218 protein-coding genes, 4 tRNA genes, 2 pseudogenes and 1 riboswitch (1 of these 225 cut by a window edge) are annotated in these 226,814 nt (G+C 69.5%); of the genes and pseudogenes, 163 read left to right on the top strand and 61 right to left on the bottom strand.

The features are described from left to right. The first annotated feature begins 458 nt into the window (after positions 1-458). On the top strand, positions 459-755 hold the full coding sequence (locus OHS59_RS25915) for a hypothetical protein (RefSeq protein WP_328495790.1): 297 nt from the start codon (positions 459-461) through the stop codon (positions 753-755). Between the two features lie 37 nt (positions 756-792). Here OHS59_RS25915 and OHS59_RS25920 read toward each other — a convergent pair whose 3' ends face one another. Next, entirely contained in the window at positions 793-1,767 is a 975-nt protein-coding gene (locus OHS59_RS25920; protein WP_328495791.1) for a hypothetical protein, read from the bottom strand. 475 nt (positions 1,768-2,242) lie between these two features. Here OHS59_RS25920 and OHS59_RS25925 point away from each other — a divergent pair, with 475 nt between their 5' ends. The 9 genes from OHS59_RS25925 (at position 2,243) to OHS59_RS25965 (ending at position 8,930) form a co-directional block, all read left to right on the top strand. After that, the gene (locus OHS59_RS25925; RefSeq protein ID WP_328495792.1) at positions 2,243-2,983 is read left to right on the top strand and encodes a hypothetical protein; all 741 of its coding nucleotides are present in this window, start codon (positions 2,243-2,245) and stop codon (positions 2,981-2,983) included. Between the two features lie 21 nt (positions 2,984-3,004). Continuing rightward, complete coding sequence (locus OHS59_RS25930) at positions 3,005-3,856, top strand: hypothetical protein (RefSeq protein ID WP_328495793.1); 852 nt, start codon at positions 3,005-3,007, stop codon at positions 3,854-3,856. Beyond that, positions 3,853-5,163, top strand: coding sequence for a CpaF family protein (locus OHS59_RS25935; protein ID WP_328495794.1), 1,311 nt, complete (start codon positions 3,853-3,855; stop codon positions 5,161-5,163). Before OHS59_RS25930 ends, OHS59_RS25935 begins: the two co-directional genes overlap by 4 nt. Before the next feature lie 76 nt (positions 5,164-5,239). Beyond that, the gene (locus OHS59_RS25940; protein ID WP_328499357.1) at positions 5,240-6,214 is read left to right on the top strand and encodes a type II secretion system F family protein; all 975 of its coding nucleotides are present in this window, start codon (positions 5,240-5,242) and stop codon (positions 6,212-6,214) included. After that, positions 6,211-7,137: a type II secretion system F family protein gene (locus OHS59_RS25945; protein WP_328495795.1), complete on the top strand. Its 927-nt coding sequence runs from the start codon at positions 6,211-6,213 to the stop codon at positions 7,135-7,137. Before OHS59_RS25940 ends, OHS59_RS25945 begins: the two co-directional genes overlap by 4 nt. Positions 7,138-7,217: 80 nt before the next feature. Further along, on the top strand, positions 7,218-7,469 hold the full coding sequence (locus tag OHS59_RS25950) for a hypothetical protein (protein ID WP_055509289.1): 252 nt from the start codon (positions 7,218-7,220) through the stop codon (positions 7,467-7,469). A gap of 175 nt (positions 7,470-7,644) precedes the next feature. Then, the gene (locus tag OHS59_RS25955; protein ID WP_267031536.1) at positions 7,645-8,025 is read left to right on the top strand and encodes a TadE family protein; all 381 of its coding nucleotides are present in this window, start codon (positions 7,645-7,647) and stop codon (positions 8,023-8,025) included. Continuing rightward, on the top strand, positions 8,026-8,460 hold the full coding sequence (locus OHS59_RS25960; protein WP_328495796.1) for a TadE/TadG family type IV pilus assembly protein: 435 nt from the start codon (positions 8,026-8,028) through the stop codon (positions 8,458-8,460). 8 nt (positions 8,461-8,468) lie between these two features. Further along, positions 8,469-8,930, top strand: coding sequence for a pilus assembly protein TadG-related protein (locus tag OHS59_RS25965; RefSeq protein ID WP_328495797.1), 462 nt, complete (start codon positions 8,469-8,471; stop codon positions 8,928-8,930). A gap of 76 nt (positions 8,931-9,006) precedes the next feature. Here OHS59_RS25965 and OHS59_RS25970 read toward each other — a convergent pair whose 3' ends face one another. The 3 genes from OHS59_RS25970 to OHS59_RS25980 form a co-directional block, all read right to left on the bottom strand. After that, positions 9,007-9,342, bottom strand: a complete 336-nt coding sequence (locus tag OHS59_RS25970; protein WP_328495798.1) for a hypothetical protein — start codon at positions 9,340-9,342, stop codon at positions 9,007-9,009. 119 nt (positions 9,343-9,461) lie between these two features. Beyond that, the gene (locus OHS59_RS25975) at positions 9,462-10,532 is read right to left on the bottom strand and encodes a hypothetical protein (protein ID WP_328495799.1); all 1,071 of its coding nucleotides are present in this window, start codon (positions 10,530-10,532) and stop codon (positions 9,462-9,464) included. Next, complete coding sequence (locus OHS59_RS25980) at positions 10,529-11,182, bottom strand: hypothetical protein (RefSeq protein ID WP_328495800.1); 654 nt, start codon at positions 11,180-11,182, stop codon at positions 10,529-10,531. The genes OHS59_RS25975 and OHS59_RS25980 overlap by 4 nt, the downstream gene beginning before the upstream one ends. A 339-nt stretch (positions 11,183-11,521) precedes the next feature. Here OHS59_RS25980 and OHS59_RS25985 point away from each other — a divergent pair, with 339 nt between their 5' ends. From OHS59_RS25985 to OHS59_RS26000, 4 genes are all read left to right on the top strand, one after another. After that, positions 11,522-14,533: a BTAD domain-containing putative transcriptional regulator gene (locus OHS59_RS25985; RefSeq protein WP_328495801.1), complete on the top strand. Its 3,012-nt coding sequence runs from the start codon at positions 11,522-11,524 to the stop codon at positions 14,531-14,533. Beyond that, entirely contained in the window at positions 14,530-15,306 is a 777-nt protein-coding gene (locus OHS59_RS25990; RefSeq protein WP_328495802.1) for a prepilin peptidase, read from the top strand. Before OHS59_RS25985 ends, OHS59_RS25990 begins: the two co-directional genes overlap by 4 nt. A 188-nt stretch (positions 15,307-15,494) precedes the next feature. Beyond that, positions 15,495-16,694, top strand: a complete 1,200-nt coding sequence (mqnC, locus tag OHS59_RS25995) for a cyclic dehypoxanthinyl futalosine synthase (RefSeq protein ID WP_328499358.1) — start codon at positions 15,495-15,497, stop codon at positions 16,692-16,694. A gap of 10 nt (positions 16,695-16,704) precedes the next feature. Then, complete coding sequence (locus tag OHS59_RS26000; protein WP_328495803.1) at positions 16,705-17,187, top strand: imidazolonepropionase-like domain-containing protein; 483 nt, start codon at positions 16,705-16,707, stop codon at positions 17,185-17,187. A gap of 107 nt (positions 17,188-17,294) precedes the next feature. On the opposite strand, the gene OHS59_RS26005 is transcribed toward OHS59_RS26000, so the two are convergent. Further along, positions 17,295-17,699: a VOC family protein gene (locus OHS59_RS26005; RefSeq protein ID WP_328495804.1), complete on the bottom strand. Its 405-nt coding sequence runs from the start codon at positions 17,697-17,699 to the stop codon at positions 17,295-17,297. Positions 17,700-17,804: 105 nt separating this feature from the next. On the opposite strand from OHS59_RS26005, the gene OHS59_RS26010 reads away from it, so the two are divergent. Continuing rightward, positions 17,805-18,779, top strand: coding sequence for a helix-turn-helix transcriptional regulator (locus OHS59_RS26010; protein WP_328495805.1), 975 nt, complete (start codon positions 17,805-17,807; stop codon positions 18,777-18,779). Between the two features lie 66 nt (positions 18,780-18,845). On the opposite strand, the gene OHS59_RS26015 is transcribed toward OHS59_RS26010, so the two are convergent. After that, positions 18,846-19,895, bottom strand: coding sequence for a chitinase (locus OHS59_RS26015; RefSeq protein WP_328495806.1), 1,050 nt, complete (start codon positions 19,893-19,895; stop codon positions 18,846-18,848). Between the two features lie 318 nt (positions 19,896-20,213). On the opposite strand from OHS59_RS26015, the gene OHS59_RS26020 reads away from it, so the two are divergent. From OHS59_RS26020 to OHS59_RS26035, 4 genes are all read left to right on the top strand, one after another. Beyond that, positions 20,214-20,642 carry a hypothetical protein gene (locus OHS59_RS26020; protein ID WP_328495807.1) on the top strand — a complete coding sequence of 143 codons (429 nt, stop codon included), beginning with the start codon at positions 20,214-20,216 and terminating at the stop codon, positions 20,640-20,642. A 19-nt stretch (positions 20,643-20,661) separates the two neighbouring features. Then, positions 20,662-22,968, top strand: a complete 2,307-nt coding sequence (locus tag OHS59_RS26025; RefSeq protein WP_328495808.1) for a bifunctional polysaccharide deacetylase/glycosyltransferase family 2 protein — start codon at positions 20,662-20,664, stop codon at positions 22,966-22,968. Then, a complete protein-coding gene (locus tag OHS59_RS26030; RefSeq protein ID WP_328495809.1) occupies positions 22,968-24,182 on the top strand; it encodes an acyltransferase family protein in 1,215 nt (404 codons plus the stop codon). Before OHS59_RS26025 ends, OHS59_RS26030 begins: the two co-directional genes overlap by 1 nt. 82 nt (positions 24,183-24,264) lie before the next feature. Continuing rightward, a complete protein-coding gene (locus OHS59_RS26035) occupies positions 24,265-24,960 on the top strand; it encodes a demethylmenaquinone methyltransferase (protein ID WP_328495810.1) in 696 nt (231 codons plus the stop codon). A 35-nt stretch (positions 24,961-24,995) separates the two neighbouring features. Here the strand turns inward: OHS59_RS26035 and OHS59_RS26040 are convergent, their stop codons facing one another. Continuing rightward, positions 24,996-25,334: a PASTA domain-containing protein gene (locus tag OHS59_RS26040; RefSeq protein ID WP_328495811.1), complete on the bottom strand. Its 339-nt coding sequence runs from the start codon at positions 25,332-25,334 to the stop codon at positions 24,996-24,998. Between the two features lie 158 nt (positions 25,335-25,492). Continuing rightward, positions 25,493-25,999 carry a GNAT family N-acetyltransferase gene (locus tag OHS59_RS26045; protein WP_328495812.1) on the bottom strand — a complete coding sequence of 169 codons (507 nt, stop codon included), beginning with the start codon at positions 25,997-25,999 and terminating at the stop codon, positions 25,493-25,495. A 130-nt stretch (positions 26,000-26,129) separates the two neighbouring features. On the opposite strand from OHS59_RS26045, the gene OHS59_RS26050 reads away from it, so the two are divergent. Continuing rightward, positions 26,130-27,461 carry a geranylgeranyl reductase family protein gene (locus OHS59_RS26050; protein WP_328495813.1) on the top strand — a complete coding sequence of 444 codons (1,332 nt, stop codon included), beginning with the start codon at positions 26,130-26,132 and terminating at the stop codon, positions 27,459-27,461. A 156-nt stretch (positions 27,462-27,617) separates the two neighbouring features. On the opposite strand, the gene OHS59_RS26055 is transcribed toward OHS59_RS26050, so the two are convergent. Then, entirely contained in the window at positions 27,618-28,454 is an 837-nt protein-coding gene (locus tag OHS59_RS26055; protein ID WP_328495814.1) for a C40 family peptidase, read from the bottom strand. Positions 28,455-29,243: 789 nt separating this feature from the next. Between OHS59_RS26055 and OHS59_RS26060 the strand changes: the two genes are divergently transcribed. From OHS59_RS26060 to recQ, 15 genes are all read left to right on the top strand, one after another. Then, positions 29,244-29,603 (top strand): NADH-quinone oxidoreductase subunit A, encoded by a 360-nt coding sequence (locus OHS59_RS26060; RefSeq protein ID WP_033319564.1) that lies wholly within the window; start codon positions 29,244-29,246, stop codon positions 29,601-29,603. A 93-nt stretch (positions 29,604-29,696) separates the two neighbouring features. Then, the gene (locus tag OHS59_RS26065) at positions 29,697-30,251 is read left to right on the top strand and encodes a NuoB/complex I 20 kDa subunit family protein (RefSeq protein ID WP_328495815.1); all 555 of its coding nucleotides are present in this window, start codon (positions 29,697-29,699) and stop codon (positions 30,249-30,251) included. Next, positions 30,248-30,997 (top strand): NADH-quinone oxidoreductase subunit C, encoded by a 750-nt coding sequence (locus tag OHS59_RS26070; RefSeq protein ID WP_328495816.1) that lies wholly within the window; start codon positions 30,248-30,250, stop codon positions 30,995-30,997. Before OHS59_RS26065 ends, OHS59_RS26070 begins: the two co-directional genes overlap by 4 nt. After that, positions 30,994-32,316, top strand: coding sequence for an NADH-quinone oxidoreductase subunit D (locus tag OHS59_RS26075; RefSeq protein WP_328495817.1), 1,323 nt, complete (start codon positions 30,994-30,996; stop codon positions 32,314-32,316). The genes OHS59_RS26070 and OHS59_RS26075 overlap by 4 nt, the downstream gene beginning before the upstream one ends. Further along, positions 32,313-33,194: an NADH-quinone oxidoreductase subunit NuoE gene (gene nuoE, locus OHS59_RS26080; RefSeq protein ID WP_328495818.1), complete on the top strand. Its 882-nt coding sequence runs from the start codon at positions 32,313-32,315 to the stop codon at positions 33,192-33,194. Before OHS59_RS26075 ends, nuoE begins: the two co-directional genes overlap by 4 nt. Further along, a complete protein-coding gene (nuoF, locus tag OHS59_RS26085; RefSeq protein WP_328495819.1) occupies positions 33,194-34,576 on the top strand; it encodes an NADH-quinone oxidoreductase subunit NuoF in 1,383 nt (460 codons plus the stop codon). The genes nuoE and nuoF overlap by 1 nt, the downstream gene beginning before the upstream one ends. Next, positions 34,573-37,077 (top strand): NADH-quinone oxidoreductase subunit G, encoded by a 2,505-nt coding sequence (locus tag OHS59_RS26090; RefSeq protein WP_328495820.1) that lies wholly within the window; start codon positions 34,573-34,575, stop codon positions 37,075-37,077. Before nuoF ends, OHS59_RS26090 begins: the two co-directional genes overlap by 4 nt. Further along, entirely contained in the window at positions 37,074-38,471 is a 1,398-nt protein-coding gene (gene nuoH, locus OHS59_RS26095; protein ID WP_328495821.1) for an NADH-quinone oxidoreductase subunit NuoH, read from the top strand. The genes OHS59_RS26090 and nuoH overlap by 4 nt, the downstream gene beginning before the upstream one ends. Further along, the gene (gene nuoI, locus OHS59_RS26100) at positions 38,464-39,105 is read left to right on the top strand and encodes an NADH-quinone oxidoreductase subunit NuoI (RefSeq protein WP_328495822.1); all 642 of its coding nucleotides are present in this window, start codon (positions 38,464-38,466) and stop codon (positions 39,103-39,105) included. The genes nuoH and nuoI overlap by 8 nt, the downstream gene beginning before the upstream one ends. Then, a complete protein-coding gene (locus OHS59_RS26105; protein WP_328495823.1) occupies positions 39,102-39,968 on the top strand; it encodes an NADH-quinone oxidoreductase subunit J in 867 nt (288 codons plus the stop codon). The genes nuoI and OHS59_RS26105 overlap by 4 nt, the downstream gene beginning before the upstream one ends. After that, positions 39,965-40,264, top strand: coding sequence for an NADH-quinone oxidoreductase subunit NuoK (nuoK, locus tag OHS59_RS26110; RefSeq protein WP_328495824.1), 300 nt, complete (start codon positions 39,965-39,967; stop codon positions 40,262-40,264). Before OHS59_RS26105 ends, nuoK (OHS59_RS26110) begins: the two co-directional genes overlap by 4 nt. 14 nt (positions 40,265-40,278) lie before the next feature. After that, entirely contained in the window at positions 40,279-42,174 is a 1,896-nt protein-coding gene (nuoL, locus tag OHS59_RS26115; protein ID WP_328495825.1) for an NADH-quinone oxidoreductase subunit L, read from the top strand. A 5-nt stretch (positions 42,175-42,179) separates the two neighbouring features. Further along, complete coding sequence (locus OHS59_RS26120) at positions 42,180-43,751, top strand: NADH-quinone oxidoreductase subunit M (protein ID WP_328495826.1); 1,572 nt, start codon at positions 42,180-42,182, stop codon at positions 43,749-43,751. Next, positions 43,748-45,397, top strand: coding sequence for an NADH-quinone oxidoreductase subunit NuoN (gene nuoN, locus OHS59_RS26125; RefSeq protein ID WP_328495827.1), 1,650 nt, complete (start codon positions 43,748-43,750; stop codon positions 45,395-45,397). Before OHS59_RS26120 ends, nuoN begins: the two co-directional genes overlap by 4 nt. Positions 45,398-45,579: 182 nt before the next feature. Continuing rightward, a complete protein-coding gene (recQ, locus tag OHS59_RS26130; RefSeq protein WP_328499359.1) occupies positions 45,580-47,592 on the top strand; it encodes a DNA helicase RecQ in 2,013 nt (670 codons plus the stop codon). A gap of 135 nt (positions 47,593-47,727) precedes the next feature. On the opposite strand, the gene OHS59_RS26135 is transcribed toward recQ, so the two are convergent. From OHS59_RS26135 to fahA, 7 genes are all read right to left on the bottom strand, one after another. Continuing rightward, complete coding sequence (locus tag OHS59_RS26135; RefSeq protein WP_443061500.1) at positions 47,728-50,607, bottom strand: fumarate reductase/succinate dehydrogenase flavoprotein subunit; 2,880 nt, start codon at positions 50,605-50,607, stop codon at positions 47,728-47,730. Further along, on the bottom strand, positions 50,604-51,401 hold the full coding sequence (locus OHS59_RS26140) for an ABC transporter ATP-binding protein (protein ID WP_328495828.1): 798 nt from the start codon (positions 51,399-51,401) through the stop codon (positions 50,604-50,606). The genes OHS59_RS26135 and OHS59_RS26140 overlap by 4 nt, the downstream gene beginning before the upstream one ends. After that, complete coding sequence (locus OHS59_RS26145) at positions 51,385-52,305, bottom strand: ABC transporter permease (RefSeq protein ID WP_328495829.1); 921 nt, start codon at positions 52,303-52,305, stop codon at positions 51,385-51,387. The genes OHS59_RS26140 and OHS59_RS26145 overlap by 17 nt, the downstream gene beginning before the upstream one ends. After that, the gene (locus OHS59_RS26150; RefSeq protein ID WP_443061501.1) at positions 52,302-53,705 is read right to left on the bottom strand and encodes an ABC transporter substrate-binding protein; all 1,404 of its coding nucleotides are present in this window, start codon (positions 53,703-53,705) and stop codon (positions 52,302-52,304) included. Before OHS59_RS26150 ends, OHS59_RS26145 begins: the two co-directional genes overlap by 4 nt. Positions 53,706-53,720: 15 nt before the next feature. Next, a complete protein-coding gene (locus tag OHS59_RS26155; protein ID WP_010986276.1) occupies positions 53,721-53,948 on the bottom strand; it encodes a 4Fe-4S dicluster domain-containing protein in 228 nt (75 codons plus the stop codon). Positions 53,949-53,996: 48 nt separating this feature from the next. Beyond that, complete coding sequence (locus OHS59_RS26160; RefSeq protein WP_328495830.1) at positions 53,997-54,776, bottom strand: GntR family transcriptional regulator; 780 nt, start codon at positions 54,774-54,776, stop codon at positions 53,997-53,999. 420 nt (positions 54,777-55,196) lie between these two features. Continuing rightward, positions 55,197-56,435: a fumarylacetoacetase gene (gene fahA, locus OHS59_RS26165; RefSeq protein ID WP_328495831.1), complete on the bottom strand. Its 1,239-nt coding sequence runs from the start codon at positions 56,433-56,435 to the stop codon at positions 55,197-55,199. 194 nt (positions 56,436-56,629) lie between these two features. Between fahA and OHS59_RS26170 the strand changes: the two genes are divergently transcribed. The 3 genes from OHS59_RS26170 (at position 56,630) to OHS59_RS26180 (ending at position 60,395) form a co-directional block, all read left to right on the top strand. Next, positions 56,630-57,901, top strand: a complete 1,272-nt coding sequence (locus OHS59_RS26170) for a carboxylate--amine ligase (RefSeq protein ID WP_328495832.1) — start codon at positions 56,630-56,632, stop codon at positions 57,899-57,901. Positions 57,902-58,039: 138 nt separating this feature from the next. Then, positions 58,040-59,293 (top strand): FAD-dependent oxidoreductase, encoded by a 1,254-nt coding sequence (locus tag OHS59_RS26175; protein WP_328495833.1) that lies wholly within the window; start codon positions 58,040-58,042, stop codon positions 59,291-59,293. Positions 59,294-59,513: 220 nt separating this feature from the next. Further along, positions 59,514-60,395 (top strand): HAD family hydrolase, encoded by an 882-nt coding sequence (locus tag OHS59_RS26180; RefSeq protein WP_328495834.1) that lies wholly within the window; start codon positions 59,514-59,516, stop codon positions 60,393-60,395. On the opposite strand, the gene OHS59_RS26185 is transcribed toward OHS59_RS26180, so the two are convergent. The 3 genes from OHS59_RS26185 to OHS59_RS26195 form a co-directional block, all read right to left on the bottom strand. Beyond that, complete coding sequence (locus OHS59_RS26185; RefSeq protein WP_328495835.1) at positions 60,389-61,120, bottom strand: LysM peptidoglycan-binding domain-containing protein; 732 nt, start codon at positions 61,118-61,120, stop codon at positions 60,389-60,391. The two genes, OHS59_RS26180 and OHS59_RS26185, sit on opposite strands and share 7 nt — an antisense overlap. A 3-nt stretch (positions 61,121-61,123) precedes the next feature. Continuing rightward, positions 61,124-61,288, bottom strand: a riboswitch (cyclic di-AMP (ydaO/yuaA leader). A gap of 483 nt (positions 61,289-61,771) precedes the next feature. Continuing rightward, the gene (locus OHS59_RS26190; protein WP_328495836.1) at positions 61,772-63,766 is read right to left on the bottom strand and encodes a CocE/NonD family hydrolase; all 1,995 of its coding nucleotides are present in this window, start codon (positions 63,764-63,766) and stop codon (positions 61,772-61,774) included. A 10-nt stretch (positions 63,767-63,776) separates the two neighbouring features. Beyond that, a complete protein-coding gene (locus tag OHS59_RS26195) occupies positions 63,777-65,300 on the bottom strand; it encodes a peptide MFS transporter (RefSeq protein ID WP_443061502.1) in 1,524 nt (507 codons plus the stop codon). Between the two features lie 300 nt (positions 65,301-65,600). Here OHS59_RS26195 and OHS59_RS26200 point away from each other — a divergent pair, with 300 nt between their 5' ends. From OHS59_RS26200 to OHS59_RS26220, 5 genes are all read left to right on the top strand, one after another. Further along, on the top strand, positions 65,601-66,611 hold the full coding sequence (locus tag OHS59_RS26200; RefSeq protein WP_328495837.1) for a polyprenyl synthetase family protein: 1,011 nt from the start codon (positions 65,601-65,603) through the stop codon (positions 66,609-66,611). Between the two features lie 149 nt (positions 66,612-66,760). Then, complete coding sequence (locus OHS59_RS26205) at positions 66,761-67,786, top strand: CHRD domain-containing protein (protein ID WP_328495838.1); 1,026 nt, start codon at positions 66,761-66,763, stop codon at positions 67,784-67,786. Between the two features lie 340 nt (positions 67,787-68,126). Next, entirely contained in the window at positions 68,127-69,392 is a 1,266-nt protein-coding gene (locus OHS59_RS26210) for a LolA family protein (protein WP_328495839.1), read from the top strand. A gap of 61 nt (positions 69,393-69,453) precedes the next feature. After that, positions 69,454-70,557, top strand: a complete 1,104-nt coding sequence (locus OHS59_RS26215) for an ABC transporter ATP-binding protein (protein WP_328495840.1) — start codon at positions 69,454-69,456, stop codon at positions 70,555-70,557. Then, positions 70,544-71,482: an ABC transporter permease gene (locus OHS59_RS26220; RefSeq protein ID WP_328495841.1), complete on the top strand. Its 939-nt coding sequence runs from the start codon at positions 70,544-70,546 to the stop codon at positions 71,480-71,482. The genes OHS59_RS26215 and OHS59_RS26220 overlap by 14 nt, the downstream gene beginning before the upstream one ends. A 27-nt stretch (positions 71,483-71,509) precedes the next feature. Here the strand turns inward: OHS59_RS26220 and OHS59_RS26225 are convergent, their stop codons facing one another. The 3 genes from OHS59_RS26225 to OHS59_RS26235 all read right to left on the bottom strand — a co-directional run bounded on the left by OHS59_RS26225 (position 71,510) and on the right by OHS59_RS26235 (position 73,837). Next, the gene (locus OHS59_RS26225; protein ID WP_328495842.1) at positions 71,510-72,091 is read right to left on the bottom strand and encodes a flavodoxin family protein; all 582 of its coding nucleotides are present in this window, start codon (positions 72,089-72,091) and stop codon (positions 71,510-71,512) included. A 122-nt stretch (positions 72,092-72,213) separates the two neighbouring features. After that, positions 72,214-73,155: a M28 family metallopeptidase gene (locus tag OHS59_RS26230; RefSeq protein ID WP_328495843.1), complete on the bottom strand. Its 942-nt coding sequence runs from the start codon at positions 73,153-73,155 to the stop codon at positions 72,214-72,216. A 187-nt stretch (positions 73,156-73,342) separates the two neighbouring features. Next, positions 73,343-73,837 (bottom strand): VOC family protein, encoded by a 495-nt coding sequence (locus OHS59_RS26235; RefSeq protein ID WP_328495844.1) that lies wholly within the window; start codon positions 73,835-73,837, stop codon positions 73,343-73,345. Between the two features lie 37 nt (positions 73,838-73,874). Between OHS59_RS26235 and OHS59_RS26240 the strand changes: the two genes are divergently transcribed. Both OHS59_RS26240 and OHS59_RS26245 read left to right on the top strand, forming a co-directional pair. Next, positions 73,875-74,483 carry a CGNR zinc finger domain-containing protein gene (locus tag OHS59_RS26240; RefSeq protein ID WP_328499363.1) on the top strand — a complete coding sequence of 203 codons (609 nt, stop codon included), beginning with the start codon at positions 73,875-73,877 and terminating at the stop codon, positions 74,481-74,483. Between the two features lie 222 nt (positions 74,484-74,705). Beyond that, entirely contained in the window at positions 74,706-75,932 is a 1,227-nt protein-coding gene (locus OHS59_RS26245; RefSeq protein WP_328495845.1) for a 4-hydroxybenzoate 3-monooxygenase, read from the top strand. A 71-nt stretch (positions 75,933-76,003) separates the two neighbouring features. On the opposite strand, the gene rarD is transcribed toward OHS59_RS26245, so the two are convergent. Both rarD and OHS59_RS26255 read right to left on the bottom strand, forming a co-directional pair. Further along, the gene (rarD, locus tag OHS59_RS26250; RefSeq protein WP_328499364.1) at positions 76,004-76,993 is read right to left on the bottom strand and encodes an EamA family transporter RarD; all 990 of its coding nucleotides are present in this window, start codon (positions 76,991-76,993) and stop codon (positions 76,004-76,006) included. 249 nt (positions 76,994-77,242) lie between these two features. Further along, positions 77,243-78,097 carry an SDR family oxidoreductase gene (locus OHS59_RS26255; protein ID WP_328495846.1) on the bottom strand — a complete coding sequence of 285 codons (855 nt, stop codon included), beginning with the start codon at positions 78,095-78,097 and terminating at the stop codon, positions 77,243-77,245. A 93-nt stretch (positions 78,098-78,190) separates the two neighbouring features. Between OHS59_RS26255 and OHS59_RS26260 the strand changes: the two genes are divergently transcribed. Next, positions 78,191-78,583, top strand: coding sequence for a winged helix-turn-helix transcriptional regulator (locus tag OHS59_RS26260; protein ID WP_328495847.1), 393 nt, complete (start codon positions 78,191-78,193; stop codon positions 78,581-78,583). 158 nt (positions 78,584-78,741) lie between these two features. On the opposite strand, the gene OHS59_RS26265 is transcribed toward OHS59_RS26260, so the two are convergent. From OHS59_RS26265 to OHS59_RS26285, 5 genes are all read right to left on the bottom strand, one after another. Next, positions 78,742-79,836, bottom strand: a complete 1,095-nt coding sequence (locus OHS59_RS26265) for a 2-oxoacid:ferredoxin oxidoreductase subunit beta (RefSeq protein ID WP_328495848.1) — start codon at positions 79,834-79,836, stop codon at positions 78,742-78,744. Further along, the gene (locus OHS59_RS26270) at positions 79,829-81,760 is read right to left on the bottom strand and encodes a 2-oxoacid:acceptor oxidoreductase subunit alpha (RefSeq protein ID WP_328495849.1); all 1,932 of its coding nucleotides are present in this window, start codon (positions 81,758-81,760) and stop codon (positions 79,829-79,831) included. The genes OHS59_RS26265 and OHS59_RS26270 overlap by 8 nt, the downstream gene beginning before the upstream one ends. A gap of 376 nt (positions 81,761-82,136) precedes the next feature. Next, on the bottom strand, positions 82,137-82,808 hold the full coding sequence (locus OHS59_RS26275; RefSeq protein WP_328495850.1) for a response regulator transcription factor: 672 nt from the start codon (positions 82,806-82,808) through the stop codon (positions 82,137-82,139). Positions 82,809-83,153: 345 nt separating this feature from the next. Beyond that, positions 83,154-84,512, bottom strand: coding sequence for a sensor histidine kinase (locus OHS59_RS26280; protein ID WP_328495851.1), 1,359 nt, complete (start codon positions 84,510-84,512; stop codon positions 83,154-83,156). A gap of 471 nt (positions 84,513-84,983) precedes the next feature. Further along, positions 84,984-86,192: a sensor histidine kinase gene (locus tag OHS59_RS26285; RefSeq protein ID WP_328495852.1), complete on the bottom strand. Its 1,209-nt coding sequence runs from the start codon at positions 86,190-86,192 to the stop codon at positions 84,984-84,986. Between the two features lie 370 nt (positions 86,193-86,562). On the opposite strand from OHS59_RS26285, the gene OHS59_RS26290 reads away from it, so the two are divergent. From OHS59_RS26290 to OHS59_RS26355, 14 genes are all read left to right on the top strand, one after another. Continuing rightward, entirely contained in the window at positions 86,563-87,012 is a 450-nt protein-coding gene (locus OHS59_RS26290) for an NADH-quinone oxidoreductase subunit A (RefSeq protein WP_443061503.1), read from the top strand. Further along, positions 87,003-87,686 carry an NADH-quinone oxidoreductase subunit B gene (locus OHS59_RS26295; RefSeq protein WP_328495853.1) on the top strand — a complete coding sequence of 228 codons (684 nt, stop codon included), beginning with the start codon at positions 87,003-87,005 and terminating at the stop codon, positions 87,684-87,686. The genes OHS59_RS26290 and OHS59_RS26295 overlap by 10 nt, the downstream gene beginning before the upstream one ends. Next, entirely contained in the window at positions 87,683-88,930 is a 1,248-nt protein-coding gene (locus OHS59_RS26300) for an NADH-quinone oxidoreductase subunit C (protein ID WP_328495854.1), read from the top strand. Before OHS59_RS26295 ends, OHS59_RS26300 begins: the two co-directional genes overlap by 4 nt. Beyond that, entirely contained in the window at positions 88,927-89,895 is a 969-nt protein-coding gene (locus tag OHS59_RS26305) for a complex I subunit 1/NuoH family protein (protein WP_328495855.1), read from the top strand. Before OHS59_RS26300 ends, OHS59_RS26305 begins: the two co-directional genes overlap by 4 nt. 2 nt (positions 89,896-89,897) lie before the next feature. After that, a complete protein-coding gene (locus tag OHS59_RS26310; protein WP_328495856.1) occupies positions 89,898-90,491 on the top strand; it encodes a NuoI/complex I 23 kDa subunit family protein in 594 nt (197 codons plus the stop codon). Continuing rightward, on the top strand, positions 90,488-91,177 hold the full coding sequence (locus OHS59_RS26315) for an NADH-quinone oxidoreductase subunit J family protein (protein WP_328495857.1): 690 nt from the start codon (positions 90,488-90,490) through the stop codon (positions 91,175-91,177). Before OHS59_RS26310 ends, OHS59_RS26315 begins: the two co-directional genes overlap by 4 nt. Beyond that, entirely contained in the window at positions 91,177-91,584 is a 408-nt protein-coding gene (gene nuoK / locus OHS59_RS26320) for an NADH-quinone oxidoreductase subunit NuoK (RefSeq protein ID WP_328495858.1), read from the top strand. The genes OHS59_RS26315 and nuoK (OHS59_RS26320) overlap by 1 nt, the downstream gene beginning before the upstream one ends. After that, a complete protein-coding gene (locus tag OHS59_RS26325; protein ID WP_328495859.1) occupies positions 91,581-93,575 on the top strand; it encodes an NADH-quinone oxidoreductase subunit 5 family protein in 1,995 nt (664 codons plus the stop codon). Before nuoK (OHS59_RS26320) ends, OHS59_RS26325 begins: the two co-directional genes overlap by 4 nt. A 6-nt stretch (positions 93,576-93,581) precedes the next feature. Further along, positions 93,582-95,177 carry an NADH-quinone oxidoreductase subunit M gene (locus OHS59_RS26330; RefSeq protein WP_328495860.1) on the top strand — a complete coding sequence of 532 codons (1,596 nt, stop codon included), beginning with the start codon at positions 93,582-93,584 and terminating at the stop codon, positions 95,175-95,177. Next, positions 95,174-96,709: an NADH-quinone oxidoreductase subunit N gene (locus OHS59_RS26335; protein ID WP_328495861.1), complete on the top strand. Its 1,536-nt coding sequence runs from the start codon at positions 95,174-95,176 to the stop codon at positions 96,707-96,709. The genes OHS59_RS26330 and OHS59_RS26335 overlap by 4 nt, the downstream gene beginning before the upstream one ends. 250 nt (positions 96,710-96,959) lie before the next feature. Continuing rightward, positions 96,960-97,823, top strand: a complete 864-nt coding sequence (htpX, locus tag OHS59_RS26340; RefSeq protein ID WP_328495862.1) for a zinc metalloprotease HtpX — start codon at positions 96,960-96,962, stop codon at positions 97,821-97,823. Continuing rightward, positions 97,820-98,218 (top strand): YccF domain-containing protein, encoded by a 399-nt coding sequence (locus OHS59_RS26345; protein ID WP_328495863.1) that lies wholly within the window; start codon positions 97,820-97,822, stop codon positions 98,216-98,218. The genes htpX and OHS59_RS26345 overlap by 4 nt, the downstream gene beginning before the upstream one ends. Positions 98,219-98,231: 13 nt before the next feature. After that, entirely contained in the window at positions 98,232-99,371 is a 1,140-nt protein-coding gene (locus OHS59_RS26350; protein WP_328495864.1) for a barstar family protein, read from the top strand. 67 nt (positions 99,372-99,438) lie between these two features. After that, positions 99,439-100,005 (top strand): SMI1/KNR4 family protein, encoded by a 567-nt coding sequence (locus tag OHS59_RS26355; protein ID WP_328495865.1) that lies wholly within the window; start codon positions 99,439-99,441, stop codon positions 100,003-100,005. A gap of 301 nt (positions 100,006-100,306) precedes the next feature. Here OHS59_RS26355 and OHS59_RS26360 read toward each other — a convergent pair whose 3' ends face one another. After that, positions 100,307-101,596, bottom strand: coding sequence for an APC family permease (locus OHS59_RS26360; RefSeq protein ID WP_328495866.1), 1,290 nt, complete (start codon positions 101,594-101,596; stop codon positions 100,307-100,309). A 180-nt stretch (positions 101,597-101,776) separates the two neighbouring features. Here OHS59_RS26360 and OHS59_RS26365 point away from each other — a divergent pair, with 180 nt between their 5' ends. Then, positions 101,777-102,043: a GlsB/YeaQ/YmgE family stress response membrane protein gene (locus OHS59_RS26365; RefSeq protein ID WP_328495867.1), complete on the top strand. Its 267-nt coding sequence runs from the start codon at positions 101,777-101,779 to the stop codon at positions 102,041-102,043. Between the two features lie 103 nt (positions 102,044-102,146). On the opposite strand, the gene OHS59_RS26370 is transcribed toward OHS59_RS26365, so the two are convergent. Further along, the gene (locus OHS59_RS26370; RefSeq protein ID WP_328495868.1) at positions 102,147-102,635 is read right to left on the bottom strand and encodes a YajQ family cyclic di-GMP-binding protein; all 489 of its coding nucleotides are present in this window, start codon (positions 102,633-102,635) and stop codon (positions 102,147-102,149) included. A gap of 201 nt (positions 102,636-102,836) precedes the next feature. On the opposite strand from OHS59_RS26370, the gene OHS59_RS26375 reads away from it, so the two are divergent. Together OHS59_RS26375 and OHS59_RS26380 are read left to right on the top strand one after the other, a co-directional pair. Then, positions 102,837-102,918, top strand: a tRNA-Tyr gene (locus OHS59_RS26375). 121 nt (positions 102,919-103,039) lie between these two features. Beyond that, positions 103,040-103,252, top strand: coding sequence for a hypothetical protein (locus tag OHS59_RS26380; RefSeq protein WP_328495869.1), 213 nt, complete (start codon positions 103,040-103,042; stop codon positions 103,250-103,252). A 33-nt stretch (positions 103,253-103,285) separates the two neighbouring features. Here the strand turns inward: OHS59_RS26380 and OHS59_RS26385 are convergent, their stop codons facing one another. Further along, positions 103,286-103,942, bottom strand: a complete 657-nt coding sequence (locus OHS59_RS26385) for an NAD(P)H-binding protein (RefSeq protein WP_328495870.1) — start codon at positions 103,940-103,942, stop codon at positions 103,286-103,288. Positions 103,943-104,077: 135 nt separating this feature from the next. Between OHS59_RS26385 and OHS59_RS26390 the strand changes: the two genes are divergently transcribed. Then, complete coding sequence (locus OHS59_RS26390) at positions 104,078-105,133, top strand: hypothetical protein (RefSeq protein ID WP_328495871.1); 1,056 nt, start codon at positions 104,078-104,080, stop codon at positions 105,131-105,133. A 150-nt stretch (positions 105,134-105,283) separates the two neighbouring features. Here the strand turns inward: OHS59_RS26390 and OHS59_RS26395 are convergent, their stop codons facing one another. Then, entirely contained in the window at positions 105,284-106,546 is a 1,263-nt protein-coding gene (locus tag OHS59_RS26395; protein WP_328495872.1) for an amidohydrolase family protein, read from the bottom strand. Positions 106,547-106,781: 235 nt separating this feature from the next. Here OHS59_RS26395 and OHS59_RS26400 point away from each other — a divergent pair. From OHS59_RS26400 to OHS59_RS26440, 9 genes are all read left to right on the top strand, one after another. Further along, positions 106,782-106,854, top strand: a tRNA-Thr gene (locus OHS59_RS26400). A gap of 46 nt (positions 106,855-106,900) precedes the next feature. Further along, positions 106,901-106,973, top strand: a tRNA-Met gene (locus OHS59_RS26405). Between the two features lie 92 nt (positions 106,974-107,065). After that, positions 107,066-107,230 (top strand): 50S ribosomal protein L33, encoded by a 165-nt coding sequence (gene rpmG, locus OHS59_RS26410; RefSeq protein ID WP_007265873.1) that lies wholly within the window; start codon positions 107,066-107,068, stop codon positions 107,228-107,230. Positions 107,231-107,338: 108 nt separating this feature from the next. Next, positions 107,339-107,791, top strand: a complete 453-nt coding sequence (locus OHS59_RS26415) for a MaoC family dehydratase N-terminal domain-containing protein (RefSeq protein WP_328495873.1) — start codon at positions 107,339-107,341, stop codon at positions 107,789-107,791. Positions 107,792-107,795: 4 nt separating this feature from the next. Continuing rightward, positions 107,796-108,224: a MaoC family dehydratase gene (locus tag OHS59_RS26420; protein ID WP_328495874.1), complete on the top strand. Its 429-nt coding sequence runs from the start codon at positions 107,796-107,798 to the stop codon at positions 108,222-108,224. 161 nt (positions 108,225-108,385) lie between these two features. Then, positions 108,386-108,955: a TetR/AcrR family transcriptional regulator gene (locus OHS59_RS26425; protein WP_328495875.1), complete on the top strand. Its 570-nt coding sequence runs from the start codon at positions 108,386-108,388 to the stop codon at positions 108,953-108,955. A 124-nt stretch (positions 108,956-109,079) separates the two neighbouring features. After that, positions 109,080-110,519: a DHA2 family efflux MFS transporter permease subunit gene (locus tag OHS59_RS26430; protein WP_328499366.1), complete on the top strand. Its 1,440-nt coding sequence runs from the start codon at positions 109,080-109,082 to the stop codon at positions 110,517-110,519. Positions 110,520-110,715: 196 nt separating this feature from the next. Further along, positions 110,716-111,771: a UDP-N-acetylmuramate dehydrogenase gene (locus OHS59_RS26435; protein ID WP_328495876.1), complete on the top strand. Its 1,056-nt coding sequence runs from the start codon at positions 110,716-110,718 to the stop codon at positions 111,769-111,771. A 63-nt stretch (positions 111,772-111,834) separates the two neighbouring features. Beyond that, complete coding sequence (locus tag OHS59_RS26440) at positions 111,835-112,554, top strand: hypothetical protein (protein WP_328495877.1); 720 nt, start codon at positions 111,835-111,837, stop codon at positions 112,552-112,554. Here the strand turns inward: OHS59_RS26440 and OHS59_RS26445 are convergent. Both OHS59_RS26445 and OHS59_RS26450 read right to left on the bottom strand, forming a co-directional pair. Then, positions 112,499-113,527 carry an adenosine deaminase gene (locus OHS59_RS26445; RefSeq protein WP_328495878.1) on the bottom strand — a complete coding sequence of 343 codons (1,029 nt, stop codon included), beginning with the start codon at positions 113,525-113,527 and terminating at the stop codon, positions 112,499-112,501. The two genes, OHS59_RS26440 and OHS59_RS26445, sit on opposite strands and share 56 nt — an antisense overlap. Positions 113,528-113,712: 185 nt before the next feature. After that, a complete protein-coding gene (locus OHS59_RS26450) occupies positions 113,713-114,939 on the bottom strand; it encodes a pyridoxal phosphate-dependent aminotransferase (protein WP_328495879.1) in 1,227 nt (408 codons plus the stop codon). 225 nt (positions 114,940-115,164) lie between these two features. Here OHS59_RS26450 and OHS59_RS26455 point away from each other — a divergent pair. The 17 genes from OHS59_RS26455 (at position 115,165) to OHS59_RS26535 (ending at position 138,487) form a co-directional block, all read left to right on the top strand. Then, a tRNA-Trp gene (locus tag OHS59_RS26455) sits at positions 115,165-115,237 on the top strand. Between the two features lie 109 nt (positions 115,238-115,346). Beyond that, on the top strand, positions 115,347-115,634 hold the full coding sequence (secE, locus tag OHS59_RS26460; protein WP_055610500.1) for a preprotein translocase subunit SecE: 288 nt from the start codon (positions 115,347-115,349) through the stop codon (positions 115,632-115,634). A 77-nt stretch (positions 115,635-115,711) separates the two neighbouring features. Continuing rightward, positions 115,712-116,632, top strand: a complete 921-nt coding sequence (nusG, locus tag OHS59_RS26465; protein ID WP_328495880.1) for a transcription termination/antitermination protein NusG — start codon at positions 115,712-115,714, stop codon at positions 116,630-116,632. A 170-nt stretch (positions 116,633-116,802) separates the two neighbouring features. After that, complete coding sequence (gene rplK / locus OHS59_RS26470; RefSeq protein ID WP_328495881.1) at positions 116,803-117,240, top strand: 50S ribosomal protein L11; 438 nt, start codon at positions 116,803-116,805, stop codon at positions 117,238-117,240. 76 nt (positions 117,241-117,316) lie between these two features. After that, positions 117,317-118,042, top strand: coding sequence for a 50S ribosomal protein L1 (rplA, locus tag OHS59_RS26475; RefSeq protein WP_328495882.1), 726 nt, complete (start codon positions 117,317-117,319; stop codon positions 118,040-118,042). 216 nt (positions 118,043-118,258) lie between these two features. Beyond that, a complete protein-coding gene (locus tag OHS59_RS26480; protein WP_328495883.1) occupies positions 118,259-119,179 on the top strand; it encodes a hypothetical protein in 921 nt (306 codons plus the stop codon). Positions 119,180-119,350: 171 nt separating this feature from the next. Then, complete coding sequence (locus tag OHS59_RS26485) at positions 119,351-120,205, top strand: DUF1396 domain-containing protein (protein WP_328495884.1); 855 nt, start codon at positions 119,351-119,353, stop codon at positions 120,203-120,205. Positions 120,206-120,529: 324 nt separating this feature from the next. Next, on the top strand, positions 120,530-121,060 hold the full coding sequence (rplJ, locus tag OHS59_RS26490; protein ID WP_328495885.1) for a 50S ribosomal protein L10: 531 nt from the start codon (positions 120,530-120,532) through the stop codon (positions 121,058-121,060). A gap of 110 nt (positions 121,061-121,170) precedes the next feature. Beyond that, positions 121,171-121,551, top strand: a complete 381-nt coding sequence (gene rplL, locus OHS59_RS26495) for a 50S ribosomal protein L7/L12 (RefSeq protein WP_328495886.1) — start codon at positions 121,171-121,173, stop codon at positions 121,549-121,551. Between the two features lie 624 nt (positions 121,552-122,175). Next, positions 122,176-125,661 (top strand): DNA-directed RNA polymerase subunit beta, encoded by a 3,486-nt coding sequence (rpoB, locus tag OHS59_RS26500; protein WP_328495887.1) that lies wholly within the window; start codon positions 122,176-122,178, stop codon positions 125,659-125,661. A 101-nt stretch (positions 125,662-125,762) separates the two neighbouring features. Then, positions 125,763-129,662 (top strand): DNA-directed RNA polymerase subunit beta', encoded by a 3,900-nt coding sequence (locus OHS59_RS26505; protein ID WP_328495888.1) that lies wholly within the window; start codon positions 125,763-125,765, stop codon positions 129,660-129,662. A gap of 200 nt (positions 129,663-129,862) precedes the next feature. Beyond that, a complete protein-coding gene (locus OHS59_RS26510) occupies positions 129,863-130,405 on the top strand; it encodes a DUF1707 and DUF4190 domain-containing protein (protein WP_328495889.1) in 543 nt (180 codons plus the stop codon). Between the two features lie 291 nt (positions 130,406-130,696). Continuing rightward, positions 130,697-131,068 (top strand): 30S ribosomal protein S12, encoded by a 372-nt coding sequence (gene rpsL, locus OHS59_RS26515; protein WP_003948652.1) that lies wholly within the window; start codon positions 130,697-130,699, stop codon positions 131,066-131,068. A gap of 2 nt (positions 131,069-131,070) precedes the next feature. After that, positions 131,071-131,541: a 30S ribosomal protein S7 gene (rpsG, locus tag OHS59_RS26520; protein ID WP_081218873.1), complete on the top strand. Its 471-nt coding sequence runs from the start codon at positions 131,071-131,073 to the stop codon at positions 131,539-131,541. 39 nt (positions 131,542-131,580) lie between these two features. Continuing rightward, positions 131,581-133,710 (top strand): elongation factor G, encoded by a 2,130-nt coding sequence (fusA, locus tag OHS59_RS26525; RefSeq protein WP_328495890.1) that lies wholly within the window; start codon positions 131,581-131,583, stop codon positions 133,708-133,710. Positions 133,711-133,877: 167 nt separating this feature from the next. Further along, positions 133,878-135,071, top strand: a complete 1,194-nt coding sequence (gene tuf, locus OHS59_RS26530) for an elongation factor Tu (RefSeq protein WP_107020991.1) — start codon at positions 133,878-133,880, stop codon at positions 135,069-135,071. Positions 135,072-135,313: 242 nt separating this feature from the next. Next, positions 135,314-138,487, top strand: a complete 3,174-nt coding sequence (locus OHS59_RS26535) for a glycosyl hydrolase 115 family protein (protein ID WP_328495891.1) — start codon at positions 135,314-135,316, stop codon at positions 138,485-138,487. A gap of 21 nt (positions 138,488-138,508) precedes the next feature. On the opposite strand, the pseudogene OHS59_RS26540 reads toward OHS59_RS26535, so the two are convergent. The 3 genes and pseudogenes from OHS59_RS26540 to OHS59_RS26550 all read right to left on the bottom strand — a co-directional run. After that, a pseudogene (locus OHS59_RS26540) lies at positions 138,509-138,741 on the bottom strand (hypothetical protein); the annotation flags it as partial. A 9-nt stretch (positions 138,742-138,750) separates the two neighbouring features. Further along, a complete protein-coding gene (locus OHS59_RS26545; RefSeq protein WP_328495892.1) occupies positions 138,751-139,521 on the bottom strand; it encodes a helix-turn-helix domain-containing protein in 771 nt (256 codons plus the stop codon). Between the two features lie 413 nt (positions 139,522-139,934). After that, entirely contained in the window at positions 139,935-140,414 is a 480-nt protein-coding gene (locus OHS59_RS26550) for an ATP-binding protein (RefSeq protein ID WP_328495893.1), read from the bottom strand. Between the two features lie 147 nt (positions 140,415-140,561). Between OHS59_RS26550 and OHS59_RS26555 the strand changes: the two genes are divergently transcribed. Together OHS59_RS26555 and OHS59_RS26560 are read left to right on the top strand one after the other, a co-directional pair. Next, on the top strand, positions 140,562-141,413 hold the full coding sequence (locus OHS59_RS26555; protein WP_328495894.1) for a helix-turn-helix domain-containing protein: 852 nt from the start codon (positions 140,562-140,564) through the stop codon (positions 141,411-141,413). Then, a complete protein-coding gene (locus tag OHS59_RS26560) occupies positions 141,410-141,601 on the top strand; it encodes a DUF397 domain-containing protein (RefSeq protein WP_328495895.1) in 192 nt (63 codons plus the stop codon). The genes OHS59_RS26555 and OHS59_RS26560 overlap by 4 nt, the downstream gene beginning before the upstream one ends. Before the next feature lie 11 nt (positions 141,602-141,612). Here the strand turns inward: OHS59_RS26560 and OHS59_RS26565 are convergent, their stop codons facing one another. Then, entirely contained in the window at positions 141,613-142,665 is a 1,053-nt protein-coding gene (locus tag OHS59_RS26565; protein WP_328495896.1) for a hypothetical protein, read from the bottom strand. A gap of 123 nt (positions 142,666-142,788) precedes the next feature. Here OHS59_RS26565 and OHS59_RS26570 point away from each other — a divergent pair, with 123 nt between their 5' ends. From OHS59_RS26570 to OHS59_RS26780, 43 genes and pseudogenes are all read left to right on the top strand, one after another. After that, positions 142,789-143,109 carry a hypothetical protein gene (locus tag OHS59_RS26570; protein ID WP_328495897.1) on the top strand — a complete coding sequence of 107 codons (321 nt, stop codon included), beginning with the start codon at positions 142,789-142,791 and terminating at the stop codon, positions 143,107-143,109. Then, complete coding sequence (locus OHS59_RS26575) at positions 143,106-143,540, top strand: hypothetical protein (protein WP_328495898.1); 435 nt, start codon at positions 143,106-143,108, stop codon at positions 143,538-143,540. Before OHS59_RS26570 ends, OHS59_RS26575 begins: the two co-directional genes overlap by 4 nt. 31 nt (positions 143,541-143,571) lie before the next feature. Then, the gene (locus OHS59_RS26580; protein ID WP_328495899.1) at positions 143,572-144,123 is read left to right on the top strand and encodes a hypothetical protein; all 552 of its coding nucleotides are present in this window, start codon (positions 143,572-143,574) and stop codon (positions 144,121-144,123) included. A gap of 74 nt (positions 144,124-144,197) precedes the next feature. Continuing rightward, a complete protein-coding gene (locus tag OHS59_RS26585; RefSeq protein WP_328495900.1) occupies positions 144,198-144,671 on the top strand; it encodes a hypothetical protein in 474 nt (157 codons plus the stop codon). 173 nt (positions 144,672-144,844) lie between these two features. After that, positions 144,845-145,891, top strand: a pseudogene (locus OHS59_RS26590) (putative T7SS-secreted protein); the annotation flags it as partial. 556 nt (positions 145,892-146,447) lie between these two features. Then, positions 146,448-147,167, top strand: a complete 720-nt coding sequence (locus OHS59_RS26595) for a hypothetical protein (RefSeq protein WP_328495901.1) — start codon at positions 146,448-146,450, stop codon at positions 147,165-147,167. A 490-nt stretch (positions 147,168-147,657) separates the two neighbouring features. Further along, positions 147,658-148,029 (top strand): hypothetical protein, encoded by a 372-nt coding sequence (locus OHS59_RS26600; protein ID WP_443061504.1) that lies wholly within the window; start codon positions 147,658-147,660, stop codon positions 148,027-148,029. A 568-nt stretch (positions 148,030-148,597) separates the two neighbouring features. Further along, the gene (gene rpsJ / locus OHS59_RS26605; protein ID WP_003948644.1) at positions 148,598-148,906 is read left to right on the top strand and encodes a 30S ribosomal protein S10; all 309 of its coding nucleotides are present in this window, start codon (positions 148,598-148,600) and stop codon (positions 148,904-148,906) included. Between the two features lie 16 nt (positions 148,907-148,922). Then, positions 148,923-149,567: a 50S ribosomal protein L3 gene (rplC, locus tag OHS59_RS26610; protein ID WP_328495902.1), complete on the top strand. Its 645-nt coding sequence runs from the start codon at positions 148,923-148,925 to the stop codon at positions 149,565-149,567. A gap of 7 nt (positions 149,568-149,574) precedes the next feature. After that, on the top strand, positions 149,575-150,231 hold the full coding sequence (gene rplD / locus OHS59_RS26615) for a 50S ribosomal protein L4 (RefSeq protein WP_328495903.1): 657 nt from the start codon (positions 149,575-149,577) through the stop codon (positions 150,229-150,231). After that, complete coding sequence (gene rplW, locus OHS59_RS26620; protein ID WP_328495904.1) at positions 150,231-150,647, top strand: 50S ribosomal protein L23; 417 nt, start codon at positions 150,231-150,233, stop codon at positions 150,645-150,647. The genes rplD and rplW overlap by 1 nt, the downstream gene beginning before the upstream one ends. A 39-nt stretch (positions 150,648-150,686) precedes the next feature. Beyond that, on the top strand, positions 150,687-151,523 hold the full coding sequence (rplB, locus tag OHS59_RS26625; protein WP_328495905.1) for a 50S ribosomal protein L2: 837 nt from the start codon (positions 150,687-150,689) through the stop codon (positions 151,521-151,523). Between the two features lie 12 nt (positions 151,524-151,535). After that, complete coding sequence (rpsS, locus tag OHS59_RS26630; protein ID WP_006376029.1) at positions 151,536-151,817, top strand: 30S ribosomal protein S19; 282 nt, start codon at positions 151,536-151,538, stop codon at positions 151,815-151,817. Between the two features lie 41 nt (positions 151,818-151,858). Beyond that, entirely contained in the window at positions 151,859-152,206 is a 348-nt protein-coding gene (gene rplV, locus OHS59_RS26635; protein WP_030619142.1) for a 50S ribosomal protein L22, read from the top strand. Beyond that, positions 152,206-153,057 (top strand): 30S ribosomal protein S3, encoded by an 852-nt coding sequence (gene rpsC, locus OHS59_RS26640; RefSeq protein ID WP_107022196.1) that lies wholly within the window; start codon positions 152,206-152,208, stop codon positions 153,055-153,057. The genes rplV and rpsC overlap by 1 nt, the downstream gene beginning before the upstream one ends. Positions 153,058-153,062: 5 nt before the next feature. Further along, entirely contained in the window at positions 153,063-153,482 is a 420-nt protein-coding gene (gene rplP / locus OHS59_RS26645; protein WP_328495906.1) for a 50S ribosomal protein L16, read from the top strand. Then, the gene (gene rpmC, locus OHS59_RS26650; protein ID WP_003998824.1) at positions 153,482-153,706 is read left to right on the top strand and encodes a 50S ribosomal protein L29; all 225 of its coding nucleotides are present in this window, start codon (positions 153,482-153,484) and stop codon (positions 153,704-153,706) included. Before rplP ends, rpmC begins: the two co-directional genes overlap by 1 nt. Next, entirely contained in the window at positions 153,703-153,990 is a 288-nt protein-coding gene (gene rpsQ / locus OHS59_RS26655; protein WP_107022197.1) for a 30S ribosomal protein S17, read from the top strand. The genes rpmC and rpsQ overlap by 4 nt, the downstream gene beginning before the upstream one ends. A gap of 99 nt (positions 153,991-154,089) precedes the next feature. Beyond that, positions 154,090-154,458 (top strand): 50S ribosomal protein L14, encoded by a 369-nt coding sequence (gene rplN, locus OHS59_RS26660; protein ID WP_003992364.1) that lies wholly within the window; start codon positions 154,090-154,092, stop codon positions 154,456-154,458. Between the two features lie 2 nt (positions 154,459-154,460). Continuing rightward, positions 154,461-154,784, top strand: coding sequence for a 50S ribosomal protein L24 (gene rplX, locus OHS59_RS26665; protein ID WP_055513601.1), 324 nt, complete (start codon positions 154,461-154,463; stop codon positions 154,782-154,784). Next, positions 154,784-155,341, top strand: a complete 558-nt coding sequence (gene rplE / locus OHS59_RS26670) for a 50S ribosomal protein L5 (protein WP_107022199.1) — start codon at positions 154,784-154,786, stop codon at positions 155,339-155,341. The genes rplX and rplE overlap by 1 nt, the downstream gene beginning before the upstream one ends. Before the next feature lie 5 nt (positions 155,342-155,346). After that, positions 155,347-155,532, top strand: coding sequence for a type Z 30S ribosomal protein S14 (locus tag OHS59_RS26675; RefSeq protein WP_003948630.1), 186 nt, complete (start codon positions 155,347-155,349; stop codon positions 155,530-155,532). A 235-nt stretch (positions 155,533-155,767) separates the two neighbouring features. Next, positions 155,768-156,166: a 30S ribosomal protein S8 gene (gene rpsH / locus OHS59_RS26680; RefSeq protein ID WP_081218894.1), complete on the top strand. Its 399-nt coding sequence runs from the start codon at positions 155,768-155,770 to the stop codon at positions 156,164-156,166. Positions 156,167-156,190: 24 nt separating this feature from the next. Then, entirely contained in the window at positions 156,191-156,730 is a 540-nt protein-coding gene (gene rplF / locus OHS59_RS26685) for a 50S ribosomal protein L6 (protein ID WP_269247080.1), read from the top strand. 3 nt (positions 156,731-156,733) lie between these two features. Then, positions 156,734-157,117 (top strand): 50S ribosomal protein L18, encoded by a 384-nt coding sequence (gene rplR, locus OHS59_RS26690; protein ID WP_328495907.1) that lies wholly within the window; start codon positions 156,734-156,736, stop codon positions 157,115-157,117. Positions 157,118-157,185: 68 nt separating this feature from the next. Then, the gene (gene rpsE, locus OHS59_RS26695) at positions 157,186-157,788 is read left to right on the top strand and encodes a 30S ribosomal protein S5 (RefSeq protein ID WP_055513610.1); all 603 of its coding nucleotides are present in this window, start codon (positions 157,186-157,188) and stop codon (positions 157,786-157,788) included. A 2-nt stretch (positions 157,789-157,790) separates the two neighbouring features. Beyond that, positions 157,791-157,973 carry a 50S ribosomal protein L30 gene (gene rpmD / locus OHS59_RS26700; protein ID WP_107022202.1) on the top strand — a complete coding sequence of 61 codons (183 nt, stop codon included), beginning with the start codon at positions 157,791-157,793 and terminating at the stop codon, positions 157,971-157,973. A 2-nt stretch (positions 157,974-157,975) separates the two neighbouring features. Beyond that, the gene (gene rplO / locus OHS59_RS26705) at positions 157,976-158,431 is read left to right on the top strand and encodes a 50S ribosomal protein L15 (protein ID WP_328495908.1); all 456 of its coding nucleotides are present in this window, start codon (positions 157,976-157,978) and stop codon (positions 158,429-158,431) included. A 249-nt stretch (positions 158,432-158,680) separates the two neighbouring features. Next, a complete protein-coding gene (secY, locus tag OHS59_RS26710) occupies positions 158,681-159,994 on the top strand; it encodes a preprotein translocase subunit SecY (RefSeq protein WP_328495909.1) in 1,314 nt (437 codons plus the stop codon). Next, positions 159,994-160,704 carry an adenylate kinase gene (locus OHS59_RS26715; protein WP_328495910.1) on the top strand — a complete coding sequence of 237 codons (711 nt, stop codon included), beginning with the start codon at positions 159,994-159,996 and terminating at the stop codon, positions 160,702-160,704. The genes secY and OHS59_RS26715 overlap by 1 nt, the downstream gene beginning before the upstream one ends. Positions 160,705-160,805: 101 nt before the next feature. Continuing rightward, positions 160,806-161,642, top strand: coding sequence for a type I methionyl aminopeptidase (gene map / locus OHS59_RS26720; RefSeq protein ID WP_328495911.1), 837 nt, complete (start codon positions 160,806-160,808; stop codon positions 161,640-161,642). 456 nt (positions 161,643-162,098) lie between these two features. Then, positions 162,099-162,320, top strand: a complete 222-nt coding sequence (infA, locus tag OHS59_RS26725) for a translation initiation factor IF-1 (RefSeq protein WP_003948620.1) — start codon at positions 162,099-162,101, stop codon at positions 162,318-162,320. Between the two features lie 57 nt (positions 162,321-162,377). Next, entirely contained in the window at positions 162,378-162,491 is a 114-nt protein-coding gene (rpmJ, locus tag OHS59_RS26730; protein ID WP_003998809.1) for a 50S ribosomal protein L36, read from the top strand. Between the two features lie 206 nt (positions 162,492-162,697). Next, a complete protein-coding gene (gene rpsM / locus OHS59_RS26735) occupies positions 162,698-163,078 on the top strand; it encodes a 30S ribosomal protein S13 (protein WP_328495912.1) in 381 nt (126 codons plus the stop codon). Between the two features lie 70 nt (positions 163,079-163,148). Next, positions 163,149-163,553, top strand: coding sequence for a 30S ribosomal protein S11 (gene rpsK, locus OHS59_RS26740; RefSeq protein ID WP_003956432.1), 405 nt, complete (start codon positions 163,149-163,151; stop codon positions 163,551-163,553). Positions 163,554-163,700: 147 nt separating this feature from the next. Then, positions 163,701-164,723: a DNA-directed RNA polymerase subunit alpha gene (locus tag OHS59_RS26745; RefSeq protein WP_003966937.1), complete on the top strand. Its 1,023-nt coding sequence runs from the start codon at positions 163,701-163,703 to the stop codon at positions 164,721-164,723. A gap of 191 nt (positions 164,724-164,914) precedes the next feature. Next, positions 164,915-165,451, top strand: coding sequence for a 50S ribosomal protein L17 (gene rplQ, locus OHS59_RS26750; RefSeq protein ID WP_328495913.1), 537 nt, complete (start codon positions 164,915-164,917; stop codon positions 165,449-165,451). 140 nt (positions 165,452-165,591) lie between these two features. Beyond that, complete coding sequence (gene truA / locus OHS59_RS26755) at positions 165,592-166,449, top strand: tRNA pseudouridine(38-40) synthase TruA (RefSeq protein WP_328495914.1); 858 nt, start codon at positions 165,592-165,594, stop codon at positions 166,447-166,449. A gap of 470 nt (positions 166,450-166,919) precedes the next feature. Beyond that, a complete protein-coding gene (locus tag OHS59_RS26760; RefSeq protein ID WP_328499368.1) occupies positions 166,920-168,335 on the top strand; it encodes a glycosyltransferase family 2 protein in 1,416 nt (471 codons plus the stop codon). After that, positions 168,335-169,360, top strand: coding sequence for a glycoside hydrolase family 26 protein (locus OHS59_RS26765; RefSeq protein WP_328495915.1), 1,026 nt, complete (start codon positions 168,335-168,337; stop codon positions 169,358-169,360). Before OHS59_RS26760 ends, OHS59_RS26765 begins: the two co-directional genes overlap by 1 nt. Then, positions 169,360-171,279 (top strand): glycosyltransferase family 39 protein, encoded by a 1,920-nt coding sequence (locus OHS59_RS26770; RefSeq protein WP_328495916.1) that lies wholly within the window; start codon positions 169,360-169,362, stop codon positions 171,277-171,279. Before OHS59_RS26765 ends, OHS59_RS26770 begins: the two co-directional genes overlap by 1 nt. A gap of 90 nt (positions 171,280-171,369) precedes the next feature. After that, complete coding sequence (locus OHS59_RS26775) at positions 171,370-172,674, top strand: UDP-glucose dehydrogenase family protein (protein ID WP_328495917.1); 1,305 nt, start codon at positions 171,370-171,372, stop codon at positions 172,672-172,674. Between the two features lie 4 nt (positions 172,675-172,678). Then, complete coding sequence (locus OHS59_RS26780; protein WP_328495918.1) at positions 172,679-173,431, top strand: polyprenol monophosphomannose synthase; 753 nt, start codon at positions 172,679-172,681, stop codon at positions 173,429-173,431. 212 nt (positions 173,432-173,643) lie between these two features. Here the strand turns inward: OHS59_RS26780 and OHS59_RS26785 are convergent, their stop codons facing one another. Then, complete coding sequence (locus OHS59_RS26785) at positions 173,644-174,513, bottom strand: hypothetical protein (RefSeq protein ID WP_328495919.1); 870 nt, start codon at positions 174,511-174,513, stop codon at positions 173,644-173,646. Positions 174,514-174,949: 436 nt separating this feature from the next. Between OHS59_RS26785 and rplM the strand changes: the two genes are divergently transcribed. The 4 genes from rplM to OHS59_RS26805 all read left to right on the top strand — a co-directional run bounded on the left by rplM (position 174,950) and on the right by OHS59_RS26805 (position 178,668). Next, a complete protein-coding gene (gene rplM, locus OHS59_RS26790) occupies positions 174,950-175,393 on the top strand; it encodes a 50S ribosomal protein L13 (RefSeq protein WP_055523593.1) in 444 nt (147 codons plus the stop codon). 46 nt (positions 175,394-175,439) lie between these two features. Next, positions 175,440-175,964 carry a 30S ribosomal protein S9 gene (rpsI, locus tag OHS59_RS26795; protein ID WP_189776136.1) on the top strand — a complete coding sequence of 175 codons (525 nt, stop codon included), beginning with the start codon at positions 175,440-175,442 and terminating at the stop codon, positions 175,962-175,964. A 379-nt stretch (positions 175,965-176,343) separates the two neighbouring features. Beyond that, positions 176,344-177,702, top strand: a complete 1,359-nt coding sequence (glmM, locus tag OHS59_RS26800) for a phosphoglucosamine mutase (RefSeq protein WP_328495920.1) — start codon at positions 176,344-176,346, stop codon at positions 177,700-177,702. Positions 177,703-178,029: 327 nt separating this feature from the next. Then, positions 178,030-178,668, top strand: a complete 639-nt coding sequence (locus tag OHS59_RS26805; protein ID WP_328495921.1) for a dihydrofolate reductase family protein — start codon at positions 178,030-178,032, stop codon at positions 178,666-178,668. Positions 178,669-178,675: 7 nt separating this feature from the next. Here OHS59_RS26805 and OHS59_RS26810 read toward each other — a convergent pair whose 3' ends face one another. Both OHS59_RS26810 and coaA read right to left on the bottom strand, forming a co-directional pair. Continuing rightward, entirely contained in the window at positions 178,676-179,593 is a 918-nt protein-coding gene (locus OHS59_RS26810; protein ID WP_328495922.1) for a DUF389 domain-containing protein, read from the bottom strand. Positions 179,594-179,655: 62 nt separating this feature from the next. Next, positions 179,656-180,645, bottom strand: a complete 990-nt coding sequence (gene coaA, locus OHS59_RS26815) for a type I pantothenate kinase (RefSeq protein ID WP_328495923.1) — start codon at positions 180,643-180,645, stop codon at positions 179,656-179,658. A gap of 285 nt (positions 180,646-180,930) precedes the next feature. Here coaA and OHS59_RS26820 point away from each other — a divergent pair, with 285 nt between their 5' ends. Both OHS59_RS26820 and glmS read left to right on the top strand, forming a co-directional pair. Continuing rightward, positions 180,931-181,104, top strand: a complete 174-nt coding sequence (locus OHS59_RS26820; protein ID WP_328495924.1) for a hypothetical protein — start codon at positions 180,931-180,933, stop codon at positions 181,102-181,104. A 94-nt stretch (positions 181,105-181,198) separates the two neighbouring features. Further along, positions 181,199-183,046: a glutamine--fructose-6-phosphate transaminase (isomerizing) gene (gene glmS, locus OHS59_RS26825; protein WP_328495925.1), complete on the top strand. Its 1,848-nt coding sequence runs from the start codon at positions 181,199-181,201 to the stop codon at positions 183,044-183,046. On the opposite strand, the gene OHS59_RS26830 is transcribed toward glmS, so the two are convergent. Both OHS59_RS26830 and OHS59_RS26835 read right to left on the bottom strand, forming a co-directional pair. Next, a complete protein-coding gene (locus tag OHS59_RS26830) occupies positions 183,007-183,225 on the bottom strand; it encodes a DUF397 domain-containing protein (RefSeq protein WP_328495926.1) in 219 nt (72 codons plus the stop codon). The two genes, glmS and OHS59_RS26830, sit on opposite strands and share 40 nt — an antisense overlap. A 7-nt stretch (positions 183,226-183,232) precedes the next feature. Further along, positions 183,233-184,069, bottom strand: a complete 837-nt coding sequence (locus OHS59_RS26835; RefSeq protein WP_328495927.1) for a helix-turn-helix domain-containing protein — start codon at positions 184,067-184,069, stop codon at positions 183,233-183,235. A 223-nt stretch (positions 184,070-184,292) separates the two neighbouring features. Between OHS59_RS26835 and OHS59_RS26840 the strand changes: the two genes are divergently transcribed. Genes OHS59_RS26840 through OHS59_RS26850 form a run of 3 tightly spaced genes read left to right on the top strand, consistent with a single transcriptional unit; the run spans position 184,293 to position 185,378 of the window. Further along, positions 184,293-184,706, top strand: coding sequence for an ATP-binding protein (locus OHS59_RS26840; RefSeq protein ID WP_328495928.1), 414 nt, complete (start codon positions 184,293-184,295; stop codon positions 184,704-184,706). An 18-nt stretch (positions 184,707-184,724) separates the two neighbouring features. Next, positions 184,725-184,979 carry a hypothetical protein gene (locus tag OHS59_RS26845; RefSeq protein ID WP_328495929.1) on the top strand — a complete coding sequence of 85 codons (255 nt, stop codon included), beginning with the start codon at positions 184,725-184,727 and terminating at the stop codon, positions 184,977-184,979. A 27-nt stretch (positions 184,980-185,006) separates the two neighbouring features. Beyond that, on the top strand, positions 185,007-185,378 hold the full coding sequence (locus OHS59_RS26850; protein ID WP_328495930.1) for a holo-ACP synthase: 372 nt from the start codon (positions 185,007-185,009) through the stop codon (positions 185,376-185,378). 205 nt (positions 185,379-185,583) lie between these two features. Here the strand turns inward: OHS59_RS26850 and OHS59_RS26855 are convergent, their stop codons facing one another. Next, positions 185,584-185,904 carry a hypothetical protein gene (locus OHS59_RS26855; protein ID WP_328495931.1) on the bottom strand — a complete coding sequence of 107 codons (321 nt, stop codon included), beginning with the start codon at positions 185,902-185,904 and terminating at the stop codon, positions 185,584-185,586. 117 nt (positions 185,905-186,021) lie between these two features. Between OHS59_RS26855 and OHS59_RS26860 the strand changes: the two genes are divergently transcribed. From OHS59_RS26860 to tsaE, 5 genes are all read left to right on the top strand, one after another. Further along, entirely contained in the window at positions 186,022-187,455 is a 1,434-nt protein-coding gene (locus tag OHS59_RS26860; protein ID WP_328495932.1) for an NAD(P)H-hydrate dehydratase, read from the top strand. 85 nt (positions 187,456-187,540) lie between these two features. Beyond that, positions 187,541-188,467, top strand: coding sequence for a L,D-transpeptidase family protein (locus OHS59_RS26865; RefSeq protein WP_328495933.1), 927 nt, complete (start codon positions 187,541-187,543; stop codon positions 188,465-188,467). Positions 188,468-188,530: 63 nt separating this feature from the next. Further along, complete coding sequence (alr, locus tag OHS59_RS26870; RefSeq protein ID WP_328495934.1) at positions 188,531-189,670, top strand: alanine racemase; 1,140 nt, start codon at positions 188,531-188,533, stop codon at positions 189,668-189,670. A 77-nt stretch (positions 189,671-189,747) separates the two neighbouring features. After that, positions 189,748-191,001: an alpha/beta fold hydrolase gene (locus OHS59_RS26875; protein WP_328495935.1), complete on the top strand. Its 1,254-nt coding sequence runs from the start codon at positions 189,748-189,750 to the stop codon at positions 190,999-191,001. Next, complete coding sequence (gene tsaE / locus OHS59_RS26880) at positions 190,967-191,518, top strand: tRNA (adenosine(37)-N6)-threonylcarbamoyltransferase complex ATPase subunit type 1 TsaE (RefSeq protein WP_328495936.1); 552 nt, start codon at positions 190,967-190,969, stop codon at positions 191,516-191,518. The genes OHS59_RS26875 and tsaE overlap by 35 nt, the downstream gene beginning before the upstream one ends. Before the next feature lie 504 nt (positions 191,519-192,022). Here the strand turns inward: tsaE and OHS59_RS26885 are convergent. Next, entirely contained in the window at positions 192,023-192,574 is a 552-nt protein-coding gene (locus OHS59_RS26885) for a hypothetical protein (RefSeq protein WP_328495937.1), read from the bottom strand. 127 nt (positions 192,575-192,701) lie between these two features. Here OHS59_RS26885 and tsaB point away from each other — a divergent pair, with 127 nt between their 5' ends. The 4 genes from tsaB to OHS59_RS26905 are packed head-to-tail and all read left to right on the top strand — an operon-like array spanning position 192,702 to position 195,244. Further along, positions 192,702-193,361, top strand: a complete 660-nt coding sequence (gene tsaB, locus OHS59_RS26890) for a tRNA (adenosine(37)-N6)-threonylcarbamoyltransferase complex dimerization subunit type 1 TsaB (protein WP_328495938.1) — start codon at positions 192,702-192,704, stop codon at positions 193,359-193,361. 20 nt (positions 193,362-193,381) lie between these two features. Beyond that, on the top strand, positions 193,382-193,867 hold the full coding sequence (gene rimI, locus OHS59_RS26895) for a ribosomal protein S18-alanine N-acetyltransferase (protein ID WP_328499369.1): 486 nt from the start codon (positions 193,382-193,384) through the stop codon (positions 193,865-193,867). Beyond that, positions 193,860-194,993 carry a tRNA (adenosine(37)-N6)-threonylcarbamoyltransferase complex transferase subunit TsaD gene (gene tsaD / locus OHS59_RS26900; protein WP_328495939.1) on the top strand — a complete coding sequence of 378 codons (1,134 nt, stop codon included), beginning with the start codon at positions 193,860-193,862 and terminating at the stop codon, positions 194,991-194,993. Before rimI ends, tsaD begins: the two co-directional genes overlap by 8 nt. Continuing rightward, positions 194,990-195,244 (top strand): hypothetical protein, encoded by a 255-nt coding sequence (locus OHS59_RS26905; protein WP_328495940.1) that lies wholly within the window; start codon positions 194,990-194,992, stop codon positions 195,242-195,244. Before tsaD ends, OHS59_RS26905 begins: the two co-directional genes overlap by 4 nt. Positions 195,245-195,382: 138 nt before the next feature. Here the strand turns inward: OHS59_RS26905 and OHS59_RS26910 are convergent, their stop codons facing one another. From OHS59_RS26910 to OHS59_RS26925, 4 genes are all read right to left on the bottom strand, one after another. Next, complete coding sequence (locus tag OHS59_RS26910; RefSeq protein WP_328495941.1) at positions 195,383-197,680, bottom strand: glycoside hydrolase family 3 N-terminal domain-containing protein; 2,298 nt, start codon at positions 197,678-197,680, stop codon at positions 195,383-195,385. 32 nt (positions 197,681-197,712) lie between these two features. Continuing rightward, a complete protein-coding gene (locus OHS59_RS26915) occupies positions 197,713-198,630 on the bottom strand; it encodes a carbohydrate ABC transporter permease (protein ID WP_443061505.1) in 918 nt (305 codons plus the stop codon). A 4-nt stretch (positions 198,631-198,634) separates the two neighbouring features. Next, the gene (locus OHS59_RS26920; protein ID WP_443061648.1) at positions 198,635-199,450 is read right to left on the bottom strand and encodes a carbohydrate ABC transporter permease; all 816 of its coding nucleotides are present in this window, start codon (positions 199,448-199,450) and stop codon (positions 198,635-198,637) included. Between the two features lie 122 nt (positions 199,451-199,572). Continuing rightward, complete coding sequence (locus OHS59_RS26925; protein ID WP_328495942.1) at positions 199,573-200,937, bottom strand: ABC transporter substrate-binding protein; 1,365 nt, start codon at positions 200,935-200,937, stop codon at positions 199,573-199,575. A 142-nt stretch (positions 200,938-201,079) separates the two neighbouring features. On the opposite strand from OHS59_RS26925, the gene OHS59_RS26930 reads away from it, so the two are divergent. The 5 genes from OHS59_RS26930 to OHS59_RS26950 all read left to right on the top strand — a co-directional run bounded on the left by OHS59_RS26930 (position 201,080) and on the right by OHS59_RS26950 (position 206,655). After that, positions 201,080-202,111 (top strand): LacI family DNA-binding transcriptional regulator, encoded by a 1,032-nt coding sequence (locus tag OHS59_RS26930; RefSeq protein WP_328495943.1) that lies wholly within the window; start codon positions 201,080-201,082, stop codon positions 202,109-202,111. Positions 202,112-202,357: 246 nt separating this feature from the next. After that, complete coding sequence (locus OHS59_RS26935) at positions 202,358-203,389, top strand: LCP family protein (protein WP_328499372.1); 1,032 nt, start codon at positions 202,358-202,360, stop codon at positions 203,387-203,389. 167 nt (positions 203,390-203,556) lie between these two features. Beyond that, positions 203,557-203,913, top strand: a complete 357-nt coding sequence (locus OHS59_RS26940) for a YciI family protein (RefSeq protein WP_107022241.1) — start codon at positions 203,557-203,559, stop codon at positions 203,911-203,913. A 151-nt stretch (positions 203,914-204,064) separates the two neighbouring features. After that, positions 204,065-205,297, top strand: a complete 1,233-nt coding sequence (locus OHS59_RS26945) for an RNA polymerase sigma factor (protein WP_328499373.1) — start codon at positions 204,065-204,067, stop codon at positions 205,295-205,297. A gap of 218 nt (positions 205,298-205,515) precedes the next feature. Beyond that, complete coding sequence (locus tag OHS59_RS26950) at positions 205,516-206,655, top strand: dipeptidase (RefSeq protein ID WP_328495944.1); 1,140 nt, start codon at positions 205,516-205,518, stop codon at positions 206,653-206,655. Positions 206,656-206,679: 24 nt separating this feature from the next. On the opposite strand, the gene OHS59_RS26955 is transcribed toward OHS59_RS26950, so the two are convergent. Further along, complete coding sequence (locus OHS59_RS26955; RefSeq protein WP_328495945.1) at positions 206,680-207,042, bottom strand: VOC family protein; 363 nt, start codon at positions 207,040-207,042, stop codon at positions 206,680-206,682. Positions 207,043-207,078: 36 nt separating this feature from the next. Then, entirely contained in the window at positions 207,079-208,422 is a 1,344-nt protein-coding gene (locus OHS59_RS26960; protein ID WP_328495946.1) for a UDP-glucose dehydrogenase family protein, read from the bottom strand. A gap of 236 nt (positions 208,423-208,658) precedes the next feature. Between OHS59_RS26960 and OHS59_RS26965 the strand changes: the two genes are divergently transcribed. Next, entirely contained in the window at positions 208,659-209,816 is a 1,158-nt protein-coding gene (locus tag OHS59_RS26965; protein WP_328495947.1) for an acyl-CoA dehydrogenase, read from the top strand. An 85-nt stretch (positions 209,817-209,901) separates the two neighbouring features. Here the strand turns inward: OHS59_RS26965 and OHS59_RS26970 are convergent, their stop codons facing one another. Further along, positions 209,902-211,173: an LCP family protein gene (locus OHS59_RS26970; protein WP_328495948.1), complete on the bottom strand. Its 1,272-nt coding sequence runs from the start codon at positions 211,171-211,173 to the stop codon at positions 209,902-209,904. 119 nt (positions 211,174-211,292) lie between these two features. Here OHS59_RS26970 and OHS59_RS26975 point away from each other — a divergent pair, with 119 nt between their 5' ends. Beyond that, entirely contained in the window at positions 211,293-211,838 is a 546-nt protein-coding gene (locus tag OHS59_RS26975; protein ID WP_328495949.1) for an acyl-CoA thioesterase, read from the top strand. Positions 211,839-211,969: 131 nt separating this feature from the next. Here OHS59_RS26975 and OHS59_RS26980 read toward each other — a convergent pair whose 3' ends face one another. Next, the gene (locus OHS59_RS26980) at positions 211,970-213,418 is read right to left on the bottom strand and encodes an LCP family protein (RefSeq protein WP_443061506.1); all 1,449 of its coding nucleotides are present in this window, start codon (positions 213,416-213,418) and stop codon (positions 211,970-211,972) included. Between the two features lie 127 nt (positions 213,419-213,545). Here OHS59_RS26980 and OHS59_RS26985 point away from each other — a divergent pair, with 127 nt between their 5' ends. Next, positions 213,546-214,574 carry a glycosyltransferase family 2 protein gene (locus OHS59_RS26985; protein ID WP_328495951.1) on the top strand — a complete coding sequence of 343 codons (1,029 nt, stop codon included), beginning with the start codon at positions 213,546-213,548 and terminating at the stop codon, positions 214,572-214,574. A gap of 87 nt (positions 214,575-214,661) precedes the next feature. On the opposite strand, the gene OHS59_RS26990 is transcribed toward OHS59_RS26985, so the two are convergent. The 4 genes from OHS59_RS26990 to OHS59_RS27005 form a co-directional block, all read right to left on the bottom strand. Continuing rightward, entirely contained in the window at positions 214,662-216,380 is a 1,719-nt protein-coding gene (locus tag OHS59_RS26990; RefSeq protein WP_328495952.1) for an LCP family protein, read from the bottom strand. A 75-nt stretch (positions 216,381-216,455) separates the two neighbouring features. Continuing rightward, a complete protein-coding gene (locus OHS59_RS26995; protein WP_328495953.1) occupies positions 216,456-218,198 on the bottom strand; it encodes an LCP family protein in 1,743 nt (580 codons plus the stop codon). Positions 218,199-218,458: 260 nt separating this feature from the next. After that, positions 218,459-219,805, bottom strand: a complete 1,347-nt coding sequence (locus OHS59_RS27000) for an LCP family protein (RefSeq protein ID WP_328495955.1) — start codon at positions 219,803-219,805, stop codon at positions 218,459-218,461. Positions 219,806-220,054: 249 nt separating this feature from the next. Continuing rightward, the gene (locus tag OHS59_RS27005; protein ID WP_328495956.1) at positions 220,055-220,810 is read right to left on the bottom strand and encodes a TIGR03089 family protein; all 756 of its coding nucleotides are present in this window, start codon (positions 220,808-220,810) and stop codon (positions 220,055-220,057) included. A 110-nt stretch (positions 220,811-220,920) separates the two neighbouring features. Here OHS59_RS27005 and OHS59_RS27010 point away from each other — a divergent pair, with 110 nt between their 5' ends. Both OHS59_RS27010 and OHS59_RS27015 read left to right on the top strand, forming a co-directional pair. Beyond that, on the top strand, positions 220,921-222,408 hold the full coding sequence (locus OHS59_RS27010) for a peptidoglycan recognition protein family protein (protein ID WP_328495957.1): 1,488 nt from the start codon (positions 220,921-220,923) through the stop codon (positions 222,406-222,408). 165 nt (positions 222,409-222,573) lie between these two features. Next, on the top strand, positions 222,574-223,656 hold the full coding sequence (locus tag OHS59_RS27015) for an NDP-sugar synthase (protein ID WP_328495958.1): 1,083 nt from the start codon (positions 222,574-222,576) through the stop codon (positions 223,654-223,656). A gap of 121 nt (positions 223,657-223,777) precedes the next feature. On the opposite strand, the gene OHS59_RS27020 is transcribed toward OHS59_RS27015, so the two are convergent. The 3 genes from OHS59_RS27020 to cofD form a co-directional block, all read right to left on the bottom strand. Beyond that, positions 223,778-224,797 (bottom strand): DNA-3-methyladenine glycosylase family protein, encoded by a 1,020-nt coding sequence (locus OHS59_RS27020; protein WP_328495959.1) that lies wholly within the window; start codon positions 224,795-224,797, stop codon positions 223,778-223,780. Positions 224,798-224,867: 70 nt separating this feature from the next. Then, entirely contained in the window at positions 224,868-226,244 is a 1,377-nt protein-coding gene (locus OHS59_RS27025) for a coenzyme F420-0:L-glutamate ligase (protein ID WP_328499374.1), read from the bottom strand. A 14-nt stretch (positions 226,245-226,258) separates the two neighbouring features. Further along, positions 226,259-226,814, bottom strand: the 3' portion of a protein-coding gene (gene cofD / locus OHS59_RS27030) for a 2-phospho-L-lactate transferase (protein WP_328495960.1). 404 nt of this gene lie beyond the right edge of the window; the window shows 556 of its 960 coding nt (coding positions 405-960); its start codon lies beyond the right edge, outside the window; it ends in the stop codon at positions 226,259-226,261.

Below are 226,814 nucleotides of genomic sequence, written 5' to 3' on the forward strand. Positions count from 1 at the left end.
CATGGAGCGGTTCGCGTCCGAGTTCGGCTACTCGCCGGACGAGAACCGCGTCACGCGCGCCGCGAGTTCAGCCACCGTGGAAGGCCTACCCGATGGGCTGACCGCCTTCTACCGCTGCGTGGAGCAGGTCAGCCTCCCGGACGTCGGCTCGGGCTTCTTCGTGCACTCGGAAAGCCGGACCGTGGCCGGGCTGCGTGGCGACCTTCCGACGCGGATCGTCGGCCCGCGGGAAGATTCCGTCGTCGTCTTCGGATCCGACGGCGGAGGTGCGCTGTTCGCGCTGAGTGTCACCGACGGGTCGACCGTGTACCGCCTGCCCCCTTCGAGGGTCGAAGGAGGCGTCTACACGGCAGGGGCTGTTCCGCCCGAGGTCGTCGCCCCGGATCTGGCGGGTTTCCTGTCGCTTCTCGAACGGGAACTGGCAGCCATGATCCAGGTCCGGCCGACGGAGGGGGCAAATGATCGACCTGAGCGCGGAGATGAGTCGTCTGTCCGACCTCGGACAGCTCACGGGGCAGGCCGTGGAGTCGGTTCTCGTCGGCTGTGGCTGGGTGGGGGAGCGCAGGAATCCGGTCAAGGGCTGGGCGACCACCTGGAGCCGTGATGACGCCGCCGCGTGGATTCAGGGTGACGGGCCGTCCGTGGAAGTGGAGTTCACGCTCTGGTACCGCGAGGTCGAGCAGGAGCGGGCGGACCTCGACACGGATACCCCGGTGCAACTGGTCGTCGTGCTGCGCGCATACGGCACGGACTAGGTCCACCGCTCGCGTGGCGGTATCCGCGCCGCTTCGGTCAGCCCCGGTCCTTCGCCGCTTCCTCCTCCAGCAACCCGCGCAGCACCGGCGAGAGTTCGGGCACGGTCGCGCCCGCCGACTGGGCGGCGGCGAGGGCTTGTACGTACTCCACCGCCGACTCCCGCAGGCGTTGCCGCTCGCTGCCCCTGCGCGCGCCCGCCACCCACGTCGCGATCGCCAGGGGGACGGCGAGGGCGGTGGCGACGTAGCCGAGGGGGTCCGTCTCGGAGAACGCCCAGATCACACCGCCGAGGCCCACGAACAGCAGGAGGCAGCCCGCCTCACCGTGCCGGCCTCCCTCGTCCGCGGTCGCCTCGTACGACGCGACCGCCGCGGGTTTCACGGGCGCGACGGCCGGCGCGGGAGTGGTCGCTGGTACGGCCTCGGGGGCGGGCGGGGGAGTCGGTGCCGTTGACGGCGGCTTCACCTCTTCGGGGGATTCGGCGGCAGACGTCGGCTCCGCCGGCAGCGCCCCCACTTCCCCGTACACAGGAATCGGCACCGTCTCCCGGTCCCCGCTCATCGGCCGGCCCACCAGCCAGCGCGGTACGTGGGTCACCGGCACCCCGTGCGCGCGTGCCAGGCCCAGTACGTGCCGGTAGCCCGTCAGCCTCGGGTGCAGCAACTGCCGCTTCCAGCGGCGCCGTACGAACGTGAGGCATGCCACGGCCGCGAGGAACAGCGGGATCGCCGGCCCGTACGCCGGCTCCGGGCGGCCGTCGAAGGCGGGCACCGCCGAGCCCGCGAACGGCCACACGACACCCGCGACCAAAACCAGCGTGCCCAGCCACATCAGGGGGCCGTGTTCGGCGGCGCCCACCGCGCGCCGGTGCCGCTCCAGCATCTCCGCCGTCGCCGCGTCGTCCGTGTAGTCGAAGTCGATGCCCGGGCGGGTACCGATGTCGCGTACGCAGGAGAGGAGCCGGGTGTCCCTGGACAGCGCCGCACCACTCACGGGGAGAAGTCCCGTCACCGCAACCAACTCCGCCCCGTCACCGACGGCCACCCGTCGTCCCCGCCTCGTCCACCCTCGGCTGAAGATCGTCCCACGCCCTCGACGAGCCCCCGTGAGCGTGTCGTGCAGGGATGATGGACGGAGCGTGACCGGCGCCCGGCCGGGCGGGCGCGGATGATTCGCTGGTGCACAGTGGCGGGCCCGTGAGGGAGGCCGTGTGCGGCACCTCTCCCGGGTGGGAACCGGACGCCCCGCGTTGCGCGTGGATAACGTCGTGGTGGGTGAGGTTCGCGGTCGTGGTCGCGCCTTGAGGGGCTTATGTGCTGCTGATACGGTGCGACGGCTTGACACTCGTTCCGGCCACGACTGTTCGACAGCTTTTCGACGGCTATTCGACCGGGTCGGACGGTACGCCCCGTGAGGGCCGAGTGCGTCAAGTGTGCCAAGTGTCCTGAATGACGAAAACCTTCTTGGGTGTACGGGGAGCGGTTGCGTGAAGATCCAAGAGCGTACGGGGGCGGGCAACAACCGTTCCTCCGCGCCGGTTCAGCCGACGATGGGGGAGCGCCTTCCCTCGCCGCCTCGCGAGCGCAAACCGGCGCTGGCCGCGCTCGCGGTGCTGCTGATCCTCGTGGGTGCGCTCGGCGCGACCATGCTCGTACTGCGCGCGGGTGACCGTATCGAGGTCATCAAGGTGACCGGTGACATCCAGGCCGGCGAGTCCGTCGGCAGCAAGGTGGAGTCGGTGCTGGTGGCCGACGACGCCGGGGTCAACTACATCAAGTGGAACCAGCTCGAAACCCTCAGGGGACTCAAGGCCAAGTCCACGATCTACGCGGGCACCCTCGTCATCGGCCAGATGTTCGGCCCCAAGAGCAGCCTCGCGGACGGCAAGGCCATCGTCGGCCTCTCCCTCAAGGAGGGCCAGTACCCGGAGGGCATCCAGTCGGGCGACCTCGTGGCCGCCTACCAGGTCGGCAACACCGGCTCCTCGAACTCGAACTCCGACTCGGACGACGAGACGGGTTCCGGCTCGACCGGTTCCGCGGGCAGCTCCGACACTCCGATCGTCGACGACGCCCGTGTCACCTACGTGCCGGACGGCAAGGGCGACAGCACCATCAGCAGCACCAACCAGCGCATCACCGTGACCGTCGACGAGAGCGACGCCGCCGCGCTGGCCCGCGCCGCCGCGGCGAACCAGGTCGCACTCGTCAAGGTTCCCGGCAACTAGCGGCGGAGAGTCACACACACCATGGCCCTCATCGCCCTCGCCGCGGACAAAGGCTCCCCCGGCGTCACCACGACGGCCGTCGCTCTCGCGGCGGTCTGGCCGCGCCGCACGCTGCTCGCCGAGACCGACCCGGCCGGCGGCGACCTCGTGTACCGCAGTGCCGCGGCGCACGGCGGACCGCTGAACCCCAACACCGGCATGCTGTCCATCGCGGCCACCGCCCGCCGCGGCCTCGTACCCGATCAACTCTGGGACCACGTACAGCCGTTGAGCGGTGGTCTCGAAGTGCTCGTCGGGCTCGGGCACGCCGAGCAGGCGGCCGGGCTCGCGGGTCTGTGGCCCACCCTCGGCCGCGCCTTCGCGCAGCTCGCCGACTCCGAGCACGCGCCCGCCGACGTCATAGCGGACTGCGGACGGATCAGCGGGGACTCCCCGGCCGTCGAGATGTTCTCGCAGGCCGCGCTCGTCCTGCTCGTGTCGCGCACCGAGCCGGAGGCCATCGCGCGGGTCCGCGACCGGGCCGCCGCGCTCACCACCAGGCTGCACGGCGGACCGCGCGGTGCGGCGCCGCTCGGCACGCCCCTCATCGGCGTCGTGCTCATAACCGACCCGGGTGACTCCGCCAAGATCGTCCACCAGGTCAACGACATGCTGACAGCCGGGCAGACCGGCGCCCGTGTCGTCGGCACGATCGCCGAAGACCCCACGGGCGCCGACCAGTTGGCCGGCCGCAAGCGCGGACGGCTCGACAAGTCGCTGCTCATCCGCTCGGCCCGCAAGGTGACCTCGGACCTCTACCAGCAGTTCGGCGCGGCCTGGTCCGTACCGGCCGGCGGTCCCCACGGACAGCCCACCGCCGGAGCCGGCCGATGACCGCTGTCGACCACCAGCTGGTCAAGCGGTTCCGGCAGGACGCCGGTGACCGGATCGCCGAGCAGCGCCGCCTCGACCAGGTCTCCGGCGTCACGCCGATGTCCAACGAGGACGAGCGCCAGTACGCCCGCGCGGTCATAGCCCAGATCCTGGAGGACTACGCCCGCACGGAGATCAACTCCGGCCGGACGCCCCTGGACGCCGAGACCGAGGAGCAGTACGCGGCAGCCGTGCACGCCGCCCTCTTCGGTGTCGGCCGCCTCCAGCCGCTGCTCGACAACCCCGAGGTCGAGAACATCGACATCAACGGGTACGACCAGGTCTTCGTCGGCTACGCCAACGGCGAGGAGGTCAGAGGAGATCCCGTCGCCGAGACCGACGAGGAGCTCATCGAGCTGATCCAGATCCTCGGCGCCTACTCGGGTCTGTCCTCCCGGCCCTTCGACTCCGCGAACCCGCAACTCGACCTGCGGCTGCCGGACGGTTCGCGACTGTCCGCCGTCATGGACGTGACCCGCAGGCCCGCGCTGTCCATCCGTCGCGCCCGCATGGGCAAGGTCTTCATGTCGGACCTCGTCGGCAACGGCACGCTCACCCCCGAGGTCGGGCACTTCCTCGCCTGCGCGGTCCGGGCCCGCAAGAACATCATGATCGCGGGCGCGACCAACGCCGGCAAGACGACGCTCCTGCGCGCGCTCGCCAACGAGATCCCGCCGCAGGAACGCCTCATCACCGTCGAACGCGCCCTGGAACTGGGCCTCGACACCTTCGCCGACCTGCACCCGAACGTCGTGGCGTTCGAGGAACGGCTGCCCAACTCCGAGGGCCAGGGCATGATCTCCATGGCCGAGCTGGTCCGGCGGTCGCTGCGTATGAACCCCTCGCGCGTCATCGTCGGTGAGGTCCTCGGCGACGAGATCGTCACCATGCTGAACGCGATGTCGCAGGGCAACGACGGCTCGCTGTCCACGATCCACGCCAACAGCTCCCACGAGGTGTTCAACCGCATCTCCACGTATGCGCTCCAGGCCACCGAACGCCTGCCCATCGAGGCCAGCCAGATGCTCGTCGCGGGCGCGGTGAACTTCGTCGTCTTCGTCCAGCGGCGCAACAACTTCGAGTCGGGCGGCCGGCTCCAGCGCGTGGTCACCTCGATCCGTGAGGTCAACGGCGTCGACGGACGCGTCCTGTCCAGCGAGGTGTTCGCCGAGACACCGGACGGCCGGGTCCTGCCGCACGCGCCCCTGTCCTGCCTCGAAGACCTGATCCAGTACGGCTATCGCCTGCCCGGCGGGAACTGGGGGTGAACTGATCATGCATGAACCGACCATGACCATGGACGAACCGAGCATGACTCTGGCCGCTCTCGACTCGCTCGGCTCCATGGGCGGGCTGTTCTCCACGACGGTCCTGTACGCGCTGGCGTGCGGTATCGCGGTGGGCGGCGGCCTCGCCCTGCTCGCCGTCGCGGTCCGCGGCCTGCCCGCCAAGCCCGAGCACGAGAAGCAGAAGGCGAGCGAACGGGCCTCCGAACTCGTACGGTTCGCCGGTCGCCGCGGGTCCGTCGCGGCCCTCGCCGGCATCGTCGTCCTGCTGCTCACCCGGTGGGCCGTCGCCGGTATCGCCACGGCCGTCCTCGTCTTCTTCTGGGACAAGCTCTTCGGCGGCGCCTCCGAGGAGAAGGCCGCCATGAAACGCGTGGAGGCCCTCGCCTCCTGGACCGAGTCGCTGCGCGACACCATCGCGGGCGCGGTCGGCCTCGAACAGGCCATCCCCGCCTCCGCACGCGCCTCCGCGCCGGTCCTGCGCCCGCACCTCGACGCCCTCGTCGACCGCCTGCGCTCCCGTACGCCGCTGCCCGAGGCCCTGCAGCAGCTCGCCGACGAGATCAACGACGCGTCCGCCGACATCATCGTGGCCGCGCTGATCCTCAACGCGCGCCTGCGCGGCCCGGGTCTGCGCCAGGTGCTCGGCGCGCTCGCCAAGTCGGCGCGCGAAGAGGTCGACATGCGCCAGCGCGTCATGGCCCAGCGCGCCTCGACCCGCCGCTCGGTGCAGATCGTGGTCGCGGTGTCGATCGCCTTCGTGCTCGGCCTGTCCATCTTCAACCGCGAGTTCGTCGAGCCGTACGGAACGGCCGTCGGCCAGCTCGTACTCGCGTGTGTCTGCGGTCTGTTCGCGCTCGGCTTCTGGTGGCTGCGCAAGCTGTCGACCATCGAGACTCCGGAGCGGTTCCTGGTGCGGGACGAGTCGGCGGTCCAGTTCGTCCGCCCCCGGACGCCGGGGGCGCAGCCGGGGTCCCCGACGCCGTCCCAGTCGCTGCCGCATTCGTCACCGGAGGAGGGGGTACGCCGATGAACTCGACCCTGACCCTGCCCGTCCTGGTCGGTGCCGTCCTGGGCCTGGGCATCTACGTCCTGGTCCGCGCCCTGATGCCGGCCAAGCGCAGCGCGGTCGCCCAGGTCGCGCGCATCGACGCGATGAGGGCGCGGGGAGCGGCGTACGAGTCCGCGCACCGCACCTCCGACGCCGGACGGCTCGACAGCGTACGGGCCCGGGTGGGCCGGCGCGTCGCCGAGCTGTACATGCAGCAGGGCTGGGAACAGCGCTCGCTGCGGGCCGACCTGGCGGTGCTCGACCGGAGCTGGGAGAACTTCCTCGCGACGAAGGTGCTGCTGGGAGCCGCGGGACTGTTCTTCGGGCCGTTCATGTTCGCGGTGGTCTGGACGCTCGGCTTCGGCAGCAGTCCCGCCATCCCGGTCTGGCTGGCGCTGGTCTTCGCGCTCGTCTTCTTCTTCCTGCCGGACCTCGAAGTGCGGCGGGACGCGGCCGAGAAGCGGCGCGACCTGCGGCGCGTGATCGGCGCGTACCTCGACCTGGTGTCCATGAGCCTGGCGGGCGGCCGAGGCCTCCCCGAGGCTCTGATGGCCGCTGCCGAGGTCTCCGACGGCTGGGCCACGCAGCGCATCCGCAACGCGCTCGCGGACGCCCGGATCACCGGCATCAGCCAGTGGCAGGCCCTCGGTTCGCTGGGGGAGGAGATCGGGGTCGAGGAGCTGAAGGACCTGTCGGCCTCACTGGCGCTCGTCGCGGACGACGGCGCGAAGGTGCGTGAGTCGCTCGCCTCGCGCGCCGAGACGATGCGGCACCGCGAACTCGCCGAGATCGAGGGCAGCGCGGGGGAGAAGTCGCAGTCGATGCTCGTGGCGCAGCTGCTGCTCTGCGCCGGTTTCCTGGTCTTCCTGATCTTCCCGGCGGCGATGCGCGTGTTCCAGGTCTGAGCCCGACAACCGACAACTGCATGTGAAATGCCTTGAACTGCACCGAACTGTCTTGAACCGCCTTGAGAGGACAACTCACCATGAACGGACGGAACTACAGCACCGGGATCCCGGGGGTGGACTTCCTGATCACCTTCCTCCAGGGCCGGGTGCAGCGCGCCCGCTCCGGCGAACTCGACCGCGGTGCGTCCGCGGTGGAGTGGGTCATCATCTCGGCGGTCGTCGTGGCGATCGTCGGCGTGGTCGCCGCGATCATCAACGCCGCGCTCAGCGACGGTGCCAACAAGGTCGGCGACTGCATCAAGGGCGCGGACGCGGGCAGCACCTGCTGATCCCGCCGGTTCCGCTGGTCCCGCCGGTTCCGCGGAATCGGCCGGCTCCGCGGATCTCGCAGATTTCGCAGCCGATCTTTCTCTCTCGTACACGGGGTTACTGGTGAGCGCACGACGCCTGGTCCGCTGGGTACGCCGCCGGGTGGAGGCCGCCTCCGCCCGCGGCGACTCCGGCATGACCGCGATCGAGTTCGTGCTGCTCACGCCGGTTCTCTTCTTCATGATCTTCGCGACGGTGCAGTTCGCGCTGTACTTCTTCGCCGACCATGTCGCCCAGGCGGCGGCCCAGGCCGGTGCCCGCAAGGCCCGTGCCACGGCCGACGAGTCCCCGGGCGCGTGGCGTGGCGAGGCGCGGGACGTCGTGGACAGCTACATCGCGCAGCTGGGACCGCAGTTGGTGCTCGGGCCGGACGTGAAGCTGCTCCAGCCGGACCAGAACACGGTCGGGGTGGAGATCACGGCGAAGGTGCCGTCGGTGTTCCCCGGCCTGGATCTGACCGTGCACGCGCAGTCGGTGGGGCCGGTGGAGCGGTTCGTCGAGGATGACGGGAACTAGATGCGCCCAGTTGTGAGGCGACTGCTTTCGCGCGGCGCCGACCTCGGTGACCGGGGGCTGTCCACCGTCGAGGTGGTGATCCTCGCCCCGGTGATGATCCTCTTCATCCTGGTGCTGGTGGCCTTCGGGCAACTGGTGGACGGGCGTGGGGCGCTGGACGGGGCGGCCAGGGACGCGGCCCGCTCCGGTTCGCTCCAGCGCGACCAGGGTTCCGCGATGGCGGAGGCGCAGAAGGCCGCGGACGCCGACCTTGCGGACGTCTGCTCCGGCCCGGTGTCGGTGAACAAGACCAGCGCCGGCTTCGAGGACGCCGACCTCTTCACCGTGGAGGTCAGCTGCGAGGTGCGGGGCCTGGCGATGCTCGGTCTGGACGTACCGACCCGGCTGACGGCGTCGTTCACCTCGCCGCTGGATCCCTTCAAGAGGAAGGCGTGACAGGGCGCATGAGGAACATCCCGCGGGGTTGGGTGGCCGCGCGCCGCGTGCGCCTCGACGACCGGGGGTCGGGCGCCGGCGCGGTGATCATCTTCGCGCTCGTGTTCCTGTCCCTGTCGGCCTTCGTCATCGACGGCGGCCTGTCCATCTCCAAGCGCGAACGGGCCGCCGACATCGCGGAACAGGCCGCTCGTTACGCCGCCCAGGACGTCGACCTCGACGCGCTGTACGAGAACCAGGGCGGCGGTGCGCCGATCCTCTTCGAGAACTGCGGCGCCCGCGTGAAGGCATTCGCCCAGGAGATGGGGATGACCGGCCCGGACATAGCCGCCACGAACTGCGTCGCCGCGAACGCCGACCAGGTCGAGGTGGAGGTCCAGCTGACCTACTCGCCGGTCTTCACGGGCATGTTCTACGGCGGCGACGTGACGGTCCGGGGACGGGCTGTGGCGGAGAACGAGGTGGGCTGAGCCGGGGGGACGCGCCCTACCGCGAGGTGCCTGCTCGCCGCTGTCCCGCTTTCCTGCGGTCCCATTTCCCGGGGGCCTACGTCCCGCCGTCCTTCTTGCCGCCCTTGTCGTCGGACTTCACGCCCTCGGAGACCTGCTTCGCCAGATCGTCGTCGAGCTTCTTGAACTCGCGGACGATCGCCTCGGACATCTGGGCCAGGGCGTCGAGCTGCTGGTTGATGTCCTCGCGGCCGTCCTCCCAGTTGGACTCGAAGTCCTCCAGCTTGTCGTAGACGCCGCCGTCACCTATGTCGTCCTTGTAGGACTCGAAGAGCTTCTTGGTGCGGTTCATCCGCGACTTGATGTCACGCAGCCGGGTGCCGTAGTCCTCAAGCTCGCTCAATGGGAGCGCGAGGTCGGGTTTGCCGCCCATGTCTGATCCCCCTGTGCCGTGCGTGCCGCGTGCTGGCTTCTGTTCATCATACGGAGGGGTACGGACGTCGCCCCGGCGTCAGGTGACGCGACAGGAGTCAGGGACGGCGGTACCCGGAATCAGCGGTTGACCGACTGGATCTCCTGGACGCTCATGGGCCGGGTGGTCTCGAAGGTGCCGTTCGGGAGGGTGCCGCCCGCGCCGCCGGTGCCTTCCCAGGTGATCTGCCAGGTGACGGAGGCATTGAGTTCGTACGGGTCGCCGGCTGTGGCGCGGACGTAGGAGATGCCGCACGGCGGTGTCCCGCCCGCGTCGCCCGTCCGGTACGGGGTGCCGATCGAGCCGTCGTCGTCGATCTCGCAGTCGCCGGAGGCGGGGAAGGTCTCCGCGTCCCCGGTGCCCGGCTCCAGGTGCAGCGCGACCGGCTTCGCCGTGGTCTGCGCCCACAGGTTCGTGTTCGGCAGCTCGGCGCGGACCGTGACCTCCTGGAACGTGCCCTTGTCCAGCCACACCCAGGTCGGCGCGTTCACCGTCGACCTGCCTTCCGGCTTCAGCTCGATCTCGGTGCCGGGGACCTCGACCTTGTCGTACGCGTACTCGGCGAGGGTCTTGGCGGTGGGGGCGTTCGGGACGGCGGGGACGGCGCCGGCGTTCTGCCAGAACATGACGCGTTCGCAGTCCCAGGAGGCCGGGTCCGCGGTGTCGGGGGCGACACCGCGCCAGAAGTAGCCGTTCTTGCCGGTGTTGTAGTCCTCGTAACCCTTGGCGGTGTCGAGGGAGCCGTCCTTGAAGTTGTAGGCGTCCTTGCCGTCCCGGTAGTGGTCCGTCCACAGCTTCTCGCCGCCCCAGGACGTGTGCGGGCTGACGTATCCCAGGCCGTTCGTCTCCGCGAGGGCCTTGAGCTGATCCGGCGTGAGGACGGGCTCGTACCAGCAGGGCGGTGGTGTCCAGTTGACGTCCGTCGACGAGAGACTGCCGCGGTTGCCGCCGGTGGGGCCGCTGACCTGGGTCACCCTGATGCGGGAGACGGCGGCGGACAGGCCTTTGCCCTTCGCGCCGCCGGAAGCGTCGGGCGACGGGCTGGAAGCCCTGTTCCCGTCCAGGTCGGCGTAGGCCGTGCCGCCGCTCCACAGCACGGCGACGGCGGTCGCGCCCGCGATCAGCAGCCGCGAGGAGGCCGGAATCCTCATACTCGGCATTCCTTCGCCTTGCTGATGACCTCGGAGACCTGCGCTTTCCAGACCTGGGAGGAGCCTGACGGGGGAAGCATGAGCAGGCGGAATTTCAGATAGCTGCTCAGGCTCTCCTCGGTGCGGTTGACCTTCCCGGACTTGATGTCCTTGCTGAAGATCTTGGACTGATTGCTGCAGAAAGTGACGAGGGTGCGCTTGCCGTCGCTCAGCGTGGTGACGTCCTCGTCGTAGTACTTCTCGGTCCCGGAGGGAGTCCAGCCTCCCTTCACGGAGGCCTGGATCTGCGACTTGACGTACTGCGCGGCCTGGCCGCCCGAGTAGTAGCCGTAGGCAGGGTCGTCCGGGTCCTGCGCGACGATGCCGTGGTACATCGCCCGGAGGTAGTTCTGTGCGTCCGCGAGTGCCGCCGCGTGCTTCGCGTCGGACGGCTTGCCGAAGTCGAAGACCAGGTCGACGTCCTTAGGCAGGCTGAGCTCGGGACCCTCACTGCGCGCTGACGCCGACGCGGCAGCCGACGGGCTGTCGTTCGGCCCGCTGTCCGCGCCCTTGATGTCGTCCGGTGACCTGTCGTCACCCCCGCCGCACGCGGTGAGCAGGAGTGCCGCGGTGGCGGCGAGGGCGGCGGTGGTCACGGTGTGGCGGGCCACGGTTGAACTCCCCCTGTTAAGGCATGTGCGCAGGTGTGTGCTTGTGTGCAGCAGAGAACGAAGCTACCAGGGGGCCGTAAAGGGCCTCAGGTCAGCGCTGGGGGATTGTGTGGGGATCGTGACGGCCACACCCGTGGCAGTTGCGAAGCAGTACCGATTCGGGTGGCGCCGGCCAGGCAGTTGACCGGGCAAATCGGGCTTAGGTCGCGGATGTGAAGGAACCCGCCGCGGGGAAGCGGGCCCGTGCCTCCTTACCCTTCGACATGCTCAATACGATCTAAGTAGGCTCAGCACATCCCTGCTCTCCCTCCCTCCCCACACGACTTCAGGACACCCGCCATGGCGCGACGTACCACTTCCAACTCGTCGGGAAGCTCGCCGGGCTCGGCGGGCTCGCCGGGTCCGAGGAATCGGACGCCGCAGCCCCTGCCCCGGCGCCGCCGCTCGGTGGGGGACTTCGTCAAGGCGTTCCTCGCCCTCGTCGCCCTGCTCGTACTGCTCATCGGTGTGCCCGGGGCGCTGGCCCTGCAGATCGGCTGGCCGCTGCCCTCCGGGGCCCCGACGCTGGACTGGCTGCAGCAGGAGATCACCGTCGGCACGTTCATCAACGTGCTGACCGTGGTCGTCTGGCTCGCCTGGGCCCAGTTCACCGCCTGCGTGCTCGTCGAGATGAAGGCCGCGCTGTCCGGTGTCGGACTGCCGAACCGGGTCCCCGGGGCCGGACCGAGCCAGTTGCTCGCACGGCAGCTCGTCGCCGCACTGCTGCTGGTCGGCGCCGCGGCGGCGAGCTTCACGCCGGGTCTCTCGCAGCTGGGCCAGCAGTTGGAGGGGAACCAGCGGCCGGCCGTCGCCGCGGCGGCCCAGCAGGCACCGGGCGGGCTGCTGGCGCAGCAGCAGGAGCAGACCGCCGCGAGCGCCGCCGCACTGGCCGAGCAGGCCGCCGGCGCCGCCGCGCACGCGGAGGCCGAGGGCGACACGAAGTTCTACCGGATCCAGCCGCCCGAGGGCCGCCATCACGACTCCCTCTGGGAGGTCGCCGAGCGCCACCTCGGGGACGGGCGCCGGTACAAGGAGATCTACCAGCTCAACAAGGACCATACGCAGCCCGACGGTTCGAAGCTTTCCGAGGCCAGCCTCATCCGGCCCGGCTGGATCATGGAGATGCCCGGCGACGCCCGCGGCGGCGAACTGGTCGAGATGCCCGACGAGGCACCGAAGGTCTCGCAGGAGGTCCAGCAGCAGATCTCCGACTACGCCAGGACCGGCGGCGCGCACCAGCAGGGCGGCGGACAGCAGGGCGGCGGCAGCGGGCAGCGGGGCGGCGGGTCCGGGTCCCTCGACCGCGACACCGCCCACATCAGCCTTCCCGAGCAGCGGCCCGGCGCCGATCGCGGACACGAGCAGGGGCAGGGTCAGCAGGGCGGGCAGGAGCACGCCGCGCCCGCCGCCGGTGAGGGCAGTGGCTTCGGGTTGCCGCAGGCTCTCCTCGGCGCACCCCTCCTCGCCGCCGGCCTCCTCGGCGCCCTCGGCCGGCGCCGCCGCCAGGCGCTGTGGCAGTCCGCGCTCGGTGCCGTCGGCGGGCGCCGCGGCATGGAGCCGCCCACGCCCACCGGCGCCGCCGCCGACGCGCAGGACGCGCTGCTGGTGGGGGCCGACCCGGAGGGCGTACGGCTGCTCGACCGGTCGCTGCGCGGGCTCGCCGCGTCGCTCGCCGGGGAGTCGCGCCCGCTGCCGACCGTGTACGCGGCCTGGATGAGCGGCAACGGCGATCTGCACCTCCAGCTCGCCCAGCCGGCGGGCAAGCCGCCCACGCCGTGGCAGCTCGGGCAGGACCAGACGTTCTGGACGCTGGCCCGCGCCGACGCCGAGCGGTACGAGGACGTGGACACCGCCGCCCCGTACCCCGGGCTCGTCAGCCTCGGCACGATGGACGACTCGCGGCTGCTGCTCAACCTGGAGTCGGTGCCCGGCATCGTCTCGCTGAGCGGGCGTGAGCAGGACCGGGCGGGCGTCTTCGCCTCCGTCGCCGCCGAGCTGGCCACCAACGGCTGGTCCGACCGCATGACCATCACCCTCGTCGGGTTCGGCGAGGACCTGACGCCGCTCGCGCCCAACCGGCTCCGCCACCTCGACGACGTCGAGGCGCTCGTGGAGACCATGGAGGCGGAGACGCGGCAGCGCCGCGGAGCGCTCGGCGCGGCGGGCCAGGACTCGGTCCTCACCGGGCGTACGGGCCCCGCCCAGCACACCCGCTGGGCCCCGCACCTCGTGCTGCTCGCCGCCGAGCCGTCCGCCGAGGACGCCGTCAAGCTCGCCGAACTGGCCTCCGACGCAAGCCGGCTGGGCATCGGATACCTCGTCGGCACCCAGTCGGGCGACCTGCCCGGCGCCGCCTGGGAGATGGAGATCACCAGCGAGGGCAAGCTCCTCGCGCCGCTCCTCGGACTCGAACTCGACGCGCAGCTCCTGCCGGTGTCCCAGCAGCGGGCCGTCGTCGAGCTGTTCACCGACGCCGACCCCGAGCGCGACGACGACCGCCCGGCCACCACACCGCCCTTCCTCGTCGACATCAGCGAGCAGGGGCGTCCCGCGGTGTACGCGCGGCTCGTCGGCCCGTACGAGATCATCGGTCTTGAGACGCCGGACGGGGAGCGCAGCCCGCTGCTCCACGAGGCGCTGGCGCTGCTGCTCCTGCACCGCGAGGGTGTGCACCCGCGGGTGCTGTCCTCCGCGCTGTGGCCGCGCGGGGTCACCGACGACGTGCGGGACGCGCTCGTCGAGCGGCTGCGCGACTGGCTCGGCAACGACCCGGACGGCACGCCGCGGCTCGCCGCCGACGCGACCGGGCGGCTCAAGCTCGCCAAGTCCGTCGTGTCCGACCTCGACGTACTGCGCTCGCTCTACCACGAGGCCACCCAGGGCCGGGGAGTCGGCAGCCGTGCGGTGCGCGGCCGTCTGCTGACCGACGCGCTGGTGCTGGTACGGGGTCCGCTGCTGGCCGAGCGGCCCGCGGGGCGTTACGGCTGGCTGACCCACGAGATCATCGACGCCCAACTGCCGCTGCTCGTCGCGGACATCGGCCTCGCCCTCTCCGCGTTCCACCTGGAGAAGGACCGGGCCGAGAAGGCGATCGAGGCGCTCGACGCGGCGCTGGGCTCCGCGCCCGGCGACGAGCGGCTGTGGCACGAGCTGCTGCGGGCCACGCACGCGACCGGCGACAGCGACCGGCTGAAGCGGCTCGCGGCGGACCTCGTCGCACGCAGTGGCGCGCGCGGGCTGCCGCCGCGGACCGAGGCGCTCCTCGACGAACTGCTGCCGACCTGGCGCAGCGGCGTCGCCGCCGCGGGATGAACCCCGGCCAGTCGATCGACCAGCTGACCGTCGTCGGCGCCGTCCTGTGGGGCGGCGTCGCCGGTCTGTTCGTGCCCCGTCCCGCATACCGCTTCTCCGTCGACCCCGACGAGCCCTGGGCGGACCGGTGTCCCCAAGGGCACCGGATCGGTGGCCGGTTCGGCGGCGGCTGGGTCGGCCCGGCGCGCTGCCGGGAGTGCGGGGGACACGGGGAGCACGGAGGGCGTGCGTACGGCCCCAGTACCCCTCTGGTGGCCCTCGCCACCGCGCTCGTCTGCGGTGCCCTCGCCGCGGCCACCGGTACCCGGCCCGAGCTGGCCGTCTGGTTGCTGCTCGCCCCCCTCGGCGTACTCCTCGCCGTCGTGGACTTCCGCGTGCAGCGCCTGCCGGACGTACTGACGCTGTCTCTCGCGGGGGCCGCCCTGGTCCTCCTCGCGGGCGCCGCGGCGGCGCCCGAGCACGCCGGTGACTGGCCGACCGCGCTGTACGGCTCCCTGGCCCTCGGCGGCGGCTACTTCGTCCTCTTCCTCGTCAACCCGAACGGCATGGGCTTCGGCGACGTGAAACTCGCCCTCGGTCTCGGCGCCGTCCTCGGCTGGTACGGCTGGGGGACCGTACTGCTCGGCACCTTCGCCGGGTTCCTCTTCGGCGGCCTGTACGGGATGGGCCTGGTCGTCGCCCGCAGAGCCGGACGCAAGACGTCCATCCCCTTCGGGCCCTTCCTGATCGCGGGCGGGTTCGTGGGCCTGCTCATCGGGGCCTTCGCCGCCTGACCGGGCTGTGATACCGCCGAGCCTGACAGGGGTGTGATACCGCCGACCCGGGGTGTACGCCGCCTGACGTCGGGTGATCACATCGCCTGGCGTACGCTGGATCAGTCCGCCCACCCGTCTCCCACCACCACCCTTGTTTTGAAGCGCTGCGCGCCTTTCCTATTCCCCCTATGAAAGGGACCGCTCCGGTGACCGAGAAGGCCGACCTCCAGTCCGTCCTCGACCGTGCCGCCGAGGGTGGGCGGATCACCCCGGAAGAGGCGCTCGACCTCTACCGCGACGCCCCGCTGCACGCGCTCGGCTCCGCCGCCGACGCCGTACGCCGCCGCCGCTACGCCGGTACGGAGCACATCGCGACGTACATCATCGAGCGGAACATCAACTACACGAACGTCTGCGTGACGGCGTGCAAGTTCTGCGCCTTCTACGCGCCGCCCAAGGACACCGCCAAGGGCTGGACGCGTGACCTCGACGACATCCTGCGCCGCTGCGCGGAGACCGTCGAGCTCGGCGGCACGCAGATCATGTTCCAGGGCGGGCACCACCCGGACTTCGGTGTCGAGTACTACGAGGAGCACTTCTCCGCGATCAAGGCCGCGTACCCGCAGCTCGTCATCCACAGCCTGGGGGCGAGCGAGGTCGAGCACATGGCCCGGATCTCCAAGGTCTCCGCGGAGGAGGCGATCCGGCGCATTCACGCCGCCGGGCTCGACTCCTTCGCCGGCGCCGGTGCCGAACTGCTGCCCGCGCGGCCCCGCAAGGCCATCGCCCCGCTCAAGGAGAGCGGCGAGCGCTGGCTGGAGATCATGGAGGCCGCGCACAACCTGGGCGTCGAGTCCACGTCCACCATGCTCATGGGCACCGGCGAGACCAACGCCGAGCGCATCGAGCACCTGCGGATGATCCGTGACGTACAGGACCGCACGGGCGGCTTCCGCGCCTTCATCCCGTACACGTACCAGCCCGAGAACAACCACCTCAAGGGCCGTACGCACGCCACACTCTTCGAGTACCTGCGGATGATCGCCATCGCGCGGCTCTTCATGGACAACGTCGCCCACATCCAGGGCTCGTGGCTCACCACCGGCAAGGAGGTCGGGCAGCTGTCGCTGCACTACGGCGCGGACGACCTCGGTTCGATCATGCTGGAGGAGAACGTCGTCTCCTCCGCCGGTGCCAAGCACCGCTCCAACCGTATGGAGATCATCGACCTGATCCGCAAGGCGGGGCGCGTCCCGGCCCAGCGGGCCACGACGTACGAGCACCTCGTCGTCCACGACGACCCGGCCAACGACCCCGTCGACGACCGGGTCCAGTCGCACATCTCGTCGACCGCGATCGAGGGCGGGACCGCTCACCCCGAGCTGAAGCTGCTCGCCTCCAACTAGGGCCCGTCCGGTGGCGCTGACGATTCACGCGGCGGACGAGTTGCGGCACAGCTGGGACGGCTCCGGGTCCGGCCCCGGCTCTGGTTCCGGTTCCGGCCCCGTCGAGGGTGGGGCCGTTGCGGTGGAGGGGGCCCGGATCGCCGCGACGGGGCCCCTGGCGGACCTGCAGGAGCGGTTTCCGGATGCCCGGGTGCGGCGCTGGCCCGGGGTGCTCGGGCCCGGCCTCGTCCACCTGGGACCCTTGCCGGACGCGCCGACTCCGCGTGAGCGGGTGCACGCCTTGCTGAAGCTGGGGGCGGTGGCCGTGCTGTCGGAGCACGTCGGTGCGGGTGAGCTGCGGGCTGCCGTCGAGCGTACGGATGTGGTCGTGTTGACCGGTGCCGTGCCTTCCGTGATCCGGCCGACGGGGCGGGCCGATCTTGCCGTGTTCGGCGAGGACGGGGTGTGTCTGGCGACGGTGTGCGCGGGGCGGCTTGTGCATCGGCGCCGGTAGCTCCGCCGCTTGCTCCGCTGGTCCTGTGGGTTCTGCGGGTGCGGGTGCGGGTGTGGCTGCGGGTGCGTAGGGGCTGGGTGCGCAGTTCCTCACGCCCCTTGCGGGGCTCACATGGTGGCTGCGAACTTCCGCTTGGCTTCCGGGGTTACCGGGGTGAAGAAGTTGATCAGGTTGCCGTCGGGGTCTCGGAGCAGGAGGGAGCGGTTGCCCCAGGGCATCGTCGTGGGGCCGGCCACGAAGTCGGCGACGTACTCGGTCAGGTTCTTGTGGACGGCGTCCACGTCGGCGACGAGGAACTCGGTGATCACGCTGTGGTTCTCCGCCGGGCGGGCGCTGCCCGGGGCGAACAGCGGAACCGTGCGGGTGCTCGCGATCGCCAGGGTGGCGCTCGGGGTGCTCAGCTCGGCGAAGTCGTCGTTGGCCCAGGCCGCCCTCACCCCTGTCACCCGCTCGTAGAACGCGACGAGGCGGGCGACATCGCCGGTGATGATGCGGATCGAGACGAAGTTCATGGTGATCTCCTCACACGCCGGAACTGCGGTGCCCGGCTGCTGTGCTTCGCAGACTAGGACCGATAGAGGACAGAATCGGCCCGGTATCTGTCCTAGGCTGCGAACATGCCTCGACCCGCCGGACGCGTACTGACACTCCTGGAGCTGTTGCAGTCGGGCGGCACCCGGACGGTGGCCGAACTCGCCGAGCGGCTCGACGTCGATCCGCGGACCGTGCGGCGCTACGTGGGCCAGCTCGTCGACCTCGACGTGCCCGTGGAGTCGGTGCGTGGCCGCTACGGCGGGTACCGGCTGGGCTCCGGCTACCGGCTGCCGCCGCTCATGCTCAGCGACGACGAGGCGCTGGCCGTGCTGCTCGGCCTGGTCGCCGGCCGCCGGACGGGGCTGGTGACGGCGGGGAACACGGCGAGCGAGACCGCCTCGGCCAAGATCCGCCGGGTGCTGCCCAAGCACGTCGCCCACCGGCTCGGCGTACTCCTGGATTCCCTGTCCTTCACGGACCGGTCCGGTGGGTTCGACGCCCCGGACGCGCCGGACTCCGGAGTGCTGCTCACCGTCGCCGACGCGGTGAGCCACTGCCGGCCGGTCTCGATGAGATACACCGGCGGCGACGGCCGGCGCAGCGAACGCGTGCTGCACGCCTACGGGATCGTCGCCCACGCGGGCCGGTGGTACGTCACCGGCAAGGACGCGGGGAGCGGCGAGGACCGGACCTTCCGGCTCGACCGGATCGCGGACGCGCGGACTCTGCCCGGTTCGTTCGAGCCGCCCGAGGGCCTCGACCCGGCCGAGCGCGTGGAGTCGGGGTTCGCCACGGCCGAGTACCGGTACGAGGTGAGCCTGCGGATCCACGGCACGGCCGACCAGATCCGCGCCCGCCTGCCCGCGAGCGTCGCGACCCTGGAGGAGAGCGACGAGGAGGGCTGGCTGCGTGCCCGGATCCGGGCGGAACGGCTCGACTGGCTTCCGCCGGTACTGGCCTCCCTGAACCGCCCGTTCACCATCGAGCACCCCGACGAACTACGCGACCTGGTCACCGCGTTCGCGGAACGCCTCACGTCCTACGCCCGCTGCTCCTAGGGGCACGGGGAACGGGGCACGGGGCACGGGGAACGGCGCAGTCTTTTGCTTTGAAGGGGCGCGGCGTCACCCCGTGAACGCCTCGGCGAACGCCCCCGCCCCCTGCTCAACCCCACTGCAGTTGGTCGCCGCGTCATCCGAATCCGCATCGTCGCCCTCGCACGGCTGGTCCCGGAACGTGGACCACATCGACACCCACGCCACCCCCTTCCCCTCCGCGAACGACCGGACCTCCGCGGCGTCCGCCAAGGAGAACGTCTCGTTGTCCACGTCGTTGACGCCCAGCATCGAGGTGAGGGCGAGCCCCTTCCACGCCCCGGCGTCGGACAGCCCGAACACCTCCTCCAACTGGTCGTGCGCGGCCCGCGCCGACGTCTTCGCGTAGTCGCCCATGTCCTCGTCGTACGAGCTGCCGTAGTTCATGGTCATGATGTTGACCGTGGACACCTGGACGCCCTTGTCGTTGGCGGACTCCAGCAGCGCGACGCTGTCGTCGTCGAGGCCGGACGGCATGACGGGCAGCGTGAAGGTGACCGCCAGGTCGTCGCGCTCCTTCTGGAGCAGCGCGATCGCCTCGGAACGCACCGCCACCGAGGCGGAGTCGGTCAACTGCGTGCCCTCGACGTCGAAGTCGGCCTCCGTGGCCCCGGCGGCGTCGAGCGCCTTCCCGTAGGCGGCGGCCAGTTCCGAGGCGCTGTCACAGGTCGAGGCGAGCTCCTTGCCGGAGGCCCCGCCGAAGGAGACGCGCACGGTGGATCCCGACCCGGTCAGCGCCGAGATACGGGATTTCACCGCCGGGTCGCCGATCGCGGTCGTGCCGTTCCACGCGGGCGTGCAGGCGCTGCCGTCCGCGATGACGAAGGCCAGGTTGTATGTGGACGGGGAGCCGGCCGAGTCGTTGTCGGAGGCGGTGGTGGCGCTGACGTACGGGGCGTAAGCGGTGCCCGACGAACTGTCCGACGAACCGCCGGACGCGCTCTCGGAGGGTGACGCGCTGCTCCGTGGAGTGCTCGTGGAGGCCGAGCCGGAGGAGTCGTCCGTGTCCGAGGAACACCCCGCGGTGGCCAGGGCGATCACGCAGACGAGCCCGGCAGCAGGCCTCAGAAAAGTCCTCATCGCGCATGCTCCCACTCTCGTGATTTCTGTCTCAACCTGTCTCAGGACGGAAACAAACCGCGTTTCCGAAGTGGAAATGTCTCACGAGCGGCCCCGCTGCACGAAGACAGCACATGCAGAGGAAACGCACGGGAACAGCCCGACAATCAGGGCCAACCGGACATGAATATATGGACATTGGGCACTTTCTCGGCGGTCCTCGTTCCGTCCGCCGATCAAGGATTCTCTCAGGGAAAAGACAGACTCGGTCATTTCTCATGGCCGTCTCACAAGAGAATCAGAGTTTCGGACACATAAAGGCTCCCTAATATCCGGGGAATGCATTCCGAGCCTGCCATCGAATCCCGCGCCGCTGTGCGTGGCCGCCGCCGCAAACGCGGCAACGGGCCTGAAGACGGTCCCGTGTTCGTTGACAACTCCGGCCGCAGGGCCAGGCTTCTGCGCCGGATCGGCACCCTCCTCGGCATCGTCTGTATCGGGTACGCGGTCGTGCTCGGCATGGCGTTCATGGGCTGGGGCCCCTCGCTCACCCCGTCCTCGCTGCTGCCCTTCGGGGGCGGCGGCCCGAACGGCGGCCAGAACTCCGGGCCCGGCGGCGGTCTCCAGCCGCAGGGCGGTACCGGCAGCCCGCCCGCGCGGCCCACCGGCGCCCCGCCCTCGGGCGTCGCCACCGGCGCCGCACCCACCGCCGCCCCGTCGGCGTCCGTCTCCGTCTCCGCCCCGTCCGCCTCCGCGGCCGCCAACTGACCGGAACGAACCCACACTCATGGCTACTACGACGCCCTCGCGCGGCCGCCGGCGCGCCCCCTCCCGGATGACCCGGGCCGCGGGCAAGGCCGCGGCGCTGCAGAAACCGCGTGTCATCCTCGCCCTGCTGCTCCTTCTCGCGCTCACCAGCGTGATGCTGCTCGACGGCTATCTGCGCTCGGAGGTCGGCGGCGACGAGCGCGTACGCAGCAACGCCAGTTCCAGCAAGGTCCCGGACTCCGTCATCGACGGCGGGCCGATCCTCTCCTTCAAAAACGGTGAGGCGCAGACCCGGTCCGTCCCGGAGAAGACCATCGCGCTCACCTTCGACGACGGTCCCAACCCCACCTGGACGCCGCAGATCCTGAAGATCCTGGAGGAGAACGACGTCCCGGGCACGTTCTTCCTGGTCGGCTCGATGGTCTCGCGCTACCCGAGCATCGTGAACGACCTGGTGGACCAGGGCAACGAGGTCGGGATCCACACCTTCACGCACGTCGACCTCTCGTACCAGAGCGACACCCGGATCGAGCGGGAGATGGACCAGACGCAGCTCGCCCTGGCGGGTGCGGCGGGCATCACGACGACGCTGTTCCGTGCCCCGTACTCCTCGGAGACGGACGCCATCGACAACTACAGCTGGCCCGTCTACAAGAAGCTCGGCGCGGAGGGCTACACCAGCGTCTTCGTCGACACCGACAGCGACGACTGGAAGCGGCCCGGCGTCTCGAAGATCATCAAGTGGGCCACGCCGTCGAAGAACAAGGGCGCCTCGGTCCTCTTCCACGACGCGGGCGGCGAGCGTTCGCAGACGGTGAAGGCGCTCGGCACGTACATCAAGAAGATGAAGGCGAAGGGCTACACCTTCACCACCATCAGCGGCGCAACCCAGCAGGCGGACGCCGCGGAGCAGCAGGAGAACGGCGGTCAGGCGGCCGGCCAGGCAGCCGGTCAGGCGCCCGGCGGTCAGCAGGGCCAAGGCCAGGGCCAGCAGGGTCGGGGAGGTCAGGGGGGTCAGGGAGGCAACAGTCTCCAGGCCGCCCATCGCACCGCCACCGGGACCACCCTGTACGAGGGCAAGGCGCTCGTCGCGGCGGTCGCCGTCGCCGAGTGGACCGTACCGGGGCTCGCGACCGGGCTCGCCGTCGTGGGCGTCGCCGTCATGGGCCGCTTCGGGATGATGCTGGTCCTCGCCCGCAGGCACTACCGGATACGCAACAGACGCCGGTTCAGCTGGGGAGCGCCGATCACCGGTCCGGTCACCGTCATCGTGCCCGCGTACAACGAGAAGGAGTGCATCGCCAACACCCTGAAGTCGTTGGCGCAGAGCACCCATCCGATCGAGATCATCGTCGTGGACGACGGTTCCACGGACGGCACCAAGGAGATCGCCGAGGCGCTCGGCATGCCGAACGTGCGCGTCATCCGCCAGGAGAACGCGGGCAAACCGGCCGCCCTCAACAACGGCGTGCGCAACGCCGGTCACGACATCGTCGTGATGATGGACGGCGACACCGTCTTCGAGGCCGACACCGTACGGCAACTGGTGCAGCCCTTCGCCGACCCCGGCGTCGGCGCGGTCGCGGGCAACGCCAAGGTCGGCAACCGCAACACGATCATCGGCGCCTGGCAGCACATCGAGTACGTGATGGGCTTCAACCTCGACCGCCGCATGTACGACCTGCTGCGCTGCATGCCCACCATCCCGGGCGCGATCGGCGCGTTCCGCCGGGAGGCCGTGCTCGCGGTCGGCGGGATGAGCGAGGACACCCTCGCCGAGGACACCGACATCACCATCGCCATGCACCGGGAGGGCTGGCGGGTCGTCTACCAGGAGCACGCCAAGGCCTGGACCGAGGCCCCGGCGTCCCTCAAGCAGCTGTGGTCCCAGCGCTACCGCTGGTCGTACGGGACCATGCAGGCGCTGTGGAAGCACCGCAAGTCCCTGACGGACAAGGGGCCCTCGGGCCGCTTCGGTCGGGTCGGCATGCCGCTGGTGGTGATTTTCCAGATCGTCACGCCGGTCTTCGCCCCGCTGATCGACGTGTTCACCGTCTACTCGATGATCTTCATCGACTTCAAGGCCTCGCTGCTGGCGTGGCTGGCCGTGCTGTGCGTCCAGCTGGTCTGCGCGGCGTACGCGTTCCGGCTGGACCGGGAGAAGTACCGGTATCTGCTGATGATGCCGCTGCAGCAGCTCGCGTACCGGCAGATGATGTACCTCGTCCTGATCCACTCCTGCATCACGGCCCTCACGGGTGGCCGCCTGCGCTGGCAGAAGCTGAAGCGCACGGGGGAGGTCGGCACGCCGGCGGGGGTGGGCTGATGGGCTCCCACCGCCGGGGCGGGCCCCCGCCGGTGACCGGTCCGGCGCCCGCCCCGGTGGCCGCACCGCCGGGCGCCCCGGTGGCCGCCGAGCCGGGCGCGCCCTCGGACACGGCCCGCCTGCCGCGGGTGGAGCCGGAGCCGGTGGCTGCCGCGGAAGTCCCGCCGAGGCCGCGCCGCGCGGCCGGTCGTGACCGCTACTTCGACGCCCTGCGGGCCGTCGCCCTGATCCGTGTCGTGACCTACCACACCTTCGGCTGGGCCTGGGCGGGCATGGTCCTGCCCTCCATGGGGATCATGTTCGCGCTCGCCGGCACCCTGATGGCGAAGTCCCTGGAGCGGCCCGCCCCGAAGGTGATCAGGAGCCGGATCCGCCGGCTCCTGCCGCCCTTCTGGTTCTGGGGCTTCTTCGTCGTGGTCGCGATGCTGATCAACGGCTGGATGCCGGACTGGCGGATCGTCTACTGGATCGTGCCGCTCGGCGACCCGCCGGGCAACGCGTGGGGCGAGCAGGCCTGGGAGATCCTCTGGTACCTGCGGACATACCTCTGGTTCGTGTTGCTGTCGCCCCTGCTGCTGCGGGTCTTCCGGCTGGCCCCGGTCGCCGTCCTGGTGCTGTCGCTCGCCCCGATCGTGGTCGTCCAGTTCCTCTGGGAGCCGCCGGACAACCGCTTCGGTGTCGGGCTCCTCGACGTGGCCACGTACCTGTTCTGCTGGATCCTCGGCTTCGCGCACCGCGACGGCGTCCTTCAGCGACTGAGACCGTTCGCCGTGGTCGTCCTGTCACTCGCCGCGATCGGCTACGGCGGCTGGTACGCCTTCACGCACCAGGCCGAGACGGGCTCGTACGACCTCGACGACATCCCGTACGCGCAGGCGTTCTGGTCGGCCGGGTTCGTGACCCTGCTGATGTACGCGAAGGCGCGTCTCGGGATCGACTTCGCGTGGCTGGCCCGTTTCAAGCGCCTCGACCGGATCGTGCGGATCTTCAACGCCCGCGCGGTGACGGTCTACCTCTGGCACGAGCTCGCGCTGATCCTCGCCATCCCGCTGATCGACCAGTTCTGGAACGTCCCGGCCTTCGAGACGTATCTGCCGCTGGAGAGCCAGTGGTTCATGTTCGGCGTCGGCTGGATCCTCATCGGCGTGTTCATCCTGCTGTGCGGGTGGGTGGAGGACGTGGCGGCGAGGACGAGGCCGAGGCTCCTGCCCTGAGGGGGCCGGCGGGGCAACACACGGACCGGCGTACGGGCCGGGTGCCGGAGAGTCACTCGGCCCGTACTGCCACAATGGGACCGTGACCCGCGCATCCCTGAACAAACAGCCGCACGAAGTCGCCTCGATGTTCGACGACGTCGCGGAACGCTACGACCTGACGAACGACGTGCTGTCGCTGGGCCAGGACCGGGTATGGCGCAAGGAGGTCGCGAAGGCGGTCGACGCGCGGCCCGCGCAGAAGATCCTGGACCTCGCGGCGGGCACCGCCACCTCCTCGCTGCCCTTCGCGCGCACCGGTGCCTACGTCGTCCCCTGCGACTTCTCCCTCGGGATGCTCAGGGTCGGCAAGAAGAACCACCCCTGGCTGCCGCTCACGGCCGGCGACGCGACGAAGCTGCCGTTCAAGGACGACACCTTCGACGCGGTGACGATCTCCTTCGGGCTGCGCAACGTGCAGGACACGGACACCGCCCTGCGGGAGCTGTACCGGGTGACGAAGCCCGGCGGGCGTGTGGTGATCTGCGAGTTCTCGCACCCGACCTGGGCGCCGTTCCGCACCGTCTACACCGAGTACCTGATGCGCGCCCTGCCGCCGGTGGCCCGCGCGGTCTCCTCGAACCCCGAGGCGTACGTCTATCTCGCCGAGTCGATCCGCGAATGGCCCGACCAGAGCGCCCTCGCCGAGCGGCTGATCAAGGCCGGCTGGTCGAAGGTGGCCTGGCGGAACCTGTCGGGCGGCATCGTCGCCCTGCACCGCGGCTTCAAGCAGGGCTAGCCCGCCGGGACCGGCCGCGACAGGGCCGGCGCGGCTCAGCGCATCAGCGCGAAGGGGTCGTGCGGAGGGTCGAGTTCGCGCTGCAGGCCGCCCGACGGCGGCCGTGGCAGCCGCGGCTCGCGCACCCCGGCGCCCCCGCCGCCCTCGCCCTCCCCGAGCTCGAACCACACCGTCACGACCGCCCCGCGCGGCACCTCGGAACCGGGCAGCGGGTACTGGCGTACGACGTAGTCCACGACCGTCAGGTCGAAGTCGGGCCGGTCGGGCGCGGCGAGAAGCACTCCACGCGCCTCGGCCGTCTCGCGCGCGTCCACGGCCATCAGGCCGACGAGCCGCGGTACGCGCACTTCGGGTGTCTTGCGTGGTATGCGCACAGACGTCACCCCCAGCGGTACCCGCAGGGTAAGCCCATGCCGGGTCCTGCCGGAAGGCGTCGGAGGCCGGGCGGGACACCGTCCGGACACCGGCGGCGAGCCGGTCGGCGGATGTTCCCGGTGGGCCTGCGGGCGGGCCCGCGGCGGGGCCGGGCCCCTCAGAGAGCCAGCCGGTAGCAGTGTCCGAACTGGTCGGACCTCGGCGAGGTGAACGTCTCCGCCAGCTCCATGCCGAGGCGTCTGGTCACGGCGATCGAGCGTTCGTTGCGGGAGTTGACCATCGCCACCACCGTGGTCACGCCCGTCGCGCGCACCCGTTCCAGCGTGGACCGCGCGGCCGCCGTCACGTACCCCTTGCCCCAGTGCTCCCGGCCGAGCCGCCAGCCGATCTCGATCTCGCCCTTCGGACCCCACTCGTGCGGCCACGGCTGGGCGCCGGTGAAGCCGATGACCCGGTCCTCCTCGTCGAGCATGGTCCAGAAGCAGAAACCGTGCTCGGCGTCGTGCCGGCGCTGCCGGGCGGTCAGCTCCTCGTAGACGGACAGTTCGGCGGATCTCCCTCCGTGGAACTCCATCACGTCCGGGTCGTCGAAGGCCCGGTGCCAGGCGAAGGCGTCCTCGTGGGTGGGGACGCGCAGGTGTACCACGGGGAGAGCTCGGTTCACGGGGCAGCCCTTCAGCCAGGTGATCAGTACCGCTGCATAGACTGCCCATGTCCCGTGCCCGTCAGCACGCGGATTTCGAGACTTCGCGCTTTGAGACTTTCGAGCCTTCGAGACTTGGGGAGACCCCGCCGTGACCGAGTCCCAGTCCCAGCCCCTCTCCGAACACGCCGCGCCCCTCTCCGAGCATTCCGCCGACGTGATCGTCGTCGGGGCGGGGCCGGCCGGTTCCACCACGGCGTACTACCTGGCCAAGGCCGGACTGGACGTCCTGCTCCTCGAAAAGACCGCGTTCCCGCGGGAGAAGGTGTGCGGCGACGGACTCACCCCCCGCGCCACCAAGCAGCTCGTCTCCATGGGGATCGACATCTCGGAGGAGGCGGGCTGGCTCCGGAACAAGGGGCTCCGCATCATCGGCGGCGGAGTGCGCCTCCAGCTGGACTGGCCGGAACTCGCCTCCTACCCCGACTACGGACTCGTCCGCAAGCGCGACGACTTCGACGAGCAGCTGGCCCGGCAGGCGCAGAAGGCCGGCGCGCGCCTGTACGAGCGCTGCAACGTCGGCGCCCCGATCGTCGACGACCGCACGGGCCACATCACGGGCGTCCACGCCAAGCTCGGTGACGCCGACTCCAAGGAGAAGCGCGAAGTCACCTTCCACGCGCCCCTGGTCGTCGCCGCCGACGGCAACTCGACCCGGCTGTCCCTGGCGATGGGCCTGCACCGCCGCGAGGACCGCCCGATGGGCGTCGCGGTCCGTACGTACTTCACGTCCCCGCGCCACGAGGACGACTACCTGGAGTCGTGGCTGGAGCTGTGGGACCGCCGCGGCCCCGGCGAGGACCGGCTGCTGCCGGGCTACGGCTGGATCTTCGGCATGGGCGACGGCACGTCCAACGTCGGCCTGGGCGTCCTCAACACCTCGTCCTCGTTCAAGGAACTGGACTGGCGCGAGGTCCTCAAGGCGTGGTGCGCCTCGATGCCGGCGGACTGGGGCTACACCCCGGAGAACATGACGATCCCGATCCGTGGCGCCGCCCTCCCGATGGCCTTCAACCGCCAGCCCCACTACACGAAGGGCCTGCTGCTCGTCGGCGACGCGGGCGGCATGGTGAACCCCTTCAACGGTGAGGGCATCGCCTACGCCATGGAGTCGGGGCAGATCGCCGCGGACGTCATCGTCCAGGCGCAGGCCCGCGCGACCCCCGCCCAGCGCGAACTCGCCCTGCAGCGCTACCCGAAGGTCCTCAAGGACACCTACGGCGGCTACTACACGCTCGGCCGTGCCTTCGTGAAGCTCATCGGCAACCCGAAGGTCATGAAGATCGCCGCCCAGCGCGGTCTGACGCACCCCATGCTGATGAAGTTCACCCTGAAGATGCTCGCCAACCTGACGGACCCGACGGGCGGCGACGCGATGGACCGCATCATCAACGGCCTGACGAAGGTGGCCCCCAGGGCCTGACGGGACCGGACCGGGGCCGGGACCGGGGGACGGGGGGACGGGGGCCCGGGTCGGCCCCGCCCCGGCACGCGCGCATGCTTGTGGGCCGTTTCCCCCGCCGGGGAAACGGCCCACAAAAGCGTTCGAAAGGTGTGGCCGAAGGTGTGTGACCGAAGGTCAGAGCACCCGCACCGCACCGCTCGCCGGGTAGCCGGACAGGCTCTGGATGACGACGCCCTTCGAGGGGTTCGCCGCGTCCAGGTACTGGTCGCCGCCGAGGTAGACACCCACGTGGTACGCGGAGCCCGCGCCGCCCCAGTACAGGATGTCGCCGACCTGGATGTTGGACAGCGAGACCGGGGTGCCGGACACGGACTGGTCCTGGGAGACGCGCGGCAGGTCGACGCCGACCTGCTTGAACGCCGCCTGGACCAGGCTGGAGCAGTCCCACGCGTCGGGGCCGGTGGCACCCATGACGTAGGCGTCGCCGACCTGAGCCTTCAGGAAGCTGATGACGGTGGCGACGCTGCCACTGGACGGGGCCACGGCGTCGCTGCTGGCGGCCGTGGAGGCCGTCGTGAGGGTCGTCCGGCCCGCGGAGCGTGTGGCACGCTCCGCGGCGTCCTTGCGGGCCGCCTCGGCCTTCTCCTTGGCCTCGGCCTTCTTCTTCGCGTCCGCGAGGTCCGACTTGGCCTGCTTGGCGGCCTTTGTGGCAGCCGCGTCACGCTCGGCGCGCAGCTGGTAGTCGGCCGCGGCCTGCTGGGTGACCTCCGCGGACTCGGCGACCTGGGCGGTCATGTCGGCCGTGAGGGTGGGCAGCTCGATGGTCTGGGTCACCGGCTCGGCCGCGTTGGCCGTTCCGGCGGCACCGGCCACTGCCAGGGTGCCGAGGACGCCACCGGCAACTCCGGCGCGCATCGCGAGCGCCGAACTGCTGCGAGGCCGGGGTTTCCGGTGGCTGCGTATGTGAGCGGTGTGGGACATAGGCACAACCGGTATCAGGGGCTCCTCCATACCTTCAAGAAACGTGTGGTGCGCCACAATTGTTCAACGGACCCGCGAATCGGGCTCGCGGCGCCCCTTATTGACGCCCTAACGGGCATTGCGGACATCGCCCGGCACGCCTGTGATCACAGCCTTTTCGAGTTACGTCCGAATTGCCCCCGGCCTACCATTCGTTGAGGCGGTTGGCCAAGCCCGGTTGTTTCCAGCCTGTTACCGATGTGACGCACGTCACGAAATGATGACCGTGGCGACCGCGTCACGCGTGTGGATCGTGGGGAGACTCGCGCCCGGCCCGAAGTCGGCCCGGGCCCGGTTCGAAAGTCGCCTCCCGCTCGTGAACGGATGCACGCGCCCGCGCCGTCCACAACGGGCATCCCAACTCCCCCCGAAGTGTGAACGACTTCCCCTATCAAGCACCCTCGTCCAGCACCAATTTGCCTTGGATCCGCCTCGCTTGATAGTGCGCCAAGGCTCGGACCAGCGACGACGAGCGGGAATGTCACCTCTGGTGATCACTCGGACGCTTCTCGTACGAAGATCGGCACTCATCCGACTTCATGATCCTTCGCCGGGTGGTGGAGATCACAAAGGCGTTGTCGCACCCCGTGTCGCAGATCACAGACCGGCAGGCATAGGATGCGGGGCAGTTGGGCTTGTGACCTGCTTCACATGTGCGCGATCTTCGTGTGAGCCGCGCGGAGTTCCGTACGCCTCACGAGGGTCGTGGGGTCCGTGGAGCAGGGGCGACGCCCGATGCAACCGCCAGCAGTCAATGCCGACTGAGAGGAGCGAGGAGCGGTGAACGCGTATGCGCCCATCCTCGTACTGGGAGCCCTCGGGGCAGGCTTTGCGATCTTCTCCGTGGTCATGGCCACGCTTATCGGTCCAAAGCGATACAACCGGGCCAAGCTCGAAGCCTACGAGTGTGGAATCGAGCCGACCCCCACGCCGGCGGGCGGCGGGCGGTTCCCCATCAAGTACTACCTGACGGCGATGCTCTTCATCATTTTCGATATCGAGATCGTCTTCCTCTATCCCTGGGCCGTCACCTTCGACGCGCTCGGGGTCTTCGGGCTCGTGGAGATGCTGCTCTTCGTGCTCACCGTCTTCGTCGCCTACGCGTACGTGTGGCGGCGCGGCGGCCTGGAATGGGACTGAACCCGTATGGGACCGAACCCCGTAAGGGCCCCGCATGGGACTGACCCCCGCAAGGGACTGAGCCCCGTATAGGGGACAGAGGAGCCATTGAGCATGGGACTCGAAGAAAAGCTGCCGAGCGGCTTCCTGCTGACCACCGTCGAGCAGGCCGCGGGGTGGGTGCGCAAGTCGTCCGTCTTTCCCGCCACCTTCGGCCTCGCCTGCTGCGCCATCGAGATGATGACGACGGGCGCCGGCCGCTACGACCTGGCGCGCTTCGGCATGGAGGTCTTCCGCGGTTCGCCGCGGCAGGCCGACCTGATGATCGTCGCCGGCCGGGTCAGCCAGAAGATGGCGCCGGTCCTCAGGCAGGTCTACGACCAGATGCCGAACCCCAAGTGGGTCATCTCCATGGGGGTTTGCGCGTCGTCGGGCGGCATGTTCAACAACTACGCGATCGTGCAGGGCGTCGATCACATCGTCCCCGTCGACATCTACCTGCCCGGCTGCCCGCCGCGGCCCGAGATGCTGATGGACGCGATCCTCAAGCTGCACCAGAAGATCCAGTCCTCCAAGCTCGGCGTGAACGCCGAGGAAGCGGCCCGTGAGGCGGAGGAAGCGGCGCTCAAGGCGCTCCCCATTATCGAGATGAAGGGGCTGCTGCGGTGAGCGACGCGAACGGCAACGGCACGAACGGCGCCGATCCCGAGAAGGACCTCGGCGCATCCAACCTCCCGGGCCAGCGCGGTGACGGCGGGGAGGAGATCCGCGTCCAGCGCGGCATGTTCGGCGCGAACAACGGCGGGGACACCTCCGGATACGGCGGCCTGGTCCGCTCGATCCGCCTCCCCGGCCCGGCCGCCCGCCCGTACGGCGGCTGGTTCGACGAGGTCGCCGACGAGCTGGAGGGCGCCCTGGAGGAACAGGGCCTCGTCCCGGAGAACGCGATCGAGAAGACGATCGTCGACCGCGACGAGATGACCTTCCACATCGACCGGGAGCACCTGCTCCAGGTCGCGCAGACCCTGCGCGACGACCCGGCCCTGCGCTTCGAGCTCTGCACCGGAGTGAGCGGGGTCCACTACCCCGAGGACAAGGGCCGCGAGCTGCACGCCGTCTACCACCTGCGCTCGATCACCCACAACCGGCTGATCCGGCTCGAAGTCAGTGCCCCCGACAGCGACCCCCGCATCCCGTCCCTGGTCTCGGTCTATCCGACGAACGACTGGCACGAGCGCGAGACGTACGACTTCTTCGGCCTCGTCTTCGAAGGTCACCCGGCGCTGACGCGGATCATGATGCCGGACGACTGGCAGGGCTTCCCGCAGCGCAAGGACTATCCCCTCGGCGGCATCGCCGTCGAGTACAAGGGCGCCCAGATCCCGGCTCCGGACCAGCGGAGGTCGTACTCATGAGCACGCAGTCAGCATCGGCGCGGGAGACCACCGAGGGCACCGTCTACACGGTCACCGGTGGCGACTGGGACGAGGTCGTCCAGACCGCGGCCAGGGCCGACGACGAGCGCATCGTCGTCAACATGGGCCCGCAGCACCCGTCCACCCACGGCGTGCTCCGGCTCATCCTCGAAATCGAGGGCGAGACGGTCACCGAGGCCCGCTGCGGCATCGGCTACCTGCACACCGGCATCGAGAAGAACCTCGAATTCCGTACGTGGACACAGGGCACCACCTTCGTGACGCGCATGGACTACCTGACGTCCTTCTTCAACGAGGCCGCCTACTGTCTCGCCGTCGAGAAGCTCCTCGGCATCGAGGACCAGATCCCGGACCGCGCGACGATCATCCGTGTGCTCCTGATGGAGCTGAACCGGCTCTCCTCGCACCTGGTGTGCATCGCCACCGGCGGCATGGAGCTCGGCGCCACCACGATCATGATCTACGGCTTCCGCGACCGTGAACTCATCCTCGACATCTACGAGCTGATCACCGGCCTGCGCATGAACCACGCGTTCATCCGGCCCGGCGGCCTCGCCCAGGACCTGCCCCCGGGCGCCGTGGACCACATCCGCGAGTTCGTGAAGAAGATGCGGAAGAACCTTCCCGAGTACGACAAGCTCGCCACCGGGAACCCCATCTTCAAGGCCCGTATGCAGGACATCGGCCACCTCGACCTGGCCGGCTGCATGGCGCTCGGTGCCACCGGACCGATCCTGCGGTCCGCCGGCCTCCCGCACGACCTGCGCAAGGCCCAGCCGTACTGCGGTTACGAGACGTACGACTTCGACGTCCCGACCACGGACACCGCCGACGCGTACGGGCGCTTCCTCATCAGGCTCGAAGAGATGCGCCAGTCGCTCGCGATCGTCGAGCAGTGCCTGGACCGGCTGCAGCCCGGGCCGGTCATGGTCGCCGACAAGAAGATCGCCTGGCCCGCCCAGCTCGCGCTCGGCCCCGACGGCCTCGGCAACTCGCTCGACCACATCAAGAAGATCATGGGCACCTCCATGGAGGCCCTGATCCACCACTTCAAGCTGGTGACCGAGGGCTTCCGCGTCCCGCCGGGACAGGCGTACGCGGCCGTCGAGTCACCCAAGGGGGAACTCGGGGTGCACGTCGTGTCCGACGGCGGCACCCGCCCCTACCGGGTCCACTACCGGGACCCGTCCTTCACCAACCTGCAGGCCATGGCGGCGATGTGCGAGGGCGGCCAGATCGCCGACGTCATCGTCGCCGTCGCGTCCATCGACCCCGTGATGGGAGGCGTCGACCGGTGACCACGACTCCCGAGGGCGTCAGCCTGGGCATGCCCCAACTGCCCGCGCCCGATTACCCGGACGACGTCCGGACCCGGCTCGAAGCGGACGCGCGCGAGGTCATCGCCCGCTACCCGGACTCCCGGTCCGCCCTCCTTCCGCTGCTGCATCTCGTGCAGTCCGAGGAGGGCCATGTCACGCGCACGGGACAGCGGTTCTGCGCGGACATGCTCGGCCTCACCACGGCCGAGGTGACCGCGGTCGCGACCTTCTACTCCATGTACCGCCGCAAGCCGAGCGGCGACTACCAGGTGGGCGTCTGCACCAACACGCTGTGCGCGGTGATGGGCGGCGACGCGATCTTCGACGCCCTCCAGGACCACCTGGGTGTCGGCAACGGCGAGACCACCGGCGACGGCAAGGTCACCCTGGAGCACATCGAGTGCAACGCGGCCTGCGACTTCGCGCCGGTCGTGATGGTCAACTGGGAGTTCTTCGACAACCAGACCGTGGCGAGCGCCAAGAGCCTCGTCGACGACCTGCGCGCGGGAACCCAGGTCGAGCCGACCCGCGGCGCCCCCCTGTGCACGTTCAAGGATACCGCCCGCATCCTGGCGGGCTTCCCCGACGAGCGCCCCGGCGCGGTCGAGGCGAGCGGCGGCGCGGGCCCGGCCTCGCTGATCGGCCTCCGGCTGGCCAAGGGGGAGACGGCTCCCGCGCGGGTGGTGCACCCGCGCGGTTCCGGAGCTCCCGGTGCTTCCCGGGACGGGTCGCCGCACGACCCGTCACCGTCCGGCCAGTCACCGTCCGAGCACCTCAGTTCGCACGACGCACCGCAGGACACGGCGGCCTCCGACCCGGCCCACCCGGCCGGGCCCGCCGCCGAGGAGGGGGAGTGATGACCTTGTCCACTCAGTACGGGGGCACCTCCCGGCCGGAGACCGGCGGAGAGCACAGCCCCGAGAAGGTGCTCGCACCGGTGCTGTCGGCCTTCTGGGACGAGGACAAGTCCTGGACGCTGGACACGTACCGCAGGCACGACGGGTACGAGGGCCTGCGCAAGGCGCTCGCCATGTCGCCGGACGACCTCATCGCGTACGTGAAGGAATCCGGTCTGCGCGGTCGCGGCGGCGCGGGATTCCCCACCGGAATGAAGTGGCAGTTCATTCCCCAGGGCGACGGAAAGCCTCACTATCTGGTTGTCAACGCCGACGAATCGGAGCCGGGGACCTGTAAGGACATCCCGCTCCTCTTCGCGAACCCGCACAGCCTCATCGAGGGCATTGTGATCGCCTGTTACGCGATCCGGTCTTCGCACGCGTTCATCTATCTGCGGGGTGAAGTCGTCCCCGTACTGCGGCGCCTGCACGAGGCCGTGCGCGAGGCCCACGAGGCGGGCTACCTCGGTGAGAACATCCTGGGCAGCGGACTCGATCTCCAGCTCACCGTGCACGCGGGTGCGGGCGCGTACATCTGCGGTGAGGAGACCGCACTGCTCGACTCGCTCGAAGGCCGCCGTGGACAGCCGCGACTTCGTCCCCCTTTCCCTGCGGTCGCAGGTCTTTATGCCTGTCCCACTGTGGTGAACAACGTCGAGTCGATCGCGTCGGTTCCCGCGATTCTCCACAAGGGCAAAGAATGGTTCCGCTCGATGGGAAGCGAGAAGTCCCCCGGCTTCACGCTCTACTCGCTCAGCGGCCATGTCACCAGCCCCGGCCAGTACGAGGCGCCGCTCGGCATCACGCTCCGCCAGCTCCTCGACATGAGCGGCGGAATCCGGGCCGGACACCGCCTCAAGTTCTGGACGCCGGGCGGCTCCTCGACCCCGATGTTCACCGACGAACACCTCGACGTCCCTCTCGACTACGAGGGAGTGGGCGCCGCGGGTTCCATGCTCGGCACGAAAGCACTCCAGTGCTTCGACGAGACGACCTGTGTCGTACGGGCCGTCACCCGGTGGACCGAGTTCTACGCCCACGAGTCCTGCGGCAAGTGCACGCCCTGCCGCGAAGGCACGTACTGGCTCGTGCAGTTGCTGCGTGACATCGAGGCGGGCAAGGGCGTCATGTCCGACCTCGACAAGCTGAACGACATCGCCGACAACATCAACGGCAAGTCCTTCTGCGCCCTCGGCGACGGCGCCGCCTCGCCGATCTTCTCCTCCCTCAAGTACTTCCGCGAGGAGTACGAGGAGCACATCACGGGCCGCGGCTGCCCCTTCGACCCCGCCAGGTCGACGCTCTGGGCCGACAAGGACAAGCACACGGAGGTGAACGCATGACCGTGACCACAAGCGCTCCCTCCGGAGGCGGGGAGGCGGCGGTTCCGCCGGAGGATCTCGTCTCGCTGACGATCGACGGCATCGACATCAGCGTGCCCAAGGGCACCCTGGTCATCCGCGCCGCCGAACAGCTCGGCATCGAGATCCCCCGGTTCTGCGACCACCCCCTCCTCGACCCGGCCGGCGCCTGCCGCCAGTGCATCGTCGAGGTCGAGGGCCAGCGCAAGCCCATGGCGTCCTGCACGATCACCTGCACGGACGGGATGGTCGTCAAGACCCATCTCACCTCTCCGGTCGCCGAGAAGGCCCAGAAGGGTGTGATGGAGCTGCTGCTCATCAACCACCCGCTGGACTGTCCCGTCTGCGACAAGGGCGGCGAGTGCCCGCTGCAGAACCAGGCCATGTCGCACGGCCACTCCGAGTCCCGCTTCGAGGGCAGGAAGCGGACGTACGAGAAGCCCGTCGCGATCTCCACCCAGGTGCTGCTCGACCGTGAGCGGTGCGTGCTGTGCGCCCGCTGCACCCGGTTCTCCAACCAGGTCGCGGGCGACCCGATGATCGAACTGATCGAGCGGGGCGCGCTCCAGCAGGTCGGCACCGGCGAGGGCGACCCCTTCGAGTCGTACTTCTCCGGGAACACCATCCAGATCTGCCCGGTCGGCGCGCTCACCTCGGCGGCGTACCGATTCCGCTCGCGGCCCTTCGACCTGGTCTCGTCGCCCTCGGTGTGCGAGCACTGCTCCGGCGGCTGCGCGACCCGCACCGACCACCGGCGCGGCAAGGTCATGCGGCGTATCGCGGCGAACGACCCCGAGGTCAACGAGGAGTGGATCTGCGACAAGGGGCGCTTCGGCTTCCGGTACGCGCAAACGCGCGACCGGCTGACGACGCCTCTGGTGCGCGGCGAGTCCGGTGAGCTGGAGCCCGCCTCGTGGCCCGAGGCACTGGACGCGGCGGCCCGGGGACTCCTGGCGGCCCGCTCCCGGGCCGGTGTCCTCACCGGCGGCCGGCTGACCGTCGAGGACGCCTACGCGTACAGCAAGTTCGCGCGCGTGGCCCTCGACACGAACGACATCGACTTCCGCGCGCGCGTGCACAGCGCCGAGGAGGCCGACTTCCTGGCCGCCCGGGTCGCGGGCCGCGGCCGGGACCTCGACGGTACGGGCGTCACGTACACCGCCCTGGAGAAGGCGCCCGCGGTCCTGCTCGCCGGATTCGAGTCCGAGGAGGAGGCGCCCGGCGTCTTCCTGAGGCTCCGCAAGGCCTGGCGCGGACACGGACAGCGGACCTTCTCGCTGGCCACGCACGCGACCCGCGGACTGGAGAAGGCGGGCGGCACGCTGCTGTCGGCCGCCCCCGGCACCGAGACCGCGTGGCTGGACGCGCTGGCCTCCGGGACCGGCCTGGACGACGACGGGGCGAAGGCGGCCGAGGCGCTGCGCACCCCGGGCGCCGTGATCGTCGTCGGTGAACGGCTGGCCGCCGTGGCCGGCGGCCTCACCGCAGCCGTACGGGCCGCCACCGCGACCGGTGCCCAGCTGGTGTGGATCCCGCGCCGGGCCGGTGAACGCGGCGCGATCGAGGCGGGGGCGATGCCGTCGCTGCTGCCCGGCGGACGCCCGGCCACCGACCCGCGCGCGCGGGACGAGGTCACCCAGGCCTGGAAGATCGCCGTGCTTCCGCACCGGCACGGCCGCGACACCGGACAGATCGTCGAGGCCGCCGCCACCGGCGAACTCTCCGCGCTCGTCGTGGCGGGCGTCGAGGTCGCCGACCTCCCCGACCCCGCGCGTGCGCGTGCGGCACTCTCCGGAGTGGGCTTCCTGGTGTCGCTGGAACTGCGTCCCAGCGAGATCACCGAGCAGGCGGACGTCGTCTTCCCGGTCGCCGCGGTCGCCGAGAAGGCGGGCACCTTCCTCAACTGGGAGGGACGGGCACGTCTCTTCGAGGCCGCTCTCAAGCCCGACCAGATGACCCGCCGGGTGGCGCCCACCGACGCGCGCGTGCTGCAGATGCTGGCCGACGCCATGGACGTACACCTGGGGCTGCCCGACCTGCGGACCGTGCGCGGGGAGCTGGACCGGCTCGGTGCCTGGGACGGGCCGCGGGCCACCGAACCCCTGGAGACCGCGGCGCAGTTGCCGCGGCCCGCCGCCGGGGAGGCCGTGCTCGCCGGACACCGGCTGCTGCTCGACCAGGGCCGTCTCCAGGAGGGCGACGAGGCGCTCGCCGGGACCCGGCACGCCGCCCACGCGCGCGTGTCGGCCGCCACGGCCGCCGAGGCGGGCGTCAAGGACGGCGACACGCTGGCCGTGACGGGGCCCGCCGGAGTGCTCGAACTGCCGCTGCGGATCACGGAGATGCCCGACCGGGTGGTCTGGCTGCCGCTGAACTCCGCCGGGGGAGGCGTCGCCTCGGACACGGGCGCGGCTCCCGGCGCACTCGTCCGCATCGGACCGGCGACGCTCGCCGACGACGCTCCCAAGGAGGTGGAGGCATGACCCCGGACCTCACCGCGCCGGTGTACCTGGCCGCGGAGGACCTCTCCGTGTTCGGTCGCGACGTCTGGTGGCTGGTCGTCATCAAGGCGGTCTTCTGCTTCGCCTTCCTGATGATCACCGTGCTCTTCTCCATCGTGTGGGAGCGCAAGGTCGTCGCCTGGATGCAGCTGCGCATCGGCCCCAACCGGCACGGCCCCTGGGGCATGCTCCAGTCGCTCGCCGACGGCATCAAGCTGATGCTCAAGGAAGACCTGATCGTCAAGCGCGCGGACAAGGTCGTCTACATCCTCGCGCCGATCATCGCGGCGATCCCGGCCTTCATGGCGATCGCGGTGATCCCCTTCGGGCCGGCCGACAACCAGATCTCGATCTTCGGCCAGCGCACCACGATGCAGCTCACCGACCTGCCGATCGCGATGCTCTACATCCTCGCGGTCGCCTCGGTCGGCATCTACGGCATCGTCCTCGCGGGCTGGTCCTCCGGGTCCACGTATCCGCTGCTCGGCGGTCTGCGCTCGTGCGCGCAGATGATCTCGTACGAGATCGCCATGGGCGCCGCGTTCGCTTCGGTGTTCCTGTACTCCGGCTCGATGTCGACCTCGGAGATCGTCGCCCAGCAGCAGGACCGCTGGTACATCATCCTGCTGCCGGTGTCGTTCCTGATCTACATCGTGACGATGGTCGGCGAGACCAACCGCGCCCCCTTCGACATGCCGGAGTCCGAGGGCGACCTGGTCGGCGGCTTCAACACCGAGTACTCGTCCATCAAGTTCGCGCTGTTCATGCTCGCCGAGTACGTGAACATGGTGACCGTCTCCGCGGTCTCCGTGACGCTCTTCCTGGGCGGCTGGCGGGCTCCCTGGCCGATCAGCACCTTCTGGGAGGGCGCCAACCACGGCTGGTGGCCGATGCTGTGGTTCGTCATCAAGGTGCAGCTGCTGCTGTTCTTCTTCATCTGGCTGCGCGGCACGCTGCCCCGCGTGCGCTACGACCAGCTGATGAAGCTCGGCTGGAAGGTCCTGATCCCGGTCTCCGTGGTCTGGCTGATGCTGGTCGCGACCGTGCGGACCCTGCGGAACGAGAACTACGACTTCGCCGACATCGCCCTGTACGTGGGCGGCGGCGTCCTCGTCCTGCTGCTGCTCTCGTTCATCGTCGACATGTTCCGCGAACGCAAGGACGCCGAGAGCGCCCGGGAGGCGCCGGACGAACCCGTCGCCTTCGACCCGATGGCGGGCGGATATCCCGTGCCGCCGCTGCCGGGACAGGAGCTGCCGCCGGTGCCCCGGCGCCGCCCGCGCCGGGAGCGGGAGTTGATTGTCAGTGGTGGCGTGAATACTGACAGTGACGGATCCGATGGAACTCGTGACGGAAAGGAGGCGTCCGATGGCTGATGAGCAGAAGGAGACCAAATCCGGTTTCCAGAATCCCGTCGCAGGCTTCGGCGTGACCTTCAAGGCCATGTTCAAGAAGCGGCTGACCGAGCAGTATCCGGAACAGCAGAAGACCACCGCACCGCGCTTCCACGGCCGGCACCAGCTCAACCGGCATCCGGACGGCCTGGAGAAGTGCGTCGGCTGCGAGCTGTGCGCCTGGGCGTGTCCCGCCGACGCCATCTACGTGGAGGGCGCGGACAACACCGAGGAGGAGCGCTACTCCCCGGGCGAGCGGTACGGGCGCGTCTACCAGATCAACTACGCCCGCTGCATCCTGTGCGGCCTGTGCATCGAGGCGTGCCCCACGCGCGCGCTGACGATGACCAACGAGTTCGAGCTGGCCGACAGCAGCCGCGCCAACCTCATCTACACCAAGGAGCAGCTGCTCGCCGGCCTGGAGGAGGGCATGGTCGAGTCGCCGCACTCGATCTTCCCGGGCATGGACGAGCAGGACTACTACCAGGGGCTGGTCACCGAGGCCGCGCCCGGTACGAAGCCGCAGGTCGCCGTCTCCAAGGGCGAGGTGCCGCAGGAGGCCGCGTCGACCTTCGGCGAGGACGAGCCGGCGTCGGAGCGGGTGATCGGCCGATGACCGCGCAACTCGCCGCCCACTCCGGCTCCCTGGCGGCCGATGCCGCCACCTCCCTGGCGGCCTACTCGACCTCCACCGGCGAGGCATTCCAGTTCTGGATCCTCGGCACCGTCGCCGTGATCGGCGCCCTGTGCACCGTCTTCATGAAGAAGTCCGTGCACAGCGCGCTCTGCCTCGCCGGAACCATGATCATCCTGGCGGTGTTCTACCTCGCCAACGGTGCCTACTTCCTGGGCATCGTGCAGGTCGTCGTCTACACCGGCGCGATCATGATGCTGTTCCTCTTCGTGGTCATGCTCGTCGGTGTCACCGCGGCGGACTCCCTGAAGGAGACCATCAAGGGCCAGCGCTGGCTGGCCCTCCTGTGCGGGCTCGGCTTCGGGATCCTGCTGTGCGCGGGCATCGGCAACGCGTCGCTGAACGAGTTCGAGGGCCTGGCCCAGGCCAACGCCGGCGGCAACGTGGAGGGCCTCGCCGCCCTCATCTTCACGAAGTACGTCTTCGCCTTCGAGATCACCGGCGCCCTGCTCATCACGGCCGCCGTCGGCGCCATGGTGCTCACCCACCGGGAGCGCACCGAGCGGGCCAAGACCCAGCGCGAGCTGGCCGGTGAGCGCGTACGGGCGAACAAGCAGCTTCCGCCGCTGCCCGCCCCCGGCGTCTACGCCCGGCACAACGCGGTGGACATCGCCGGTCTCCTCCCGGACGGCACCCCGTCCGAACTGACCGTCATCAGCACGCTCCGCGAGCGCGGTCAGATCCGCGACGTGTCGGACGAGGCCATCAAGGACCTGAAGGCCCTTGAACAGCGTTCCGGGGAGCGGCTCGGCCGCGAAGGCCGCGCAGAGGAGGCCGCGAAGTGAATCCCGTCAACTACCTCTACCTCGCCGCCGTGTTGTTCACGATCGGCGCCTCGGGTGTCCTGATCAGGCGGAACGCGATCGTGGTGTTCATGTGCATCGAGCTGATGCTCAACGCCTGCAACCTCGCGTTCGTCGCCTTCTCCCGTATGCACGGCAATCTCGACGGCCAGATCATCGCCTTCTTCACGATGGTCGTCGCCGCCGCGGAGGTCGTGGTCGGGCTCGCGATCATCGTGTCGCTGTTCCGTTCCCGCCACTCGGCCTCGGTCGACGACGCCAGCCTGATGAAGCTGTAAGGGGTCGCTGAATCGTGGAGAATCTGATTGCGCTGCTGGTGGCAGCGCCTCTGCTCGGAGCGGCCGTACTGCTGTGCGGCGGCAGACGGCTCGATGCCGTCGGCCACTGGATCGGCACGGTCCTCGCGTCCGCCTCCTTCGTGATCGGCGCGGTCCTCTTCGCCGACATGCTGGGCAAGGACGAGGAGCACCGGGCCCTCGCCCAGCACCTGTTCAGCTGGATCCCCGTCGAGGGCTTCCAGGCGGACATCGCCTTCCAGCTCGACCAGCTGTCGATGACGTTCGTGCTGCTGATCACCGGCGTCGGCTCGCTCATCCACGTGTACTCGATCGGGTACATGGAGCACGACGAGCGCCGCCGCCGCTTCTTCGGCTATCTGAACCTGTTCCTCGCGGCGATGCTGCTGCTCGTCCTCGCCGACAACTACCTGCTCCTGTACGTCGGCTGGGAGGGCGTGGGCCTCGCCTCCTACCTGCTCATCGGCTTCTGGCAGCACAAGCCCAGCGCCGCCACCGCCGCGAAGAAGGCCTTCCTGGTCAACCGCGTCGGCGACATGGGCCTGTCGATCGCCATCATGCTGATGTTCACCACCTTCGGGACCTTCGCCTTCGGGCCGGTCCTGGAGGCCACCGGTGAGACCGGCGAGGGCAAGCTCACCGCCATCGGGCTGATGCTGCTGCTCGCCGCCTGCGGCAAGTCCGCCCAGGTGCCGCTGCAGTCCTGGCTCGGCGACGCGATGGAGGGCCCGACCCCGGTCTCGGCCCTCATCCACGCCGCGACCATGGTGACCGCGGGTGTGTACCTGATCGTCCGCTCCGGGGAGATCTTCAACGCCGCGCCGGACGCCCAGCTGGTGACCACCGTCGTCGGAGCGGTCACGCTCCTCTTCGGTGCGATCGTCGGTTGCGCCAAGGACGACATCAAGAAGGCCCTCGCCGGTTCGACGATGTCGCAGATCGGCTACATGATCCTCGCGGCGGGCCTCGGCCCCATCGGCTACGTCTTCGCGATCATGCACCTGGTGACGCACGGCTTCTTCAAGGCCGGGCTCTTCCTCGGCGCCGGTTCGGTCATGCACGGCATGAACGACGAGGTCGACATGCGGAAGTACGGCGGTCTGCGCAAGCACATGCCGGTCACCTTCGTGACGTTCGGCCTCGGCTACCTCGCCATCATCGGCTTCCCCGGCCTGTCCGGCTTCTTCTCCAAGGACAAGATCATCGAGGCCGCCTTCGCCAAGGGCGGCACCGAGGGCTGGATCCTCGGAAGCGTGGCCCTGCTGGGCGCGGCCATCACCGCGTTCTACATGACGCGCGTGATGCTGATGACGTTCTTCGGTGAGAAGCGCTGGCAGCCCGACGAGAACGGCCACGAGCCGCACCCGCACGAGTCGCCGAAGTCCATGACGATCCCCATGATCGTGCTGGCCTTCGGATCGGTCTTCGCGGGCGGCTTCTTCGGCATCGGCGACCGTTTCCTGCACTGGCTGGAGCCCGTCACCGAGCACACGCACGGACACCCGCCGATCGGCGCGACGACCGTCACGCTCTCCACGATGGTCGTGCTCGTCATCGGCGTCGGCCTCGCCTACCTCCAGTACGGGCGCCGTCCGGTCCCGGTCGTCGCCCCGCGCGGCTCCCTGCTCACCCGGGCCGCCCGCCGCGACCTCCTTCAGGACGACTTCAACCACGTCGTCCTGGTGCGCGGCGGCGAGCACCTCACGCGGTCCCTGGTGTACGTCGACCACACCCTGGTCGACGGCGTCGTCAACGGCACGGCGGCCTCGATGGGCGGTCTCTCCGGACGGCTCCGCAAGCTGCAGAACGGCTACGCGCGCTCGTACGCCGTCTCGATGTTCGGCGGTGCGGCGATCCTCATCGCCGCGACCCTGCTGATGAGGGCGGTCTGATACCGATGTCCTTTCCTCTGCTGACAGCGACGGCGGCCCTCCCGGCGATCGGGGCTATCGCCACGGCCGCCGTGCCGGCCGCCCGCCGCTCCGCCGCCAAGTGGCTGGCGCTGCTCGTCTCGCTCGCCACCCTGGCCCTCGCCGTCGTCGTCCTGGTCCGCTTCGACCCCGACGGCGACCGCTACCAGCTCACCGAATCGCACTCCTGGATCAAGGACTTCGGGGTGCGGTACGAGCTGGGCGTGGACGGCATCGCGGTCGCGCTGATCGCGCTGACCGCCCTGCTCATCCCGTTCGTGATCCTCGCGGGCTGGCACGACGCCGACCCGCTGGAGACCCACAGCAGCCGCTGGCGGCCGACCCAGGGCTTCTTCGCCCTGATCCTCGGCGTCGAGGCGATGGTGATCATCTCCTTCGAGGCCACCGACGTCTTCCTCTTCTACATCTTCTTCGAAGCCATGCTCATCCCGATGTACTTCCTCATCGGCGGCTTCGGGGACCGCGCCCACGCGGGCTCGGACGAACACGCGGCGGCACAGCGCTCGTACGCCGCCGTGAAGTTCCTCCTCTACAACCTGGTCGGCGGCCTGATCATGCTGGCCGCCGTGATCGGCCTCTACGTGGTGGCGGGGAACTTCTCGCTCCAGGAGATCGCCGAGGCCCGGGCCAACGGCTCGCTGGACATGGCGACCAACACCGAGCGATGGCTGTTCCTGGGCTTCTTCTTCGCCTTCGCGGTGAAGGCGCCCCTGTGGCCGCTCCACACCTGGCTGCCCAACGCCATGGGGGAGGCCACCGCCCCGGTCGCCGTACTGATCACCGCGGTGGTCGACAAGGTCGGCACCTTCGCGATGCTCCGCTTCTGCCTCCAGCTCTTCCCGGAGGCCTCGAAGTGGGCGACGCCCGCGATCCTCGTCCTCGCCCTGATCAGCATCATCTACGGGGCGCTGCTCGCGGTCGGCCAGCGGGACATCAAGCGTCTGGTGGCGTACGCGTCGATCTCCCACTTCGGGTTCATCATCATGGGCATCTTCGCGATGACCAGCCAGGGGCAGTCGGGCGCGACGCTCTACATGGTCAACCACGGGATCTCGACCGCCGCGCTGATGCTGGTGGCCGGCTTCCTGATCTCGCGGCGCGGCTCGCGTCTGATCGCCGACTACGGAGGGGTGCAGAAAGTCGCCCCGGTGCTCGCGGGCACCTTCCTGATCGGCAGCCTGGCGACGCTGTCGCTGCCGGGACTCGCGCCGTTCGTGAGCGAGTTCCTGGTCCTGATCGGCACGTTCGCGCGCTACCCGGTGATCGGGATCATCGCCACCTTCGGCATCGTCCTCGCCGCGCTCTACACCCTCGTCCTCTATCAGCGGACGATGACGGGCCCGGTGAAGCCGGAGGTCTCGGCCATGCCCGACCTCAAGGTGCGGGAGCTCCTGGTGGTCACCCCGCTGATCGCCCTGCTGATCTTCCTCGGCGTCTACCCGAAGCCCCTCACCGACATCGTCAACCCGGCGGTCAAACAGACCATGTCCGACGTACACAAGAAGGACCCCAAGCCTGAGGTGGAGGCCGCCAAGTGAGCGCAACAGCCGTCCACAGCCTGTGGACAACGGCGGCCGATCCGATCCAGAAGATCGACGCGCCGAACATCGAGTACGGGCAGCTGTCGCCCACCCTGATCGTCATCGGAGCGGCCGTCGTCGGAATCCTGGTCGAGGCGTTCGTGCCGCGCAGGTCCCGCTACTACGCGCAGATCTTCGTGTCCGTCGTCGCCCTCGCCGCCGCGTTCGCCGCGGTCGTCGGGCTCGCGGCGAGCGGATACGGCACCACCAAGGCCGGCATCGCCGCGATGGGCGCCGTCGCCGTCGACGGACCCGCGCTCTTCCTTCAGGGCATCATCCTGCTGGTAGGCGTACTGGGAGTGTTCACCTTCGCCGAGCGGCGCCTCGATCCCGTGGCGCACGGCAACCGCGTCGACTCGTTCGCCGCACAGGCCGCCTCCGTACCGGGCAGCGACAGCGAGAAGGCCGCCGTCAAGGCGGGCTTCACCACCACCGAGGTGTTCCCGCTGCTGCTCTTCGCCATCGGCGGCATGCTCGTCTTCCCGGCGGCGAACGACCTGCTGACGCTCTTCATCGCGCTGGAGGTCTTCTCGCTGCCGCTGTACCTGCTGTGCGCCGTGGCCCGCCGCAAGCGGATCATGTCGCAGGAGGCCGCGGTCAAGTACTTCCTGCTCGGCGCCTTCGCCTCCGCGTTCACCCTCTTCGGCATCGCCCTGCTCTACGGCTACGCCGGCTCCGTGTCGTACGCGACGATCGCCCAGGTCGTCGACGGCACGGTCCAGTCGGTGAACCCGGCCCTCGCCGACACCATGGGCAACGACGCGCTGCTGCTCATCGGCGCCGCGATGGTCGTCATGGGCCTGCTGTTCAAGGTCGGCGCGGTGCCGTTCCACATGTGGACCCCGGACGTCTACCAGGGCGCGCCGACCCCGGTGACCGGCTTCATGGCCGCCGCGACCAAGGTGGCCGCCTTCGGCGCGCTGCTGAGGCTCCTGTACGTCGTCCTGCCGGGCCTGCGCTGGGACTGGCGGCCGGTGATGATGGGCGTTGCGGTCGTCACCATGCTGGGCGGCGCGATCGTCGCTATCACCCAGACCGACATCAAGCGGCTCCTCGCGTACTCGTCGATCGCGCACGCGGGATTCATCCTCGCGGGTGTCATCGCGACCACGCCGGACGGTGTGTCGTCGGTGCTCTTCTACCTGGGCGCGTACTCGTTCGTGACGATCGGCGCGTTCGCGGTGGTCACCCTCGTCCGGGACGCGGGCGGCGAGGCCACGCACCTGTCCAAGTGGGCCGGACTCGGACGCAGGTCACCGCTGGTGGCGGCCGTGTTCGCGGTCTTCCTGCTGGCCTTCGCGGGCATCCCGCTGACCTCCGGCTTCGCGGGCAAGTTCGCCGTGTTCAAGGCGGCGGCCGAGGGCGGCGCGGGCGCGCTGGTCGTGGTCGGTGTCATCTCGTCGGCCATCGCGGCGTTCTTCTACATCCGAGTGATCGTGCTGATGTTCTTCAGCGAGCCCCGTCCCGACGGACCGACGGTCGCCGTGCCGTCACCCCTGACGATGACGGCGATCGCGGTGGGCGTGGCGGTCACGCTGGTGCTCGGTGTGGCACCGCAGTACTTCCTCGATCTGGCAGGACAGTCGGGCGTATTCGTCCGCTGAGAACTCGGTGAGTCGTGGGCCCCGGTTCCGTACGGAACCGGGGCCCACGCCGTTTATCGGGACGGTCCGGCATGCGCGTTGCGCGGATACTCCGTCGCAGCCTGTGGATAACTCCGATGCTGTCGGTGCGGACCCCTATCGTGGACGCAGTGGTCGAGGCACGACGTACGGGGGACGGGACGATGGGCGGGACGGGTGTGATGACAGAGGTGGCGGAGAGCGAAGCGCTCGCAACGCTCCACCGGGTCTTCGGGTACGAGGCCTTCCGAGGCGAGCAGGAAGCCGTCATCGAGCATGTGGTGAGCGGCGGGGACGCCGTCGTCCTCATGCCGACGGGCGGCGGAAAGTCGCTCTGCTACCAGATTCCGGCCCTGGTCAGACCGGGTACGGGTGTGGTGGTCTCCCCGCTCATCGCGCTGATGCAGGACCAGGTGGACGCGCTGCGGGCGCTCGGCGTGCGCGCCGGGTTCATGAACTCCACGCAGGACTTCGGCGAGCGGCGCACGGTCGAGGCCGAGTTCCTCGCGGGCGAGCTAGACGTGATCTACCTCGCACCGGAGCGGCTGCGCCTGGAGTCCACGCTCGACCTCCTCAAGCGCGGAAAGATCTCCGTCTTCGCGATCGACGAGGCGCACTGCGTGTCCCAGTGGGGCCACGACTTCCGCCCCGACTACCTCTCGCTCTCGCTGCTGGGCGAGCGCTGGCCGGACGTACCGCGCATCGCGCTGACCGCGACGGCCACGCACGCGACACACAAGGAGATCACCGAGCGCCTGGGCATGCCGGAAGCGCGCCACTTCGTGGCCAGCTTCGACCGGCCCAACATCCAGTACCGGATCGTGCCCAAGGCCGACCCCAAGAAGCAGCTGCTGGCCTTCCTCCAGGAGGAGCACGCGGGCGACGCGGGCATCGTGTACTGCCTCTCGCGCAACTCCGTCGAGAAGACGGCCGAGTTCCTCGCCCGCAACGGCATCGCGGCGGTGCCGTACCACGCGGGCCTCGACTCGGGCACGCGCGCCGCCCACCAGTCGCGGTTCCTGCGCGAGGACGGCCTGGTGGTGTGCGCGACCATCGCCTTCGGCATGGGCATCGACAAGCCGGACGTGCGGTTCGTCGCCCACCTCGACCTGCCGAAGTCCGTCGAGGGCTACTACCAGGAGACGGGCCGCGCGGGCCGCGACGGAATGCCGTCCACGGCCTGGATGGCCTACGGCCTGAACGACGTCATACAACAGCGCAAGATGATCCAGTCGAGCGAGGGCGACGAGGCGTTCCGCCGCCGGGCGGCCTCGCATCTCGAAGCGATGCTCGCCCTGTGCGAGACCGCCCAGTGCCGGCGTGCCCAGCTGCTCGCCTACTTCGGCCAGGACCCCGCGGCCGAGGCGTGCGGGAACTGCGACACCTGCCTGGTGCCGCCGGAGACCTGGGACGGCACGGTCGCGGCCCAGAAGGTGCTGTCCACCGTGGTGCGGCTGCAGCGCGAGCGGGGGCAGAAGTTCGGGGCGATCCAGATCGTCGACATCCTGCTTGGGCGCAAGACGGCCAAGGTCATCCAGTTCGACCACGACCAGCTGTCCGTCTTCGGCATCGGCGAGGACCTGGACGAGGGCGCGTGGCGCGGTGTCGTCCGCCAGATGCTGGCCCAGGGCCTCCTCGCGGTCGAGGGCGCGTACGGGACGCTGGTCCTGACCGAGGCGAGCGGGACCGTGCTGCGGCGCGAGCGGGAGGTACCGCTGCGCAAGGAGCAGCCGAAGCCGGTGACCTCCAAGGGGTCGTCCTCTTCGTCCGGTTCCGGCCGGGCCGAGCGCAAGGCCAAGGCGGCGGCCGCGGCGGCCGAGCTTCCCTCGTCGCTGCACCCCGCCTTCGAGGCCCTGCGCGCCTGGCGTGCCGGGCAGGCCAAGGAGCAGGGAGTCCCGGCGTACGTCATCTTCCACGACGCGACCCTGCGGGAGATCGCCACGCTGTGGCCCACCTCCGTCCCGGAGCTGGGCGGCATCAGCGGAATCGGCGAGAAGAAACTCGCGACGTACGGGGAGGGCGTGGTCGGAGTCCTGGCCTCCCTGGAGCGCCCCACCGAGGCACCGAAAACCTCGGAAAGCGCCGCCGCCCCGCCCCCACAGCGCCGAAGCACCGGTGACCCGGACCTGTACTGGCCAGAAATGGAACCAGAACCGGAACCGGAGGACTGGATGTAGGGGAGGCCCCGCCCCTAGGGGGCGCGGGGAACGGCGCGCTCGGCCCCGACGGACCCGCACCTGACACACGACCGCAACCCCCACCTCCTCCAGGGGCGCGGGGAACTGCGCGGCCGGCCCCCACGCGCCCGCACGTCACAGGGCCCGTGACGCGTAGGCCCTGACGTCCGCGTCGGTGTCCGTCAAGGCGGTGGCGAGCGCCGAACGGGCGGCATCGGCCTCCGCGGTGGAGACCGCGGCGGACGCCGCCCCCGCGTGCCGCACGAGCGCCAGAACCGCCCCCTTCCGCACGTCCGCGTTCGGATCGCCCAGCGCCTCGGCGAGCGCAGGCACGGCGACCTCGGCATCCGCCGCGGACAGCGCGGTGGCGGCCCCGGCCCGGACCTGCCAGGCAGGGTCGGCGAAGGCACGGACCGCGCGTGAGGCCATCGGCGCGGAGCACCCCGTGCCGCCCAGCGAGGCGAAGGCGGCCCCACGGACCAGGGCGTCCGCGTCCTCGGTGAGCCGGTCGAGCGCGGCGAGGACCACATCGGCGCCGAGGCCGGTGGGAGCGGTGGCACCGGCCGCCGCAGGGACCGGGGCCGGGCTCACCGTCGCCAGCGCCTTGGCCACGGTCACCCGGACCTCCCGGGAGGGGTCGGCCGCCGCGAGGGCGAGGGACTCGGCCGCGTCGACGGAGACCAGGGCCCGGACCGCCTCGATGCGGACGGACGGTTCGGGGTCGTCCAGCGCGGGGGCGAAGAGACGGGCGTCGCCCAGCCGCAGGGCTCGCAGGACGTCGAGCGCGGCGGCGCGGACGACGGGGTCGGACTGGGCGAGGGCCCGCGTGAGCGGGTCGCGCAGGGCCGGTTCGGGCGTGAGCGTCTCGACGAGTTCGCGCAGGGAGGCCGCGGCGGCGGCGCGCACGGCACGGTCGGTGTCGGCGAGAGCGCCGGCCAGCGCCGGACCCGTACCGACGGGGGCGGTCTCGGTGAGGACGGCGACGGCAGCCCGTCGGACGGCGGGTTCGGGGTCGGCCAGGTAGGGCCGGACCGCGTCGAGGTGCGGCTCCTCCTCGGCGACGGCGAGGAGTTCGAGGAGCCGCGGTGAGGCGTCGGTGCCGGCGGGGACATCGGAGTGGACGTCGGTGTCCGTGTCGGGCGCCGCGGTGCCGGACGCCGAGGTGGTGGTCGGCCCGGCGGCGACCGGGGCCGCGTCCCGGGCGCCCGCCGTGGCCACTCCCTCGGGATGCACCTCGCCGATGTGACGGGAGGATCCGCCGACGGGGGTGAAGCCGTCGACGGGGACGGCGTAGGGAGCGACGGGACGAGCAGTGAACTCCATCGAACCGGAGGGGGACTTGTGCAGGTCGAGGTGGTGGAACCAGGAGGAGTCGTCACGCGCGGGATGGTCCGTGCGGTCGTGGTAGAGACCCCAGCGGGACTCCGTGCGGGCCAGCGAGGCACGGGCCGCCATCTCCGCGCAGTCGCGGATGAAGGTGACCTCGGCGCACCGCATCAGCTCGTGCGGAGTGCGCCCGCCCATCTCGGCGATGTCCGCGCGCATCCGCTCGAAGGACTCCAGGGCGAGCGACAGCCGGGCGCCGGACTTGGGAGGAGCCACGTAGTCGTTCACGAAGCGGCGGAGCTTGTACTCGACCTGGGGCTGCGGCGGCCCCTCGGGATTGCGCAGCGGACGGTAGATCAACTCGTGCGCCTCGCGCAGCTGGTCCGCCGGCAACTCGCCCTGGTGGGCGCGGTACTGGGCGGCGTCCGCCCCCGCGAGGTCCCCGAAGACGAACGCGCCGATCATGTAGTTGTGCGGGACGCACGCCAGGTCCCCGGCGGCGTACAGCCGCGGCACGGTCGTACGCGCCTGGTCGTCGACCCGTACGCCCGAGGCGGAGTGGCCGCCGCACAGGCCGATCTCGGAGATGTGCATCTCGACGTCGTGGGTGCGGTAGTCGTGGCCGCGCCCGGCGTGGAAGGTGCCGCGCGTGGGCCGCTCGGTGGAGTGCAGGATCGACTCGAGCGAGGCGATCGACTCCTCCGGGAGGTGACTGAGCTTCAGGTAGACGGGGCCCCGGTCCGAGGCGACCTCCGCGGCGAACTCCGCCATCATCTGCCCCGACCAGTAGTCGGAGTCGACGAAGCGCTCGCCGTGCCGGTTGACCTGGTAGCCGCCGAAGGGGTTGGCGACGTACGCGCAGGCGGGACCGTTGTAGTCCTTGATCAGCGGGTTGATCTGGAAGCACTCGATACCGGTCAGCTCGGCACCGGCGTGGTAGGCCATGGCGTAGCCGTCACCGGCGTTCGTCGGGTTCTCGTACGTCCCGTAGAGGTAGCCGGAGGCGGGCAGGCCGAGGCGGCCACAGGCGCCGGTCGCCAGGATCACCGCGCCCGCGCGGACGGTGACGAACCGCCCCGTGCGGGTGTTGAAGCCCGCGGCGCCCACCGCGCGACCCCCGTCCGTCAGGACGCGCACCGGCATCACCCGGTTCTCGATCCGGATGCGTTCGCGCATCTCGCGCCGCCGCAACTGCCGGTAGAGGACCTTCTTCACGTCCTTGCCCTCGGGCATCGGCAGCACGTACGAGCCGGACCGGTGGACCTGGCGGACCGCGTACTCGCCGTACTCGTCCTTCTCGAACTTCACGCCGTACGACTCCAGCCGCTGGACCATCGCGAAGCCGCGGGTGGCGGTCTGGCGGACGGTGGACTGGTCGACGATGCCGTCGTTGGCGCGGGTGATCTCGGCGACGTAGTCGTCGGGTTCGGCGCGGCCGGGGATGACCGCGTTGTTGACGCCGTCCATACCCATGGCGAGCGCGCCGGAGTGCCGTACGTGCGCCTTCTCGAGGAGCAGCACGTCTGCGCCGTGCTCGGCGGCGGTCAGCGCGGCCATCGTGCCGGCCGTGCCGCCGCCGATGACGAGGACGTCGCAGGAGAGTTCCTCGGCGTCACCGAGAGCGGGGATCTCCAGGAGGGCGCCACGCGTGTCGCGGGTGTCCGGGGTGTCCACCAGAGTGCCTTTCACGTACTGAGGGAGGTGAGGACTTCGCGCCGCAGGGCCACCCGCGCCGGGTCGTCGCGCGCCGTACGGTCGCGTGGACGCGGCACCTCGCGGACCGCGGTCAGCCGGCCGGATCCCAGGAGCGCCACGCGGTCGCCGAGGAACAGGGCCTCGTCCACGTCGTGGGTGACGAAGACGACGGTCGCGCCCGTGCCGTGCAGCACCTCCACCAGCAGGTCCTGCATGCCGGCGCGGGTCTGGGCGTCGAGGGCGCCGAACGGCTCGTCCATCAGGACGGCGCGCGGACGGGGGGCGAGCGCCCGGGCCAGTTGCGCGCGCTGGCGCTGGCCCCCGGAGACACGGTGCGGCAACTGCCCCGCCCGGTCGGCGAGTCCGACCCGGTCGAGCCAGGACCCGGCCTGCCTCCTGCGTTCGCCGCGCGGCACGCCCTGGATGGCCAGCGGGAGTTCGACGTTGGCCCGCAGGGTGCGCCAGGGGAGCAGGGCGTCCTCCTGGAAGACCAGCGCGCGGGTGGCCGCCGGTCCTTCGATCCGGTGCCCGTCCTGCTCCAGCGTCCCGGCGAGGGTGGGCAGCAGTCCGGCCAGGGTGCGCAGCAGCGTCGACTTGCCGCAGCCCGAGGAGCCGACGACGGTGAGGATCTCGCCCGGGGCGACGTCCAGGTCGACGGCGGTGAGGGCGGTGGAGTCGGGACGGCCGAGGGTGGCCGAGCGGAGGGTGAGCCGGGTGCCGCGTACCGGCGCGGGATCCTCCGCCGGGGCCGGGACGGCGGAGGTTCGGGTCTCAGACGAGGTGCTCATCGCGTGCCTCCTTGCCGTTGCCGTTGCCGTGGGCGGCGGTGCGGGCGGTAGGGGAGACGCCCTCGGATACGGCCCCGGCCGGGGAGGCGGCCCTGGGCGTCCTGGCGCGTGCGCCGCCGGGAACGTACGACGTGCGGGGCAGCCAGCGGGTCAGCCGGCGGCCCAGGAGTTCCACGGCGGTGGAGGTGAGCCAGCCCAGGACGCCGATCGTCACCATGCCGACGAAGACGCCCGGGTAGTCGACGACGGTGTAGTCCTGCCAGGTGCGGTAGCCGACGCCGTACTGGCCGGAGATCATCTCGGCGGAGATCACACAGATCCACGAGACGCCGATACCGACCGAGAGGCCGCCGAAGATGCCGGGCAGGGCGCCCGGCAGGACCACCGTGGCGAGGATCCGGCCGCGCCCGCCGCCCATGGTGCGGACCGCCTCCTCCCAGACGGGCGTCAGCGCGCGGACCGCGTGCCGGGTGGAGACCAGCACGGGGAAGAAGGCGGCCGTGCAGGTGATGAAGACGATGCCCTGTTCGTTGCTGGGGAACAGCAGGATCGCCACCGGGACGAGGGCGATCGCGGGGATCGGCCGGACCACTTCGAGGACCGGTCCGAGCAAATCCTCGGCGAGGCGGGAGCGGGCGACGGCCACGCCGGTGGCGATGCCCAGGACGGCGGCCAGGAGGAAACCGGTGAGGATCCGGGTGAGGCTGTCGGTGAGGTCCGTCCAGTAGTTGTCCCCGCCGAGCCGTTCACCGAAGGCGCGGGCCACGTCGGCCACGGTCGGGAACTGCGAGAACCGCAGCCACAGGTCCACGTCCAGGCTGGTCAGCAGCTGCCAGGCGACCAGGGCGGTGGTGAGGGAGGCGGCGCGCAGGGCGTAGCGGGCCGCTCCGGTGCGCCCGCTCACGACGACTCCGGATCGGCCGCGGCGCGCGCCAGCGCTTCGGCGTACGGGAGCGTGCGCGCGCCCTCGTGTCCGGCGACGTACGCCCGTGCGCCGGACGCCGTGACGAACGGCAGCAGCGCGTCGCCGTCGGCCACCCACACGGCCTTGTCCGCGAACCAGAGGGTCCCGGTGGTGGTGTCGGGGACGTACGCGGCACGGACGGAGCCCTTGTGTCCGGACACGTGACGCAGGAGAGAGGAGGGCGACTTGAAGGTACGGGTCCCGGTGGCGCCCTCGGTCCACACCTCGCCCGCGGCGGCCGGGGGAGCCGCGGTGAGCTGCTCGGCGTACGCGCTCGTGCCCAGCGCGCGCTTCACGTACCGGTCGTCGACGAAGGCGTCCACGTCGACGTCCCCGACGAGCTTCGCGGACTTCAGGACGGAGACGTCCTTCTTCAGGGCGGAGATCAGCCGGGGCTTGAGCGCCAGGTCGAAGGTGGCGATGCCGTGCGCGCCGTTGTAGAGGTGGACGACCTCGGCGGGCAGCCCGGTCGCCTTCGCGACCTTCTCCGAAGCGGTCACCGGATGGTCGTGGAGGTAGTCCGTCGCCTCCGACTGCGCCCTGAGGAAGGCATCGAGGACGGCGGGGCGTTTCTTCGCGAAGTCCTGGCGGACGGTCACCCCGTGGAAGGTCGGCAGGTTCAGCTCGGCGCCGTCGTAGAGGGCCTTCGCCTTGCCCTGGAAGGCGAGCAGGCCCGGCCAGGCGACGAACTGGGAGAGCGCGTCCGCGCTGCCCGCCGAGAGCGCCGAAGCACCCACCGCGGGCTGCTGGTTGAGCTTCTCGATGTCGCCCTGCGGGTCGATCCCGGCGCGCTGCAGGGCCCGTACGAGGGTGCCGTCGGCCGCCGAGCCGATGCTCGTAGACACCTTCTTGCCGCGCAGGTCCTTCAGCGAGGCGAGCTTCGAGTCCGGCGCGGTGACGATGGTGTTGAGGCCGCCGCGCAGGTTGTAGCCGGTGACGGAGACGAGGCGGGTGGGGCGGCCGAGCTGGGTGCCGCGGGCCGCGTTGATCAGCAGCGGGAAGTCGCCCATCGAACCGATGTCGATCTTCCCCGCGGTCATCTGCGCGGTGATCGGGGCGCCGGTGGCGTAGTCCTGCCAGTTCACCTTGTAGGTCTTGCCGTCGCCCAGCGCGTTCAGTTGCTTCTCGAAGTAGCCGAGGGAGCGCAGGAGGGTGCCCGCCGTGACCGTGTTGATGGTCTTGGACTGATAGCCGACGGTGACGGCGACCGTGGAGCCGTCACCGGCCTCGGCGTCACCGCCGCAGCCGGCCAGCGGGAGCAGCAGGGCGACGGCGGTGACCGCGACCACCGGACGTTTCAGGGCCGGGCGTTTCGGGGCGGTGCGTTTCTTGGAGGTCATGGGGGTTCGGGCCTCTCACCGGAGCAGATAGGGCATGTTGACCGTGACGGCTCCGGTGGGACAGCGGGCCGCGCACGGGCCGCAGTACCAGCACTCGTCGACGTGCATGTAGGCCTTGCCGTTGCTCTCGTCGATGGCGAGGGAGTCCAGCGGGCACATGTCCACACAGAGCGTGCAGCCGTCGATGCACTTCGACTCGTCGATGGTCACGGGCACGTCGGCCCGCTGGGGCGCCAAGGGCATGGCTGTCTCCAGGAAAGTCCCGCTGAAGCGGGCGAGGGGGCGGAGGACTCAGAGCGAGCGGCGCAGCAGACCGCTCATCGTGATGCGGTCGCCGCGGAACCGGATGAACTCCAGGTCGACGGGGCGGCCGTCGGCGAGGTGCGTGAGACGTTCCAGCATCAGGACGGCCGAGCCGCGCGGAGCCTGCAGCACGGTCGCGGAGTGCGCGTCGGCGTTGACGGCCTCCAGGGTGATCTCGGCGTGGCCGAGCGGCTGTCCGGTGATGGCTTCCAGGAGGCGGAAGACGTCGGTGTTCTCCAGGTCGGCGCCGAGCAGCGCGGTGCCGAGGTCGAGCGGGATGTAGGTGAGGTCGAGGGAGAGCGGCAGGCCGTTCAGCCGTCGGAGCCGCTCGATGTAGAGGACGTCGGCGCCGACGGGCACCCGGAGCCGTTCGGCGACCGGGGCCGGTGCGGCGACGGGGCCGGCCGAGCGGACCTCGTTGCTGACCCGGCCGTGTTCGCGCAGGGTCTCCGCGAGTCCCATCAGCCGGTCGAGCCCGTGCGGGTACTTCTCGGCGACGACGACCGTGCCGACACCGGGCAGCCGTGCCACCAGGCCCTCGGCCCGCAGCAGGTCGAGGGCCTGGCGCACGGTGTTGCGCGAGGTGCGGTAGTCGGCGCCGATGGCGGTCTCGTGCGGCAGCGTGCCGGTCGGGAAGCCGCCCGCCAGCACCTGGTGGCGCAGCAGGTCGGCGAGCTGCCTGGCCTGGTCCGCACGCAGCCTGCGCCGGCGGGCGGCGACGGTGGTCGCGCCCTGGCCGGCGTGGTCTCGGATGCGTTCGGTGGGCATGCGACGGACCCTACCCAGGGGGTGTGGGGAGTGGTGTTGCCGGAGTGTTGCGCCACCGAGGGCTCCGACGGTTGGGTGGCTGAGCTGGGCTTTTGCCGGGGGCGCGGGAAGATCTGCCACTGCGGTCGGCTGTTTCGGCGGGGTGCGCCGGCTTGGCCGCCTCGGTGTGGTGCGGTGCGGTGTGGTGTGCCGGGGCCGGGTTTCGCCGGCGCGGGGTTGTTCGCCGGGTGTGGGGCGGTGGGGGCTTGTCGCGCAGTTCCCCGCGCCCCTGAAGGGCGCCCCTGGCGGGGCGGCCCACCCGGGGCGCCTTTCAACAATGGGCGCGCGCCCCGCTGCCCGCCCCGCTGCGCGCTTCGCTCGCGGCCTGCTACGCGTCCGGCTACGAGGCAGGTCCGTCACGCGGCTCGCTGCGCGCCCCCGTCACGCGCCCGGTGCGATGCGGCCCGTCACCTCTCCGAGGCCTACGCGTGTGCCGTCGGGGCCCGGGGCCCAGGCGGTCAGGGTCACGACGTCGCCGTCCTCCAGGAACGTCCGCTTGCCGGAGGGGAGTTCGAGGGTGTCCCGGCCGTTCCAGGTCAGCTCCAGGAGCGAACCCCGTTCGCCGTCGGAGGCCCCGCTCACGGTGCCCGACCCGTACAGGTCGCCCGTGCGCAGCGAGGCCCCGTTCACGGTCATGTGGGCCAGCTGCTGGGCGGCCGTCCAGTACATCGTGGAGAACGGCGGCTCCGACACCACATGGCCGTTGACGGCGACCGAGATGCGCAGGTCGTAGCCGCCCGGTTCCTCCGGGGCGTCGTCCGAGGTGTCGTCCAGATAGGGCAGGAGGGGGTGCGTGCGCGTCGGAGGCGCGACCCGGGCGTCCTCCAGTGCGTCGAGGGGGGTGATCCAGGCCGACACCGACGTGGCGAAGGACTTGCCGAGGAAGGGGCCGAGGGGGACGTACTCCCAGGCCTGGAGATCGCGCGCGGACCAGTCGTTGAGGAGGCAGAGCCCGAAGACGTGGTCGCGGAAACCGCTCAGCGGCACCGGTGTGCCCATCGGGGAGGGCGTGCCGACGACGAAGCCGACCTCCGCCTCGATGTCCAGGCGGACGGACGGGCCGAAGACAGGCGCCGGGTCCGCGGGCGTCTTGCGCTGGCCCGAGGGGCGTACGACGTCGGTCCCGGAGACCACGACGGTGCCCGACCGGCCGTGGTAACCGATGGGCAGGTGCTTCCAGTTGGGGGTGAGGGAGTCCTCGGCGTCGGGGCGGAAGATCTGGCCGACGTTCCGGGCGTGGTTCTCGGAGGCGTAGAAGTCGACGTAGTCGGCGACCTCGAAGGGGAGGTGGAGGGTCACCTCGGAGAGCGGGTGCATGAGGGGCGCGACGGTCTCGCGGTGGGCGGGCACCGTCACCCACGCGGTGAGCGCCCGCCGCACGTCCGACCAGGCGGTGCGGCCGGCCGCGAGCAGCGGGTCGAGTGAGGGGCGGGCGAGCAGGGCGGCGTACGGGGAGCCGAGCTCCACCGCGGCGGCTCCCGCGTCGAGGACGTGGTCGCCCAGCCGGACGCCCACGCTCCGGTGCTCGGGGCCGCCCGGAGAGCCGTTCCGGGAGAAGACACCGTACGGAAGATTGTGCGGGCCGAAGGGATCGCCCTCGGGGACATCGAAGGGGGGCATGGGGTGCTGCCTCGCTTTCCGTGTGGGTGGAGCACACGTTACGGGGAGGCGCGGTTCGGGGGCAGTGTCTAAAGAGTTCGCAATGTCCGATTAAGGGTGGGGTCGGAGTGGTTGATTCCGGCTTAGCTTCCTTCAGGGGGGCACGGACGGGGTGGGTCCGGGTCCAGGGATGTGTGGGACACGTGGGGGGACCCGTGGCCAAAAGTGCTGCCAGCGTGCCGTTGTACCTGGATCGGGAAGTGCCTGGCCTGATCGTGAAGTTCGGCGACTATCCGCTGCATCACGGCGGAGTGGGCGCGATCCGCAGCCTGGGGCGGCTGGGCGTGCCGATGTACGCGATCACCGAGGACCGGTACACGCCTGCCGCGGTCTCGCGCCATCTGCGGCGCGCGTTCGTCTGGCCGACCACGGGGACGGAGGGAGCGGAGCGGCTCGTCGACGGGCTGCTGCGTGTCGGGCGCCGGATCGGACGCCCCGCGGTGCTGATCCCGACCGACGAGGAGGCCGCGGTCCTGATCGCCGAGCACCAGGTGGAACTCGCGGGAAACTTCCTGTTCCCCCGGGTGGGGGCCGCGCTTCCACGGCGCCTGGCCAGCAAACAGGGCCTGCACGAACTCTGCGTGGAACACGGCGTACCCAGCCCGGGGGCCGCCTTCCCGGAGTCGTACGGGGAGATCGAGGACTTCGCTGCGAAGGCGAGGTTCCCGCTGGTGGCCAAGAACCGCGAGGCGTTCGTGCGCCGCGCGCGGCCGGCCGTGCACGGGACGACCCGCATCGCCACCCAGGAGGGTCTGTTACGGCTCGCCCGTGACTGGGGCGAGCGGCCGGGCGTGATCCTCCAGGAGTATCTGCCCCGGGAGGAGGCGGAGGACTGGATCGTGCACGCCTACTTCGACGCGGACTCGACGCCGCTCGCCATGTTCACCGGCGTCAAGGTCCGCTCCTGGCCGCCGCACGCGGGCATGACGGCGAACGCGTACGTCGTCGACAATCCCGAACTGGCGGACCTGGCCGCGCGGTTCATCAAACAGATCGGCTTCAGCGGCGTCATCGACCTCGATCTGCGCTTCGACCGCCGTGACGGCCGGTACAAGCTGCTCGACTTCAATCCGCGGATGGGCGCCCAGTTCCGGCTCTTCGAGAACGAGTCGGGGATCGACGTCGTCCGCGCCATGCACCTGGACCTGACCGGCCGGCCCGTTCCGGAGGGGGAACAACTGGCCGGCCGGCGCTACATCGTGGAGAACATCGACCTGCCGGCCCTGCTCGCGTACCGCCGCAGCGGCTACACGACACCGCACGCTCCCGCTCGCGCGAGCGGTACGGAGCTGGCGTGGCTGGCGGCGGACGACCTGCGGCCGTTCTTCACGATGCTCGCGCGCTTCGTACGGCCCGGTGCGAAGCATCTGTACCAGCTGTGGAGGGACGGCCGCCGCGGAGCCGGCGTGGCGCTGGGCCACCGATGACGACGGCCGGCCCGCGACGGACCGGCGAACGGCCGGCCGGCGGACCGGCGGCAGGACCGAAGCAGACCCGCAGCCGTGCGCAGGCGTGTGCGGGTGGGATCACGGAATGACGAAGTGGTGTTCTGGGGAGGGGACTTCGTGATGGAACCGGTGGCAGTGATCGGTGCCGGGCCTTTCGGCCTGTCCACCGCCGCGCATCTGAGGGCGCGCGGCATTCCGGTACGGGTGTTCGGTGAACCCATGGTGAGCTGGCGGGCGAACATGCCCGAGGGGATGCTCCTCAAGTCGACCCCGGCCGCCTCGAACATCGACGCCCCGCAGCCGGGGCACGACCTCGTCGACTACTGCGACGCGGCGGGCATTCCCCGCCTGGTCACGGACGAGGACATCGTCCCGGTCGAGACCTTCGTCGGTTACGGGGAGTGGTTCCAGCAGCGGCTCGTGCCGGAGCTGGAGCGGGTGCGCGTCGTCTCGGTCGACCGCCGGGCCGACCTCCGGGAGGGCCGTCGCGGGACGCGGCGCGACGCCGGCCGCGGACCCGGGGGGTTCGAAGTCAAGCTGGACTCGGGCGAGGTGTTCACCACGCGGGCGGTCGTCGTCGCGACCGGTCTGTCCGGGCTGGCGCACCTGCCCCGCGAGCTGGCCGCGGCCTCGCCCGACGGGCCGACGCCCACGGGCCCCGTCTCGCACAGCTCGCAACTGCACGACCTGTCCCGGTTCGCCGGCCGGGAACTGATCGTCGTCGGCGCGGGCCAGTCCGCCCTGGAGACGGCGGCGCTCGCCGCCGAGGCAGGCGCACAGGTGCGCGTGGTGGCGCGCGGAAAGGGGTCTGTCGACTTCGGCGCGCCCCCGTGGCAGCAGCCGCTGCTGCGCCCCGAGTCACCCTTCGGGCGGGCCTGGTCGTTGTGGGCTCTCACCTACTATCCCCACCCGTACCGTCATCTGCCCCCGGCAGCCCGGCACTTCCTCGTCCGCAGCGTCCTGGGTCCCCTCGGCGCCTGGTGGCTGCGCGAGCGGTTCGAGGGGAAAGTGCAGGTGAGCGAGGTGGCACGGATCACCCGCGCCTCCGGGAAGGCGGGCGGGCGGCCGGCCCTCACCGTCCGGACCCTCGGCGGCCGTATCGAGGAACTCTCCGCGGACCACATCGTCGCCGCCACCGGTTACCGCGTCGACCTCGCCGCGATGGACTTCCTCGGGCACGAACTGAGGACCCGGCTGGCCGTGAGCCGCGGAACACCGAGGCTGGGCGCCGGATTCAGCTCCTCCGTGCCCGGTCTGTACTTCACCGGGCTGCCGGCGGCCGCCTCGTACGGTCCGGTGATGCGGTTCGTGTGCGGGACGGAGTTCGCCTCACCGCGGCTGGTCCGGCATCTGGCGGGACGGCACCGCTGAAACCGGGGCGCGGGCGCACTCGATGGGAGCGCGCGCGGGCGTACGCGGGCGGTCGGGAGAGGGGCGTGAATCGGGTCGGTGGAGTGGCCGATATGTCATGGGATCGGCCTGAACTCCCGGGGCCTGCTGGGACACGCGACGACGCGTGGGGTGGTCGAGGTGTCGGACGACGTCCGGTTCCCGTCGAGTCGCTGGGGGATTCGGTCCGTATTCTCTGATCATGGCCCCCCCGATTGCATATTCACTCATCGCCACTGACCTGGACGGGACGCTCCTGCGAGGCGACGACACCCTCTCGGACCGGTCGCGTGCCGCACTGGCGATGGCGGTCGGGGCAGGCGCCCGGCACCTCGTGGTGACGGGGCGCCCCGCGCCGCGCGTACGCCCGCTGCTGGACGAACTGGGCAGCCAGGGGCTCGCGGTGTGCGGACAGGGCGCGCAGTTGTACGACGCCGGCGCGGACCGCATGGTGTGGTCCGTCACGCTCGAACGTGAGCTGGCCGAGGTGGCTCTCGGCAAGATCGAGGCGGAGGTCGGCGAGGTGTACGCGGCCGTCGACCAGGACGGTGTCGACGGTCTCACGCTCATCGAGCCGGGCTACGAGATGCCCCACCCGACGCTGCCGGCGGTACGGGTGCTGCGGCGCGACGACCTCTGGACGCAGCCCATCAGCAAGGTGCTGCTGCGCCACCCCCTGCTCTCCGACGACGAGTTGGCGTCGGCCGCCCGTGGAGCGGTCGGTTCGCTCGCCACCGTGACGATGTCCGGGCCCGGTACCGTCGAACTCCAGCCATGCGGCATCACGAAGGCGACGGGTCTCGCGCTCGCCGCCGGCCGGCTGGGCCTCACGTCGGCGCAGACCATCGCCTTCGGGGACATGCCGAACGACATCCCGATGTTCGACTGGGCCGCGCGCGGGGTCGCGATGGCCAACGCCCATCCAGAACTCAAGTCCGTCGCCGACGAGATCACCCTCTCGAACGAGGACGACGGCATCGCGGTGGTCCTGGAGCGCATGTTCTCCGGCGCCGGGACCGGCCGGACGGGCCCCCTCGTCGGCCGACAGGCCGGTCCGGGAGCCCGCTCGGGCGTCGGTCAGTAGGCTCCGAAGACGTTGTCGATCGAGCCGTACCGCGCGGCGGCGTAGTTGCACGCCGCCGTGATGTTGGCGACCGGGTCGAAGGGGTCCAGCGACGTACCGGTCACGTGGTACGCCGTGAAGGTCGGGTCGATGACCTGGAGGAGCCCCTTCGACGGCGTACCGGCGACCGCGTTGGAGTCCCAGTTGTTCATGGCCTGCGGGTTGCCCGACGACTCGCGGATGATGTTGCGGTAGATGCCGTCGTAGCTGCCCGGGATCCCCTGCTGGGCCATGACGTCCAGCGACTGCTTGATCCAGCCGTCGAGGTCGTCCGTGTAGGTCGTCGCGGCGGCCGGGGTGACGGCGGACGCCGTGGTCGCCTTGGCGGTCTTCGCCGGGGTCCGGCCGTTCTTGGTGCCCACGGTCAGCTTGAGGCCCGGGCGGATGGCCGAGGGGTCGTTGCCGATGACCGCGCGGTTGGCCTTGTAGAGCTTCTTCCAGTCGCCCGTGGTGCGCGCCTTGGCGATCTTGGACAGCGTGTCGCCCTTGACCACCTTGTACGTGACCAGTGAGACCTGCGGGACCGCGTTCGGAGCGGCCTGCGCCGCCTGGACGGGCTGCGCGGCGTGGGCGCCGGTGGCTCCCACGAGGGGGAGCGCGAGTGCGGCTCCGCCCGTTCCGGCGGCGACGATGCCACGGATGAGGGTGCTGTTTCCGGGACGGCGGTGCTTGCCTCGTGCGGGCATGGCGAATTTCCTCTCCGGCGCCTGCGAGGTGAGCTGTCGGGTTCGGGCGGGAGATGCCCGGTCGCGTGGTGTGCGCGACTTCACCCCTAGCCGTTCCGATATCCGGACCGGCGGCTTACCTGGGTCCCCCGCTCCTGCCGTACGCGAGTGAATGGGTGGCTGGGTTTTCCGGGCGGCGGCAGGATTAGGCGATCCGTCCGGAGTGACGTGAACGTATGCGAGAGCACATGCAGTGAACAAGCCCTGAATTCGCGCAGCGGCGGCCATGGCCTGCCTTGTCGGGCGGATATCCCTTGATCAAAACGGAAGGCAAAGTTCAACTTGCTTTCCGTGAAGGGAAGTCGACGGAACCGACAAAACGATCACTTCGGGCAGGCGTGACCCAATTCACGGACGCAGATGGGGGATTAAGGAAACGGTTCTCCAATTCGGGCAAGTCGGATGTCTTCGGGATGTTACGGCGACTTACGCCCCATATTGAGGGGATAATGTCCGTAAGAAAGGTGATACGCCATCTTCTGTGGACGCCGGACGATCAGGCGTCGCAGGTGGTCACAGCTCGGGCACAGGTGAGGCCCGCACTCCTGGAATTCACCGGGGGGCGCGGGCCTCACCGTGAATGAGCGCCGGTCGTTCGTGGAGCGCGTGAACTCATCCCGCCGTACGCGGAATCCGCTTCTCCCAGGTGCGGTGGAAGATCACCTCGTCACCGTCCTTGCAGATCACTTCGTTCGAGGTGATGAAGTCCGCCTCGTCGCAGGTGATTTCGGAATGCGACTCGACGCTCGCGTCCCAGGGCATTTCCGGTCGGTGCAGCCGGACGGACCAGTCGGACCGGGCGCGCGCCGACAACGGATCGGACTCATTGATCGTGTACGTCTCCAGCGCGTCCTCGGTGAATTCGAGCCCGTCCGGATAGACGCGTGTGCCGCCGTATCGCGGATCCACTTCGAGACGCCACTCACCCTTGGCGACATCGCGGACCACGAGGCGCTCGGGGCGCGGATCGTCCAGCGTGGCGGGGAAGTTCACACCCAGCGGAGCCGACTGCTCCGGTTCCGCGAAGGCGATGGAGGGGTCCGACTCCTGCGCGCGGAGCGGGAGTTCCAGGACGCTCCCCGACGGAGTGAGGGTGAAGCCCGCCTCCGAGCCCGGCTGGGGCCAGATCCACGGCCAGTACGCGGAGGAGACGGCGAGCCGGATGCGATGGCCGGGAGGGAAGGCGTGGCCGATGCCGTTCAGCTCGAAAAGCACCTCCTCCGTAGAGCCCGGTTCCCAGGGAACCACCCGGTCACGGCCATGACGGGCTGTCAGGTTCAGGGCGCCTCGGGTGACGAGCGTCGAGGAGCCGTCGGGGGCCACGTCGCACAACCGGGCCACTACTTGTCCACGTTCCGTCGGCGAGGTGAGTCTCAGGCGCACGCGCGGGCGGCCCAGTACCCAGATCTCCTGCGGGACCTCGAACTCGAAGCACACCGACCGCGCGTCCTCCTCCCGCTGGTCGGGCGGCAGGTCCGCCTCGTTGCCGAAGGGGAAGAAGCGGCCGGCTTCCAGCCCCGTGTGCTGAGGGGAGCGCACGATCACGGGGGCGCCCTGGAGCGCGTACGGCACGTGGGCGACCAGGGGAGAGGGCCAGGCCCGGTCGCCGACCCAGCGGCCGGGCAGGGCCGGGTACACCGTCGCGGGAGGGTGCGAGTCGCTGACGTAGGAGCGCAGGAGCGGCTCGGACATCACGCCGGAGTCGGTGCCCTTCAGCCAGTGGTCCCACCAGCGCAGCGTCTCCTGGAGGAAGCCGATGGCCGGCCCCGGCGGCAGCCCCCGGTCGGGGTACTGGTGCGACCAGGGCCCGATCAGGCCCCGTACGCGGTCCGCCGGGAGGTGTTCCACGAGCCGCAGCACGGTGTCCCGGTACGGGTCGTGCCAGCCGCCGACCGCGAGCACGGCCGCGTGGATCGCCGAGTAGTCCTCGCACACGCTGCCGCGGCGCCACTGCTCGTCCCTCGTCTGGTGGGCGAGCCAGGTGTGCAGGAACGGATCGACGGACTCCAGTCGTTGCACCCACAGGTCGCGCCATGACTCGCCCGCGTACGCGGGATCGGGAGGGCGCGACACGAACGCGAGCATGGTCGCCGCCCACGCGTGCATGTCGACGGCGAGTACGGAACCACCCATGTAGTGCACGTCGTTGTCGTAGCGGTCGTCCGACGAGCAGACCGTGACGACCGCCTTGAGCGGCTCGGGCGCGAGGGACGCGATCTGGAGGGAGTTGAAGCCGCCCCAGGAGATGCCGAACATGCCGACCTTGCCGGAGCACCAGGGCTGTGCGGCGAGCCATTCGACGACCTCGACCCCGTCGGCCAGCTCCGTCGCCGAGTACTCGTCGCCCGGCAGTCCCTCGGAGTTGCCGTGCCCGCGGACGTCCACGCGTACGGAGGCGTAGCCGTGGCCCGCGTACCAGGGATGGCGCTGCCGGTCGCGCGGAGCGGTCCAGTCGGTCAGCCGGTACGGGAGGTATTCGAGCAGGGCCGGCACGGGTTCGCCGTAGAGGGGCCGCCACACGCGCGCGTAGAGCTTGGTTCCGTCCGTGAGGGGAACGCGGATGTCCTCGTGAAACGTCTCGCAGGGGAAGGACGTACGGATGCGCATGGGTGTCACCTCAGTGGACGGGGTGCATCGTGCGGCGCAGCCAGGGCGCCGCGGCGATCACGAGCAGACCGGCGGCCACGGCGATCGCGCCGTTGACGCCGAAGTAGGCGGGCTTGGACACGTCGTCGTAGAACTTCACGGTCTGGGCCTGGATGCCGTTGGCGAGGGCCAGGGAGAGGAACCAGAGGGACATCGTCTGGCTGGCGAAGGCCTTGGGGGCGAGCTTCGTGGTGGCCGACATGCCGGAGGTCTCCAGGAGGATGTCGCCGAGCCCCAGCAGGAAGTACGAGCCGACGATCCACCACACGGACATCAGGTGGTCGTCGCCGTCGTGGCCGGAGGTCGGCAGCACCATCAGCAGGAACGACAGCCCGCCGAGCACCACACCGAACGCGATCTTGTTGGAGGCGTGCGGCTGGCGGTGCCCCATCCGCACCCACAGCGCGGCCACCACGGGGGCCAGCGCGACCTCGAAGGCGCCCAGGGCGGACGCGTACCAGCCGGCGGGGAAGTCGAAGCCGAGGATCGTCGTCTCGGCGTTCGACGCGGCCAGCAGGATCATCGTCGAGTACGCCTGGAAGAGGATGAAGTTGAAGACCGTGGACGCCAGGAACAGGACGATGTACGGGCGCAGCCGGCCCCGTTCCTCGGCAGTCACCCTCGGACTCCTGAACATCACCGTGAAGTAGACGACCGGCGCGATCACCGAGACCAGGGTGAGCAGGTCCACGAAGCGGTCCATGGTCAGCACCCCGGCGAGGGCCAGGAGGACCGCGAGAACCGCCACCGCCAGGAGGCCCAGGACGATCAGCCGGACCGCGCGGCGCATGGCCGCGGGCGGCAGCGCGAACTCGGCCGCCTGTCTGCGCCCGGCCAGGTGACGGCGGCCCGCGACGTACTGGACCAGGCCGAGGGTCATTCCGACGGCCGCCGCGGAGAAGCCCCAGTGCCAGCCCCGGTGGTCGCCCAGCCAGCCGGTGATCAGCGGGCCCGCGAAGGCGCCCGTGTTGATGGCCATGTAGTAGAGCGCGAAACCGGCGTCGCGGCGGTCGTCGTCGGTGCGGTAGAGCTTGCCGACCATGGTGGCGACGTTCGGCTTCAGCAGGCCCGTGCCGGCGCTGATCAGGCCGAGGCCGGCCCAGGTGGCCGCCGCGGTCGGCACCGCCATCGCGTAGTGGCCGCAGGCGATCAGGATCCCGCCCCACAGGACGGCCCGGTACGAGCCGAGGACGCGGTCGGCGAGCCAGCCGCCGGCCACCGAGACGAGGTAGACCAGCGTTCCGTACGCGGCCGACACGGAAGCCGCCGTTCCGGCGGACATGCCCATGCCTCCGTGGGCGACCGTGTCCGCGAAGTACAGGACGAGGATCGCCTGCATCCCCAGGAACGAGAAGCGCTCCCAGACCTCAAGCCCGGAGAGCGTGAGCAGGCCCCTGGGCTGGCCGAAGAAGGCGTGGTCGTCGGCGGGGCCGGGGGATTCGCCCCCGGGCTCCGGATCGGGTGCGGAACCGGTTTCGATCGCGCTGCGGGACAAGATTCACCACCTCCTGAAAAGCCAGCCTCTTTCAGGAGGTATCAGGCATATCGGCAGATCAAGAACATACCTTCCATGGTCCGATACCGCCCGGCCTGGTCGAAGGGGCAAATGGGATCAGGCGGAGCGTGTCCGGCAGGGCGGTGGCGGGTGACGGGCGGGCGCTCATCGTGATCGAAAGACGACCGGATACGCTGACTTGAGTGCCAGCAGCGACACATCGACAAACACCCGCAGCACACAGCACACCCAGAGCATCCAGAGACCGCCGTTGAGAGCGTCAGCAGACAGGAGACCCTCGTGACCGTCGTCGGGCCGTTCGGGCTGAGCGTGCGGGACCAGGCTCTCGAAGCCGATGTCCAGGCCGGATTGGCGGCTGTCGAGGAGGGACTGCTCGAAGCCACCAAGAGCGAGGTCCCGTTCATCACGGAAGCCGCGCAGCACCTCGTGCGTGCGGGCGGCAAGCGGTTCCGGCCGCTGCTCGTGATGCTCGCCGCCCAGTTCGGTGATCCGTACGCGCCGGGCATCGTGCCCTCGGCGGTCGTCGTCGAGCTGACCCACCTCGCCACGCTGTACCACGACGACGTGATGGACGAGGCGGACGTGCGCCGCGGAGTGCCGAGCGCCAACAGCCGCTGGGACAACTCGGTCGCGGTCCTCACCGGCGACTTCCTCTTCGCGCGGGCCTCGCACATCCTGGCCGATCTGGGCCCCGAGGCCGTCCGCGTCCAGGCGGAGGCGTTCGAGAGGCTGGTCACCGGCCAGATCCTGGAGACGGCCGGACCGCGCGACGGACGCGACCCGGTCGACCACTACATGGACGTGCTCGGCGGCAAGACCGGCTCGCTGATCGCCGTGGCGGGACGGTTCGGCGCGATGATGTCGGGCGCCGACGAGACGGTCGTCGACGTACTGACGCAGTACGGAGAGCGGCTCGGCGTCGCCTTCCAGCTCGCCGACGACGTGCTGGACATCGCGAGCGACTCGCGCGAGTCCGGCAAGACGCCGGGCACCGATCTGCGCGAGGGCATTCCGACGATGCCGGTCCTGCGGCTGCACGAGCGCGTCGAGCGGCTGGGGCTCGCCGAGGACATCGCCCTGTCCGAGCTGCTCGCGTCGGACCTCACGGACGACGCACGGCACGCGGAGGCGCTGGCCAGGCTGCGCGTCCACCCCGCGCTGGACCAGGCCCGCCGCGACACCGTGCGGTACGCGGAGGACGCCCGCGCCACGCTGGCACCGCTCCCGGAGTGCGACGCGAAGGCGGCTCTGGTGGAGCTGTGCGACGCGGTGGTGCACCGGGCGGGCTGACCCGCGCGTCCCTTTTCGCCCTCAAGATCCCCTCTGGTGTGTGATGCAGGTCACATACTTGGAATGAGTCCAGTCTGAGATCTGTTCCGTAGTCCAGTACAGAAGCTGGCGCAGGGGGCGTCAGCGGTACTACGGGGAGAAAAAGAATCATGGGGACGATCGTTACGTTCGCACAGCGCCGTAAGAGCCTCGTCATGACCGGTGTCGCGGTGGCCGCCGCGGCAGGTGTCGCCGCCGCCGTCATCCCCGCTGTCGCCGACAGCGGCGGCTCCGGCACGAGTTCGAGCACGGGCGCGGACCACTCGGGGCACGGCGACCAGTCCATCCAGGTACAGAGCGGCACGGCCGCCGGCGGCACGGGCGGCACCATCCTCGCCGCCAGCCTGAACGGCGCGAACGAGGTACCGGTGCAGGGCGGCCCCGCGGTCGGCGACAAGGACGGCGCGGCCCTCGAATTCGTCAGGGTCAAGGGCGACAAGGTGTCCGTCGCGGTCAAGTGGCGGGGCACCGGCAAGCCGGTCATGCTCCACATCCACCAGGGCGCCAAGGGAGTCAACGGCGGCGTCAAGGTCGACTTCACCAAGCTGCTGGACGACGCCCGGGGCCGCACGGTCACCGGCACGGTCAAGGTGAAGGACGCCACCCTGCTCGGGAAGCTGAAGGCCGACCCGGGCAGCTTCTACGCCAACCTGCACACCGCCGAGTTCCCTGGCGGAGCCGTCCGGGGGCAGCTCCACAAGGTCACCACCGACTTCGACTTCCGGCAGGCGCTGCACAACTTCCAGGCCTCGGTCGTCAAGGGCAAGCAGATCTACGAGTGCAAGAAGGCGGCCGACGGCACCACGGCCTTCGCTCAGCGTGATGTGAGCGCCCTGCTGGGCGGCCCCATCGCCCACTCGTTCGTGAAGCCCAACTCGGGCACTCCGCAGTGGATCGCCGCCGACCGCAGCGCGGTGACCGGTGCGGTGATCTCCAAGACGCCGAACGGCGACAAGAACATCCCCGAACTGGACCTCAGGGCCACGCAGTCCGGCAAGCACCGGGGCCTGCTCGCGGGCACCGCGGAGATCCTGCGCCTGAACACCGTGGGCGGGGTGGCTCCGGCCGGCTCCTGCAAGGTGGGCAAGATCGTGGGAGTGCCGTACGGGGCGGACTACGTCTTCGTGAACCGGTAGATCCTTCTCGTGAACCGGTAGATCCTCTTCGGTTCCGGCCGACCGGTGGGCCCCTGCTGATCCACACCGTTCCACGCGGTCCGGAAGGGGTTTCACCGCGCATGGGCGTGCAACACGGACGGCGTCTCTCCTGTTCGACCCCTACGGGTCGGGAGAGGCGCCGTCCACCCATGTCATACCCCAGGTGTACGCGGAGTTGGCTCCGAGGTCTGACGCTTTCCGGCGGCCGGTTTGGTCAGATGGGACACACCACTTCACAGGAGTTCGGGTGACAATGGCGGCCAGGGGTGGACGAGTGCGAGGACGGTAAGCCGCCGCCGACGACGGAGGTAGGGCACACATGGCACCGTACGAATCCGACGACAGCTCGACCGGGGACGAGGCCGACGACATGCGCGCCGGCCGGCGCAAAGCGACGCGGTACGTCGTTCCCGTGGCGGTGGTGGGGGTGGCGGCGGCGACCATCGGGCTGGTCCCGGCGTTCGCGGGCTCCGGCGACCCCGACCTGCCGGACGTCACCGCCCAGCAGCTCATAGAGAAGATCGCCGCTTCGGACGTGCAGCAGCTGTCCGGCACGGTGAAGATCAGCACGGACCTCGGCCTGCCGAACCTCGGCGGCCTGGAGAGCAGCCTCGGCGGTGTCGCGGGCGGCGGACGCGACGGCTCGGGCTCGTCCGCGGACCCGTCGTCCAAGCTGCTGGAACTGGCGTCCGGTACGCACACACTGCGGGTCGCGTCCGACGGAGAGGGCAAGCAGAAGCTGTCGCTCCTCGACAAGGCCGCCGAGTACAGCGTGATCCACAACGGCGACGAGGTGTGGGCGTACGACAGCAAGTCGAACGAGGCGTACCACATGAAGGACGCCTCCTCCGGCTCCGCCGGGAAGGGCGAGAAGGGGACTAAGGACAGGTCCGAGGACGTGCCGGCCACGCCCAAGGAGCTGGCCGAGGAGGCGCTGAAGGCATCGGACGACACGACGTCCGTGACCGTCGACGGTACGGCGCAGGTCGCCGGGCGGGACGCCTACAAGCTGCTGATCAAGCCGAAGCAGTCCGGTTCGACGGTCGGCGCGATCTCCATCGCCGTGGACGCGAAGACCGGTCTGCCGCTGAAGTTCACGCTCACCCCGGCGAGCGGCGGCGCGGCCGTCGTCGACGCGGGCTTCACCGAGGTCGAGTTCGCCAAGCCGGCCGCGTCCACCTTCGACTTCAGCCCGCCCAAGGGCGCGAAGGTCACCGAGGGCGACGAGCTGAAGGCCGACGGCCCGGCGGCCAAGGAGCACAAGGGAGACAAGGGAGACAGGGGACGTCCCGGGGACGGCGAGGACCTGGGCAAGGAGTTCCAGGGCCTGAACGTCATCGGTGAGGGCTGGAGCTCCATCGCCCGGTTCGACACCGGCGGCGAGGGCCTGCCCTCCGAGGGGGCCGGCGGCGGCGACGCGGGCCGGTTCCTGGACTCGCTGGGCGACCACGTGAGCGGCAAGTTCGGCTCGGGCACGGTCTTCTCGACCCGCCTGGTCAACGCGCTGATCACGGACGACGGCAAGGTCTACGCGGGTGCGGTCACCAAGGACGCGCTGGTGAAGGCGGCCAACGCGGCGAACTAGGTCCCGTCGGCCCCCTGCGAGCGGGGTTCCCCGTCGAGGGCGAGGCGAAGTGAGGGAGTCGATGGCGGAACTGTCCACCGCGGACGGGGGCACGGAGGGTTCGGGCGGCACGGCGGGTTCGGGCGGCCCGGCCGCGGACGCGAAGGCGACCGCGGACCGGGGCGCCGTCGCGGGCACGGACGACCGCGTGGCCGCGAGCGACCCGGGCGACACCGTGGACGCACGCGACACGGGTGACACCGTGATCGCCACCCGCGCCCTCACCAAGCGCTACCGCGGTGGACAGCTCGCCGTCGACGGTCTCGACCTGGCCGTCCCGGCGGGCAGCGTCTTCGGCTTCCTCGGACCGAACGGCTCCGGGAAGACGACCACCATCAGAATGCTGATGGGCCTGATCGAGCCGACCTCCGGCGCGGCCCGCGTCCTGGGCCGGCCCATGCCACGCGCCACGCGTACCGTCCTGCCGCACGTGGGCGCGCTCATCGAGGGCCCGGCCCTCTACGGCTTCCTCTCCGGCCGCGACAATCTCCTGCGGTACGACTCCGCCGACCCGGCCGCCGACCCGCGTACCCGGCGTGCGCGCGTGGCGACCGCGCTCGACCGGGTGGGGCTGACGGCCGCGGCGGGCAAGAAGGCGAAGGCCTACTCGCTGGGGATGAAGCAGCGGCTCGGGCTCGCGGCGGCGCTGCTGCAGCCCCGGAAGCTGCTCGTGCTGGACGAGCCGACCAACGGACTCGACCCGCAGGGGATGCGTGAGATCCGCGCCCTCGTCCGTGAGCTGGCCTCGGACGGCACGACGGTGTTCCTCTCCTCGCATCTGCTCGACGAGATCGAGCAGGTCTGCACGCACGCCGCGGTGATGGCGCAGGGCCGGCTGATCAGCCAGGGCCCGGTGGCCGAGCTGGCGACGGGCGCGCGCAGCCGGCTCGTCGTGACCACACCCGACCCGGGCGACGCGGCCCGGGTGCTCAAGGAACAGGGCATGAGCGATGTCGTGGTCGCCGAGCACCGGGTGAGCGCCGACCCGCCGGACCGCGACCTCGCCGAGGTGAACGCGGCACTGGTGACGGCCGGCGTCCGCGTCCGTGGCTTCGGGATCGAGCGGGCCTCGCTGGAGGACGCGTTCGTGGCGCTCACGGGAGAGGGATTCGATGTCGCGGGCTGAGATCGCGGAGCCGTCGGAGACGGAGGCGGGGACCGAGCCGGCGGAGGTGACGGCCGCCGGAGGAGCCGTCGCGGGGCGGACGCCGAGCCCGCTGTGGACTCTCGGCCTGCTGCGCAACGAGCTGAGCACCACCCTCCGCCGCTGGCGCACGCTCGCCCTGCTCGCAGTGCTCGCCGCGGTCCCGGTGCTGGTCGGCATCGCGGTCAAGATCGAGACGAGCGACGGGTCGTCCGCCGGGGGCGGCGGGGGAGAGGGGCCCGCGTTCATCGCGCAGATCACCAACAACGGACTGTTCCTGGTGTTCACCGCGCTCGCCGCCACGCTGCCGTTCTTCCTGCCGATGGCGGTCGGCGTCGTCGCGGGCGACGCGATAGCGGGCGAGGCCAACGCGGGGACGCTGCGCTATCTGCTGGTCGCACCGGCGGGGCGGACCCGCCTGCTGATCACCAAGTACGCGACCACGCTGGCCTTCTGTGTCATCGCCACCCTCGTCGTGGCGACCTCGGCGCTCGTCGTGGGCGCGCTCCTGTTCCCACTGGGCGAGCTGACGACGATCTCGGGGACCCGCATCAGCTTCGGCGAGGGACTGGGCCGGGCCCTGTTCATCGCACTGGTCGTCGCCGCGTCACTGATCGGGATCGCGGCGCTGGGGCTGTTCGTCTCGACCCTCACGAACAGCGGGATCGCGGCGATGGCGACGACCGTCGGCCTGCTCATCACCGTGCAGATCCTCGACCAGATACCCCAGCTCCACGCGATACAGCCGTACATCTTCTCGCACTACTGGCTGTCCTTCGCCGACCTCATGCGCGATCCCGTCTACTGGGACGACCTCATCCGCAACCTGGAACTCCAGGCGCTGTACGCGGCGGTGTTCGGCACGGCGGCCTGGGCGCGGTTCACGGCGAAGGACATCACCGCGTAGGGCGGGGCCCGACCTCGGGGCCGGCTCTCAGCTCTCGTAGGGGAAGCGGGCGAGCGGGGGCTCCGTGGCGAAGAACGTCTTGGCCCGGGTCAGGGCGCCGGAGTCGGCGAGTACGTCGCCGGGCTTGCTGCCGTTGCCGAGGAGGACCCCGCCGAAGCGCATCCCCAGATACGCGGCCGAGTGGTTGAGCGTGCCGACGAGGGGGCCGGCGACCTCTTCCTCCTCGTGGGCGAGGGCGGTGACACCCCACAGGGTCCGCCCGGCCATCGTCTTCTTGAAGTCGACGCCGGGGGTGCGCAGCCAGCCCGACCAGTGGTCGAGGTAGCGCTTGGTGGACGCGGACACCGAGTACCAGTACAGCGGCGAGGCGATGACGATGTCCGTCGCCGCGAGCGTCGCGTCGAGCAGCGTCGCCGTGTTGTCGCCGGACGGCCGGACGTGGTCACTGTCGTGGCGCAGGTCCTCGAAGTCGGGCAGGGGATGCCCGGCCAGGTCGATCCAGCGCTGGGTGACATCGGCGGGCAGCTGCTCGGCGGCCCTGCGGGCCAGCAGCTCCGTATTGCCGTTGGCGCGGCTGCTGCCCAGAAGGAAGAGGAAGTGGCGGCTCATGAGGGCTCCGTCATGTAGGGCGTCCGACGACTGCACGCGCATGCACTAACACGCGTATGCAGTATATGCACGTGCATGCAGTCGTCGGCCACCCCTGAGCGAGCCGGGTTGCGGGGTAGGGGTTACTCCGACAGCTCCCACACCGCGTACGCGAGCGCGTCACTGTTGCGGTTCAGGGCGGTGTCGTTGATGTTCGTCGTCGTGTCGCACGAGGAGTGGTAGCAGCGGTCGAACGCCACACCCGCCGTGCCGCCCCACTTGGTGACCTGCGCCGCGGTCTTGCGGGTGCTGGCACCCGTGAAGAGGCCGCCGACGGGGATGCCCGCGCTCTTGAAGTAGGCGTGGTCCGAGCGGCCGTCGCCCTCGGTCTCGATCTCCGTCGCGACGCCGAGACCGGTGAAGTAGTCCTTGAAGGTCTTCTCGATGGCCGGGTCGTCGTCGTAGACGAAGTAGCCGGGGTTCGGCGACCCGATCATGTCGAAGTTCAGATAGCCGCTGATCTTCGCGCGATTGGCGGTGCTGAGGCTGTTGACGTAGTAGCGAGAGCCGACCATGCCCAGCTCCTCGGCCCCCCACCAGGCGAACCGCAGATGCTTGGTGGGCTGGTACTGCGCCCGCGACACGGCGAGCGCGGCCTCCAGGACGGCCGCCGAACCGGAGCCGTTGTCATTGATGCCGGCCCCCGCGGAGACGCTGTCGAGGTGGGAGCCCGACATGACGACCTGGTTGGCGTCGCCGCCGGGCCAGTCGGCGATCAGGTTGTAGCCGGTGCTCCCGGAGGAGGTGAACTGCTGGATGGAGGTGGTGAATCCGGCCGCGTCCAGCTTGGCCTTCACGTAGTCGAGGGAGGCCTTGTAGCCGGCGCGGCCGTGGGCGCGGTTGCCGCCGTTGGCGGTGGCTATGGACTGCAGCTGGGTGAGGTGGGCCTTGACGTTGGCCAGGGGTATGTCCGGTGCGGCGGCCACGCGTGCGGGCGCGGCGTCGGCTATCGCGCTCGTCGTGAGCAGCGCGGCGATCGCCAGGGCGGCGGCGCCCGTGGCACGTCCGGGAACGGAGAGCTTCATGTGGGGGGCTCCGAATTCCTTTGGATTCCTTGGATTCCTTGCGGAAATGGGTGCCTGATGGTGAAGCTGAGGCTGACCTTCCGTCAAGAGCACAATCCGGTCAGCCGCGTTCGCATAGCGGATGCCTGTCGGGTGCCTGCGCTGACTTGGCTTCGGCGGGCGCCACGGGGCGGGTGGGGCGGATGTGTCAGTGGAGGCAGAACTCGTTGCCCTCCGGGTCCGCCATCACCACCCACTGACCTGACGGTTCCTTGACCTCCCGGACAACCGTCGCCCCGAGCCCGGTCAGCCGCGCGAGCTCCGCCTCCCGCTGCCCGCTCTCGGTGTGCAGGTCGATGTGCAGCCGGTTCTTCACGGTCTTCGGCTCCGGTACGCGCTGGAACAGCAGCCGCCGCCCGAGCCCCACCCCGGTCTCCTCCTGGTACGGGTCCTGCGGGTGCCGTACGCCGGTCGCGTCCCGCCACGCGTGGCGGCCGTGCGACTCGACGACGAGCTCGGGAGGCGCGGCGCCGATGCTCAACAGGCGCTCGATCAGCGGGCTGTGGTCTTCGACCAGGTAGTTGAGGGCGGCGCCCCAGAAGTTGGCCTGGGCGTGCGGGTCGGCCGTGTCGACGACGAGTTTCCAGTGCAGGGGTGCGGGCGAGGGTGCGGGCGTGGACCGGGGTTCGGAAGCCTGTGTCATGGTAACCACTTATAGTGGTTACGTGAGCGAGCAGGCAATGAAACCGCCCGGACTGACCCTCGTGTCGTACGGCGGGAAGCGGTACCGCTTCGACGCCGGGGCGCTGTGCACGGAGCTTCTGACGACGGGCGGGCCGGGGGAGTTCGCACGCCACGAGTCGCTCCACGAGCCCGCTGACCTGCTGCGCTGGGTGGAGCGGAGCCGTCTGCGGGACGGCCTCGAACTGGCGGTCACAGAGGGGGAGTTGGCGGAAACGCGAGCCCTGCGTGACGTGCTGTTCCAGGTCGTCGCCGACCGTGCGCACGGCCGGCCTCTGGGAGCCCGTGAACTCGACGCCGTCAACACCGCCGCGGCCGGGGCGCCGCTCGCCGTCCGTATCGAGGCGGACGGTTCGCGGGGGTGGGCGCCGGGGGCGACGGTGGCGCGGCTGCTGGCCACCGTGGCCCGTGAGGCGGTCGAGTTGCTCACCGGGCCGTATGCGGAGCGGTTCCGGGAGTGCGGGGCGGACGACTGCCGTCTGCTCTTCGTCGACACCTCGCGGCCGGGACGGCGGCGGTGGTGCGCGATGGAGCACTGCGGGAACCTGCACAAGGTTCGGGCGCATCGGGCGCGGAGGGGTGACGGGGGCGATCGAGGGGGCGGTTGAGGGGGTTCGTCTGCGGGCCGGTGGGGGCGGGCCCAAAGGATTGCGCAGTTCCCCGCGCCCCTAGGTATCTCAGCCTCTCCGGCGTTTGAGGAGCGGGGGTTCGGGGGCCGGCCCCCGAGTCAGTGACGGGACGGGTAGGGGCGGCGGGGGCGAGGAAAGTCCCTCAGGCACTCCCTCAGGCACTCCCTCGGACACCCCCCTCGAATTCGCCATACTGTTCGTATGACCGCAGACGCCGACGGCCCGTCAACTCCCTTTCCCCCACAGCGAACCCGCGTAGCCATCGTGGGCGCCGGCCCCGCCGGGCTCACGCTGGCCAACATCCTGCGGGCCGCCTCCGTGGACTGCGTGGTGCTGGAGAACGAGAGCAGGCAGTTCATCGAGCAGCGTCCGCGCGCGGGCTTCCTGGAGGAGTGGGCGGTCCGTGCGCTGGCGGGGCGGGGCCTGGCGGACCGGCTCCTGGCGAACACCGTGGTGCACACCGAGTGCGAGTTTCGTTTCGCGGGGGAGAGCCACCGGTTCCCGTACACGGACGTGTCGGGTCAGCGTCACTACGTCTATCCGCAGCCGCTCCTGGTGACGGACCTGGTGCGTGAGTACGCGGACGTCCGCGGCGGCGACATCCGCTTCGGCGTCCGTGACGTCGAGCCGGCCGGTATAGGCACGGACCGGCCCTCGGTGGCGTACACGGATCCGGAGACGGGTGAACGCGTGCGGCTCGACTGCGACTTCGTCGCGGGCTGCGACGGCGCGCGCGGTGTGACCCGCGACCACATGCTGCCGGAGCACGTCACGATCGCGCGGCACGACTTCGGCGTCGGCTGGCTGGCCCTCCTCGCCGAGGCGCCCCCGTCCTCCGACTGCGTCGTCTTCGGTATCCATCCGCGCGGGTTCGCCGGTCACATGGCCCGCAGCCCTCAGGTCACCCGTTACTACCTGGAATGCCCGCCGGGCGACGACCCGGAGAACTGGTCGCACGAGCGCGTCTGGGCCGAGCTGCACGAACGGCTCGCGGCGCAGGGGGCCCGGCCGCTCACCGAGGGCAGGCTGATCGAGAAGCGGGTCCTGGCCATGCACAACTACGTGGTGGAGCCGATGGCGTACGGGCGGCTCTTCCTGGTGGGGGACTCGGCCCACCTGCTCGCACCGATCGGCGCGAAGGGCATGAACCTCGCGATACACGACTCGCTGCTGCTCGGCGACGCGCTCGTCGCCCACTACGGCGAGGGGGACGACAGCGGGCTGCGCGGCTACTCGGACAGGTGTCTGCGACGGGTGTGGCAGTACCAGGAGTTCTCGCAGTGGCTCTCCGAGGTGTACCACGGGGCCTCGTCCGGCGATCCGTTCCGCGCGGGCATCGCGCGGGCGCGGCTGCGGCGGACCCTCGGCTCGGCCGCGGCCGCGGCCGGATTCGCCGAACTGTTCCTCGGTAAGGACACCGACTACTGAGACCGGCTGCCGACATCGGCCACTGAGACCGGCTGCCGACATCGGCCACTGGGACCGGCTGTCGGCACCGGCTACTGGGGCCGGCCCACCTGTTCCTGCTCGTCGGCAGCGGCCTGGGCCGCCGCCTCGGCAGTGGCCTCCACGGCGGCCTCCGCGGTCGCCGAGGCCGCGGCGACCGCCGCGTTCCGCAGAACCGTCCTCGACCGGCGGGCCGTCCGCAGCGCGTCCCAGGTCAGCACCGACAGCGCGGCCCACACCAGCGCGAACCCGGCCCACCGCTCGGGGGGCATCGCCTCGTGGAAGTACAGGATGCCGAGCAGGAACTGCAGCACGGGCGCCAGATACTGCAGCAGCCCCAGCGTGGACAGCGGCACCCGGATCGCCGCCGCGCCGAAGCACACGAGCGGCAGGGCGGTCACCACACCGGTCGCGGCCAGCAGCGCCGCATGCCCGGCGCCCTCGCTGCCGAAGGTCGCGTCGCCCCGGGCCGACAGCCACACCAGATAACCGAGCGCGGGCAGGAACTGGATGGCGGTCTCCGCGGCCAGCGACTCCAGCCCGCCGAGGTTCAGCTTCTTCTTCACCAGCCCGTACGTGGCGAAGGAGAAGGCGAGGCACAGGGAGATCCACGGTGGCTGCCCGTACCCGAGGGCCAGTACGAGCACGGCGGCGAAGCCGGTGCCGACCGCCGCCCACTGCGCGGGACGCAGCCGTTCCTTCAGGAGCAGGACGCCCATCGCTATGGTGACGAGCGGGTTGATGAAGTAACCGAGTGACGCCTCCACCACATGGCCGCTGTTCACGGCCCAGATGTAGACGCCCCAGTTGACGGTGATCACGGCCGCCGCGACGGTGATCAGGCCCAGCTTGCGCGGCCGGCGCAGCAGCGGGAGGGCCCAGGACCAGCGGCGCGTCACCACGAGCGCGATCAGCACGAAGCCCAGGGACCAGACCATGCGATGGGCGAGGATCTCTCCGGCGCTCGCGGGTTCGAGGAACGGCCAGAAGAGAGGGACGAGCCCCCACATGCCGTACGCCGCGAAGCCGTTCAGCAGGCCGATCCGCTGTTCGCCCTTGGACTCGGGGCCGAGCCGCTGCGCACCCGTGGACTCCGGACCCGTGTGCTGCTCGCCCTTGGACTCCACCGGCACGGCCTCTCCTTCTTCTCGCCCGGCTGCGGACCACGCGGCATCCGAGCCGCGCACAGCCTCCAAGAAGGTAGCGCCAAGGACCCCCGCGCGTCATGCCCGTATCGCCATACGGTCATGACAGACGGGGGTGTGCGTCCCGGGCCCGTCGCGGGGCGGGGCTCAGCCCTTGAGCGCCGCCGCGATCGACTCCGAGATCGGCGTGGTCGGGCGGCCGGTCAGCCGGGACAGGTCACCGCTGGTGACGAGCAGCTCGCCCTTCTCGATGGACTCGTCCACGCCGGCCAGGATCTCGGCGAACGGCGCGGGCAGCCCGGCGCCGGTCAGGATGCCCTTGTACGTCTCGGCGGGCACGGGGCTGTACGCGATCTCCTTGCCGGTGGCCTTCGACACCTCGGCGGCGTACTCGGCGAAGTCGAAAGCGGTGTCGCCGCCCAGCTCGTACGTCTTGTTCTCGTGGCCCTCGCCGGTCAGCACGGCCACGGCGGCGGCCGCGTAGTCCGCGCGGGAGGCGGTGGAGAGGCGGCCCTCGCCGGCTGCCTGGACGACGGCGCCGTGTTCGAGGACCGGCGCCAGGTTCTCGGTGTAGTTCTCGTTGTACCAGCCGTTGCGCAGCAGGACGTAGGGCACACCGGACTCCAGGATCGCGGCCTCGGTGCCCCGGTGGTCGTCGGCCAGCGCGGCGCTCAGGCTGCCGGGAGCGCTGGTGTACGCGAAGAGCGCGACGCCGGCGGCCTCGGCGGCGTCGAGGACGACCTTGTGCTGGGCGACCCGGCCCTTGTCGAACTCGTTGCCCGAGACGAGCAGCACCTGGTCGCCCGCGGAGAAGACGCCGTCGAAGGTCTCGGGGGCGTTGTAGTCGGCGATCGCGATCCGCACACCGCGGGCCGCGTAACCCGCGGCCTTCTCCTCGTTGCGGACGACGGCGGTGATCCGGTCGGCCGGGACCTTCTCCAGCAGCCCCTCGATGACGTGCTTGCCGAGGTGTCCGGTGGCTCCGGTGACGACGATGCTCATGGTGGAAACAACTCCTTGTGAGGTGGGTACGTCACTCACCATAAGAGCTGCACTAACTTCTGGAAAGTACCCACTTTGAAGTAAGGTACCCATATGACAGTAAGTGAATCGGCGGCGCGTCCGATGGGCAGATACGTCGTCGGCGAGGAGATGTGCCCGTACCGCCTGGTCCTGGAGCACGTCACCAGCCGCTGGGGTGTCCTCGTGCTGATCAGGCTCAGGGAGCGCTCGTACCGCTTCAGTGAGCTGCGGCGGGCGATCGGCAGGGTCAGCGAGAAGATGCTCACCCAGACCCTGCAGACCCTGGAACGCGACGGGATCGTGCACCGGGACGCCAAGCCGGTCATACCGCCGCGCGTCGACTACTCCCTCACCGACCTGGGCCGCGAGGCCGCCGAGCAGGTCCTGGCCCTGTCCCTGTGGACCGAGAACCGCATGGCCGACGTGGAGAAGGCCCGCCGGGCATACGACGAGGCCCGGTCGTAACCCACACGACCGGGCCTCGCCCCGTGAGAGGGCCCGCCCTCAAGGGGCTGCGCCCTCAAGGGGCTGCGCCCTCAAGGGGCGCGGGAAACTGCGCGCCCAGCCCCCACGCACCCGCAGACGAAACACCACCCTCGCGGCGGAGCGCCCCGTACGGGCGGTCAGCCGACGACGGTCCAGGCATCCCCACCCGTGAGCAGCGCGGACAGGTCCCCCTTGCCGTTCTGCTCGATGGCGGAGTCGAGCTGGTCGGCCATCTGCGTGTCGTAGACCGCCCGGTCGACGGACCGCAGAACGCCGATCGGCGTGTGATGCAGCGTGTCCGGGTCGGCGAGCCGCGACAGCGCGAACGCCGTGGTCGGCGACGCGGAGTGCGCGTCGTGGACCAGGACCAGCGGCTCGTTCTCCGGCGTGACGGTGACGACCCGCAGATCGCCGGTCACCGCGTCGCGCACGACGCCCTTCGAACCGAGACCGTCCTCCAGCGGGGCGCCGAAGCGGATCGGCCGCCCGTGCTCCAGGCGGATCACCGCCTCCTCCGCCTGCTGCCTGTCCTTGAGGACCTCGAAGGCGCCGTCGTTGAAGATGTTGCAGTTCTGGTAGATCTCGACGAGGGCCGTGCCCGGATGGGCGGCGGCCTGCCGCAGGACCTCGGTGAGGTGCTTGCGGTCGGAGTCCACGGTCCGCGCCACGAAGGACGCCTCCGCGCCGATCGCCAGTGACACCGGGTTGAAGGGCGCGTCCAGCGAGCCCATCGGCGTCGACTTCGTGATCTTCCCGACCTCGGAGGTCGGGCTGTACTGGCCCTTGGTGAGCCCGTAGATCCGGTTGTTGAACAGCAGGATCTTCAGGTTCACGTTCCGCCGCAGCGCGTGGATCAGATGATTGCCGCCGATGGACAGCGCGTCCCCGTCACCGGTGACGACCCATACGGACAGGTCCTGGCGGGAGGACGCGAGCCCGGTGGCGATGGCCGGCGCGCGCCCGTGGATGGAGTGCATCCCGTACGTGTTCATGTAGTACGGGAAGCGGGAGGAGCATCCGATGCCCGAGACGAAGACGATGTTCTCCTTCGCCAGGCCGAGTTCGGGCATGAAGCCCTGTACGGCGGCGAGGATCGCGTAGTCACCGCAGCCGGGGCACCAGCGCACTTCCTGATCGGACTTGAAGTCCTTCATGGATTGCCTGGCCTCGGCTTTGGGCACCAGAGTGAGCGCCTCGATCGTGCCCGAGCCTTCCGTGGTCGTCTCAGCCATCGATGGCCTCCTTGAGAGCCGTGGCGAGCTGCTCAGCCTTGAACGGCATGCCGTTCACCTGGTTGTACGAGTGGGCGTCCACCAGGTACTTCGCCCGGACCAGCGTGGCCAGCTGTCCGAGGTTCATCTCGGGGATGACCACTTTCTCGTAACGCTTCAGCACTGTGCCGAGATTCCGCGGGAAGGGGTTGAGGTGCCGCAGGTGGACCTGTGCGATGTCCTCCCCGGCCGCGCGCAGCCGGCGTACCGCCGCGGTGATCGGTCCGTAGGTCGAACCCCAGCCGAGCACCAGGGTGTTCGCGTTCCCGGTGAGGTCGTCGACCTCCACGTCGGGGACGTCGATGCCGTCGATCTTCGCCTGCCGCGTACGCACCATGAAGTCGTGGTTGGCCGGGTCGTACGAGATGTTGCCCGTGCCGTCCTGCTTCTCGATGCCGCCGATCCGGTGTTCGAGGCCGGGCGTGCCCGGGATCGCCCACGGCCGGGCGAGGGTCTTCGGGTCGCGCTTGTAGGGCCAGAAGACCTCGGTGCCGTCGTCCAGCGTGTGGTTGGGACCCTGGGCGAACTGCACGCGCAGATCGGGTAGTTCGTCGGTCTCGGGGATCCGCCACGGCTCCGAACCGTTGGCCAGGTAGCCGTCGGAGAGCAGCAGCACGGGCGTGCGGTACGTGAGCGCGATCCGGGCCGCCTCGACGGCCGCGTCGAAACAGTCGGCGGGTGTGCGGGGGGCCACGATCGGGACCGGGGCCTCGCCGTTGCGCCCGTACATCGCCTGGAGCAGGTCGGCCTGCTCGGTCTTGGTCGGCAGACCGGTCGAGGGGCCGCCGCGCTGGATGTCGATGACCAGCAGCGGCAGTTCGAGGGAGACGGCGAGCCCGATCGTCTCGCTCTTGAGCGCCACGCCGGGTCCGGAGGTCGTGGTCACCGCGAGCGACCCGCCGAAGGCCGCCCCCAGGGCCGCGCCGATGCCCGCGATCTCGTCCTCGGCCTGAAAGGTGCGTACACCGAAGTTCTTGTGCCTGCTCAGCTCGTGCAGGATGTCGGAGGCCGGCGTGATCGGATACGAGCCCAGGTACAACGGCAGGTCCGCCTGGCGGCTCGCCGCGATCAGGCCGTACGACAGCGCCAGGTTCCCGGAGATGTTCCGGTACGTGCCCGTCGGGAAGGCATGGGTGGCGGGCGCGATCTCGTACGAGACGGCGAAGTCCTCGGTGGTCTCGCCGAAGTTCCAGCCCGCGCGGAACGCGGCGATGTTGGCCGCCGCGATGTCGGGCTTCTTGGCGAACTTGGTGGTGAGGAACTTCTCGGTGCCCTCGGTCGGCCGGTGGTACATCCAGCTCAGCAGGCCCAGCGCGAACATGTTCTTGCTGCGCTCCGCCTCCTTGCGGGTGAGGGCGAACTCCTTGAGCGCCTCGACGGTGAGCGTGGTGAGGGGCACGGGGTGGACGCTGTACCCGTCGAGGGTGCCGTCCTCCAGCGGGCTGGCCGCCCAGCCGACCTTGGACATCGCCCGTTTGGTGAACTCGTCCGTGTTGACGATGATCTCCGCGCCGCGCGGCACGTCGGCGAGGTTCGCCTTGAGCGCGGCCGGATTCATCGCCACCAGTACGTTGGGCGCGTCGCCCGGGGTGAGGATGTCGTGGTCGGCGAAATGCAGCTGGAAAGACGAAACGCCCGGCAGGGTACCTGCGGGCGCGCGGATCTCGGCTGGGAAGTTCGGCAGTGTCGAAAGGTCGTTCCCGAACGACGCGGTCTCGGAGGTGAAGCGGTCTCCGGTGAGCTGCATCCCGTCACCCGAGTCCCCCGCGAACCGGATGATCACTCGATCGAGTCGGCGTACGTCCTTCTCACCCGCCGGTTTGCGCTGTTCTCCTACGACGGTTCCGTCGGCCTGTTCAGCTGGACTGCTGACCTGACTGGTCACTGAAGTGAACCTCCTTCGAGGCGGCTGCCCGGGTGAGGCCCTCCCGCAGGCCTCCCCGGGCCCAACCCTACGTCCGCGAGGGGCGCCCGCCCCGGGACGCTCTCATGACGGACGCCTTTTCGAGATTGCCGTAGAACCTGTTCTGCCACGATTTCTCCGCCCCCCGGAGTTACCAGTGAAGACGCTCCGTGCACGCCCTTCGGTTCTCACACGCGGACCGGCGCCGGACCGCGCCGGATCGCTGACGCGGATCCCTGGCGCGGATCCCGGACACAGATCCTCGACACGGATTCCGGACGCAGGCCCTGACGCAGACTCCCTGACACAGACCCCTGACGCAGACCCGTGACACTGACCCTTGACACAGTGTCAGCTTTCAGGACTTCAGGTAGGTGAGGACCGCGAGAACACGCCGGTGGTCCCCGTCACTCTGGGACAGGCCCAGTTTCATGAAGATGTTGCTCACGTGCTTCTCGACCGCGCCGTCGCTGACCACGAGCTGCCGGGCGACCGCGGAGTTGGTCCGTCCCTCGGCCATCAGTCCCAGGACCTCCCTCTCGCGCGGAGTGAGCCCCGCGAGGACGTCCTGCTTGCGGCTGCGCCCGAGCAACTGCGCGACGACCTCGGGGTCGAGAGCGGTGCCGCCGCGGGCCACGCGGACCACCGCGTCCACGAACTCCCTCACCTCGGCTACCCGGTCCTTGAGGAGATAGCCGACGCCGGTGGTGGAACCGGCCAGCAGTTCGGTGGCGTACTGCTCCTCCACGTACTGCGACAGCACCAGCACGCCGAGCCCCGGGTGCTGCTTGCGCAACTGCACGGCCGCCTTCACGCCCTCGTCCGTGTGGGTCGGCGGCATCCGGACGTCCGCGACCACGACGTCCGGCAGCGCGTCCTGCGCCGCGAACTCCGTGATCGTCTTGATCAGCGCCTCCCCGTCCCCGACGCCGGCGATCACGTCGTGCCCGCGGTCGGTCAGCAACCGGGTCAGGCCCTCCCGCAGCAGCACTGAATCCTCGGCGATGACCACGCGCACTCTGTCCTCCACGATTTTCGGCCCCCCAGCCCGTCCCGGACCGTGCACCGGGTCGATCCCCGCCCACGCCCCGCACATACGTCAGCACCCAGCATCCCAGCATCGGCACCGGCGCGCGGCATGTTTCCAGGCCGCGGCCCGTTGCCCGTTGCCCGGGGGCGGGGGCGGGGGCGGCCAAGGTCTTGTGTCGTCCGCGGGGAACTGCGCGATCAGCCACCGACGGCCCGCGGCTCGGTACGAGCCGGGGCCAGGTCCGGGGCCAGGTCCGGGGCCAGGTCCGGGGCCAGGTCCGGGGCCAGGTCCGGGGCCGGGGGCGGAGCCCCGTTCCGGGAAGGGGCGGGGCCGGGGAAAGAAACCTCAGGCCGCCCGCCAGGGCAGCTCCGCCGTCACCCGGGTCGGGCCCGCCACCGGCGAATCGACCACAAGGATGCCGTCCACCGAGTCGAGCCGCCCCGTGAGCCCGGCCAGCCCCGACCCCGTATCCGCGTCGGCCCCACCGACCCCGTTGTCGACCACCTGGATCATGAGCCGGTTCTCGATCCGCCAGACATCGACCGTCGCCCGCGTGGCCCGCGAGTGCTTGCTGATGTTCTGCAGCAGCTCGGACACCGTGAAGTACGCGATCCCCTCGATGGCGGGCGCCGGCCGGGCCGGCAGATCGACCTCGACGTGCACGGGCACGGTGCACCGGGAGGCGATGGCGGACAGCGCCGCGTCCAGCCCCCGGTCGGTCAGCACGGCCGGATGGATCCCGCGGGCAAGATCCCGCAGCTCCTGAAGCGCCGTCTTCACCTCACCGTGCGCCTCGCCCACCATCCGGGCCGCCGCCTCCGGATCCTCCGTGAGCTTCTCCTTGGCCAGCCCCAGATCCATCGCCAGCGCCACCAGCCGGGCCTGCGCCCCGTCGTGCAGGTCCCGCTCGATGCGCCGCAGGTCGGCCGCCGCCGTGTCGACCACGACACCCCGGTCCGACTCCAGCTCCACCACACGTGTGGCCAGCTTCGAAGGTCCGAGCAGCCCGCCCACCAGGAGCCGGTCCACCAGGGTCAGCGCCCGGACGATCCACGGCGTGGCCAGTGTGAGGAGCAGCCCCACCAGCGCGGTCACGGTGATCTCGAAGGGGTTGTTCAGATAGACGTGGTGCGCCTCGTCCCCGTACAGCTGCAGTCCGTCCTGTCCGCCGGACATGGGGAAGACCCAGAACCACAGCGGGTACGTCAGCAGGCTCCAGCCCGTCGTCCAGAGGGTGACGGCCACGGAGAAGGCGAACACGGCCCACGGGAAGTGGATCACCGAGTAGAGGAGGTGCCGCCAGGACGCGCCGCTCTTCAGCGTCGCCCCCATCCACCCCATCGGGCTCTGCTTGCGCATCCTCAGCGGTTCCGGCGCGGCGACGTCGAGTCCCAGCAGGGCGCGGGCGCGGGCCCGTTCCAGCGCGCCCAGTCCGCGGCAGCCCGCGAGCCCCGCGGCGAGCACCGGGACGCCGAGGAAGGTGATCAGCAGGCCCGCGCCGAGCGACATCATCGTCAAGGCGAAGGTGAAGGCGAAGACGCTGATCGGCAGATTCAGCATCAGATAGGCGAACTCACGCAGGCTGCGGGCCTCGATCGGCGCCCGCAGCGCGGTGGGGAGCCGGTGCCACCGTTCCCCGGTGCCCTCCCCCCGGAATCCGGGGCCGTCGTCCCACCCGTATCCCTGTCCGTACTCCGTGGCCATGGCCGCCGTCCGTTCCTGTTCGTCCGCTGGTGTGACTCCAGAGTGCTCCGTGCGGCGCTCGCGGGACATGGAGCGCGTCGGCGTCTCGGGCCGGGGGTTTTCCCTACCCCGGCCGCACACGCAGGTCGCACGTCGGGCGGTCACGCGTCCCGCGGCCGGGCGCCACGTACGCGCGCGGGAACGCACACGCGTACGCCCCCGAACGCGCCTCCTTTCAGGGGCGGTCGAGGGCGCACCGGTGCGAGCCGCCTCAAATCCGGACGCAGCCCGGATGGAGTCCGGGGGCGGCCCGGAGAGAGCCGGGATGGAGCCCGAAGGGAGCCCGGAGAGAGCCGAAGGGAGCCGGGACAGAGCCCGGATGCAGTCCGGAGGGAGCCGGGACGGAGCCCGGACGCGGCCCGGGGAGCGCCGGGACGGAGCCCGGAGGCAGTCCGGGGAGCGCCCGGAGAGAGCTCGGACGCAGTCCGGGAATCAGGCTTGCCCGCCCGGGTCCTCCGTCCGGTCCCGCCAAGGCAGCTCCGCCGTGATCGTCGTCGGTCCGCCGACCGGCGAGTCGATGACGAACAGACCGTCCACCGCGCCAAGCCGCTCCGCGAGCCCCGACATCCCCGTACCGCCGTCGAGGGATGCGCCACCGCGGCCGTCGTCCCAGACCTGTATGAGCAGGCGGTTCTCCGAACGCCACACGTCGACCGAGGCGGACCGCGCGCCGCTGTGCTTGCTGACGTTCTGCAGCAGCTCGGAGACGGTGAAGTACGCGATGCCCTCGATGGCCGCGGCCGGGCGGGCCGGCAGGTCGGCCGTCACCTTCACCGGCACCGTGCAGCGGGCGCCGACCGAGGACAGCGCCGCGTCCAGACCACGGTCGGTGAGGACCGCGGGGTGGATGCCACGGGCCAGGTCCCGCAGTTCCTGCAACGCCAGTTTCACCTCGCCGTGCGCCTCGTCGACCATCGCGGCGACGGTCTCGTCGGCCTGGCCCTCCAGCAGCTTCTCCTTCGCCAGACCGAGCCCCATCGCGAGGTTCACCAGCCGGGCCTGCGCCCCGTCGTGCAGGTCCCGCTCGATGCGCCGCAGGTCGGCCGCGGCCGTGTCGACGACCACGCCCCGGTCCGACTCCAGTTCGGCGATCCGCTGCTCCAGCTCGTCGGACGGCGACAGCAGCGCGCGCACCATCGCCCGGTCCGCGTTGCCGAGGCCGCGCGCGATGTACGGCAGCACCGGCCACAGCACGAACAGCGACGTCAGCATGAGGGTGAAGGTGACGATGCTCCACGGCAGCCGCATGAGCTCGTACAGCACGGTCCGCCAGCCGACCGGATCCTTCAGCGCCATCCACAGCCACCCGAAGAACCCGCCCCGCCCGCGGAACGGCAGCGGGCTCGGCTCGTCCACCCGTACCCCGAGCAGGCCCCTGGCCCGCATCCGCTCGAACTTCCCCAGCTGGCGCGCGCCCAACAGCCCGAACGCCAGCACCGGCAGCCCGATCACCGTCACCGTCAGCCCGGTTCCCAGGAACAGCACGACGACCACGTAGGTGAACCCGACGATGGAGGCCGGCAGGTTGGCCAGGAGATGCGCGATCTCCTTCCAGGTGTGCCGGTCGTAGGCGAAGTGCACGGGTGGCGGCCGGTCGGTGCCGACGTCCAGGGTGTCGGCGGCCGGAATACGTTCGGTCATAGGCGCCACCTTGCCGGGCCGCGGCCCGCGGCGCCATGAGGTGGACCGCCTCCGTCTCCGGGGGAAAACCCCACCCCCCGGCGTTTCCACGACCTCCCACTACCCGTCAGGCCGCGGCCCTGGAATCCCACTCGCACCATGCCTACCCGTGACGGGCTGCTTACGGTCTCTTTAGCAGGCCCTAGACTCCGGTGCGTACAGATCGTCGAACGCGGCGCACCGCACGGCGCGCACGCAGGCGCACGCGTGGCCCCACGGGCTCACACGTGCTCGTCGCACGGGCTCGTACGGGCCCGTCGTACGAGGTCGCGCGGGGCCCGACGTACGAGGTCGGACAAGGTCATACGAGGTCAGGGAGCGAGGGGCGGACGTGCCGGAACCGACCATGGTCGCGGCGACCGGAACCACTGGAACCGGGGCCGATACCGCGGCCACCGGTACCTCTCTCGCCGCGGACTACTTCCAGTCCTACTCGGTCGTCGGACTGCTCGCCGTGGTCGGCGTGCTGTTCGTCGCCGTCGCGTTCGGAGCGGGCCGCCTGCTGCGGCCCGTCGTCCCGACCCCCGAGAAGCTCATGACGTACGAGTGCGGGGTCGACCCCGTCGGCGAGGGCTGGGCCCACACCCAGGTCCGCTACTACGTCTACGCCTTCCTCTACGTGATCTTCGCCGTCGACTCGATCTTCCTCTTCCCCTGGGCGACGGTCTTCGCCGCGCCGGGCTACGGCGCGGCGACGCTCGTGGAGATGTTCATCTTCCTCGGCTTCCTGGCCGTCGGTCTGCTGTACGCATACAAGAAGGGCGTCCTCACATGGACGTGACCCCCACGGCCGCCTCGATCCCGTCGTCATCCTCGATCCCGTCGACGTCCTCGACGTCCTCGGCTCCCGAGCCGGTGCTGCTGCCGGAGCCCAAGCGGCTGGGCGCGCTCGCCCGGCTGGCCCCCGAGCCGATGAAGGTGGTCCTGAACTGGGGCCGCCGCTACTCGCTCTGGGTCTTCAACTTCGGACTCGCCTGCTGCGCGATCGAGTTCATCGCGGCGTCGATGGCCCGTCACGACTTCATCCGCCTCGGCGTCATCCCGTTCGCACCGGGCCCGCGCCAGGCCGACCTGATGGTCGTCTCCGGCACGGTGACGGACAAGATGGCCCCCGCCGTGAAGCGCCTGTACGAGCAGATGCCCGAGCCGAAGTACGTCATCTCCTTCGGCGCCTGCTCGAACTGCGGCGGCCCGTACTGGGACTCGTACTCCGTGACGAAGGGCGTCGACCAGATCATCCCGGTCGACGTGTACGTGCCGGGCTGCCCGCCCCGCCCGGAGGCGTTGCTCCAGGGCATCCTCAAGCTCCAGGAGAAGATCGCCCGGGAGTCGCTGGGGGAGCGGTACGGGTCCTCCGACGCCGGCCGCCCCTCGGTTGCCGCCCTGCAGAGCGGCCTCGTCCGGCCGCCGGGCACGGCACCGGCCACGGGATCGACCGCGGAGGACGCCCGATGACCGGGACGACCGGCTGGCTCCCCACCCCGGTGGAGGACCTCTTCGGCCCGGACGCCACGGCCGAGGAGTCCTACGAGGTACTGACGGTCGACGTGCCGCCGGAGTCCTGGATCGCCTCCCTGGAGAGCGCGCGCGACACACTCGGCTGCACCTACTTCGACTGGCTGAGCGCCGTCGACGAGCCCGGCACGGAACCCGGCAGGGGCTTCCGCGTCTCGGCCCACGTCGTGGCACTGGCCCCCGTACGCCGCCTGCTCGTCCGTACGACCGTTCCGCACTCCGCGCCCGTCCTCCCCTCCGCCGTCGAGGTCTACGCGGGCGCCGCCTGGCACGAACGCGAGACCCACGAGATGTTCGGCGTCACCTTCGAGGGCCACCCCGGCCTGGACCCGCTCCTCCTGCCCGAGGGCTTCGAGGGTCACCCCCTGCGCAAGGACTTCGTGCTGGCGGCCCGCGTGGCGAAGGCGTGGCCGGGCGCGAAGGAGCCGGGGGAGTCGGAGCACGGCGGCCCCAAACGCCGCCAGATGCTCCCGCCGGGAGTCCCCGACCCCAACGAGTGGGGCCCCCTCAAGGGCCAGCTCTCCCCGGCCCCCGCCCGCCCGGCCCGAGGCGCGGGCCGCGCGGCGGGTGCGAGGGGTGCGACGGCCGCGGCCACCGACCGCCCGGCCCGCCGGACCCGCACGGCGGCCGACGGCTCGGCGAGCCAGACGACGACGGCGGCCCCCGGCGTGCCCGCTGCTCCGCAAGCGGGCACGCCTGCATCCCCGGAAGCGGGCACGCCCGCTGCTCCGGAGGCGGTGTCCGCCGGGGCGGGAGCGGCGCCCGCCGGTCCCACGCGGGACGCACCGTCGGCGCCGCGCCCGCCGGACCCGGCTCCACGCGCAGCCCAGCCCAAGGCACCGGCGGAGCCGACCACTTCGGCCGAGCCGGAGAGCGCAGCCGAGCCGAAGGCACCGGCGGAGCCGACCACTCCGGCCGAGCCGAGGAGCGCCGCCGAGCCGAAGGCACCCACGGCGTCACGCGGTTCGGACGCCCCGTGGCACCACGCCCGCCCCGCTTTCGACGAGCCCGAACCACCGAAGAACGCGCCATCCGACGGACCGCAGCCGAAGCCCCAGCCCGTGCCCGAGTCCGTGCCCGAGCCCCAGCCCGAAAAAGCTGACGCCGACGCCGCTGATACCGACTCCGCCACCGACGCCCCGGCCGCCGACGACCCCGACAGCCCCACAGGAGGCGCGCAGTGAACGACGCGCTCGACGTCGCCCTGCGACTCCTCGTCGTCTTCGTCGTGTTCCTGACGTTCCCCCTGATCGTGGGTCAGGCCGAGCACAAGGTGATGGCCCACATGCAGGGCCGCCTCGGCCCCATGTACGCGGGCGGTTTCCACGGCTGGGCCCAACTCGTCGCGGACGGCGTCAAGTTCGCCCAGAAGGAGGACGTGGTCCCGGCCGGCGCGGACCGCCGTATCTTCCAGCTCGCCCCCGCCGTGGCCCTCCTCCCGTACCTCATGGTCCTCCTCGTCATCCCGATCGGCCCGGGCGAGGGCGCGGTCGGCGAGGTCGTCGACGCGGGCATCTTCTTCGTCCTCGCGGTGATGGGCGTCAGCGTCCTCGGCTCGCTCATGGCGGGCTGGGCCTCGGCCAACAAGTTCTCCCTCCTCGGCGGCCTGCGCACCGCCGCCCAGCTCCTCGCGTACGAACTCCCCATGCTGCTGACCGCCGCCTCGGTCGCCATGGCCGCCGGTACGGTCTCGCTCCCCGGCATCGTCGACGCCTTCGAGTGGTGGTGGCTGCCCTGGCAGATCGTCGGCGCGATCGTCTTCTTCGTGGCGGGCCTCGCCGAACTCCAGCGCCCGCCCTTCGACATGCCGGTCGCCGACTCGGAGATCATCTTCGGTGCGTACACCGAGTACACGGGCCTGCGCTTCGCCCTGTTCCTCCTCGCCGAGTACGCCGGGATCGTCGTCCTGTGCGGCCTGACCACCGTGCTCTTCCTGGGCGGCTGGCACGGCCCGTGGGGCGCCGACGGCCTCGGCTGGGTCTGGACCCTGCTGAAGGCGGCCGTCCTCGCCTTCGTCGTCATCTGGCTGCGCGTCACCTACCCCCGCCTGCGCGAGGACCAGCTCCAGAAACTCGCCTGGACCCTCCTCGTCCCCCTCTCCCTCGCCCAGATCGCCCTCACCGGCGTCGTCAAGGTGGTGATCGCGTAACCATGGCCCCCTTTCCCGGCTCAGGTCTGGCCAAGGGCCTGGCCGTCACCCTGCGCACGATGACGAAGAAGACCGTCACCGCGCAGTACCCCGACGCCCAGCCCGAACTCCCGCCCCGCACCCGCGGCGTCATCGGGCTCTTCGAGGAGAACTGCACGGTCTGCATGCTGTGCGCCCGCGAGTGCCCCGACTGGTGCATCTACATCGACTCCCACAAGGAGACGGTCCCGGCCGCCGCACCCGGTGGCCGCGAGCGCAGCCGCAACGTCCTCGACCGCTTCGCCATCGACTTCTCCCTCTGCATGTACTGCGGTATCTGCATCGAGGTCTGCCCGTTCGACGCGCTCTTCTGGTCCCCCGAGTTCGAGTACGCCGAGACCGACATCCACGAACTCACCCACGAACGCGACAAGCTCCGCGACTGGATGTGGACCGTCCCGGCCCCGCCGGCCCTCGACCCCGGCGCCGAGGAGCCCAAGGAGATCGCCGCCGCCCGCAAGACCGCCGAGAAACTGGCAGCCGCACAGGCGCAGGCAGAGGCACAGGCCGCGCCCCACCCCGGCCCCACCGACCCGCCGCAGGGAGGCGCGTCATGACCCCCGCCGCGGCCACCGTCACGGCGGCACGGGCCACGACCACCGCCGCCGAGACCCACGGCTTCCTCTCCCCGACCGGCGTCGAGATCGCGTTCCTCCTCGTCGGCCTGGTCACCTTCGGCGCCGCCATCGTCACGGTCACCACGAAGCAACTGGTGCACGCCGCCCTGTGGCTCGTCGTCACCCTCGGTGGCCTCGCCGTCGAATACCTCCTCCTCACGGCCGAGTTCATCGCCTGGGTGCAGGTCCTCATCTACGTCGGTTCCGTCGTCGTCCTCCTCCTTTTCGGTCTGATGCTCACGAGGGCCCCCATCGGCCGCTCCCCGGACGCCGACTCCGGCAACCGCTGGGTGGCCCTCGCCGTGGCGCTCGCAGCGGCCGGCGCCCTCGTCTGGGTGGTCGTCGACGCCTTCCGGACGACCTGGATCGACCTGGACGGCGCCGCCGCGGGCTCCACCGCGGTCACCGGCGCGAGCCTCTTCCAGAGCTGGGTGCTCCCCTTCGAGGCCCTCTCGGTCCTGCTGCTCGCCGCACTGGTCGGCGCGATCGTCCTCTCCCGCAAGGCGAAGGCGAAGGAGACGGAGACGGCGAGGGGGACGGCGAAGGGGACGGCCACCGCGAGCCCGCCGAGACCCCCGAGCCCCCGGGGCGACGCCACCCGGAGCGACAAGGAAGGCGCCCGCTGATGCACCTCGCCTACCCGGCCGTACTCTCCGCCCTCCTCTTCTGCACCGGCCTGTACGGCGTCCTCGCGCGCCGCAACGCGATCCTGGTTTTGATGTCCGTCGAGCTGATGCTCAACGCCGTCAACCTCAACCTCGTCGCCTTCGACGTCTGGCTCAGCAAGACCGCCCAGGACACCCTGCACTCCGGCCAGGCCCTGACCCTGTTCACCATCGCCATCGCCGCCGCCGAGATCGGCATCGGCCTGGCGATCGTCCTGGCCGTCCACCGCAACCGCGGCACGGCCGACATCGACAAGCTTCGCGACACCGCCGAACCCGGCGATGACGACGACCCCGACGACGGCTCCGACAGCGGCTCCGAGTCCGCCCGGAGCGAACCGGCCGAGAAGGCTGAGGCCACCGCGTGACCACGACCACCCTCGCCGTCCTCGTCCCCCTCCTCCCGTTCCTGGGCGCCGTGGCCGGCCTGCTGCTGGGCCGCACCGCACCCGGGTTCGCACGCCCCCTCGCCGTCCTGCCCTCCGTCGCCGCCCTCGGGCTCGCCGCGATCGTCGCCGTACGCCAGGGCGGCGGACAGGCGGTGGACGCGGCGACCGAGCTCACCCCCACCGGTTCGGTCCCCGTCGAACTCGCCCTGCACATCGACGGCTTCGCCGCCCTCGCCGCGATCCTCGTCGGCCTGGTCGCGACCTGTGTGCAGATCTACTCGACGGGCTACCTGCGCAACGACCCGCGCTACACCTCGTACGCCGCTCTCGTCTCCCTCTTCACCTCCGCCATGCTGCTCGTCGTCTACTCCGGCGACCTGATGGTGCTGCTGGTCGGCTGGGAGATCATGGGCATCTGCTCGTACTTCCTCGTGGGTCACTACTGGGAGACCCCGGAAGCACGCGCCGCCTCCATCAAGGCCTTCCTCGTCACCAAGCTCGGCGACGTCCCCTTCCTGATCGGCCTGTTCGCGCTCGCCGCCGACACCGGTTCGTTCCGCATCACGAAGATCCTCGGCAACGTCACGAGCGGCGGACTCGACCACCCCACGCTGATCGCCCTGCTGCTCCTCGCCGGTGTGGCGGGCAAGTCGGCGCAGTTCCCGCTCCACACCTGGCTCCCCGACGCGATGGCGGGCCCCACCCCCGTCTCCGCGCTGATCCACGCCGCGACGATGGTCGCCGCCGGTGTCTACTTCATCGCCCGGCTCCTCCCGGTCTTCGCCGCCTCCGCGGCCGCACTGGTCGTCCTCGCCGTGATGGCCGCCGTGACGATGGCCGGCTCGGCCCTCGCCGCGCTCGCCCAGGACGACATCAAGCGTGTCCTCGCGTACTCGACGATCGGCCAACTCGGCTACATGACCGGCGCCCTCGCCGTCGGCGACCGCGGTGCCGCCGTCTTCCACCTCCTCGCACACGGCGCCTTCAAGGCGCTGCTGTTCCTCGCGGCCGGCGTGATCATCCACGCCGCCGGCACCAACTCCCTGGCCGCCATGTCCCGTATGAAGGACCTGCGCGCCCGCGTCCCCGACGCCTACTGGACGACGACCGTGGCGCTCCTCGCGCTCGCCGCGATCCCGCCGTTCAGCGGCTTCTTCTCCAAGGAGTCCGTCCTCGGAGCCGCCGAGCACGCCGCCACGGGCCACGCCGAGGCCGTCCCCGGAGCCGCGGGCTGGATCGTCCTCGTCTCCGGCCTGGTGACGGCCCTGCTCACCGCGGCCTACGCGATGCGCCTGTGGCTTCTCGCCTTCCACGGCCACGGCACCGAGGCCCCCGACCACGGCAAGCAGCCCATCGTCATGAACTCCGTGCTGTGGCTGCTCGCCCTCCCGTCCCTCGCTCTCGGACTCGCCACCGGCCTGCTGCCCGACTGGTTCGACGGCCGGAGCCTCACCCCGACCCTCACCACAGCCGTCCTCGGTACGGGTGTCGCCCTGGTCGGCGGCATCGTCACGTACGGCGCGTGGCGGCACACCACCGCCATGGCGGGCCGGGTCCCCATGGGCGCGGTCGCCGCCCACCCGGACGCCGACGGCGGCCTGGTCGAGGCCGAGGCCATCGCCAGCCACGAACCCGCGTACGGAAACGTGGCCTCCGCGCCCGACCCGGCGGATCCCGGCCGCCTCCTGCTCGGCCCGCTGCACCGCCACGCGGCCGTCGGCTTCCACCTCGACGCCGTGTACGCGGCGCTCTTCGTCCGCCCGGTCCAGGCCGCGGCCACACTCGTCCGGTTCCTCGACCGCGAGGTCGTCGACACCTACGTACGCGGCGCGGGCGCCCTACCCCGCTGGCTCGGCGCGGCCGTCCGGCGCGCCCAGACCGGCAATCTGCAGACCTATGTGAGCGCGCTGCTCGCCGGCACCGTCGTCCTGGTGGTCGCCGCCCTCCTCGTCGCCACCGCGGGAGCGTGAGCAGGCGTGATCGATATCAACGAGTCCGTGATGCAGTTTCTTCTCGCGTTCATCGTCGTCGCCCCGCTCATCGGGGCCGTCGCGGCTCTCCTGCCTGCCCCGCCCGGGCTGAAGGGGAAGTCGCCCGAGCAGGCCGTGCTGCGGCACGGCACGACCGTCACCGGCGCCGTACTCATCGCGGCGATCGTCCTCACGCTCGGCTTCGACCACGACACCCCGGTCAAGGCACAGCAGATGCAGGCCACGACGGACATCAGCTGGATCCCCGCACTCGACGTGCGGATCCACCTCGGCATCGACGGCATCTCCCTCCCCCTCCTCGTGCTGACCGCGCTGCTGACCTTCCTGTGCGCGCTGTACTCCTACTTCAAAATGCCGTCGGGCCCGTCCCCGAAGGCATTCGTGGCACTCGTGCTCGTGCTGGAGTCCGGCACCCTCGCGACCTTCGCCGTCCTCGACCTGCTGCTGTTCTTCCTGGCCTTCGAGATGGTGCTCATCCCGATGTACTTCCTCATCGCCCGCTGGGGCGGTGAGCAACGAACCCAGGCGGCCTGGAAGTTCATCCTCTACACCCTGCTCGGGTCCGTCGTCATGCTGCTGGGCCTGCTCCTGATCGGAATCAAGGCGGGCACTTTCGACATGGTGGCACTCGCCACTGACAATCACCCCGCGCTGACCACATCGGTGCAGGTCATCGCCGTTCTGGCGATCGGGCTCGGGCTCGCGGTCAAGACGCCGATGTGGCCGTTCCACAGCTGGCTGCCGGACGCGCACACCGCCGCCCCGACCGTCGGCTCGGTCCTGCTGGCCGGAGTCCTGCTGAAGATGGGCACGTACGGGTTCGTCCGGATCCTGCTGCCCGTCGCGCCGGACGGCATGAGGACCTTCGCCCCGTACCTCGCGGCCTTCGCGGTCGTCGGGATCATCTACGGCTCGCTGGCCTGTCTGGCGCTCGCCAAGCAGGGCGCGAAGGGCGACCTCAAGCGCCTCATCGCGTACTCCTCGGTCGGCCACATGGGCTTCGTGCTCCTCGGCATCGCCTCGATGACCCCGACCGGAGTGAACGGCGCGCTGTTCGCGAACATCGCCCACGGCCTCATCACCGGCCTCCTGTTCTTCCTCGTCGGCGCGCTCAAGGACCGCACGGGCACGACCGACCTCGACACCCTCGCGAAGACGACCGGGGCCGCGCTCTACGGCAGGGCCCCGCGTCTCGGCGGCCTGCTCGCCTTCGCCGCCGTCGCCTCGCTCGGACTGCCGGGCCTCGCCGGGTTCTGGGGCGAGATGCTCGCGCTGTTCGGCGCGTTCGACCCCGCCGACGGTCTCAGCCGGCCCGCGTTCCTGACGTTCATGGCGATCGCCGCGTTCGGCACCCTGCTCACGGCCGCGTACATGCTCGTCGTGGTCCGCCGCGTCTGCATGGGCGACACCTCGCAGCACCCGCAGCAGGAGAGCCCGAAACTCGCCGACGTCCGGACGTACGAGTTCGCCGCCTGGACCCCGCTCGTCGTCCTCACCGTCGTCGCCGGGCTCTGGCCCAAGGCCCTCCTCGGCCTGACCGACCCGGCCGTGCAGCAGCTCCTCTCAGGAGGCACCCGATGAGCCCCCAGGCCCAGGACCAGGCCCAGTCGCTGGTCCAGTCCGTCGACTGGCTCGCGATCGCGCCGCCCACCATCGCGGCGGTCGTCGCACTCGTGGTGCTCGTGGCCGACCTCTTCGTGGACGGCAGGAAGAAGGCCCTGCTCGGCTGGGTCTCCGTCGCGGGACTCGCCCTCGCGGCGCTCGCGCTGCTGCCCCTCCTGGACGGCGACCGCTCCACGTTCTGCCTGACGGGCGACGCGGACGTGTGCAGCTACACGGCGGACCGGTTCACGCTGGTCATCCAGTTCCTCGTCCTCGGCGGCGCCCTCCTCGCGGCGCTCCTGTCGATGACCGCCCTGAAGGACGCGGGCAAGGACGCCGACAAGGCGCTCCCGGAAGGGGAGTTCTGGTTCCTGCTGCTCTCCTCGGCCGCGGGCGCCGCCCTGCTGCCCGCCTCACGCGACCTCGCCACCCTGATCGTCGCCCTGGAGGTCGCCTCCCTGCCGGCCTTCGCCCTCGTCGGCATCAAGCACGGCGACCGGAAGTCCTCCGAAGCGGCCCTGAAGTTCTTCCTGTCCTCGGTCACCGCGACCGCCGTGAGCCTGATGGGCGTCAGCTTCGTCTACGCCTCGACAGGCACCCTGTACCTCACGGAGATCGCCACCAGGATCGAGGACGTCGATCCCCAACTGCACACGCTCGCCCAGGCGGGCGTCGTCCTCACCCTCGTCGGCTTCGCCTTCAAGACGGCCGCAGTGCCCTTCCACTTCTGGGTACCCGACACCTACGTAGGAGCCCCTCTTCCGGTCGCCGCCTATCTGTCGGTCGTTGGCAAGGCGGTCGGCTTCTCCGGCCTGATCCTCGTCACCGTGATCGCCCTCCCGTCGTACGCGGACGTCTGGGGCCCGGCACTCGCCGCCCTGGCGGCCGTCACCATGACGGTCGGCAACGTCGGCGCCCTGCGGCAGCGGACCACGCGCGCGTACAGCGCGGTACGGCTCCTCGCCTGGTCTTCCGTCGGACAGGCCGGCTACCTCCTGGTACCGATCGCCGCCGCCGCGTACTCCAAGGACACCGAGAAGGCCGTCGGCTCCACCGTCGCGTACGCCCTCATGTACGCGGCCGTGAACCTCGGAGCCTTCGCGGTGGCCGCCCTGGTGGCCCGCACGAAGCCGCTGAACCGGGTCAGCGACTACCGCGGCCTCTACGCCTCCCGCCCCGTCGCCGCGCTCGTCCTGGGCTTCTTCCTGCTCTGCCTGGCCGGTCTGCCGCCGGGCATCATCGGCCTCTTCGCGAAGGTCACCGTCTTCTCGGCGGCCGTCGAGGCAGGCCTCGGCTGGCTCGCCGTGGTCATGGCCGTCAACGTCGTGATCGCGCTCTTCTACTACCTGCAGTGGACGACCCTGCTGTTCCGCGCGCCCGAGGGCGAGCCCGAGTCCCACCGCGTCCCGGCCCCCCTCACCGCGGCGATCGCCCTGACCGCCGTCCTGGGCGTCGCGCTCTCCGGAGCGCCTCAGCTCATCCTGCGCTTCTCGGACGCCGGTCTTTTCTGAGCCGTTCCTGAGGCGATCGCACGCGCGCGGGAGGACAGCCGCCCCGCACGCGTGCGTGCGGCACGTCGTCACATGACCCTGACATCACCCGGACAGCCGACGCGCGGGCCCGTGCGCACAAGGGAACTAGAGCTTCCCGCCTGGCGTTGACCAGTGAGGGAGGGTCCACTGGACCGTGGAGTCACGGAACCAGTGACGTCAGAGATCGACAAGCAAGGGTTCCCCTGCCGCACCATTTGGAGGGCGTACCGTGCACCGCCGGCACAACGGGCTCAGGACCGCCGTACTCCTCGGGGGACTGTCCGCACTCATCATCGTCATCGGCAGTTTCTTCGGGCGTATGGGCCTCGTCGTCGCACTGTTCATCGCGATCGGCACGAACGCGTACGCGTACTGGAACAGCGACAAACTGGCTCTACGCGCGATGCGCGCGCGCCCGGTGAGCGAGTTCGAGGCCCCGGCCCTCTACAAGATGGTCCGTGAGCTCTCCACCCAGGCCCGCCAGCCCATGCCCCGCCTGTACATCTCCCCGACGGAAGCACCGAACGCGTTCGCGACGGGCCGTAATCCCCGCAACGCCGCGGTGTGCTGCACCGAGGGCATCCTGCGCATCCTGAACGAGCGGGAGCTGCGCGGCGTCATCGGCCACGAACTGAGCCATGTCTACAACCGCGACATCCTCATCTCGTCCGTCGCCGGCGCCCTGGCCTCCGTCATCATGTTCCTGGTCAACTTCGCCTGGCTGATCCCGATCGGCCGCTCCAACGACGACGACGGCCCCGGCCTCCTCGGCATGCTGATGATCATGATCCTCGGCCCGCTCGCCGCGACCGTCATCCAGCTCGCCATCAGCCGCTCCAGGGAGTACGAGGCGGACGCGTCCGGCGCCCAGCTCACCGGCGACCCGCTGGCCCTCGCGAGCGCCCTGCGCAAGCTGGAGGCGGGCACGAAGCAACTGCCGCTGCCTCCGGAGCCGCGCATCGAGACCGCGAGCCACATGATGATCGCCAACCCCTTCCGTCCGGGCCAAGGACTGTCCAAGATGTTCTCTACGCACCCGCCGATGGCGGAGCGCATTGCCCGGCTCGAACAGATGGCAGGTCGCCACCAGTGAAGACAATCCTCAACATCATCTGGCTAGTCCTGAGCGGCTTCTGGCTGTTCCTCGGCTACCTGCTCGCGGGCGTGCTGCTGTGCATCACGATCATCGGAATCCCGTTCGGCGTCGCGTCGTTCCGTATCGGCGCCTACGCGCTGTGGCCGTTCGGCCGGACGACCGTCGAGCGCCGTGACGCGGGGGCGCCGTCCTTCATCGTCAACATCCTGTGGCTGATCCTCGCCGGGTGGTGGCTGGCCCTCGCCCACATCGTCACCGGCCTCATCCAGTGCGTCACGATCATCGGCATCCCGCTGGGCATCGCCAACTTCAAGCTCATCCCGGTCTCGCTGTTCCCCCTGGGACGCGAGATCGTCAGCACGGACCAGCCGTTCACGTCCTCGGTCCGATAGGACGGCGCCGGGGGTGCGGCGGCCGAAGTACGCCCTGACGGCGTACGACGCCGACGCCGAGGACGACGAGATCTGGGCCCTGTGCGCGGACGCCGAGAACCTCTTCGCCGATCCGCCGGCTCCCACGCGCGGGACGTACCAACTGATGGGCTGCGTCCCCGAGGGAGAGCTGGACAAGGCCCTCACGCGCGCGCGTGCCGACGGATCGGCGCCTCTGGGCACCCTCGTCCTGGAGATCCTCGACAAGCGGGGCGAGCGGGTCGAAGCGTGGTCCCTGGAGGACGTACGCGTCCTCGGCGACCGTCCGTGCGCGCGCGACCTGTCGCTGCGTGACATCACCGTCGAGGCACGCGAGTCTCCGGAGAACCCGTTCGACTATCCCCAGTGCCCGCCGCTCTCCCCGGGCTACCGGCTGCTCGGCGCCGAGGACCAACCCTGGGGCGGCTGCCGGGACCTGGCCCACGTTCCGGACGGGCAACCGGACCTTCTCGAACCGCCCGTGCGGCTGCTCGGCTGCTCCCCGCGCGGAGCCCTCCGTACGGCCCTGGACGCGGGCGAGGAGGATCTCGGACACGCCAAGCTGATACGCCTCGACACGGCGGGCCGCCCCGTCCGGTCCGCCGTCGAGGGCGAACTCGTCGCGTGGATCCCCTCGGCACACGGCCGCGGCCTGGTGGACCTCACGCTGGATCCCTGGTCGGACCGGCCGCCGACCGCGGCCGAGGAGGTCTGGGAGGTGTGGGACGGCGGCCGGCCCGCCGAGCCCGGCCTCTGGGCCCGGTGCGGAGCGGAGGGACGCCGCCACTGGCTGACGACGGCGCTGGAACGCCGAGAGGCCGACAGACCCGACGCGGAACCCGGCGGTACGTATCACCTCGACGGCCGTCACATCGTGGACGAGCCGGGCTTCTTCTGCGCGCTGGGCGAGGCGGTCAACGGACCCGGTGGGTACTACGGCCGGGGCCTCGACGCTCTCCATGACTGCCTCCGCGGGCACTGGGGCGCCCGGCGGCCCTTCACCCTGGTCTGGCACGACGCCGAGACCGCCCGCACCTGCCTCGGCCTCGTCCCGCGTACCGGCCGCCGCCCGTGGACGTTCGAGGAGCTCCTCGCGTTCCTCGTGGACGAGGGCATCGACGTCCGGTTCGTCTGAGAGCCGCTCGTCCGAGGGTTGTCCACAGGCCCGGCCGATTGTCGGTGGCGCGCTGCATCATGAATGCATGACCGAGATCGAGCAGTTGCTGGCACGTGTCCTCGCAGAGGCACACAACTCGCGGCCCTGGGGCTGGCCTTCGCTCCCCGAGCCTGTGGACACCGCCACGCTCGCCCGCGCCGAGTCCGCCCTCGGCTTCTCCGTCCCGCCGCTGCTCGCCGCGCTCTATCTGCGGATAGGGGACGGAGGATTCGGCCCGGAGTACGGCCTGCTGCCCCTGCTCGACAGCCCGCCCTCGGGCGAGCCCGCCGTCGTCGCGCAGTACCTCGACCATCGCGAGAGCGGCCGCAAGGACCCCGACTGGCCCTGGCCGGAAGGCATCCTGCCGATATCCCACTGGGGCTGCGGGATGTACGCGTGCGTGGACTGCCGCACCCCGGACGCCACGGTGCTCCTGTTCGAGCCGAACGCCGACGACGCCGACCACGCCTGGTACGTGGACGCCCCCACCCTCACGGCCTGGCTCGACGCCTGGCTAGACGGCACCGGCTGGTACGACGAACACAACGACGACGCGGACCTGGAGCCCTGGATCGACTTCCGCATACGAACGGAAGCGGCGCGAACGCCATAACGCACGGCTCCCGACCGTTCCCGCCTCGTCCTCCGCAGGGGGGCGCGAGGAACTGTGCGAATGGCCCAAGACAACCCGCATGATCCGCACCGGCCCCCGGCCCAGGCCCCGCAGGGGGCGCGAGGGACGGCGCGAGCGGCCCAAGACAACCCGCACGATCCGCACCGGCCTCCACCCCAGGCCCCTCAGGGGCGCGGGGAACTGCGCGACCAGCCCTCACCGACCCGCACCCACCCACCGACCCCTACCCGCACCCCGGGTCTCCGACCCTGCCCGCGCCCGAGCTCCCGACCGCGAACGGTCAACGCCGGCCGAGCCACCCCCGCACCACGTACGCGAACACTCCAACCCCCAGCACCCCGCCGCCCACGGCCACGGACAGCCACGGCAAGGCGAACGCCAGCGTCAGGCACCCCGCAAGCCCCACCGCGGGCAGGACCCGCGACACGGCGGTCGAACCCAGCGTCCAGGCCGAGGCGTTGGCGATCGCGTAGTACACCAGCACTCCGAAGGAAGAGAAGCCGATCGCGCCCCGCACATCCACCGTCGAGGCCAGCACCGCGACCACCGCTCCGACGGCGAGCTCCGCCCGATGGGGCACCCCGAAGCGCGGATGCACGGCGGCCAGCCCGCCCGGCAGATGCCGGTCCCGGGCCATGGCCAGCGTCGTCCGCGACACCCCCAGGATCAGCGCGAGAAGGGAGCCGAGCGCCGCCACCGCGGCACCCACCCGTACGACCGGGACGAGCCCCGGCGCCCCGGCGGCACGCACCGCGTCGGCGAGCGGCGCTGTCGCCCGCCCGAGTCCCGCCGGCCCCAGCACGGAGACGACAGCCACCGCGACGGCCGCGTACACGACCAGCGCGATGCCCAGCGCGAGCGGGATCGCACGCGGAATGGTGCGCGCCGGATCCCGTACCTCCTCACCGAGGGTCGCGATCCGCGCGTACCCGGCGAAGGCGAAGAACAGCAGCCCGGCCGCCTGAAGCACCCCGCCCGCGCCCCCGGAGACACCCACGTCGAGCCGCCCGGCATCGGAGTCCCCGGAGGTCAGACACACGACCACCACGGAAGCGAGGACCGCGAGAACCACCGCCACGATCACCCGCGTCAGCCACGCGGACTTCTGCACACCGCCGTAGTTCACCGCGGTCAGCGCCACCACGGCCCCGACGGCCACCGCGTGCGCCTGCCCCGGCCACACGTACGTGCCCACGGTGAGCGCCATCGCCGCGCACGAGGAGGTCTTGCCCACGACGAACGACCAGCCCGCGAGGTATCCCCAGAACTCGCCGAGCCGCTCACGGCCGTACACGTACGTTCCGCCCGACGCGGGATAGCGGGCGGCGAGGCGTGCCGAAGCGGTCGCGTTGCAGTAGGCGACGACGGCGGCGAGGCCCAGAGCGAGGAGCAGCCCGGATCCCGCGGCCCGCGCCGCGGGTCCCAGGGCCGCGAAGATGCCCGCGCCGATCATCGAGCCGAGGCCGATGACCACGGCGTCCCCGACGCCGAGCGTCCGCCGCAGCTCCACCGTGCTGCCCGCGGAACCGGACCGGGACGAACCCGGCCGGGCGGGATCGGACTGTGTCATGAGCCGCACCCTACTGAGCGGTGCAACCGGTCACTGTCGCGCCGACGTCCTCCCCGACAACAGCGAACGAACAGAAGAGCGAAACAGAGAGCGACAAGAAGCAGCCGAGAGCGGTATGAGCACAGCCTGGTGCGAGCAGGATCACAGCACAGGTACAGCACGAAGGGGCAGGTTCACGGCATGGGCATCATCAGCTGGATCATTCTGGGGCTGCTGGCCGGCGCCATCGCCAAGTTCCTGCTGCCGGGACGCGATCCGGGCGGCTTCATCGGCACGACACTGATCGGCGTCGCGGGCGCGTTCATCGGCGGCTGGATATCGGCCCGCTGGCTGGACCATCCGATCGCCAAGGACTTCTACGACGGAGCCACCTGGGCCGCCGCGATCGGCGGCGCACTGGTCCTGCTGGTCGCCTACCGCATCCTGTTCGGCAATTCGCGCAACTGAGTGCGCGTTCACGAGACCGCAGCCAGCAGGCGAGAAGGGTGGGCACCCGAGGTGCCCACCCTTTCTCGCGCGCCCGGTCCGTGCCCGCGGAACAGCCGGAACGTCACCGGTAGTTGACGTACTGCAACGCGAAGTCGAAGTCCTTGCCCTTGAGCAGGGCCTGCACGGCCTGAAGGTCGTCACGGCTCTTCGAGCTGACGCGCAGCTCGTCGCCCTGCACCTGCGCCTTCACGCCCTTCGGGCCCTCATCGCGAATGATCTTCGCGACCTTCTTCGCGTTGTCCTGGGAGATGCCCTCCTCGATCGTGGCGAAGATCTTGTACTCCTTGCCGGAGAGCTGCGGCTCGCCGGCGTCCAGTGCCTTCAGCGAGATTCCGCGCTTGACCAGCTTGGTCTCGAACACGTCGAGGATGGCCTTGACCCGCTCCTCGGAGTTCGCCTCCATGAGGATCTTCTCGCCGGACCAGGAGATGGAGGCGCCCACGTTCTTGAAGTCGTAGCGCTGAGAGATCTCCTTGGCGGCCTGATTGAGGGCGTTGTCGACCTCCTGCCGCTCGACCTTCGAGACGATGTCGAAACTGGAGTCGGCCATGTCCTGTGGCTCCTTGTATCGGGGTGCGTAGTGGCGGCCGCAGAACCCGCATCGATCCAGGGCCGCATCCGCATAAGCCTAGCCACCCCCCACCCTCCGAGCACCGATCAATCGAGTGGCGAAGCACCCCCGAGCATCGGGTATCGTTTACGTCGTTGCCACAGAGCGCCGTCGAAAGACGGTTCGAACGGCAGCAACCCCGGCGGTGTGCCCGAGCGGCCAAAGGGAGCAGACTGTAAATCTGCCGGCTTAGCCTTCCCAGGTTCGAATCCTGGCGCCGCCACACGGGATCTAAGGTCCGGTGGCCTGCTGTTTTCAGCAGGCCACCGGACCTTAGTCGTTTTCGCTGCGCGAGGGCTGCGCCCAGGCGCCGGCGCCCGGCGATTTCTTCGTACGCTGGACCCATGTCCTCACGTCGCCGAAACTGCCCCGAGTGCCGTCGCGAGATCGCCGTCGTCGCCGGGCGGTTCGCTCGGCACGACCCGGCGGGGGCGCGGACGAGCGGGGAACTCGTGTCCTGCCCGGGCTCGCGCCGACAGGCCGAGCTGGGTGCCGCGCAGCCCGCGCTGGACGGGTACGTCGTGGCGGAGTTCCCCGGCCAGATTCCGCTGTTCTGACCTGCCGCCCCGCATCGCCGGCCCGCTGCCCCCTCAGTTCCCCGCCACCGACTTGACCGCCACCGACACCGGTGTCGAGCCGCTGATCAGTTCCAGGGTCAGGCCGGCCGTCGCGGGGGTGTCGACCAGTTCCGCGAGGACCGCGGCGACGTCGTCGCGCGGGACGGGCCCGCGGCCCGTGGCGGCCTCCAGACGGACGAGACCCGTGCCCGCGTCGTTGGTCAGCATCCCGGGGCGCAGGATCGTCCAGTCCAGGCCGCGGTGAGCCCGTACGTACGCGTCGGCCTCGCCCTTGGCACGCAGGTACGCGTCGAAGACGTCGTCCCCGGGGTGTTCCGGATCGGCGCCCATCGACGACACGACCACATGACGTCGTACCCCGGCCCGGGCCGCCGCGTCCGCGAAGAGCACGGCGGCACCCCGGTCCACTGTCTCCTTGCGGGCCGCCCCGCTGTCCGGGCCCGCGCCCGCAGCGAAGACCGCGGCGTCCGCGCCCCGCAGATGGGCGGAGACCTCCTCCTCCGAGGCCGACTCCAGATCGCACAGCACCGGCTCGGCGCCGGCCGCCCGCAGATCGTCGCCCTGTTCGGCTCGGCGGATGATCCCCGCCACCTCGTCACCGCGCGCGGAGAGCAGCCGCTCAAGCCGCAGCGCGATCTGACCATGACCTCCAGCGATAACAATGCGCATGTTTCCGACCGTACGCCCGGACGGGCACACTCGCCGCACAACCCTGTGGATAACTCGTGAGTCTCTTGAGAGATCACGTTGTACGAGGGGGACGCCGTCAGGCGTCATAAGGAGACCGTCATCACCGCCACAAGCATGAGCCGCGCCACCCGCAAGAGCCCTGCCATACGCAGGACTCTCACCGCGGTCGGCTGCACCACCGCACTGCTCTCCGGAGTGGCCGCCTGCGGCACGGTGGAGAACCTCACCGCCGGTCAGAAGGTGGACCAGGCCGTCGAGGGGCTCGGCAAAAAGAAGTCGCTCGCCTTCGAGTTGGGCCTCGACGCCAAGCCCTCGGCGCTCGTGAAACTGGCCGGAGAGGGGGAGCCGGGCGAGGAGATGCCGCCCGAGCTCGCGGAACTCTTCACCGGAGTACGGGTCAAGGTGTCCGTCGAGTCGCGCAAGCCGCTCGCCGACTCGGGTGAGAAGGACCTCGTCGGTACGGGGGTGTCGATCTCGGGACCCGACGGTGTCCTGGCCGAGTACCGCGTCGTCGGCGACCACACGTACTACCGGGCCGACATGAAGGCGTTCGGCGAGGCGATGGGCTTCCCGCTGCCGACCGCCGACGACCTCCCCGAGAGCGAGAAGGACCTCAAGCCGGTACTTGAGGGCAAGTGGGTCGAGGTCGACAACCGCGAACTCGACCGCGCCGCCAAGGACGCCTCCGGCAAGGGCAAGGGCGCCGAGGCCGACGAGGTCGACAGCAAGACCCAGCAGAAGATCCTCAAGGCCGTGCGCTCGGTCGTCGCCCGCGAGGTCACCTTCAGCGACAAGGGAGGCAGCGACGGCGTCGAACGGATCGTCGCCAAGGCCTCGTTCCGCGACCTGCTCACCGGTGTCCTCGACAAGCTGCGGCCACTGGCCGACGAACTCCCGGCGGGCGCCGAACTGCCCACCGACGAGGACCTGAAGGACGCTCCCGACGGCAAGGTCGCCGTCAACTTCTCACTGAAGAACGGCGATCTGACCCGCGTCTCCGTCGACCTCGCCGCCCTGGCGGACGACCCGAAGGGCGCCGAACTGCCGCTGGTCATCACGTTCGGCAAAGCCGGCGACATCAGTGCCCCGTCCGGCGCGACGAAGATGCCCGCGGGCGAGTTCGGCGGACCGGGCAACCCGTTCACCAGCGGTCTGCTGGGCGGTTTCTGACCTCCCGTTCGCCACACGGACCGGTCGTCACACGGACGAACACCTACGCGCGCGTGGAGCCCGATACCCCTCCACGCGCGCGTGAACGCCGACGGGGACCCGTCCCGCCCCGCGGGCCCGGAAGCGCTCCACCCCGCACCTCAGGAACGCTCAGGACGCACCCGTCCGCCCCTGGCGCGGCAGGTCCAACGTCACGGCCACCGCCGAGTTGCAGTACTCCCGTACCGCGCTCGTCCGCGCCACCACCCGCCCCCGGTGCACCACGATCCGGCTGTACGCCAGCGACAGCGCGCCGTCGAGCCGGTCCCCGCGCACCGCGAGCAACTCCGCCGGGAACCCGGCCTCCACACGCACCTCGGGCAGCCCCAGCACCGCCCGCGCCGACGAACTCACCGTGTCGTACGCGTCGGCGGACCGCAGCCCGTACCGCGAGGCCAGCAGATACGCCGCCTCCAGCGGATCCCCGCGCCCCACGGGATTCGACACGTCCCGCAGCGCGCCGCTGCCGGCCGCGACCCGTACGCCGGCCGCCCGCAGCAGCCGTACCGGAGCCGTTCCCCGGCGGTCCACGCCCGAACAGCCGCCCTGGGGGAGGCAGACGACGGTCACCCCGGCCGCGGCGAGCTGGTCGGCCGACCGCGAGGCCACCTCGGAGGGCAGCCGGCTCAGCCCTCCGCAGGGGCCGAGCGTCACGCCGGGCCGCAAGCCGCCCGCCATCGCCGCGAGACGCCCGAGCCGGGCCGGATCGTCACCGTCCGTGTGCAGATCGACCGGGCAGCCCTGCTCCGAGGCGACCTCCAGGACCGCCTCCACGTATCCCGTCGGATCGGGGTCCAGATCTGGACAACCGCCCACTACGGAGGCGCCCATCTTCACCGCGTCCCGCAGCATCGCCAGCCCGTCGGCCCCGGCCAGCCCGGTGAGGACCCGGGGCATCGCCACGACCGTCAGCTCGACCAGCCCCCGCAGCGCGCGCCGCGCCTGGAGCACCGCCGCCATCGACCCCAGCCCCTGGACGTCGCCCACGCGCACGTGCGAGCGGACGGCGGTCGCCCCGTGCCCGAGCTGCAGGAGAGCGGCCTCGGTCGTACGGCGCTGGACCTCGTGCCCCTCGTACGAGACCGGGCCCTCGCCGTCGGCCGACAGGGCCGTGTCGCTGTGGGCGTGGGGCTCGGCCGGGGCAGGCAGGAGCAGGTGGCCGGAGAGGTCCACGCGCGCGGTGTGCGCGGTGAGGCTGCCGGCCGTGCCGACCGCCTCGATGCGTCCGTCGGCCAGCCGCACGTCCACGATCCGGCCGTCGGTGAGCCGCGCACCGCAGAGCAGCAGGTCGGAGCCGTCGGTCCGGCCGGACGAGCCCGAGGAGCCGGACGAGGACGACGAGGAGTGGTGCGGCTGCGGCTGGCTGTCGGGCATCGCGCTCCTGGGGCTCGGCGGCTGCGCAGGAGAGGCACAAGATCACGCAGCGTGAGTCGAGCCTAGGGTGACGACCGGCGCGCATCGAGGAGGAGCGGAATAGTCGTACCGGTGTGGTCGGTCGTGCCCGAGGGGCAGGTGGAACAGCCGGTGAGGGCCCGGGAACGGGCCGGGACAGGTGCCGCGAAACGGATTTGGGCGATCGGCTGCCGAGCGTGTAATGTCTTCATCGCTCGCCCCAATAGCTCAGTCGGTAGAGCGTCTCCATGGTAAGGAGAAGGTCTACGGTTCGATTCCGTATTGGGGCTCTGGTGTGGGAGGTTCCCGTCGCAAGGCGGGAACTGATCACATCAAAGCGGTGTAGCTCAGTCGGTAGAGCAAGCGGCTCATAATCGCTGTGTCACCGGTTCAAGTCCGGTCACCGCTACTGACGGTAGCCGATTGCGGGGTCGGTCCTTCAATCGGTTACTCTTTTATGCGTTAATCCATGTCTCATCCGTCCCGGCAAGGAGCACTCACGTGGCTGCCACCGACGTCCGCCCGAAGATCACGCTGGCCTGCGTGGAGTGCAAGGAGCGGAACTACATCACCAAGAAGAACCGGCGTAACAACCCGGATCGCATGGAGATGAAGAAGCACTGCCCGCGTTGCAACTCGCACACTGCGCACCGCGAAACGCGATAAAAAGGCTCGTTCACGAGGCCGTCCCCTGTAACCGGGGGGCGGCCTCGCGTCGTTGACACCCGCGGCGAACCAGCTGCGAACCAGTGCGAATCAGGAGGTGCCGAGCCGATGGCGCTCGACCAGTCCTTCGTGGGGCGGTCCTACCCGCCCACCGACCCGTACGAGGTCGGCCGGGAGAAGATCCGCGAGTTCGCGGAAGCGGTGGGAGACCCCAACCCCGCCTACAGGGACCCGGATGTGGCCAAGGCCCTCGGCCACCCCGATGTGATCGCACCGCCGACTTTCGTGTTCGCGATCACCTTCAAGGCCGCGGGACAGGTCATCCAGGACCCGCAGCTGGGTCTCGACTACAGCCGTGTCGTGCACGGTGACCAGAAGTTCGTCCATGTGCGCCCGGTGCGCGCGGGGGACCGGCTCACGGTCACGTCCACCATCGAGGCGATCAAGTCGATGGCGGGCAACGACATCCTGGACATTCGCGGCGAGGTCCACGACGAGGCCGGTGAGCACGTGGTGACCGCCTGGACCAAGCTCGTGTCCCGCGCGGCCGAGGGGGCGTGAACAGATGACCGCGAAGATCGCGTACAACGACGTCGAGGTCGGCACCGAGCTGCCGGCCCAGTCGTTCGAAGTGACCCGCGCCACGCTCGTGCAGTACGCGGGTGCCTCGGGGGACTTCAATCCGATCCACTGGAACGAGAAGTTCGCCAAGGAGGTCGGCCTCCCGGACGTCATCGCGCACGGCATGTTCACCATGGCCGAGGCGATCCGGGTCGTCACCGACTGGACCGGCGACCCGGGTGCGGTCGTCGAGTACGGCGTCCGCTTCACCAAGCCCGTCGTCGTCCCGAACGACGACAAGGGCGCCACGATCGAGGTCAGCGGCAAGGTCGCCGTCAAGCTCGACGACAACACCGTCCGCGTCGACCTCGTCGCGATGAGCGCGGGCCAGAAGGTGCTGGGCATGTCCCGGGCGGTCGTACGGCTCGCCTGACCGGGCGCGGACAGCAGGGCTACGAGTAGTACGCGCGGTACGAGTAAGGGGCGCTCGCAGTGGCGGGCGCCCCTTACCCGTACGTACTCCCGAACCCCCTCCCGGAGCCCTCTCGGGCCACCCTCTTGACTTGGTTAGTGATTGAGTACTAACTTCGTCGCATGGTCAGGATGAGCGCAGAGGAAAGGCGTGAGAGTGTCATTCGCGCGGCGATGAGCGAGTTCGCCCGGGGCGGCTACTACGGCACGTCCACCGAGGTGATCGCCAAGCGTGTGGGGGTCTCGCAGCCGTACCTCTTCCGGCTCTTCCCCGGCAAGAAGGCGATCTTCCTGGCAGCCGCCGAACGCTGCCTGGACGACAGTATCCGTACGTTCGCGAAGGCGTCCGAGGGGCTGAGGGGCGAGGAGGCCCTGCATGCCATGGCGGACGCGTACACCAGGGTCATCGCCGAGGAGCCGGAGCGGCTGCTCATGCAGATGCAGATGTACGTCGCGGTGGCGGCGGCCGAGCAGGCCGGTGACCATGAGCTCGGGGAGGCGGTCCGGGCCGGCTGGATGCGGCTGTGGGACACCGTCCATCTGCCGCTCGGTGCCGACATGGACGAGACCACGACCTTCCTGGCCTACGGCATGCTCATCAACTGCCTCGTGGCCATGGGCTTTCCATCCCAGCACCGGGTGTGGGAAGGGCTCTACCCCTCGGCCCGGGTCAAGGGCCGGCTCGAACACTGAAGTGGACCACCGGAGAACCGGTGAAGGCGGCGGAGAGCGGCGCCTTTTCATGACCTCGAAAGTTAGTCAGCAATAACTAACCGAACGCTAGCGATAACCCGCTGGGGGAGCGATGTCACAGCAGATGCCACAGCCGACCGAACGCCGCGGGGGAGCCGTCTGGGCCCTCGTCATCACCAGCGTCGCCGGATTCATGGCGGCCCTCGACAACCTCGTCGTCACCACCGCTCTGCCCTCGATCCGTAAGGACTTCGGAGGAGCGCTCGACGACCTGGAATGGACCGTGAGCGCGTACACGCTCACCTTCGCCGTGCTGCTGATGTTCGGCGCGGCTCTGGGCGACCGGTTCGGCCGCCGCCGGCTCTTCCTCGTCGGCATCACCGTCTTCACCGGAGCCTCCGCCGCGGCGGCCATGGCGCCCGGCATCGACTCGCTGATCGCCGCCCGCGCCGTCCAGGGCGTCGGCGCGGCCATCATGATGCCGCTGACGCTGACCCTGCTGACAGCCGCCGTCCCGGCCGCCAAGCGCGGGATGGCGTACGGGATATGGGGAGCCGTCAACGGTCTCGCGGTCGCCTCGGGGCCGCTCATCGGAGGCAGTCTCACGGAGCACCTGTCCTGGCAGTGGATCTTCTGGCTGAACGTTCCGCTGGGTCTTGCCCTGCTGCCGCTCGCCCGGCTGCGCCTCTCGGAGTCGTTCGGCGCCGGTGCCCCGCTCGACATCCGCGGCACCCTGCTCGCCAGCGGCGGCCTCTTCGGAATCGTGTACGGGCTGGTCCGCGCGCCCGTCGTCGGCTGGACCGACGGTGTCGTCCTGCTCGCCCTGTTCGCAGGTACGGCTCTGCTCGTCGGCTTCGTGTTCCACGGGATGCGTGCCAAGAACCCGATGCTGCCGATGCGGCTCTTCCGCAGCCGCGCCTTCGCCGGGATCAACGCGGCGAGCCTGCTGATGTTCCTCGGGATGTTCGGCTCGATCTTCCTGCTCAGTCAGTACATGCAGGGCGTGCTCGGCTACTCGCCCACCGAGGCCGGCCTGCGCATGCTGCCCTGGACCGGCATGCCGATGCTCGTCGCGCCGATCGCGGGCTACATGTCCGACCGGATCGGCGGCCGTCCCGTCGTCGCCGCGGGCCTGTTCCTGCAGGCCGTCGGGCTCGGATGGTTCGCCTTCGTGGTCCAGGCCGACACGTCGTACGCCGCGCAGCTGCCCGCCCTGATCATCAGCGGAATCGGGATGTCCCTCTTCTTCGCTCCCGCCTCCAGCCTGGTCATGTCCAGCGTCCGGCCGCAGGAGCAGGGGATCGCGTCCGGCGCCAACAACGCGCTGCGCGAGGTCGGCGGGGCGCTCGGTATCGCGGTGATGGCCTCGATCTTCTCCTCCCAGGGCGGCTACGAGAGCGGGCAGACCTTCGTGGACGGCATCAGGCCGGCTCTGTGGGTCGGCTCGGCGGCGGTCGCCGTGGCGGGGCTGGCGGCGCTGTACATCCCGAGGCGGCTGTGTGGAGCCGGGCCGGCGGAGAGTGCGGAGGCGCCGGCGCCCGTGCTGGAGACAGCGGCGCACTGAGTTCGGAATCCAACCCGCGGATTCTGGACGGCGGTGTGACGGCTGCGGGCCGGTGGGGGCCGGCCGCGCAGTTTCCCGCGCCCCTCAGAAGCGGGGCTGCGCCCCGGCCTCCGCCCCCACCGGTCCGCACGGACCACCCGACCTCCTGAGTACGGCCCCGCCCGAACCGGCGGGGCCGTTCTCGTACTCTGGGCACGTGCAGGAACTCCACGACACACCCCTCGCCCCGCTGACCACCTTCCGGCTCGGCGGCCCCGCCGCCCGGCTGATCACCGCGACCACCGACGACGAGGTGATCGCCGCCGTCCGCGAGGCCGACGACTCAGGTACGCCGCTGCTGCTGATCGGCGGCGGATCCAACCTGGTCATCGGCGACAAGGGCTTCCCGGGCACCGCCCTGCGCATCGCCACGCGCGGCTTCGAACTCGACGGTACGAAGCTGGAGCTGGCCGCGGGAGAGGTGTGGACCGACGCGGTCGCCCGTACCGTCGAGGCCCGCCTCGCGGGCATCGAGTGCCTCGCCGGAATCCCGGGCTCCGCCGGTGCGACGCCGATCCAGAACGTGGGGGCGTACGGCCAGGAAGTGTCGTCGACGATCACCGAAGTGGTCGCCTACGACAGGAAGAGCCGCGAGACGGTCACCATTCCGAACTCCGAGTGCGCCTTCTCGTACCGGCACAGTCGTTTCAAGGGTGATCCGGAGCGGTTCGTCGTGCTGCGTGTGCGCTTCGAACTGGAGGACGCCGCCGGGCTGTCCGCGCCGCTGAAGTACGCCGAGACGGCCCGCATGCTCGGTGTCGGCCCCGGCGACAGGGTGCCCGTGGACGAGGCCCGCGAGACCGTCCTGAAGCTGCGCGCCGGGAAGGGCATGGTGCTCGATCCCGAGGACCACGACACCTGGTCGGCCGGCTCGTTCTTCACCAATCCGATCCTCACGCGCGAGGAGTTCGCCGCGTTCCACGCGCGCGTGGCGGAGCGCCTGGGCGAGGGTGTGCTCCCGCCCGCCTACCCCGCGGACGACGAGCACACCAAGACCTCCGCGGCCTGGCTGATCGACAAGTCGGGCTTCACCAAGGGGTACGGCACCGGTCCCGCCCGTATCTCCACCAAGCACACCCTGGCCCTCACCAACCGGGGCGAGGCCACCACGGAGGACCTGCTCGCGCTCGCCCGCGAGGTCGTCGCAGGAGTCCACGACGCCTTCGGCATCACCCTCGTCAACGAACCGGTGACGGTGGGCGTCAGCCTCTGAGGCGGTATTCCGGTTGCCGGTGGCCCGGGCCGGCGGTCACCCTGGGGCCATGAGGGAACTCCCGTGCGGCTGAGGGTCACCGAGTTCAGGCCGCGAGCCGGCCGGTACGCGTTCCGGGTCGTCCAGCCGCGACCCGCCCTGCGGCACACCACACTCAGTGACCCCCAGCGGGAGTGGGGATACCTGCTCGGGGACCACGACGGACTGTCCCGCCTCGCCGCCCTGTTCTCGTTCGCCGCGTACTCCCCGCACACGGTCGTCCACGTCCCGCTGCGCGACGGCGTTCCCCGGCAGTACGCGCCCGGAGTCCCGGTCGACCTCGTCCTCGTCCACCGGACACTGGGCCTGCGGCCGTCCGCCTGGCCCTCGCTGCGCCGCGGGCTGACCCGGGGCACCCCGGGCACCGCCCGCACCGACGAACAGCGGACCGCGCGTCATGCGGCCGCCTGGCAGGCGCGCTGGGACCGGCGCTGGGACCGCCTGGACCCGGTCGACCGGATCCGGCCCGCGACGCACGCCCGGACGCTGTTCCTCTTCGGCGCCCGGGACACCTTCGCCTCGGCGTCCGTCCACCTGGAGCTGGCGGCCGGTTTCGGCCCGCTCGGCAAGGGGGCCGCCAAGGGACACGACGTGCTGGTCACCTCACTCACACCGCATCTGCCGCTGACACGGGGGCGGGGGCCCGAGCTGGACATCGGCTTCCAGGCGTACCCGCCCCACGCCCACTTCAGGCGACCGGGGCGTTCAGCCAGTCGTCGACGCCGGACAGCAGCTTCTCCTTGATGTCGTGCGGGGCCGCCGAGGCGCGTACCGACTGCCGGGCCAGCTCGGCCAGTTCGGCGTCCGTGAAGTCGTGGTGGCGGCGCGCGATGTCGTACTGGGCGGCGAGCCGCGAGCCGAACAGCAGCGGGTCGTCCGCGCCGAGCGCCATGGGCACGCCCGCCTCGAACAGCTTGCGCAGGGGGACGTCCTCCGGCTTCTCGTAGACCCCCAGGGCGACGTTCGAGGCCGGGCAGACCTCACAGGTGATGCCGCGGTCCGCGAGCCGCTTCAGCAGCCGCGGGTCCTCGGCGGCCCGCACCCCGTGTCCGATCCGCGAGGCGTGCAGGTCGTCCAGGCAGTCGCGTACGGACGCGGGGCCCGTCAGCTCGCCGCCGTGCGGCGCAGCCAGCAGCCCGCCCTCCCGGGCGATCGCGAAGGCCCGGTCGAAGTCCCGCGCCATGCCCCGCCGCTCGTCGTTGGAGAGCCCGAACCCGACGATGCCGCGGTCCGCGTACCGCACGGCCAGGCGGGCCAGCGTGCGGGCGTCCAGGGGGTGCTTCATGCGGTTCGCGGCGACCAGGACCCGCATGCCGAGCCCGGTCTCGCGCGCGGCCGTGTCGACCGCGTCCAGAATGATCTCCAGGGCGGGGATGAGACCGCCCAGGCGCGGCGCGTACGACGTGGGGTCGACCTGGATCTCCAGCCACCCCGAGCCGTCCTTGAGATCCTCCTCGGCGGCCTCGCGCACGAGCCGCTGGATGTCCTCGGGCTCTCTGATGCACGATCGCGCCGCGTCGTAGAGACGCTGGAAGCGGAACCAGCCGCGCTCGTCCGTCGCCCGCAGCTTGGGCGGCTCGCCGCTCGTCAGCGCGTCGGGGAGATGGATCCCGTGCTTGTCGGCCAGTTCCAGCAGGGTGGTGTGCCGCATCGAACCGGTGAAATGCAGGTGCAGATGAGCCTTGGGCAGCTCAGAGACCTTACGTACGTGCTCCATTCAAGGATCCTGCCGCACGCCGGCGCCGTATCGGTAGCGCTTTCCCTGAACGTGGTCTTGCTCGCACGAAGAAACGAAGAAGCGGGCCGCCTCCCCGGAGGAACTCTCCGAAGGGAAGCGACCCGCCTCACCGACTGTCCGCCCACCGACGTGGGCGGGTTCAGTACCTACTGTCGCGCTCGGGTTCAGGCCTTGGCCTCCGCCAGGAGCTTCTGGATCCGCGAGACGCCCTCGACGAGGTCCTCGTCACCCAGCGCGTACGACAGCCGCAGGTAGCCCGGCGTGCCGAAGGCCTCGCCCGGGACGACCGCCACCTCGACCTCGTCCAGGATCAGCGCGGCCAGCTCGACGGAGTCCTGCGGGCGCTTGCCGCGGATCTCCTTGCCGAGCAGCCCCTTCACCGAGGGGTACGCGTAGAAGGCGCCCTCGGGCTCCGGGCAGAGCACGCCGTCGATCTCGTTGAGCATCCGCACGATCGTCCTGCGCCGGCGGTCGAAGGCCTCGCGCATCTCGGCGACGGCCGTCAGGTCGCCCGAGAGGGCGGCGACCGCCGCGGCCTGGGCGACGTTCGACACGTTCGACGTGGCGTGGGACTGCAGGTTGGTCGCGGCCTTCACCACGTCCTTCGGGCCGATGAGCCACCCGACCCGCCAGCCGGTCATCGCGTACGTCTTCGCGACGCCGTTGACCACGATGCACTTGTCGCGCAGCTCAGGAAGTACTGCCGGCAGCGAGGTGAACTTCGCGTCCCCGTAGACCAGGTGCTCGTAGATCTCGTCCGTCATCACCCACAGGCCGTGCTCGACGGCCCAGCGGCCGATGGCCTCGGTGTCCTCGGCGCTGTAGACGGCGCCGGTCGGGTTGGAGGGCGACACGAAGAGGACGACCTTGGTCTTCTCCGTACGGGCCGCCTCCAACTGCTCGACGGAGACGCGGTAGCCGGTGGTCTCGTCCGCGACGACGTCCACCGGGACACCACCGGCGAGACGGATCGACTCGGGGTACGTCGTCCAGTAGGGAGCCGGGACGATGACCTCGTCGCCCGGGTCGAGGATCGCGGCGAACGCCTCGTAGATGGCCTGCTTGCCGCCGTTGGTCACCAGGACCTGGGAGGCGTCCACCTCGTAGTGGGAGTCACGCAGCGTCTTGGCGACGATCGCCGCCTTCAGCTCGGGAAGGCCGCCGGCCGGCGTGTAGCGGTGGTACTTCGGGTTCTTGCACGCCTCGATGGCGGCCTCGACGACGTAGTCCGGGGTCGGGAAGTCGGGCTCACCGGCGCCGAAGCCGATCACCGGACGTCCCGCGGCCTTGAGGGCCTTGGCCTTGGCGTCCACGGCGAGGGTGGCGGACTCGGAGATCGCGCCGACTCGGGCGGAGACCCGGCGCTCGGTGGGAGGGATTGCAGCGCTCATGGGCCCATCGTTTCAGACCGGAAACGTACCCGGCACACTGGTTTCACAGACTGAGCACCGCGGGGCGACGCCGGGGCCGGGGACGCGCAAAGTCCGTACGGACACTTTCTGTTCGACGACCGGCCGTCGACCACGTACACTCTCACCTCGTTGGCCTTCACCGGCCGCGCTCTTCCGGTGCACTCCGAGCACTCGGTCGGATGCGGTACGTTGTGGGGGAAGCAAAGGGTCGTAGCTCAATTGGTAGAGCACTGGTCTCCAAAACCAGCGGTTGGGGGTTCAAGTCCCTCCGGCCCTGCTACACACTCCTTTCACCAGGATGTGTGCACATGTACGTACTGCATTGCACCGCCGTGCGGCTCACACCGGGCGCGGCACGGCCACGACCCGGAATCAGGTGAGGACGAGTGACGGACGCCGTGGGCTCCATCGACATGCCTGATGCCCAGGATGAGGCGCCGGAGTCCCAGAAGAAGGGCCGCAAGGGCGGTAAGCGTGCCAAGAAGGGCCCGCTGAAGCGCCTCGCCCTCTTCTACCGCCAGATCGTCGCGGAGCTCCGCAAGGTTGTCTGGCCGACCCGTAATCAGCTGACGACGTACACCACAGTGGTGATTGTGTTCGTTGTCATCATGATCGGTCTGGTGACTGTGATTGACTTCGGACTCGACAAGGCCGCCAAGTACGTCTTCGGCTAGGCCAAGCGCGAAGGGCGCCGTACCCGGCGCCCGCTTTCGCGTGTTCCACCCCCATGATCCAGGAAGAAGCAGCCACCGTGTCTGACCCGAACCTGAACGATGCCGTCGAGTCGGTCGAGTCCCGTGACGACGAACTCGACATCGTCGAGGGCGCGGACGTCGAGGACGAGGTCGAGGCTGCCGACGCCGCGGCGGGCGAGCCCGCCGAAGAAGCCGCGCTGCACGTCGAGGACGAGTCCGACGACGCCGCCCCGGCCGTCTCCGCCGAGAGCGACGAGGACGAGCCCGCCGACGACGCGACCGACGAGGACGCGACCGACGAGGACGCGACCGACGAGAGCGCCGAGTCCGACGAGGAGGAGGCGGAGGAGGCCGAGCCGGTCGACCCCGTCACCGCCCTTCGTGAGGAACTTCGCGCGCTCCCCGGCGAGTGGTACGTCATCCACACGTACGCCGGTTACGAGAACCGCGTGAAGACCAACCTCGAACAGCGTGCCGTCTCGCTGAACGTCGAGGACTTCATCTTCGCGGCCGAGGTGCCGCAAGAAGAGGTCGCGCAGATCAAGAACGGCGAGCGCAAGACCATCAAGCAGAACAAGCTCCCCGGCTACGTGCTGGTGCGCATGGATCTGACGAACGAGTCCTGGGGTGTCGTCCGCAACACCCCCGGTGTCACCGGCTTCGTGGGCAACGCCTACGACCCGTACCCGCTGACGCTGGACGAGATCGTCAAGATGCTCGCCCCCGAGGCCGAGGAGAAGGCCGCCCGCGAGGCCGCCGAGGCCGAGGGCAAGCCGGCTCCGTCCCGCAAGCTCGAGGTCCAGGTGCTGGACTTCGAGGTGGGCGACTCGGTCACCGTCACCGACGGCCCGTTCGCGACGCTGCAGGCGACGATCAACGAGATCAACGCCGACTCGAAGAAGGTCAAGGGCCTCGTCGAGATCTTCGGCCGCGAGACTCCGGTCGAGCTCAGCTTCGACCAGATCCAGAAGAACTGACGTTCTTTCGGACCGCACGCTTCCGAGCAGTTCAGACAGGCTCTTGCAGCCCGTCTGACCTGCTCGGTTTCAGGCTGCGCACCGATACCCGTTATCGTTGTGCGGTATGCCTCCATCCGGATGATCCGGAATGGTTGGCCGGAAACTCTCACTAGGACCCGGAGAGAGCAATGCCTCCCAAGAAGAAGAAGAAGGTCACGGGGCTTATCAAGCTCCAGATCCAGGCCGGTGCGGCCAACCCGGCTCCGCCGGTCGGCCCCGCACTGGGCCAGCACGGCGTCAACATCATGGAGTTCTGCAAGGCCTACAACGCGGCGACCGAGTCGCAGCGCGGCTGGGTCATCCCGGTGGAGATCACGGTCTACGAGGACCGCTCCTTCACCTTCATCACCAAGACCCCGCCGGCCGCGAAGATGATCCTCAAGGCCGCTGGTGTCGAGAAGGGCTCCGGCGAGCCCCACAAGACCAAGGTCGCCAAGATCAGCCAGGCCCAGGTCCGCGAGATCGCCACCACCAAGATGGCCGACCTCAACGCCAACGACCTGGACGCCGCGTCGAAGATCATCGCCGGCACCGCCCGTTCCATGGGCATCACGGTCGAAGGCTGATCCCCACCCACGTAGAACACCGTGGCAGGGCCTGCTCGGCCCCTACCACGACTCCTCAGAACACACAGGAGCAGTAGTGAGCAAGCGCAGCAAGTCTCTCCGCGCTGCGGACGCCAAGATCGACCGGGAGAAGCAGTACGCCCCGCTCGAAGCCGTCCGCCTCGCCAAGGAGACCTCCACCTCCAAGTTCGACGGCACCGTCGAGGTCGCCTTCCGCCTGGGTGTCGACCCGCGCAAGGCCGACCAGATGGTCCGCGGCACCGTGAACCTCCCGCATGGCACCGGCAAGACCGCCCGGGTCCTGGTCTTCGCGACCGGTGACCGTGCCGAGGCCGCGACCGCCGCCGGCGCCGACATCGTCGGTTCCGACGAACTCATCGACGAGGTGGCGAAGGGGCGTCTGGACTTCGACGCCGTCGTCGCCACTCCCGACCTCATGGGCAAGGTCGGCCGCCTGGGCCGTGTCCTCGGCCCGCGTGGTCTGATGCCGAACCCGAAGACGGGCACCGTGACCCCGGACGTGGCCAAGGCCGTGACCGAGATCAAGGGCGGTAAGATCGAGTTCCGCGTCGACAAGCACTCGAACCTGCACTTCATCATCGGCAAGGTGTCGTTCGACGACACCCAGCTGGTGGAGAACTACGGCGCCGCGCTCGACGAGATCCTTCGTCTGAAGCCGTCGGCCGCCAAGGGTCGCTACATCAAGAAGGCCACGATCAGCACCACGATCGGCCCCGGCATCACGCTGGACTCGAACCGCACCCGCAACCTCCTCGTCGAGGAGGACCCGGCCGCCGTCTGAGCCTGACGCTCACCCGGTAGCCGCGTCGCAGACGCGATTTCAGGACGGGCCCCGCAACCTTTCGAGGTGCGGGGCCCGTCTTTGTGTCCGGCGCCCGCCCGGTGCCTGCCTGGTGCTGTCCGGGCGTCCGGGATGTCGGATCCGGTGCCCGTTTCCGGGCCCGGTGTCGGTGGCCTGCGCTAGCGTGCGGGGCACAGGAATCGCATAGGGGGACGAATGATGAGCTCGATCGTGCGCCGAGTGACCGTCTCGATAGCGGTGGCCGCCGCTCTGACCGGAGTCGCGGCCTGTAGCGGCTCGGACTCCGACGAGGGCGGCAGAGGGGACGTCAAGGGTTCGGCGGGGGACCGCGAGGGCTCCGGCGAGGCCAGGACCCGGGCGAACCCGATCGCCGCCCTGCGTTCCGTGGAGAAGAGCACCGACGGCGCGGACTCCGCCAAGGTCGAGTCCACCACGACCATGGGCACGATGATGTCGATGAAGGCGGACGGTGCCCTCGGCTGGGCCGACGGACTCACCGGCAACCTGACGATCACGTACACCGGCGGCACGATGGCCGACCAGATGCGCCAGCTGGGCACCACCTCCATGGAGGCCCGCTATCTGCCGGACGCCTACTACGCGAAGATGGGCGACAAGTTCGCCGAGCAGTCCGGCGGCAAGCATTGGATCAAGTACGACTACGACGACCTGGCGAAGCTGGCCGGCGGATCGGGCGCGTACATGAAGGACCAGATGCAGAACACCACGCCGAACCAGTCGGTGAAGCTGCTGCTGGCCTCCGGGGACGTCGAGAAGGTCGGCGAGGAGAAGGTGCGCGGCGAGAACACCACGCACTACTCGGGCACGGTCGACGTCGCGGATCTCGCCGGCAAGAACTCGGCCCTCTCCGCGGACCAACTGGCCGATCTCAAGAGCCAGTTGCAGCAGGCCGGGGTGACCACCGAGACCATCGACATCTGGGTGAACGACGAGAACCTGCTGGTCAAGAAGGCCGAGAAGGGCGAGCTGGCGACCGGCTCGATGTCCTCGACGGCGTACTACAGCGACTACGGCGTGCAGGTGTCCGCCGAGGAGCCCGCGGCGGACGACACCGCCGACTTCAAGGACCTCGTGCAGAGCCGGCCGACGAGCTGAAGCCCTCCGGCCGCTCCCACCGGCCCGCCCCGGCCGCTTCCCCCTCAGCCGCTCCTCCGAGTGGTCACAGGCGTCACACAGATCACTGACAACTCGGAGGACTGGCCCAACCCCGCTGGGATACGCTCGCGGCTTGTCTGTGAGTCGATCATTTGTTCCTTGGGGGGAACCATGAAGCTTTCTGTGAGCAGGTCCGCACGTCACAGGGCGACCGGCGCGGTCGTCGCCGCGGTCGTCCTCGGCGGGGGTGCCGTCGGCTGTTCCAAGGGGGACGAGGAGTCCCCCGAGATGACGCCCGCCGCGGCCGTGGCCAAGGCGGCGAAGAACACGGAGGACATCACCTCCATCAGCTACCGGATGACCGGCAGGACTCCGGAGGAGGGCCGCATCAAGGCCGAGGCCCAGATGCGCATGAAGCCCGACGTCGCCATGAGCATGAAGATGACCGCCCTCGACCAGGGCAAGGACGGCAACGCCGAGATCCGCCTGGTCGACAAGGCGATGTACATCGGCGGGGGCGCCGCGGCGGCCAAGGAGATGGACGGCAAGAGCTGGATCAAGTTCGACATGTCCACGCTGGGTGACGACGCGCTGGGCGGCGGTGCCCCGGGCGCCGGCACGGCCGACAAGAACCCGGCGCAGGAGTCCACCTTCCTGACCGGCTCCAAGAACGTGAAGAAGGTCGGCGAGGAGAAGGTCGACGGCGTCGAGACCACCCACTACAAGGGCACGGTCACCCTCGACCAGTTCCGCAAGTCCCTCAAGGACGAGAGCAAGACCACCCGTGAACAGCGGGAGAAGAGCCTTGAGCAGTACGAGAAGATGGGCCTGGACACCCTCACGATGGACATGTGGGTCGACGGCGAGGACCACACCAAGCAGTTCCGCATGCAGGGCGACGCCGACAAGGGCAAGCTCGACATGACCATCACCTTCCTCGACTACAACAAGCCCGTGACGGTCGAGGCCCCGGCGGCCAAGGACGTCATGGACCTGGCCGAGATGATGGGCGACCTGGAGAGCTGACAGCCCTGGTCGGCCGGTGCGGTGACCGGCCGAGGTGAGGCCCCGGGGCACGGATTTGCTTGACAGTGCCCCATTCACGTAATCTTCCACAGAAGCCAAAGACCGCTGGTCGTCTCCGTGCTCTCGTCAGAGGACGCGGTGACCGAAGGATCCGCTGAATTGCGGACGACCCGCGCAGGTGACTGTGGATGAGCTCCCGGACAGTCCCGTACTTCGTACGGATTTCAGTCTGGTAGAGCCACGCCCCGTGCGCCTGCGCCGGGGCGTTTCGTTTTCCCAGTCTCCTTCTGAGCGGTCCTCATCACCCGGAAGGAGGCCACGCTTATGGCAAGGCCCGACAAGGCTGCCGCGGTAGCCGAGCTCGCGGACCAGTTCCGTAGCTCGAACGCCGCTGTGCTGACCGAGTACCGGGGTCTCACCGTGGCGCAGCTCAAGACGCTGCGCCGTTCGCTCGGTGAAGACGCCCAGTACGCCGTGGTGAAGAACACGCTGACCAAGATCGCGGCCAACGAGGCCGGGATCTCCACGCTCGACGACCTGTTCAACGGTCCGACAGCGGTTGCCTTCATCTCCGGTGACCCGGTGACGTCGGCGAAGGGTCTTCGTGACTTCGCCAAGGACAACCCGAACCTCGTCATCAAGGGCGGTGTCCTTGACGGTAAGGCGCTGTCCGCCGACGAGATCAAGAAGCTTGCGGACCTTGAGTCCCGCGAGGTTCTGCTCGCCAAGCTGGCGGGCGCCATGAAGAGCAAGCAGTCCCAGGCTGCGTCGCTCTTCCAGGCGCTTCCCTCGAAGTTCGTCCGCACCGCGGAAGCGCTTCGCGTCAAGCTCGAAGAGCAGGGCGGTGCCGAGTAACTCGGCTCGCGCAGTGACCGCCGCCTGAGGCGTCGGTCGTAGCGGGCCGAACGTACGCCCGCCTCACCAGTACATCCCGGCACCTGCCGAATTAGTGGAAGGACGCCATCATGGCGAAGCTGTCCCAGGAAGAGCTGCTCGCGCAGTTCGAGAACCTCACCCTCATCGAGCTCTCCGAGTTCGTTAAGGCCTTCGAGGAGAAGTTCGACGTCACCGCCGCCGCCGCGGTCGCCGCCGGCCCCGCCGTCGCCGCCGCCCCGGCCGAGGCCGAGGCCGAGCAGGACGAGTTCGACGTCATCCTCACGGGTGCCGGCGAGAAGAAGATCCAGGTCATCAAGGTCGTGCGTGAGCTCACCTCGCTCGGTCTGAAGGAGGCCAAGGACCTCGTCGACGGCGCTCCGAAGCCCGTCCTGGAGAAGGTCGACAAGGCCGCCGCCGAGAAGGCTGCCGAGTCCCTCAAGGGCGCCGGCGCCTCCGTCGAGGTCAAGTGACCCGACGAGTCCGCCAGGACTCCTGCGAGCCGCGTAGAGCCGCTTTCGTAGCGGTGTAACGCTGACGCACCGAAGAGCGATCACCCATCTGGGTGGTCGCTCTTCGGCGTTCGAGGGGGCCGTGCGGCGACTGCCTTGCGCTGGTGGTCGCGACGAGTATGGTGATCTTCGTTCGTGCCTCCAGCCGCCCGTGACGGGCCGCAGGACCGGTTGCAAGTGACGGTGGCAGCACCCGGTTCGGGCAAGGGGGGCCTTGACGAACCGCACGCAGCGCGCAATTCTCAGGACGCGTCGTCACAACGATCCGGATCCGAGGCATGGATCGGCGGCGAAGAGGGCAGTATCGATGTGCATCGAGGGCGTGGCTTGCAGCAGGGGTTGAGAACAACGAGGGTCTTCAAAAACCCGCACTGGACATCAGTGGGCCTAGTGGCTACACTGACCCTTTGCGCTGCCTGTTAGCTGCCTCCTGCCCGTCACCAGGGGCATACCCTCGCTTGAGCACCGTGGATGGAACTGACTCTGACCTGGTCGTATTCGGCCGGTTCGGGAAAATTCCATCGCTGTGCCCCGCTTGGGACCGGTACGCGCGTAGTGAGTCCGAGCCCTCGGAAGGACCCCCTCTTGGCCGCCTCGCGCACTGCCTCGACCGCGAATACGAACAACGGCGCCAGCACCGCCCCGCTGCGCATCTCCTTTGCAAAGATCAAGGAGCCCCTAGAGGTTCCGAACCTTCTTGCGCTGCAGACCGAAAGTTTTGACTGGCTGCTCGGCAACGACGCGTGGAAGGCTCGTGTCGAGGCGGCTCTGGACAGTGGACAGGACGTCCCCACCAAGTCCGGTCTTGAGGAGATCTTCGAGGAGATCTCCCCGATCGAGGACTTCTCAGGGTCGATGTCCCTGACGTTCCGCGACCACCGCTTCGAGCCTCCCAAGAACTCGATCGACGAGTGCAAGGAGCGCGACTTCACGTTCGCCGCGCCGCTCTTCGTCACCGCCGAGTTCACCAACAACGAGACCGGCGAGATCAAGTCCCAGACCGTCTTCATGGGCGATTTCCCGCTCATGACGAACAAGGGCACCTTCGTCATCAACGGCACCGAGCGTGTCGTGGTGTCGCAGCTGGTCCGTTCGCCGGGTGTCTACTTCGACTCCTCCATCGACAAGACGTCCGACAAGGACATCTTCTCCACGAAGGTCATCCCCTCCCGGGGTGCCTGGCTGGAGATGGAGATCGACAAGCGCGACATGGTCGGTGTCCGCATCGACCGCAAGCGCAAGCAGTCCGTCACCGTCCTGCTCAAGGCTCTCGGTTGGACGACCGAGCAGATCCTTGAGGAGTTCGGCGAGTACGAATCCATGCGCGCCACCCTGGAGAAGGACCACACCCAGGGCCAGGACGACGCACTGCTCGACATCTACCGCAAGCTGCGTCCGGGCGAGCCCCCGACCCGTGAGGCCGCGCAGACGCTGCTCGAGAACCTCTACTTCAACCCCAAGCGCTACGACCTCGCGAAGGTCGGCCGCTACAAGGTCAACAAGAAGCTGGGCAGCGAAGCCCCGCTGGACGCCGGGATCCTGACCGTCGAGGACATCATCTCGTCGATCAAGTACCTGGTGAAGCTGCACGCCGGTGAGACCGAGACCGTCGGCCCGAACGGCGCCTCGATCGTCGTCGAGACCGACGACATCGACCACTTCGGCAACCGTCGTCTGCGCAACGTCGGCGAGCTCATCCAGAACCAGGTCCGTACGGGTCTGGCGCGTATGGAGCGAGTCGTCCGCGAGCGGATGACGACCCAGGACGTCGAGGCGATCACGCCGCAGACCCTGATCAACATCCGGCCGGTCGTCGCCTCCATCAAGGAGTTCTTCGGCACCAGCCAGCTGTCGCAGTTCATGGACCAGAACAACCCGCTGTCGGGTCTCACCCACAAGCGCCGCCTGTCGGCTCTTGGCCCGGGTGGTCTCTCCCGTGAGCGGGCCGGCTTCGAGGTCCGTGACGTGCACCCCTCGCACTACGGCCGCATGTGCCCGATCGAGACCCCCGAAGGCCCGAACATCGGCCTGATCGGCTCGCTCGCCTCCTACGGCCGGGTCAACGCGTTCGGCTTCGTCGAGACGCCGTACCGACGGGTCACCGCCGGTGTCGTCACCGACGAGGTCGACTACCTGACCGCCGACGAGGAGGACCGCTTCGTCATCGCGCAGGCCAACGCCCTGCTCAACGACGACATGCGCTTCTCCGAGACCCGGGTCCTGGTCCGCCGCCGTGGCGGAGAGGTCGACTACGTCCCAGGTGACGACGTCGACTACATGGACGTCTCGCCGCGCCAGATGGTGTCGGTCGCGACCGCCATGATCCCGTTCCTGGAGCACGACGACGCCAACCGTGCCCTCATGGGCGCGAACATGATGCGCCAGGCCGTGCCGCTGATCACCGCCGAGGCTCCCCTCGTCGGTACGGGCATGGAGTACCGCTGCGCCGTCGACGCCGGTGACGTCATCAAGGCCGAGAAGACGGGTGTGGTCCAGGAGGTCTCCGCGGACTACGTCACCGTGGCCAACGACGACGGCACCTACACCACCTACCGGGTGGCCAAGTTCTCCCGCTCCAACCAGGGGACCTCGGTCAACCAGAAGGTCGTCGTCAACGAGGGCGACCGGGTCGTCGAGGACCAGGTCCTCGCCGACGGTCCGGCCACCCAGGAAGGCGAGATGGCGCTGGGCAAGAACCTGCTCGTCGCCTTCATGCCGTGGGAGGGTCACAACTACGAGGACGCGATCATCCTGTCGCAGCGCCTCGTGCAGGACGACGTCCTCTCCTCGATCCACATCGAGGAGCACGAGGTCGACGCCCGTGACACCAAGCTCGGCCCCGAGGAGATCACCCGGGACATCCCGAACGTCTCCGAGGAGGTCCTCGCCGACCTCGACGAGCGCGGCATCATCCGCATCGGTGCCGAGGTCGTCGCCGGTGACATCCTGGTCGGCAAGGTCACGCCCAAGGGTGAGACCGAGCTGACCCCGGAGGAGCGTCTGCTCCGCGCGATCTTCGGTGAGAAGGCGCGCGAGGTGCGCGACACCTCGCTGAAGGTGCCGCACGGCGAGATCGGCAAGGTCATCGGCGTCCGCGTCTTCGACCGTGAAGAGGGCGACGAGCTGCCGCCGGGCGTGAACCAGCTGGTTCGGGTCTACGTGGCGCAGAAGCGCAAGATCACGGACGGCGACAAGCTCGCCGGCCGGCACGGCAACAAGGGTGTCATCTCCAAGATCCTTCCGATCGAGGACATGCCCTTCCTTGAGGACGGCACGCCGGTCGACATCATCCTCAACCCGCTGGGTGTCCCGTCCCGAATGAACCCGGGACAGGTCCTGGAGATCCACCTCGGCTGGCTCGCCAGCCGCGGCTGGGACGTCTCCGGGCTCGGCGAGGACTGGGCGCAGCGACTGCAGAGCATCGGGGCCGACAAGGTCGACCCGGGTACGAACGTCGCGACCCCCGTCTTCGACGGCGCGCGTGAGGACGAGCTCGCGGGTCTGCTCCAGCACACCATCCCGAACCGCGACGGCGACCGCATGGTCCTCCCGTCCGGCAAGGCACGGATGTTCGACGGCCGCTCCGGCGAGCCGTTCCCGGAGCCGGTCTCGGTCGGCTACATGTACATCCTCAAGCTCCACCACCTGGTCGACGACAAGCTGCACGCCCGCTCGACCGGTCCGTACTCGATGATCACCCAGCAGCCGCTGGGTGGTAAGGCCCAGTTCGGTGGCCAGCGCTTCGGTGAGATGGAGGTGTGGGCGCTTGAGGCTTATGGCGCCGCTTACGCCCTCCAGGAGCTGCTGACGATCAAGTCCGACGACGTGACCGGCCGCGTGAAGGTCTACGAGGCCATCGTCAAGGGCGAGAACATTCCTGAGCCCGGCATTCCCGAGTCCTTCAAGGTGCTCATCAAGGAAATGCAGTCGCTCTGCCTCAACGTGGAGGTGCTGTCCTCGGACGGTATGTCCATCGAGATGCGCGACACGGACGAGGACGTCTTCCGCGCCGCGGAGGAGCTCGGTATCGACCTGTCCCGGCGTGAGCCGAGCAGCGTCGAAGAGGTCTGACGGGTCTGGCCGGGGCTCGCTGAACACGAGCCCCGGCTAACCAACCCCGGACCCCAGTCAGACCAGTGAAGAATCGACCCCGAAAGAGGGATTGACGACAAGTGCTCGACGTCAACTTCTTCGACGAGCTGCGGATCGGCCTTGCTACCGCTGACGACATTCGTCAGTGGTCCCACGGTGAGGTCAAGAAGCCGGAGACCATCAACTACCGCACCCTCAAGCCCGAAAAGGACGGACTCTTCTGCGAGAAGATCTTCGGTCCGACCCGGGACTGGGAGTGCTACTGCGGTAAGTACAAGCGCGTCCGCTTCAAGGGCATCATCTGCGAGCGCTGCGGCGTCGAGGTAACTCGCGCCAAGGTGCGTCGTGAGCGGATGGGCCACATCGAGCTGGCCGCTCCCGTCACCCACATCTGGTACTTCAAGGGCGTTCCGTCGCGGCTGGGCTACCTGCTCGACCTCGCCCCGAAGGACCTCGAAAAGGTCATCTACTTCGCCGCGTACATGATCACGTACGTCGACGACGAGCGTCGTACGCGTGACCTGCCCTCGCTGGAGGCGCACGTCTCCGTCGAGCGTCAGCAGGTCGAGAACCGTCGCGACTCCGACCTCGAGGCCCGCGCCAAGAAGCTCGAGACCGACCTGGCCGAGCTTGAGGCCGAGGGTGCCAAGGCCGACGTGCGCCGCAAGGTGCGCGAAGGCGCCGAGCGCGAGATGAAGCAGCTGCGCGACCGTGCGCAGCGCGAGATCGACCGTCTCGACGAGGTGTGGACCCGCTTCAAGAACCTCAAGGTCCAGGACCTCGAAGGTGACGAGCTGCTCTACCGCGAGCTGCGTGACCGCTTCGGCACGTACTTCGACGGATCGATGGGTGCCGCGGCGCTGCAGAAGCGCCTGGAGTCCTTCGACCTCGACGAAGAGGCCGAGCGCCTTCGCGAGATCATCCGTACCGGCAAGGGCCAGAAGAAGACCCGTGCGCTGAAGCGGCTGAAGGTTGTGTCCGCGTTCCTGCAGACCTCCAACAGCCCCAAGGGCATGGTCCTCGACTGCGTCCCGGTCATCCCGCCGGACCTTCGCCCGATGGTGCAGCTGGACGGTGGCCGCTTCGCGACCTCCGACCTGAACGACCTGTACCGCCGTGTGATCAACCGCAACAACCGCCTGAAGCGGCTTCTCGACCTCGGCGCGCCCGAGATCATCGTGAACAACGAGAAGCGCATGCTCCAGGAGGCCGTGGACGCCCTCTTCGACAACGGTCGTCGTGGTCGCCCGGTCACCGGTCCCGGCAACCGCCCGCTGAAGTCCCTGAGCGACATGCTCAAGGGCAAGCAGGGTCGTTTCCGCCAGAACCTCCTCGGCAAGCGCGTGGACTACTCCGCGCGTTCCGTGATCGTCGTCGGTCCGCAGCTCAAGCTGCACCAGTGCGGTCTGCCGAAGGCGATGGCGCTGGAGCTCTTCAAGCCGTTCGTGATGAAGCGCCTGGTGGACCTGAACCACGCGCAGAACATCAAGAGCGCCAAGCGCATGGTGGAGCGCGGCCGCACGGTCGTGTACGACGTCCTCGAAGAGGTCATCGCCGAGCACCCGGTTCTGCTGAACCGTGCTCCCACCCTGCACCGCCTCGGCATCCAGGCCTTCGAGCCGCAGCTGGTCGAGGGCAAGGCCATCCAGATCCACCCGCTCGTCTGCACCGCGTTCAACGCGGACTTCGACGGTGACCAGATGGCCGTGCACCTGCCGCTCTCCGCGGAGGCGCAGGCCGAGGCCCGCATCCTGATGCTGTCCTCGAACAACATCCTCAAGCCCGCCGACGGCCGTCCGGTGACGATGCCGACCCAGGACATGGTCCTCGGTCTGTTCTTCCTCACCACCGACGGTGAACTGCGGGACGTCAAGGGTGAGGGCCGGTCCTTCGGCTCCTCGGCCGAGGCGATCATGGCGTTCGACGCCGGCGAGCTCTCGCTGCAGTCGCGCGTGGACATCCGCTTCCCGGTGGGCACCATCCCGCCGCGCGGCTGGACCCCGCCGGCGCGTGAGGAGGGCGAGCCGGAGTGGCAGCAGGGTGACACCTTCCGCCTGAACACCACCCTGGGCCGCGCGCTCTTCAACGAGCTGCTGCCCGAGGACTACCCGTTCGTCGACTACGAGGTCGGCAAGAAGCAGCTCTCCGAGATCGTCAACGACCTCGCCGAGCGGTACCCCAAGGTCATCGTGGCGGCGACGCTCGACAACCTGAAGGCCTCCGGCTTCTTCTGGGCGACCCGTTCCGGTGTCACCGTGGCCATCTCCGACATCGTCGTTCCCGACGCGAAGCGCGCGATCGTCAAGGGTTACGAGGACCAGGACGAGAAGGTCCAGAAGCAGTACGAGCGCGGTCTGATCACCAAGGACGAGCGCACGCAGGAGCTCATCGCGATCTGGACCAAGGCGACCAACGAGGTTGCCGAGGCGATGAACGCGAACTTCCCGAAGACCAACCCGGTCTCGATGATGGTGAACTCCGGTGCTCGCGGAAACATGATGCAGATGCGTCAGATCGCGGGTATGCGTGGTCTGGTGTCGAACGCCAAGAACGAGACGATTCCTCGTCCCATCAAGGCGTCCTTCCGTGAGGGCCTGTCCGTGCTGGAGTACTTCATCTCCACGCACGGTGCCCGTAAGGGTCTGGCGGACACCGCCCTGCGTACCGCCGACTCGGGTTACCTCACCCGTCGTCTGGTGGACGTCTCGCAGGACGTCATCATCCGCGAGGAGGACTGCGGCACCGACCGCGGCCTGCGTCTGGAGATCGCCGAGCGCGGCGCCGACGGCGTCCTGCGCAAGGCGGAGAACGTCGAGACCAGCGTGTACGCACGTGCGCTGGCCGAGGACATCACCGTCGACGGGCGGGTGCTGGCCCCGGCCAACACCGACCTCGGCGACGTCCTCATCGACGAGCTCGTCAAGCACGGCATCGAGGAGGTCAAGACCCGTTCGGTCCTGACCTGCGAGTCCGCCGTCGGTACCTGCGCCATGTGCTACGGCCGTTCGCTGGCCACCGGCAAGCTGGTCGACATCGGTGAGGCGGTCGGCATCATCGCCGCCCAGTCCATCGGTGAGCCCGGCACGCAGCTGACGATGCGTACCTTCCACACCGGTGGTGTGGCCGGTGACGACATCACCCAGGGTCTGCCCCGTGTCGTCGAGCTCTTCGAGGCTCGTACGCCGAAGGGTGTCGCCCCGATCTCCGAGGCCTCCGGCCGCGTGCGGATCGAGGAGACCGAGAAGACCAAGAAGCTCGTCGTCACCCCGGACGACGGCAGCGACGAGACGGCGTTCCCGATCTCGAAGCGTGCCCGACTCCTGGTCAGCGAGGGCGAGCACGTCGAGGTGGGCCAGAAGCTCACCGTGGGTGCCACCAACCCGCACGACGTGCTGCGCATCCTGGGTCAGCGTGCCGTCCAGGTCCACCTGGTCGGAGAGGTCCAGCGGGTCTACAACTCGCAGGGCGTGTCGATCCACGACAAGCACATCGAGATCATCATCCGGCAGATGCTGCGCCGTGTGACGATCATCGAGTCGGGCGACGCGGAGCTGCTGCCCGGCGAGCTCGTCGAGCGGTCGAAGTTCGAGACCGAGAACCGTCGTGTGGTGCAGGAAGGCGGCCACCCGGCCTCCGGCCGTCCGCAGCTGATGGGTATCACCAAGGCCTCGCTCGCCACCGAGTCGTGGCTGTCGGCGGCGTCCTTCCAGGAGACGACCAGGGTTCTGACGGACGCGGCGATCAACGCCAAGTCCGACTCCCTGATCGGCCTCAAGGAGAACGTCATCATCGGTAAGCTCATCCCGGCCGGTACGGGTCTGTCCCGCTACCGCAACATCCGGGTCGAGCCGACCGAGGAGGCCAAGGCCGCGATGTACTCGGCCGTCGGCTACGACGACATCGACTACTCGCCGTTCGGCACGGGCTCCGGCCAGGCCGTTCCGCTGGAGGACTACGACTACGGTCCGTACAACCAGTAGGCGGGTCGCCTGAACAAGGCGCCTGAGTCAGAGGGGCGGTCACCTTCCGGGGTGGCCGCCCTTCGGCGTGCCGTGGTGCGCCGGCGGTTCCGTCGGCGCTCCGCGTCGGGAATTCCTGACATGAGTGCTGCGGGAACCTGTGCCCGTAATGCCGTGTTGGAGCATGATGGAGACCCAGTCCGTCCGGGGGAGGTGCTCCCGTGTCGTATCCGTCGCCGTGGCAGCCGGGGCAGGGGCGCAATCAGCCTCGCCCCTGGCAGGAGCCGCCCGGTCACTCGATGCTCGCCTCGACCGCCGATCGGGAGCGCGCCGTGGATGTGCTCAGAGCGGGGTTCGGCGAGGGGCGCATGCAGCAGCCCGAGTTCGAGAAGCGGGTGGCGCGGGCCTACGCGGCCCGTACGGTGGGTGAGCTGGCCCTTCTGGTGGCCGACCTCCCGCAGGGCCCCGTACCGCTTCCGGCGGCCTCTGGGCCCGTGCCACGGACGTTCCTGCCGGTCGCTGTGGCGCCGAAGACGAACGAGAAGGCCGTCGGAGCGGCGATCTGCGGTGTGCTGTGTCTGGTGACCGTCGGGCTGACCGGGATTCCCGCGGTGATCCTGGGCCACACCGCGCGCTCCGAGATGCGGCACACGGGCGAGGGTGGCGAGGGTCTCGCGCTCACGGGGCTGGTGTTCGGCTGGCTGTCCACCGTGGGGTGGGCATTGGTGATGACCTTGCTGTTCGTCGTGGTGGCGACGTCCTGACGAAGATCATAAAAGGGGCCGGCGCTTGGCATGGTCCGCTCAGGGATGCTAGTGCGGTCCATTTGTTTTGACCGCAGCCTATGAGGTAGGTACGCTCAGACCTTGTGCCTGGGGTGTGCCCTGGCTTCCGTGCGTGCCTTCAACCGCACTAGGGGAGTCATCACCGGCCACCGCAATCTGCGCCCCTCCCGCCTCGCGGTGGGAATCTGCAGTGTTCGACACACCCGACCGCGTGGGTCGGTCGTGTTCCAGGTTAGTTTTACCATTCGGCACACAGAAACCGGAGAAGTAGTGCCTACGATCCAGCAGCTGGTCCGGAAGGGCCGGCAGGACAAGGTCGAGAAGAACAAGACGCCCGCGCTTGAGGGTTCGCCCCAGCGTCGTGGCGTCTGCACGCGTGTGTTCACGACCACCCCGAAGAAGCCGAACTCGGCCCTGCGTAAGGTCGCGCGTGTGCGTCTGACCAGCGGGATCGAGGTCACTGCTTACATTCCGGGTGAGGGACACAACCTGCAGGAGCACTCGATCGTGCTCGTGCGTGGCGGCCGTGTGAAGGACCTGCCCGGTGTTCGTTACAAGATCATCCGCGGTTCCCTCGACACCCAGGGTGTCAAGAACCGCAAGCAGGCCCGCAGCCGCTACGGCGCCAAGAAGGAGAAGTAGAAATGCCTCGTAAGGGCCCCGCCCCGAAGCGCCCGGTCATCATCGACCCGGTCTACGGTTCCCCTCTGGTGACCTCCCTGATCAACAAGGTGCTGCTGAACGGCAAGCGCTCCACCGCCGAGCGCATCGTCTACGGCGCCATGGAGGGCCTGCGCGAGAAGACCGGCAACGACCCGGTCATCACGCTCAAGCGCGCTCTGGAGAACATCAAGCCGACCCTTGAGGTCAAGTCCCGCCGAGTCGGCGGTGCGACGTACCAGGTCCCGATCGAGGTCAAGCCCGGTCGCGCCAGCACGCTCGCCCTGCGCTGGCTCGTCGGTTACTCCCGCGCCCGTCGCGAGAAGACCATGACCGAGCGTCTGCTCAACGAGCTTCTCGACGCCTCCAACGGCCTCGGTGCCGCTGTGAAGAAGCGCGAGGACACCCACAAGATGGCCGAGTCCAACAAGGCCTTCGCGCACTACCGCTGGTAGTCGCTACCCCCATCGAGACCGAGAGAAGACCGAAGCCTTATGGCTACCACTTCACTTGACCTTGCCAGGGTCCGCAACATCGGGATCATGGCTCATATCGACGCGGGTAAGACGACCACCACTGAGCGGATCCTCTTCTACACCGGCGTCAGCTACAAGATCGGTGAAGTCCACGACGGCGCCGCCACCATGGACTGGATGGAGCAGGAGCAGGAGCGTGGCATCACGATCACCTCTGCTGCCACCACCTGTCACTGGCCGCTCGACGACAACGACTACACCATCAACATCATCGACACCCCGGGGCACGTGGACTTCACGGTCGAGGTGGAGCGTTCGCTCCGCGTCCTCGACGGTGCTGTCACGGTGTTCGACGGTGTCGCGGGTGTCGAGCCGCAGTCCGAGACGGTGTGGCGTCAGGCCGACCGTTACGGCGTGCCGCGCATCTGCTTCGTGAACAAGCTCGACCGGACCGGCGCGGAGTTCCACCGCTGCGTCGACATGATCTCGGACCGCCTCGGTGCGCAGCCCCTGGTCATGCAGCTTCCGATCGGCGCCGAGGCCGACTTCAAGGGCGTCGTCGACCTCGTCACCATGAAGGCGTTCGTGTGGCCCGTCGAGGCCGCCAAGGGCGAGATGTACGACGTCGTCGACATCCCCGCCACGCACGCCGAGGCTGCCGAGGAGTACCGCGGCAAGCTGATCGAGGCCGTCGCGGAGAACGACGAAGAGATCATGGAGCTGTACCTGGAGGGCGAAGAGCCTTCCGAGGAGCAGCTGTACGCCGCGATCCGTCGCATCACCATCGCGTCCGGCAAGTCCAGCGACACCACGGTCACCCCGGTGTTCTGTGGCACCGCGTTCAAGAACAAGGGCGTCCAGCCCCTGCTCGACGCGGTCGTGCGCTACCTGCCGACCCCGCTTGACGTCGAGGCCATCGAAGGCCACGACGTGAAGGACCCCGAGGTCGTCATCAAGCGCAAGCCGTCCGTGGACGAGCCGCTCTCCGCCCTCGCGTTCAAGATCATGAGCGACCCGCACCTGGGCAAGCTCACCTTCGTCCGGGTCTACTCGGGCCGCCTGGTGTCCGGCACTGCCGTGCTGAACTCCGTCAAGGGCAAGAAGGAGCGCATCGGCAAGATCTACCGCATGCACGCGAACAAGCGTGAGGAGATCGAGGCGGTGGGCGCCGGCGACATCGTCGCCGTGATGGGCCTGAAGCAGACCACCACCGGTGAGACGCTCTCCGACGACAAGAGCCCGGTCATCCTGGAGTCCATGGACTTCCCGGCCCCGGTCATCCAGGTCGCCATCGAGCCCAAGTCCAAGGGTGACCAGGAGAAGCTGGGTGTAGCCATCCAGCGTCTCGCGGAGGAGGACCCCTCCTTCCAGGTTCACTCGGACGAGGAGACCGGCCAGACCATCATCGGTGGTATGGGCGAGCTGCACCTTGAGGTGCTGGTCGACCGTATGCGCCGTGAGTTCAAGGTCGAGGCCAACGTCGGTAAGCCGCAGGTCGCGTACCGTGAGACGATCCGCAAGGCCGTCGAGCGCGTGGACTACACCCACAAGAAGCAGACCGGTGGTACCGGTCAGTTCGCCAAGGTGCAGATCGCGATCGAGCCCATCACCGAGGCCGACGGCCCGGCGTACGAGTTCGTGAACAAGGTGACCGGTGGCCGTATCCCGCGGGAGTACATCCCGTCGGTGGACGCCGGTGCGCAGGAGGCCATGCAGTTCGGCATCCTCGCCGGGTACGAGATGACGGGTGTCCGCATCACGCTTCTCGACGGTGCCTACCACGAGGTCGACTCCTCCGAGCTCGCCTTCAAGATTGCCGGTTCGCAGGCATTCAAGGAAGGTGCCCGCAGGGCCAGCCCCGTACTCCTTGAGCCGATGATGGCCGTCGAGGTCACCACGCCCGAGGACTACATGGGTGAGGTCATCGGAGACATCAACTCCCGCCGTGGCCAGATCCAGGCCATGGAGGAGCGTGCCGGTGCTCGTGTCGTGAAGGGCCTCGTGCCCCTCTCGGAGATGTTCGGCTACGTCGGAGACCTCCGCAGCAAGACCTCGGGTCGCGCAAGCTACTCGATGCAGTTCGACTCCTACGCCGAGGTTCCCCGGAACGTCGCCGAGGAGATCATCGCGAAGGCCAAGGGCGAGTAACACACACCGTTTGCACGCTTTAGGCTTGACACCGACCGCCAAGGTCACCGACCGGCAGGGACGAGGGATCGTCCCGGCCCGGTGGACCTCGGCGGGCGGCATCCCAGCAAAGATCACCCTGGCGCCGATGAGTAAGGCGTACCAGAACCACTCCGCAGGAGGATTCAGTGGCGAAGGCAAAGTTCGAGCGGACTAAGCCGCACGTCAACATCGGCACCATCGGTCACATCGACCACGGTAAGACGACCCTCACGGCCGCCATTACCAAGGTGCTGCACGACGCGTACCCGGACCTGAACGAGGCCTCGGCCTTCGACCAGATCGACAAGGCTCCCGAAGAGCGCCAGCGCGGTATCACGATCTCGATCGCGCACGTCGAGTACCAGACCGAGACGCGTCACTACGCCCACGTCGACTGCCCCGGTCACGCGGACTACATCAAGAACATGATCACGGGTGCGGCGCAGATGGACGGCGCCATCCTCGTTGTCGCCGCCACGGACGGTCCGATGCCGCAGACCAAGGAGCACGTGCTCCTGGCCCGCCAGGTCGGCGTTCCGTACATCGTTGTCGCGCTGAACAAGGCCGACATGGTGGACGACGAGGAGATCCTGGAGCTCGTCGAGCTTGAGGTGCGCGAGCTCCTCTCCGAGTACGAGTTCCCGGGCGACGACCTTCCGGTCGTCAAGGTCTCGGCGCTCAAGGCTCTTGAGGGCGACGCCGAGTGGGGCAAGTCCGTCCTCGACCTGATGAAGGCCGTCGACGAGTCCATCCCGCAGCCCGAGCGTGACGTCGACAAGCCGTTCCTCATGCCCATCGAGGACGTCTTCACGATCACCGGTCGCGGTACGGTCGTCACCGGCCGTATCGAGCGTGGTGTCCTCAAGGTCAACGAGACCGTCGACATCGTCGGCATCAAGACCGAGAAGACCACCACCACGGTCACCGGCATCGAGATGTTCCGCAAGCTGCTCGACGAGGGCCAGGCCGGTGAGAACGTCGGTCTGCTCCTCCGTGGCATCAAGCGCGAGGACGTGGAGCGCGGCCAGGTCATCATCAAGCCTGGTTCGGTCACGCCCCACACCTCGTTCGAGGCGCAGGCGTACATCCTGTCCAAGGACGAGGGCGGCCGTCACACGCCGTTCTTCAACAACTACCGTCCCCAGTTCTACTTCCGCACGACGGACGTGACTGGTGTGGTGACCCTTCCCGAGGGCACCGAGATGGTCATGCCGGGCGACAACACTGAGATGACCGTTGAGCTCATCCAGCCCGTCGCCATGGAGGAGGGCCTGAAGTTCGCCATCCGTGAGGGTGGCCGGACCGTGGGCGCCGGCCAGGTCACCAAGATCAACAAGTAGTCTTCGACTGCCTGTTGGGCTTGAACGCCTGGTAGCTCCATAGCGGTATCGCTCCGCGAAGAGCTCCTGAAGGGGCCCGTACGACTTCGGTCGTGCGGGCCCTTTTGCTGTGCCGGTGCTGTGCCGGTCGAAATGATTCGTCACGAAACTGTTCGGTGGTTACGACCCGTTCCCCTCAGGGGTCACTCCCGTCACCGTTTGTCGTACCGACATTCGATACGAGGACGTTCGAGGGGTGACGCATGTCCGGAGGGGTCAGTCGTAGAGCCGTGCTGGGAGCGGGGGCCGCGCTGCCTGCGCTGTCGGGGCTGTCCGGGGTCGCGTGGGCGGAGGGTGCGGCGCGGGCCGCCGCCGACACCGCTACGGACCCGGGGGCGTACATCTCCTTCTCGCCGAAGCCGGGGGCCTTCCGGCTGGTGGGGGCCCCGGTCGTGGTCAGCGCAGACGACCACCCCGGAGTCGTACGGGTGGCCGGTGACCTGCGGGACGACATCGAGCGGGTCACCGGGGTGCGGCCGGGTAACTCGGTCGCGCGCGAGGTGGTCTTGGTGGGGACGATCGGACGCAGCCCGCTGATCGACGGGCTGGTCGCGGCCGGGAAGCTCGATGTCCGGGGGGTCCGGGGCAGGTGGGAGACCTCGCTGCAGACCGTGGTCGAACGGCCGATGCCCGGGGTGGACCGGGCGTTCGTGATCGCCGGCAGCGACCAGCGCGGCACGATCTTCGGGGCGTACGACGTCTCGTACGGGATCGGGGTCTCTCCCTGGTACTGGTGGGACGACGTGCGTCCGGTGCGGCGGAGCGAGGTGTACGTGCTGCCTGGGCGCTTCAGCCAGGGCGCGCCGGCGGTCAAGTACAGGGGCGTGTTCATCAATGACGAGAACCCGGCGCTGGGGACCTGGGCGCCCGGTCACTTCGGGCCGGGCAAGGCCCCCGGCCACCCGGGCGGCTTCAACGCGGACTTCTTCGCCAAGGTCTTCGAGGTGCTGCTGCGGCTGAAGGCGAACTATCTGTGGCCGGCGGTGTGGGGTCGGGCGTTCGCGGAGGACGATCCGGAGAACCACGCGCGGGCGAAGGCGTACGGGATTGTCATGGGCACGTCTCATGAGGCGCCGATGATGCGGGGCATCGAGGAGTGGAACCGGCATGCCGTGCCGGCCGTGCGCGACAGCGCGGGGAACATCGTGACGCCGGGGCGGGACCCGTACGGCGGCACGGGCGAGTGGTCGTTCCGGCGCAACGCGGAGGCCGTCAAGGCGTACTGGCGCGACGGTATCGAGCGCATGGTGGACCAGGACTTCGAGGGTGTCGTCACGCTCGGCATGCGGGGCAACGGCGACACGAGCCTGCCCGACGGCGACGGCATCGAGCTGATGCGGGAGATCATCGCGACGCAGCGGGCGATCATCGAGGACGTTACGGGCCGGGCCGCCGCCGAGACCCCGCAGGTCTGGACGCTCTACAAGGAGGTCCAGCGCTACTGGGACCGCGGCCTGCGCGCACCGGACGATGTCACTGTCGTGCTGACGGACGACAACTGGGGCAACATCCGCAAGCATCCGGATCCGGCGGAGGGGGTGAGGGGTGGCGGGTACGGCCTGTATTACCACTTCGACTACGTCGGGGTCGGGCGCAACTACAAGTGGGTGGACACCACTTCACTGCCGAACCTGTGGGACCAGCTCCACCAGGCGATCGCGTACGGGAACCGGGAGTTGTGGGTCACGAACGTCGGTGACCTGAAGGGCAATGAGCTGCCGACGGAGTTCTTCCTCGACTACGCGTGGAATCCGGGGCGTTGGCCGCTGGAGAGGCTGGGGGAGTGGGAACGGCGGTACGCGCGGCAGAACTTCGGCGGGGCGCACGGGCAGGTGGAGGCGATCGCCGAGGTGCTGGCGGCCTACGGGCGGCTCCAGTCGCGCCGCAAGCCCGAGCTGCTGAACCGCAGGATCACGCTGGTGGACGGGCGGGTCGTGTACGACGACCAGGAGACGCCGTTCCACTTCGGGCACCGGGAACTGGAGCGGGTCACGCAGGAGTGGCGGCGGCTGGACGCCGATGCCGAGCGGATCGGGCGGCGGCTTCCGGCCCGTGACCAGGACGCGTGGTTCGAGCTGGTCGGTTACGAGGTGGCGGCGACGGCCAACCTGTACGGGCTGCGGGAGGCCGAGTTCACCAACCTGCTGTACGCCCGGCAGGGGCGGGCCGCGACGAACGACCTGGCGGCAGCGGCGGAGGCGGGCCTTGCCCGGGACCTCGCGCTCGCCGAACGCTTCAACTCGCAGGTGGCGGGCGGCAAATGGCGAGGTTTCCAGACGCAGCCGCACATCGGGTACGGGGATGTGGAGCGGTACGGCCCGAACGCGCCCTGGCAGCAGCCCGAGCGGGACAACGTGGCACTGCCGGACGAGATCTTCCCGGCGGTGAAGCGGATCGAGGTGCCGACGGGGGCGGAGCTGGGGGTGGCGCTGGACGGGGCGGCGGGGTGGTGGCCGGGGGGTGGTTCCGGAGCGGCCGTGCTGCCGGTGTTCAGCCCGTACCAGACGCGGCCCGACCAGTACATCGAGGTTTTCAACCGGGGGCGTACGGCCTTCGACTACCGGATCACGCCGTCCGTGCCGTGGCTCGTGGTGGACCGGCCGCGGGGACGGGTCGAGAAGCAGGTCCGTGCCGTGCTGACGGTGGACTGGGCGAAGGCTCCGCGGGGGCGGACGGAGGCGTCGGTGACCGTGGAGGGGGCGGGCGCGGTGGTGGAGGTCGCGGTGATCGCCGAGCGGCCGTCGGTACGGGAGTCGCGCGGGTTGCGGGGGTTCGTGGAGGCGGGCGGTCACGTCGCCGTCGACGCCGAGCACTTCACGCGCTCGGTGGGGACGTGGCGGCGTATCGACGGGATCGGGCGTACGGGGGCGGGCGTGACGCCGTGGCCGGTGACGGCGCCCGGGTGGACTCCGGGAGGTTCGTCACCGCGGCTGGAGTACGAGGTGAGTCTGCTGTCCGGGTCCGGGTCCGAGTCCGGGGCCGAGTCAGGGTCCGGGTCCGCGTCTGCGGGGGCGGGAGCGGGGGCGGTGACGGTGTGGGCGTACCTGTCGCCGCGGAACCCGACGCTGCCGACGGGCGGGCTGGGCGGAACGGGTGGGCTGCGGTACGGGATCTCGTTCGACGAGGACACCCCGCAGATCGTCGACATCCACGCGGCGACCGGGGCCGACGACGGGCTGATGAACATGGAGTGGGCCCGCAACACATCGGACAACGTCAATCGCACGTCTACGCGCCACACGATCGGAGCGGCCGGGGTGCACCGGCTGAAGTTCTGGGCGGTCGACCCGACGGTGGTGGTGCAGCGGCTGGTGATCGACACGGGTGGGCTGGAGCCGACGTATCTGGGGCCGCGGGAGAGCCGGCGCGTCTCCTGAGCCGGACAGACAGCAGGGCCGTCAGTCCGTGGCGGGGTAGCGCGGCAGGTCGGCGGTGGAGTGGTCCACTCGGCGATGGTGACGTCCTCGCCGTAGAGGAAGTCCTTGCGGGTCGCGTAGCGGGGGCCGTCGGGGTGGCGCAGGATGCCCTCTGGCTCGTCCTCCACGTCGGGCGTGCCGGTGTGAACCAGTAGCTCGTCCGGCATGACCTTCTCCGGACGGCGGCTGACGAGTGCTGCCGTCACCTCGTGGGGCACATCATGCTAGGCGGCCTCCTGCAGATTGGATTGGCAGTCGCGGCAGCGGTGGCCCGGGTCCGGGGAGCGGAAGGCGCGGTCGCAGCCGTCGCAGTTCTGCAGGGGGAGTGGGTGTGTGGGTGGTGCGGTCGTGGCCGTCGCGGTCGCGGGGAGCGGCGGTGGGAGGAGTTCGGCCAGGCGGTGGGCGAGGAGGCCGGCCGGGTGGCGGAGGGTGCCCTCGGGGAGGCCTGCTGTCAGGGTCCGGCGTACGGCTTCGGGGGCGGCGCCGCGCTCCAGCCAGGCGGTGACGGCCGGGGCGAGGCGCTCGACGACGCGTTCGGGGAGGAGCAGGCGGGGGTCGTAGCGGTGCAGGCCTGCGAGGAGGGCGGTGGCCGCGGGGTGGGCGGTCGTGGCCGAGGGCGCGACCGACGGCGTGGCTGGTGGCGGTGGAGTTTCGACGTCCGGTCGTACGGGGGTGGGGGCGGGCGCGGGCTTCGGGTGGGGAGTCGGTCGGGGGCGGGGCTTCTGGGCCGTGACCGTGGTGGCACCCGGCTGGTTGTACGACACCGTCTGTGTGACGACCTGGCCGCTCGGCAGGCGGTGGCGCGTGCGGGTGAGGTAGCCGTGCGCCTCCAGTTCCCGCAGGGCCGACGCGATTCTCGTCTCGCCCTCGGGGAAGCGGTCCGTCAGCGTCCTGATGTCGACGCGGGCACCGGTGGGCAGCGACTGGATGTGGACGCCGAGCCCGATAGCGAGCGCTGACAGTTGCGGGTGCTGGGCCAGGTGGTTGCCGATCACTGTGAAGCGAGCGGTGTGGCGGACCTTGACGTGTGTGATGCCTCGCGGACTCTTACGCGCAAGCTGATGCGGAATCCGGGGCTGGGCGCACGGGGGCGCGCTAGGGTGCTGAGTATCCATGGGGAAGGGGCTTGTCTTCCTAAGTGGTCAGGCCCTCGATCGGGAGTCCAGTCCCGGCCGGGGGCCGTCGCATGTTCTGGGGTTGTTCGGGCGAGCATATGACCGACAACCAGGCGGATATCCAGCTGAGTTGCGGATTGTCACCCTTGTGGGCGACGGGGGTCGCGGCGCTGACGAGGGGCCGTGGGAGGGCCTGGGGCGGGCTTGGGGCGGGACCGGGTGGGGTTGGGTTCGGTGGGTTCTCTCCCCGAGTTCTTAAAGGCATTTGATGCCGTGCGGTACCGGGCGTTCGTCTACCGGGACGGTGAAATGCGGGTGCCGGTGGGGCCGGGGGCGGGCTGCAATGCGGGTACCGGCACCGGGTTCGGTACGAAGTTGATTTCGGCCCAGACCGTCTTGCGTGGGGGTCTGCCGGGGGTGACGCCCCAGCGGTCGGAGAGCGCCTCGACGATGACGAGGCCGCGGCCCGACTCGTCGTCGACGGGGCCGGGTTGCTCAGGGCGGCGGATCTGCCGGTCGCCGCGGGTGTCGGTCACCTCGATGCGGAGGGTGCCGCCGATCACGTACAGCGTGAGGCGGAAGTCGCGGCCGGGCACGCGGCCGTGCGTGATGGCGTTGGCAGCCAGCTCGGCCACGATGTGCTCCGCGCGGGCGGGGTTCAACGGGAGGCTCCAGGTGCGGAGTTGCTCGGTCGTGAACCGGCGGGCGAGGCGGGCACCGCGGGGTGTCGCCGACAGGGGCAGGCTGAAACTGCGGACGGTTTCTTGATTCACGTCACTCAGCGTGGCCGAGCGTGTCTACTCTGAACTGGGATTACGACTGTGCGTATCGGGACTGTCGCGCTGTGGTCCCGTTCTGTCCCGACTGTCTCGGGTGTCGTGCGGGTGCGAGTGCGGGTGGGTGTGGGAGGTGGGTGGGCGATGAGTGGTGGTGAGGGTGTGGACGAGGCGGGCTGGGACCTCGAACCGGGGGACGAGAGCGCGCCCTTGGTGGAGGCCGTCGGGCGGCTGGTCAGGATCTGCCGGGAAGCGGCCGGGATGCGGGTCGCCGACCTCGGTGAGGCCCTGGGGTACGGCGAGGACATGATCCGCAAGATCGAGCGTGGGGCGCGGATTCCGCGGCCGGAGTTCCTGGACCGGGCTGACGAGGTTCTGCGTGCGAGCGGGCACCTCAAGGCGTTCAAGGAGGACGTGGAGAGGGCCCGGTACCCGAAGAAGGTGCGGGAGCTGAAGGAGTTGGAGGACCGGGCGGTCGAACTGCTGCAGTACAGCAACCACAACATCCAGGGGTTGTTGCAGACGCCGGAGTATGCGCGGGCGTTGTTCGAGATGGTGCTGCCTGCGTACTCGCCGGACGAGGTTGAGCGAGGCATTGCCGCTCGTATGGCGCGGAAGTCGATCTTCGAGGGTGAGTCCCCGCCGACGGTCAGTTTCGTCCAGGAACAGGTGACGCTCGAACGCCCACTAGGTGGGAAAATGGTGCTGCGGCGACAGCTCGAACACCTGCTGGAAGTGGGGCAGTTGCGGCACGTCACGCTTCAGGTCATGCCCACCCAGTGCGAGGAGCACGGTGGAGTGCATGGCCTGATCCAGATGTTGAAGTTCGCCGACGGCACGGCCGTGGGACGTTGCCCAGGTGCGTTCAACGGACGCCCGGTCTCCGACCCCCGGGCTCTTCGTATCCTGGAACTGCGCTACGGCATGATCCGGGCGCAGGCTCTCACGCCGAGGGAGTCACTGGCCTTCATCGAACGAACGCTAGGAGAGCTATGAGTGCCACGGAACTGCACTGGTTCAAGAGCAGCTACAGCGACAGCGGCGACATCAACGACTGCGTCGAGATAGCCAAAGCCCCCGCCGCTGTCCACGTGCGCGATTCCAAGAACGCCTCCGGCCCGCGGCTCACGCTGAGCCCCGCCGCCTGGGCGTCGTTCGTGGCGCCCCTGTCACCAGCCCAGTAGTAGGCGTTGGGTCACTGCATGTTCTGGACATGCGGATGGTCGGGCGCGACCGTGCACACGTACAGCTGCATGTTGTAGCTGCGGCCGATGTTCAGCTGGGTCGCGCACGCCGGGCCGCGGTAGTGCAGTCCCGTATAGCCGGCGTCCTCCACAGGACGCCAACTCCCGCTGCCGCCGTCCCACTCGGTGCCGTCCAGGGTGAGCAGCGGCCGCACGTCCGAGCCACACTTCGGGCAGGCCATGGGGAACGGGTCGCTGAAGCTCCAGGGGGCGTGGCCGCCGAGCTTGCAGCCAGGGGCGACGCTGAGGTCGTACTGATAGCCGATGACGGCAGCGTCATCCAACTCATCCAGCCCATCCGGCTCATCGGGTTCTTCCGGGGTCTGTTCCTCCTCCCAGGCCTCGATCCGGTCCGCCAGGTCCTCGGGCAGTTCGTGCGGGGCGGGATACTCGGTGACCGTCTCGGGGTGGAGTACGCAGGGCTCGGGGAGGTAGTCGTCGTTGCCGATCACCGAGGGCTGCGGGGCGGTGGTGAGAGGGTCGGTCACGTCGGCGGAGGTGCGCCAGCGGAGCGTGACCGCGGGGAGATAGTCCTCGGCGTGGTCGAAGGGGCACCACAGGACCTGGAGCAGGTCGGTACCGGCCGGGCGGGGCAGCGAGGGGACGTCGGCGGCGTACAGCTGGACCACGGGGATCAGGGGGACCGGGCCGTCCTGGGGTATGCGCGTCCGGCCGGAGATGGAGGCGCGGTCCACGATCACGCTTTCCTCGGGGGTGAGGAGGTCGGCGCCCTCGGCGCGCGGCCGCTCCCAGGCCTCGTCGAGGATGCGCCGCCGCAGCCGTACGTCGTCGGGGGTGACACCGCGGTGCGAGGGCCCGGTGTGATCCGGGCAGGTGGGCCACGGCTCCTGGGCCGGCCAGAGCAGGGGGCCGCCGATGGAACTGTCGGCGGCGGTCGGCGTACCGGCACGCGGGTGCAGCCGTACGGCGGTACGGGCCATCGGCGCCAACTCCGGGAAGAGGGCGGTGACGTCGAGGGGGCGGGGTGGGGTGGTCCTGGACATGGGGAGAGGCTATGCACGTGGGCGGGTGAAAGGTGAAGGCGGGGGCACGCACGATGGCGATGACCGATGACGAGCTGCTGGTCCTCCAAGGGGGATGCTAACGCCGTGACCGCGGAATTTCGTATGAAACTGGACGAAGGAATGCTCGGCTATTTCCGCGAGATAGTGGATGAAATGGTGGGGCGATTCGGTATCTCCCGCGCGGAAGCGGTGGCGAGGCTCAATCACAGGTACGGAGGAACGGAGATAGCCCCGTACCCCGATCTCATGTGCCATGAGTTTCCGGAGTTCTGGGCTTACGGCCCGTACTACTACCCCGACGACGCGGGACGTCTTCCGACGGGAGACGCGAGCGCGGACGCGGGCATCGACGTGACGCGACTGCGGATCCGCCCCCGGCCGCCCGAGGATTCGCCCGCGTGGACCCTCAAGGCGGGGGGATGAGTAGCACGTTCAAGTACCGGCTCCGGGGCTCCTGCTCGCCCGGCGGATCGGCCTTGGCCGCAGACTTGACGGTGGAGCGTCGCCTCCCAGGTGCCGGTGCGGGAGGCGGCCTGCAGATCTACCGCAACGTATCGCTGGCGCTTCCGAGCGGCATCAACTGGCGTGACGCCGCATGGCTTGCCTTCGGGCTCTCGGTGCACTCCGCCGACCTGTCCTCCGCGCATCCCGACGGCCTGCTCGTCGAGGTCACGGCGCTCACCTTTCCCCTCGCCCACTACCGGTCCGAGGTGGCGGTGCTGGCGATGGACGCCTGGCTGCGCGACGAATTCGCCCTTCCCGATCGCGGACTCCGCGCTGTTCTCGACGATGAGACCGGGGCCTGGGGATTCCAATGGGGTGGGCACCCTGATCCCTTTTCGGACGGACTGTGACCGGCCGGTGGTGGAGGGAAGGCGGGCTGACGTGGCCGCGGAGGACGCCCTGATGCGGCGAGTGGATTCACTCATCGGCTCGGGACATATGGGGCGGGAGAAAGCCGTAGAAGTCGAAGACGCGTTTCCGGAGGCGCGCGCCCGCATCCTCGGCCGGCTGCGGCTCTCGTCCCAAGCGGGGGACTGGCGCAGGTTCGAACCACAGGCGGGTGTCGCGGTTCACCTCCACCCCGAGGGACTTGCCGCGATCCTGGCACCTGTCCTCGCGCCGCGCGCACAAGGCGTGAACTCGGAGGATCTGGTCGACATGCTCGGAGAGCTGCGGGCTCCCGAGGGTGTGGAGCCGATCAGCTCTCTGGTGCGGGAGCGCAAGGACACGGACGGTCCCTTCTACGCTCTGTGTATCAAGGGCGTGCAGGCGCTGGCCGGGATCGGTACCCCTGAAGCGCTTCGATTTCTGGGGGACATCGCCAGAACGGCCCCGGGGAAGTGGCCGGACCCGCTGAGATGGCATGCGGCGCAGGAGCTGGGCATCGAGGACGAGCTCGGCTTCGACGAGGACGCGATGCTGGGCGGGGCGTAGTCAGGAGGTCGAGGACGGCCGGCGGGTCCTGCGCCGGCCCTGTCGGCGTCGATCGGCATCGTGAGGACGGGAACATGTCGGCTGGGTGGGACTGGGACGGTGACGAGAGCCCGCTTCGCTTCGACGATCCCGTCGAGTGGGACGTGGCGTACGAACGCGGTGAGGACTCGCTGGGCTCCGCCGTGATCGGGCTGGCCTTCAACTGCTCGCTGGCCGAGGCGTCACCTCGGATCGTCAGGGCGATGCAGTTGGCGGACGTCGGCCAACGCGGCTTCGCCTTCACCGCGGCGGGCACCGCGGCCCGGCTCAACGGCGAACTGACACCAGAGCTGTACGCCGCGCTGCGGGCGGAGGGCCACGGCCGCAGGAGCATGGCCGAGAACGCCATCGACGACACCCTCGACTACGTGCCGTTCCGGCAACTCCCGCCGTGGTTCAAGTGGCAGATGATCCGGACGACCGTGCAGAACAAGCTGGAGTACTGGGGGATGCTGGCCACGGATGCGGTCGGCGATGTGTGGCGGGCCCTGCGTGGTCGCCGCTCTTGAGGGCAGGGGGCGCGGTGGCACGGTCGTGGTGGACACGCGGGCCTGAGCGTGAGCTCTGGGGCTGATCTCCGGCAACGTCATCAGGGACTCTTCGCGCCGAACGCCAGTGCCTAGTAAATTCGCTGCTGCGTACGTGTGGTTGGCGTGGTTGGTGGTGCGACGGGGGTTGCGTGATGGCGGGGTATCGGCCGACGGACTGGCATGTGCTGGATCTGGAGAAGGATCCGACGCCGGGGGATCCGGTCCGGGTGAAGTCCCTGGCCAAGAGCCTGCATGACTTCGCCGATGACGTGCAGGATGCGCTGCGGCTGGTGAAGGGGATGGCGGACGAGGACGCCGTCCTGGCGATGGTGGGCAAGACGGCCGATGTCTTCCGGGACGAGTTTTCCGGGGTGCCGAAGAATCTCAAGAAGCTGAAGAAGTCGTACGACCTGGCGGGGGACGCGCTGGCGGCGTACTGGCCCGAGCTGGAGCGGGCCCAGACGTTGGCCGACAAGGCCCTCGTGAAGGGGCGGGAGGCGCAGGCGGATCTGTCCTCGGCCAAGTCCAAGTTGTCGTCGGCTGATTCGTGGGTGACCCGCGCCAATAAGGAAGCGGACAAGTACAAGGACGACCCGGCCGGTGGCAAGGATGTCGAGAAGCCGGATGAGGCGAAGGTGCGGGCCGCGACCCGTGATGCGCAGAGTGCCAAGGATGCGCATACCGCCGCTCAGTCGGATGTGACCTCGGCGCAGAGTGCCCTCGATGCGGCGAAGAAGATGGCCGCGGATGCCCGTCGGATGCGTGAGGACGCCGCGGGGGAGGCGAAGCGGAAGCTGGACGACGCTTCCGACGCGGGGATTCGGAACCGTAAGTGGTACGAGGAGGTCGGCGACTGGTTCGTCGACAACTGGGACACCATCGTCGCCGTCTGCAAGGTCGTTGTCGCCGTCCTCGGGATCATCGCCCTGATTATTGGGGGGCCGATCCTCGGGGCGATCGTGCTCATTGCCGCGCTGATCGTTCTCGCGGACACCCTCAATAAATATATGAAGGGGCAGGCGTCCCTGTGGGATGTGGCGTTCGCCGCCCTCGACTGCATTCCGGGTATGAAGGGGCTGACCACTCTCGGCGGGCTCGCCAAGGGACTCAAGGGCCTCCGGAGCTTGAACGGGATCAAGGCCGGGATGAAGGGCATGGCCGAGGGCGTGCGCGGCATGAGCGGCGTCTTCAAGGGTGGAGCCCGCATGCCGGGTGGCCAGATCCCGTACCGGGCGCTGTCCCCCAAGGCCAGGCAGCTCACCCGGGCGCTGGAGAACGGGCACATACCCATCCGGCCCGGAGAGGTGAACGTCTCCCATCTCTCCGAACTCCAGAGTTTCCACGGGGTCGAGCACGCCATCATCCAGAATCCGGCGGGAGATCTGCGTCTCTTCCGAGGGACGGAGCGGACGAGTTCCATTCCACGGGACCTCAGGGGGCAGGACTACGATTTCATCGCCCATACGCACCCGGAGGATCGAATTCCCGGACCGCCCAACAGAATAGAACAGGCGCAGGGAATGCCCAACAGTATGTCGCGGGACCTGGAGTACAAAGCGTCGGATCACATGGAAGTGGTCGTCAGCCGGGATGGGAACCTGAGGTTCTTCGACGGTGAGGGAATTCGTGAGCTGCCGCAGGGAACGTATCCTGAGGGTGGCCCGGTGAATCCACTGGGGTTCATCGTTCCCGTGCAAATGGGATGATGATGCGTATGTCACGGCATGAACCGCGCCGCGGAAAGGGAAAGCTGTAATGAGTAGTGAATACGCTTCGTGTGTCTTCTGCGGCGAATTCGTCCTGCACGTCCCGGGGTGGGCCAGCAGTGTTCCTTCGTACCGGCTCATGCGGGCGACCTGGCAGGAGGAACACGCCTTCGTGGTGGGGTCGCTGCACTTCTCCTGTCTGCGGGCGTCGCCCGTCCGGTCGGAGTTCGCCGCCGAGTTCGCGCAGATCGCGACAGGGCACGGAAGGGAGATCACGTTTCAGGCGGCAGGCGAGACGCAGACCCTGGTCCAGCCCGGTCTCGGCTTCGTCGAGCAGATCTTCCGGGGCGACGTGTGCGCCATCCATCGCAGTGACACCCGGGACAGCTGGCTCGTGCAGGAGCATGCCGGGCCCTGGTACGTGCTGGACCGGCCCCAGATGGAGGACATCGCGCAGGGGAAGCAGCCTCGTCTCGACCCCGGTGTGGAGCGGATCGTGCTCCCGCGTGAACCGATGGTGAACCTCGCCGACGCCACGCTTCCCGAACTCCTGGACAGCCTCGGTGTCACGGACCGGTATCCGGACCTGGCGGCGGGGGAGCCGGAGTACGAGTTCTGGAAGTACTTCGCCCCGAAGCGCGTACTGGAGTACGCGGTGATCGCGACCCCGCCCCTGCCGGAGGAGGCGGCCGCGTTCCTGCGTGACTACGCCCCGCACTATCAGCCGATCGACTTCGACGCGCTCGAACGCGACGAGCCCCGGGCTTGACGAGCCCCGGGCTTGAGGGGAATCCGTGACGCAGAAGGGGCACGCCCCCGCACTGAGCTCCCGTTACGAGGCTTACCGCCGGGCGGGCTTCGCACCGACCACGGGAGCAGCGTGCCGCCCTTCGTCAGCCGGATCACGCCTTGAGATTCCCTGGCCACTACGACCCTGAGACCGCTCGATACCTCAGCCCCGATCCAACGGGTCGCGGGTCGTGGGTCGCGGGCCGCGGACGTGGACGCGGACGTGGACGCGGCGCTTGCCGGCAGGACGCCGGTTCTTCACCGCAGGCACATGGAACGGGAAGTCGTTCAACCCCATGATCCGCACCGATGACGCAAGAGTGTTGGGATTCGGCGGCTCAGGAAGGTCTGCCGCTCATCACGAACGATTCGAAATTCTATCGGAACGCCGAACGGCTCGGTTACACCACCGAGCGATACTGATCACGATGTGACGGGTGTGTCGCACAGTTTATGGGAGACGAACAGGCGTGGGCGGTAACAAAGAAATGCCGGATGAAGGCGTGACTCCTGAAATCGATCTGGATGAGATCGAAGAACTGTGCTCTGTGGCGACGCCAGGGCCATGGTTCGTCAGGAGCCTTGATGACGATTACGCCATGAATCTCGTCGCAGTCAGCACCGTCGAGGATACCGGGCGAGGGGAAAGGTGGCCTGATTTCGATCACAAGGAGCTGATTGCCGCGACGCTGGTGCAGCATCCGCGCTACGTGGACTGTGCAGACGGTCGCTGGGATGAAAACGCCGCCTTCATCGCGATGGCGCGAGAGGCCGTGCCCAGCCTTGTGCTGGAGATCAGACGCCTTCGACGGCTCCTCTCCGCTGCCGAGGCGCGCGACTAGGGCTCGTGATGTCCCGGAGGCCGCCGACGCGGGCGCCGCGTCCCCGCGTCCCGAGGAAGTCTTTGTCCCACGCGTGAGGCGTCGGCGGAGGCCGAGAGTGCCGAGCCAGGGGGCGGGGTGGCGGGTCCGGTCGGTCCGTCGTGTCGGACCCGTGTTTGACCCGCGCCCCCCCAGGGGTATCCTCTCCGGCTCGATTCGCCAGGCCCGTGCCCCGTATGGCAGACTGTCGGGGTTGCTCGGTTGAGTGCCGATGCTGCGCGCCTCCCGCCGGGAGGACCGGAAGCGAGTCCCACAGTACTCGTCGCCCCAACTGCCCCAGGGCAGCGCTGGAGCGGACGTACGGGAATCTTCCGGGAAGTGTCAGCGGGGCGCAGACCAGGCGCCCGGTGGGTGTTCGGCCCCCGGTTCCGCGGTCGTCTTTGGGATGGGCCGTGTCCCTGGCAGGGAAATCCGATGGTGGATATCTCTGCGGTGAGGACGCGACACACCCGACCGCGTGGGTCGGAGGCGGGGACGCGAACCCCCGGGTTGCAGAGCGTTTCACTAGACAAAGGACTACTGAGTAGCCATGGCGGGACAGAAGATCCGCATCCGGCTCAAGGCCTACGACCACGAGGTCATCGATTCGTCGGCGAAGAAGATCGTCGAGACGGTGACGCGCACTGGTGCGTCGGTCGCGGGCCCGGTGCCGCTGCCCACTGAGAAGAACGTGTACTGCGTCATCAAGTCGCCGCACAAGTACAAGGACTCGCGCGAGCACTTCGAGATGCGCACGCACAAGCGCCTGATCGACATTCTCGACCCGACCCCCAAGACCGTTGACTCTTTGATGCGACTCGACCTCCCGGCCGGTGTCGACATCGAGATCAAGCTCTAAGGGATGTGGTCTGAGAATGGCTAAGCAGATCAAGGGCATCCTGGGCGAGAAGCTCGGCATGACGCAGGTGTGGGACGAGAACAACCGTGTTGTTCCGGTCACCGTCGTCAAGGCCAGCCCCAATGTCGTGACCCAGGTCCGTACGAACGCTGTCGACGGCTACGAGTCGGTCCAGATCGCCTTCGGCGAGATCGACCCGCGCAAGGTGAACAAGCCCCTCAAGGGTCACTTCGCCAAGGCCGACGTCACCCCCCGCCGTCACCTCGTCGAGATCCGTACCGCTGACGCCAGCGAGTACGTCCTCGGCCAGGAGATCACCGCTGAGACCTTCGAGTCCGGCGTCAAGGTGGACGTGACCGGCACGAGCAAGGGCAAGGGCTTCGCCGGTGTCATGAAGCGTCACAACTTCCATGGCCTCGGCGCCGGACACGGCGTCCAGCGCAAGCACCGCTCTCCCGGCTCCATCGGTGGCTGTGCCACCCCCGGCCGTGTCTTCAAGGGCATGCGCATGGCGGGCCGCATGGGTCACGAGCGGGTCACCACCCAGAACCTGACCGTCCACGCCGTTGACGCGGAGAAGGGACTGCTCCTCATCAAGGGCGCCGTCCCCGGTCCGAACGGCGGCCTCGTCCTGGTCCGCACCGCCGCCAAGGGGGCCTGAGGTAACGATGAGCACTGTTGACATCATTTCGCCGGCAGGCGACAAGACCGGGACGGTCGAGCTCCCCGCGGAGATCTTCGACGTCGAGAAGATCAGCATTCCGCTGCTTCACCAGGTCGTAGTCGCCCAGCTGGCCGCTGCCCGCCAGGGCACGCACAAGACCAAGACGCGCGCCGAGGTTCGTGGTGGCGGTAGGAAGCCCTACCGTCAGAAGGGCACCGGCCGTGCGCGCCAGGGCTCTACCCGCGCCCCGCAGTTCGTCGGCGGTGGCGTCGTCCACGGCCCGCAGCCGCGTGACTACTCGCAGCGGACCCCGAAGAAGATGAAGGCCGCGGCCCTGCGCCACGCCCTCACCGACCGGGCCCGCAACGCTCGTATCCACGTCGTCTCCGGCGTGATCGAGGGCGACACCCCCTCCACCAAGGCCGCGAAGGTTCTGATCGGCAAGATCTCGGAGCGCAAGAACGTGCTCCTGGTCATCGATCGTGCCGACGAGGCCGCGCTGCTCTCCGCGCGCAACCTGCCCCAGGTCCACATCCTGGAGCCGGGCCAGCTGAACACGTACGACGTTCTCGTCTCGGACGACGTGGTCTTCACCCAGGCCGCTTTCGAGTCCTTCGTGTCTGGCCCCCAGGCCGCTGACACCGAAGGGAGCGAAGCCTGATGGCTACGCGTCACCCGAGCATTGCCCCCAAGGCGGCCAAGGTCGCCAAGGCCGCGCGCATCGCCAAGGCGAAGCGCCACGAGGCCGAGGGCAAGAACACTGTCGAGACGCCGCTGAGCAAGAGCTTCACGGATCCCCGTGACGTCCTCATCAAGCCGGTCGTCTCCGAGAAGAGCTACGCGCTGCTCGACGAGGGCAAGTACACCTTCGTCGTCGCGCCGGGCGCCAACAAGACCCAGATCAAGCAGGCCGTCCAGGCGGTCTTCTCGGTCAAGGTCACCGGGGTCAACACGATCAACCGCCAGGGAAAGCGCAAGCGGACCAAGAGCGGTTTCGGCAAGCGTGCTGACACCAAGCGCGCCATCGTGACCCTCGCTGAGGGCGACCGTATCGACATCTTCGGCCAGGCCTCCTAACGGAGCGCCCTGGTCCGAATATCGGACGAGGACTGAGAAATGGGAATCCGCAAGTACAAGCCGACTACGCCGGGCCGTCGTGGCTCCAGCGTCGCCGACTTCGTCGAGGTCACGCGGTCCACGCCGGAGAAGTCGCTGGTCCGCCCGCTGCACAGCAAGGGCGGCCGTAACAACGCCGGTCGTGTGACCGTTCGCCACCAGGGTGGCGGACACAAGCGCGCCTACCGAGTGATCGACTTCCGTCGGCACGACAAGGACGGCGTGCCGGCGAAGGTCGCGCACATCGAATACGACCCCAACCGCACCGCGCGTATCGCGCTGCTTCACTACGCGGACGGCGAGAAGCGCTACATCCTCGCCCCCCGCAACCTGTCGCAGGGCGACCGTGTCGAGAACGGTCCCGGGTCCGACATCAAGCCGGGCAACAACCTGGCCCTCCGCAACATCCCGGTCGGTACCACGATCCACGCGATCGAGCTCCGTCCCGGTGGCGGTGCCAAGTTCGCCCGCTCCGCCGGCGCGTCCGTGCAGCTGCTCGCGAAGGAGGGCCAGATGGCCCACCTGCGCATGCCGTCCGGAGAGATCCGCCTGGTCGACGTGCGCTGCCGCGCCACCGTCGGCGAGGTCGGTAACGCCGAGCAGTCGAACATCAACTGGGGCAAGGCCGGCCGCAAGCGCTGGCTGGGCGTCCGCCCGACCGTTCGCGGTGTGGCGATGAACCCGGTTGACCACCCGCACGGTGGTGGTGAAGGCAAGACCTCCGGTGGACGTCACCCGGTCTCGCCGTGGGGTCAGAAGGAGGGTCGTACTCGTTCGCCGAAGAAGGCATCGAACAAGTACATCGTCCGCCGCCGCAAGACGAACAAGAAGCGCTAGGAGCGGGTTTAGATGCCGCGCAGTCTCAAGAAGGGGCCCTTCGTCGACGACCACCTGATCAAGAAGGTGGACGTACAGAACGAAGCCGGTTCCAAGAACGTCATCAAGACCTGGTCCCGTCGCTCGATGATCATCCCGGCCATGCTCGGCCACACGATCGCGGTGCACAACGGCAAGACCCACATTCCGGTGTTTGTCACCGAGTCGATGGTCGGCCACAAGCTCGGCGAGTTCTCGCCGACGCGCACCTTCCGGGGTCACGTCAAGGACGACCGGAAGTCGAAGCGCCGCTAACGCGGGGTGGAATGACCATGACAGACACTGGAAGGACAACCATGGAAGCCAGGGCCCAGGCGCGGTACATCCGCGTTACGCCCATGAAGGCCCGCCGTGTGGTGGACCTTATCCGTGGCATGGATGCCACGGAGGCTCAGGCGGTCCTGCGTTTCGCCCCGCAGGCCGCGAGCGTGCCGGTAGGCAAGGTGCTTGACAGCGCCATTGCCAACGCCGCACACAACTACGACCACACCGACGCCGACAGCCTCGTCATCTCCGAGGCGTATGTCGACGAGGGTCCGACCCTGAAGCGGTTCCGTCCGCGCGCCCAGGGCCGCGCCTACCGGATCCGCAAGCGGACCAGCCACATCACCGTGGTCGTCAGCAGCAAGGAAGGAACCCGGTAATGGGCCAGAAGGTTAACCCGCATGGGTTCCGGCTCGGCATCACCACGGACTTCAAGTCCCGTTGGTACGCCGACAAGCTGTACAAGGACTACGTCAAGGAAGACGTCGCCATCCGTCGGATGATGACGTCCGGCATGGAGCGCGCCGGCATCTCGAAGGTTGAGATCGAGCGCACCCGTGACCGCGTCCGTGTGGACATCCACACCGCGCGCCCGGGCATCGTCATCGGCCGTCGTGGCGCCGAGGCCGACCGCATCCGCGGTGACCTGGAGAAGCTGACCGGCAAGCAGGTCCAGCTGAACATCCTTGAGGTCAAGAGCCCGGAGACGGACGCTCAGCTGGTGGCCCAGGCCGTCGCCGAGCAGCTGTCCTCCCGCGTCTCCTTCCGTCGCGCCATGCGTAAGAGCATGCAGGGCACGATGAAGGCCGGCGCCAAGGGCATCAAGATCCAGTGCGGTGGCCGTCTCGGCGGCGCCGAGATGTCCCGCTCGGAGTTCTACCGCGAGGGCCGTGTGCCCCTGCACACGCTCCGCGCGAACGTCGACTACGGCTTCTTCGAGGCCAAGACGACCTTCGGCCGTATCGGTGTGAAGGTCTGGATCTACAAGGGCGATGTCAAGAACATCGCCGAGGTCCGCGCCGAGAACGCCGCGGCCCGTGCGGGTAACCGCCCGGCCCGTGGTGGTGCCGGTGGCGGCGGCGACCGCCCGGCACGTGGCGGTCGTGGTGGCGAGCGTGGCGGCCGCGGCCGCAAGCCGCAGCAGCAGTCCGCGCCGGCAGCCGAGGCCCCCAAGGCCGACGCTCCCGCCGCCGCTGCCGCTCCGGCTGAGAGCACCGGAACGGAGGCCTGACCGAAATGCTGATCCCTCGTAGGGTCAAGCACCGCAAGCAGCACCACCCGAAGCGCCGCGGTCAGGCCAAGGGCGGTACGGCAGTCTCGTTCGGCGAGTACGGCATTCAGGCCCTCACGCCGGCGTACGTGACGAACCGCCAGATCGAGGCGGCTCGTATCGCGATGACCCGCCACATCAAGCGTGGCGGCAAGGTCTGGATCAACATCTACCCGGACCGCCCGCTGACCAAGAAGCCTGCCGAGACCCGCATGGGTTCCGGTAAGGGTTCGCCCGAGTGGTGGGTCGCGAACGTGCACCCGGGCCGGGTCATGTTCGAACTGTCCTACCCCAACGAGAAGATCGCCCGTGAGGCCCTCACTCGCGCAGCCCACAAGCTGCCGATGAAGTGCCGGATCGTCAAGCGCGAGGCAGGTGAAGCGTGATGTCGGCCGGTACCAAGGCGTCCGAGCTGCGCGAACTGGGTGACGAGGAGCTTCTTGCGAAGCTTCGCGAAGCCAAGGAAGAGCTGTTCAACCTCCGCTTCCAGGCGGCGACCGGTCAGCTCGAAAACCACGGGCGGCTCAAGGCCGTCCGCAAGGACATCGCGCGGATCTACACCCTGATGCGTGAGCGCGAGCTGGGCATCGAGACGGTGGAGAGCGCATGAGCGAGAACAACGTGACCGAAGAGACCAAGACGAGCCGCGGCTTCCGCAAGACCCGTGAGGGTCTGGTCGTCAGCGACAAGATGGACAAGACCGTCGTCGTCGCTGTCGAGGACCGCGTCAAGCACGCGCTGTACGGCAAGGTCATCCGCCGTACGAACAAGCTGAAGGCTCACGACGAGCAGAACGCCGCGGGCGTCGGCGACCGGGTTGTCATCATGGAGACCCGTCCGCTGTCCGCGACGAAGCGCTGGCGCATCGTCGAGATCCTCGAAAAGGCCAAGTAAGTACCTGAGGGGTTTCCCTCAGGTTGGTTCCGCCAGGCTCGGCAGGGGTTTCCGTGAAGGAGCCCCTGCCGGGAACCGGCAGACAATCAGGAGATAGACGTGATCCAGCAGGAGTCGCGACTGCGTGTCGCCGACAACACTGGTGCGAAGGAAATCCTTTGCATCCGTGTGCTCGGTGGCTCCGGTCGCCGCTACGCGGGCATCGGTGACGTCATCGTCGCCACCGTCAAGGACGCGATCCCCGGCGGCAATGTGAAGAAGGGTGACGTCATCAAGGCGGTCATCGTTCGCACCGTCAAGGAGCGTCGTCGTCCGGACGGCTCGTACATCCGTTTCGACGAGAACGCCGCCGTCATTCTGAAGAACGACGGCGACCCTCGCGGCACCCGTATCTTCGGCCCTGTCGGCCGTGAGCTGCGCGAGAAGAAGTTCATGAAGATCATCTCGCTCGCGCCGGAGGTGCTGTAAGCATGAAGATCAAGAAGGGCGACCTGGTTCAGGTCATCACCGGTAAGGACAAGGGCAAGCAGGGCAAGGTCATTGCCGCTTACCCGCGCGACGAGCGCGTCCTGGTCGAGGGTGTCAACCGGGTCAAGAAGCACACGAAGGCCGGTCCCACCGCTCGCGGTTCGCAGGCCGGTGGCATCGTCACGACCGAGGCGCCCGTCCACGTCTCCAACGTCCAGCTGGTCGTTGAGAAGGACGGCAACAAGGTCGTCACGCGCGTCGGTTTCCGCTTCGACGACGAGGGCAACAAGATCCGCGTTGCCAAGCGGACGGGTGAGGACATCTGATGGCTACCACCACCATTCCGCGTCTCAAGACGAAGTACCGCGAGGAGATCGCGGGCAAGCTGCAGGAAGAGTTCTCGTACGAGAACGTCATGCAGACCCCGGGACTCGTCAAGATCGTGGTCAACATGGGTGTGGGCGACGCCGCCCGCGACTCCAAGCTGATCGAGGGCGCCATCCGCGACCTCACCACGATCACCGGTCAGAAGCCGGCCGTCACCAAGGCCCGCAAGTCCATCGCGCAGTTCAAGCTGCGTGAGGGTCAGCCGATCGGCGCCCACGTCACACTTCGTGGCGACCGCATGTGGGAGTTCCTGGACCGCACCCTGTCGCTCGCGCTTCCGCGCATCCGCGACTTCCGTGGTCTGTCTCCCAAGCAGTTCGACGGTCGTGGCAACTACACCTTCGGTCTCACCGAGCAGGTCATGTTCCACGAGATCGACCAGGACAAGATCGACCGCGTCCGGGGTATGGACATCACCGTGGTCACCACGGCGACCAACGACGCCGAAGGCCGTGCCCTTCTCCGTCACCTCGGCTTCCCCTTCAAGGAGGCGTAAGCGAGATGGCGAAGAAGGCTCTGATTGCCAAGGCTGCTCGTAAGCCCAAGTTCGGTGTGCGTGGCTACACCCGTTGCCAGCGCTGCGGCCGCCCGCACTCCGTGTACCGCAAGTTCGGCCTCTGCCGCGTGTGCCTTCGTGAGATGGCTCACCGTGGAGAGCTCCCGGGCGTGACCAAGAGCTCCTGGTAGTCCCCTACTCGGGACGACCCGGACGCTCTCGGTAAGCAGTGGGCTGGCAGAGGCCCTCCCCTCCATGGCTTAGGCTAGGAGGGTTGGGCGTCTGCCGCCCGAACGCAGGTGGGTACAGCCCACTAGTTAACGCTTACTACGCCGTAGGTCCCCGCACCGCACCCGTCCTGCCACTGAGTGGGGAGAGGGATGGCGCATACAGGAAACCCCGGCGAGAGAGGCCGAAGGCCAATTCATGACCATGACTGATCCCATCGCAGACATGCTTACTCGTCTGCGTAACGCGAACTCGGCGTACCACGACGATGTCGCGATGCCACACAGCAAGATCAAGTCGCACATCGCGGAGATCCTCCAGCAGGAGGGCTTCATCACCGGCTGGAAGGTCGAGGACGCCGAGGTCGGCAAGAAGCTCGTCCTCGAGCTGAAGTTCGGCCCGAACCGCGAGCGCTCCATTGCGGGCATCAAGCGGATCTCGAAGCCGGGTCTGCGTGTGTACGCGAAGTCCACCTCCCTGCCCAAGGTGCTCGGTGGCCTCGGCGTGGCGATCATCTCCACGTCGCACGGTCTCCTCACCGGACAGCAGGCCGGCAAGAAGGGCGTAGGCGGAGAAGTTCTCGCCTACGTCTGGTAGCGGAAGGGAACGGAGGAAACAGCTATGTCGCGTATTGGCAAGCTCCCCATCACGGTTCCCGCCGGCGTGGACGTCACCATCGACGGCCGTACGGTACAGGTGAAGGGCCCCAAGGGCTCTCTCTCCCACACCGTCGCGGCGCCGATCGAGGTCGCCAAGGGTGAGGACGGCATTCTCAATGTCACCCGCCCGAACGACGAGCGTCAGAACAAGGCCCTCCACGGCCTGTCCCGCACGCTGGTGGCGAACATGATCACCGGCGTGACCACGGGTTACGTGAAGAAGCTCGAAATCAGCGGTGTCGGTTACCGCGTCCTGGCGAAGGGTTCCAACCTGGAATTCTCGCTCGGCTACAGCCACTCGATCACGGTCGAGGCGCCCGAGGGCATCTCGTTCAAGGTCGAGAACCCGACACACTTCTCGGTCGAGGGAATCGACAAGCAGAAGGTCGGCGAGGTTGCGGCCAACATCCGCAAGCTGCGCAAGCCCGACCCGTACAAGGCCAAGGGCGTCAAGTACGAGGGCGAAGTCGTCCGGCGCAAGGTCGGAAAGGCGGGTAAGTAAGCCATGGCATACGGTGTCAAGATTGCTAAGGGCGACGCTTACAAGCGTGCTGCCATCAAGCGACGTCACATCCGCATCCGGAAGCACATCTCCGGTACGGCTGAGCGGCCTCGCCTGGTCGTGACGCGCTCGAACCGCCACATCGTGGCCCAGGTCATCGACGACGCTAAGGGTCACACCCTCGCGTCGGCGTCCACCCTGGACACGACCATCCGCGGCGGCGAGAACGACAAGTCCGAGCAGGCCAAGTCGGTCGGCGCCCTGGTTGCCGAGCGCGCCAAGGCCGCCGGTGTCGAGGCTGTCGTATTCGACCGTGGTGGAAACCAGTACGCCGGGCGCATTGCCGCTCTGGCGGACGCCGCCCGCGAAGCCGGACTCAAGTTCTGAGTCCTGCCCGTTCGCGCAGTGACTATTTGACGCTGCGTAGCTAGCGGAAACAGAGAGAGGTAATTCCAATGGCTGGACCCCAGCGCCGCGGAAGCGGTGCCGGTGGCGGCGAGCGGCGGGACCGGAAGGGCCGTGACGGCGGCGCAGCTGCCGAGAAGACCGCGTACGTCGAGCGTGTCGTCGCGATCAACCGCGTCGCCAAGGTCGTGAAGGGTGGTCGTCGCTTCAGCTTCACCGCGCTGGTCGTGGTGGGCGATGGTGACGGCACCGTCGGTGTCGGTTACGGCAAGGCCAAGGAGGTGCCGGCCGCGATCGCCAAGGGTGTTGAAGAGGCCAAGAAGCACTTCTTCAAGGTCCCCCGTATCCAGGGCACCATCCCGCACCCGATCACGGGCGAGAAGGCTGCGGGCGTCGTCCTGCTCAAGCCTGCTTCCCCCGGTACCGGCGTTATCGCCGGTGGCCCGGTGCGTGCTGTCCTGGAGTGCGCCGGCGTTCACGACATCCTGTCGAAGTCGCTCGGCTCTTCCAACGCGATCAACATCGTGCACGCGACCGTGGCGGCCCTCAAGGGCCTGCAGCGTCCCGAGGAGATCGCGGCTCGCCGTGGTCTGCCCCTTGAGGACGTCGCCCCCGCGGCTCTCCTGCGTGCACGTGCGGGAGCGGGTGCTTAATCATGGCCCAGCTCAAGATCACGCAGAAGAAGTCGTTCATCGGCAGCAAGCAGAACCACCGTGACACCCTTCGTTCGCTTGGTCTCAAGCGGATCAACGATGTGGTCGTCAAGGAGGACCGCCCCGAGTTCCGCGGAATGGTTCACACCGTCCGCCACCTCGTGACGGTTGAGGAGGTCGACTGATCATGGCGGAGAACAACCCGCTCAAGATCCACAACCTCCGTCCCGCCCCGGGCGCCAAGACCGCGAAGACGCGAGTCGGTCGTGGTGAAGCGTCCAAGGGTAAGACGGCCGGTCGTGGTACCAAGGGCACGAAGGCCCGTTACCAGGTTCCGGAGCGCTTCGAGGGTGGCCAGATGCCCCTCCACATGCGTCTCCCGAAGCTCAAGGGCTTCCGGAACCCGTTCAAGACCGAGTACCAGGTCGTGAACCTCGACAAGCTGGCGTCGCTGTACCCGGAGGGTGGCGAGGTCACCGTCGAGGGGCTCGTCGCCAACGGTGCGGTTCGCAAGAACAGCCTCGTCAAGGTCCTCGGCCAGGGCGAGCTCTCCGTGGCGCTGCAGGTGACGGTCGACGCCGTCTCCGGCTCCGCCAAGGAGAAGATCACCGCTGCCGGCGGTACCGTCACCGAGCTGATCTGATCACTTCAGGCAATTCGATGACTTGAGCGATCCCGACCGGGGATGCCCCACAAAAGGGGCATCCCCGGTTGGTCGTTCCTAGGGGAGCGGTGTCGCCGGTAAGGTGGCCTGCGCTGCTAATTTTCGGCCCTGTGTGCCGCCAGGGAACTCCAGGTGGCTCTTGACTGTTAGTCAGCTGTCCGTTACTTATTCGTCGCACCTCAAGACCGTCACCTCTGGCGCACTTGCGCGGGGGTCGCAGGAGGCACCGTGCTCACCGCGTTCGCCCGGGCGTTCAAGACGCCCGACCTGCGCAAGAAGCTGCTCTTCACGCTCGGCATCATCGTGGTTTATCGGGTGGGTACGCACATCCCGATCCCCGGTGTCGACTACAAGAACGTCCAGATCTGTATCGACAACGCGAGCCAGAACCAGGGCCTGTTCGGTCTGGTCAACATGTTCAGCGGTGGCGCTCTGCTGCAGATCACGATCTTCGCACTGGGCATCATGCCGTACATCACGGCGAGCATCATTCTGCAGCTGCTGACCGTGGTGATCCCGCGCCTGGAAGCCCTCAAGAAGGAGGGCCAGTCAGGTACGGCGAAGATCACGCAGTACACCCGTTATCTGACAGTGGCACTGGCCATCCTGCAGGGCACCGGCCTGGTGGCCACCGCCCGCAGCGGCGCGCTCTTCACGAGCTGCCCGGTCGCCAGCCAGATCGTGCCGGACCAGTCGATCTTCGTCACCATCACGATGGTCATCACCATGACCGCCGGTACGGCCGTCGTCATGTGGCTCGGTGAGCTCATCACCGACCGCGGCATCGGCAACGGCATGTCGATCCTGATGTTCATCTCGATCGCCGCCACGTTCCCGTCGGCTCTGTGGGCCATCAAGCAGCAGGGCAACCTGGCGGACGGCTGGATCGAGTTCGGCACCGTCATCGCGGTCGGCCTCGTCATGGTCGGCCTGGTGGTCTTCGTCGAGCAGGCTCAGCGCCGTATTCCGGTCCAGTACGCGAAGCGGATGATCGGCCGCCGGTCCTACGGCGGCACGTCGACGTACATTCCGCTGAAGGTCAACCAGGCGGGCATCATCCCTGTGATCTTTGCCTCGTCGCTGCTCTACATCCCGGCGCTGGTCGCTCAGTTCGCGGGTGGGACCTCGGGTTGGAAGACCTGGATCGAAACGAACCTCACCAAGGGCGACCACCCGATCTACATCGCCACCTACTTCCTGCTGATCGTGTTCTTCGCCTTCTTCTACGTGGCCATCTCCTTCAACCCCGAAGAAGTCGCCGACAACATGAAGAAGTATGGTGGCTTCATCCCGGGCATCCGGGCCGGTCGGCCGACCGCTGAGTACCTGGGATACGTACTCAACCGGATCACCTGGCCGGGTTCGCTGTATCTGGGCCTGATCGCTCTCGTACCGACGATGGCGTTGGTTGGTTTCGGGGCAAACCAGAACTTCCCGTTCGGTGGCACCAGCATCCTGATCATCGTGGGTGTCGGTCTGGAGACGGTGAAGCAGATCGAGAGCCAGCTCCAGCAGCGCAATTACGAAGGGTTCCTCCGCTGATGCGAATCGTCCTCGTCGGGCCGCCCGGGGCGGGCAAGGGAACGCAGGCCGCGTACCTCGCCCAGAACCTGTCGATCCCGCACATCTCCACGGGCGACCTCTTCCGTGCGAACATCAGCCAGCAGACGGATCTCGGCAAGCTGGCCAAGTCGTACATGGATGAGGGCAACCTCGTGCCGGACGAGGTCACCATCGCGATGGCCAAGGACCGCATGGAGCAGCCGGACGCCGTGGGCGGCTTCCTGCTCGACGGCTTCCCGCGGAACGTGTCGCAGGCCGAGGCGCTGGACCAGGCCCTGAAGGCCGATGGTGTGGAGCTGGACGGGGTCCTCGACCTGGAGGTCCCCGAGGACGAGGTGGTCAAGCGCATCGCCGGCCGCCGCATCTGCCGCAATGATTCGAGCCACGTCTTCCACGTGACGTACAGCGCGCCGAAGAAGGAAGGCGTCTGCGACGTCTGCGGCGGCGAGCTGTACCAGCGCGACGACGACACCGAGGAGACCGTCCGCAAGCGCCTGGAGGTCTACCACACCCAGACCGAGCCGATCATCGACTACTACCGGGCCCAGGGCCTGGTCGTGACGATCACCGCGCTCGGCAAGGTGGACGAGGTCACCAAGCGTGCGATGGACGCCCTCAAGGTGCAGTCCGAGGGCAAGGACCAGAGCGACGAGGACAAGAACGACAGCCGGGGCGACGGCGACAAGTAGTCGTCCCGACCGGTTCGGCCGCGGTGCCCTCCCAGGGCGCCGCGGCCGTACTGTTGTGTACGTAACCCCATAGGCAGAGAAGACGGAGAGCGCGGGCCCCCATGGTGCAGATCAAGACCCCCGAGCAGATCGCCAAGATGCGTGAGGCGGGCCTGGTCGTCGCCGCCGTCCACGCTGCGACGCGGGAAGCCGCGGTACCCGGTGCCACGACGCACGATCTCGACCAGGTCGCGCGCAAGGTGCTGGACGAGCACGGCGCGAAGTCGAACTTCCTGGGCTACGGCGGCTTCCCCGCCACGATCTGCACCTCGGTGAACGAGGTCGTCGTCCATGGCATCCCGACCGAGGACGTCGTCCTGAAGGACGGGGACATCATCTCGATCGACGCGGGCGCGATCATCGACGGCTGGCACGGGGACGCCGCGTACACGGCGTTCGTGGGTTCCGGTCACGCTCCGGAGCTGCTTGAACTGTCCCGGGTGACCGAGGAGTCGATGTGGGCCGGCATCGCGGCGATGAAGCTGGGGAACCGGCTCGTCGACGTCTCCCGGGCCATCGAGACGTACATCCGGCGTCAGCCGAAGCCCGGTGGGGGCAAGTACGGGATCGTCGAGGACTACGGCGGCCACGGCATCGGCACCGAGATGCACATGGATCCGCATCTGCTGAACTATGTCGAGCGGCGGCGGGGCAAGGGGCCGAAGCTGGTGGCCGGGTTCTGCCTGGCCATCGAGCCGATGGTTTCGCTGGGGACGCCTCGGACCGAGGTGCTCGCGGACGACTGGACCGTCATCACGACGGACGGTACGTGGTCCTCGCACTGGGAGCACTCTGTCGCTCTGACGGATGAGGGGCCTCTTGTGCTTACGTCTCCCGACGGGGGCGCGGCGAAGTTGGCCGAGTACGGGATCACCGCGGCGCCCGATCCTTTGGCGTAGGACGCCGGGCCCCTACCGGGGAGGGGTGCGCTCGGTGTGGCGGGCGGGTGTGGGTCGGTGAGGGCTGGTCGCGCCGTTCCCCGCGCCCCTGAAGACAAAAGATTGCGCCGTTCCCGCGCCCTGGAGGGGCTGCGGCCCTCCAAAGACATAAAGACTGCGCCGTTCCCCGCGCCCCTAGGAGGGCTGCGCCCCTCCGAAGGCAAAAGATTGCGCCGTTCCCCGCGCCCCTGGAAGGGCCGCGCCCCTGAAGACAAAGGACTGCGCCGTTCCCCGCGCCCCCTGGAGATGTGCCCCTGCGGGGCGTGTCCCGCTTAGGGATCTTCTTCGTGGGGCAGACTTCTCGATTCGTCTTTCCGAGGGCCCTGGCGTAGACTGACTCGTCGGCTCTCGTGCATCCGCATGTCTGCATACGGTAAGCACGGAGTCGATCAAGGTAGTCGATTCGAAGGGCGAAGCGTGGCCAAGAAGCAAGGTGCCATCGAGATCGAGGGCACTGTCGTCGAGTCTCTTCCGAACGCCATGTTCAAGGTTGAGCTCCAGAACGGCCACCAGGTTCTGGCACACATCAGCGGCAAGATGCGTATGCACTACATCCGCATCCTCCCTGACGACAGGGTCGTGGTGGAGTTGTCTCCGTACGACCTGACGCGTGGCCGGATCGTCTACCGGTACAAGTAGATCTTGCCTGTGCCCCGCTTCCGCGGGGTGGTGGCACTGACCCGGAGAACCTCACTAATGAAGGTCAAGCCGAGCGTCAAGAAGATCTGCGACAAGTGCAGGGTGATCCGCCGTCACGGCCGGGTCATGGTCATTTGCGAAAACCCGCGCCACAAGCAGCGCCAGGGCTGACGCACGACCAACCTTCTGCACCCGCAGAACTTCGCGCGACGCACGTACATGTTCATACGCAGAGCCCGGATCCACTGTTCACAGTGATCCGACACCCCCGGTCGGAGGCCGGGGACCCGATCCGTACCGAGTCTTCGCCCAAGAAGATGACGGCGGGCGGGAGCCGGTTCTGCGGAAGACCTCCGAACGACAACTGGAGCCATTGAATGGCACGCGTTTCCGGTGTTGACATCCCGCGCGAAAAGCGCGTGGAGGTTGCCCTCACCTACGTGTTCGGCATCGGCCGAACCCTCTCGCAGAAGACGCTGGCTGACACCGGCGTCAACCCCAACACTCGCGTTCGTGACCTCTCCGAGGAGGAGCTGGTCCGGATCCGCGAGTACGTGGACGGCAACTTCAAGACCGAGGGTGACCTCCGCCGTGAGGTTCAGGCCGACATCCGCCGCAAGGTCGAGATCGGCTGCTACCAGGGCCTGCGCCACCGTCGTGGCCTGCCCGTCCACGGCCAGCGCACCAGCACGAACGCGCGTACCCGCAAGGGCCCGCGTCGCGCGATCGCCGGCAAGAAGAAGCCGGGCAAGAAGTAGTCCTCAGCGGGACAACGCTTCATCAGCGGTCTTCGCTGTAGGACCGACCACCTCCCCGTAGGAGTTATAGATGCCCCCCAAGGGTCGTCAGGGCGCTGCCAAGAAGGTGCGCCGCAAGGAAAAGAAGAACGTCGCTCACGGCCACGCGCACATCAAGAGCACGTTCAACAACACCATCGTCTCGATCACGGACCCCTCGGGCAACGTGATCTCCTGGGCCTCCGCCGGCCACGTCGGCTTCAAGGGCTCGCGCAAGTCCACTCCCTTCGCCGCGCAGATGGCCGCCGAGTCGGCCGCCCGCCGCGCGCAGGAGCACGGCATGCGCAAGGTTGACGTCTTCGTCAAGGGTCCGGGCTCCGGCCGCGAGACCGCGATCCGCTCCCTCCAGGCCACCGGCCTTGAGGTCGGCTCGATCCAGGACGTGACGCCCACGCCGCACAACGGCTGCCGTCCGCCCAAGCGCCGTCGCGTCTGACGCACGGTTGTCTTAGTTTTTCCGGGGTTCGGGCGGTACGGCTCTTCGGAGGCGTGCCGCCCGTACCCTTGCAGAAGTAACACATCGGGCTACCGCCCGGTGGCAAGGGCATCAAATAGTGGGTGCCCCTGACTGAAGGATCGCAGCATGCTTATTGCTCAGCGTCCGTCGCTGACCGAAGAGGTCGTCGACGAATTCCGCTCCCGGTTCGTGATCGAGCCGCTGGAGCCGGGCTTCGGCTACACCCTCGGCAACTCCCTCCGTCGTACGCTCCTCTCCTCGATCCCCGGAGCCGCTGTCACCAGCATCCGGATCGACGGCGTCCTGCACGAGTTCACCACCGTGCCGGGTGTCAAGGAGGACGTCACCGACCTGATCCTCAACATCAAGCAGCTGGTCGTCTCCTCGGAGCACGACGAGCCCGTCGTGATGTACCTGCGCAAGCAGGGCCCGGGTCTGGTCACCGCCGCCGACATCGCGCCCCCGGCCGGTGTCGAGGTCCACAACCCCGACCTCGTCCTCGCCACGCTCAACGGCAAGGGCAAGCTGGAGATGGAGCTGACCGTCGAGCGCGGTCGCGGCTACGTCTCCGCCGTGCAGAACAAGCAGGTCGGTCAGGAGATCGGGCGCATCCCGGTCGACTCGATCTACTCGCCGGTTCTCAAGGTCACGTACAAGGTCGAGGCGACTCGTGTCGAGCAGCGCACCGACTTCGACAAGCTGATCGTCGATGTCGAGACCAAGCAGGCCATGCGTCCCCGTGACGCCATGGCGTCGGCCGGTAAGACCCTGGTCGAGCTGTTCGGTCTGGCGCGCGAGCTCAACATCGACGCCGAGGGCATCGACATGGGTCCGTCCCCGACGGACGCCGCCCTCGCCGCTGATCTCGCCCTGCCGATCGAGGAGCTTGAGCTCACCGTTCGGTCGTACAACTGCCTCAAGCGCGAGGGCATCCACTCCGTGGGTGAGCTCGTGGCGCGGTCCGAGGCGGACCTGCTCGACATCCGTAACTTCGGTGCGAAGTCCATCGACGAGGTCAAGGCCAAGCTCGCCGGCATGGGTCTCGCCCTGAAGGACTCGCCTCCCGGGTTCGACCCCACCGCTGCGGCTGACGCCTTCGGCGCGGACGACGACGCGGACGCGGGTTTCGTGGAGACCGAGCAGTACTGACCGCTCCGCGAGGAGGCCGGTTCCCTGACTGCGGGGCCGTCGTGGCCGGTCGCGCAGTTCCCCGCGCCCCTTCGGGGGCGTGGGTCCTCCGGGACTTGAGAAAGAGCCCCGGATCTTCGACAGGCGATCGCCTGCTCGGACACTGACCTCGGTACCTGATACGGCCGGGGCAGACACCTAGGAGAAACACCATGCCGAAGCCTGCCAAGGGTGCCCGTCTGGGCGGCAGCGCCGCGCACGAGAAGCTGCTCCTCGCGAACCTCGCGAAGTCGCTCTTCGAGCACGGCAAGATCACGACCACCGAGGCGAAGGCCCGCCGTCTGCGGCCCTACGCCGAGCGTCTGGTCACCAAGGCGAAGAAGGGCGACCTTCACAACCGCCGTCAGGTCCTGTCGGTCATCACGGACAAGAGCATCGTGCACACGCTCTTCACCGAGATCGGCCCGCGCTACGAGAACCGCCCGGGTGGCTACACCCGTATCACCAAGATCGGTAACCGTCGTGGCGACAACGCGCCCATGGCTGTCATCGAGCTGGTGGAGGCCCTGACCGTGGCCCAGCAGGCCACCGGTGAGGCCGAGGCGGCGACGAAGCGCTCCGCCAAGGAAGACACCCTGAAGAAGGACGACGCCCCCAAGAAGGACGAGGCCGCCGAGGCCAAGTCCGACGAGGTCGTCGAGGACGCCAAGCCGGCCGACGAGGCCGCCGAGGAGTCCAAGGACGCGTAAGCGTTCTGTCGGGAACTGTGCGTCGGCGGCTGCGGCGGTGTCGTGGCCGGGTGCGCAGTTCCCGCGCCCCTTTGGGGCTTTGGCGGGCCCGTTCCTTTTCAGGAGCGGGTCCGCTTTCGTGTTCCTGAAAGGATCTCTAGGTGAGTGACGAAGTAGCGCCCGGCCATGTCCGTGTCCGGTTGGACCTCTCGTACGACGGGAGTGAGTTCTCCGGATGGGCCAAGCAGGCCGGCGGGCGCAGGACCGTGCAGGGCGAGATCGAGGACGCGCTGCGGACCGTGACGCGGTCGGGTGAGGTGACGTACGAGCTGACCGTGGCCGGGCGCACCGACGCGGGGGTGCATGCCCGGGGGCAGGTGGCGCATGTCGATCTGCCCGAGGAGCTGTGGGCCGAGCACCGGGAGAAGCTGCTCAAGCGCATGGCCGGGCGGTTGCCGAAGGACGTGCGGGTGTGGGCGCTGACCGAGGCGCCGAGCGGGTTCAACGCACGGTTCTCGGCGATGTGGCGGCGGTACGCCTATCGCGTCACCGACAATCCCGGCGGGGTCGACCCGCTGTTGCGCAGCCATGTGCTGTGGCACGACTGGCCGCTCGACGTCGACGCCATGAACGAGGCGGCCCAGGGGCTGCTCGGCGAGTACGACTTCGCCGCCTACTGCAAGAAGCGGGAGGGCGCGACGACCATCCGTACGCTCCAGGAGCTTCGGCTGGTGCGGGGGAGCGACGGGGTGATCACCGCCACCGTGCGGGCGGACGCCTTCTGCCACAACATGGTGCGGTCGCTGATCGGGGCGCTGCTGTTCGTGGGGGACGGGCACCGGGGGGCCGACTGGCCGGCGAAGGTGCTGGCCGCGGGGGTGCGGGACTCCGCCGTGCACGTGGTGCGGCCGCACGGGCTGACCCTCGAAGAGGTCGGCTATCCGGCCGACGAGCTGCTGGCCGCGCGGAACAAGGAGGCGCGCAACCGGCGGACGCTGCCGGGCGCGGGGTGCTGCTGAACGCTGTTCACCAGCGAAAACCCCCTGGAGGGCGTTGCCCGCGGTGTACCGCGCGTGGCGCCCTTTATGGGCTTCGGCGAAATCCATATGTAACGTGGATCTTGCTGCCTTATATCGGACGTAAGGCGTCATGTCTGACTTACTTCCTCACGCGTATCTTACGCAGCTCATGAAACTCGGTTATGATTTCGCGGCCCGGCCAGTAGTTCGAATGGGGTGGCTGGGCAAGGGGCGGGGATCATCGGGCTGCTGCATGCCCGGGGGTGGGTTTTTTCATGACATCAGTAGGTCCTGTGCGGACCGGGGGGCGGCGCAGCACGCGCCAGACCGGGAGACGGAGGGCGGGGCGCGGCGGCCAGGCATCGCTTGGACTGCTGCCTCTGCCGCCGACGGAGAGGGAGAAGTACTCCTACGCCAGACGGCACCTGTGGATCCTCACGATCAGCTCGCTGGTCAGCTTCTGCTGCCTGATCATGAGCCAGTTCAAGCTCGCGCAGTCCACTCCCGTGCTGTGGATCTACACACCGCTGCTGGTCTTCACGGTGATCTACTACCTGATCTCGCTGCGGGTGAACGGATTCACCCGGGACTTCGACATCAAGCACCACCGGGCACTCGTGGCGAGCTGGCGGCCCGGGACCTACCCCTCCGTCGACGTCTTCCTGCCGGTGTGCGGCGAGCCCATCGAGGTCCTGCACAACACCTGGACCCATGTGCGGGCGATGGCCGACCGCTACCCCGGCGTCTGCGTGCCCTTCGTGCTCGACGACGGCGCCAGCGCCGACCTTGAGGCGATGGCCCACGACTTCGGCTTCCGTTACGGGACCCGGGAGAACCGCGGCTGGTTCAAGAAGGCCGGCAACATGCACTTCGGCTTCGAGCAGTCGGACGGGGAGTTCATCCTCATCCTCGACGCCGACTTCACGCCGCGCGCCGACCTGCTCGAAGAGATGCTGCCGTACATGGACGAGAACCCGAAGACCGGGATCGTCCAGTCGCCGCAGTACTTCCGTGTCCTCGACTCGCAGAACTGGATCGAGCGCGGCGCGGGCGCGGTGCAGGAGCTGTTCTACCGCTCCGTGCAGGTGTCCCGGCAGGGCAGCGACGGCGCCATCTGCGTCGGCTCGTGCGCCATCTACCGGCGGGCCGCCCTGGACGACAACGGCGGTACGACGCTGATCGAGCACTCCGAGGACGTCCACACCGGCTTCGACCTGCGCGGCCTCGGCTGGGACCTGCGGTACATCCCCGTCGCCGTGTCCACGGGTGTGTGCCCGGACAGCGCGGGCGCCTTCTTCAACCAGCAGTACCGCTGGTGCTCGGGCTCGATGAGCCTGATGGGCAGCAAGAAGTTCTGGCAGCGGAAGATCAAGTTCTCCAGCCGGCTCTGCTACATGTCGGGCTTCTTCTACTACATCCACACGGCGCTGTTCACCTTCGCGGCGCCCGTGATCCCCGTCGTGCTGCTGCTGATGATGCCGGACAAGCTGAAGGTCGAGCATCTGCTCCTGGTGCTGCCGAGCATCCTCTACACCACCATCATCTTCCCGATGTGGCACAAGGCCCCCTACCGCCTGGAGGCGTGGGCGGCCCGCATGATGTACGGCTGGGCGCACTTCTTCGCCATCTACGACATCCTGCGCAAGAACCGCATGGGCTGGCAGCCCACCGGATCCGCCGGCGCGAAGAAGAACAAGACCCGCCGGTTCTGGATCGGTATGTGGGTGTGGGGTGGCGGCACCGCCCTGATCTGGGTGGGCGCCGCGGTGTGGCGGCTGTTCACGATGAACGCCCCCGACTTCGCCCTCATCCTTTCCACCGGACTCTTCTACGCCCTGGTCGTGGGACGTGTCCTGGTGCAGCCCCGAGCGGAGAGCGCTGCCTGATGTTCCTGACACGTGTACGCACCACCGCGGCCGGCTGCGCGCTGGCCCTGTCCGCGCTGTTCACCCTGAGCGGCTGCTCCCTGCTGGACGACTCCGGCACGTCGGCCTCGTCCGAGGGCGGCGGCTCCGGAGGCTCGGGCGAGGACGCCCGGGGCGCGGACTCCGACATCCCCTACGACGTGACACCCCTGCTCAAGCCTGACAAGAAGTACTTCGGCGCGGCCGTCGACGGGGCCCCGAACTCGATGAAGGGCGTCGACACCTACACCGGGATGACCGGCAAGAAGCCGAACCTCGTCGAGTACTACGCGGCCTGGGGCGACGGCTTCGACGCCCAGGGCGTGCGCAACGCCTGGGGCGAGGGAGCCCTGACCCTGGTGTCCTGGGAGCCGTTCGACGTCACGCTCGCCGATATCGCGGCCGGCGACAAGGACGCGTATCTCAAGAAGTACGCGACGGCGGTGCGCAAGCTGAACCTGCCCGTCGTGATCTCCTTCGCCGACGAGATGAACGGCCACTGGGAGAAGTGGGGCACCAAGAACGTCACGCCCGAGCAGTACGTGGCCGCGTGGAAGCACATCCACGACACGTTCACGGACGCCGGTGCCTCCAACGTGATCTGGGCCTGGTCGCCGAACATCGTCAACCCGGTCAAGAGCGTCGAGCTGGAGCCGTACTACCCGGGCGACGGCTATGTCGACTGGGTGGGCGTGATCGGCTACTTCACGCTTGAGGAGGACAACGCCTACAAGAGCGTCTTCGGGCCGACGCTGGACGAGATCCGGACCTTCACCGAGAAGCCGACGCTCATCCTGGAGACGGCCGCCGAGCCGGGGGAGCGCCGCCGGGCCGACGTCCGCAACCTGTTCGCCGGGGTCGCGGCGGACGACGACATGCTCGGCTTCGTGTGGTTCGACCACAAGAAGCGGGCCGACTGGCGGCTGAAGGTCAGCCCGCTGGCCCTCAAGGAGTTCAAGCGACTGGCCGCCGACGACCTGTTCGGCTTCGACGTTCGGAAGCCGTGATGAATCGAAGCCAGAACCAGCATCCGCCGCAGCCCCAGGATCCGCACGGCCGGCCGCAGTACGGGGAGCAGCAGTACGGGAGCCGGCAGTACGGGGAGCAGCAGTACGGGGACCAGTTCGGCGACCCGTACGGGGATCCGTACGGCGAGGGCGACTCGGCCTCCTGGTTCAACTCCGACGGGCAGCCCGCGGGGGGCTACCCTCCGGAGCAGGGGCAGAGCCCGAGCCAGGGCTACGCCTACAGCACGCAGACGGCGTACCCGCAGCAGCAGGGGCACCACGAGCAGCGGTACGTGCCGGGCATTCCCGAGCAGCGGCAGCCCGAGGACCGGCCGACATACGCGTTCCACACCGTCGAGGAGACGCCCGCCGAGCCCTCGTACCACATACCCGTCACGCCCGAAGCGGGCTGGGACATGGCGGCCAGCCGGCGACGGGCCTGGGTCAGCCGGGCCGTGCTGCTGTGCATCCTGCTGATCCAGACGGTGCTGTCGCTGCGGCTGTCCAACACCGCGTTCCAGGACGAGGCGCTGTATCTGGCGGCCGGCCACGCTGAGCTCGACCACCTGCTCAACGGCACGCCGCTGCCCATCGACTACGCCGCGTACTTCTCGGGATCACCGCAGCTCTACCCGGTGCTCGCGGCACTGGTGGACGCCGAGTTCGGGCTCACCGGAGCGCGGGTGCTCAGCCTGGTCTTCATGCTCTTCACCACCGGGCTCCTGTACTCCTTCTCGCGGCGGATGTTCAACGAGCGGGCGGCGCTCGCGGCCGCCGCGCTGTTCTCGGTGGTCCAGTCGACCGTCGTCATGGGCTTCTTCGCCACCTACGACGCGGCTGCCGTGTTCCTGCTGGCCCTCGCCGTCTGGATCGTCGTCCGCACGAACCGGGCGCCCGCCTACGCGGTGCTGCTCGCCGCGCCCGTCGCGGTCCTCGCGGTCGGGGTGAAGTACGCGGCCGCGCTCTATCTGCCGACCATCGTCGTACTGGCGCTGCTGACCGCGTGGCCGCACCGCGGCGCCAAGTCGGCCGTCCTGCGGATGCTGCTGCTCGGTCTCGGCATGGGCGCGCTGGCCGCGGCGGGCATGTACACCACCGACCTGCTCGCGGGTATCCAGCAGACCACGACCAACCGTGAGCACGGCTCCGACAGTGCCGAGTTCCTGCTGCAGCGCTCGGTCGAGTGGGGCGGGCTGATGTTCCTGGCGGCGGTCGGCGGCGCGATCTCGTACGTCCGGCGCAGCCGGATGAACGAGTCGCCGCTGGCGCAGCGGCTCGGCAACCCCGGCTGGCGCTGGCGCGCCCTGATGGGGCTGCTCCTGTGCGGCACGGCCGTACTGGCCTCCGCGTACCAGATCCATCTGGGCACCGTGGTCTCGCTGTTCAAGCACGTCGGCTTCGGCCTGCTCTTCGCCGCCCCCATGGCCGGCGTCGGTGTGACCCGGCTCGTCGGCGCGCACTTCCGCTATCCGCAGCTCGGCATCATGCTGTGGACGGCCGTGCTGTGCCTGGGCATCTCACAGGCGGACTGGCGCTTCGGCGTCTGGCCGGACTCCTCGAAGATGATCCGGACGATCCAGTCGCACGTGAACTCCAAGGGGCACTACCTCAGTTCCACGCCCGAGGTGCCCGTCTACTACCTGCGCGACAAGACCGACCACAGTCAGTGGCAGAGCGTCTTCGGCATGGAGTACAAGGCCAAGAAGGGCAAGTACTACACCGGCGACGAGGCCTACCGCGCGGCGTTGCGCGACGGCGAGTTCGACCTGATCGTCCTCGACGGGATCACCAACCCGCGGGTCGACGACATCATCGCCGGGGCCGTCAAGGGCAACCCGCACTACCGGCTGCTGGCCGACATGCCATGGCGCAACTCCAGCGGCACGGGGACCTACCGCATCTGGATCAAGACGTCCTGAGCACGGTCCGTTCCCGCTCCCGTTCCTGTTCGCGTTCTCCTTCCCGTCGCTGAATCCACCAGCGGACTCCTCTGTACGAAAGGCAGTGCCATGCGGCTCACTGTCATCGGCACCGGCTATCTCGGTGCCACCCACGCCGCCTGTATGGCGGAGCTCGGGCACGAGGTGCTCGGGGTCGACGTCGATCCGGACAAGGTCGCCGCGCTGCGGGCGGGACGGGTGCCGTTCCACGAACCGGTGCTCCCGGAGCTGCTCGCCAAGCACACCGCGAGCGGGCGGCTGCGGTTCACCACGTCCTACGAGGAGGCCGCGGCCTTCGGCGAGGTGCACTTCCTCTGCGTGGGCACCCCGCAGCGGGGGGACTCCGAGGGCGCCGACCTGCGATACGTGGACTCGGCGTTCGAGTCGATGGCCCGGTACGCGAGCGAGGGCGCGCTCCTGGTGGGCAAGTCGACCGTGCCCGTGGGCACCGCCCAGCGGCTCGCGGACACCCACACCGCCGTGGAGATCGCCTGGAACCCCGAGTTCCTGCGCGAGGGCTTCGCCGTCGAGGACACCCTGCGCCCCGACCGGCTGGTCCTCGGGGTCGGATCGCAGCGCGCCGAAACGTTGCTGCGCGAGGTCTACGCGCCCGTCATCGGCGCGGGGACTCCGGTGGTCACCGCCGACTTCCCGACCGCCGAGCTGGTCAAGACGGCCGCGAACGCCTTCCTCGCCACCAAGATCTCGTTCATCAACGCCATGGCGGAGATGTGCGAGGCCACCGGCGGCGATGTCTCCGTACTGGCGGAGGCGATCGGCCACGACGACCGCATCGGGAAGAAGTTCCTGCGGGCCGGCGTCGGCTTCGGCGGTGGCTGCCTGCCCAAGGACATCCGGGCCTTCGCGCACCGCGCCGACGAGCTGGGGGTGTCCCTGGCCTTCCTGCGCGAGGTCGACGCGATCAACATGCGGCGTCGCGACCGGGTGGTCGAGCTGTCCCGTGAGCTGTGCGGGGGCGCGGTTCTCGGGGCGCGGATCGCGGTGCTCGGAGCGGCCTTCAAGCCGGACTCCGACGACATCCGTGACTCGCCCGCGCTGAACGTGGCCGCGCGGCTGCGGCTCGACGGCGCCGACGTCACGGTCTACGACCCGGAGGCGATGGACAACGCCCGCAAGGCGTTCCCGCTGCTCGGGTACGCGCTGTCGGCCGAGGACGCGCTGCGGGGGGCGGACCTCGTGCTGCACCTGACCGAATGGCCGCAGTTCCGCGAGCTCGCTCCCGAGCGGGCCCGCGCATTGGTCGCCCGTCCACGGATCGTGGACGGCAGGGGGACGCTCGACGGGGCCACGTGGGCCGCGGCGGGCTGGCAGTTCCGGGCGCTGGGTAGACCCGCGCCGGGTGGGGAGGGGTAAGGACATGACGTACGAGACATTCGACGACGTGGGTGTCACGATCGTGATGCCCACGTACAACGAGGCCGCCAATCTGCCGAGAATGGCCGAGGCGGTGCTTCAACTGCCGCTGAACGGGCTGCACTTGAAGGTGGTGGACGACTCCAGTCCGGACGGTACGGGACGGATCGCCGAGGAGCTGGCGGAGAAGTACAACGCGGACGGGCGGCGCCGGATGAGCGTGCTGCACCGGACGGAGAAGGACGGCCTCGGGCGGGCGTACGTCGCGGGCATGACCGCCGCGGTCGACGAGGGCGCGGAGTACGTGGTGCAGATGGACGCCGACGGCAGCCATCCCGTGGAGGCGGTGCCCCGGATGCTCGGGACCGCCGTGGCCTCGGGGGTCGGGCTGGTCATCGGGAGCCGGTACGTCGAGGGGGGCTCGCTCGACGAGGAGTGGGGTGCGCACCGGGTGCTGCTGTCGCGGTTCGCGAACCGGTATGCGCGGACCGTGCTCGGCACGAAGATCCGGGACATCACGGCGGGGTTCAACCTGTGGTCCGCGCGGACTCTGGAGGACGTGGACCTGCGGTCGCTGGACAGTGCCGGGTACAGCTTCCAGGTCGAGCTGAAGTACAAGGCCGTTCGGGCGGGGCACAGTGCGGTGGAGATTCCTATTCGGTTCGAGGAGCGGACCGAAGGGGTTTCGAAGATGACTCTTCGTACGCAGTGGGAGTCGGCGTTGGTGCCGGTTCGGTTGCGCCTCAAGCGCAACTGACGTTCTTTTGGGGGCGGGGGCGGGTGCGGGTGCGTTGTGGCTGGTTGCGCCGTTCCCCGCGCCCCTGAAGGCGAAAAGATTGCGCCGTTCCCCGCGCCCCTAAAAGCTAAAAGACTGCGCCGTTCCCCGCGCCCCTAAAAGCCAAAAGCCAAAAGCTAAAAGATTGCGCCGTTCCCCGCGCCCCTGGAAAGCACCCGTGCCCCCCGAAAGGGCTACTGGTTGGCTGCGGCTGATGCCTGGGCTTCGCCTCTGCGGCGGATCTGGCGGAAGGTGAATTCGGCCAGGTCGTCGCCGGTGGTGAAGACCTTGGCGTCCTTCTCCGTCACGTCCTTGCCGTTGGTGAAGCCGGCGACTGTGAAGTAGGCGTAGCGGCCGTACGAGTTGGTCGTCGAGCGGCAGATCGCCGAGCGGCAGAAGACGGGGACGCCCTCACCGGAGAGGGACTGGACGACGCTCCGCTTGTCGGCGTCGGTCTTCGCCCTGAGCGCCTTGGCCTCGTTGTCGAAGACGGCCACACCGACCGTCACCGCCACGCCGTCCTTCGAGTACGTGACGCGCATGAGGCGGGTGCAGTCGTTCTTGGTGAGGACCGCGCCGAGCGTGCCCTGGGCGGCCGACGCGCAGTTCTTCGTGGACGCCATCGCGCCCTTCTTGTAGACGGTCTCGCCCATCGTCAGCTGCGTGCCCGGGAAGAGGATGTCCGGCGCGAGCGCCGCGGTGTCCTTCTTCACATCGGATATGAAGTCCTTGGGGTCCAGCGGCGGTGGCGCCGAGGTCGCCTCGAACGACGGGCCGGTACCGGCGGTGTCCGACGGGATGTCCGCGGAGGAGGGCAGCTCGGAGGCAGGCCTGTTCGCGGCCTTCTCCTCGCCGTCCGCCGAGACCACGGCCACCGCGACGGCCGCGCCCACGGCGATGGTGGCCAGGGCGCCGCCGCCGACCAGCAGCCATCTGCGGCGCCGGTTGCGCGTTTCGGACGCCTCGGCCAGCGCCGCCCAGTCCGGAGACTGCCTGCTCCACTGCGGCGGCTGAGAACCCGATCCCCCGGAACCCCACTGGGGTCCCCCCTGCCCAAAGCTCATGGGCCGCATCTTAGACGGGACAAGGGGCCCGGGGATCCGCCGGTCCGTCTCCCGCAGCACTCGAAGCCCTGATGTGTCAAGCGCAATGATGCCAAACGGGGCATCTGAGGGCGGGCCGGACGGCATCCGGGGGCGGATCGGAGGCCTCGGCCCGGGTGATCCGGGCGCCGCGTGCCCGTGCCGGGATACCCTGAAACCCGGTGAGCGCCTGCCTGCGGGCACGCGTTTTGACCCGTACGGGCCACCGAAGGTATTCTTGCGGTTCGTTATGTGTATTGGCTTGCTCATTCTCACGTGAGGGGCCCTTACACCGGTCCACCGGGCCGATGACCAGCGGCAGGACTCGGTTGCGTCCCGAGGTCCGCCAGGGCTGTCGTACATCGTCCGTGGTGGCCCATTGTCAGGACCCACTCACTGAAGAAGCGAAGGCATGACCGTGCGTACGTTCAGCCCCAAGCCCGGCGACATCACTCGCCAGTGGTACGTCATCGACGCCCAGGATGTCGTCCTGGGTCGTCTGGCCACCACTGCCGCGAACATCCTGCGGGGCAAGCACAAGCCGATTTACGCCCCCCACGTCGATGCCGGTGACTTCGTCATCATCATCAACGCTGACAAGGTGCACCTCTCCGGCAACAAGAAGACCCAGAAGATGGCGTACCGCCACTCCGGTTACCCGGGTGGTCTGCGCTCCGTCCGTTACGACGAGCTTCTGGCGAAGAACCCCGAGAAGGCCGTCGAGAAGGCCATCAAGGGCATGATCCCCAAGAACACCCTGGGCCGTCAGGTGCTCTCGAAGCTGAAGGTCTACTCGGGCGACCAGCACCCGCACGCTGCACAGCAGCCGGTGCCGTTCGAGATCACCCAGGTCGCGCAGTAGTTCCGGCCACCACCCCCCTAAGACTGAACAGAATCTGAGGAGAATCGTGGCCGAGACCACCGTTGAGCAGCCGGTCGAAGAGACCGAGGCTGTCGACATCGAGAGCTACACCACCGAGTCCGAGGCGCCCGTAGTCGAGGGCGAGTACACCTCGGAGTCGCTCGCGGGCCGCTTCGGCGACCCGCAGCCGGCCGCCGGCCTGGGCCGTCGCAAGAACGCCATCGCCCGCGTCCGGATCGTCCCGGGCACCGGCAAGTGGAAGATCAACGGTCGCACCCTTGAGGACTACTTCCCCAACAAGGTGCACCAGCAGGAAGTCAACGAGCCCTTCAAGGTGCTTGAGCTCGACGACCGCTACGACGTTGTCGCCCGCATCTCGGGTGGCGGCGTGTCCGGTCAGGCCGGTGCCCTGCGCCTCGGCGTGGCCCGCGCCCTGAACGAGGCGGACGTGGACAACAACCGCGGCGCCCTGAAGAAGGCCGGCTTCCTCAAGCGCGACGACCGTGCGGTCGAGCGCAAGAAGGCCGGTCTCAAGAAGGCCCGTAAGGCCCCGCAGTACAGCAAGCGCTAAATATCGCTCGCTGTTCTGTACGAATCGCCCCGGCGGCACGTTCTGTGTCGTCGGGGCGTTCGTTTACCACGATCCGTGGCACAACCTGTCGTGGCGCCCGTGTGTCACAGGTTGTGGGCACACGTGGTGACACAGGTTGTGCGGCATTGGTGGTGTGCCGCAGGTTGGGGGCCACGGGTCGGGGCACCGGTTGTGTGTCACAGCCGTGTACCGCGGCCTTCCGGCCACAGCCTCGGGACAGGCCTGGGAGATATACAGGCCCGGGGGATATACCTGGCATGGGGTCGGAGCCGGACCCGCACAATTCTGACCCGCACATTCTGAGCCGCACATTCTCATCAAAGCCTGATCAAAGCCTGAGCAAGTTCGGAGGACACCAGTGGGACGACTCTTCGGGACGGACGGCGTACGTGGTGTCGCCAACGCGGATCTGACGGCAGAGCTCACGCTCGGCCTCTCCGTGGCGGCGGCGCACGTACTGGCCGAAGCGGGAACCTTCGAGGGCCACCGGCCGACGGCGGTGGTCGGACGGGACCCGCGTGCGTCCGGGGAGTTCCTGGAGGCCGCCGTGGTGGCGGGCCTCGCCAGCGCCGGCGTGGACGTGCTGCTCGTCGGCGTCCTGCCGACCCCCGCGGTGGCGTATCTCACCGGCGCCCTCGGCGCCGACCTCGGCGTGATGCTCTCCGCGAGCCACAACGCCATGCCGGACAACGGCGTCAAGTTCTTCGCCCGCGGCGGGCACAAGCTCGCCGACGAGCTGGAGGACCGGATCGAGGCCGTCTACGAGGAGCACCGCACCGGCGCTCCCTGGGACCGGCCGACCGGCGCGGGTGTCGGACGCATCCGCTCGTACGAGGAGGGCTTCGAGAAGTACGTCGCCCATCTCCTCGCTGCCGTCCCGAACCGGCTGGAAGGCCTGAAGGTCGTCCTCGACGAGGCGCACGGCGCGGCCCACCGGGTCTCGCCCGAGGTCTTCACCCGCGCGGGCGCCGAGATCGTCACGATCGGCGCCGAGCCCGACGGCCTCAACATCAACGACGGCTGCGGCTCCACCCACCTCGGCCTGCTGAAGGCCGCCGTCATCGAGCACGGCGCCGACCTCGGCATCGCGCACGACGGTGACGCCGACCGCTGCCTCGCCGTGGACCACACCGGCGCGGAGGTCGACGGGGACCAGATCCTGGCCGTGCTCGCCCTCGCCATGCGGGAGCGATCGGAGCTGCGGTCGGACACCGTTGTCGCCACGGTCATGTCGAACCTCGGGTTCAAGCTGGCCATGGAGCGCGAAGGGGTGTCCCTCGTACAGACCGGGGTCGGTGACCGGTATGTGCTGGAGGAGATGAAGCGGCACGACTACGCGCTCGGCGGCGAGCAGTCGGGACACGTGATCATCACGGACCACGCGACCACGGGTGACGGGACGCTGACCGGGCTGCTGCTCGCGGCGCGGGTCGCGCAGACCGGGCGTACGCTGCGGGATCTGGCGTCCGTGATGGAGCGGTTGCCGCAGGTGCTCATCAACGTGCCCGATGTCGATCGGTCGCGGGTGTCGACGTCCGCGGAGCTGGCTTCCGCGGTGGCCGAGGCGGAGCGGGAGCTCGGGGCCACCGGGCGGGTGTTGTTGCGGCCGTCCGGGACCGAGCCGCTCGTACGGGTCATGGTCGAGGCCGCTGATATCGATCAGGCCCGGTCTGTTGCGGGGCGGCTTGCTGATGCGGTGAAGTCCGCGCTCGGGTGAACCGGGGTTCTTCTTGAACTGGGGTTCCGAGTACGGGGTGCGTCCTGGGGCTCGGTGTGGGGTGCGGGTGCGTTGTGGTTGGTCGCGCCGTTCCCCGCGCCCCTGGGGGGCTGCGCCCCCTGAAGGTGGCTGTGCGCCCTGAGGGCAAAAGATTGCGCCGTTCCCCGCGCCCCTGATGGGGGCTGTGCCTCCTCGGGGCGAAGGATTGCGCCGTTCCCCGTGCCCCTGTGGAGATTCCAGGCAGAAAAACTGTGTGGGGTGTCGAATTTGGGGTGGGGCGGGCGACGTATGGGTGTGAGGACTTCTTCCGTGTGAGAGGTGTCGGCCATGCCCAAGGTTCGTGTGCACAACGTGACGGTCTCCCTCGACGGCTTCGCGGCCGGGGAGAACCAGCGACTGGACGCCCCGTTCGGCGACGGCGTCGGCTGGGGGGACGAGCTGCACAGCTGGTTCGTCTCCGCGACGGAGGACTCCGCCGCGGGGAAGACCGGCATCGACGTCGAGTACTTCGCCCGCGGCGATCAGAACATCGGTGCCACCATCATGGGGCGGAACATGTTCGGGCCGCAGCGCGGGCCCTGGGAGGACGAGTCCTGGAAGGGCTGGTGGGGCGACAACCCGCCCTACCACCACGACGTCTTCGTCCACACCCACCATCCGCGCCCGGCGCTGGAGATGGCCGGCGGGACGACCTTCCGCTTCACGGACGAGCCGCCCCGGGCGGTGCTCCGGCGCGCGTTCGACGCCGCGGACGGCAAGGACGTCCGGATCGGCGGCGGCCCGGCGGTCATCCGGCAGTATCTGCGCGCCGGACTGATCGACGAGATGCACCTGGTGATCGCGCCGATGCTCATCGGGCGCGGGGAGCGCCTGCTCGACAACCTGGGTGACGCGATCGACGGCTACCGCGTGTCCGAGCTGATCGGCTCGGCGACCGTCACCCACGCACTGCTGGTCCGCCGCTGACGCGCGCTCAGCGGCGGCGCCACAGCCACTTCTGGGCCAGGAGGGTCAGGGTGCCCGCCAGGACGATGCCCAGGAGGTTCAGCAGGAGCTGGTTCGTCGAGCCGATGGTCTGGGTGGTGTCTCCGTAGCTGAGGGCCACCGCCGCGTTGGCGGCTGCCGGGACCGTGGTGACGGAGATGGCCACGCCCACCAGGAGGCCCGACTTGGCCGAGGTCAGGGAGAGCGTGCCGGCTATGCCCGCGAGGACCGCCACGACGAACGAGAACGCGTCGGGCGCGTAGACGAAGGCCGTGTTGGGCCGGTCGCCCTCCAGCATGTCCTCGGTGAACAGGCCCAGGCCGTCCATCAGCAGACTGAAGAGCACGGTGACGGCCATCGCCACGGCGAAGCCCACCAGCAGAGCGGTGAGCGAGCGCAGGGCCAGGCGCGGGCGGCGCTGGACCACGGCCGTGCTGAACCCCGCCAGGGGGCCGAACTCCGGGCCCACCGCCATCGCGCCCACGATCAGGATCGCGTTGTCGAGGACCACACCGCAGGCCGCGATCATCGTGGCGAGCGTGATGAAGGCCAGGTAGGTGACCGAGAGCGTCGACTCCTCGTGCGTGGCCTCCGTCAGCTGCTCCCACAGGACGGCGTCCACGCCTTCTCCGGGGGCGTCGTCCTCGGCCTTGTCGGCGCGCTTCGACAGCGACAGGTCGATGTCCTCGACGGCGATCGACCCGCTCCGGTCGATCTCCAGTTCGCGCAGCCCGCTGATCAGTTCGTCGCCCGCCTCGCGCGCCACGTCGACCATCACGATGTCGCCGACGGGGTTGCGGGCGGCGCCCGGTACGACCGCCAGGTGGGTCGTACCGACGGTCTCCTCGATCAGCCGGATCACGGCGTCGGTCCGGTCGGAGGGGGTGATCAGGCGCAGGTGCAGCATGGGGGCAGGGTAGCCGCACCGAACGGCGGCCCGGCGGCGGCCCGGCAGCGGCCCGGCAGGGGTCAGAGCTTGCGCAGGCTGAGCTTCTGGACCTTGTGGTCCTGGCCCTTGCGGACGACGAGGGTGGCGCGGCCGCGGGTCGGGGCCACGTTCTCCAGGAGGTTGACCTTGTTGACGGTCCGCCAGGTCGTCCGGGCGTAGTCGAGCGCCTCCTCCTCGGAGACCTGCGTGTACTTGCGGAAGTACGAGGACGGGTTCTGGAACGCCGTCTCGCGCAGCCGGCGGAAACGGTTCAGGTACCAGCGCTCGATGTCCTCGGCGCGGGCGTCCACGTACACGCTGAAGTCGAAGTAGTCGGCGAGGCCGACGCGGGTGCGGCCGTCCTTGCCGGGCAGGGCGGGCTGCAGGACGTTCAGGCCCTCGACGATCAGGATGTCCGGGCGGCGGACGGTGAGCCGCTCGTCCGGGACGATGTCGTAGATGAGGTGGGAGTAGACCGGGGCCGTCACCTCGTCCTTGCCCGCTTTGATGTCGGCTACGAACCGGGTCAGCGCCCGGCGGTCGTACGACTCCGGGAAACCCTTCCTGGACATCAGACCGCGGGCCTGGAGTTCCTTCGTCGGCAGCAGGAAGCCGTCCGTGGTGACCCGCTCGACGCGCGGATGCTCCGGCCAGCGGGACAGCAGGGCCTGCAGCAGGCGGGCGACGGTGGACTTGCCGACGGCGACCGAGCCCGCCACGCCTATCACGAACGGCGTACCGGACTGTGAGCCCTTCTCGCCGAGGAAGGTGTTGAGGGCGCCGCGCAGGCCGTCGGTCGCGCCGACGTAGAGGTTGAGGAGCCGGGACAGCGGCAGATAGATGTCCCGTACCTCGTCGAGGTCGATGACATCGCCGAGACCGCGCAGTCTCTCCACCTCCTCCGCGGTCAGCGGGAGGGGCGTCTTCTCACGCAGCGCGCTCCACTGCGCGCGGGTGAGGTCGACGTAGGGAGTCGCCTCCGGCCTGGGCCGGTGGGCGCTCCGCGGCAACGAGGAGACCGATGAGATCACAGTCCATTGTTACGGGAGTTTGAACGAACCGTCGGGTGTGGTCCGTCACGTGGGTCCTCCCACGGGTCTGTTCCGTCCGCGTTCCACCCGCGTCCGAACCCTGGACCGCCGGGTCGTACGGGCATAGCGTGCCGCCCACCCGGGAGCGAGCCGCCTTCCGGGACGCCGGTGGTGGGGATGGTCGTCGTGACCGTACGTTTCCGAGTGCGTGGCTTTGGCGGGGGAAGAACCGGGCGCAGGTCCGGAGGCGGATCCGGGGGCGGATCCGGACACGGTACGGCCGACATGGCGGGCCGGGTGTGCAGCGAACTGGCGCTCGACCTGCCCGACGAGGACCTGGGGGAGTACCTCTACGACTGCATCGACCTCTACCGGATGGGCAGCAAACCGCGCTGCGAGGAGGTCGAGTACCTGGGGATGGTCCAGGAGGCGATCGACCGTATCGAGCGCGGCGAGTAGGGGCCGGCCGGTGCGAGTGGCGCGGGCCGGGGAATTTCCGATATCGGGCACGCGGTGCCTGGGTGGGGCGGGCGTCGGCATCTAGGCTGCCGCCATGTGCGGAATCGTGGGATACGTGGGGTCGCAGTCGGCGCTCGATGTGGTGGTTGCCGGACTGAAACGGCTGGAGTACCGGGGTTACGACTCGGCGGGCGTGGCGGTGCTCGCGGACGGCGGGATGGCCGCCGCGAAGAAGGCCGGCAAGCTCGCCAACCTGGAGAAGGAACTGGTCGAGCGGCCGTTGCCGACCGGGTCCACGGGCATCGGCCACACGCGCTGGGCCACGCACGGCGGGCCGACGGACACGAACGCACATCCGCATCTCGACAACGCCGGACGGGTCGCGGTCGTCCACAACGGCATCATCGAGAACTTCGCCGAGCTGCGGGCCGAGCTGGCCGAGCGCGGGCACTCGCTGACCTCCGAGACCGACACCGAGGTCGTCGCGCATCTGCTCGCCGAGGAGTTCTCCGCGTGCGCCGACCTCGCCGAGTCCATGCGGCTGGTGTGCCGGCGGCTCGAAGGGGCCTTCACCCTGGTGGCCGCGCACGCCGACGAGCCGGACGTGGTCGTGGGGGCCCGGCGGAACTCGCCCCTCGTCGTGGGGGTGGGTGAGGGTGAGGCCTTCCTCGCCTCGGACGTCGCCGCGTTCATCGCGCACACGCGGTCCGCGATCGAGCTGGGGCAGGACCAGGTGGTCGAGCTGCGGCGCGACGCGGTCGTCGTCACCGGGTTCGACGGGCTGTCCGCCGAGGTGCGGCCTTACCACGTCGACTGGGACGTGTCCGCGGCGGAGAAGGGCGGCTACGACTACTTCATGCTCAAGGAGATCGCCGAGCAGCCGAAGGCGGTCGCCGACACGCTGCTCGGCCGCGTCGACGCGAGCGGTTCGCTGACGCTCGACGAGGTACGGATCCCGCCCGGGGCGCTGCGGGAGGTCGACAAGGTCGTGGTGGTGGCGTGCGGGACGGCGTTCCACGCCGGGCTGATCGCCAAGTACGCCATCGAGCACTGGACCCGGATCCCGTGCGAGGTGGAGCTGGCGAGCGAGTTCCGGTACCGGGACCCGATCCTGGACTCGCGGACGCTGGTGATCGCCATCTCGCAGTCCGGGGAGACCATGGACACGCTGATGGCCCTGCGGCACGCCCGGGAACAGGGCGCCAGGGTACTGGCCGTGTGCAACACGAACGGCTCGACGATCCCCCGCGAGTCGGACGCGGTGCTCTACACGCACGCGGGGCCGGAGGTCGCGGTCGCCTCCACGAAGGCGTTCCTGACCCAGCTGGTGGCCTGCTACCTCGTGGCGCTGTACCTGGGCCAGGTCCGCGGGACGAAGTGGGGCGACGAGATCCGGGCGGTCGTGCGCGACCTGTCCCGGATCTCCGAGGAGGTCGAACGGGTCCTGGAGACGATGGAGCCGGTACGGGAACTCGCGCGGTCGTTGGCCGACAAGAACACGGTGTTGTTCCTGGGCCGGCACGTGGGCTACCCGGTCGCCCTTGAGGGCGCGCTGAAGCTCAAGGAACTCGCCTACATGCATGCCGAGGGCTTCGCGGCAGGCGAGCTGAAGCATGGGCCGATCGCCCTGATCGAGGAGGACCTGCCGGTGGTCGTGGTGGTGCCGTCGCCGAAGGGGCGTTCGGTGCTGCACGACAAGATCGTCTCCAACATCCAGGAGATCCGGGCGCGGGGTGCGCGGACGATCGTGATCGCGGAGGAGGGGGACGAGACGGTGGTCCCCTACGCGGACCACCTGATCCGCATCCCGGCGACGCCGGTGTTGCTGCAGCCGCTCGTCGCGACGGTCCCGCTGCAGGTCTTCGCCTGCGAGTTGGCTACCGCCCGGGGCAACGAGGTGGATCAGCCGCGCAACTTGGCGAAGTCCGTGACGGTGGAGTGACTTTTCAGGGCTTCCACGAAGGGCGCGAAGGCTCCGGCCGGGAAGGTGAGGGTGGCCCTGGCCGGGGTCTTGGAGTCGCGGACGGCTGTGTGGGTGGGGGAGGTTGCGATCTCCACGCAGCTGTTGCCGTCACCCTCGCCTGAGTAGGAGGACTTCCGCCACTTGTCGAAGGTGGTCATGGGCGCCTCACAGCTCCTTCGCCAGGTCGTGGATGAGGTCGCGCGACTGTTCGGGGTCGAGCGATACAGCTTTCATCCTACGGAAGCTCGTTCGATAGATGTTGAGTTGAGCTTCGGAATCGACGAAGACCGTGCCGTGGGGTGCGTCGCGCACCACCGTGTCCAGCTTGGGCAGCGGGCCACCGGCGTACGTCATGGTGCCCGAGGCTTTGGCGAAACCGTCCAGGTCGAAGGGGATGACTCGAAGGACGAGATGCTCCGCTTCCGAAAGTTCGAGGAGGCGCACGAGTTGAGCCCGGGAGGCAGCACGGTCGCTGACCCTCATGCGTAGCGCCGCCTCGTGGATCACGACTTCGTGCGGGATGGTGTTCTTCTGTCGTGCTGAACGGTGGTTGACGCGCAACTCAAGTTCGTCTTGGGAGAGTTCCGGCAACCTGGCGGAGAATACGGCGCGGGCGTAGTCCTCTGTCTGTAGCCGTCCCGGCACATAGAGGATCGCTACGTCGTGCAGGAATGCGGCGTGGTGTTCCAGCTCGGCGAGGTCGAGGAACGACGTGGGCAGTAGCTCTCTGTACTCCTCCCACCAACCGCGTGTCCGGTCCGTGGCCATCGCGACCAGGGCGTCGATGAACTCGGTGTCCGTGCATGCGTAGTGGGACGCGAGGCGCCGGAGCCGTTTCTCGCTCACTCCTGACGTGCCCAGCTCGATCTGGCTGATCTGGACAGAGTTCACGCCGAGCAGTGCCGCTGCCTCGCGTGCGCTGAGTCCCGCTGCCTCGCGGAGTCTTCGCAGCTCAACCGCCAGGCGTAGCTGTCGTGCTGTCGGCTCGCGCCCTGTGCCCATCGACTGCTCCTTGGTTCAACGCGCGTGCCGTCGCAACTCGTTCGGAGTCAGATTACGCGATCCAGTTGCAAAACCTTAAATCTAAGAACTACCTTCAGTGACGCGACGCATACTCTGCGGCACGCCGGGACCTCGGAAGCGCACCGCACCGTCCTGCCATGACGGTTGCGGCATGCCACTGCCCGCACTCCGCAACTCCCCATGAACCGAACGGAGTTCACGCATGCCTGAAAGCGAATCCTGGGAGTACTCCCTCTACGTCCCCAACGACCTCCGTGCCGTCACCGTCAGCCGCCGCACCCTCCGGCTGATCCTCACCATGCACGGCCTGATCCGTCACGTCGACGTCGCCGAACTCCTCGCCACGGAGCTGATCTCCAACGCCGTACGCCACACGAAAGGGCCCGCGGCCCTGCGCGTGCGGTGGTCGGCCGGGGTGCTGCGGATCGGCGCCTGGGACGCGGACCCCGGCCCGCCGGAACCGCCCTGCCTGGTGGGCGACCTGCTGGACCTCTCGGAGGAGGGACGCGGGCTCGCCCTGGTCAAGTCATGCGCCGACACATGGGGCTGGCATCCGCTGACCAGCAACGGCAACGGCGGCAAGTACGTGTGGTGCGAGCTGGCCTCGACGGCGTGAACGTTTCATCGCCGCTCCGTGGCACACGCCCGTGGTCCGCAGGGCAGCGCCATACTGAAGGCGATCGCCCGAGCCGTTCAGGAACTCCACCAGACGGACCCCGTAACCGCCGGGTACTTCGCCGAGTTCCTGGACATCACCCTGGGGAACTCCCCAGCCGGAGATCAATGGAGGACAGACACGTCGTTCGTCAGCTACTTCCCGGGCCGGGGAACCGTCCGTGAGACGGCCTACCTGGTCGAGTATCTGTTTGCCGAGGAGCCGAGCCCGTAGGCGCCGGGCGGGCCATAGGGTGCCCTGATGAGCATTATCGGGGTCGGTATTGATGTGGCCGAGATCGAGCGGTTCGCCGCGTCGTTGGAGCGGACGCCGGGGATGGCCGAGCGGCTGTTCCTGGAGAGCGAGTTGCTGTTGCCCGGCGGGGAGCGGCGCGGGGTCGCCTCTCTTGCCGCTCGCTTCGCTGCGAAGGAGGCGCTTGCCAAGGCGTTGGGGGCGCCGGGGGGGCTGCGGTGGAGTGATGCCGAGGTCTATGTCGAGGAGAGTGGGCAGCCTCGGCTTCGGGTCACGGGGACGGTTGCCGCGCGGGCGGCGGAGCTTGGGGTTGTGTCCTGGCATGTTTCGCTCAGCCATGACGCGGGGGTCGCCTCGGCGGTGGTGGTGGCGGAGGGGTAGCCGCTCCGCGGGGTGGGGGGCGTGGGCTGCGGGTGGGGTGTGGCTGGTTGCGCAGTTCCCCGCGCCCCTTAAAAGATTGCGCCGTTCCCCGCGCCCCTAAAGGACTGCGCCGTTCCCCGCGCCCCTGAAAGGCGAAAAGATTGCGCCGTTCCCCGCGCCCCTGAGGGCGAAAGATTGCGCCGTTCCCCGCGCCCCAAAAAAGGCACTACATGCCGCTCAAGGCCGCCATCAGGGCCGCTACGGACAGCAGCGTGGCGGTGGCGTACGCGGCGGCTGCCGTCAGCAGCGCTTGTGTGCCTGTCAGGCGTCTGCGTGTCAGTAGGTACACCGCCAGGCCGATCGTGAAGCCGAGCAGTGCGTGGAAGAGCGTCAGCAGCCAGCCGGTGGCCACGGCCACCACCGCGCAGCCGGCGGCCAGCAGCGCTCCCGCCGGGGTGAGGTCGAGTCGGGCAAGCGGGTACGTCACAGCACCGGCGACCAGCGCTATGGCCGCGGTGACCGTGGCAATGATGAGGAAATCGCTCATGGCGCGCCTCCACTCGGTGTCGACACCGAATGAGATGAGTTCCGGAGGCGTGGGGTTGCGCGGCCGGCCTCGTGCAACCCGCTGCCGACATGCGGCCCGTGAGGGAGACTCGGACCCATGCGTACTGCTTACAGCGTGGAGACGGTCAGGGCCGCCGAGCAGGAGCTGATGGCGCGGCTTCCGGACGGGGCGTTGATGCAGCGGGCCGTGGCCGGGCTCACCGCCGCCTGCGCCGAGTTGCTCGGGCGGGTCTACGGCACCCGGATCGTGCTGCTCGTCGGCAGCGGGGACAACGGCGGCGACGCCCTGTACGCCGGTGCCCGGCTGGCGAAGCGTGGCGCCGGGGTCACAGCCGTGCTGATCGCCCCCGACCGCGCCCATCCCGGCGGTCTCGCCGCCCTGCGGCGCGCCGGCGGACAGGTGGTCAAGGGGGCGGAAGCGGCCGAGGAACCGCTCCGGCGCGCCGATCTCGTCGTCGACGGGATCGTCGGGATCGGCGGGAAAGGGGGGCTCCGCCCCGACGCCGCCCCCCTCCTCGACGTGATGGGCGAGATCCGCGCCCCCGTCGTCGCCGTCGACCTGCCCAGCGGCGTCGACGCCGACACCGGCGAGGTGCACGGAGCCGCCGTACGCGCCGATCTGACCGTCACCTTCGGAACGCACAAGCCGGGTCTCCTCGTCGATCCGGCACGGGAGTACGCCGGATCCGTACGGCTCGTCGACATCGGGCTCGCGCTGCCCGGTGACGCGGAGCTGGAGGCGCTGCAGCATGCCGACGTGGCCGCGCTGCTGCCCGTGCCCGGCACCGGGAGCGACAAGTACCGGCGAGGGGTCGTGGGGATCGCCGCCGGGTCCTCCCGCTATCCGGGCGCGGCCGTACTGGCCGTATCCGGCGCCCTGCGGGGCGGCGCCGGCGCCGTACGGTACGTCGGGCCCGCCGGGGACGCGGTGATCGCACGGTTCCCGGAGACGCTGGTGTCCACGGGGTCGCCCGAGCAGGCCGGGCGCGTACAGGCGTGGGTCGTGGGGCCCGGCGCCGGGGACGACGGCGGTGTCGTGGCGGCCGTACTCAGGGCGGAGGTGCCCGTACTCATCGACGCCGACGGGCTGCGGCTCGCCGACCGTGACGCCGTACGGGCCCGGCGGGCGCCCACCCTGCTCACCCCGCACGCCGGAGAGGCCGCCGCGCTGCTCGGCGTCCCGCGCGAGGAGGTCGAGGGGGCACGGCTCACGTCCGTACGAGAGCTTGCCGAGCGGTACGGCGCGACCGTGCTGTTGAAGGGGTCCACGACGCTCATCGCCTCCCCCGGCGGCGGGGCCGTCCGGGTGAACTCCACCGGGACCGGCTGGCTGGCCACCGCGGGCAGCGGGGACGTGCTGTCCGGGCTGACCGGGTCGCTGCTCGCCGCCGGACTCGACGCGCCGGACGCCGGCAGCGTGGGCGCGTACCTCCACGGACTGGCCGGGCGGCTCGCGGCGGACGGCGCGCCCGTGGGAGCGCACGACGTGGCCGAGGCGGTGCGCGAGGCCTGGCGCGACGTCATGGACTGAGGGCACAACGGAACTGAGGGCACAACGGGCGACCCTGCCGCGCGGCTGACCACGGCTCGGTGCCCTCCCGGGTTTCGCTGGGCCCATGGTCCGTCACCGTCGCAGAACCGCCGCCGTACTGGTCGCGCACTTCGCCCTCGTCGCCGCGCTGTTCGCGCCCGGCGCCGTCGCCGCACCCCCGCCCGCCCCCGGCGTGCCCGGCGCCCCCGACCTCACCGCACCGCAGAACGAACTCGTGCCCGGCGTGCACCCGGGCCCGTACCAGCCCTGGCAGTCGGACACCCCCGACCAGGCGCTGGCCCCGCAGGTCTACACCCCCTCCGCCGCGGAGGACGCCGTCGAGCCGCCGCGCGCCGCCGAGGGCAGCGACGCGCTGATCGAGTACGTACCGCTGAGCGACGCCGTGGCGCGGCAGGCCGGGGTGACGGCGTGCAGCCGGCGCACCGGGCCGTACCAGCGGCAGGTCGAGCGGTGGCTGCGGCTCAAGGCGGACGGGAAGCAGTCGGCGGCGGACTGCCGGGCCGTACGGGCCTTCCAGAGCAGGCAGCGCATCCGGCCCGACAGCGGCTTCGCCGGGCCCGTGACCTGGGGCCGGATGCAGCTCCTGTCGGCCGCGAAGAGGCCGAACGCGGCCGGGAGATGCCCCGTACGGGCCGGCCGCGTCGCCTGTATCGACCTCACCCGGCAGCTGACCTGGGTGCAGAAGGGGAAGAAGGTGGTGTTCGGGCCCGTGCCGATCCGCAGCGGCAAGGCCGGCTACCGGACCAGGACCGGCTGGCACAAGGTCTACTGGAAGCACAAGAACCACTGGTCGACGCTCTACAACACCCCCATGCCGTACAGCCAGTTCTTCAGCGGCGGCCAGGCCTTCCACGCCATCTACGGCAGCGTCTACAGCCCGCCCGGATCGCGGGGCTGCGTGAACATGCGACTCGCCGACGCCCGCACTTTGTGGAGCAGGCTCCACAAGGGCGACAGCGTGTACGTGTGGGGTCGCAAGCGCGGTACCTGAGGCGGGGCGTCCGAGCCCGGTACCCGAGAGTGGTGTCGGAGCCCTCTGAGACACTGGTCGGCGATGACTGAGACAGCACCCGCGCGTGCCCGCGCCGAGATCGATCTGGCCGCCCTGAGGGCCAATGTGCGGACCCTGCGCGCCCAGGCGCCGGCCGCCGCCCTCATGACGGTGGTCAAGTCCGACGCGTACGGACACGGAGCCGTGCCGTGCGCCCGCGCGGCCCTGGACGCGGGTGCGACCTGGCTGGGCACGGCCACCCCCGAGGAAGCCCTGGCCCTGCGCGCGGCCGGTCTGCCCGGGCGGATCATGTGCTGGCTGTGGACCCCGGGCGGACCGTGGCGGGAGGCCGTCGAGGCCGACCTGGACCTGGGCGTCAGCGGGCTGTGGGCACTGCGCGAGGTGGTGGCGGCCGCGCGGGCGGCGGGCCGCACCGCCCGCGTCCAGCTCAAGGCCGACACCGGTCTCGGGCGCAACGGCTGCCAGCCCGCAGACTGGCCCGAGCTGGTCGCCGAGGCGCGCCGGGCCGAGGCCGGGGGACTGGTCACCGTCACCGGTCTGTGGTCGCACTTCGCCTGCGCCGACGAGCCCGGCCACCCCTCCATCCGGGCCCAGCTGACCCTCTTCCGCGAAATGCTGGCCCATGCGGAGGGAGCGGGGCTGCGCCCGGAAGTACGGCACATCGCCAACTCGCCCGCCACGCTCACCCTGTCCGAGTCCCACTTCGATCTCGTACGGACCGGGATCGCCACGTACGGCATCTCGCCGAGCCCCGAGCTGGGCACCTCAGGTGACTTCGGGCTGCGGCCCGTCATGACGCTCTGGGCGTCGCTCGCGCTGGTGAAGCGCGTGCCGGCGGGCCACGGCGTCAGTTACGGACACCACTACGTCACGGCCGGCGACACGACCCTCGGTCTCGTGCCCGTCGGGTACGCGGACGGCATCCCGCGGCACGCCTCCGGCACCGGCCCCGTCCTGGTGGGCGGCAAGTGGCGGACGGTCGCGGGACGGGTCGCGATGGACCAGTTCGCGGTCGACCTCGGCGGGGACGAGCCGCCGGTCGGCGAGCGAGCGGTCCTGTTCGGGCCGGGCGACCACGGGGAGCCGACCGCCGAGGACTGGGCCCGGGCCGCGGGCACGATCGCGTACGAAATCGTCACCCGCATCGGAACCCGCGTGCCGCGCGTCTACGTGAACAAGTAACAAGCAGGGTATTCGCAGGGGTAACCGCGTATGTGCCGGGCACGGCACCAGGAGAAGACGAAGAAGAGGAGCGGTTCGTGAGCGAGAGCAGCGCGGAGGCAGCGGTGGAAGCGGCCACGGTCGCAGCCTCGGCCGTCTCCGCGGCCGGGGCCGCGAACTGGCGCAGGGCCACCGGTGTCGCCGGCGCCGCGATAGGTGTGGTCGCCGCGGGCGCCGCCGCCGGAGTCGCCATAGAGCGGCTCACGGTCGGCCGCGGCATGCGCAGGAAGGCGCGGCTCGCCCTCGACTCGGCCGGTCCGTACGGGGCGCTGCGCGGCATGCCGGGCAAGGCCGCCGCGGACGACGGCACCGAGCTGTACTACGAGGTCGACGAGGTGGAGAGCGACACCGCGCTGGCCCCGCGGCGGCGCCGGCTCTTCGGCCGCAAGTCACCCCGTCCGGTCACCGTCGTCTTCAGCCACGGCTACTGCCTCAGCCAGGACTCCTGGCACTTCCAGCGGGCCGCGCTGCGCGGTGTCGTACGGACCGTGCACTGGGACCAGCGCAGCCACGGCCGTTCCGGGCGGGGCGTGGCCCAGGCCCGGGACGACATGCCGGTCACCATCGACCAGCTGGGCCGGGACCTGAAGGCCGTCATCGACGCGGCCGCGCCCGAGGGCCCGCTCGTCCTCGTCGGCCACTCGATGGGCGGCATGACGATGATGGCCCTGGCCGACCAGTACCCCGACCTGATCCGCGACCGCGTCGTCGGCGTGGCCCTGATCGGTACGTCGTCCGGGCGGCTCGGGGAGGTCAACTTCGGGCTGCCCGTCGCGGGCGTCAACGCGGTGCGGCGGATACTGCCCGGAGTGCTGAAGGCGCTGGGGCAGCGGGCCGAACTGGTGGAGCGCGGGCGCCGGGCCACCGCCGACCTGTTCGCCGGGATCATCAAGCGGTACTCGTTCGCGTCCCGGGACATCGACCCGGCGGTCGCGCGGTTCGCGGAGCGGCTGATCGAGGCCACGCCGATCGACGTCGTCGCCGAGTTCTACCCGGCCTTCACCGACCACGACAAGACCGAGGCGCTCGTCCACTTCGCCGATCTGCCCGTGCTCGTACTGGCCGGGGTCAAGGACCTCGTGACGCCCAGCGAGCACAGCGAGTCCATCGCGGACCTGCTGCCGGACGCCGAGCTGGTGCTCGTGCCGGACGCCGGGCACCTTGTGATGCTGGAACATCCCGAGGTCGTCATAGACCGGCTCGCGGACCTCCTCACCCGCGTCGGCGCCGTGCCGGCAGGAGCTACCGTTGGTGGCTATGGAAGCACCAGCAGCACCGCACAGCCCGGCTGAACCCGGTGCCGTGACCGCCGAGATCACCGTCGAGACGACCGCCGAGATCACCGTCGACTCGCCCGAGCAGATGAAGGAGCTGGGCCGCAGGCTCGCCAAGCTGCTGCGGGCCGGCGACCTCGTGATGCTCACCGGTGAACTGGGCGCGGGCAAGACCACGCTGACGCGCGGGCTCGGTGAGGGCCTCGGGGTCCGGGGCGCGGTCACCTCCCCGACCTTCGTGATCGCCCGCGTGCACCCGCCCCTCGGGGAGGGGCCGCCGCTCGTCCACGTCGACGCGTACCGCCTGGGCGGCGGGCTCGACGAGATGGAGGACCTCGACCTCGACGTGTCGCTGTCCGACTCCGTGATCGTCGTGGAGTGGGGCGAGGGGAAGGTCGAGGAGCTGACGGACGACCGGCTGCACGTGTTGATCCACCGGGCCGTCGGCGACACGACCGACGAGGTGCGGCACGTGGTCCTGGCCGGGGTGGGGGAGCGGTGGGCTTCCGTGGACCTGGGTGCGCTTTCCGCCTGACCGCGGGGTGAGGTCCGGACGTCTCTGTACGTTCGTCCCAACGTTTCCGACGTTCCGACATGGCGTCGGGAAGATGTTGCGCCCGGTGGCTTCGGCGTGTTCACATGGACGCAGGAGTTGGTTAGGGCTACCTAACTACGTCTGCTCCCGGAGCGTCAGGAGGCCGCGATGCCTACGTCGGAACGTGTTCCTTCGAGGCCTGGTGGGGTGTCGGTGGCGGAGTTGCTCGCGGCGGGGGTGATGGCACGGGTTGTATCCGAGCCTCCGGCTCCGCCTGTGTCTGGGCCTGTGCCTGCGCCTGTGCCTGCGCCTGTGCCTGCGTCTGTGCCTGCGGCGGCTGGGCGGGAAGAGCGGCGGCGGGCTGCGTAGCGGGTGCGGGTGGGCTGGGGCTGGTTGCGCCGTTCCCCGCGCCCCTCAAAGGCAAAGGATTGCGCCGTTCCCCGCGCCCCCTGGGGGCGTTTCGTGTCGGGGTCGGGTGGGTGGGTATGCGGGTGGAGATGCCGACTAGTTGACTACGGTGACCCGCTTGCCGATCGTGGCGAAGGACCACATCGCCGTGCCGGCCGCCCGGGAGTGCCGGATACCGCCCAGCTTCTTCGTGGGGTCGGGGGGCGTGGTCGACCCGTCCACCGCCGCGCTGAAACCGATCGCGATGCCGTCCAGGTCGGCGAAGCGGACGACGTGTTCGACGGCCACCCCGTCCGAGCCGACGATCGTGCCGGAGCGCGAGGTGACGACGTACCGGCCGGGCAGCGGATCGACCTTGCCGGGGCTGACCTGGAACGTGAGCCTGACCCGGTCCCCGTCGTCGACCAGCCACACCCGGTCGTCGTCCAGCGAGTAGACGACCCGCTCACCGGTGCCCGATCCGGTGGGCAGCGCCGTCGGGTGGTTCCTGTCGCGCGGGGCCTTCTCCGCGGCCGGGGCGGACTCGGTGGCCCGCGGGGAGGACAGGTCGTCCGGCGCGTACGCCGAGGCCTGGTAGGTGAGGAAGCCGATCACGGCGAGTGCCGCCGCGGTGAGCCCGGCCACGATTCCCGAGCTGCTCCGAACCACCTGAGTGCCCACCTCTCGCACGATCTTGTACGGTATTTGTCCGTGTTGTGACGGTGTGACGTTAGCAGCAGGTCCCCGCCGGATTGAGGCGGCCGTGCGCCGGGCCCCGGCGCCGTAGGCTGTTCGCGTGCTCTTGCTCGCTCTGGATACCGCCACCCCCGCCGTCACCGTCGCACTGCACGACGGCACGTCCGTCGTCGCCGCCTCCAGCCAGGTGGACGCGCGTCGGCACGGGGAACTGCTCCTGCCGGCCGTCGACCGGGTGCTCACCGAGGCCGGGCTGCGGCTCGACGCCGTCACCGGCATCGTCGTCGGTATGGGCCCCGGCCCGTACACCGGGCTCAGAGTCGGCCTGATGACCGCCGACACGTTCGGGCTCGCGCTCGGCGTCCCCGTGTACGGACTGTGCACGCTGGACGGTCTCGCGTACGCGGCCGGGGGTGAGGCCGGGATCGAGGGCCCCTTCGTCGTCGCGACCGACGCCCGGCGCAAAGAGGTCTACTGGGCGCGGTACGCCGACTCCCGTACCCGCGTCACCGAGCCGGCCGTCGACCGGCCCGGGGAGCTGGACATCGGCGCGCTGCCCGCGGTGGGCGCGGGCGCGCTGCTCTACCCCGACACCTTCCCGGACGCCCGCCCGCCCGAGCACGTCTCGGCGGCCTCGCTCGCCTCCCTGGCGGCGGAGCGGCTGGCGGCGGGTCAGGAGATGGAAGCGCCCCGGCCCCTCTATCTGCGCCGGCCCGACGCCCAGGTGCCCAAGAACTACAAGGTGGTCACCCCCAAGTGACGACCGCGGTGCTGCGCGAGATGCGCTGGTGGGACATCGAGCCCGTACTGGAACTGGAGAAGGACCTCTTCCCCGAGGACGCCTGGTCGCGGGGCATGTTCTGGTCCGACCTGGCCCACGCGCGGGGGCCCGCGGCGACCCGGCGCTATGTCGTGGCCGAGGCCGAGGGGCAGGACGGCGGGGTGATCGTCGGGTACGGGGGGCTTGCCGCCGCCGGGGACACCGGTGACGTACAGACCATCGCCGTCGCCCGGGAGCACTGGGGCACCGGCCTCGGCGCGCTGATCCTGACCGAACTGCTGCGGGCCGCGACCGCCTTCGAGTGCGCCGAGGTGCTGCTCGAATGCCGGGTCGACAACATCCGCGCCCAGAAGCTGTACGAGCGCTTCGGCTTCGAGCCGATCGGCTTCCGGCGCGGCTACTACCAGCCGGGGAACGTGGACGCCCTCGTGATGCGCCTCAACGACCCGTCAACATCCGTACAAGGAACCGAGATCAATGGCTGACGAACCTCTCGTCCTCGGCATCGAGACCTCCTGCGACGAGACCGGCGTCGGCATCGTCCGCGGTACGACCCTGCTCGCCGACGCCATCGCGTCGAGCGTCGACGAGCACGCGCGCTTCGGCGGAGTCGTGCCGGAGGTCGCCTCGCGGGCGCACCTGGAAGCGATGGTGCCGACCATCGAGCGGGCGCTGAAGGAGGCCGGGGTCAGCGCGCGTGACCTCGACGGCATCTCCGTCACCGCCGGGCCCGGGCTCGCGGGCGCGCTGCTCGTCGGGGTCTCGGCGGCGAAGGCGTACGCGTACGCGCTGGGGAAGCCGCTGTACGGGGTGAACCATCTGGCCTCCCACATCTGTGTGGACCAGTTGGAGCACGGGCCGCTGCCAGAGCCGACGATGGCGCTGCTCGTCTCCGGCGGCCACTCCTCGCTGCTGCTGTCCTCGGACATCACGAGCGACGTACGGCCGATGGGCGCGACCATCGACGACGCGGCGGGTGAGGCCTTCGACAAGATCGCCCGCGTTCTCAACCTCGGGTTCCCGGGCGGGCCGGTCATCGACCGGTACGCCAAGGAGGGGGACCCGAACGCGATCTCCTTCCCGCGCGGGCTCACCGGGCCGCGCGATGCCCCGTACGACTTCTCGTTCTCCGGGCTGAAGACCGCCGTGGCGCGGTGGATCGAGGCCAGGCGGGCGGCCGGTGAGGACGTGCCGGTGCGGGACGTGTCCGCGTCCTTCCAGGAGGCGGTGGTGGACGTGCTGACCCGCAAGGCCGTACGGGCCTGTCGTGACGAAGGCGTCGACCATCTGATGATCGGTGGCGGCGTGGCCGCGAACTCGCGGCTGCGGGCCCTGGCGCAGGAGCGGTGCGAGGCGGCGGGGATCACGCTTCGGGTGCCGCGGCCGAAGCTGTGCACGGACAACGGGGCGATGGTCGCCGCGCTCGGGGCCGAGATGGTGGCTCGGGGGCGGGCTCCCTCCGACTGGGATCTGTCGGCGGACTCGTCGCTTCCTGTGACCGATCCGCATGTGCCGGGGCGTTCCCACTCCGAGGGGCACTCGCAGTCCCACTCGCACTCGCACTCGCACGATCATGTGCATGAGGTCAGCAAGGGCAATCTGTACTCATGAGTGTCGCGTTGATGTGGGAGGCGCGGGCCGTCGAGGGGCGGGGGGAGGAACTGCTCGCCTGGGTGCGGGAGCAGGACCTCCCGGCGCGGCCCCTGCGGCGGGAGGTCCTGCGGGCTCCGGGGGAGCGGGTGCTTGTCATCACGTGGTGGGATGCCGCGTATGACGACGCGCTTCCTGAGCTTCCGGAGCCGGCTGGGGGGTTGGTGGCTCGGGCCGTTCATCGGTGGCGGTTCGAGTCCGTCGCGGGGTAGGGGTTGCCTCCGGCGGTTGTTCGTCGGGTGCGGGTCGGTGAGGGCTTGTCGCGCCGTTCCCCGCGCCCCTGAAGGCGAAAGACTGCGCCGTTCCCCGCGCCCCTAAGGGCGAAAAGATTGCGCCGTTCCCCGCGCCCCTTAGAGGGTTGTTGTCCTGCATGTCAGTTGGCGGGATGGGCCCGGGTGGCGTTCTGGGCCTGTCAGGGTCAGGTGGGTTGTGTGGGCGGCGTCCGTGCTGGACCTGGAGACTCGTAGTTCCAGCGCGCCCGGTTCCACCACGCGCCGGCCCCTGCCGTTCGTGAAGGCCGACAGGTCCGGGTGGAAGTGGAACGTGACCCGGCGGGCCTCTCCGGGGGCCAGGGTCAGGCGGTGGTAGCCGATCAGGCGTACGTCGGGGCGGGTCACGGACGCCACCGGGTCGTGCAGGTACAGCTGGACGATCTCCGTCCCCTCGCGGGGGCCCGTGTTGCGGACCGTCACCGAGACGTCGTACTCCTCGTCGGTGGTGATCTCCGCGTGACGGTCGGCCGTGTCCTCCCAGGTGAAGTCCGTGTAGCCGAGGCCGTGGCCGAAGGGGTGGAGCGGGGTCGGGTCCAGGCTGCTGACCTCGCCCGCCAGGCCGAGGGGAGGCTGTAGGTACGTCCATGGCTGGCCGCCCGGGGTCTGCGGGACGCTTACCGGGAGCCTGCCCGAGGGATTCACCCGGCCCGACAGGACGCCCGCCACCGCCGGGCCGCCCTCCTCGCCGGGGAAGAACGCCTGGACCGTGGCGGCCAGCCGGTCGTGCCAGCGGCCCAGCGCGTAGGGCCGGCCGGTGAGCAGGATCAGGATGACCGGGGTGTCCGCGGCGGTCAGGGCGTCCAGCAACTGGGCCTGTACGCCCGGCAGTTGCAGGTCCGCCACATCGCAGCCCTCGCCGGAGGTGCCCCGGCCGAAGAGGCCCGCCCGGTCGCCGAGCACGGCCACGCAGACGTCCGCCTCGGTGGAGCGCGCGACGGCCTCCTCGAAGCCGGCGGTGTCCGGGTCGGTGGTGTCGCAGCCCTCCGTGAACGTGATCTTCGCGTCCGGGAGTTCCGTGCGGAGGGACTCCAGGAGCGTGGGGATCTCGATGCCCATCGGCAGGTCGGGGTGGTTGACGCCCACGTGCGACGGGAACGAGTAGCAGCCCAGCATGGCCAGGGCGTCGGCGGCCCGCGGGCCGACCACGGCGATCCGGGTGTCGGGGGCCAGCGGGAGCAGGCCGGCCGGGTTGGAGAGCAGGACGACGGATTCCTCGGCCAGCCGGCGGGCCAGGACGCGGTTGGCGGTCGAGTCGAGGTCGACGGGGCCCGTGGGCTCCGGGGACCAGCCCTCGTCCAGCAGGCCCAGTTCGCACTTCTGGCGCAGCACCCGCGCCGCCGCCCGGTCCACCAGGGACTCCGGGACGTCGCCGGCCAGTACCGCCTCGACCAGCGGGTCCCCGTTGCAGTGGACCGTCGGCAGCTCGACGTCCACGCCCGCCGCCAGGGCCGCGTGGGCGGCCTGCGCCTCGGTGCCCGCGACCCGGTGCAGGGTCTTCAGGAAGCCGACGCCGAAGTAGTCGCTGACGACCGTGCCGGTGAAGTCCCACTGCTCACGCAGGAGTTCGGTCAGCAGGTACGGGTCCGCGGTGGCGGGCACGCCGTCCGTGTCCGTGTACGCGGCCATCACCGACCGGGCCCCGCCCTCGCGCAGCGCGAACTCGAACGGGGGCAGCGTGATGTCGGCGAACTCGCGCACACCGGCCCGTACGGGAGCGAGGTTGCGGGCGCCCGCGGAGGACGCGTACCCGGCGAAGTGCTTGAGCGTGGCGACGATCCCGGCGGATTCGAGCCCGCGGACGTAGGCCGCGCCGATCGTGCCGACGAGGTACGGGTCCTCGCCGATGGTCTCCTCGACCCTGCCCCAGCGCGGATCCCGTACGACGTCCAGGACGGGAGCGAGACCCTGGTGGACGCCCACGGAGGCGAGGTCCCGGCCGATCCGGTGGGCCATCTCCTCCACCAGCGCCGGGTCGAACGAGGCGCCCCAGGCGAGGGGGACCGGGTACGCGGTGGCGCCCCAGGCGGTGAAGCCCGCCAGGCACTCCTCGTGGGCGACGGCCGGGATGCCGAAGCGGCCCGCCTCGCTGATCCGGCGCTGGGCGCGGGCCAGTGCCTGCGCGCCCAGCGCGGGGTCCACCGGGGCCGTGCCGAACGAGCGGGTGAGCTGGCCCAGACCGCGGGTGATCAGCTCGTCCCAGTCGAAGTCCGAGGTCATCTCGTCCTGGTGCGGGGCGACCCCGCCGCCGTCCGTGGCGGCTCCCACCCACACGCCGTACAACTGGGCGGTCTTCTCCTCCAGGGTCATCCGGGCGAGCAGGTCGTCGACCCGGGCGTCGGCGGGCAGGGCGGGATCACGCCAGGGAGGGGTGGTCATGAAACTCCTGTCAGAGGCAGAGTCGAGTGGGTTCACTTTCCGCCCACGCCCATCAGGCCGCCGACCAGCGCGCGGCGGGCCACCAGGTAGACGGCGAAGATCGGGACGCCGGAGAGGACGACCGAGGCCAGCAGCGCCGGGATGTTGACGCCGAACTGGCTGACGTAGTTGAAGAGTCCGAGGGTGAGGACCCGTGGCTCGTCGGACTGGGTGAAGATCAGCGGGAAGAGGAAGCCGTTCCAGGCCTGCAGCGCCGCGTAGATGACGACCGTGCTGATACCGCCCTTGGCCATCGGGATCGCCAGCTGGAACAGCATCCGCTGCGGCGAGGCGCCGTCCAGGGCCATCGCCTCGTACAGCTCCTCCGAGACGTCCCGCAGCGTGCCCACCAGGACCAGTACCGAGACCGGCATCGCGAAGGCCGCCGTCGGCAGGATGACCGCCAGCAGGCTGTCGTACAGGTCGAGTTTGGCGATCAGCAGGTAGAGGGGGACCACGACCGCCTGGGCCGGGATCGCGACGCCGAGCAGGAACAGCCGGAAGGCCAGGCCCGACCAGCGGTTGCGGGTGCGGACGGCGACGTAGGCGAGCGGGACGGAGAGGCCGAGGACGATGGCCACGACCGCGACGGCCACGATCGCCGTGTTGCTGAGCAGATGGCCGAAGCCGCTGTGCAGCACCAGGTTGTAGTTGTCGAGCGTCGGGCTGGTGGGCGGGTTCAGCGGGTTGCCGGTGAGTGCCTTGTCCTGGCTGGTGAGCGAGGCCGACAGCATCGCGTAGATCGGGACGATGACGATCGCGAGCCAGATGACCGAGCCGAGCCCGGCCAGGGGGTTGGGGCGCTTCGTCCAGTGCTGGCGGCGAGGAGAGGGCTGTGTCCGCGTGGCGGGTTCCTCGGTCTTCTCGGGGCGCAGGCGCGAGCCGGGACGCGGCAACGTATCGCGTGACACTCCGTCACATCCCTTCGCGGGTACTGCGCATGCCGCCGAAGCCGGTCAGCCGCACGAGGATCAGGGACAGTCCGGTGGCGACCAGCACCAGGAAGGACGCGATGGCGCTCGCGTAACCGAAGTCGTAGCTCTTGAAGCCCGCCTCGTACATCAGGTACGGCAGGATCGCCGTGTCGGTGCCCGGGCCGCCCTTGGTGAGGATCAGCACGGTCTCGAAGTACGTGAGCGAGCCGACGACCATCAGGACCGTGGACGTCGTGACGGTGTGGCGCAGCTGGGGAAGCGTGATCGAGAAGAACTGGCGGTAGCGGCCCGCCCCGTCGATCGCCGCCGCCTGGTAGAGGACCTCGGGTATCTGCCGGGCCCCGCCCTGGTAGATCAGGGTGTGGAAGGGGATGAACTGCCAGCCGCCGACGAACACGATCGCGAGGAACGCGCCGCTGGAGGAGCCGAGGATGTTCTCCCGGATGATGCCGAAGTTCGGGTCGAGCAGGGCGTAGAAGAGCAGCGCGATCGCCGTCGAGGACAGCAGGAACGGCACGAAGAAGATCGCGGACAGCACCGCCCGGTTGCGCTGGCGGCCCGCCGCCCAGACGCCGAGCAGCAGCGCGATCACCGTCTGGAAGACCCAGCTCGCCGCGGTCAGCAGGACCGTCAGCCACAGGGACTGGACCATCCGGTCGTCGTCGATCAGCTTGCGCCAGTTGTCGAGGCCGACGGGCGTCGGGTCGCCCAGGCCGTCCCAGCTGGTGAAGGAGAGGTAGAAGGCGAGGCCCATCGGGACCACGGCGAAGAACGCGAAGAAGAGGACGCCGGGCAGCGCCCAGGCGGCGTGCGGCCGGCCGGCCGTGGCCGCCCCGGACCGCTTCCGCGGTCCGCGCGACTCCTCGTACGTTCCGTGCTCCGCGACCGGGCTTCCCACCGGGGCCTTGGTGGGTGCGCTCACTTCAGCTCCTTGAGCGCCGACACGAACTGGCTCGGCGAGGATTTTCCGACGAACAGCTTGTTGATCTCGGTGAGCATCGGGGTCGCGATGTCCGCGCCGAGCGCCTGGTCCCAGGAGAGCGTGAAGGACGGCGCCTTCTCGACCATCCCGTACTGGAACTTCGCGAACTCCGGGTTGGGCGAGGCGTCGAGCAGCTTGGCCGCGTTGGAGGTCGTCGGGATGTCACCGTTGGCCACCAGCGCCTTGGCGTACGTCTCCGAGGCGCAGTCCTTCAGGAAGGCGATCGCGGCGTCCTTGTTGCTCGCACGGGTGTTGACCGACCAGTAGTTGGTGGGGTTGCCGACGACGTTGCGGATGTCGCCGGTGCCGCCCTCGACCGTGGGGAACGCGCACCAGCCCAGGTTGTTCTTCGCGAAGGACGGGAACTTGCCGAGCTGCGTGGAGTACTCCCACGAACCCATCAGGTGCATCGCCGCCTTGCCCTTGGCGAAGACCGCGGGGGCGCCGCCGTTGACGTACGACACCGAGCTGAACTTCGAACCGAAGGCGCCGTCGTCGATGAGTTCCTTGACCGTCTCGGCGGCCTTGAGGACGGCCGGGTCGCCCCAGGCGGACGCGTCGCCCTCCTGGATCTTCGCGAAGACCTCCGGGCCGCCGATGCGGTCGACGAGGTACTCCAGCCACATCAGCTCGGTCCAGGTGTCCGCGCCGCCGAGCGCGAACGGAGTGATCTTCGCCTTCTTCAGCTTGGCGTTGATGTCCTGCAACTGGTCCCAGGTGGTGGGGGGCTGGAGCTTGTGCTCGGCGAAGACCGACTTGTTGTAGAAGAGGATGACCGGCTGCATGCCGCGCATCGGTATGCCGTAGTTGCGGCCGCCGAGCTCGCCCGCCGCGAGCACCGAGGGCAGGAAGCCCGACTTCAGGACCGGGTCGCCCTCGATGGTGTCGGTCAGATCGACGAGCTGCTTCGCCTCCTGGTAGGCCTTGATCGAGCCGCCGCCCCAGTTGAAGAAGACGTCGGGGGCGCTCGGGGAGCCCATCGCCGTACGCAGCTTGGACGTGTAGTCCGCGCCCGGGATCCTGACCAGCTTCACCTTGCCCTTGGCCGACTTGCCTGCCGCGGACTTGTTGAAGCGTTCGACGGCCGCCTGCTGGACCTTCACCGCGTCGTCCCCGTACACGAAGGCGTCGATGGTGCCGCCGCTTCCGCCGGGGCCGTCGTCGGAGCCGCAGGCGGTGAGTCCGGTGGCGAGCAGGGTGGTGGCGCCGGCGCCCAGGACCCAGCGCCTGCTGAACGTGCGGCTGCTCAGGCCTCCGCCCGTGGGCTGCCCGTCGTTGGACCGCCCGTTGTTCGACTCCATGACAGCACCTCTTCTTGTCCGACTCGCTCGCTCGCTGGCATGCTCGCATCACGAATGTTTCGGGTGGTACTTCGAATGTTCCGGGAACGTATGGCGGTCGAAGGGCTTCGTCAAGAGGTTGCGCAGGGATACGATCCCGTTCATGACTCGCCCGAATCCCGCCGTAGCCCAGTCAGCGACGCTCGCCGAGATCGCCCGCGAGGCGGGAGTCTCGGCCCCGACTGTTTCGAAGGTGCTCAACGGCCGCGCCGATGTGGCCCCCTCCACCCGGACCCGGGTCGAGGAACTGCTGCGCCACCACGGCTATCGGCGCCGCCGGGCCGAGGCGTCCCGGTCGCCGCTCATCGACCTCGTCTTCCACGAACTGGAGAGCGCGTGGGCGATGGAGGTCATCCGGGGCGTGGAGAACGTGGCGCGGGACGAGGGGCTGAGCGTCGTCCTCTCCGAGAGCGCGGGCCGGCTCACTCCCGGACGCACCTGGGCCGACCAGGTCGCCGCCCGCCGCCCGTACGGTGTCGTCCTGGTCCTCAGCGGGCTCGACGAGTCCCAGCGGGCGCTGCTGATCAGCCGCTCCATCCCGTTCGTGGTGGTCGACCCGGCGGGCGACCCCGGTGACGACGTGCCGTCCGTCGGCGCCACCAACTGGCAGGGCGGGCTCGCCGCGACCCGGCATCTGGCGGACCTCGGCCACCGGCGCATCGGTGTGATCAGCGGGCCCTCGCGGATGATGTGCAGCCGGGCCCGGCTCGACGGATACCGGGCCGCGCTCGACACGGCCGGGCTGCCGGTCGACCCGGCGCTCGTGCGCACCGGCGACTTCCACCACGACAGCGGCTACCGGGCCGGGCTGGAACTGCTCAAGCTGCCGGACCGCCCGACCGCCGTGTTCGCGGGCAACGACCTCCAGGCCCTAGGCCTGTACGAGGCCGCCCGAGAGCTGGGCCTGCGGGTGCCGGAGGACCTCAGCATCGTCGGCTTCGACGACCTGCCGGTGGCCCGCTGGGTCGGCCCGCCGCTCACCACCGTGCGTCAGCCGCTCACGGAGATGGCCGAGGCGGCGGCCCGGCTCGTACTGGACCTGGGCCGCTCGGAACGGCCCTCGGCCGCCACCCGGGTGGAACTGGCCACGAGCCTGGTGATCCGGAGCAGCACCGCGCCGCCCTCCTTGTCGTGAGCGGTGCCGCGTCGGTCCTGAGCGGTTCGGTCGTGAACGGTGCTGTTCCGGTCGTGAGCGGTTCCGGCGCGTCGAAAGTTTCGAAGGTGCATGTGACGGACCTGAGAAAACTCAACGAAACCTGAGAGTTTCCGAAGTAAAGCCGGGAAGTGGTTCCTTGTTGAAATAATTCGGACTTATGTTCTCTCTGTGAGCGGGAGCGTGGGCGTGAGCGGAGAAGACGAACCGGGGGGCGGGGACGCCGCGATACCCGGTGCGGGGGGACGGGCGCGCTGGACGGGCCGGTCACGACTGTTCAAGGTGGCGGGAATCGCCCTCGGCTGCGCGCTCGTCGTCTCGCTTGCCGGCGCGGCATGGGCGTACTGGCATCTGAACCACAACATCAAGAGCGTCGACATCGACAGCGCGCTCGGCGACGACCGGCCGCCCAGGGGCGTGACGACACCGTCCGCCGAGGCGTCCCCGCTGCCCAGCGGCGCGCTCAACATCCTGGTGCTCGGCTCGGACTCGCGCAGCGGCAAGCGCAACAAGGCGCTCGGCGGCGGCAGCAGCGAGGGTGCCCGCTCCGACACGGCGATGATCGTCCACGTCGACGAGGGCCGCTCGGAGGCGACCGTCGTGAGCATTCCGCGCGACACCCTCGTCACGCGCCCCTCCTGCCCGCTGTCCTCGGGCGGTTCGACGGCGGTGGCGTACAACGCGATGTTCAACAGCGCGTACTCGGTCGGCGGGCCCGTCTGCGCCGTCAAGACGGTCGAGGCCATGACGAACGTCCGCATGGACCACTACATCGAGATCGACTTCTCCGGCTTCGCCGACCTGGTGGACGCGCTGGGCGGGGTCACGGTGACGACGGACGACGACATCTCCGACGAGGACAGCCACCTCGAACTGGAGGCGGGCACCCACCACCTCGACGGCGCGGACGCCCTGGCCCTCGCCCGCACCCGGCACGGCATAGGCGACGGCAGCGACCTCGGCCGCATAGGCCTCCAGCAGAAACTGGTGAAGGGGCTCCTCGACCAGGTCTCCGCCACCGACCTCCTCACCAGTCCCACCCGCCTCTACAGCGTCGCCGACGCCCTCACCGGCAGCCTCACCACGGACACGGGCCTGAACTCCCTGACCGAACTGAGGGACCTCGGCCAGAGCCTGAAGTCCCTCTCCTCCTCGGGCACCGAGACCGTGACGATGCCGGTGGTCCCCGCCCCCTCCGACCCCAACCGGGTGGTGGCGGACGAGCCGGAGGCGGGGAAGCTGTGGGAGTCGCTGAAGTGACGGTGCGCGTGGAGGTGACCGGCCGCGTGGGCGTGACGGTGCGCGGTCCCTCGCAGAGACTCTGAAGAGATCAGGCGGACGTGTCGATCCTGTCGTTCGTCGTTCGACGCACGGGTGAGAGGCGGGGATCAGCCCCGGCTCCGGTGTCGAGGACTCAAGGAGTCACCATGCCCCGCTACCTGTCGATGATCCGTATCGACGAGCAGAACGCCCCCGCCGAGGGCCCCAGCGACGCGCTCATGGAGCGGATGGGGGAGCTGATCGAGGAGATGACGAAGGCCGGGGTGCTGCTGGACACCTCCGGGCTGACGCCGACCGCGCAGGGGACGCGGGTGCGGTGGGAGGGCGGCGAGCTGTCCGTCACCGACGGGCCGTTCACCGAGGCCAAGGAGGTCGTCGGCGGGTATGCGATGCTCCAGGCCAAGGACAGGGCGGAGGCGGTCGAGTGGACCAAGCGGTTCCTGCAGATCCACGAGGCGCACTGGACGGTCACCTGTGAGGTACGGGAGATCGTCGAGGGCTGAGCCCCGGTTCTGGCCTTGGCGGTACGGGCCCGGGGGTGTCTGATGGTGTGGCGTGACACCAGACACCCCCGCCCAGGACCCTGACGTCCCCGCCCAGGCAACCGGCATCCCCGCCCAGGACCCTGACCGTGCCATCGAGACCGTCTTCCGCATGGAGTCGCCCCGCATCATCGCCGGGGTCGCGCGCATCGTGCGGGACGTCGGGATCGCGGAGGAGCTGGCGCAGGACGCGCTGGTCGCGGCGCTGGAACAGTGGCCCAGGGACGGAGTGCCGGGCAATCCAGGCGCCTGGCTCATGGCCACCGCCAAGCACCGGGCCATCGACCTCGTACGACGGCGTGAGCGGTACGCGCGCAAGCTGGCGGAGATGGGGCGCGACCTGGAGACGTCCGGGCCGCACGGGAGCGGTCACGTGGACGAACCCGTCGACCCGGACGACATCGACGACGACCTGTTGCGGCTGGTCTTCACGGCCTGCCATCCCGTGCTGTCCGCCGAGGCCCGTATCGCGCTCACCCTGCGGCTGCTCGGCGGGCTCACCACCGTCGAGATCGCCCGCGCCTACCTCACCCCGGAGAAGACCCTCGCCCAGCGCATCGTGCGCGCAAAACGGACCCTCGCCGCGAAGGGCGTCCCCTTCGAGGTGCCGTACGGGCCCGAGCGCGAGGCCCGGCTCGGCTCCGTACTGGAGGTCATCTACCTGATCTTCAACGAGGGGTACGCGGCGACGGCCGGCGACGACTGGCTGCGGCCCGCGCTCTGTGAGGACGCGCTCCGGCTGGCTCGCGTACTGGCCGAGTTGATGCCCAAGGAGCCCGAAGTGCACGGGCTGGCCGCGCTGTTGGAGCTTCAGGCGTCGCGGTCGGCCGCCCGGACCGGGCCCTCGGGGGAGCCCGTTCTGCTCAGGGACCAGAGCCGGGCCCGGTGGAACCGGGTTCTCATCCGGCGGGGGTTCGCCGCGCTGGGCCGGGCGGAGGCGGTGTCCGCGGGGGGTGGGCCCGGGCCGTACGTCCTCCAGGCCGCCATCGCCGCGTGTCACGCTCACGCACTCACGTACGCGGAGACCGACTGGGGGCGGATCGCCACCCTGTACGGGATGCTCGCGGTGCGGGCGCCTTCGCCGGTCGTGGAGCTCAACCGGGCCGTCGCCGTGTCGATGGCCGAGGGGCCCGAGGCCGGGCTGGCCATCGTGGACGCGCTCGTGGGTGAACCCGCGTTGCGCGACTATCACTTGCTGCCGAGTGTTCGGGGGGACCTGTTGGCGCGGGTCGGCCGGACGGAGGAGGCGGCGGGCGAGTTCGCGCGGGCGGCCTCGCTCGCGCGCAATCAGCGGGAAAGGGAACTGCTGCTGACGCGAGCCGAGGAGTGCGGCCGACTCCGCTGAGGGTCCCTCTCAGGGGCGCGGGGAACTGCGCGATCTTTTAGGGGCGCGGGGAACTGCGCACCCTCAGCCAAGGCGCACCCGCACCCACAAAGCGGCCTTCTCCTCGGGGACGCGGGAACACCGGCGCGTCGCCCGAACGGCTCTTCCGCCGTGAAGGTGGCCCGGGCCCGTGGCACGGTGGAGCCACCTGTTGGTACCACCGGACCCCGGAGCCTCGTATGGCTGATCTGCAGGACGAACTGCACACCACCGCAGAGGTCGGGGAACTGGACCTGGACCATCCCGGGCGACTGGGCGGGTTCGAGCCGCACACCGCCGAGGCCGTGGCCGGGGCCGTCACCGAGGCCGGCGCCGACCCCCTGGCCCGTGCCCACACCCTCCTCGCCGCCCACCCCGTCGCGGACGGCTACAGCGGTCTGCCCTGGGCCCTGCGGCACCTCTCCTGGTTCGACCTCGAACTCGGCGAGAGCGCCGTCGACACGGATGTGCCCCGGCTGCGCGAAGGACACGTGGGAGCGCTGTTCTGGTCGCTGCACCTGCCCGGCGGCCTCGTGGGTGAACGGGCCGTGGGCGCGACGCTGGAGCAGCTCGATCTCGTGAAGACCGTGGTCGCGGCCCATCCGGAGGGCCTGCGGATGGCGGAGAGCGCGGCCCAGGCCACCGACGCCAGGAACTGCGGCCGGGTCGCCGTGCTGCTCGGCCCGGCGGGCGCCGCCGCGCTGGACGACTCGCTCGGCATCCTGCGCGCGCTGCACGCCCTCGGCCTGCGCGTCCTGACTCTCTCCGGCGCGTCCTGGGCGGGCGAGAACGGACTGACCCGGTTCGGCGAGGAGGTCGTCCGCGAGATGAACCGCCTCGGCGTGCTCCCCGATCTCTCCGGAGCCTCGGACGCGACCGTCCGCCGCGCCCTCACCATCTCCAAGGCCCCGGTGATGTGCACCCGCTCCGCCGCCCGCGCCCTGCGCCCGCACCCGGCGAACCTCCCCGACGACGTGCTCGTCGAACTCGGCGTCACCAAGGGCCTGTGCCTGGTCCCGCTGACCGCCGAGCAGACGGGCCCCACGGTCCGGGACGTCGCCGACCACCTCGACCACGTACGGGAGCTGGCCGGACCCGAGTGCGTCGGCCTCTCGGGGACGTACGACTCCGGGGCCGCGCACCCGCAGGACCTGTCCGACGCCTCGGGCTATCCGCGGCTGATCGCCGAGCTCCTCGGCCGCGGCTGGTCCGAGACCGACCTGGCCCTGCTCACCTGGGGCAACGTCCAACGCGTCCTGCGCAGCGCGGACTTCACCTCCCGCGCCGCCCGGCAGCGCCGCGAGCCGTCCATGGCGAAGATCGCCGAACTCGACGGCTAGCCCGGGCTCGGCAGGCCCAGTGGCTCAGCAGGCGCAGAGGCAGAACGGGTGGCCGGCCGGGTCCGCGTAGGTCCGCCAGGTGCGCGTGCGGTCCGCCGCGTCGAGCACCTTCGCGCCCAGCGCCAGGACCTCCTTCTCCGCCGCGTCCAGGTCCTCGACCGTCAGGTCCAGATGGAACTGCTGCGAGAACTCCGGCGAGGGCCACTTCGGCGGTACGTGCCCGGGGGCGGCCTGGAACGCCAGGGTCCCGCCGCCCTCCGGCAGCCGCAGATCGATCCAGTCGCCGTTGTCCTCGGTCGTGCCGCCGAGGATCCCGGCGTAGAACGCGGCGAGCACGTGCGGGTCGGGGCAGTCCAGGACGACGGATCCCAGCTTGGCGAGAGCCATGGTCTTCTCCTCGGATCGCTGTGGGGGGCGTGCGGCTCAGGCCGTCGGGCGGCCCATCGCCCGGTACGTCCAGCCCGCGGCCCGCCACACGGCCGGGTCGAGCGCGTTGCGGCCGTCCAGCACCACCCGGTCGGTGGCGACCTCGCCGAGCGCGGCCGGGTCCAGCTCGCGGAACTCGCGCCACTCGGTGAGGTGCAGGACGGCGTGCGCCCCGCGGACGGCGTCCACGGCCGTCTCCGCGTAACCGAGGGTCGGGAAGAGGCGGCGCGCGTTGTCCATGCCCTTGGGGTCGTAGACCGTGACCTGGCCGCCCTGGAGGTGGATCTGGCCCGCGACGTTCAGCGCCGGGGAGTCCCGGACGTCGTCCGAGTCCGGCTTGAAGGTCGCGCCGAGCACCGCGATCCGCTTGCCGAGGAACGAGCTGCCGCCGAGCGCCTCCCGCGTCATCTCCACCATCTGGCCGCGGCGCCGCATGTTGATGGAGTCGATCTCGCGCAGGAAGGTGAGCGCCTGGTCGGCGCCCAGCTCGCCCGCGCGGGCCATGAACGCGCGGATGTCCTTGGGCAGGCAGCCGCCGCCGAAGCCGATGCCCGCGCGCAGGAACTTCTTCCCGATGCGGTCGTCGTGCCCGATCGCCTCGGCGAGCTTCACGACGTCGCCGCCGCCGGCCTCGCAGACCTCGGCCATCGCGTTGATGAACGAGATCTTGGTGGCGAGGAAGGAGTTCGCGGCGGTCTTCACCAGCTCGGCGGTCGGGAAGTCGGTCACCACGAAGGGAGTGCCCTCGGACAACGGCGTCGCGTACACCTCGCGCAGCAGCTTCTCGGCGCGCTCGCTGCGGATGCCGGCGACGATCCGGTCGGGGTGCAGGGTGTCCTGGACGGCGAAGCCCTCGCGCAGGAACTCCGGGTTCCAGGCCAGCTCGACCTCGTCGCCCGCGGGGGACAGCTCGGTGAGCGTGCGGGCCAGCCGGTCCGCCGACCCGACGGGCACGGTGGACTTGCCGACGACCAGGGCGGGCCCGGTGAGGTGCGGGGCGAGCGAGGCGAATGCGGCGTCGACGTACGACATGTCGCAGGCGTACTCGCCGTGCTTCTGCGGGGTGTTCACACAGACGAAGTGGACGTCGCCGAACTCCGCGACCTCGGCGATGTCCATCGTGAACCGCAGCCGCCCGCTGGACCCCTCGATGCCGGCCACGTGCTTGCGCAGCAGCTCCTCAAGACCGGGCTCGTACATCGGGACCTCGCCCCGCTGGAGCATCTCGATCTTCTCGGGCACCACGTCCAGGCCCAGCACCTCGAAACCGAGCTCGGCCATCGCGGCGGCGTGCGTCGCGCCGAGATAGCCGGTGCCGATCACGGTGATCTTGAGGGCCATGGATGCTCCAGGAGGTAGCCGTCAGGTGTGCGGCGCACCCGCACAGCGCGTGCGCCGACCGAGCATAGTCGGGGCTTGTTCGAACGCCTCACCGGGCAGGATCCCCCTCCCGTCACCGCCTGTCGCCAAACTCACGTATCACTGGCATGTCCGGCCCCCTAAAATTTGGTCTGCGCAACGAGTTACTTAACGGTAGTTAGCGTCAGCGTCACTGCATCTTTGGAGCGTGAGACACCTTGGCCGGATCGGCTGATTTCGACTTGTACCGCCTGTCCGAGGAGCACGACATGCTCCGGGACGCGATCCGCTCCCTGGCCGAGGCGAAGATCGCGCCGCACGCCGCGGCGGTGGACGAGGAGGCCCGCTTCCCCCGTGAGGCCCTGGACGCCCTGGTCGCCGCCGACCTGCACGCCGTGCACGTACCGGAGTCGTACGGCGGCACCGGCGCGGACGCGCTCGCCACGGTCATCGTGATCGAGGAGGTGGCGCGGGTCTGCGCGTCCTCGTCCCTGATCCCCGCGGTGAACAAGCTCGGCTCGCTGCCCGTCATCCTCTCGGGCTCCGAGGACCTGAAGAAGAAGTACATGACGCCGCTCGCCAAGGGCGACGCGATGTTCTCGTACGCCCTCTCCGAGCCGGACGCGGGCTCGGACGCGGCCGGTATGAAGACGAGGGCGGTCCGGGACGGCGACTTCTACGTCCTGAACGGCGTGAAGCGCTGGATCACCAACGCCGGCGAGTCCGAGTACTACACGGTGATGGCCGTGACCGACCCCACCAAGCGCTCGAAGGGCATCTCGGCCTTCGTCGTCGAGAAGTCCGACGAGGGTGTCTCCTTCGGTGCCCCGGAGCGCAAGCTCGGCATCAAGGGCAGCCCGACCCGCGAGGTGTACCTCGACAACGTTCGCATCCCGGCCGACCGCATGATCGGCGAGGAGGGCACGGGCTTCGCCACCGCGATGAAGACCCTAGACCACACCCGCATCACGATCGCCGCGCAGGCGCTCGGCATCGCCCAGGGCGCCCTCGACTACGCCAAGGGTTACGTCCAGGAGCGCAAGCAGTTCGGCAAGCCGATCGGCGACTTCCAGGGCATCCAGTTCATGCTCGCCGACATGGCCATGAAGATCGAGGCCGCCCGCCAGCTCACGTACGCGGCGGCGGCGAAGTCCGAGCGCGGTGACAAGGACCTCACCTTCCAGGGCGCGGCGGCCAAGTGCTTCGCCTCCGACGTCGCCATGGAGGTCACCACGGACGCCGTCCAGCTCCTCGGCGGCTACGGCTACACCCGTGACTACCCGGTCGAGCGCATGATGCGCGACGCCAAGATCACGCAGATCTACGAGGGCACGAACCAGGTCCAGCGGATCGTGATGGCCCGCAACCTCCCGTAGGTCCCGCGGCGCCCCCGAAACGGGCGAGGGCCCGGCAGCCACCTGGCTGCCGGGGCCCTCGCCCGTACTGCGTGTGCCGCGCGGCCTACCGGTCGCTCGTCACCGTGACCTTCTCGTCGTTCTTCAGCTGCTCCACCAACTGCTTGACCTTGGCGGTGTCCCACTGGAGGTTGCCGTTGGCGGTGTTGCCCGAGATCGGCATGTTCATGGACTTGCCGTCGCCGCTGGTGACGCCCTTCATGGCCAGGAACATCGAGCCGAGGTCCCACAGCGACATGTCCTTGTCGACGGTGAGGGTGTCGAGGCCGGAGCTGAGGGTCGGGTAGAGCTTGAAGGGGTTGAGGACCGTCGAGGGGGTCGCCGTCTGGTTGGCGAGCGCCGAGAGGAACTTCTGCTGGTTCTTCGTTCGGTCCAGGTCGCTGCCCGCGAGCGCGTACCGGGTGCGGACGAAGGCCAGGGACTGCTCGCCGTTGAGGGTCTGCTTGCCCGCCTCGAAGTCGGCGCCGGACTTGGTGTCCTTCATGCCGCCCTTGGGGATCTCGATCTCCACGCCGCCGACGGAGTCGACGATCTTGGCGAAGCCGGCGAAGCCGATCTCCGCGTAGTGGTCGATACGCAGTCCGGTGTTGGACTCGACGGTGCGCACGAGCAGCTCGGGGCCGTCCTCCGCGTACGCCGCGTTCAGCTTCACCTGACGGCCGGAGCCCTGGAAGGTCTTGCCCGACTCGGAGCCCACGAAGGTGGGGATCGTCACGTTCGAGTCGCGGGGCAGCGAGACCATCGTGTTCCCGTTGTCACCGACGTGCAGGATCATCATCGAGTCCGTGCGCTTGCCGTCGGCGGAGCCCGTGTGGAGCTTCTTCTTCTCCTCGGCGGACATGCCCTCGCGGCTGTCGGAGCCGACGATCAGGTAGTTCGTGCCCTCGCCCGCGTCGGGACGGTCGATGACCTTCGACAGGTCGACGTCCCGGTTGAGCTTGGAGTCGGCCCAGAAGTACGTGCCCACACTCACCACGACGAGCAGCGTGACCACGGTGATCGAGATCCACTTGATCCGCCACCGCCAGTTCGGCGCGGGGCGGCCGGGCCGGCCGTCGGGCCCGGGGCCCTGCGAACCGCCGCCGCCCCCGTAGACCTGCCCCGTGTTGTATCCGTCGTAGCCGTTGTCACCGTGACCGTCGGTGTACGACTGCTGCGGCGGGACCCCGTGGGGAGGCGCCGAGGAGCGCGGGGCGCCGCCCTGGCCGCGCTGCACCTGCCGCATCACGCGGGCGCCCTCGGGCTGGGCGCTCGCGCTGCCGCTGCCATGGCGGTCGCCGCCGTTGTTTCCGGACCATCCCTGGGGCCAATCGTTCATGCGACCCAGTGTGCAGTGCCCGACCATGTGCCATACAAGAGTCTTCGGAAAATCGGATCAGGGCTGTTGCCAAGCTGATGCAAAGCGACCCTTGCGCGCCCCGGCATAGGGTGGACGGCATGACAGACCAGGCCCACGCGCCGGAAGACGATATTCCGGGCAAGCCGACATCGGCGTCCCGGACCACCCTCAGCCACATCATGACCCACGGTGACACCAACCTTCTGGGAACGGTGCACGGTGGGGTGATCATGAAGCTGGTCGACGACGCGGCCGGTGCGGTGGCCGGGCGGCACTCCGGAGGGCCCGCCGTCACGGCCTCCATGGACGAGATGGCGTTCCTGGAACCGGTACGCGTAGGTGACCTCGTCCATGTGAAGGCACAGGTCAACTGGACCGGGCGTACCTCGATGGAGGTCGGCGTCCGGGTCCTCGCCGAGCGCTGGAACGAGTCGACGCCGCCCCAGCAGGTGGGGTCCGCGTATCTCGTCTTCGCGGCGGTCGACGCCGACGGGAAGCCTCGGCGGGTGCCTCCTGTGGTGGCGGAGACCGAGCGGGACGAGCGGCGGTACCAGGAGGCGCAGATCCGGCGCCGGCACCGGTTGGCTCGCCGCCGGGCGATCCTGGACCTCCGCGAACGCCGCGCGGCGGAGGGCCTGGACTAGCCACCCCTCCCGCCTGCGGCTCGGCGGGGCAGTCTTTTAGGGGCGCGGGGAACGGCGCGAACGGCCCCCACCGGGCCGCACCGGGTGTCGCTACCAATGATTCGGTGGCCGGCCGCAGGCGGATGGGTGGGCTACGGGCAGATCACCTGGTCGCCGGTGACCGCGTCGAACTCTCCCTGCGAGGGATCGTCAGCCCGGACCTTGCGCACCTCCTTGAAGTCCGCCCCCGCGACCACCTTCATCAGCGGCCCCTGCCCGGTCACGGCATGCAGCTCACTCCCCGGCAGGGCAGCCGCGAGCGACTTCGCCGACCGGTCCCACCGAGGGTCGTACCGCACGACAGTCCGCCGAAGCGTCCGGTCCTGCGCGTTCACCGGCGCCCGAGTGGTCCGGAACCCGGTAGCGGCCAGCCCACTGTCCACCCGCCGCCCCAGCCCCGAGGTCATCGTCCCGTTCTCGACCTGCACCCGGATCTGCTGCGGCGCCACATCGACGCTCAGCACCTTGGAGCGCACCCGGTGCGGAGCGAGCGGCTTGTCGTCGCGCAGGGTCTTGAAGAGCCGCCCCGCCTTCTTCCCGTCCCACTTCAGCGTCGAGCCGATGCCCTTCACGTCGTACCCCATCTTCCCGATCGGGACCGTCGTGAACTCCGACGACGACGGCGAGAAGGCCCGCATCGCCCGCCCCAGGTCGATCAGCTCGTTCGTCCCGAAGCCCTTGTCCGCGCGCACCGAGCCGAGCACGGACCGCGTCACGTCGCGGAACCTGATCGGGTTGAGCAGCACCCCGGACGACGTGGCCCGGGCGATCAGCGCCGCCAGGAACCGCTGCTGACGCTGCATCCGGCCGAGGTCCGCGGCCCCGTCGACGTGCCGCGACCGCACGTACTGCAGCGCCTGCCCGCCGTTCAGATCGTGCGTCCCGGTCGCGAGGTCGAGACCGGTGTTCGGGTCCTTCAGCGGCCGGACCGTGCAGATCCGCACCCCGCCGAGCACGTCCACGGTCTTCATGAAGCTGATGAAGTCGACCTCCAGATAGTGGTCGATCTTCACGTGCGTCATGTTCTCGACGGTGCGCACGGTCAACTGCGGCCCGCCCTCCGCGTACGCGGCGTTCAGCTTCACCGGATGCGCCTTGTGCCGGTCGCCGGTGGTCCGGTCGACGTGCGGCGGCGTCTCGGCGTACGAGTCGCGCGGCAGGCTCACCACACTGGCCCGCCGCCGGTCCTCGGAGAGGTGCACGATCATGACCGTGTCCGTGCAGTGGCAGGGCGCGCCGCCGAGCCGGTACTTCTCCTTCTCCGCCGGTGTGATCCGGTCCCGTCCGTCGGTGCCGACCAGGAGCACGTTCATGCCGTGGCCGCGGGCGGGCCGGTTCTTCATGTCCTTGAAGGGGTCGATCCGGTTGATGTCGGAGTCGAGCCCGGTGACCACCGCGTGTCCGACGCCGGCCGCCGCGAGCACCGCCACGGACAGCGTGGTCGCCACCCGCGTGGCCCACTGCGGCCGGCTGCGCGGTACGGGAGGCCGCACCGGGCGCTGTCGTGGGGGAGGAGCGGGAGAGCTGGGCGGGGTGGGCAAAGCGGACACCTCCGCGTAGGCCGGGTGTGGGGGTCCGTGAGCACCGTAGGCCCATACGATCTGCTGCCCGGTGCAGGGGCCGGGCGGCGCGCGTCGGTGTCCCCCGTTCGCGGTAACGTAATCCGCGATGAACGCCGAATCCGCCGTGCAGCTTCCCCCCGTGTCCGTGATCATGCCCGTCCTCAATGAGGAACGGCATCTGCGCGGGGCCGTCCAAGCGATCCTCGCCCAGGAGTACGCGGGCGAGATGGAGGTCGTGATCGCCATCGGTCCCTCGTCGGACCGTACGGAGGAGATCGCGGCCGAACTCGTCCGCGAGGACCCCCGGGTGCACACGGTCCCGAACCCGACCGGCCGCACCCCCGCCGCGCTGAACGCCGCGATCAAGGCGTCCCGCCACCCGATCGTCGTACGCGTCGACGGGCACGGCATGCTCTCGCCGAACTACATCGCGACCGCCGTGCGGCTCCTGGAGGAGACCGGCGCGCAGAACGTCGGCGGCATCATGCACGCCGAGGGCGAGAACGACTGGGAGCACGCGGTCGCCGCCGCCATGACGTCGAAGATCGGCGTGGGCAACGCGGCCTTCCACACGGGCGGTGAGGCGGGTCCGGCAGAGACGGTCTACCTGGGCGTCTTCCGGCGTGCGGCGCTGGAGCAACAGGGCGGCTACAACGAGGAGTTCATCCGCGCCCAGGACTGGGAGCTGAACTTCCGGATCAGGGAGGCGGGCGGCCTCATCTGGTTCTCGCCCGAGCTGCGGGTCTCGTACCGTCCGCGCCCCTCGATGCAGGCCCTGGCCAAGCAGTACAAGGACTACGGCCGTTGGCGCCATGTCGTGGCGCGCTACCACTCCGGTTCCATCAACCTGCGCTACCTGGCGCCGCCGACGGCGGTCGTCGCGATCATCCTCGGTCTCGTGGTGGGCGCGGCGGTGACCCCCTGGGGCTTCCTGGTCCCCCTCGGCTACCTCGCCGCGATCACGGTGGGCTCGCTGCCCGCGGGCAAGGGGCTGCCTCTCAGGGCGCGGCTGCGGATCCCGGTGGCGCTGGCGACCATGCACATGTCGTGGGGCTGGGGCTTCCTCACCAGCCCGAAGTCACTGGCCAGGAAGGTCATCGCGTCCCGCCGCCCGGCGGTCCTGACCGAGACCTGAGCGCCGCCCGCGCCGGAACACCGAGGGGCCGGAACCGCTCTGTCGTCGTGACAGTGGTTCCGGCCCCTCGCCGGTTCGGTGCCGGGCTCAGTACTGGTACGGCTTGTACACCGGCATGCAGGCGTCCTTCTTGGAGCCGCTGAGGGCGTCCGCGCTCGCGGGCAGGTCACCTGCCTCCGGAGTGTCCTGCTTCGGATAGGCCGTGCCCTCCCGCCAGTCGCTGCCGATGGTCAGCGTGGTGGTGACGGCGTCGGCCGTGGCACGCACCTGACCGCTCGGCACGCCGACGGCCTCGGCCACGGACAGCGCGTTCGCCCTGCCCTGCGCTCCCGACCCCTTCGGATACGTCACCTGCGTCCGCGAACTGGGATCGGCCTGCGCGCTCGCGGTGGCCTTGGCGAACCCCTTGCCCTGCAGGGTGCCCGCGATCGCCGAGGCCCGGCTGCCCACCGGCGCCAGTTGGCTGTCGTCGCCCGCCGTGCCGTTGACGACCGTGACCGCCAGTCCTTCGGCGGGCGCGGCGGCCGGGCCGCTCGGCGTCGGGCTCGCGGACGCCGAACCGTTCTTGCCCTTGCCGTTCTTGCCGCCCTTGTCGAAGGACACGTCGTTGCGGATCATCGACCACACCTTGTCCGCGTCCGTCGGCCTGGGGATCAGGTGGTTCGGGTTCTGCGGGTCCGTCAGGGTGGGCATGGTCGTCATCGTGAACCGGTCCATCGGCACGGACTTGAGCTTCATCCCCAGGTCGTACAGCTTCTTGACCGTGCCGATCTCCTCGGAGACCTCCAGGGAGTCGGTGGCCGCCTCGGCCAGCCCCATCAGCCTGCCGCTGTCGGTGAAGGCGTTCTGGCCCTTCAGCGTGCGGATCATCGAGTTCATGTACATGTGCTGGGCCTTGGCACGGCCCAGGTCGCTCTCGAAGGCGTGCCGGGTGCGCAGCCACTGCAGGGCCTGCTTCCCCTTGATCTTGTGGCTGCCCGCCTTCAGCTTCAGTCCGGAACCGCCGGAGACGCCCGGCAGCGAGCGGTCCCACACGTTCTGCCGCACACAGACCTCGACGCCGCCGATGGCGTCCGCCATCTTCACCACGCCGCCGAAGTCGACCATCATCCAGTGGTCGATGTAGACACCGGTGAGGTTCTGCCAGGTGGCCAACGTGCAGCCGGCCCCGCCGCGTTGCAGCGACATGTTGATGATGTTGGTGGTCTCCGGGTACTTCTCCCCGGTCTCGGGGTCCTCGCACTCGGGGATCTTCACCCGGGTGTCCCGCGGAATGCTCACGACGGAGGCGCTCTTGCGGTCCGCGGAGACATGCACCAGCATCTGAACGTCGGCCAGCGGCTTGGTGCCGACCTGGTCCTTGCTGCCGCCGAGCTTCACGTTCTCTTTCGAGTTGCGGCTGTCGGAGCCGAGCAACAGGATGTTCAGCGGCGTCTGACCGGCCGCGTTGGGCTCCGTCTTCTTGACGTCGGACTCGCCGTTGTTGCGCTTGCCCTTGGCTATGTTGCCGTTCAGATGGCGGTAGTAGAGGTATCCGGCGCCGGCCGTCCCGAGTATCAGTACCGCCAGGACCAGCGCGAACCACCGGAGTACGCGCCGGGGTTTGCCGCCCCGGCGTCTCGCCCGTCTGCCACCGTCCCCGTCGTCGCCGCCGTTCCCGCTCGACGCGGTCCGCGCCCGCGGCACGCGCGGGGAGTCGCTCCCGCTCTCTTCCCCCGCCTGCGAGGAGCCGTCACCACGGCTTCGTTCCCCCGCGTGCGAGGCGCGTGGGCGAGCCCCCTCCCCACGCACACTGCTCTGCGTCATGTCCCCTGCCTCCCCACCCTGCGCCTGACACAGGTCCGTCCTACGTCCTGTTAGACGTAGGACGGACCTGTTAGGTCACTTGGCGCACTCGACCTTGTCCGCCGTGGACTTCTCGACGTCCTCCGGCGCCGTCGACGGAGTGGTCAGAGAGACCCCGGCCCCCTTGAAGTCCTCACCGAGGGTCAGCGTGATCGCAGGAAGACCCTGGGAGTTGGTCACGCTCTTGCCCGGTTTCATGGCCGACCCGGACAGGCCCATGAGGTCGGCGAGCCTGCGTGCTTGATCGGCCTGGTCGGGAGCGTACTCGACGGTCGTCTTCTTCAGAGTCGCCCCGGCGTTGCCCGCGTTCTCGGACTTCGTCACGCCCTCTTCGAGCTGCAGCCAGTTGAGGGTCTCCTGCGCGGACCCGGCGACCGCGCCGCCGTTGAGCACTCGCACGCGGACATCGGCGGGGTCGGCCTTGCTGCCCTTGAGGCGGGCGGCCTCGGCGGCCTTCTCCTTCTTCTTCTCCTGCTTGACCGCGGTGAGCGAGACGTCGTCCTTGATCAGGGCGAACATCTCCTTGGCCTTGGCCTCCTGGAGGACGACCGTCGCCTTGACCTTCTCGGCGGGGTTGTCGGCCACCGGCACGGTGGTGAAGGACAGGTTCTTGGTGGGGAACTTGCCCAGCTCGGTGCCCAGGTCACGGAGCTTGGTGATGCTGCTGATCTTCGAGTCGACGGTCAGCGCCTTCGTGCCCGCCTCCGCCAGCTTCAGCAGCTTGGTGGGGCTGGTGAGCGTGTCGTTCGACTTCAGCTTGCGCATCAGGGAGCTGAGGAACTGCTGCTGGATCTCGATCCGGCTGAGGTCGCCGCCGAAGCCCACCGAGTGGCGGGTGCGGACGAAGGCGAGCGCCTCCTCGCCCTGGATGCTGTGCTCGCCCTTGGACAGCTTGAGCTTGGAGTCCGGGTCGTCGATGTCCTTGGCCAGACACACGTCGACGCCGTCGACCGCGGTGGTCAGTGTCTTGACCGCGTTGAAGTCTGCGATCATGAAGTGGTCCATCTTGACGCCGGTGAGCGCGGTGACGGTCCGCATCGTGCAGCTCGGCGTACGGCCCTCCTGGCCCAGACTCTGGTTGAAGCGCGTGTTCAGCGTGCCCGGGATGACCTTGGTGGAGCCGTCCTCCTGGGTCGTGGGGCAGTCCGGGATGTCGGTGATCAGGTCACGCGGGATGCTCATCGCGGTGGCGTTCGTACGGTCCTTGGACACATGCAGCAACACCGTGGTGTCGGCGTGCCCGGGACTGTCCGAGTCGCCGTAGCCGGCGTTCCCGTCACCGGTGCGCTTGTCCGTGCCCACCAGCAGGACGTTGATCGCCCGGTCCTTGCTGAAGCCGCCGGTACCCGCGCCGTCGTCGGAGACGGACGTGATGTTGCCGTTCAGATGCTTCCAGTAGAGGTACCCGGCCGTACTCGTCCCGACGAGCAGGAAGGCCATCGTGCCGCCGGTCCAGAGCAGTATTTTCCTGCCCCGCGACTTCTTGGGCCGGCCCTTGCGCCGGCCCGGCGCCGGAGCCTCGGGCGTACGACGTCTGCGCGGTCCGGGCACGCCGGGTTCCGGCGCCTCCTCGGGTGTCCCCTTGCGCTCCCGCCCTGGAGCGGTGCGCCCGCGCGGGGGCGCCGCGGCGCCCGCCGTTCTGCGGGAACGGGGACCCGGGACCGCTGACTGCGGTGCGGAATCCTGCAGTCGCAGTTCGTAGTCGCCTGTGTTCGGGTTCAGTACCCACTGGTCTGCGGGGTCGATATCGTCCGCCCGCCCACGGCCTTGCGCGTCCACGGTTGCTTGAGTCCTCCGTCGGGGCCACGCGGCGTCTTTTCCCCCTCAAAAAGACGCTCGGTCAGTCGGTCCAACCAGTGCGCGACCCCAGGACAGACCTCGTGGCCGGGTGCACCGGATCGCTCACACTATCCGGCCGGATCAGCGTGAAGCGACGACGGTGACGAATTCCACGTCCCTACAACCGGGCAATCCGCCCAATTCTTTGAACGTACGTTCCCGCTCTTGGTTTGCCCTTTACTCGGAGGCCTGTTCGGGCCTTAACCGCAGACGTCCTCGGCGGCCGTGTTTCCCCGGAAAGTCGGCGCGGGACTCGGTGTGGACGAGGGTTCGTCGGCCCGCTTTCCGCCCGATTTGCCGTCCTCTGCGCCCGAGTCGACTTCACGCCGCCCGAGTCCCCCCGCACCCTCCTCGCTCACGCCATCCGGTCGATAGCGCTCGAAGTCGTACGAATAGCCGCGCCTGTCGGGGTCGTCGACCGGCTCCGGGGTGCTCCTCTTCGCGCCGGAATCCTCCGTAAGTTCCTTCGCGACCTCCAACGGCGCGTCCCTGCGCAGCCGTTCGAAGAGTTTCTCCGCCTCGGGTTCCACGAGCTGGTCGCGATTGGCGTTGTAGGCGTACGACTCCCTCGGCACCGTCAGGAATTGCACCCGTTCGGTGGGGATGTTGCGCATACCGCGCACCAGGTCGTACAGGCCGCGCAGGTTGGCCAGCCCGGGATCGGTGGTGAGGGACGACGTCGCCGCGTCCAGTACGGGATAGAGCTTCGCGGGATTCAGCAGTACGTCGTTGCTGCGCACCTTGTTGACGAGTGCGCCCAGGAAACGCTGCTGGCGGTCCATCCGGTCGGTGTCGCTGCCGTCGCCGATGGTCTTGCGGGCGCGCACATAACCGAGGGCCTGTTCACCGTCGAGCTTCACCTTGCCCGCGGGCAGCCGCAGTTTCGCCGCCGGGTCGTCGATCGGCTCCTTCAGGCACACCTCGACGCCGTCGACCGCCTCGACCATGTCCTTGAACCCGTGGAAGTCCACCACCATGTGATGGTCCACGCGGATGCCGGTCAGCTTCTCGACCGTGCGGATCGTGCAGGCCGGACCGCCGCTCTGGAAGGCGTAGTTGAACATCGAGAACACGGGGGCGGCGCGGGCGCCGTCCGGTCCCCGGCAGCTCGGTATGTCGACCATGAGGTCGCGGGGGAGCGAGACGGCGGTCGCACTGCGCCGGTTCGACGCGAGGTGCAGCAGGATCGTGGTGTCGGAACGCTCGGTGCCTGAGTCCCTGCCGTACTTGCGGTTCCCCCGCCCGGACCGGGAGTCCGACCCGATCAGCAGGATGTTCTGCGCGGCGCGCACCAGCGCGGTGGGCCGTTCCTTCTCGTACCGGGCGAGTTCGGCGGCCGTGTCGTCGTCCGAGGTGATGTTGGCGTTCAGCTTCTCGTACACCGCCCACCCGGCTCCCGCGGCGCCCACGAGGGTCACGGCGACACCGATCCCCGTCCACCGCAGCCACCGTCTGCGACGCCGTGCGACACCGGTTCCGGTGGCGACGGAGCCCGCACCGGGTCCGACCGCTCCTTCGCCACGCGTCCCACCGGTGTCACTCGCCACGCTCACCCCTCCTGCCGCCGCCCGACCCTGCCCTTACGACCATGACCCGGGTAGGGGTGGGGGGCGCCGGGAGGTGGGCCGAACGGGGGATGCCCCGAAGCCGGCGGCCCTCCCACCCGCGCAGTCCCCTTCTTTCAGCCCGTCCGGCGTTTGAGGACGAACGCGCAGCGCGACAGGGGGTCCAGGGGTGCAGCCCCAGGTCGGTGACGATGGGGGGAGGGCAGGGGCGGCGGGGGCGAGGGAGACGCCCTAGCGGGCCGTGGACGTGACCCGCTCGCTCTCGATGCGCTTCGCGAGCGCATCCTCCCCGAGCTGATCAAGGTTCCGGCACAGCACCACGGACCCCCCGGAGGCCAGCGGAGCGTAGAGCCCGGCACTGACCCCGTCCCACGTGTCGTAGGACAGCGCGGACAACAACCGAGCCCCGGGCCCCGCCAGCGCGAGCGCCCCCGCGTCGGCCCGAGCCCGCTCGACGACCTCCGCCCCCGAAAGCTCCGCCCCGGCGACGACGAGCGCCGCCGACTCCGGGTCCACAGGCCCGTACGGCCGGAAGACGTCCCCCTGCCCCGGCACCTCCACCGCGTAGTCGGCGTACCCGGCAGGCGCCTGCGCGAAGCGACGCCCCAGCGGCGCGAGCGACAGCGCCACCCGCTCCCCGGAACAGGCGAGCCCGGCTTCGAACTGCCCGGGCCCGGCGACCACATGATCGGCCCCGCCCGCGTCGCCCCCGATCTCCGCCACCACGCCCACGGAGGAACACGCGAGCAGCCACACCGCCGTCTGCCAGTGCGCGGGCAGCAGCAGCGCGACCCGCTCGCCGGGCTCGGCGCCCAGTTCGCCCTGGAGCAGATTGGCGGTCTTGGCCACCCAATTGGCGAAGGTGGCCACGGACAGTTCGACACGTTCGCCGGTGGCGTCGTCGTAGAAGGTCACGAGGGGGCGCCCGGGATCCGCGGCGAGCGCGGATCGCAGCAGGTCGGCAGGGGTGCGGTCGATGGCGGTCACGGGACGCAAGCGTACGCGGGCAGCTGCCCGGGCGGGGGAGGGAGGGCCACCGGATCGGCGGAGTGCGGCCGACGGACCGTCATATCCCGGATGGACAGATAAGTCCGACTATGTCCAGGATCAGGGGCATGCGCGGACATCTTGCTTCCTCGATCGCCGTCACCTGTGCGGCCGCCCTGGCCCTCCCGCTGGCCCTGTCCTCGGACGCCGGGGCCACACCTTCGCCGACCGAGAGCCGGACCGTCGGCGGATCGACCACCGCCGAATCGATCCCCGGCAGCACCCAGTCCCTCCCGCTCACCCCCCTCACCATTGGCACCTCCCGCACCCCGCCCTCCCCCTCGTCCTCCTCGTCCTCGGGGGACCGCGCCCTGCCGCCCGCGTCCGCCCCGGCCCAGGGCCTGGCCCGCCGGGACGTGCGGCACTTCTCCCTCGTGGGCGTCGTCTGGGACGACCCGGACAGCGAACTCCACGGCCGGGTCCAGGTGCGTACCCGCGCGACCGGCACCACGAAGTGGTCCGCCTGGCAGGACGTGGACACCCACAACCACGAGCACGCGGCCGACCCGGACACCGCGGAACGCGCCTCGGACCGTGTGCGGGGCTCCACGGCACCCCTGTGGGTGGGCGACTCGGACGGTGTGGAGGTCAGGGTCCAGGGGGAGGCGGACGGCCGGACGGGCGCCGACGGGAGAGCCGTCACCGCCGAGCCCCTCCCCAAGGGCCTGCACGTCGAACTGGTCGACCCCGGCGCCGAGCCCCCGCCCCAGGGCCCCGAACAGAACGCCTCGCTCCTGGGTGCCCTGACCGCAGAGTCCGCGGCGGCGGCCTCCGCCGTCAACGCCGAGCTGGCGCCCATCGGCGCCACCGAGATCCCGGCCCTGAGCGAGAAGGAGACCCGGGCCGACCTGCTCGCGACCCGTGGCGAGGAGACGGACGCAGCTGATACGACGAACGCGGCCGGTACGACGGCGGAGCAGCGCGCGAAGCCGTACATCGGCGCCCGGCCGCGCATCGTCACCCGCCGGGGCTGGGGCGCCGACGAGGGGCTGCGGGAGCGGAACTTCAGCTACACGAAGACGGTGAAGGCCGTCTTCGTCCACCACAGCGCCTCGGGCAACAACTACCGCTGTGCGCAAGCCCCTTCAGTCATCCGCAGTATCTACCGCTACCACGTGAAGAGCAGTGGCTGGCGCGACATCGGCTACAACTTCCTCGTCGACAAGTGCGGAAACATCTACGAGGGGCGGGCCGGTGGCGTGGCCAAGCCGGTCATGGGCGCGCACACTCTCGGTTTCAACAGCAAGAGCATGGGGATCGCCGTCCTCGGAAGTTTCGGCGCCGCGAACCCGCCCGCCGCGTCGGTGAAGGCCGTCGCGAAGCTCACGGCATGGAAGCTCGGCCTCTACGGAGCGAACCCGCGCGGCAAGACCTACCTCAAGTCGGGAGGCGGAAATCTGTACCGAAAAGGAAAGAACGTACGACTCAATGTAATCTCCGGTCACCGGGACGGATTCGCCACCGAATGCCCGGGCGGCCGGCTGTACGCGAAGCTCGGCAAGGCCCGTGCCACTTCGGCCCGCTACCAGGGACGATGACGTCCGGTCGGCGGGAACGGTGAGGCCCGGCAAGCCGGGTCGCCCGAGCCCGGCGGCTCCCCACGGCCACCTCCCAGAGGCGCCCCACAGCCATCGAAACGGTCTGCATACACTGGCCGGTCGAAATAGCGTTCGACCGGCCCCAGCAGGAAGCAGAGACGACAGGTGACAGAAGCGATCCTCCTGGTCGGCGGCAAGGGCACACGGTTGCGCCCCCTCACGGTGCACACGCCGAAGCCGATGGTTCCGGCGGCCGGGGTACCGTTCCTCACGCACCAGCTGGCACGGGCGAGAGCGGCGGGGGTCGAGCACATAGTGCTCGCCACGTCCTACCTGGCCGAGGTCTTCGAGCCCTACTTCGGCGACGGCTCGTCGCTGGGGCTCCATATCGAGTACGTCACCGAGGACGAACCCCTCGGCACCGGGGGCGCCATCCGCAACGTGGCCTCCCGCCTGAGATCGGCCCCCGACGACCCCGTCCTGATCTTCAACGGAGACATCCTGACCGGCCTGGACATCCCGGCCCTGGTCGCGACCCACCGGTCCTCGGGCGCGGACGTCTCGCTGCACCTGACACGTGTGACGGATCCGAGGGCGTACGGCCTGGTCCCGACGGACGCCTCGGGCCGCGTGCAGGCGTTCCTGGAGAAGCCCCAGACTCCCGAGGAGATCGTCACCGACCAGATCAACGCGGGCGCGTACGTCTTCCGCCGGTCGGTCATCGACTCGATCCCCGCGGGCCGCCCCGTCTCGGTCGAACGGGAGACGTTCCCGGACCTCCTGGCCTCCGGCGCCCACCTCCAGGGCATGGTCGACTCCACGTACTGGCTGGACCTGGGCACTCCCCAGGCCTTCGTACGCGGCTCCGCCGACCTGGTTCTCGGCAGGGCGCCGTCGCCGGCCGTCCCGGGCCGCTGCGGCGACCGCCTGGTCCTGCCGACGGCCTCGGTCGCCCCCGACGCCAAACTGACCGGCGGCACGGTCGTCGGCAGCGGCGCGAGCGTGGGCGAGGGGGCCCGCATCTCCGGCAGCACGATCCTGGCGGACGCCGTCGTCGAGCCGGGCGCGGTCATCACGGACTCCCTGGTCGGCGCCCGCGCCCGGGTGGGCGCCCGCTCGGTCCTCACGGGGGCGGTGGTCGGCGACGGAGCGGTCGTGGGCCCGGACAACGAACTCCGGGCGGGCGTACGAGTCTGGTGCGACGCCCGCATCCCGGGAGCGTCCCTCCGCTTCTCCTCGGACCAGTAGCGCGTCGCCGACCGAGCCCCTCAGGGGCGCGGGGAACTGCGCAAAAGGGGGCGAGGGGGCGAAGCCCTCATGCAGTGACGGGGAGGGTAGGGGCGGCGGGGGCGAAGAACTCCCGCCCACCTCACAGCAGCCCGATATCCCCGCGAGGCATCTTCGGATGCCGCCGAGCAGGCGTACGCCCGCTCAGCAGAATCAGCCGAGCAGCCCGATGCCGCTGCCCCGCATAGGGCTCCAACAACGCCAACATGACGGAGTCGTCCGCATCCCGGTCCCCGGCCAGCGCGTACCCCACGATCCCGGGCAGATGAAGATCCCCGACAGTGACCGCGTCGGCCGCCCCATGACTCCGCTGCACGACCTCCGCCGAGGTCCAGGGCCCCACCCCGGACACCACTTCGAGCCGCTCCCGCGCGGCGACCGGATCGAGCGCCACGGCCTCCTCCATCCGCCGGGCCACCCGAACGGCCCGCAGGATTGTCGACGCCCGCTTGTTGTCGACCCCGGCCCGATGCCACTCCCACGAGGGGATCAGCGACCAGACCCGCGGCTCCGGCATGACGAACATGCGGCCCTCCACGGGCCCGGGCGCGGGCACGCCGTACTTCCGCACGAGCAGCCGCCAGGCCCGGTACGCCTCGTCGGTGGTGACCTTCTGCTCCAGAACGGACGGGATCAACGACTCCAGGACCAGCCCGGTACGCGTCAGCCGCAGCCCGGGCCGCCGATGCCGGGTCATCGCGACGAGCCGGTGCCGGGGCTCGAAGGCGTCGGGGTCGTCGGACTCCCCGAGCAGCAGGGGAAGCCGGTCGAGCAGCCACTCGGCCCCGGGCCCCCACGCCTCGCCCCGCACCACACCCCCGCGCGCGGACACCCGCAGCGTCCCGGGTCCGACAGGCGTGAGGCTGGCCCGCCACACGGATCCGTCCGGAGTGGCACGGAAGGTGGGATCGGCGGGGCCGCGCCGCAGCGGCCCGAGCACGAGCCCCAGATCGAGCGGCCAGGGCGGCACCCAGCTCCGGGTCCGCCCGCCGGCACTGCCGCTCCCGCCGACACCGGTCGCCGCCGACCGTGGCTCGGGCACGACGACATGTCCCCCGCGCACGGTCGTACGCGTGGGCCGCTGTTCGAAGCGTCCGGCCACGGATGAGTTCCTGGAGGTGTCTGGCGATGTCTGATGACGTCTGATGACGCCGGCGGTGAAAAGGACTCTGTCATCGAACCTCGATGAAAGCCCCCGCATCCCGCTCGGCCCGAGCCTTCGGCTCCTCGGCCGCGTGCCCGACGGCGACGGCCCCCATGGGATCCCAGCCCGCCGGCAGACCGAGCACATCCCTCACGACCTCGCGGCAGAACATCGTCGACGAGACCCACGCGGACCCGAGCCGCTCCCCGGCGAGCGCGACCAGGAAGTTCTGCACACCGGCGCCGGTCGCGACCACGAACATCTCGCGTTCGGCCCCGTCCCGCCGGGCGTCGCCGTACGTGTGGGACCCGTCCATGACGAGACACGGCACGACCAGGTACGGAGCCTTGCGCAGCACGTCCCCGCGGCGCACCCGCCTGGCGATGGACTCCGTGCTCTTCCCGTCCCGCTCCAGATCGGCGATCCAGGCGTCCCGCATGGCGTCCAGCAGGCGTGTACGCGACTCGGCGCTCTCCAGGAGGACGAATCGCCACGGCGTCGTGTGATGGGGGGCCGGCGCGGTCACCGCCGCGGCCACCGCCCGCCGTACGGCACCGGGGTCGACGGGCTCGTCGGTGAAGGCCCGTACGGTACGGCGCTGGGTGACGGCCTCCCGTACGGCCTCGGAGGTGCCGAGCCGGAACATGTCGTCGCGCGAGCCACGGACCATACCCCTGGTCCCTTCGTCCTCGTCGTCGGTGCCCGGCGTCCGCACCACGCTCGACAGTCCGCGCACCACGGCGACGGGCAGCCCGGCGGCCTTGCCCTTGACCAGGTCCCCGGCGGCGGCCAGCTCGTCGGCGGTGGCGACGACGGTGGCGCCCAGCGGATTCCCGTGCGCGTCCGTGCCGCCCCGCAGATCGTCGAGCACGCGCACGCCGGCGGCCCCGATGGCGACATCGGTGAGGCCGGTCCGCCAGGGCCGGCCGAACGTGTCCGTGACGAGGACGCCCACCTCGACGCCGAGGGTGTCCCGCAGGCCGTCCCGGATCGTCCGGGCCGAGGCGTCGGGGTCCTCGGGCAGCAGCAGCACGGTCCCGGCGGGGGTGTTCGAGGCGTCGACCCCGGCGGCGGCCATCACGAGCCCCTGCCGGTTCTCCACGATCCGCAGCGGTCCGCGCCGGGCCACGACCCGCACGGTCTCCGCGTCGATGGCGGCCTCCCGGTCCATCGCCTCGACGACCCGGCCCTCGGCCTTGGACACGATCTTCGAGGTGACCAGCAGCACGTCCCCGTCCACGAGCCCCGGCCCGGCAGTGGTACCGGCACCGGCGACCGCGCTGGCGATCAGCTTGGCGAGGTCGTCCCCGGGCCGTACCTCGGGCAGTCCTGGGAGCGCCCACACCCGGTAGCCCGGCGCGTCCGTCGGGATCCCGCTCACCGGCGCCCCCGTACCCCCGGACATCTCGTCGCCGTCGCTCAAGCGCCCCGCACCTCCTCGGCCAGCGTCAGCGCCTCGCGGGCCATCTCGGCCGTCGTGCCGAGGTCGGTCATCATCAGCGGGACGGCCCGGCAGCGGATGCCCGCCTCGGTGACGCGCTCGACGACGGCGGCGTCCACCGTGTCGACCAGCCATCCGTCGAGGAGCCCCGAGCCGTAGTGCTCGGCGACCGCCGCCGCGGTGGACTCGACGCCGACCGCCGCGAGGACCTTGTCGGCCATGCCGCGCACGGGCGCGTCCCCGACGATGGGGGAGAGGCCGACCACCGGCACCCCGGCCTCGGCGATCGCCTCCCGGATGCCCGGTACGGCGAGGATCGTGCCGATGGACACGACGGGGTTGGACGGCGGGAAGAGGATGACGTCCGCGGAGGCGATGGCCTCCAGCACGCCGGGCGCCGGCTTGGCCTGGTCGGCTCCCACGGGCACCACCGCGTGCGCGTCGACGGAGGCCCGCAGCCGCACCCAGTACTCCTGGAAGTGGACGGCCTTGCGCTCGCCGTCGATCTCGACGGCCACATGCGTCTCGACGCGG

Source organism: Streptomyces sp. NBC_00414, from assembly GCF_036038375.1.
GTDB lineage: Bacteria > Actinomycetota > Actinomycetes > Streptomycetales > Streptomycetaceae > Streptomyces.

Excerpts from the sequence above, each read along its gene's own strand:
- tsaE (WP_328495936.1), top strand. The coding sequence starts at position 190,967 with ATGGAAGCACCAGCAGCACCGCACAGCCCGGCTGAACCCGGTGCCGTG.
- rplB (WP_328495905.1), top strand. The coding sequence starts at position 150,687 with ATGGGAATCCGCAAGTACAAGCCGACTACGCCGGGCCGTCGTGGCTCC.
- OHS59_RS26015 (WP_328495806.1), bottom strand. The coding sequence starts at position 19,895 with ATGAGGACTTTTCTGAGGCCTGCTGCCGGGCTCGTCTGCGTGATCGCC.
- OHS59_RS26360 (WP_328495866.1), bottom strand. The coding sequence starts at position 101,596 with ATGACACAGTCCGATCCCGCCCGGCCGGGTTCGTCCCGGTCCGGTTCC.
- rpsK (WP_003956432.1), top strand. The coding sequence starts at position 163,149 with ATGCCCCCCAAGGGTCGTCAGGGCGCTGCCAAGAAGGTGCGCCGCAAG.
- OHS59_RS26985 (WP_328495951.1), top strand. The coding sequence starts at position 213,546 with ATGAACGCCGAATCCGCCGTGCAGCTTCCCCCCGTGTCCGTGATCATG.
- OHS59_RS25950 (WP_055509289.1), top strand. The coding sequence starts at position 7,218 with ATGAACGGACGGAACTACAGCACCGGGATCCCGGGGGTGGACTTCCTG.
- nuoF (WP_328495819.1), top strand. The coding sequence starts at position 33,194 with ATGACCTTGTCCACTCAGTACGGGGGCACCTCCCGGCCGGAGACCGGC.
- OHS59_RS26055 (WP_328495814.1), bottom strand. The coding sequence starts at position 28,454 with ATGGAGGAGCCCCTGATACCGGTTGTGCCTATGTCCCACACCGCTCAC.
- rplD (WP_328495903.1), top strand. The coding sequence starts at position 149,575 with ATGAGCACTGTTGACATCATTTCGCCGGCAGGCGACAAGACCGGGACG.
- map (WP_328495911.1), top strand. The coding sequence starts at position 160,806 with ATGGTGCAGATCAAGACCCCCGAGCAGATCGCCAAGATGCGTGAGGCG.
- OHS59_RS26230 (WP_328495843.1), bottom strand. The coding sequence starts at position 73,155 with ATGAAGCTCTCCGTTCCCGGACGTGCCACGGGCGCCGCCGCCCTGGCG.
- OHS59_RS25965 (WP_328495797.1), top strand. The coding sequence starts at position 8,469 with ATGAGGAACATCCCGCGGGGTTGGGTGGCCGCGCGCCGCGTGCGCCTC.
- OHS59_RS26560 (WP_328495895.1), top strand. The coding sequence starts at position 141,410 with ATGAGTGCCACGGAACTGCACTGGTTCAAGAGCAGCTACAGCGACAGC.
- OHS59_RS26855 (WP_328495931.1), bottom strand. The coding sequence starts at position 185,904 with ATGAGCGATTTCCTCATCATTGCCACGGTCACCGCGGCCATAGCGCTG.
- rpsH (WP_081218894.1), top strand. The coding sequence starts at position 155,768 with ATGACCATGACTGATCCCATCGCAGACATGCTTACTCGTCTGCGTAAC.
- OHS59_RS26785 (WP_328495919.1), bottom strand. The coding sequence starts at position 174,513 with ATGAGCTTTGGGCAGGGGGGACCCCAGTGGGGTTCCGGGGGATCGGGT.
- OHS59_RS26295 (WP_328495853.1), top strand. The coding sequence starts at position 87,003 with ATGGACGTGACCCCCACGGCCGCCTCGATCCCGTCGTCATCCTCGATC.
- OHS59_RS26210 (WP_328495839.1), top strand. The coding sequence starts at position 68,127 with ATGGCACCGTACGAATCCGACGACAGCTCGACCGGGGACGAGGCCGAC.
- rpsS (WP_006376029.1), top strand. The coding sequence starts at position 151,536 with ATGCCGCGCAGTCTCAAGAAGGGGCCCTTCGTCGACGACCACCTGATC.
- OHS59_RS26005 (WP_328495804.1), bottom strand. The coding sequence starts at position 17,699 with ATGAACTTCGTCTCGATCCGCATCATCACCGGCGATGTCGCCCGCCTC.
- OHS59_RS26430 (WP_328499366.1), top strand. The coding sequence starts at position 109,080 with ATGCCACAGCCGACCGAACGCCGCGGGGGAGCCGTCTGGGCCCTCGTC.
- rplP (WP_328495906.1), top strand. The coding sequence starts at position 153,063 with ATGCTGATCCCTCGTAGGGTCAAGCACCGCAAGCAGCACCACCCGAAG.
- OHS59_RS26150 (WP_443061501.1), bottom strand. The coding sequence starts at position 53,705 with ATGACCTCCAAGAAACGCACCGCCCCGAAACGCCCGGCCCTGAAACGT.
- OHS59_RS26570 (WP_328495897.1), top strand. The coding sequence starts at position 142,789 with ATGAAACTGGACGAAGGAATGCTCGGCTATTTCCGCGAGATAGTGGAT.
- rplR (WP_328495907.1), top strand. The coding sequence starts at position 156,734 with ATGGCATACGGTGTCAAGATTGCTAAGGGCGACGCTTACAAGCGTGCT.
- OHS59_RS26830 (WP_328495926.1), bottom strand. The coding sequence starts at position 183,225 with ATGACCACCTTCGACAAGTGGCGGAAGTCCTCCTACTCAGGCGAGGGT.
- rpsE (WP_055513610.1), top strand. The coding sequence starts at position 157,186 with ATGGCTGGACCCCAGCGCCGCGGAAGCGGTGCCGGTGGCGGCGAGCGG.
- rpsG (WP_081218873.1), top strand. The coding sequence starts at position 131,071 with ATGCCTCGTAAGGGCCCCGCCCCGAAGCGCCCGGTCATCATCGACCCG.
- rpmC (WP_003998824.1), top strand. The coding sequence starts at position 153,482 with ATGTCGGCCGGTACCAAGGCGTCCGAGCTGCGCGAACTGGGTGACGAG.
- OHS59_RS25975 (WP_328495799.1), bottom strand. The coding sequence starts at position 10,532 with ATGAGGATTCCGGCCTCCTCGCGGCTGCTGATCGCGGGCGCGACCGCC.
- OHS59_RS26025 (WP_328495808.1), top strand. The coding sequence starts at position 20,662 with ATGGCTACTACGACGCCCTCGCGCGGCCGCCGGCGCGCCCCCTCCCGG.
- OHS59_RS26990 (WP_328495952.1), bottom strand. The coding sequence starts at position 216,380 with ATGACGCAGAGCAGTGTGCGTGGGGAGGGGGCTCGCCCACGCGCCTCG.
- OHS59_RS25935 (WP_328495794.1), top strand. The coding sequence starts at position 3,853 with ATGACCGCTGTCGACCACCAGCTGGTCAAGCGGTTCCGGCAGGACGCC.
- OHS59_RS26205 (WP_328495838.1), top strand. The coding sequence starts at position 66,761 with ATGGGGACGATCGTTACGTTCGCACAGCGCCGTAAGAGCCTCGTCATG.
- rplK (WP_328495881.1), top strand. The coding sequence starts at position 116,803 with ATGCCTCCCAAGAAGAAGAAGAAGGTCACGGGGCTTATCAAGCTCCAG.
- OHS59_RS26925 (WP_328495942.1), bottom strand. The coding sequence starts at position 200,937 with ATGGAGTCGAACAACGGGCGGTCCAACGACGGGCAGCCCACGGGCGGA.
- OHS59_RS26160 (WP_328495830.1), bottom strand. The coding sequence starts at position 54,776 with ATGCCCACCGAACGCATCCGAGACCACGCCGGCCAGGGCGCGACCACC.
- OHS59_RS25915 (WP_328495790.1), top strand. The coding sequence starts at position 459 with ATGATCGACCTGAGCGCGGAGATGAGTCGTCTGTCCGACCTCGGACAG.
- OHS59_RS26535 (WP_328495891.1), top strand. The coding sequence starts at position 135,314 with ATGTCCGGAGGGGTCAGTCGTAGAGCCGTGCTGGGAGCGGGGGCCGCG.
- fahA (WP_328495831.1), bottom strand. The coding sequence starts at position 56,435 with ATGCCCCCCTTCGATGTCCCCGAGGGCGATCCCTTCGGCCCGCACAAT.
- OHS59_RS26240 (WP_328499363.1), top strand. The coding sequence starts at position 73,875 with ATGAAACCGCCCGGACTGACCCTCGTGTCGTACGGCGGGAAGCGGTAC.
- rpsC (WP_107022196.1), top strand. The coding sequence starts at position 152,206 with ATGGGCCAGAAGGTTAACCCGCATGGGTTCCGGCTCGGCATCACCACG.
- OHS59_RS26010 (WP_328495805.1), top strand. The coding sequence starts at position 17,805 with ATGCCTCGACCCGCCGGACGCGTACTGACACTCCTGGAGCTGTTGCAG.
- OHS59_RS26370 (WP_328495868.1), bottom strand. The coding sequence starts at position 102,635 with ATGGCCGACTCCAGTTTCGACATCGTCTCGAAGGTCGAGCGGCAGGAG.
- OHS59_RS25930 (WP_328495793.1), top strand. The coding sequence starts at position 3,005 with ATGGCCCTCATCGCCCTCGCCGCGGACAAAGGCTCCCCCGGCGTCACC.
- OHS59_RS26310 (WP_328495856.1), top strand. The coding sequence starts at position 89,898 with ATGGCCCCCTTTCCCGGCTCAGGTCTGGCCAAGGGCCTGGCCGTCACC.
- OHS59_RS27025 (WP_328499374.1), bottom strand. The coding sequence starts at position 226,244 with ATGTCCGGGGGTACGGGGGCGCCGGTGAGCGGGATCCCGACGGACGCG.
- OHS59_RS26585 (WP_328495900.1), top strand. The coding sequence starts at position 144,198 with ATGTCGGCTGGGTGGGACTGGGACGGTGACGAGAGCCCGCTTCGCTTC.
- OHS59_RS26425 (WP_328495875.1), top strand. The coding sequence starts at position 108,386 with ATGGTCAGGATGAGCGCAGAGGAAAGGCGTGAGAGTGTCATTCGCGCG.
- OHS59_RS26565 (WP_328495896.1), bottom strand. The coding sequence starts at position 142,665 with ATGTCCAGGACCACCCCACCCCGCCCCCTCGACGTCACCGCCCTCTTC.
- rplL (WP_328495886.1), top strand. The coding sequence starts at position 121,171 with ATGGCGAAGCTGTCCCAGGAAGAGCTGCTCGCGCAGTTCGAGAACCTC.
- OHS59_RS26120 (WP_328495826.1), top strand. The coding sequence starts at position 42,180 with ATGTCCTTTCCTCTGCTGACAGCGACGGCGGCCCTCCCGGCGATCGGG.
- OHS59_RS26930 (WP_328495943.1), top strand. The coding sequence starts at position 201,080 with ATGACTCGCCCGAATCCCGCCGTAGCCCAGTCAGCGACGCTCGCCGAG.
- OHS59_RS26020 (WP_328495807.1), top strand. The coding sequence starts at position 20,214 with ATGCATTCCGAGCCTGCCATCGAATCCCGCGCCGCTGTGCGTGGCCGC.
- OHS59_RS25970 (WP_328495798.1), bottom strand. The coding sequence starts at position 9,342 with ATGGGCGGCAAACCCGACCTCGCGCTCCCATTGAGCGAGCTTGAGGAC.
- OHS59_RS26840 (WP_328495928.1), top strand. The coding sequence starts at position 184,293 with ATGCCTGAAAGCGAATCCTGGGAGTACTCCCTCTACGTCCCCAACGAC.
- OHS59_RS26940 (WP_107022241.1), top strand. The coding sequence starts at position 203,557 with ATGCCCCGCTACCTGTCGATGATCCGTATCGACGAGCAGAACGCCCCC.
- OHS59_RS26770 (WP_328495916.1), top strand. The coding sequence starts at position 169,360 with ATGAATCGAAGCCAGAACCAGCATCCGCCGCAGCCCCAGGATCCGCAC.
- OHS59_RS26595 (WP_328495901.1), top strand. The coding sequence starts at position 146,448 with ATGAGTAGTGAATACGCTTCGTGTGTCTTCTGCGGCGAATTCGTCCTG.
- OHS59_RS26390 (WP_328495871.1), top strand. The coding sequence starts at position 104,078 with ATGAGCCGCGCCACCCGCAAGAGCCCTGCCATACGCAGGACTCTCACC.
- OHS59_RS26030 (WP_328495809.1), top strand. The coding sequence starts at position 22,968 with ATGGGCTCCCACCGCCGGGGCGGGCCCCCGCCGGTGACCGGTCCGGCG.
- rpsQ (WP_107022197.1), top strand. The coding sequence starts at position 153,703 with ATGAGCGAGAACAACGTGACCGAAGAGACCAAGACGAGCCGCGGCTTC.
- OHS59_RS25985 (WP_328495801.1), top strand. The coding sequence starts at position 11,522 with ATGGCGCGACGTACCACTTCCAACTCGTCGGGAAGCTCGCCGGGCTCG.
- OHS59_RS26480 (WP_328495883.1), top strand. The coding sequence starts at position 118,259 with ATGATGAGCTCGATCGTGCGCCGAGTGACCGTCTCGATAGCGGTGGCC.
- OHS59_RS26865 (WP_328495933.1), top strand. The coding sequence starts at position 187,541 with ATGGTCCGTCACCGTCGCAGAACCGCCGCCGTACTGGTCGCGCACTTC.
- OHS59_RS26810 (WP_328495922.1), bottom strand. The coding sequence starts at position 179,593 with ATGCTGCACCTGCGCCTGATCACCCCCTCCGACCGGACCGACGCCGTG.
- OHS59_RS26225 (WP_328495842.1), bottom strand. The coding sequence starts at position 72,091 with ATGAGCCGCCACTTCCTCTTCCTTCTGGGCAGCAGCCGCGCCAACGGC.
- OHS59_RS26220 (WP_328495841.1), top strand. The coding sequence starts at position 70,544 with ATGTCGCGGGCTGAGATCGCGGAGCCGTCGGAGACGGAGGCGGGGACC.
- OHS59_RS26315 (WP_328495857.1), top strand. The coding sequence starts at position 90,488 with ATGACCCCCGCCGCGGCCACCGTCACGGCGGCACGGGCCACGACCACC.
- OHS59_RS26380 (WP_328495869.1), top strand. The coding sequence starts at position 103,040 with ATGTCCTCACGTCGCCGAAACTGCCCCGAGTGCCGTCGCGAGATCGCC.
- OHS59_RS26420 (WP_328495874.1), top strand. The coding sequence starts at position 107,796 with ATGACCGCGAAGATCGCGTACAACGACGTCGAGGTCGGCACCGAGCTG.
- OHS59_RS26765 (WP_328495915.1), top strand. The coding sequence starts at position 168,335 with ATGTTCCTGACACGTGTACGCACCACCGCGGCCGGCTGCGCGCTGGCC.
- rplO (WP_328495908.1), top strand. The coding sequence starts at position 157,976 with ATGGCGGAGAACAACCCGCTCAAGATCCACAACCTCCGTCCCGCCCCG.
- rpsM (WP_328495912.1), top strand. The coding sequence starts at position 162,698 with ATGGCACGCGTTTCCGGTGTTGACATCCCGCGCGAAAAGCGCGTGGAG.
- OHS59_RS26235 (WP_328495844.1), bottom strand. The coding sequence starts at position 73,837 with ATGACACAGGCTTCCGAACCCCGGTCCACGCCCGCACCCTCGCCCGCA.
- rpmD (WP_107022202.1), top strand. The coding sequence starts at position 157,791 with ATGGCCCAGCTCAAGATCACGCAGAAGAAGTCGTTCATCGGCAGCAAG.
- fusA (WP_328495890.1), top strand. The coding sequence starts at position 131,581 with ATGGCTACCACTTCACTTGACCTTGCCAGGGTCCGCAACATCGGGATC.
- OHS59_RS26190 (WP_328495836.1), bottom strand. The coding sequence starts at position 63,766 with ATGCGCATCCGTACGTCCTTCCCCTGCGAGACGTTTCACGAGGACATC.
- OHS59_RS26745 (WP_003966937.1), top strand. The coding sequence starts at position 163,701 with ATGCTTATTGCTCAGCGTCCGTCGCTGACCGAAGAGGTCGTCGACGAA.
- OHS59_RS26395 (WP_328495872.1), bottom strand. The coding sequence starts at position 106,546 with ATGCCCGACAGCCAGCCGCAGCCGCACCACTCCTCGTCGTCCTCGTCC.
- OHS59_RS26955 (WP_328495945.1), bottom strand. The coding sequence starts at position 207,042 with ATGGCTCTCGCCAAGCTGGGATCCGTCGTCCTGGACTGCCCCGACCCG.
- OHS59_RS26155 (WP_010986276.1), bottom strand. The coding sequence starts at position 53,948 with ATGCCCTTGGCGCCCCAGCGGGCCGACGTGCCCGTGACCATCGACGAG.
- OHS59_RS26180 (WP_328495834.1), top strand. The coding sequence starts at position 59,514 with ATGGCCCCCCCGATTGCATATTCACTCATCGCCACTGACCTGGACGGG.
- OHS59_RS26215 (WP_328495840.1), top strand. The coding sequence starts at position 69,454 with ATGGCGGAACTGTCCACCGCGGACGGGGGCACGGAGGGTTCGGGCGGC.
- rplQ (WP_328495913.1), top strand. The coding sequence starts at position 164,915 with ATGCCGAAGCCTGCCAAGGGTGCCCGTCTGGGCGGCAGCGCCGCGCAC.
- rplE (WP_107022199.1), top strand. The coding sequence starts at position 154,784 with ATGGCTACCACCACCATTCCGCGTCTCAAGACGAAGTACCGCGAGGAG.
- OHS59_RS25960 (WP_328495796.1), top strand. The coding sequence starts at position 8,026 with ATGCGCCCAGTTGTGAGGCGACTGCTTTCGCGCGGCGCCGACCTCGGT.
- rplF (WP_269247080.1), top strand. The coding sequence starts at position 156,191 with ATGTCGCGTATTGGCAAGCTCCCCATCACGGTTCCCGCCGGCGTGGAC.
- rplJ (WP_328495885.1), top strand. The coding sequence starts at position 120,530 with ATGGCAAGGCCCGACAAGGCTGCCGCGGTAGCCGAGCTCGCGGACCAG.
- OHS59_RS25990 (WP_328495802.1), top strand. The coding sequence starts at position 14,530 with ATGAACCCCGGCCAGTCGATCGACCAGCTGACCGTCGTCGGCGCCGTC.
- OHS59_RS26950 (WP_328495944.1), top strand. The coding sequence starts at position 205,516 with ATGGCTGATCTGCAGGACGAACTGCACACCACCGCAGAGGTCGGGGAA.
- nuoK (WP_328495858.1), top strand. The coding sequence starts at position 91,177 with ATGCACCTCGCCTACCCGGCCGTACTCTCCGCCCTCCTCTTCTGCACC.
- OHS59_RS26280 (WP_328495851.1), bottom strand. The coding sequence starts at position 84,512 with ATGGCCACGGAGTACGGACAGGGATACGGGTGGGACGACGGCCCCGGA.
- recQ (WP_328499359.1), top strand. The coding sequence starts at position 45,580 with ATGGGCGGGACGGGTGTGATGACAGAGGTGGCGGAGAGCGAAGCGCTC.
- OHS59_RS25940 (WP_328499357.1), top strand. The coding sequence starts at position 5,240 with ATGGGCGGGCTGTTCTCCACGACGGTCCTGTACGCGCTGGCGTGCGGT.
- OHS59_RS25955 (WP_267031536.1), top strand. The coding sequence starts at position 7,645 with ATGACCGCGATCGAGTTCGTGCTGCTCACGCCGGTTCTCTTCTTCATG.
- glmS (WP_328495925.1), top strand. The coding sequence starts at position 181,199 with ATGTGCGGAATCGTGGGATACGTGGGGTCGCAGTCGGCGCTCGATGTG.
- OHS59_RS26945 (WP_328499373.1), top strand. The coding sequence starts at position 204,065 with ATGGAGTCGCCCCGCATCATCGCCGGGGTCGCGCGCATCGTGCGGGAC.
- OHS59_RS26805 (WP_328495921.1), top strand. The coding sequence starts at position 178,030 with ATGCCCAAGGTTCGTGTGCACAACGTGACGGTCTCCCTCGACGGCTTC.
- OHS59_RS26910 (WP_328495941.1), bottom strand. The coding sequence starts at position 197,680 with ATGACCACCCCTCCCTGGCGTGATCCCGCCCTGCCCGCCGACGCCCGG.
- rplX (WP_055513601.1), top strand. The coding sequence starts at position 154,461 with ATGAAGATCAAGAAGGGCGACCTGGTTCAGGTCATCACCGGTAAGGAC.
- OHS59_RS26450 (WP_328495879.1), bottom strand. The coding sequence starts at position 114,939 with ATGAGCGCTGCAATCCCTCCCACCGAGCGCCGGGTCTCCGCCCGAGTC.
- OHS59_RS26140 (WP_328495828.1), bottom strand. The coding sequence starts at position 51,401 with ATGAGCACCTCGTCTGAGACCCGAACCTCCGCCGTCCCGGCCCCGGCG.
- OHS59_RS26255 (WP_328495846.1), bottom strand. The coding sequence starts at position 78,097 with ATGAGCATCGTCGTCACCGGAGCCACCGGACACCTCGGCAAGCACGTC.
- OHS59_RS26090 (WP_328495820.1), top strand. The coding sequence starts at position 34,573 with ATGACCGTGACCACAAGCGCTCCCTCCGGAGGCGGGGAGGCGGCGGTT.
- OHS59_RS26075 (WP_328495817.1), top strand. The coding sequence starts at position 30,994 with ATGAGCACGCAGTCAGCATCGGCGCGGGAGACCACCGAGGGCACCGTC.
- nuoI (WP_328495822.1), top strand. The coding sequence starts at position 38,464 with ATGGCTGATGAGCAGAAGGAGACCAAATCCGGTTTCCAGAATCCCGTC.
- OHS59_RS26335 (WP_328495861.1), top strand. The coding sequence starts at position 95,174 with ATGAGCCCCCAGGCCCAGGACCAGGCCCAGTCGCTGGTCCAGTCCGTC.
- nuoH (WP_328495821.1), top strand. The coding sequence starts at position 37,074 with ATGACCCCGGACCTCACCGCGCCGGTGTACCTGGCCGCGGAGGACCTC.
- OHS59_RS26415 (WP_328495873.1), top strand. The coding sequence starts at position 107,339 with ATGGCGCTCGACCAGTCCTTCGTGGGGCGGTCCTACCCGCCCACCGAC.
- rpmJ (WP_003998809.1), top strand. The coding sequence starts at position 162,378 with ATGAAGGTCAAGCCGAGCGTCAAGAAGATCTGCGACAAGTGCAGGGTG.
- OHS59_RS26365 (WP_328495867.1), top strand. The coding sequence starts at position 101,777 with ATGGGCATCATCAGCTGGATCATTCTGGGGCTGCTGGCCGGCGCCATC.
- rpsJ (WP_003948644.1), top strand. The coding sequence starts at position 148,598 with ATGGCGGGACAGAAGATCCGCATCCGGCTCAAGGCCTACGACCACGAG.
- rimI (WP_328499369.1), top strand. The coding sequence starts at position 193,382 with ATGCGCTGGTGGGACATCGAGCCCGTACTGGAACTGGAGAAGGACCTC.
- OHS59_RS26860 (WP_328495932.1), top strand. The coding sequence starts at position 186,022 with ATGCGTACTGCTTACAGCGTGGAGACGGTCAGGGCCGCCGAGCAGGAG.
- OHS59_RS26065 (WP_328495815.1), top strand. The coding sequence starts at position 29,697 with ATGGGACTCGAAGAAAAGCTGCCGAGCGGCTTCCTGCTGACCACCGTC.
- OHS59_RS26835 (WP_328495927.1), bottom strand. The coding sequence starts at position 184,069 with ATGGGCACAGGGCGCGAGCCGACAGCACGACAGCTACGCCTGGCGGTT.
- OHS59_RS26185 (WP_328495835.1), bottom strand. The coding sequence starts at position 61,120 with ATGCCCGCACGAGGCAAGCACCGCCGTCCCGGAAACAGCACCCTCATC.
- OHS59_RS26575 (WP_328495898.1), top strand. The coding sequence starts at position 143,106 with ATGAGTAGCACGTTCAAGTACCGGCTCCGGGGCTCCTGCTCGCCCGGC.
- OHS59_RS26675 (WP_003948630.1), top strand. The coding sequence starts at position 155,347 with ATGGCGAAGAAGGCTCTGATTGCCAAGGCTGCTCGTAAGCCCAAGTTC.
- OHS59_RS26285 (WP_328495852.1), bottom strand. The coding sequence starts at position 86,192 with ATGACCGAACGTATTCCGGCCGCCGACACCCTGGACGTCGGCACCGAC.
- OHS59_RS27010 (WP_328495957.1), top strand. The coding sequence starts at position 220,921 with ATGTCCAGGATCAGGGGCATGCGCGGACATCTTGCTTCCTCGATCGCC.
- rplC (WP_328495902.1), top strand. The coding sequence starts at position 148,923 with ATGGCTAAGCAGATCAAGGGCATCCTGGGCGAGAAGCTCGGCATGACG.
- alr (WP_328495934.1), top strand. The coding sequence starts at position 188,531 with ATGACTGAGACAGCACCCGCGCGTGCCCGCGCCGAGATCGATCTGGCC.
- OHS59_RS26265 (WP_328495848.1), bottom strand. The coding sequence starts at position 79,836 with ATGGCTGAGACGACCACGGAAGGCTCGGGCACGATCGAGGCGCTCACT.
- OHS59_RS26105 (WP_328495823.1), top strand. The coding sequence starts at position 39,102 with ATGACCGCGCAACTCGCCGCCCACTCCGGCTCCCTGGCGGCCGATGCC.
- rplW (WP_328495904.1), top strand. The coding sequence starts at position 150,231 with ATGGCTACGCGTCACCCGAGCATTGCCCCCAAGGCGGCCAAGGTCGCC.
- OHS59_RS26775 (WP_328495917.1), top strand. The coding sequence starts at position 171,370 with ATGCGGCTCACTGTCATCGGCACCGGCTATCTCGGTGCCACCCACGCC.
- OHS59_RS26355 (WP_328495865.1), top strand. The coding sequence starts at position 99,439 with ATGACCGAGATCGAGCAGTTGCTGGCACGTGTCCTCGCAGAGGCACAC.
- OHS59_RS26975 (WP_328495949.1), top strand. The coding sequence starts at position 211,293 with ATGACAGACCAGGCCCACGCGCCGGAAGACGATATTCCGGGCAAGCCG.
- OHS59_RS26780 (WP_328495918.1), top strand. The coding sequence starts at position 172,679 with ATGACGTACGAGACATTCGACGACGTGGGTGTCACGATCGTGATGCCC.
- OHS59_RS26960 (WP_328495946.1), bottom strand. The coding sequence starts at position 208,422 with ATGGCCCTCAAGATCACCGTGATCGGCACCGGCTATCTCGGCGCGACG.
- OHS59_RS26905 (WP_328495940.1), top strand. The coding sequence starts at position 194,990 with ATGAGTGTCGCGTTGATGTGGGAGGCGCGGGCCGTCGAGGGGCGGGGG.
- OHS59_RS26485 (WP_328495884.1), top strand. The coding sequence starts at position 119,351 with ATGAAGCTTTCTGTGAGCAGGTCCGCACGTCACAGGGCGACCGGCGCG.
- rplV (WP_030619142.1), top strand. The coding sequence starts at position 151,859 with ATGGAAGCCAGGGCCCAGGCGCGGTACATCCGCGTTACGCCCATGAAG.
- tsaD (WP_328495939.1), top strand. The coding sequence starts at position 193,860 with ATGGCTGACGAACCTCTCGTCCTCGGCATCGAGACCTCCTGCGACGAG.
- OHS59_RS26260 (WP_328495847.1), top strand. The coding sequence starts at position 78,191 with ATGACAGTAAGTGAATCGGCGGCGCGTCCGATGGGCAGATACGTCGTC.
- OHS59_RS25945 (WP_328495795.1), top strand. The coding sequence starts at position 6,211 with ATGAACTCGACCCTGACCCTGCCCGTCCTGGTCGGTGCCGTCCTGGGC.
- OHS59_RS26715 (WP_328495910.1), top strand. The coding sequence starts at position 159,994 with ATGCGAATCGTCCTCGTCGGGCCGCCCGGGGCGGGCAAGGGAACGCAG.
- OHS59_RS26245 (WP_328495845.1), top strand. The coding sequence starts at position 74,706 with ATGACCGCAGACGCCGACGGCCCGTCAACTCCCTTTCCCCCACAGCGA.
- OHS59_RS26820 (WP_328495924.1), top strand. The coding sequence starts at position 180,931 with ATGGCGGGCCGGGTGTGCAGCGAACTGGCGCTCGACCTGCCCGACGAG.
- OHS59_RS26385 (WP_328495870.1), bottom strand. The coding sequence starts at position 103,942 with ATGCGCATTGTTATCGCTGGAGGTCATGGTCAGATCGCGCTGCGGCTT.
- OHS59_RS26850 (WP_328495930.1), top strand. The coding sequence starts at position 185,007 with ATGAGCATTATCGGGGTCGGTATTGATGTGGCCGAGATCGAGCGGTTC.
- OHS59_RS26555 (WP_328495894.1), top strand. The coding sequence starts at position 140,562 with ATGAGTGGTGGTGAGGGTGTGGACGAGGCGGGCTGGGACCTCGAACCG.
- OHS59_RS26445 (WP_328495878.1), bottom strand. The coding sequence starts at position 113,527 with ATGGAGCACGTACGTAAGGTCTCTGAGCTGCCCAAGGCTCATCTGCAC.
- OHS59_RS26300 (WP_328495854.1), top strand. The coding sequence starts at position 87,683 with ATGACCGGGACGACCGGCTGGCTCCCCACCCCGGTGGAGGACCTCTTC.
- OHS59_RS26970 (WP_328495948.1), bottom strand. The coding sequence starts at position 211,173 with ATGAACGATTGGCCCCAGGGATGGTCCGGAAACAACGGCGGCGACCGC.